This is a genomic window from Streptomyces sp. NPDC050161, from assembly GCF_044460025.1.
Lineage (GTDB): Bacteria > Actinomycetota > Actinomycetes > Streptomycetales > Streptomycetaceae > Streptomyces.
This window is the reverse complement of record NZ_JBITJM010000006.1, coordinates 1-227360: the sequence shown is the minus strand read 5'-3', so window position 1 is coordinate 227360 and position 227360 is coordinate 1. Positions and strand designations below refer to the sequence as shown.

Here is a 227360-nt window from a genome sequence, read left to right as displayed (position 1 = left end):
CCCGCACCCCGCGCCGGCCCCCGAACCCCACCCCGGAGGAACCCTCATGGACCTCGGTCTGGCCGACCGCACCGTACTCGTCACCGGCGGCAGCTCAGGCGTCGGCCTGGCCACGGTCCGCGCCCTGCTCGCCGAAGGCGCCCGCGTCGCCACCTGCGCCCGCACCCCCGAGACCCTCGCCGCCGTCGCCGCCGGCCTCGACGCGGGGCCCGACCGGCTGCTCACCGGCGTCTGCGACATCCGCGACGCCGAGGCGACCGCCGCCTTCGTCCGCCGCACGGGCGACCACTTCGGCGGCCTCGACGCCCTCGTCAACAACGCCGGAAGCTCCCGGATGAAGCGCCTCGCCGAGACCACGGCCGACGACTGGCGCGACGAGCTGGAGCTGAAGTTCGCCGGCGTGCTCAACCCGCTGCACGCCGCCCTCCCGCTGCTCCGCGCCTCCGACGCCGCCTGCCTCGTCAACATCAACGCGGTCCTCGCCAAGCAGCCCGAACCCCGTCTGATCACCACCAGCGCCGCCCGCGCCGGCATCCTCAACCTCTCCGCCTCCCTCGCCAGGGAACTCGCACCCGACGGCATCCGCGTCAACTCCGTCTGCCTCGGCCTGATCGACACCGGCCAGTGGACCCGCAGGCACGCCGCGTCCGGCAGCACCCTGAGCTACGCACAGTGGCAGGCCGAACTCGCCGCCGACCGCGGCATCGCCCTCGGCCGCATCGGCCGCGCCGACGAGGTCGCCTACGCCGTCCTGACCCTGCTCTCCCCCCGCGCCTCGTACATCACCGGCACCACCGTCGACGTCTGCGGCGGAGTCGGCCGCGGCATCGCCTGACCCGGCACCCTCCCCACCGCCCTCCCCAGGAGCCCGCACCATGCCCAACCCCAACGGCGGCGACCTGCTCGTCGCCCTCCTGCGCGACCTCGGCGTCGACACCGTCTTCGGCGTCGTCAGCGTGCACAACCTGCCGCTCGTCGAAGCCACAGGCCGCGACCTGCGGTTCGTCCCCGTACGCCACGAGGCGACCGCCGTCAACGCGGCCGACGGCCACGGCCGGGCCCGCGGCGGCCTCGGCTGCGCCCTCACCAGCACGGGCACCGGCGCGGGCAACGCCGCCGGATCGCTGATCGAATCCCTCAGCGCCGGCAGCCGCGTCCTGCACGTCACCGGCCAGATCGACAGCCACCACATCGGCGCGGGCCGCGGCTACATCCACGAGACCCGCGACCAGCTCGGCATGCTGCGCGCCGTCAGCTCCCACGCCGCCACCGTCCCCGACGCCGAAAGCGCGGGCCGCGTGCTGCGGGAGGCCGCCGCCCACGCGCTCGGCCCGGCCGGCGGACCCGCCAGCGTCGAATGGCCCATCGACCTCCAGTACGCGCCCCAGGACCCGGCCCACCTGCCCGCGGCGCCCGCCGCACCGGCACCCGCCGAGGCCGCCCCCGGCGCGCTGGACGCCGCCGCCGACGCGCTCGCCGCCGCCCGCCGCCCGCTGATCTGGGCCGGCGGCGGCGCCACCACCGCAGGACCCGAACTCGCCGCGCTGCTTCGGCAGATCAACGCCGGGCTGCTCACCAGCAACTCGGGGCGCGGCGCCGTCCCCGAGACCGACGACCGCGTCATCGGCAACTTCGCCACCACCCCCGCCGGCCGCGAACTCCTCGCCGAAGCCGACCTGCTGCTCACCGTCGGCACCCACTTCCGCTCCAACGAAACCGCCGACTGGAGCCTGCGTCTGCCCGCCGTCCACCTCCAGATCGACCACGACCCCACCGCGCTCGGCCGCAGCTACCCCGCGGGCCACACCCTGCACGGCGACGCCGTCACCACCCTCGCGGCCCTCCGCACCCGGCTCGCCGCCCGCCAGGCCACCCCCGCCGACGGCGCCTGGACCGCCCGCGTCCGTGACACCCGCGAGTCCGTACGCGCCGAACTCCGCGACCGCATCGGCCCGCAGGCCGCCCTCTGCGACGCGATCCGCGCGGCGCTGCCACCCGAAGCCGTCATCGCCCGCGACGTCACCGTCCCCGCCAGCAGCTGGGGCAACCGCCTCCTGGACATCCACCATCCGCACACCAACGTCTTCCCGCGCGGCGGCGGCATCGGCCAGGGCCTGGGCATGGGCATCGGCGCCGCCCTCGCCCGGCCCACCACCCCCACCCTCGTCATGGCGGGCGACGGCGGCCTCGCCGTCCACCTCGGCGAACTCCTCACCCTCGCCCAGGAACGCCCCCGCCTCACCCTCGTCGTCTTCAACGACGGCGGCTACGGTGTGCTCCGCAACATGCAGGATCGCTACTTCGACCGCCGCTCCGGCGTCGACCTCACCACCCCCGACTTCGCCGCACTCGCCCACGCCACCGGCCTGCCCTACGCCCGCATAGCCGCCGAGGCCGACGCCGCGCCCGTCCTCGCCGCCGCCACCGCGAGCGAAGGACCCACCCTCGTCGAGGTCGACCTGACCGCACTCGGCCCCATGAAGACCCCCTTCACCCCGCCCGTCGCACTGCCCGCCAGGTAAGGAGGACGTCCGTGCCCGAAACCCCCATCGACCTGCTCGTCCACCGGATGACCTGGGAGGCCGACGACGTCCTCGCCCTCGACCTCGTCCACCCCGAGGGCAAGCCGCTGCCCCCCTGGGAACCCGGCGCCCACATCGACGTGCACACCGGCGGCCACCTCCGCCAGTACTCCCTGTGCGGCGACCCCGACGACACCGGCCGCTACCGCATCGCCGTCCTGCACACCCCCGCATCGCGCGGCGGCTCCGCCCACATCCACACCACCCTGCGCCCCGGCCACACCCTCCGCATCCAGGGCCCCCGCAACCACTTCGCCCTCGAACCGGCCGCCCGCTACCTCTTCCTCGCCGGCGGCATCGGCATCACCCCCCTGCTGCCCATGGCCCGCCACGCGCACCGCACCGGCACCCCCTGGCACCTCGTCTACGGCGGCCGGCGCCGCACCAGCCTCGCCTTCACCGCCGAACTCACCGCCCTCACCGACGCGTCCGCCACCGACCGCTGTGACCTGCACCCCCAGAACGTGCACGGCCACCCCGACATCGACGCCGCACTCGACGGCGTCACCGACGACACCCTCGTCTACTGCTGCGGCCCCGAACCCCTGCTCGCCGCCGTCGAGGAACGCTGCGCCGCCCGCGGCCTCGCCGACCGGCTGCGCACCGAACGCTTCGCCGCCCCGCCGCCCGCCCAGGGCGCCCCGGCCGACGGCACCGGCCACGCCTTCGACGTCGAATGCCGCCGCACCGGCCGCACCGTCCGCGTCGACGACGGCACCTCCATCCTCGAAGCCGTCGAAGCCGCCGGCATCACCGTCGACAGCTCCTGCCGCGACGGCATCTGCGGCACCTGCGAGACCCGCGTCCTGGACGGCACCCCCGACCACCGCGACTTCCTGCTCACCGACGGCGAACGCGCCGCGCACACCTCCCTGATGATCTGCGTCTCGCGCTGCGCGGGCGACCGCCTCGTCCTCGACCTGTGACCACCCCGGCGGCCCGGCCACCGCGCCGCACCGCTCACCCGCACCCGCCAGGAGCCACCGTGACCCCGTACCGCGAAGTCCACCAGTCCCGCACCCACGAGCCCACCCCCTACGAGATCAAACTCGCCCGCACCCTCGAAGAGGTCTTCACCCACGTCGGACACGAACTCGCCGACGTCATCGCCGGGCTGAATGCCCGTCAGGTCACGGCACCGGACGGCGAACCCTGGACCGAGCAGTCCTTCCGCGACGAGATGCACCGACTGGGAGCGTGACCACCGTGACCACCCACACCACCGCGCCGGCCACCGCCGACCACCTCTACGCCACCGGCCTGCGCAACCAGTGGCACCCCGTCGTCCCCTCCCGCTTCGTCGCACCCGGAGGCATGCGCCGCGTCACCGCGCTCGGCGAGGACTGGCTGCTCTTCCGCCGCGCCGACGGCCGCCTGCACATGCTCGCCGACCGCTGCCCGCACCGGGGCGCCCGGCTCTCACTCGGCCGCCACCTGGGCGACCGCATCTCCTGCTGGTACCACGGCGTCGAGGTCGACGGCACCGGCACCGTCACCTCCGTACCCGGCCTGCCCGGCTGCACCCTCGAAGGCAAACAGCTCGTCACCAGCCCCCCGGTCCGCGAGATCGGCGGCGCGATCCTCGCCTACTTCGGCGACACCGCACACCCCGAACCCTGCGAACTGACCCTCCCCGAACCGCTCACCGAACCCGGCACCGACGCCTTCCTCTGCTACGCCGAATGGGACGCCCCCTGGCGCTACGGCATGGAGAACCTCCTCGACCCCATGCACGGCCAGTTCCTGCACCACGAGTCGCACACCATGGGGGAGGGCGACACCACCGCCAAGTTCCGCATCCGCGAGACCGCCCGCGGCTACTTCTTCGAGAAGACCGACCAGCGCGGCGTCAACTTCGACTGGGTGGAGCTGTGCCGCACCGGCGTCGACTGGGTGGACCTGTCCATCCCCTACCCGCCGTCCGCCGGCCCCGGCGGCCCCTTCGGCATCGTCGGCATGATCTGCCCCATCGACGAGCACCGCAGCGGCGTCTTCTTCTGGCGCTACCGCCGCGTCACCGGCTGGCAGCGCGACACCTGGCGCTTCCTCTACCGCACCCTCATCGAGGAACGCCACTGGCAGGTGCTCGAACAGGACCGCGTCATGCTCGAAGCCCTGCCGCACGACGCCGACCAGGCCGAAAACCTCTACCAGCACGACCTCGGAGTCGTCCGGCTGCGCCGCCTCTACCGCGCCGAAGCCGAGAAGCAGGCGGCGGCCACCACCCCCGCCTGACGGACGAGCCACCCCGCCCCACGGCCACCGGCCGCGGCACCGCGCCGCGACGGTGGCCGGGCCCCTGCCCCCTACCCGGCCTCTTCCGCCGCCTCCGCCTCGCATATCGACCGCTCCAGCTTCGACAGCAACCGCGCCAACTGACGGCACTCGGCGGGGGAGAGACCGGCCAGCATCCGCCGCTCGTTCTCCAGATGCTCGGCGAACAACGTGTCGATCTTTGCCAGACCCTCGTCCGTCAGCCGCGACCGCACCACCCGCCGGTCCTGCGCGTCGCGCTCCCGCACGATCAGCCCGTCCTTCTCCAGCCGGTCGATGCGCAGCGTCACCCCCGCCGACGAGATCAGCCCGGAGTCCGCCAACTGCCCCGCCGTACGCCGGAACGGCCGCCCCGCCCGCCGCAGCGCCGTCAGCACGTCGAACCCGGCCACCGACAGGCCGTGCGACTCCACCGACGCCGTCAGCCGCGCGCTGTAGCGCAGAAACGTCCGGTGCAGCCGCGCCAGTACCTCCAGCGGAGCGGTGTCCAGCTCCGGCCGCTCCCGCCGCCAGTCCTCGATGATCGACGCCACCGCGTCCGACTGCTCCGCCGACCTGCGCACCATCTCCGCCGCCCTCCCCGGGCTCCACCGTCGGGCCGCGGCTCGTACCCGATCACCAGGGAAATTTTAGTACTGAGAAGCCAGGCGCCTAACGACACCGGCCGGGCGGCGGACCACGCGGAAGAGCCTTCAGGGCCGCTACCCGGGCGGGGCGACCAAGGCGTCGGACTGCTGCGCCCGCCGGAGCGCGTCGGCGACGAACCCACCGGCCTTCAGCTCCTCGACCACGTCCCCGAGGAACCGGACGGTCTCCGGGCGCCGGCTCGTCGTCGTGCCCACCGCCTGTTGTATCTGCATGAACCTGTCCTCGATCAGCCGGACTTCGGGATGCGCCGCCACGAACTCCGTCATCGGCTGCCTGATGCCGGCCGCGGCCTCAAGACCCTGCGCGCGGAACACCTCGACGCCTTCCTGCCCGCGCACGACGCTCGCGTGGCGCAGGGTGCGGGACAGGAAGAGGTCATAGGCGGACCCGTGCTTCACGCCGATCCGCACACCATCCCGGTCGACGTCGGCAGCCGTGACGAGGGCCGAGTCGCGGGGCACGGCGAACACCCCCTCGATCACGACATACGGCGCGGTGAAGGCGACCTGGGCCGCGCGTGCGGGCTCGACGGCCAGAAAACATATGTCGGCCCGGCCTGCCGCCATCGCCTCGTACGACTTCCGCGCCGCGTCGAAGCAGACCAGTTCCACCGGCACTTCCAGCCGCGCGCCGACCTCCCGCGCGAGGTCGACCGTGACGCCGGCCGGCGCATCCGGCGTGCCCTGCGCCAGGACCGGGTTACCCAGGTTGATGGAGGCCCGCAGCACGCCGCTCGGCGCCAGATCCCCGGCGATGGCAGCAAGTGAGATCGTCATGGAGCGGAGTGTAGGCGCGCCGTGTGACAGGACACCGGGCCCCGGGCGCCCCCGTCCTCACGGCACGGACCGCCGCCCCCCGACAGCCACCCGCCGCCGACTTTTCCACAGCCCCCGTGGGCCGCCCCCGCCGGTTGTCCACAACCCCGTGCAGCCGCCCCCGCACGTGCGGCAGCATGGCTCCATGCCCGCACTGCAGCGCGACGAGGCGCAGACCCGAGCCCAGATCATCGACGTCCAGAGCTACGACATCGACCTCGACCTCACCCGGGGCGAGGACGTGTTCGGCTCCAGGACCGTCATCCACTTCCGTGTGCGCGACATCGCGGGCAGCTCCGACACCTTCGTCGAGATCAAGCCCGCCGCGCTGCACACCGTCACCCTCGACGGCAGCCCCCTCGACCCCGCGCTGCTCGACGGCAACCGCCTCCCCCTGACCGGCCTCGCCCCCGGCGGCCACGAACTCCGCTTCGACGCCACCATGCGCTACTCCCGCACCGGCGAAGGCATGCACCGCTTCACCGACCCCGCGGACGGCGAGACCTACGCCTACACCCAGCTGTTCATGGAAGACGTCCAGCGGGTCTTCGCCGCCTTCGACCAGCCCGACCTCAAGGCCGTCTTCCGGCTCACCGCCACCGCACCCGAGGGCTGGACCGTCCTCGCCAACGGCACCACCACTCAGGACGCCGACGGCCGCTGGACCGCCGCCCCCACCCCCCTCATCTCCACCTACCTCGTCGCCGTCGCCGCAGGCCCCTGGCACTCCGTCCGCACCGAACACGCCGGGCTGCCCTTCGGCCTGCACTGCCGCCGCTCGCTGGCCCCGGCCCTCGACGCCGACACCGACGAGATCCTCGACATCACCCGCCGCTGCTTCGACCGCTACCACCAACTCTTCGACGAGCCCTACCCGTTCGACTCCTACGACCAGGCATTCGTGCCCGAATTCAACGCCGGCGCCATGGAGAACCCCGGCCTGGTCACCTTCCGCGACGAATTCCTCTACCGCTCGGCCGTCACCGACACCGAACGCCAGATCCGCGGCATGGTCATCGCCCACGAAATGGCCCACATGTGGTTCGGCGACCTCGTCACCCTCCAGTGGTGGGACGACATCTGGCTGAACGAGTCCTTCGCCGAGTACATGGGCTACCAAGTCCTCTCCGAAGCCACCCACTTCACCGGCACCTGGACCGAATTCGCCGTCTTCCGCAAGGGCTGGGGCTACGACGCCGACCAGCGCCCCTCCACCCACCCCGTCGCCCCCCGCGCCGAAGACGTCCCCGACACCGCATCCGCGCTCCTCAACTTCGACGGCATCTCCTACTCCAAGGGCGCCTCCGCACTGCGCCAACTCGTCGCCTGGATGGGCGAGAAGGACTTCCTCGCCGGCATCAACGACCACTTCGCCCGGCACCGCTTCGGCAACGCCACCCTCGCCGACTTCATCGACTCCCTCGCCCGCGCCGGCGACCGCGACGTCCACACCTGGGCCGCCCGCTGGCTGCGCACCTCCGGCACCGACACCCTCACCGCCGCCGTCGACGACCGGCCCGACGGCTGGGAACTCGCCGTCGAGCACCACGGCAGCCGCCCCCACCGCATCGCCGTCGGCCTCTACGACCAGGACCTCGCGGACCCCGCCGGGCTCACCCCGCGCGACCGCTTCGAACTGGACATCCCCGAGAAGGAGGGGCACACCCGCCGCACCTTCCCGGGAGCCGCGCCCGCCCTGGTCCTCCTCAACGACAGCGACCTGAGCTACACCAAGGTCCGCTTCGACGCGGCCTCCTGGCAGACCGCGGCCCGCGCCCTCTCCGGCATCCCCGACCCCCTCAGCCGCGCCGTCGTCTGGAACACCGCCCGCGACATGGTCCGCGACGGCGAACTCCCGCCCACCGCCTACCTCGAAGCCGCCCGCGCCCACCTCCCGCGCGAACCCGACGTCGCCATCGTCCGCAGCGTCCTCACCTTCGCCCGCACCCCCCTCACCGACTGCTACCTCCCCGCCGCCGAACGCCCCGCCGCCCTCGCCGCCCTCACCGCCATCAGCCGCGACCTCCTGCGCCGCACCGAAGGCCCCGAACACGGCGCCGAGGCAGGTCTGCGGCTCACCGCCGTCCGCGCCCTCATCGCCGGCGCCCGCACCCCCGACACCTTCCAGGAGTGGCTCGACGACGGCAGCGTCCCCGGCGGCCCCGCCCTCGACCCCGAACTGCGCTGGCACATCCTCGGCCGCCTCGCCGTACTCGGCGCCCTCACCCCCGACCGCATCGACGCCGAACTCGCCCGCGACCCCAGCGCCGCCGGCCACGAAGGCGCCGCCCGCTGCCACGCCGCCCTCCCCGACCCGGCCGGCAAACAGGCCGCCTGGGACGCCCTCTTCACCACCGAAGCCACCGCCACCGGCGACAAGGCCGTCCTGTCCAACCACCTCTTCACCGCCACCGCCACCGGCTTCTGGGCCCCCGAACAGCACGACCTGCTCCGCCCCTACGTCAGCCGCTACTTCGCCGAGGTCCCCGCCCTCGCCACCGAGCGCGGCCCCGCCCTCGCCGAGGCCGCCGGCCGCCACGCCTTCCCCAGCACCTTCGTCGAGCCGGAAACCCTCCGCCTCGGCCGCAGCTGCCTCGCCACCGGCGACCCGACCCCCGCGCTGCGCCGCAAGCTCGTCGACCAGCTCGACGATCTGGAACGCGCCCTGCGGGTCCGCTCGGCCCACCCGGCGCAGCCCGCCGGCTGACCTGCCGGAGCAGCCCGTCACGGATACCGCCGGGGAGGCCGACGACCGGCGGTATCCGAACATATGAAGCAGTCACTTACACGAACGAGTGGAACCACCTGCACCACTGGATGCGCGCTGCACCGGGAAAGTAACTTAGGGCGGCCTAACGTCCCGAACTCCCCACACAGAAGGGCACGTTCATGTCTGTGCCCGCCACCGGTGCCGCACTCGCGGGCGGCACCGAAGGCCCCCGCGCGCTCCGCCCCCTCATCGCCACCGTCCTCGACGCCCTCACCGACGGCGCCGAGGACCGCGCGGGCCCCCTCCCGGCCGGCGGACCCGACGCCGTGGCCCACGCCGTACGCGCCGCCTGCGCCCCCCTCCTCACCGACGAAGGCACCGGGCCGCACGACGCCCTGCGCACCCTCGTCCGCACCCTCGCCGCCGGCGCCGCCGACCCCGCGGACCCGCACTGCGCGGCCCACCTCCACTGCCCGCCGCTGGCCATCGCCGCCGCCGCCGAAGTGGCCGCCTGCGCCCTCAACCCCTCCATGGACTCCTGGGACCAGGCCCCCGCCGCCTCCGCCATCGAAGCCCTCACCACCCGCGAACTCGCGGCCCTGGTCTACCCCCACGCACGCACGACCACCCCGGCGCGGGCCGCACCGCACACACAGTCCCGGTCCGTCCCCGCAACGGCCCACCCCGCCCCCGCAACGGCCCCCGCCACCATTCCGGCCCCCGCCACCGCTCCGGACAACGCCCCCGCCGCCCCCGCCACCATCGGTCCGGAGCCGCACACCCCACCCGGAACCCCCGCCGCCGCCCGCACCCTCCCCGCCCCCGGCCCCTCAGCGGCCCCCCTCGCCCCTGGCGTCCCCGGCACCCCCGTCCCCACAGGCGGCCCCGACGCACTGGTCACGACCGGCGGCACCGAGTCCAACCAACTGGCGGTCCTCCTCGCCCGGGAGGCCGCCCACACCGCGCCCCACCGAAAGACCGCCGCCACGGCGAACGCCGCCGGGGACACCCCCGCGGACGCGACCGGGGGAGCCGACGGCGAGACGGGGGACCACACCCGACCCGCCCAACTCCCCGTCCCCACCCACCCCTTCACCCCCACGGACCGCCCGGAGCCCGCGGCTCCCCTCCGCATCGTCTGCGGCGCCAACGCCCACCACAGCATCCACCGCGCCGCCTGGCTCCTCGGCCTCCCCGCCCCGATCACCCTCCCCACCCCCGACGGCGTCCTGAGCCCCGACACCGTCCACGCGACCCTCTCCCGCCTCGACGGCCCCGTCCTCCTCACCGCCACCGCGGGCACCACCGACTCCGGCGCCATCGACCCCCTGCCGGCCCTGGCCGACCTCGCCGAACACCACGGCGCCCGCTTCCACGTCGACGCCGCCTACGGCGGAGCACTCCTCTTCAGCGACACCCACCGCGCCCTGCTCGACGGCCTCGACCGCGCCCACACCGTCACCCTCGACCTGCACAAACTCGGCTGGCAACCCGTGGCCGCCGGCCTCCTCGCCGTCCCCGGCAGCGCCGACCTCGCCCCCCTCGACCACCGGGCCGACTACCTCAACGCCGACGACGACACCGAGGCGGGACTGCCCGACCTCCTCGGCCGCTCCCTGCGCACCACCCGCCGCCCCGACATCCTCAAGATCGCCGTCACCCTCAAGGCCCTGGGGCGGCGCGGCATCGGCGACCTCGTCGACCGCACCCTCGACGCCGCCCGCACCCTCGCGGACCTCGTCGAGGCACACCCCGACCTCGAACTCCACTCCCGCCCCACCCTCACCACCGTCCTCTTCCGTCCCGCCGGCGCCGCCGACGCCACCCTCGCCGCCATCCGCCGCAGCCTGCTCACCGACGGGCACGCCGTCCTCGGCCGCGCGACCACCGCCACCGGACTCTGGCTCAAGGCCACCCTCCTGAACCCCCACACCCAGCCCGGTGACCTCGAAAACCTCCTGAAACTCGTGGAAGGCCACATTCCCCGATGACCACCCCCGCCCTTCCCGGCACCCCTGGCACCACACCCCCCACCTCCACGACGACGGAGCCCGACACCACCCCTCCGGCCGACACCACCAGCCCCACCGCCCCCCTCGACCTCGCAGGCATCGGCATCGGCCCCTTCAACCTCTCCCTCGCCGCCCTCGCCCACCCCCTCACTCAACTCCGCACCGCCTTCTACGACCAACGCCCCGCCTTCCACTGGCACCCCGGCCTCCTCATCGACGGCGCCACCCTCCAAGTCCCCTTCCTCGCCGACCTCGTCACCCTCGCCGACCCCACCAGCCAGTGGAGCTTCCTCAGCTACCTGCGCAGCCGCGAACGCCTCTTCCCCTTCTACTTCGCCGAGCGCTTCCACATCCACCGCGCCGAATACGACGCCTACTGCCGCTGGGTCAGCGAAAACCTCCCCGCCCTCCACTTCGGCCACCAGATCGACGCCGTCCGCTGGAACCCCCGGCACGCCGTATTCGAAGTCGACTTCACCCACCTCGACGCCGACGGCGAAGCCGAAGCACTCGGCCGCACCTACGCCCGCAACCTCGTCCTCGGCATCGGCACCGCACCCCACATCCCCGAACCCCTGCGCCCCCTCGCCGACGCCCCCACCGTCCCCGTCATCCACTCCGCCGACTACCTCGACCACCGCGAACGCCTGCTCGCCGCCGACCACATCACCGTCGTCGGGGCAGGCCAGTCCGGCGCCGAAATCTTCCTCGACCTGCTACGCGCCCGCCCCGCAGGCCACGAAAAACTCCACTGGCTCGCCCGCACCCCCGCGTTCGCGCCCATGGAATACAGCAAGATCGGCCTCGAACACTTCACCCCCGACTACACCCGCTACTTCCACGCCCTCCCCGAATCCGTACGCGACGGCCTCGTCCCCGGCCAATGGCAGCTCTACAAAGGCATCGACCACGACACCCTCGCCGCCATCCACGACGAGCTCTACCGCCGCACCCTGCACGGCGGCTGGCCCGACGCCACCCTCACCCCCGGCGTCTCCGTACACTCCGCGGCCCGCCTCGGCCCCACCGGCATCGAACTCCACATCGACCACGCCGAACAGGCCACCCGCACCCGCCTGACCACCGACGCCGTCGTCCTCGCCACCGGCTACCGCGAACGCCGCCTCGACACCCTCCTCGCCGCCCTCGACCCCCACCTGCACCGCGACACCGCCGGCCGCCCCCATGTCGACGCGGACCACCGCCTCGTCCTGGACCCCGCCGTCACCGGCCACCTCTACGTCCAAAACGCCGAACGCCACAGCCACGGCGTCGGCACCCCCGACCTCGGCCTCGCCGCCTGGCGCAGCGCCACCATCCTCAACTCCCTCACCGACAACACCCCTTACCCCCTCCCCACCCGCACCGCCTTCACCACCTTCGGCCTCCAGCAGCCCCCCGGCACCCCCGCCCCCGTCCCTCACCCCACCTCCCACCTCGCCCGCCGCCCCTGACCCGACGCACACCCATGTGCGACCCTTCACCCCGGCAGCCGACCGCCCGAAGGAGTCGCACCATGACCGACCCCACCCCCGCACCGCACACCACCGACCCCCTGCCCTACGGCACCCCCGACACCCCCCGCCTCGCGGTACGCGGCGAAGCGCGCCTGGAAGTCGACCCCGAAATCGCCCGCATCGCGGTCACCGTCAGCGCCCGCGGCACCGACCGTCCGACCGCCCTCAACGACCTCACCCGCCGCAACGAGCAGGCCCTCGCTCTCATCAAGAGCTACGGCGACGCCATCGAAAAACTCGAAACCGGCTCCTTCAGCCTCACCCCGCACCTCTCCGAAAAGGGCCGCCACGAACGCATCCGCGCCTACCACGGACGCGTCACCCTCACCGCCACCCTCAACGACTTCACCACCCTCGGCGAACTCACCACCCGCCTCGCCGACCTCGACCTCACCCGCGTCGACGGCCCCTGGTGGAACCTGCGCCCCGACTCACCCGCCCACCGCGACGCCCGCACCCACGCCGTACGGGAAGCCGTCCAACGCGCCCGCGAATACGCCGAAGCGCTCGGCGCCCGCCTCGACGCCCTCGTCGAACTCGCCGACATCGGCGCCGAGAACACCCCGCCGATGCCCGCCGCCCGACGCTCCTTCGGCGGCTACGCAGGCGGCCCCCCGGCCCCGTCCGACACGCCCGCGCTCGACCTCGAACCCCAGCGCCAGACCGTCTACGCCCACGTCAACGCGCGCTTCACCATGACCCGTCCGGCGCTCTGACACGCCGCCCCACACACCGGGATTCCGCTCATCGGAGCACCACCGCGCGCATTCCAATACTTGTCAACAGCCTTTCATCGAGAGGACGTTGGGCAGTCACTTCCGCACAGTTCTCTACCCATGGGTAAGTCATAGGGTCGAACCATGCGCCGAGCAAAGATCGTCTGCACACTAGGACCCGCCACCGACTCGTACGAGCAGATCAAAGCCCTCGTCGACGCCGGAATGGACATCGCACGCTTCAACCTCAGTCACGGCACCTACGCCGACCACGAGGCGCGCTTCGACCGGGTCCGCACCGCATCCGAAGAAACCCACCGCAGCGTCGGCATCCTCGCCGACCTTCAAGGCCCGAAGATCCGACTGGGACGATTCCGCGAAGGGCCCGTACTTCTCGAACGCGGCGACGAGTTCACCATCACCGTCGAGCCCGACGTCGAAGGCGACCGCCAACTCTGCGGCACCACCTACCAGGGCCTCGCCGCCGACGTCACCACCGGCGAACGCATCCTCGTCGACGACGGCAAGGTCACCCTGGAAGTCACCGGCGTCGACGGACCCCGCGTCCGCACCCTGGTGATCGAAGGCGGCATGGTCTCCGACCACAAGGGACTCAACCTCCCCGGCGTCGCCGTCTCCGTCCCCGCACTCTCCGAGAAGGACCAGAACGACCTCCGCTGGGCCCTGCGCACCGGCGCCGACATCATCGCCCTCTCCTTCGTCCGCAGTGGTCGCGACATCGACGACGTCCACCGCATCATGCGCGAAGAGGGCCGCTTCCTCCCCGTCATCGCCAAGGTCGAAAAGCCGCAGGCCGTCGACAACATCGACGACATCGTCGCCTCCTTCGACGGCATCATGGTGGCCCGCGGCGACCTCGGCGTCGAAATGCCCCTGGAAACCGTGCCGATCGTCCAGAAGCGCGCCGTCAAACTCGCCAAGCGCAACGCCAAGCCGGTCATCGTCGCCACGCAGATGCTCGACTCGATGATCGATAACTCCCGGCCCACCCGCGCCGAGGCGTCCGACGTCGCCAACGCCGTCATCGACGGCACCGACGCGGTGATGCTCTCCGGCGAGACCAGCGTCGGCAAGTACCCCACCGAAACCGTCCGCACCATGAGCCGCATCGTCGAGGCGGCCGAGGAAGACATCCTCGCCAAGGGCCTCCCGCCGCTCACCGACCGCAGCAAGCCCCGTACCCAGGGCGGCGCCGTCGCCCGCGCGGCTGCCGAGATGGGCGACTTCCTCGGCGCCAAGTTCCTCGTCGCCTTCACCCAGTCCGGCGACACCGTCCGCCGCCTCTCCCGCTACCGCTCACCCATCCCGCTCCTCGCCTTCACCCCCGACACGGCCACCCGCTCCCAACTGAACCTCACCTGGGGCGTGGAGACCTTCCTCGGACCGACCGTCAATTCCACCGACGAGATGGTCGCCCAGGTCGACGAGCAACTCCTCAAGATCGGCCGCTGCGAGAAGGGCGACGTCGTGATCATCACGGCCGGCTCCCCGCCCGGCGTCGCCGGCTCCACCAACCTCGTCCGCGTCCACCACATCGGCGAGGACGACTCCCCGAAGTAGCCCCACCCCCGCACACGTTGATGCCGGGCCGAGGTCCTGACTGCCGTCCCTGTCAGTACTTCGGCCCTATGTGTGCGTCCATGAGCGCGACGGAGGCTTTGCGGGCCACGGAGACGGTGAACGGGTCGCTCCCGCGGGCGAGTACGGTCCATTCCACGCCGACCTTCGTGAGGGTGTCGGAGAAGAGCCGACGGATGTCGTCGGACTTGTTGGCGAAGAGATACCGCGGGTATTCATAGCGTTTGCGGGTGCCGCCCACGGACCGCGTCGTCCAGTTGATGATCCGGCAGCCGTCCGAGTGGATCAGTCCACGGACGAACTCCCAGGGATGCGCGTCCACGATCTGCTGTTGCCAGGGTTCGAGGACGATCGGACGTTCGTGCTTCTTTCCCTCGCCGTGCTGAGGGAACATGCACCACAGGTGCGCGGAGTAGATTTTCACGTTGTGGCAGCCGGTCTTGCGGACCCGGCACACGGAGTTGTCGGGGAAGACCGCGCGCATCGCTGCCTCGCAGGCGTCCATGAGGCCCGGCCAGTCGTCACCACACGTAATCATGAGGCTCGGTACGCGGTGCCCCGAATACCGGATGATGTGGCCGTCACCGAGGTAGAGGGCCAGGAGGTAGGCGTAGGCCGCATCGTCGAGCTCGCGGCCGTCGCACCGCGGGCACTTCGGGGTGTGGGCACCGGGGCACTCTCCGCGTCCGGCGCGGTCCAGGTGCCGCCAATAGCTGATGGTGCCGGTGGGGACGCCCAGCGCGCGGGCGACATCTGCGTTCCTCGCGCCGGTGCGGAGTTGGGTGACCGCCCGGTGGCGTAAGTCCGTGCTGTGAAGGTTCATGCCTTCACTCTGCGTGACGAAGCGCGCGATGGGAAGGGAAAATGTGTGCGGTTCATGCGATGGTGCAATTCCGCTTGCTGTAGAGGTGCCCGGTGTGGGATTCGAACCCACATGCCCGAAGGCACGGCTGTTTGAGAGCCGCGTGTCTGACCAGTTCCACCAACCGGGCCGGTTGCGAGAGACACCCTACCGTGTGCATCAGGATGGCTGCCGCTAGGTAGGCTGCAAGGGCACCACCTGCCTGAACAAGGAGTCCCGTGAGCGCCCCCGAGCCCGAGCAGCCCGCCGCCGATGACGATCAGTCGCATGTCCCGCCGCTGACCACGCGCGTCGTGATCGCCGAGGACGAGGCTCTCATCCGTCTCGACCTCAAAGAGATGCTGGAGGAGGAGGGCTACACCGTCGTCGGTGAGGCCGGGGACGGCCAGAAGGCCGTCGAGCTGGCCCGGGAGCACCGTCCCGACCTGGTCATCCTCGATGTGAAGATGCCGATCCTCGACGGCATCTCGGCCGCCGAGAAGATCGCCGAGGAGAGCATCGCGCCGGTCCTGATGCTGACCGCGTTCTCGCAGCGCGAGCTGGTCGAGCGGGCGCGGGACGCGGGGGCGATGGCGTACCTCGTGAAGCCGTTCTCGAAGAGCGACGTGGTTCCCGCGATCGAGATGGCCGTCAGCCGGTTCACCGAGCTGAAGACGCTGGAGAAGGAGGTCGCCGATCTCTCCCAGCGCCTGGAGACGCGCAAGCTGGTGGACCGCGCGAAGAGCATTCTGCAGACGCAGTACGGCCTGACCGAGCCGGCCGCCTTCCGGTGGATCCAGAAGACGTCGATGGACCGCAGGCTGTCGATGCAGCAGGTCGCCGAGGCGGTCATCGAGGACGCCGCGGAGAAGAAGCAGAAGGACCAGCAGAAGGATCAGTAGCAGGACCTGTGGCGGCGTGCGGAGCGTGCCGTCCCGAGTGGCCCCGTACCGGTGATCGGTGCGGGGCCACTCGCGTATGGGGCCCGAGGCGGCGCTAGTTGCGGTAGGCGTCGGGGTCCGCGTCGCGGAGCATGCAGGTCAGGCGGGCGGTGCAGACCCGCTTGTGCTGCTCGTCGCTGATGGCGATCTCGTAGGTGGCGGTGGAGCGGCCACGGTGGACGGGGGTGGCGATGCCGGTGACCAGGCCGGAGCGGGCGCCGCGGTGGTGGGTGCAGTTGAGGTCGACGCCGACGGCGAGTTTGCCGGGGCCGCCGTGCAGCATGGCGCCGACGGAGCCGAGGGTTTCGGCGAGTACCGCGGAGGCGCCGCCGTGCAGCAGTCCGTAGGGCTGGGTGTTTCCCTCGACGGGCATGGTGCCGACGACGCGGTCGGGGGCGGCTTCCAGGACCTGCACGCTCATCCGCCGGCCGAGGTGTCCGGCGGAGAAGAGTGCGGGCAGGTCGAGGCCGAGGCCGGCCCATTGGTCGAGGATTTCCTGCGGAAACGTGGTGCGGTACTGCTCGCCCATGGCGTTCGGCTCCGTTCGCTCGCCTGATCGTCGTCGATCCGTGCCTGTTCCTATCAGGCCGCTGAGCAAGCGCTCAGCACGGGGTCGTGGTTTCCCGGGCGGGGCGGTCGCAGGTCAGCTCTGCTGCGGCGGTTCCAGGCGGATCACCACGGACTTGGAGGCGGGGGTGTTACTGGTGTCCGCGGTGTGGTCGAGGGGGACGAGCACGTTCGTCTCGGGGTAGTAGGCGGCGGCGCAGCCGCGGGCGGTGGGGTAGTGCACGACGCGGAAGCCGGGTGCGCGGCGTTCGCTGCCGTCGGTCCATTCGCTGACGATGTCGGTGTAGTCGCCGTCGGCGAAGCCGAGTTGGCGGGCGTCGTCGGGGTGGACGAGGATCACGCGGCGGCCGTTCTTGATGCCGCGGTAGCGGTCGTCGAGGCCGTAGATGGTGGTGTTGTACTGGTCGTGCGAGCGGAGGGTCTGGAGGAGCAGGCGGCCTTCGGGGGTGGTCGGGTATTCCACGGGTGCCGCGGTGAAGTTGGCTTTGCCGGTGGTGGTGGGGAAGCGGCGGTCGTCCCGGGGGGCGTGCGGCAGGGTGAAGCCTCCGGGGCGGGCGACCTTGGTGTTGAAGTCTTCGAAGCCGGGGATGACGCGCGCGATGCGGTCGCGGATGGACGCGTAGTCCTTCTCGAAGGTGTCCCAGGGGGTGCGGCTGCGGTCGCCGAGGACGCGGCGGGCCATGCGGGCGATGATGGCGGTCTCGGACAGCAGGTGGGGGCCGGCGGGTTCGAGGCGTCCGCGGGATGCGTGGACCATGCCCATGGAGTCCTCGACGGTCACGAACTGTTCGCCGCTGTCCTGGAGGTCGCGTTCGGTGCGGCCGAGGGTCGGCAGGATGAGGGCGCGGGCGCCGGTGATGGTGTGTGAGCGGTTGAGCTTGGTGGAGACGTGGACGGTGAGGCGGGCGCGGCGTACGGCGGCTTCGGTGACGTCCGTGTCGGGGGTGGCGGAGACGAAGTTGCCGCCCATGGCGAAGAAGACCTTGGCCTGTCCGTCGCGCAGGGCGCGGATGGCGCGGACGACGTCGAAGCCGTGTTCCCGGGGCGGTGCGAAGCCGAATTCCTTTTCCAGGGCGTCGAGGAAGGCGTCGTTGGGGCGTTCGAAGATGCCCATGGTGCGGTCGCCCTGGACGTTGCTGTGGCCGCGTACGGGGCAGACGCCGGCGCCGGGGCGGCCGATGTTGCCGCGCAGCAGGAGGAAGTTGACGACTTCGCGGATGGTGGGGACGGAGTGTTTGTGCTGGGTCAGGCCCATCGCCCAGCACACGATGGTGCGCCGCGAGTCGAGGATCATGCCGAGGGCGTTCTCGATCTCTTCGCGGGTCAGGCCGGTGGCGCGGAGTGTCTCGTTCCAGTCGTCGTCGGCGCGCGCGGTTTCGGCGAACGCTTCGTAGCCGTGGGTGTGTTCGCGGATGAAGTCGTCGTCGACGGCGCCTTCGGTTTCCAGGATGCGGCGGTTGAGGGCGCGGAAGAGCGCTTGGTCGCCGCCGATGCGTACCTGGAGGAAGAGGTCGGTGAGGGCGGTTCCGCCGCCGGCCAGTCCGCGGGGGGTCTGGGGGTTCTTGAAGCGTTCCAGGCCGGCTTCGGGCAGTGGGTTGACGGAAATGATTTTGGTGCCGCCGGCCTTGGCCTTTTCCAGGGCGGTGAGCATCCGGGGGTGGTTGGTGCCGGGGTTCTGTCCGGCGATGATGATCAGGTCGGCTTTGTAGAGGTCCTCCAGCAGGACGCTGCCCTTGCCGACGCCGATGGTTTCGGTGAGTGCGGAACCCGACGACTCGTGGCACATGTTGGAGCAGTCGGGGAGGTTGTTGGTGCCGAATTCCCGGGCGAACAGCTGGAAGAGGAAGGCGGCTTCGTTGCTGGTCCTGCCGGAGGTGTAGAAGACCGCTTCGTCGGGGGAGCCGAGGCCGGTGAGTTCTTCGCCCAGGATGTCGAAGGCGCGTTCCCAGGGGATGGGGGTGTAGTGGTCGGCGCCTTCGGCGAGGTACATGGGCTGGGTGAGGCGGCCCTGCTGGCCGAGCCAGTAGCCGCTGCGTCCGGCGAGGTCGGCGACGGAGTGTGCGGCGAAGAATTCGGGTGTGACGCGGCGCAGGGTGGCTTCTTCGGCGACGGCTTTGGCGCCGTTCTCGCAGAATTCGGCGGTGTGCCGCTGGTCGCCTTCGGGCCAGGCGCAGCCGGGGCAGTCGAAGCCGTTCTTCTGGTTGACGCGGAGCAGGGTGAGGGCGGTGCGGCGGACGCCCATCTGCTGCTGGGAGATGCGCAGGGCGTGGGTGATGGCCGGCAGGCCGACGGCGGAGTGCTGGGGCTCGCCGACCTCAGGTGCGTCCTGGACGGGGTCGGTTGCGGGCGGCTTGCCTGCCATGGCGCTCTCCCTTGAGCCGGGTGCCGAGCCGTCTCGCGGTGGGTCGGGCGGGACGGATGGGTGGGGTGTGCAGGTGATCCTGCCACGGACCGGCCGGGCGGTGCAGGGGTGCGGGGGAGCCTGTGGACAACCGCGGTGGCGGGCTTGTCCGTGGTGGGTACGGACGGTGAGGGCGGTGTCGCGGGCGGCGGGCGGGGTGCGGGGTGCGGCCGTCGCGGCGGGGATTGTCAGTGGGGCGTGGCAGGATCGGGGGCGTGGCAGCAAAGGCAGCGAAGAAGAGCGAAGCGACCGGCACCGAAGCGGCGGGGGGCGGCCGTCCCCGCCTGCTCCTGATGGACGGGCATTCCATGGCCTACCGGGCGTTCTTCGCCCTGCCCGTGGAGAATTTCACGACCGCCACGGGGCAACCCACCAATGCGATCTACGGCTTCGCGTCGATGCTCGCGAACACCCTGCGTGATGAGGCGCCCACGCACTTCGCGGTGGCGTTCGACGTCTCGCGCAAGACCTGGCGCTCGGAGGAGTTCCCGGATTACAAGGCGAACCGTTCCAAGACGCCCGATGAGTTCAAGGGGCAGGTGGAGCTGATCGGTGAGCTGCTGGACGCGATGAAGGTGAAGCGGTTCGCCGTGGAAGGCTTCGAGGCCGACGACGTCATCGCCACTCTCACCGAGCAGGCGACTGCTGAGGGTTTCGCGGTTTCCATCGTCACCGGTGACCGCGACTCCTTCCAGTTGGTCTCCGATGACGTCACGGTGCTGTATCCCACGAAGGGCGTCTCGGAGCTGACCCGTTTCACTCCGGAGAAGGTTTTCGAGAAGTACGGTCTGACGCCTTCGCAGTACCCGGATTTCGCGGCGCTGCGCGGTGACCCGTCCGACAACCTTCCGGGTATCCCGGGTGTCGGTGAGAAGACGGCCACGAAGTGGATCAATCAGTTCGGTTCGTTCGCCGAGTTGGTGGAGCGGGCCGAGGAGGTCAAGGGCAAGGCGGGCCAGAATTTCCGTGATCACCTGGAGTCCGTGAAGCTCAACCGTCGGCTGACCGAGATGGTGCGTGACGTCGCGCTGCCCTGCGGTCCGGACGCGCTGGTCCGTGAGGCGTACGACCGTGAGGCGCTGACGGTGTTCCTCAACGGTCTGGAGATCCGCAATCAGGGGCTGCGGGACCGGCTGCACGCCGTCGATCCGGGCTCTGAGGAAGCCGCGGACGAGACCGCTGTGGCGGGTGGTGTGGAGGTGGACGGAACGGTGGCCGGCCCCGGCGAGCTGGCCCCGTGGCTGGCGGAGCACGGCGCGGAGCCGCTGGGTGTGTCCACCGTCGACGTGTGGTCGCTGGGCAGTGGCAGCGTCGCCGAGGTGGCGCTCGCCGCGGCCGGGGGGCCGGCCGTCTGGTTCGACCCGACGCAGCTGGACGAGGCCGACGAGCGGGCGTTCGCCGCTTGGAGCGCGGATGCTTCCCGCCCCAAGGTGATGCACAACGCCAAGGGCCTGATGCGGGTCTTCGGCGAGCACGGCTGGCACATCGAGGGTGTCACCATCGACACGGCGCTCGCCGCCTACCTGGTCAAGCCGGGCCGCCGCTCCTTCGCGTTGGACGCCCTGTCCGTCGAGTACCTCGGCCGGGATCTCGCGCCGGCCGCAGAGGGCAGCGGGCAGCTGGCTTTCGGTGCCGACGAGCAGGCCGAGGCGGACGCCCTGATGGGGAAGGCGCGGACGGTCCTGGATCTGGGTGCGGCCTTCGAGACCAAGCTGGCCGAGGTCGGCGCCGCCGAGCTGCTGCGTGACCTGGAGCTGCCGACGAGCCGGCTGCTGGCCCGGATGGAGCGGGCGGGCATCGCGGCGGATCGGGGCTGGCTGGAGCGGATGGAGCAGCAGTTCGCCGGGGCCGTGCAGCAGGCGGTGCAGGAGGCGCACGCCGCGGCGGGGCACGAGTTCAATCTGGGCTCGCCCAAGCAGCTCCAGGAGGTCCTCTTCGGCGAGCTGGGTCTGCCCAAGACGAAGAAGACCAAGACGGGTTACACCACCGACGCCGACGCGCTGGCCTGGCTGGCCGCGCAGACCGAGAACGAACTCCCGGTGATCATGCTGCGGCACCGTGAGCAGTCCAAGCTGCGCACCACCGTCGAGGGCCTGATCAAGACCATCGGTTCCGACGGCCGCATCCACACCACGTTCAACCAGACGGTGGCGGCGACGGGCCGGCTGTCCTCGACGGACCCCAACCTCCAGAACATCCCGGTGCGGACTGACGAGGGCCGGGCGATCCGCCGGGGCTTCGTCGTCGGTGAGGGTTTCGAGTCGCTGCTGACCGCCGACTACAGCCAGATCGAGCTGCGGGTGATGGCCCATCTCTCCGAGGACGAGGGCCTGATCGAGGCGTTCACCTCCGGCGAGGACCTGCACACCACCGTCGCCTCGCATGTCTTCTCGGTCGAGAAGCACCAGGTCGACCCGGAGATGCGCCGCAAGATCAAGGCGATGTCCTACGGCCTGGCGTACGGCCTGTCGGCCTTCGGTCTCTCGCAGCAGCTGGGCATCCAGCCGGACGAGGCCCGCAAGCTGATGGACAACTTCTTCGAGCGTTTCGGCGGGGTGCGCGACTACCTCCAGCGCGTCGTGGAGGAGGCGCGGGCCACCGGCTACACCGAGACGATCCTCGGCCGCCGTCGTTACCTCCCGGACCTCAACAGCGACAACCGCCAGCGCCGCGAGATGGCGGAGCGGATGGCGCTGAACGCCCCGATCCAGGGCACCGCGGCCGACATCGTCAAGATCGCGATGCTGAAGGTCGACGAGGCGCTGCGGGCCGCGGAGTTGGAGTCCCGGATGCTCCTCCAGGTGCACGACGAAATCGTCGTCGAGGTGGCCCCGGGCGAGCGCAAGAAGGTCGAGGAGCTGGTCCGCCGCGAAATGGCCGGAGCGGTCGAGCTGCGGGCGCCGCTGGACGTCTCGGTCGGTTCCGGCGGGGACTGGGAGTCGGCGGCTCACTGAGCCACTGCCGCCCGCGCTCGGGGCCCGTACTCGCCAGGGGAATCACCTTGGCGGGTACGGGCCCCGACGCGTTCACCATGTGGCCGGCGCCGCCCCGACGGGCCGCGCGCACCTCGGTCGCCCGTCGGCCGCCCTGCCGACGCCGGCTCGGTGCCGGGCGTGTGGTCACCCCCGGGCGGGCCGCCGCTCTGCGCCACGTCGGTACCGCAGCCGCACGGCCACCGCGTAGAGCGCGAGCCCCACGCCGAGACCGGCGCCGGCGCCGAAGAGCACCGAGGGGACGTAGTCGAACCAGGTCGCCGCGTCGCCGTAGACCGCGTGCGCCCGCAGGGTGCGCTGTACGGCGCCGGCCGCCACACAGAGCAGGACCGGAAAGGTCAGCAACAGCCGGGCCCGCGCGCTCAATACGGGGACGGCGGTCAGGGCGCCGACCGGTTCCGTTCCCCCCGGCTGCCCGCCGTCCCCGGGTGCCTCCCGGAGCGCGGTCCACAGGAACCAGCCGAGCGCTACTAGGGCGAGCGCGGAGGTGGCGTACTGCAGGGAGGCGGACAGCGGGATGCCGCCGATCACCCGGTTCAGCACGGGTACCAGCCGCGTCCCCCAGCGGCCCGCGTGGGTGAAGGCGTCCCAGACGATATGTGTCGCCGCCCCGATCACCGCGGAGACGAAGAACCAGCAGATCAGCGCGGTGAGTTCGCGCGGCCCTCGCGGCTGTCGGGGGCGGCCCCGGGCGACGGCGTACACCCGGCCCTGCCGGTGGCGGGGCAGCAGTGCCACCAGCGGTTCCCGCAGCAGCAGCCAGCCGCCGGTCAGCGCGGCGGTGATCAGGACGTCCACGGTCAGCACGCCGGGCAGGGAGTGGGTGACCTCCCCGAAGCGCATCCCGCCCGGTATGAAGCTGTCCGCGAAGTACGTCATGTCGGGGGCGAAGGAGCCCGCGACCAGGGCGGTTGCGATCAGCGGGCCGCGTGCCGTGCCCGTCCGGCGCAGTCCCGGAAGCACTGCCGCGGCATGGCTGAGAGTGAACGGCATGTGCCCCTCCTTGATCGATTCGGATCATTATGTCTGCCGGTGGGAGTGGTGGATGCGCGGCCCGAGGTGTCGTACTGTCACCTCAGCTGGAGCGCAGGGGAGCGCGACACCGCGGATTCCACGCGGTGTGTCCACGCGGAGGGGATGTCACGCATGGCAGCCATATTCGGGCGGCGGCTTCGCAGGGGAGCGGCCTCGGCGGCGGTGGTGGGCCTGGTGCTGGCCGCTCTGACCGCGTCACAGGCACCGGGCACGGCGGAGACCGCGGCGAAGGAGCCGGAGCCGAGCCCGCCGGCCGACGCCTCCATCGACGGCGGATCGCCCTACTACACCGACCTTCCGCCCCTCAACAGCCCCGTGCCGCCCGGAGATTCCGGCAAACCGCACGGCGACAACAACGGCGGCAAGAACGGCGGCAAGGTCGTCACAGGGCCTGCCGAGGCGGGCATTCCCGCGACCGTTCTCGCCGCCTACAAGAAGGCCGAAGCGGGTGTCGGCGCGTCCGACCCCGGATGCCGGCTGCCCTGGCAACTGCTCGCGGCGATCGGCAAGGTGGAATCCGGCCAGGCACGCGGCGGCGCGCTCGACGCCGACGGCACCACCCTCAAGCCGATACTCGGACCGCAGCTCAACGGCAACGGCTTCGCCCTCATCACCGACACCGACCACGGCCGCTACGACGGCGACCTCACCCATGATCACGCCGTGGGTCCGATGCAGTTCATCCCCTCCACCTGGTCCAACGGCGGCCCCACAGGCACGGGTTGGGGCGCGGACGGTAACGGCGATGGCAAGAAGGACCCGAACAACATCTTCGACGCCGCGCTCGCCGCCGGCCACTACCTCTGCAACGGCGGCCGTGACATGACGGCGCCCCGCGATCTGGATCGCGCGATCCTCGGCTACAACAACTCCGGGGACTACCTGCGGACCGTGCTGTCCTGGTACGCGTTCTACCGCAAGGGCACCCACGAAGTGCCGGACGGCAAGGGCCTGCTCCCCGTACGGCGCGGCGGGACCTCCACCGGAACCAGCGACTCCGGCCACGGAACGCGGGACGGCCGGACGACCGGCGCACACCATGGCGACACCGGCAAACCGGCCACCGGCAAACCGGCCACCGGCAAACCGGCAACGGGCAAGCCGCAAGGGCCGGATGCGACCAAGCCGGATGCGACCAAACCGGACACGGATCACGACGGCACGTCAGGCACCGGAGGCACCGAGGGCTCCACCGGCAACACCCCCACCCCGACCCCCACTCCCACCCCCACTCCCACCCCCACGCCGACCGACCCCGCCGACCCCGCCCCGCTCACCACCATCGAACGAACCGGCGGCAAGGACCTGACGGCGACCGCGGGCGACGAGTTCAGCGCCCGGCCCCAGGTGCGGGCCAAGGACGCCGCGGGCAAGCCGGTAGCGGGCGCCCCCGTACGCTTCACCCTCTCCGGCCCCACGGACACCCGTTTCCCGCACGACGCGACCGCCGTCACCGTCACCACAGGCAAGGACGGCCTGGCCACCGCGCCGGCCCTGCGCGCGGGCGAGCGGACGGGCGGCTTCACCGTCCACGCGACCGCCGTCGGCCGCGCCGTGGCCCCCGTCGACTTCGACGCCACCGTCAAGGCCGGGCCCGCCCCGAAGGCCGACACGCTGACCCGCACCTCCGACAAGGAGCTGACGGCGACGGCCGACGGTACGTACGCGGACACCATCGAGGTCAGGGCGGCCTACCGGGGCAAGATCGCGGCGGGCGCGGCGGTCACCGCGACCATGGTGACCGGTGACCCGAAGAAGCCCGTCGAGAACGAGACCGGGCCCTACTTCAAGGATCCGCAGGCCACCGGCGAGGCCAAGGACAAGCCGGTCCGTACCCTCACCACCCTGCGGACGGACGCCGACGGTCTGCTGAAGCTCCCGGCCGTCCACACCGACGCGCACACCGGGACGTTCCTGCTGCGGCTGACCACGACCGACGGCGCGACCCTGACCGTCGAACTGAAGGTCACCGCCCCCTCCGGCCGGTAGCCGCAGCCCACGGGCGCCCCCGTCCGGCCCGCCCCGTGCGTCACACCCGGCACATTCACCGCCGTCCCGCCCGCATCGGGGCAGGACGGCGGTGCAACGTGTTCTCATCTCGGCCCCCCGTTGCTACGGTGCCCCCGCCCTGACGCCGTATCAGTTCCACGGGAGGCCGACCATGCGCGCCCTGGCAGCAGCAGCCGTCGGACTGGCCGCGGCCCTCGCCCTCGTCTTCACCCTCACGGCGATCGGCGCGCCCAGCGGCGAGACCTCGCCCGAACCGCTGCTGACCACCGTCCCCGAGCACCCCTGAGGGAGGGACGCCGCCGCCATGCGCCGCAAAGCCAGCCTGGTCCTGCTCGCCTTCGCCGTCTTCTTCACCGCCCTGTCCCCGCTGATGCGGTGGTACGCGTTCCCCCGGCTCGCCAAGATCCCGCCCAGCCAGTACCAGACGATGGTCCTGGAGGCGCGGCCCGCCACTCTCATCGACTACGGCACGATGAAGGCCATGAAGGTGCCCAAGGTCAGCATCGTGGAGACCCTGAAGGGCAACGTCGCCGCATCCGACCGGGTCGAGAAGACCGCGGGGCGCGATGTCGTCGTCTGGGACATGCTGACCTATGTCGCGGACCCCCAGGGCAAGATGGTCTCCCAGATCCCCGAGCGCTACCTCTTCGACGCGCACTCCCAGGAGCCGGTGCACGCCACCGGCGAGATGGTCGACGGCGACACCGTCCGCCGCGACGGCATCGAGTTCAAGTGGCCGTTCCTCACCGAGAAGCGCGACTACGCCTACTTCGACGCGCAGACCCGCACCTCCGCCCCCATTCACTACCGGGGCACCCGCACCTTCCACGGCCTGGAGGTCTACTACTTCGAGCAGTCCATCCCCTGGACCAAGGTGCCGTTTCCCAAGAAGATGCCGGTCAAGGGCATCACGCCGGAGTCCGTCGAGAAGATGGGCACCACCCGCTGGTACACCACCAAGCGGATGTTCTGGGTCGACCCGGTCACCGGGGCACCCGTCAACGGCGAGGAGATCCACAAGGAAGAGCTGCGGGGCGGCCAACTGCTCCCGGGCGGAGGCAAGGTCACCGCGTTCGCCGGCGACGTCAAGATGCGCCCCGACTTCGTCACGTCCACCGTGGCCCTGGTCAAGTCCCAGCGGACGCTGGTCCTGCTGCTCACCAGCTACCTGCCGTGGGGATTCCTCGTGGTGGCCGCCGTGCTGCTCGCCCTCGGCCTGCGCCTCGAAGCCCGCAGCAGGTGGCCCCGGAACGGCGGCGATGACCAGGAAGCGGCATCCGTCCCCGAATCGGGGCCGGGCGCGCCGGGGATTGTCAGTGGCAGCCCGTAGCGTGAACGCATGACGCTAGCGAACTGCCCCGTCACCGGCGAAGTGGTGGATCAGCTACTGGAGTTGACCCGCCTGACCTGCGAGGACGACGAAACCTTCGACAATTTCCTGGCCGCCCACGGCTGGCGCTACTCCGAATTCGACGACTCCTACGAAACCGCCGCCGGGCAGGTCGTCTCGTCCGGCCACTACGACGCCGGCCCCGAACCGAACGGCCAGACCGCCTGGGCCACGTTCAGCGTCTACGACCCCGAGTACGACGGCGTGCCCGACGCCGACCATCTGGCCGCGGTCTGGGGCCGCGCCCGCGGCTGGACCCTCCATCCCGACCAGGGGCGCGGCCGGTTGGACGCCGACTGGCAGGACACCGCAGCCCTCCTCACCGCCCGCTTCGGACGGCCCTCCGCGGTCACCAGCAGCCCCTGCCCGGCGGACCCGCCCAGCGTCCCGCCCCGGCGCTACGCCCTCTGGCGCGGCGGCGACAGCGTCTTGTTCCTCGCCCAGGACGCCGACCCGATCTGCTACTGCTGCTTCATCCGCAACGTCCTCGTCGTCGCCCCCGCCGACCGCGAGGACCCACTGCCGGGCCCCGACACGCTGCCCGACTGGTACGCGTCGAAGCTCCTCGGCGAGGGGGTGGCCGCCTGACGACGATGACCCATCAGGACGCGAAGAGGACGGGCACGGTCGGTCCCGTGCTGTCCCGCGTGGACGGTGACAGGCCCGTCGGCCGCTGCTCCGCCGGAGACGCGCCTCTGGGACGCGCCGCTGGGCCGCGCCGAGTTGGGAGCGTACGGCCATACCGGCGTTCCGGCGCACGCGGCAACCCGCTGCGCGACGGTCCGGCGCCGCCACCCCGCTGCCGACCACCCGGCCGGCCTGACCGCGAGCCGTCCGCCCCCGTTGCCCGCCCGGCTCACCGTCCCGTCCCGGTACCGGAATTCCCCGGGATCAGGACCGCTTCATCCGTGCCGTCGTGTGCCGCGTCGGCGCGGCCGACGACGGATCCTCGGGCCAGGGATGCTTGGGATAGCGCCCCCGCAACTCCGCACGGACGGACCGGTATCCGTCCCGCCAGAAGGACGCCAGATCCGCCGTCACGGCCGCCGGGCGCCCGGCGGGGGAGAGCAGATGGACCAGGACGGGCACCCGCCCGCCGGCCACCCGCGGCGACTCCTGCTGCCCGAACAACTCCTGCAACTTGACCGCCAGCACCGGCTGCTCACCGGCGTAATCCACCCGCACCCGCGAACCGCTCGGCACCTCGATCCGCTCCGGCGCCAACTCGTCGAAGCGGACCGCTTCCCCGGTCGCCCACGGCAGCAGCCGCGTCAGCGCGGCCCCCGCATCGATCCGCTCCAGATCGGCCCGCCGACGCGCCCGCCCCAGCTCCACCCCGAGCCATTCCCCGGCCCGTTCCCACAGCGCCTCGTCCGACACGTCCGGCCACGGCGCCCCCAACTCCCGGTGCAGGAACGCCATCCGCTGCCGGGTCGTGACCGCACCCGCCGACCAGCGCAGCAGCCCGAGCCCCTCCTGCCGCAGGCCCGCGACCACCGCGTCCCGCAGCAGCTCGGGATCGGGCTTCGCCAAGGGGCGCTCCGCCAGCTCGATCGCCCCCAGCCGCGTCACCGACCTGGCCACGACGTTCCCGTCGGCCCAATGGACCTCCTCGCCGCGGGAATACAGCGCCCCCGCCGCCGCACATGCCGTCGCCTCGTCGATCACCGCGGCGAGCCGCACCCGCGCCGACGCGGCGGCGACCGGCCGGTCCGCGACCGCGATCGCCAGCCACCGCGCGTCCCGCAGCCGCGACCCCTCACCGCCCCGGCCCGCCGAACCATGCCCCGGCCCCGCCGCGCCCGTCTCGGCCCGCGTACCGGATGCCATCAGATAGCTGCCCGCGCCCCGCGCCCGCGCCACCCGCTCGGGAAACGCCAGCGCGGCCACCAGCCCCGCGACACCATCGTCATCCCGGGTCCTGCCCCTGCCGTCACCACCAGAGCCACCCGCCTGCCCCGCCCCACCCGCTCCGGAAGCCTCAGCGGACTTGGCCGTGTCCTCCGCCCCGGCCGCCCCCACCGCCGCGGCCAACCGCCTGGCCTCCTGCCGCCACCGTGCCGCATACGCATCGCCGCCCCGGCGCGCCGTACGCCACGCCGCCACCAGATCGTCCCCGTACGCCCGCGGCGGCTCCTCGCTCAGCAGCGCCACCACCTCGGCCGCCGGCCGCACGCCGACCTCCCGTGCGCCGTCCCACAACGCACGGGCCAGCCGCGGATGCACCCCCAGCCGGCTCAGGCGCAGCCCGCGCGCCGTCGCCCTGCCGTCGGCATCCACCGCGCCGATCGCGCGCAGCACGTCCCGCGCCGCGGCCAGCGCGCCGGCCGGCGGCGGATCCAGCAGCGCGAGACCGGCGGCCGACGGATCGCCCCAACAGGCCGTCTGGAGGGCGAACGCCGTCAGGTCCGCCACCTTGATCTCCGGATCCGGGAACCGCGGCAGCCGCCCGTCCTCCCCCTCCGACCAGCAGCGATACACGACTCCGGGTGCCTCACGCCCGGCTCGCCCGGCGCGCTGCCCGGCCGCGGCCCGCGAGGCACGCACCGTCGCCAGCGCGCTGAGCCCACGCGCGTGATCCGTCCGCGGCACCCGCGCCAGCCCGCTGTCGACCACCACCCGTACCCCGGGCACCGTCAGGCTCGACTCGGCGACGGACGTCGCCAGCACCACCCGCCGCACGCCGTCGCCGCCCGCCAGCACCGCGTCCTGCACCTCGGCAGGCGCCCGCCCGTGCACCTGGAGGACGTCCGCGTCCACCCCCGCCAGCTGCCCGGCCACCCGCGCGATCTCGCCGGCGCCGGGCAGGAAGCACAGCACATCGCCCATCTGGTCACGCAACGCCCGACGCACCACCCCCGCCACATGCGACAGCAACGCGGGATCCACCCGCATCCCGTGCGCGGGCCGCACCGGCCGCTCCGGGGGAGCCCACACCACGTCCACCGCGTGCGACACACCCGCCGCTTCCACCACCGGAGCCGGCCCGTCCGAACCGCCCAGCAGCGCCGCCCACCCCGCCGCGTCCGTCGTCGCCGAAGCCGCCACCAGACGCAGCTCCGGACGCAGCGTCTCGCGTACGTCCAGCAGGAACGCCGCGGAGGTGTCGGCGTCGAGGTGCCGCTCGTGGCATTCGTCGAGCATCACCACGTCGACGTCCGCCAGCTCGGGATCGCGTTGCAGCCGCTGCAACAGCACCCCGGTGGTCACCACTTCCACGACGGTCCGCGGCCCGGCCCGCCGCTCCCCGCGCACCGTGAAGCCGACCTGCTCGCCGACCCGCTCACCCAGCAGCCAGGCCATCCGCCGCGCGGCGGCCCGTGCGGCGATCCGCCGCGGCTCGGCGACCAGCACCCGGCGCCGCGGCCCGGCGCCCGTCAGCCCCGCCAGTTCCAGCGGCACCAGTGTCGTCTTACCGGTACCGGGCGGCGCGCACAGCACCGCGCTGCCCGGCCCGTCGAGGGCGTCGTGCAGCGCGGGCAGGGCGGTACGGGCGGGCAGCTGGGCGAGAACGTCGTGGCGGATCACGCTCCCAGTCTGCCGCTCCGCCGGAACCGCCGATCAAGGGCCGCCGGGCGGGGGCCGCACAGCGGACCACGGGGCGGCCACCGCAGCGGATCACCGGCCGCCCCGCACGAAGCCGGTCCGCTCGGTCCTCCGCCACGCAGACGAAGTCAGTCGTCCGCCACGCACACGAAGATCGCCGTGCCCGGAATCAGATGCCCGCGCAGCGGCGACCAGCCGCCCCACTCCTGAGTGTTCTCCGCAGGCCATTCCGGTTCGACCAGATCCACCAGCCGGAAGCCCGCTGCCGCCACGTCCCGCACCCGGTCGCCCAGCGTCCGGTGGTGCTCGACGTACACGGCGCGGCCGGTCTCGTCCTGTTCGACGTAGGGCGTGCGGTCGAAGTAGGAGGCGGCGACGGACAGGCCATCGGGGCCCGGCTCGTCTGGGAAGGCCCAGCGGATGGGGTGGGTGACCGAGAAGACGAACCGGCCGCCGGGCCGCAGCACCCTGCGCACCTCGCGCAGCACGTGCACCGGGTCGGCGACGAACGGAATCGCGCCATATGCGGAGCAGGCCATGTCGAACGCCCCGTCGCGGAACGGCAGCGCGCCGGCGTCCGCCTCCACGAGCCCGACCGGCGGCACGCCCTGGCTCCCGGACGCGGCGGTCTCCGTGGCCTGACCGGCGATCCGCAGCGCGTGCTGCAACTGCCGGTGCGAGAGGTCGAGGGCCACCGGGTGCGCGCCCTGGGCGGCCAGCCAGCGGGAACACTGCGCGGCGCCGGCGCCGATCTCCAGAACCCGCAGTCCCGTCAGCCCGTCGGCGGGCCCGAGCAGCGCGGCCCGCTCCTCGTCCAGCCCTTCAGGCCCCCAGATGAAACGGTCGTCCCCGAGGAACGCGCCGTGCTCGCTCTGGTAGTCATCGGCGTTGCGGTCCCACCAGCCGCGGCTGGCCTGGCTGCTTTCCGTTGCCGAGGCGTCACGTCGGGTCGCCTCCGGCTCGTACTCTTGGTTCATCGCGCCCGTCGTCGTAGTCTTCGCTGAGCTTGTAGCTGTCGGGACTGTGAGGCCGTAAAGGTCTCGCGGAACATCACGCGTGCCGGTTATAGGGCGTTCCGCCCCGGGTGTGCGCCTTCGCGCATTGACCGTGTCCGGCTGCCCCCGTATGCTACAAGTTGCGCTGCGGGCTTGTGCGCCTCAGACGGAGCAGGCCGCGCTCGCATCTGTATGTATGTCCCCTCGGTTTTCGAGGCGCTTCGGTTGCTCCGGCTTTTTGCGGGGCTTCGGAGGATGTGCCTCTGACGCTGTCCGGCTTGTGCAGAAGCGATAACGGCTCTCGGCGTAGCAGTACCTACGACTTCAATGTCCGCACCGGAGCCCTTTCCCACATGACGAGCAGCACCGAGACCACCGCCACCACCCCGCAGGTTGCGGTCAACGACATCGGTAACGAGGAAGCCTTCCTCGCCGCGATCGACGAGACGATCAAGTACTTCAACGACGGCGACATCGTCGACGGCGTCATCGTGAAGGTCGACCGGGACGAGGTCCTGCTCGACATCGGTTACAAGACCGAAGGCGTCATCCCCAGCCGCGAGCTTTCGATCAAGCACGACGTCGACCCCAACGAGGTCGTCGCCGTCGGTGACGAGATCGAGGCCCTGGTTCTCCAGAAGGAGGACAAGGAAGGCCGCCTCATCCTGTCCAAGAAGCGCGCTCAGTACGAGCGTGCCTGGGGCACGATCGAGAAGATCAAGGAAGAGGACGGGATCGTCACCGGTACCGTCATCGAGGTCGTCAAGGGTGGTCTCATCCTCGACATCGGCCTCCGTGGCTTCCTGCCGGCCTCCCTGGTCGAGATGCGTCGTGTCCGCGACCTTCAGCCTTACGTGGGCAAGGAGCTCGAGGCCAAGATCATCGAGCTGGACAAGAACCGCAACAACGTGGTCCTGTCCCGCCGTGCCTGGCTGGAGCAGACCCAGAGCGAGGTCCGCCAGACCTTCCTCACCACCCTCCAGAAGGGTCAGGTGCGCTCCGGCGTCGTCTCCTCCATCGTCAACTTCGGTGCCTTCGTGGACCTGGGTGGCGTGGACGGCCTCGTGCACGTCTCCGAGCTGTCCTGGAAGCACATCGACCACCCCTCCGAGGTCGTCGAGGTCGGCCAGGAGGTCACGGTCGAGGTCCTGGACGTCGACATGGACCGCGAGCGCGTTTCCCTGTCGCTCAAGGCGACGCAGGAAGACCCGTGGCAGCAGTTCGCCCGGACCCACCAGATCGGTCAGGTCGTCCCGGGTAAGGTCACCAAGCTCGTTCCCTTCGGTGCGTTCGTGCGCGTCGACGAGGGCATCGAGGGCCTGGTCCACATCTCCGAGCTGGCCGAGCGCCACGTCGAGATCCCGGAGCAGGTTGTCCAGGTCAACGACGAGATCTTCGTCAAGGTCATCGACATCGACCTCGAGCGCCGCCGCATCAGCCTCTCGCTGAAGCAGGCCAACGAGTCCTTCGGTGCCGACCCGTCGGTCGTCGAGTTCGACCCGACCCTGTACGGCATGGCCGCGTCGTACGACGATCAGGGCAACTACATCTACCCCGAGGGCTTCGACCCGGAGACCAACGACTGGCTCGAGGGCTACGAGGCCCAGCGCGAGGCGTGGGAGAACCAGTACGCCGAGGCGCAGCAGCGCTTCGAGCAGCACCAGGCTCAGGTCATCAAGTCCCGCGAGGCCGACGAGCAGGCCGCGGCCGAGGGCGCTGCGGCGCCGGCGGCCACCGGTGGCGGCAACACCGGCGGCGGCAACGTCTCCGGTGGGTCGTACTCCTCGGAGTCGGCGGACAACTCCGGCGCCCTGGCGTCGGACGAGGCCCTGGCCGCGCTCCGCGAGAAGCTGGCCGGCGGTCAGAGCTGAAAAGCTCCCCGCTAGGCACTAGCCGATAGGCGAAGGCCCGTTCCCCCCAAGGGGGAGCGGGCCTTCGTCGTGTCCGGAGCCGGACCGCCGCGGGTCAGCCCACGGGGACACCCGGATTGGCGACGCCGCGACCACCGGTGACCGTGTTGTCGCCCGCGATGGTGACCGGGCAGTCCTTGTCGTAGTTGGTGATGTTGAATCCGTACCTGCCCTCGCCCGAGGCGCCGCTCAGGTCGGACTTGTTGCCACGGAAGACCGTGCCGCAGCCCCAGCCGGACTCCTGGGAGTGGGTCTCGTAACCGTTGTTGGTGGTGTGCCGGCCGGTGTTGTTCTCGACGAGGACGTCATTGCCCTTCACATCGACCCATGAGTCGTCGTAGTTGGCGCCGGTGAGGCCACTGCCGTCGAAGGTGTTGCCGACGATCTTCGCGCCTGTGGTGCCTTCCTTCACGTCGATGTTCTCGCCGCCGACACCGGGTCCGATGGTGTTGTCGAGGACCTGGACGTGATCGCTCTTGTCGTCGGTGCCGCCGGCGCTGCCGACGTACACCCCTTCGCCCATCCCGCTGCCGCCCTTGCCGGTGTCACGGATCGTGGAGTTCTTGATGACGCCGTCCTTGCTGGACTTACGGAAGTGCACCCCTTCCATGTCCAGGTCGTGGACGGTCACCGAGTCGATGACCACGCCGTTCGCGGCGTCCATCATGATCCCCTTCTGGCCGCCGGACACGGTGATCCCCTTGACCGTCCAGTAGGAGGCGCCGTTCAGATGCAGGCCGTAGCCGCCCCCGGCGGTGAGCACCGCCTTGGCGGAACCGGTGAGGGTGATCCGGGAGTCCGCGCTGCCCGCGGCCGACGTCTTGAAGTTCCCGTTGTACGTACCGTCGGCGAGCTGGATGGTGTCGCCGGGCTTGGCGTCGCTCAACGCGTCCTTGAGTTGGGCGGAGTTGGAGACGTCGACCACGCGGGCGGGGACGGATGTGGGGGTGGCCACCGCGCCGGCGGTGCTGGTGAGGGCCGTGCCGAGGGCCAGCGCCAGAGCGGCCGATGTGGTGAGGAGGGGTCCGGTGCGCATTCAACTGCCTTCCCGTATGTGAACGTGGGGCGGAAACGTGAATCGCGAGGGTTCTGGAGAAGCTAGGGGCGCGGCCGTTGGACCGTCAAGAGTCATGCGGCTGGGGGCTCGGTGATGCCTTGATGTGGGGGCGAGAGTCAGGGAGTTGGGTGGGTGTGACTTTGGGTGGGTGTGCGGCGGCCGTTGTTTTCCTCGTGTTCATATGAGTGGACGGAGGCTGTCGGGACGCTCGTGGGGGGAGACGGGAGTGCCCGTGGGACGGCGGAGGCAGGACGGGGCGAGGCACACGGGGCGGCGTGGCCGAATCCGGTGGGGCCCGCGATCCGTCAGGTCCGCCGTGCTCGCCTCGTCCCGGGGTGCCTCCGGGAATGCGGCACCCGCTCCGTACGTTCTTCCAGACGGACACGAGGAGGAGCGGTCACTGTGTTGGATCCCCAGGGGTTGTACGAATGGGAGCCGAGCGGGCTCGCGGCGGTCGAGGCCATAGCGGCCAGGGACTCCGCCGGACTGGTGCTGCTGTACCACTTCGACGGCTACATCGACGCAGGTGAGACCGGCGACCAGATCGTCGAGCGCCTGCTGGACGGTTTGACGCACCGCGTCGTCGCCCGTTTCGACCACGACCGGCTGGTCGACTACCGGGCCCGTCGTCCGCTGCTCACCTTCCAGAACCACCGCTGGACGTCATACGAGACGCCCAGCATCGAGCTGCGGCTCGTCGAGGACACGACGGGTGCGCCGTTCCTGCTGCTGTCCGGCCCCGAACCGGACGTGGAATGGGAGCGATTCGCCACCGCCGTCCGGCAGATGGTGGAGCGGCTGGGCGCACGGCTTTCGGTCAACTTCCACGGCATCCCGATGGGCGTCCCGCACACCCGCCCCGTGGGCATCACCCCGCACGGCAACCGCACCGACCTGATGCCCGGTCACGCCAGCTTCTTCGACGAGGCGCAGGTGCCGGGCAGCGCGGAAGCCCTGATCGAGTTCCGGCTCGCCGAGGCGGGACACGATGTGCTGGGAGTGGCGGCTCACGTACCGCACTACATCGCACGGTCCCCGTACCCGGACGCGGCGCTCACGGCCCTGGAGGCGGTGACGGCCGCAACGGGCCTGGTCCTGCCCGGCGCCGCGCACTCGCTGCGGACGGAGGCGCTCCGTACCCAGGAGGAGATCGAGCGGCAGATATCGGAGGGCGACGAGGAACTGGTCGCGCTGGTCAGCGGTTTGGAGCATCAGTACGACGCGGTGGCGGGCGCCGAGACCCGTGGCAACCTCGTGGCCGAAGCGGTGGAACTCCCCTCCGCCGACGAGATCGGCAGGGAATTCGAGCGCTTCCTGGCCGAGCGGGAGGCGGACGGGGGGACCGCCTGAGCGGGGCCGGCCCGCGACCGCGCGATGGCCGTCGGCGCGTGGTCGGCCGTCGCCCCACGGGCCCGCCGCTGCGGCATGCGTATAGCGTGGGCCCATGGTGAAGGTGGGGCTCACAGGTGGAATCGGCGCGGGCAAGAGCGAGGTCTCGCGGCTCCTGGCGTCGTACGGTGCGGTGATCGTGGACGCCGACAAGATCGCGCGTGAGGTCGTCGAGCCGGGAACTCCCGGGCTCGCGGCGGTGGTTGCGGAGTTCGGCGACGGCGTGCTCGCAGCGGACGGCACTCTTGACCGGCCCAAGCTGGGGGGAATCGTTTTCGCCGATCCCGAGAAGCTGAAGGCGCTCAACGCGATCGTGCACCCGCTCGTCGGGGCCCGCTCGGCCGAACTCGAGGGGGCGGCCGGGCCGGACGCGGTGGTGGTGCACGATGTCCCGCTGCTGACCGAGAACGGCCTCGCGCCGCTCTACGATCTGGTGGTCGTCGTCGACGCGGCTCCGGAGACCCAACTCGACCGTCTGGTACGGCTGCGCGGGATGGCCGCGGACGAGGCGAAGTCCCGTATGGCGGCCCAGGCGTCCCGGGAACAGCGCCTGGCCGTCGCCGATCTGGTGATCGACAACGACGGCCGGATCGAAGATCTCGAACCTCAGGTGCGGGCGGTCTGGGAACGTCTGCGGGCCGCCTGACGCGAAGCCCCGCCGCCCGGTGCCGTGCCGGAAGCAGGGCTACGTGCGGCACGGGCGAGCGGAAGTACGCGGCGGAAGTACGAGGCATGGCGGGCTCGGCAGGATCGTGCCCGGCCCTTCGGTGGCGGGGAGCGGCTGCGGCCGATGCGGAAGCGGGGGATAGCCTCACCGCCATGAACGTTACTGATCCCGAAGCCCGGTTGGCCGGATCCGACGCGGCGCCCGCCTCGTTCGTCGTCAACATTTCCGGCATCCCGGATGCCGAACTGGAGCCGGAGCCGCTCGACCCCGCCCAGATCGTCTCCGGGGAACCCGTGGTGACCGGGAAGGTGCTGTGGGAGTCGCCGGACGGCCGACAGGTCCGGGGCATCTGGCAGATCACGCCCGGTGTGGTCACGGACACCGAGGCCAACGAACTGTTCGTGGTCGTCAGCGGACGCGCCACCATCGAGGTCGAGGGCGGAGCAGTGCTCCACGTGGGTCCGGGCGACGCCTGCGTGCTGCGCGAGGGCGACCGCACGCGGTGGACCGTGCACGAGACGCTGCGCAAGGCGTACCACATCAGCTCGTGAGGGCTCAGCCGTACCGGAGTTGGCGGCACGGCCCCGGGGCAGCAGGTTCGTCGGATCGTTCGAGGCGCAGTGGCAGGGAATTGTGCGGGCCCCAGGCGGACATGGTGTAGGCGACGGTGTCCTGTGCGCGGCTTGGGAGCTGTAGGACCGGGTCGCGGTAGCCATGAAGTGCCTTCATACACACAGCACCTGAGGAGAATGGTGCGTCATGCCGCCTCCGCCCTGCTGGTCCGGCGGTCGTTCACCCGATGCCGGAACAGCCGCATGTGTCATGGACGGTGCTAACCACCGTATGGACGGCCCTTCGGCGTTCGAGAACGTTCCCGACTACGCCATCGTCCACGCGCCCCGAGGCTCGGCCCTGGCCGTTGCGTGGCGCTGTCCGTACCGGCCGAGTGCCGATCGTGGAAGGGTCCTTGCCCGGACGGGAATGTCTCGGCCGACGCGTCTGTTGTGCGGCAGGTGTCGCCTATGGCCGGTGACTGAAGCCTGCCTGACGGCGCCGGAGAGGAGACGGCCGTGCCCGAGCGCAGCCCCGAGACCCATGTCATCGACTTCCGCGCCGCGGAACACCTGTTGGCCGCCCGCGACCCACGGGGAGCGGTGCGACTGCTCGACTCCGTCATCACCGCGCACCCGGAGAACACCGCGGCGCGGCTGCTGCGCGCTCGGGCTTTCTTCCTGGGGGCCCAACTGCGCCCGGCGGAACTGGAGTTCCAGATCGTGCTGGACCGTGAGCCGGATAATGCATTCGCCCACTTCGCTCTGGGCCGCACTCTTGAGCGGGCCGGCCGCCCCAAGGAAGCCCTGCGGCACTTCCGCCTCGCCGCTGCCCTGGACCCCCGCCCCGACTTCATCGAAGCGGCCCGCTTCGCACGGAGTGAGGAAGGCGGATGACCTGGGTGGTCTGGGCGATCTCCGGGCCTGACCTGCCTACGATCCGGGCCTGCGACCGCGACCGGAAGATCTCGGTCGGCTGAAGACGCCGTTCCGCCCGCGGTCCGGCTCGTACGGTGGTATCTCCTTGCCCGGTTGGTAGTGGGCTCCCTGGTGGATGTGCCGGATCACCAGGGTCAGGTCCGTGGCGGTGATCGCCGCCAGCACGGCACACGCCGCCGCCCATTCCGGTCTGCCGGCCACGACGAAGGCCACCGTCCCGGCGACGGCCCACAGCAGGCCCCACAGCGCCAGCCCACACCGGATCTTCAGGGGGCTGCGTGCGTGGAGGGGTTCATTTCCCGTACGCATTGGCACCCATCTCCCTTCTCCATGGTCCTCCTGATCGCTGCGTCCGTCACTCGTCGCCGCGTACCGCTCCATCGTGCACAGTCGGTGATGGCGGGGCTTGCGGGGGTCTCTTCGTGGTCGTCGGCTTCGGCTGTTCAACTGGGCGGAGCGGAACGGCCGACGGCGCTGGACCGGGGGTGGCAGGGCGAGGGTCGCCGGCCGGGTGCAGGTTGATCCAGGACAGCCCGCCGATGTCGAGGCGTGACCGGGCGCGTGTCACGGCCACGTACGCCAGGCGGGCTTCATCCACGTCGATCGGGCCGGGCAGCGGAGCCCCGTCGTCGCCGCGCTCTTCGAGATCATCAGGGCCCGTGAAGTCGTCCGCGATCCGCACGCTGTCCCACTCCCGCCCCTTGGCCCGGTGCACCGTGGACACCGTGACTTCGGCGACGTCTTCGGGGGAGAGGCGGTCCAGGGCGCACAGCACGGCATCGGCGCCGTGGTCATCGACGAGTTCGACCAGCGGCAGCAGGTCGCGTCCTGCCGGGTCGCACTCCGCGTATTCGCGCAGCTCCGCCCAGGACTCGAACAGCATCAGCTCGGGATGTGCCGTGCGTCGGCCGGACTCCAGGGCGTGTGCCGCGCGGGCCAAGGCGCGCAGAGCGTCTCCGCCGCCCGTCAGCGCTACCCGGCGGCCCGCTTCGAGCTGCCGTATCACCTCCACCATGGCTCCGGCGTTGGACCGGCACAGGATGGCTTGTGGGTCGGGGACCGCTGCCAGTTCCGTGGTGAGCCACGGCGCGCCCGTGAGCCGGATCGGGGCGTCGGCGATGGCCAGCCAGCGGTTGGCCTCGGTGGCCAGAGCGGGCCCGAAGCGAAAGGAAACAGGAGAGGCTGAGCTGCCGGCCGGGGAACCCGGCCAGGACATCGCGGGCGCCGCGCCAGCCGTAGATGGCCTGTGCGGAGTCGCCGACCAGTACCAGCTGCGCGTGTCCACGCTGTGCGGTGAATACCTGCTCGACCACAGGGTTGGTGTCCTGCGCCTCGTCGAGGAGGAGGACGTCGGCGGCGATGACGGGATCCTGCAGCGCCCACATCTTGAGGTAGTGGTCGTGCTCGAACCGGACGACGCCGTGGTCCGGATGCTGCAGATCCGCCCACGCTTTGCGTGCGTAGGGAAGCACGAGCTCCGCCAGCCGACGGTGCAGTGACTCGGACTCGGCGCCGCGCAGGGGCGGGACGTGGTGGAACCCGATGTCCCTGTCGGCGGATTGGCAGAACCGTGTGACGGTGCGCAGGACGGTGTAGGACAGCGCCTTGTGGGTGACTTTGCGTGACCCGAGGCGTAAGAACGTCCCGGCGTCGATGCCCAGGGCCGCTCCCACCTTCCAGCCTGCCTGCCGGGGCGCGTTCATCCGGGCCTGATAGCGCCTGCCGATGGCGGCGTAGGCGAGGGCATGCGCGGTGCCGCAGCTGACCTCGGCGGGGAAGGTCCGCGCGGCATCGCGGGCGATGGCTCTGTTGAAGGCGAGGTAACGGCCCTGTCGGCCTTGGCTCCGTGCTTCCTGCGCGAGCATCGCGAGCGTGGTGGTCTTTCCCGTTCCGGCACCGGCCTGGATCACGAGATCGGATCCGGTCCGGAACGCTTCTGCCGCAGCCATCTGCTCGGGTGTGGGGGCTTGGGTGGGGGCCGGTGCGGACACGGGAACTCCTCAGGGGGATCGACTGGTGACTGAGAGTTAATATGTCACTCACTGTAACCGTTTTGAGGTTGAGGGGTGAGAAATTTCGCGGCCTGTGGATAACTCCGCGGTGTCGCTTGCTGCGGATCGTGTGCGCGGGCGAGCGCGGGGCGGGGACGTCGTGCGGAGCGGATTGTCAGTGGCGTCTGCTTCTATCGATTCCGAAGCGGTGGCACAGGTCCACGGCGGTGAGGCAATCCCGATCCCTTCGTGCGCCGACGCAGCCGCGACCGCAGGGGCGGTGCCGGGCGAGCAGGAAATCGCCGTGCTGGAGGGGAGTGGTTGGCGTGAGGAGGGCGCGGTCGGAATCGTCGGATCGCAGGGTTCGGCCGCGCCGTCGTCGGTTGCGGACGGTGATCACCGGGCGCTCGGCGCCGGTGAGGAAGAGGCGGGCGGGCACGATGGAGGAGGGGCAGTGCGCGCGATCGTAGACTCGCAGGTCGGGGCCGCCCGGAAGGGTCGGCAGGCAGGGAAGGCACCGCGAGCGGTATGGAGAGACCGAGTTCCAGGGGACGGCATGGCACAGCAGCGGGATGAGGTCGCGGGGGCGTCCTGGCAGCTGCGCCGCGCTTTGTCGGCAGCGCCCGGCGGCACCGGGTCCGGTGGCACCGTTCCGAGCCACTGTGCCGTGACCTTCCTTCCCGCACAGCCTCCGCGCGCAGGCCGGGTCGCCTTCTGGCGGCCGGACGGCGGCCCGCTCCCGGATCTCGGAGCCGGGGACGCAGCAGTTGCCGGGGGAGTAGTGGCCGGTGACGACCGGTTTCCCGCCGCGGAGTCGCGGGTGACGGTGGCCCGTAGGCACGGCAACGGCGCACGCAGCCGCGCGGTGCCCGCCGTGCTGCTGCCGGTGGCCGAAGCGGTCCCGCTGCTGATCGGCGCGCGGTACGACCCGGCCGCCCATCCTGCGGCGGCCGGCTGGGGTGCCGCCGCGCTCCATGCCCTGCACCTCACGTCGCGCGGCCGGCTGCTGCCCGGACTGACCGACGCGGACACCGACGCCTGGCGGGCGGGCCCTCTCGACCCGGAGGACGCCGCACACCTACGGGCCATCGCCGCAGCGATGCCCGCCGACGCCTACGCCACACCGATCCCCGGCACTCGCCCACTACGGCTGCTGGATCCGACGGAGCTGGTCAGGCACTTCGTCGATGCTGTCGTCGACGCACTGCCGCGCACACCGGCCGCCGCCCTCGTCGCCGGCGCCCCGTACGCCGCGCAGCCATCACAGCAGATCCCCGGTACGCGCGAGTGGGCCGCAGAGGTGGCGGCCGGGGTGGACGCAGGCGTCCGGCTCTCTCTGCGCCTGGACCTCGCTCCGCACCGGCTCTTCGACATCAGCGCACCGGCCCCCGCCGGCACCGGAGACGAGACCGGTACCGGAGAAGACACCGGTACGGAGGGCGGCATGCCGGAGCGCGGCGCCGCGGCGGCCGTACTCCAGGTGCACAGCCTCACCGACCCCACCCTGGTCGCCGATGCGCGGGACCTGTGGGAGGACCTGGGGCCCGACCGGTTCGGCGCGCGGTCCCGGGTCGACACGCTCCTCGCGCTCCGCCGGGCAGCCCGGGTATGGCACCCGCTCGGCCGCCTCCTGGAGCGGCCGGTCCCCGACGTACTGCCGCTCGGCGAGGACGAGTTGTACGAACTGCTCGGCCCGGCGGCGCCACGGCTCAAGGCCGCAGGCGTGACCGTCCACTGGCCCAAGGAACTGGCCCGAGGGCTGACGGCAGCCGCGGTGCTGCGCCCCGCTCCCGGGTCCGCCGCGGACGGTTTCGGATTCTTCGACACCAAGGAACTGCTGCAGTTCCGCTGGCAGATGACCCTCGACGGGGTGCCCCTGACCGAGGCGGAGATGGACGAACTGGCCGAGGCGCACCGTCCGATGGTGCGGCTGCGCGACCAATGGGTGCTCGTGGATCCCGCGCTCGTCCGCAAGGCCCGCAAACGCGAATTGGGGTACGTGGAACCGGCCGACGCACTCGCCGCGACGCTCAACGGCACCACCGAAGTGGACGGCGAAGCGGTCGAGGTGGTCCCCGTGGGGGCGCTCGCCGCGATGCGCGACCGCCTCACCGCCAAGAACCGCCCACTGCCCCAGCCACCAGGACTGCACACCACACTCCGCGACTACCAACTCCGCAGCATGACCTGGCTCGACACCATGGCCTCCCTCGGCCTCGGCGGCTGCCTCGCCGACGACATGGGGCTGGGCAAGACCGTCACCGTCATCGCCCTGTACCTCCACCGGCGTCCACCCGCCCCCGTCCTCGTCGTGTGCCCCGCCTCCCTGCTGGGCAACTGGCAGCGCGAAATCGAACGCTTCGCCCCCGGCACGCCCGTACGCCGCTTCCACGGTGCCGGGCGCAGCCTCGACGATCTCGACAGCGGCTTCGTCCTGACGACCTACGGGACGATGCGCAGCAGCGCCGCCCAACTCGCCGCCCGCTCCTGGGGATGGGTCGTCGCCGACGAGGCCCAGCACGTCAAGAACCCACGGTCCTCGACGGCCAAGGCACTGCGCGACATCAAGGCCCCCGCCCGTATCGCCCTCACCGGCACACCGGTCGAGAACAACCTGTCCGAACTGTGGGCCCTCCTCGACTGGACCACCCCGGGGCTCCTCGGCCCGCTGAAGACGTTCCGTGCCCTGCACGCACGCGACGTCGAAGGCGGTGAGGACCCGGAGGCGGCGCGGCGGCTCGCCCGGATGGTGCGCCCGTTCATCCTGCGCCGCAAGAAGTCCGACCCCGGTATCGCGCCCGAACTCCCGCCCAAGACCGAGACGGACCACCCGGTGGCGCTCGGCCGCGAACAGGCGGCGTTGTACCGCGCCGTCGTCCGGGAAACCCTCGCCAAGATCGAAGCCGCCGACGGCATCGCCCGCCGCGGGCTGGTGATGAAGCTGCTCACGGCGCTCAAGCAGATCTGCAACCACCCCGCGCAGTACCTGAAGGAGGCCGCACCCGGCCTGGTCGCCCGCTCCGGGAAACTCGAACTGCTCGACGAGCTCCTCGACACCATCCTCGCCGAGGGCGGCGCCGCCCTCGTCTTCACCCAGTACGTGGAAATGGCCCGGCTCCTCGAACAGCACCTCCATACCCGGGGCATCCCCACCCAACTCCTGCACGGCGGCACCCCCGTCGCACAGCGGGAGGCGATGGTCGACCGCTTCCAGTCCGGTGAGGAACCGGTGTTCCTGCTGTCCCTCAAGGCCGCGGGCACCGGCCTCAACCTCACCCGCGCCGGGCACGTGATCCACTACGACCGCTGGTGGAACCCCGCGGTGGAGGAACAGGCCACCGACCGCGCCTACCGCATCGGGCAGACCCAGCCCGTCCAGGTGCACCGCCTGATCGCCGAGGGCACCGTCGAGGACAACATCGCCGACCTCCTCGCCGCCAAGAGAACCCTCGCCGACACGGTGCTCTCCGGAGGCGAGACGGCACTCACCGAACTGTCCGACGCTGAACTGGCCGACCTCGTCTCCCTGAGGAGGCCCGCATGAGCCCCCGCCCCGCCGACGGGCCGAGCCGTCGCGCAACAGGACGGTCAGGTGCGCCGGCCCCCGCATCGGGCGCGTCCCTCCGGAACCGGTACACCACCTCCGGGCGAGCCGCCGCCGCGGACCGGATGGCCCGCGCCGACCGCTCCCGTACCTTCCCGCCCCTGCCGTCCCGTAGCGGCGGGCCGTTCGCCGCCTCCTGGTGGGGAAGCGCCTGGCTGGACGCGCTGGAAACCACCGCCCTGGACGGCGCTCGCCTCGCCCGCGGCCGGACCTACGCCCGTGACGGACACGTGGACACCATCAACGTCACCCCGGGGCGCATCCTCGCCACCGTACGCGGCAGCAGACCACGCCCGTACAGTGCCGAAATCCGCCTGCGGACCCTCGCGGACGAGGACTGGTCCGCGCTCCTCGACGCCATCGCCGCCGAGCCCGACCACCTCACCGCCCTCCTGGCCAAGAAGCTGCCCGAAGCCCTCGCCGACAGCGACGTACGGCTCCTTCCGGGGCCGGGCGACCTCATTCCCCGCTGCTCCTGCCCGGACCACGGCAGGCCCTGCAAGCACGCCGCGGCGCTCTGCTTCCAGGCGGCCCGCCTGCTGGACGCGGACCCGTTCGTACTGCTGCTGATGCGCGGCCGTGGGGAACGCGAACTCCTCGACGACCTCACCCGCCGCAGCGCGGTCCACACCGTCCGCGAGACGCGTGAACCCCCGCGGACCGCGCCGCTGGACCAGGCCGGGAAGACCGCCCGCGGACTCCCCGCCGGCACCGCATCCGACGCCGTCCTGGAGGAGATGGTCCCTCCCAGCAGCGGGCGCACCACCCCGGACGCACCACCCGCCGCCCAACCGGAGGCCGCGCCCCACGGAGCCCCCACAGGCCATGAGCCCCCGCCGGCCACCGCAACACGCGGCATCCTGGCCCGTGACGCGCTGGCCGAGCACCCGAGACCGCCGCTCCCACCGCCCTTCCCGCCGCCCGCACAGCCCGGTGGCGCACCGGCCCTCCCCGACGGCGACGACCTCCCGTTCGACCCCGCCGCCCTCGAATTCCTCGCCGCCGACGCGGCAGCCCGCGCCCATGCCTGCCTGACCACCACAGCCGCCCCGCCACCCGGCACCGCCCGCATACCGGTGCCGAGTCCCTTCCCCACGCTCACCCCGTGGGAGGACGCCATCCGCCTGGCCGCCACCGCCCACCCCACCGCGGGCCTGACCTCCACCACCCGTGCGCTCTTCCGCGATCTCGCGACCGCCACCGACCGCACCCCTGCTGACGTGGCGCGGGCCGTCGCGGCCTGGCGACAGGGCGGCCTCGAAGGGCTCTCCCTCCTGGAGGAGCCGTGGAACCCTCCGGCCGGCGACTTCGACCGCGCCCGCAGCTCCCTGCTGGCCGCGGACCTGCCGGCCATGCGCCCGCAGGACAACCGCCTCACCGACCCCCACCGCCACGTCCAGCTCCGGTTCGGGCACGACGGCCGCTGGTACCCCTACGAATCCGAGCCCGGAGCCGAGGACTGGTGGCCTACCGGCCCCGCGAACCCCGACCCCCTGGCCGCCCTCACCGACCTCCTCGCACGATGACTAATCTCGACACCGTGGAAGGACTCGACACACTCACCCGCTCCCTCGCCCGGCGCACCCCCGAACAGCTCGCCGCGCTCCTCACCCGGCACGCCGAACCGCTCTCGCGCCGCCCCGCAGCAACCGAACTACGGGGCCTGGCAGCCGCGTTGTGGTCGTACGAGACCCTCCACCACCTGGTGCTGCACCTCGATCACCCGCGACTCCAGGTACTCGCGGCCACCGCCCGCATCAGCCAGGACCACACCGGCCGCGGCACCCCCGCCCCGGCGGCCCCCTCATCCGGTGCCGACTACCAGTCCCTGATGGCACACCGGCTGTCCTTCCCCCAACTGGCCAGCGAACCCGTGCCACCCGAGGAGACCTACGCCGCGCTCGACGCCCTGCACGGCCCCGCCCGCACGGCCGCCGAACGCGCCCTCGACTCCCTCTACACCGACGGACTCGCCGCCCCCACCGAGGACGGCCGGATCGTCGTCCCGCCACGCACCGCACAACTCCTGGCCGCCCACCCCCTCGGGCCGTTCACCCCCGCCGCGCCGCGCCCCGCGGCGTACGACACCGGAGCAACGGCCCGGCCGGGCAGCGCCGCCATCGGCCCGGCCTCCCTCCACGACGAATCCGCCGCCGCGGCATCCGCCCTCGCCGCCACCGTCGACCGCCTGCTGGCCGCCCTCGCGACGCAACCCGCGGCGCTCCGCAAATCCGGCGGCCTGGCCGTCCGCGAAATCAAACGCCTGGCCAAGGCCGCAGGCACCACCGAACCGCACACCCGCCTGCTCCTCGACCTCACCCTCGCCGCCGACCTGATCGCACTGACCCGCACCCCGTCCGGCATCACCGCCCTCCCCACCAGCGCATACGACGACTGGCTCGCCCGCACCCCCGGCGCGCGACTGGCCCCCGTACTCGCCGCATGGCGGGCCCTGTGGGACGTCCCCACCCACACACCCTTCGGGGAGACCCCGACGGCACTGGTACGCGGCCACAACCGGCACGCCCCCGCCTTGCGGCACGCCCTGCTGGCCGCACTCGCCACCGTTCCCCTCGGCGCCGGGGCCCCCTTGCCGCCCCTGGAACACCCCGAGGGCGACGCAACCGCCCGCACCCTCTTGCAGGAGTTGCTGCACGCCGCCGAGTGGCACCGCCCGCTCGCTGTCGCCGCACAACCGATGACCGAGGAGCGTGCCGCGCACACCCTCCACGAAGCGGCCCACCTGGGCCTCGTCGCGCACGGCACCCTCACCCCGCTGGGCCGCGCACTGCTCAACGACCCGCACGACCTCGACGGGACACTGGCGGACCTGCTCCCTCCGCTCCTCGAACACGCCCATTTCCAGGCGGACCTGACGGCCGTCGTGCCGGGCCGCCCCGCCCCCGACCTCGCCGCACTGCTCACCGCCGCCGCCGAACGCGAATCCGAAGGCCACGCCGTCACCTGGCGCTTCACCCCTGACTCCGTACGCCACGCGCTGGACACGGGGCACCGGCCCGACTCCCTCATCGACGCGCTCACCACGGCCTCGGCCGACGGCGGCCTCCCACAGCCCCTCGTCTACCTCGTCCGGGACACCGCCCGCACCCACGGCCGGATGCGGGTCCTCCCGGCGGCCTGCTGCATCCGGTCCGACGACGAAACCCTGATCGCTGAACTCGCCGCCCACCGCGCCCTGCGCGACCTGGGCCTGCGCGCCATCGCCGGCACGGTCCTGGTGAGCAGCCGCCCACCCGCCGACACCCTCAAGGCGCTCCGAGCAGCCGGCTACGCCCCCACCCTCGAATCCGACGAGGGCGTCACCACCATCGAACGCCTGCCCACACACCGCACCCGGGCCCCCGCCCCCGCCCAGCGTCCGAACACCGCGCTCACCCTCGCGCACCGCCTGCTGGGCACCGAGCCGACGCTGGAGCAGGGCGCGGGGGACGTTCGTAAAGCAGGTGGAGGCGACGGCGTCTGACCGCGGCCTCCCGTTCGATCCGCGGAAGCGGCCCAGCGCGCTGCGTTGCTCCCGCGGCGGTTACGGCGAGTTATCCACAGCCCTGCCGCGGTGTCACTGCCGTCAAGTAGCGTTTTGGAGTACGGAATCGGGGAGGGCCGATGGGGAGGGGCGAGGCAGCGATGGAGGGCCGAGGCGTGGGCGACGGGGGCGTACGGAACGATCTTTCGGGGGAGGTGCACGGGCCTGTGGTGCAGGCCGGTGTGATCGAGGGCGGCGTACGGATCGAGGTACCACGGCCAGAGGTGCCGGTGCCCCGCCAAGTGCCCGCAGATCTGGTGCAGTTCGTCGACCGGGAGCCGGTTCTCCAGGCCATCGACAGCTGGGTGGCGGACGCCGGCGGGGCGCCACGGGTCGCCGTGCTCAGCGGTCTCGCCGGGGTGGGTAAGACCGCCACGGCACGGAGATGGGCCCACAGCAAGGACGGCGGCTTTCCCGGTGGCGAGTTCTACGTCGACTTCTCCGAGCTACGGGTCCAGGTGGGCGGCGATGTCTCGGCAGGCGTGAGCCGGTGCCTGCGCGCGCTGGGGGTCGAGGACCAGTATCTGCCGAAATCGCTCGGTGAGTTGTCCGCGATGTTCCGCAGCCGCACGGCAGGGGAACGGGTGCTGATGGTGCTCGACGACGTGACCGAACCGGCGCAGGTACGGGCGCTGATCCCGGGCGGGCCCGGCAGCGTGGTCCTCGCGACGAGCCAGGGGCGGCTCGGTGAGCTGATACAGGACGGAGCACGGCTGATGCCGCTGGAACCCCTCGGTACGGAGCACGGACTGCAACTCCTCAAGGACCTCTGCGGGGAAGCCCGGATAGCGGCGGCGGAGGAGGCCGCCGAACGGATCGTGGAGTGCTGTGGAGGTCTGCCGGTCGCCCTGCATGTGGCCGCCGCCCGTCTGGTGACGCACCCGAGGCTGACTGTTGAGGCACTGGCCGGCGAACTCGCCGACGAGCACAGGCGGCTGGATGCACTGCGCATCGGGCGGGAACGGGCCGTGGCAGCCGTGTTCGGCATGGCCTACGACGGGCTGCCCGAGGAGGACGCGCGGCTGTACCGCCTGCTGGGGATCTACCCTGGGCGCCGCTGGGATGCGGAGACCGCAGCGGCTGCCGCGGGCACGACCGTCGGACAGGCACAGGAGCAGTTGGACAGCCTGGAGACGGCGAGCCTCGTCACGGTGGTGGCCGACGGACGCTACGACTTCCACGACCTGGTCCGCCTGCACGCCCGGGAACAGGCGCTCCGCACGGAGAGCGAGCCGGAGCGGGCCGCAGCGGTGCGGCGTGTGGTGGAGCATCTCCTCACTCGGGCAGGGCACGCCGATCATGCCGTGATGGCGGGGCGCATGCGGATCGGCCGGTACGTCGAACGGCTGGGCGAAGCCGACGAAGCCCTCTCATTCGGCAGCCGGGGCGAGGCTCTGGACTGGTTGGACGGCTGGCGGGGTGAGCTGCTGTCGGCCCAGCGCGCCGCCGCCGCACACGGCTGGCACCGGCAGGCATGGGAACTGGCGGAGGCGCTGACCGCCCTCTACCTCAACCGGCGCTATCTGAACGACTGGACCGAGTCCGGCGAGCTGGGCGCAGAGGAAGCCGCTGCGGACGGCAACCCGGCAGCCGAGGCCAGGCTGCGCGCGCTCCTTTCCCGCCCTCTGATGGACCGCGATGAGCTGGACCGGGCTCGCGCCGAGCTGGAGACCGCTCTGGCCAGGGCCGATGAGTCGGGCCATACGCTGCTCCGGGCCTCCGTCCGCGAGTTCTACGGCCGCTACTGGGACCGGTGCGAACCGTCGCGCGCCATCGCCACGTACGAGGAGGCGATGACGTTCTACCGCGAGGCGGGGGACGAACGCGGCATCGCCATCGGGCTGTACTTCATGGGCTGTGCGCAGGAGGCCGCAGAACGGGAAGAGGCGCTGGGTACTCTCCAGGACGCCTACGGCCGGTTCCTGGCGATCGATGACCGGCGGATGGGAGCACGCGCGCTGGCGGCGATAGGAGGCGCTCAACGCAGGCTCGGAAACACCGACGAGGCGTTCAGGGCTTTGGAGGAGGCCGTCGAGATGCTGCGGGAGCGTGGGGCCGTGCACTACGAGGCGCACGCTTGTGAGGCACTCGCGGAGATCGCCGCTGAGCGGGGTGACCGTGAGGCTTGGCGACGCTATCTGACCCGGGCGCTGGAAATATACGAGGCCGGCGGCGGTCCGCGTGCGGAGGAACTGCGGCGCCGTCTTACGGCTTCGCCGGAGCCCACCGACGAGGCGGGGCCGTGATGGTGTGGCCGCGAGCCTTGCGGTGGGCGGAGTAGGGGGAGTTCCCGCATGGCGTGACGTGGTGCCCGCCCTGGACACCGGTCCTCCTGAGCGCCAGTCCTTTCAAGCGGTCCGGTGGACCAGGCTCAGGTCGGCGTCCTCAGTGCGGGCGCCGGCCCTGATGCCGATGATGGTGTTCGTCAGCGGGCGTCCGGAACGCAGCAGGGCGTAGACCGCTGCGGCCAGTACGGCGGCATCACGCATGCTTCCGGTGGCGGAGACGTCGACGGCCCGGCCGTCGTGCAGTCGGATACGGCAGCCACCGCTTTCGATCTCTGCTGCTGCGATGCGGCAGCCCGGGTAGCGGGACAGGGTGGCCGTGGCCCAGCGGTCGGCCGCGGTGACGGTCGCTGCGGGCGTCTCGCGAATGAGAACCGAGGCGCTCTCCGGCAGCCTGCGGTCCCGTTCCCGGTCGCTGCAGGACAGGTGGCGGAACGTGCCCTCGGTGCCGGTGGGGTCACCGCCGTAGTCGATGTCCGTGGTGATGCCGTCCGTGGTGGCGTCGTCCGCGGCGGTGAAGTGGGCGACGGAGGCGGGGGTGCGCCGGACGGTCACCTGCGGGCCGGCGGGCGTATCGCCGACCCGGGTGGTGACGAACACCGCGGTGATGTCCGGCTGGTGGTCCGCCGGAACCGGGTCATCGGGGGCGGGGCGGGGGAGGGGGGAGGAGGGCTCGGAGAGAGCAAGGCGGAGGAGGTCGTAGACCACAGCGCGCAGGCGCTGCAGTGCGCGCCCCGGAGCCACGAGCGCTCGGTCACCGAGGGCCGCCAGCGGACGGGTGCCCTCGCTGCCCCGCGCGGCGTCGGCGAGTGCTTGCTCGATCTGCGGACGCAGCGGTACATCGGTGATGAGCCGGGGTGCGAGACGGCCCAGTTCTGCCATGGGGGTGTCGGACACGGCCTCGTCGCCACCGAAGGCTCCGAGCAGCAGCGGTTTGCCGAGCGCGGCGCCGTAAAAGGTCACGGAGCCGTGGTCACCGATCAGGAGATCGCTGGCGAGCAGGGTCGCCTGCCAGCCGTCCGTCGGCGGGATGCGCAGCAGACCTGCGCCCAGAGCGGAGCTCAGCACGGTGCGGAGTTGGTAAGTGCCGTGTGCCGCCACGATGTTGGGGTGGGTGACCAGCGCGACGGCGTACTCGTCCAGAGGGAGCTCCGCCAGCAGGCGCGCGGGGAGGGAGGGCTCACGGCCGAGGAGGGATTGGTCGCGCCAGGTCGAGCTGAGCATGATCAGACGGCGGTCGTCCCCGACCCCGAGGGCTTCGCGGTAGGTGTCGCGCAGCTCCTGCCCATTGACCAGCAGGTCGTGGCAGGGGTCGCCGATGAGGAGGGTGCGGCCCGCGGTCGCAGGGTGGGCGGCGGCCAACTGGGCGGCCTGATCGGGGTGTGAGACGGCGATCCGGGCACGGCCGCTGCGCAGCAGGGCGTCCGGTACGACTCCGGCGAGGCGGTCCTGGTCGCTCCGGGAGTCCGGGACGACCTTGTGGAACCCGACGCCGTGCGGAAGGACGAGTACGGGGGCGGTGTGTCCACCGACGACGAGGTCGGCGTTCTCGGAAGCCGTGATGATCAAGTCGGGGGCGAGGTGGGGGAACTGGTGCCAGGGCAGGATCCGTGCGCCGACGGAGCGGGCGAGGTCGTGGACTCCGTCGTTGAAGGCGGAGGTGGGGTCGAACGCGAAGACCAGGTCCACGCGCGGATCGTCGCGGAATATGGGACCGAGCACATCGAGGACCCGGACGGTCGAGGTGACGGTCCGGGCGACGATCACTACGGTCCGCTCGCCGGGGAACGTACGCCAGCGGTCGGGGTCCGGGCCGACGGGCACCCGCAGTGCGGGTATCAGGCCATGGCTGGTGTCCCGGTCGGCGGCACACGCCCAGCCGTCAGCGGCTTCCGGCTTCCGGCTTCCGGCTTCCGGCTTCCGGCTTCCGGCTTCCGGCCAGGCTGCGATTAGCGTGTCCCACCGGTGAGCGCAACCCCTGTCCGTGATCAGCCTTCTCTGTCGGCCCACCACCGTAATTCAGGTGCCGCAGACCCTGGCGGCCAGGTCCTCAGCAGGCCCGGCCGCAGGGAGCGACGGGAACGGAGCCGACGCGCGGCCCGGGGTCAGGGCGTGGGCCACGGGCGGCGGCCCTGGCACGGCCATCGGTCCGCCGGAGCAGCGGAGTCGGGGCCGGGCGGCGGTGTGGTGGCGGACCGGGAATCGGGCTGTGGATCCGGGCAGGTATCGGGGGCCGGAGCCGCCGATGGCGGGCCCGGGGGTGCTGCGTCCTCGGCGGAACCGTCGTACTCTCGCGGCGACTCGGGGAGAGGCGCTGCAGGGGAGGCCGGCCCAGTCGGATCGCCCTGTGCACCCGGGCTGCCCGGCAATGCCGTGGACGGCAGTGGTGTCGACAGCGGCGGTGTGATCAGTGGTCGGGGCGAGATGAGCGGCAGCAGGCGGTGGACCGGTGAGGGGCGCAGCGGGCGTGTCGGCGGTGCGGCCGGGTCGGCGGGTTCGGTGTGGTCGGGGAAGACGGTGGGGCGGCCGGCGTTGTGCAGCATGCGGTGCACGGAATCGTGGGTGAGCCGGCTGGCGGCCGAAGGGCGGGGGCCCGTGGCGCCCGGATAGCGGATGTCCTGCTCGGCGGCGAGCGTCCATGGAGCCTGGACGAGGCGGCCGATGCTGCGCTGCAGGCTGCGGGCCAGTGCCGGATCGTCCAGATCGTGCCGCCGCAGCACCTCGCGCAGCGCGACGGCTTGGCGGGCGGCGGTGGGCAGGCCCTGGCCGTATGCGGGGTTGAAGGCCGCCACGGCATCGCCCAGCGCCACGAAGCCGGTGGGCCAGGACTCCAGCTGTTCGTAGTGGCGTCGGCGGTTGACGGTTTCGTGGGAGAGCCGCACTTCGCTCAACGGCTCCGCGTAGGCGATGAGTTCGCCGATGGAGCCGTCACCCATGCCGCGGGCGAACGGCACGAACCGGTCGGCGTGCCGGCACGGGCGTCCCCCGAGGATGCCCGTCAGCGTCACCAGCCAGTGCCCGTCCTCGATGGGGACCAGCGTCGCGGACTGCCCCGGGGTGGGCCCTTCCGGATCCGAGCCGGTGGCGAGCACGGGGGTGCCGCTGCCGTCCGGGGCCCGGAAGATCCTGGTCGCCGTGGTGAGACCGGCGTCCACGACCTCCTCGCGGACATCCGGCAGTCCCAGGGCGGCCAGCCGCTCGGGTGTCTTGGAGCCCCTGCCGGTGGCGTCGACGACCAGATCGGCGTCCAGCCGCCGGGCCTCACCGGTGAGCGCGTCCCGGACCCGCACACCGGTGACGTCCTCCGGAGTGCCGGTCAGGCCCTCGGCCTCGGTCTCGTCGAGGACGGTGACGCCGGGGAGTGCCAGTACCTGCTCCCGGATGACCCGGTCGAGCAGGTCGCGGGAGCAGGAGAGGAGGTGCCCGGACGGGGCGCGGCGGCGGGCCCGGCCCGGTACGGGCGGGAGCGCGAACTCCGGGGGGAGCGGCAGCCTGAGGGCGCCCGCGGCCAGCCAGCGTTCGGTGATGCCAGGCAGCAGGCTCTCGACCACACCGGCTCCGGCCGTCGTCAGCAGATGCGCGCGCCGGGGGTGCGGGAGGACCCGGCGGGGCACCCGGGTGCGGGGCATCATCTCCCGTTCCACGATGACCACATCGGCGTCGTGGGACAGCGCGGCGGCGGCGAGCAGGCCGGTGAATCCACCGCCCAATACCACGGCGAGATGCGGATGGGTGAACTGGAGCCCGCTGCTGCTCGTACCGCTCGACGTGTTCATGGGCAGCCTCTTTCTCGGCGTGGGCGCGCGGTTCCCGGGCGTGCGCGGGCCGCCTCCAGAAAGGGTGGCACCGCGACCGGGCGGGTCCGTCGGCGCGCGGCGGCGATGACGGCATCGGTGGCGGCCGTGAAGGAGGCCGACCACGCCGGGAGGATCGCGGTGGCGGTCCGCAGTAAGCGCAGCTGCGCCGGTATCAGCGGCTCCGCCAGTTGAAGGTCTTGGCACGCCGGCGCGAAGGCCGGTACGCCCTCGCCGGATTTCCGCATCATGACTCCCCCTCAGCCTGTGCACGCCCCGCCGCCCGAGCGGCCACGCGCCCCGCCAGCCGCCCGTCACGCAGGCGGTGGGCCGGCGCCTCCGCCTCACGGAGTGCGCGCGGTCCCGGGGAGCACGGCCGTCACATCCAGTCGACGGTGGACACGACTCCGGATCGTAGAGCGCGGAGATCACATGCGGTACCCGGAAATGTCCTAGGGGCAGATGGGAGCCACCCCGCGGATACCCATGCGTAGACCTGATCCAAGACGATGCAATGGGTGGAAAACGCGTGCACGGTTTCTCGCGACGTGAGAAAGCTTGCCGGAGATGTTCGTCCGACGCGACACAACAGAGCTGGAAACCGACCGGGGTTGGCGCGAATTGGCCGGGAATCTCCGGGGGCACAGATCCCGTGCCTACCCTGTGCGGGCACCACACCGGAGACCCAGAGGGAGAGTCGTGCGCGCGATTGTGATGCGGGAGTTCGGCGGCCCGGACGTGCTGCGGCTCGCGGATGTTCCCGATCCCGGGCCCAGGACCGGCCACGCGAGGGTCGACGTCACCCTGGCCGGCATCAACTACGCGGACGTGCACGTACGGGGAAACACCTACCTGGCGCCCGTGGACCTGCCCTACATCCCCGGCAACGAGGTCGTGGGGACGGTGGACGGCGGCCGTCGGGTGGTCGGGCTGACCCGGGGCGGCGGCTATGCCGAGCGCACCCTGGTGCACCGCCGCGTCACCTGGGACATCCCCGACGGCATCAGCGACGCCCAGGCCGTCGCGCTGGTCCTCCAGGGGAACAGCGCCTGGCATCTCCTGTTCACCGTGCTGCGGATCACCGCAGGGGAGACCGTCGTCGTCCCGGCCGCCGCGGGCGGGCTGGGGTCGCTGGCGGTCCAGCTCGCCGCCCAGGCCGGTGCCAAGGTCATCGGGCTGGCAGGATCGGAGGAGAAGCGCGAGCTGGCCCGGGAGTTGGGCGCCCACGCGGTGGTCGACTCGACAGGCGACGATCTGACCGAGCGCATCCTGGAAGCGGCGGGCGGACCGGTCCAGACGGCGCTGGAGATGACCGGTGGCACCACCTTCGCGCAGACGCTCGCCGCCGTCGCGCCGCGCGGCAGGCTCGCGGTGTACGGCTACGCGAGCGGCGAGATGGCGAACGTGCCCACCCGCTACCTGATGGAGCGCTCCCTCACCGTCTCGGGATTCTGGCTGCCGCAGCTCTACACCGACCGCACGGCCCTGCCGACCTCCATGCGGGCGCTGTTCGACGCGGTCGCGGCCGGCTCGCTCACCCCGCTGACCGGCGCCGCGTACGCGCTCGACCAGGCGGCGCAGGCCCATCACGACCTGGCGGCCCGCACCCCGACCGGGAAACTCATGATCGACGTCGCCCGCTGATCCACCGGTCAGGGCCGGCGCAGCGGCTCCCGCGGACGGCCCGGGAGGCCACCGCGGAGAGTCGGCGCAGGGCCCGCGGGCGGGGGACGTGCCGACCGGCACCGGAATTGCCGTGCGCCTTCGGGCGTTGATCACTGCCAGGGGAGAGAGCACACGATGGGCAACAGCACGACAGCGTCGGAAGCCGCCGTGACGGCCACCACCTCCGCAGTCCCGCGCGTGACGGCGGGTACCCATGGGCGGGCGAAGGCCACGCGCCGGGCGCCCGGAGCCGCCGGCGCAAGGCCCCGTACGTCGGGATCCAGCCATGCCGAGCGGGTCTTCCTCGTCCAGACGGCCTTCGCCGAACTCGGCGGATCCGCCCACGGGCCCGGTGAGATCGCCGAGTTCACCGGTCTGGACGACTCCGTCGTCTACCGCATCCTGCAGTCCGGCATCTACCAGCGGAGCTTCGAGCGGGTGGACCGGGGGCTCTACCGGCTGCGCGCCTCCGCGGCCCGACTGGCCTTCACCGCACTCGACCACCGTCTCGACGGGGCGGTCTCGCAGACGGTACTCCGCGGACTGAGAGAGGCCACCGATGGCGGGCTGGCGTTCCTCTACATGGTGGCGCCGTTCTCCGGGGCCCAACGGCAGTGCGTCGACATGGAGGTCGGCGACTCCGACCTCGCCGAACTGAGCATGACGCCCCGCGACGTGCTGTCCGTGACGCGCTCGCTGCGCACCGGCGCCTCCGGACGGGCGATCCTCGCCTACCTGCCCGGCGTGCTCCAGCAGCGGGTACTGGCCGAACCCGTACCCGACCAGGCAGGGCCCGGGGTCTTCAGCGACAACGACGACCTGCTGGCCTCCCTGGCCGAGGTCCGCGACCTCGGCTGCGCGCTCGGCTACGAGGAGTGCATGACCGGCTGGAACTCCTGCGCGGCGCCGATCATGTGGGACGGCGCGATCATGGGAGCCGTGCTGCTGCTCAAGCGCAAGTCCGAGATGCCGGTGGTGCCGGAGCAGGTGATCGAGGCGACGAAGGAGGCGGCGGCCGAACTCAGCCGCCACGGAGCCGCGGGGCCGACGGCCGACCGGGCCTGAGACGCACGCGCACGCACCAGCCCGCCCCCGGGCCGCGACAGCGACGCGGTACCGGCCCGGGGGCGGGACACAGCACGGTTCGGCGGCGTACGGTCGACGGACCGCCGCACGGGCGGGGACACGGGGACAAGGGGCAGTGATGGACGCGGAGTTGACGGCGCTCGCGGCGGCGGGCGCGACGACGCTGGTGCAGCAGATGGCGACGGATGGCTGGGCACAGGCCCGGCGGCGGGTGGTCGCCTTCCTCGCCCGGCGGCGGGGCACGGCCGACGAAGAGGTCATCGAAGGCGAGCTGGAGGCGTCGCGGGCCGAGGTCACCGCCGCGCAAGAGGCCGGAGAGGCGGGCGAGGTGGAGGACGTGACCGCCGCCTGGCGGGTACGACTGCGCCGTCTGCTGCGCGACGACCCGGAGGCCGCCGCGGAACTGCGCTCCTTGCTGGACGAACTGGAGCCGGAGCGGGGCGGGGTGACCGTGCGGGAGGTGCACAACACCATCAGCGGTGGTGAGCTGCACGGGACGGTCATCCAGGCCGGGGTGATCTCCGGTTTCCGCGACGACGGATCCCGGTCCCGCTGACGCCCGGCGCCGCGCGCCCCGCAGCCGTGCACAATGGCGGGGTGCGGCTCCAAGCGATCACCTGGGAACGGCTGACCGATGCGCTCGCCGAACGCATCATCGCCACAACGGCGCAGGACGGCAGCCCCTGGCTCCGGGTCGCCGTCGACGGCGCTCCCGCCGCGGCCCCGCAGGACCTGGCGGGCCGGCTGACCGAGGCCCTGCGGCTGCGTGGCCGTGCCGTGCACCGGGCCGGCGCATACGGCTTCCTGCGCCCCGCCTCCCTGCGCCTGGAATACGGGCGGGAGGATCCGGACGCCTACCACGACGAGTGGTTCGACCGGCAGGCACTGTGGCGGGAGGTGTTCCAGCCGCTGGACCCGGGCGGCACCGGACGCGTCCTGCCGGACCTCTGGGATCCGCAGACCGACCGGGCCACCCGCAGCGGGTACGTGGAGCTGCCGCCGGGCGGAGTGCTGGTGCTGCACGGTCCTCTGCTGCTCGGTCACTGGTTTCCCTTCGATCTCGCAGTGCACCTGAAACTCTCCGGAGCCGCCCTCGCCCGCCGCACCCCGGAGCGCGAGCGCTGGACGCTGCCTGCCTTCGCGCGCTACGAGAGCGAAACCCGTCCCGATGAGGCCGCGGACGTCGTCGTACGGGCGGACGATCCACGCCGCCCCGCCTGGAACGGGACGGCCTGAGCGCGAACGCACCGGCGGACGGGAAGCAGGCGTTCCGTGGGGGACGGCGGACTCAGACGAGCTGCCGGATCTCGCCCCGGACGCGATAGAACCCACCGGAGGCCGCCGCGAGGTCATCGACCACGTAGCGCACCCCCGGGCGGCGTATGTGCCGCGGGAACTGGACGTTCCACGAGGGCTCGTACCCCTCGGAGACGACGTGCACCCGCAGTCGGCCGTTCGCCTGGACGCACTCCACGACGATGCCCGAGGCGGCCGACGGGGTCACCGTCTGCACGGCGGCCGACGGGGTGTAAGTGGGCAGCGCAGCCGCCGACTTGACGTCCCGGGCCACCGGAACCGTACCCGAACGGGCCGCGGCAATGGCCGCGTCGCTCGCGTCCACGCACACCAGCGACCCGTCGGTGGTCACCATGTAGAGCTTCTCGTCGAGGTACTGCATGGACAGGGCGGAGCCGCCTCCGGTGCCCAGCTTCCACAGCCGGGTGCCGTCGGCGTCGAAGCAGTACACCGAGGAGGCCGAGTCGCCGGCGAAGACGTAGCGCCCGCCGGGTGCGGTGGCGCAGGAGTAGACGACGGTGTCGCACTGGTAGGTGGCTTCCAGCGCGCCGTTGCCCTTGGCCAGCCGCTGCACCACCCGGCGGTCGGTACCGGCGTACACCGAGTGATCCTCCTGCCAGCCGAACAGCACCGCCCCCTGGGTCGGCGTGTGCCACAACTCCCGGCTGCCGTCGGAGGCGTATGCCGTCACCCCGCGTCCGTGACCGTGGTAGACCGCGTGCTCGTCACGCCGCACCATCCAGGCGTTGCTGCCCGCACTGCGCCGGGACCACTGATACTCGTCCTCGTGGTCGATGACCGTCAGCCCGCCGTCGCGGTCGGCGACGTTGAGGATGCCCTCGCGGATGTCCAGCCAGAAGATGTCGACATCCGGGGCGATGTCGTAGGCGGCGAACGGCAGCTTCGACGAGAGGTCGTACACCGAGCCGTCGTCGCATCCCGCGTAGATCCAGAAGTCGTCGGCGACCAGGCACTTGACGCCGGCCGGGAGTTGATAGCGCGCCAGCACCTCGCCGTCGTGTCCCAGGGTGTGGACGTCGCCGTTCTGGTTGCCGACCCAGCAGCGGTCCTCCGCGATGTGGATCCCGAAGGCCGCGGCGCCCGTGCGGAACCGCCACAGCACCGGCGCCACCGCGCGCGCCGTCGACGGGGCGGAGGTGACCTGACGACGGGTCACCGGGCGGGCCGCACGCCCGCCGGGGACGGCCGGCGCATAGCCCTTGCGGACCTTCTCGCCGATCTTCTTGGCAGCCGCAGCCTGCGCCTTCTCCACGGTCGGGAACGTCGAGTTCTGCTGCTGGCCGGCCGCGCCGATCCTGCCGTAGCGCACCGAAACGGCGGTGCCGCGCACCGACACCTCGTAGAACTTGTGCGCGCCGCCGCCCTCTTGGGACAGTTCCAGATACGTCGTGGTCTCGGACATGGTGATCCCCTCCCCGGGCGGTCCCTGCGACCTTCCCCCGCTGCTGAAAACCGTACGACCCACCACTGACAACGGCCGCTGACCTGCGGTCACAGGACCGCGGACGCAGGCGGACACGGCGATCCGCGCGGCTCGTGGCGCGGCTCGCTCCCCGCGTCGGCAGGACATCCGGTGCCCGTGGCGGCGGCCCGCGCACGGCCCGTTAGCGTGAGCCCATGACGACTTCTTTTTCCGCATCCGGCGAAGAGGCGCCGCTGTCGGGCAGCCGAGGGGCCGGTGCGACAACGGAGGCCCTGCCGGACACCGTTGGTGCCGTTCGGACGTCCTACGCGCCGGATCCGGACGGCGACCCGGATCCCGGCGAGATCGTGTGGACCTGGGTGCCCTACGAGGAGAACGACGGCCGGGGCAAGGACCGTCCGGTGCTGGTCGTCGCCCGGGAAGCGGCGGGAACGCTGCTGGCCGTGCAGCTGTCCAGCAAGCGGCACGACCAGGACAGGGAGTGGATCGCTCTCGGGACCGGGCCGTGGGACCGGGCGGGCCGGGACTCGTGGGTCGCTCTCGACCGGGTGCTGCGGGTGCGCCCCGAGGGCATGCGCCGGGAAGCCTGCGCGCTGGACCGGGACCGTTTCGGCCTGGTGGCGCAGGGGCTGCGGGAACGGTACGGCTGGCGCTGAGCCGCGCCCGGGGCGAGGGTTCCGGCCCCGTGAGCGCCGTACGTGGTCAGGCGTCGGCCAGGGCCAGGATCTTGTTGACCGTGTTCCAGTTGCGGGCGGTGGCCGTGACGCCGAGAGGGGCCCGGCTCACCGCGTCGGCGAGTCTGGAGCGGCCGATGCCGTCGGGGCACCAGAGGTACAGCTCGCGGCCGATCAGGCGGAACCGGTCGGGGGCGTAGGAGCCCAGGTCGAGGGCCTCCAGCCGGGACGCGTCGGCCGGCACGTCCGAGAGGAACGTGACATGCAGGCTCTTGGGTACCGCCACGGCCTGCGGAAAGGGATTGGCCGCCACGATGGCGGCCAGCTCGTCCCGGGTCCGGACGGTGACGGGTACCGAAAAGCCCAGATCGGCGGAGATCCGGTCCTGGATGATCCGTGCGGTCTCCCCGGGAGGAGTGCCGGGGTCGGCGAAGACGATGTTGCCCGTCTGCAGGAGAACGGACACCTCCCGGAAGCCCAGGGATTCCGCCAGCGCCTGCTGTGCGGCCTTGGAGAAGGGACGGTGGCCCCCGACGTTGATGCCGCGGAGCAGTGCGATCTGGCGGGACATGACGGGGCCTTTCGTGCGCCGCAGGCGGCCGGGAGGGGATCAGAACAGGGGAGCGGGAAGCACTCCCTCAAGCGCCAGCAGCAGGCGCTTGGTCTCCAGGCCGCCGCTGAAGCCGCCGATGCCTCCGTCGCTGGCCACCACCCGGTGGCACGGGACGACGACAGGCAGCGGATTGGATCCCATCGCCGCGCCCACCGCGCGGGCCGCCCCCGGTTCCCCGACGCGGTCGGCGAGGTCCTGATAGCCGACGACGCTGCCGTAGGGCACGCCGACGGCCAGCGCGTGCAGGACACGGGCGTGGAACCCAGAGGAGAGCGACCAGTCCAGCGGCACCGTGAAGGCCCGGAGTTCGCCGGCGAAGTAGGCGGTCAGCTCCGCCATGGCCGTGGCCAGGTGCGGCGTGTCCGGGAGCGGGGCCGAACCGAATATCCCCTCCAGGCGGGCCGTCGCGCGCCGGGAGGCCCGTTCGTCGGCATGGAAGAGGACCTCGGCCAGCCCCTCGTCCGTGGCGGCGAGCAGCAAAGGACCGACCGGTGTGTCCAGCCGCCCCCAGGCCCACTCGCGCCGCGGTACGTCCTGCACGTCCTGCTCTGCGTTCGTCACGGGTTCAGCCTAGGACGCGCCACTGACAACGCGGTGGCGAACGGACCGGACAGGACGGTCCCGGCCCGCCGGCCACCGCGCTCCACGTTCAGCTGCCCTTGTTCTCCAGAGCGCCGCGGACCAGGTCGGCCCTGTTGGAGATGATGCCGTCCGCGCCGGATCGGGCGAGCTCGACGGCGGTCGCCGCGTCGTCGACGGTCCAGGTGTAGACCTCCAGCGGACGGCCGTGCGGGCCCTTCAGGGCGTGCACGGCGTCGATGTACGCCGGGGTCGCCGCCTTGTACGTGGGGTTGATCTGGTCGCAGAACTCCGCGTAGTCGGGCAGCTGGGCGGTCGTGGGATTGCCGAGGAAGCCCGTCTTGACGTCCGGCCGCAGGGCGTGGACGTTCTTGATCGCGTCGCCGTTGAAGCTCTGGACGATCAGCCGGTGCTTGACGTGGTTCCGGTCGAGCCATCCTTCATGGCGCAGCTCCAGGAGGGTCTGCAGTTCGATCCCCGGGTACAGCTCGGGAGACTTCAGCTCCAGGAGGAGCTTCTGGCCGTTGTGCGTGACGGCGTCCAGGTACGTCTGGAGGGTGGGCACGCGCTCACCGGTGAACTCCGGCCCGAACCAACTGCCGGCGTCCAGCTTCTCGATCTCGTTGAGCGTGAAGTCCGCGACCTTCCACGGGGCGCGGTCGGGGAACACCTGCTCGGCATTGGTCGTCCGGTCGAGCGTCGTGTCGTGCATGACGATCAGCTCGCCGTCCTTGGTGCGCTGGACGTCGTTCTCGACCCAGTCGGATCCCAGTCGGTGTGCCCGGTCGATCGAGGCGATGGTGTTCTCGGGCGCGTAGGTGGGGGCGCCGCGGTGCGCGACCGTCACCGTCCTGTGGTGACCGGTCGTGGCCTGTGCGGTGGCTGGAGAGAGGACGAACGCTGACAGACCCATGAGCGCACCGGTGAGGACGGTGGCAACGGGGCGAAGACGCATACGGACTCCTCAGGACGTCGTGGACGAGAGCTGACGTGATGTGGCCTGAACCGGTCGGATGGGCAGAGGTTCGCAGTCAGGCGGTACCGGGAAGCAGGCGAGGGATGGACAGAATTTGAACGAGAAGTGGCCGGTGTTCCGTGTTTGAGCGCCGTGGTGACGGGATGCCCGGAATCGCCGCGCAATAGACGAACGTTCCGGCGCGGTCCAACTTGCCGGAGCCGCGGCGAACCCGCATCTCGGCCGACGGATCGTCACCCCTCGGGCTTCTGACCGGTTTTGGCCGTACGGGCATTCCGGAGCGAGCGATTCCGGCCAAGGCGCGGTGAGCCGGACGGTGACCGGAAGCGGGCGGACGCCGGGCCGGCCGGTCGCCGCGCACGGACGACGGCGGACGCAGTGAACGGACGGCGAACGGGAAGCGGCGCGGTCGGTGGCGGGAGGCCGGTCCTGTGACGAAGGGGAAGGCAGGGGTGGGCGGGCGCAGGGCAGGGCCTGGGACCGCGGCGAGGGGCGGGACGCGGCCCACTGTGATCCGGACCCCGCGCCGGCCCGGCCGGCTCCCTCGCAGAGTCCGGCCCGGCTCGGAGAATCCGCTGGTCGGAGGGTTTTCCCGGCCGGATGTCAGTGCCGGGTCGTACGGTGGTTTCCATGCGGCCCGTATCGAAGATCGAACGCACGGTGGCGCCTTTCGAGGTCGTCAGCCCCTACCAGCCCAACGGCGACCAGCCGGCGGCCATCGCCGAGCTGGAGCAGCGCGTCCGCGGTGGTGAGAAGGATGTCGTCCTGCTGGGCGCGACCGGCACCGGCAAGTCCGCGACCACCGCGTGGATGATCGAGAAGCTGCAGCGGCCGACGCTCGTCATGGCGCCCAACAAGACGCTCGCGGCCCAGCTCGCCAACGAATTCCGCGAGCTGCTGCCCAACAACGCTGTCGAGTACTTCGTCTCCTACTACGACTACTACCAGCCCGAGGCGTACGTCCCGCAGTCCGATACGTACATCGAGAAGGACTCCTCCATCAACGAGGAGGTCGAGCGGCTGCGGCACTCCGCGACGAATTCACTGCTCACCCGGCGGGACGTCGTGGTCGTCGCGTCGGTGTCGTGCATCTACGGCCTGGGCACGCCGCAGGAGTACGTCGACCGCATGGTGCAGCTCAAGGTCGGCGACGAGATCGACCGCGACCAGTTGCTGCGCCGGTTCGTCGACATCCAGTACACGCGTAACGACGTGGCCTTCACCCGTGGCACGTTCCGGGTGCGCGGCGACACCATCGAGATCTTCCCGGTCTACGAGGAGCTGGCCGTCCGGATCGAGATGTTCGGCGACGAGGTCGAGGCGCTCTCCACGCTCCACCCGCTGACCGGCGAGGTGATCAGCGAGGACCGGGAGCTGTACGTCTTCCCCGCCAGCCACTACATCGCGGGCCCCGAACGCATGGAGCGGGCCATCGCGGGCATCGAGGCAGAGCTGGCGGACAGCCTGGCCACGATGGAGAAGCAGGGCAAGCACCTGGAAGCCCAGCGGCTGCGCATGCGCACGACGTACGACATCGAGATGATGCGCCAGATCGGTTCCTGTTCGGGCATCGAGAACTACTCGATGCACATGGACGGCCGCGAGCCCGGTTCGGCGCCGAACACCCTCATCGACTACTTCCCGGACGACTTCCTCCTGGTCATCGACGAATCGCATGTCACCGTCCCGCAGATCGGTGCCATGTACGAGGGCGACGCCTCCCGGAAGCGGACCCTGGTCGAGCACGGCTTCCGGCTGCCGTCCGCCATGGACAACCGGCCGCTGAAGTGGGAGGAGTTCCTGGAACGCATCGGTCAGACGGTCTACCTCTCCGCGACACCCGGAAAGTACGAGCTGTCGCGGGGCGACGGCTTCGTGGAGCAGATCATCCGCCCGACCGGTCTGGTGGACCCGGAGGTGGTGGTCAAGCCCACCGACGGACAGATCGACGACCTGGTGCACGAGATCCGCACCCGGACGGACAAGAACGAACGTGTCCTGGTCACCACCCTCACCAAGAAGATGGCCGAGGACCTGACGGACTACTTCCTGGAGCTGGGGATCCAGGTCCGGTACCTGCACAGCGACGTCGACACCCTGCGACGGGTCGAGCTGCTGCGGGAGCTGCGGGCGGGCGAGTACGACGTCCTGGTGGGCATCAACCTGCTGCGTGAGGGCCTCGACCTCCCCGAGGTCTCCCTCGTCGCCATCCTGGACGCCGACAAGGAGGGCTTCCTGCGGTCCGGGTCGGCCCTCATCCAGACCATCGGCCGTGCGGCGCGCAACGTCTCCGGTCAGGTGCACATGTACGCCGACAAGATCACCCCGGCGATGGAACGGGCGATCGACGAGACCAACCGCCGCCGGGAGAAGCAGCTCGCGTACAACAAGGCGAACGGCATCGATCCGCAGCCGCTCCGGAAGAAGATCGGCGACATCGTGGCGACCATCGCGCGCGAGGAGATCGACACCCAGGAGCTGCTGGGGACCGGATATCGCAAGGGCGGCGAAGGCGCGGAGACCAAGGCACCCGTCCCGGCGCTCGGGGGCAAGGCGGCGAAGGGGCAGGCGGCCAAGGGCGGCAAGGCCGGCGCGCCGCTGACGGACCGGCCGGCGGCCGAACTCGCCGAGTTGATCGAGGAGATGACGGAGCGGATGCGGGCGGCGGCGGCCGAGTTGCAGTTCGAGGTGGCGGCACGGCTGCGCGACGAAGTCGGGGAACTGAAGAAGGAGCTGCGGCAGATGAGGGAGGCGGGGGTCAAGTGACTGCGGCGCGGGTGCTCACCGGGGCGGCGGGTCCGCCCCGGCGCTGAGCGCCCGCGCCACGGTCCCGTGGACGCCGCACCCGCGTCCGCGCGCATGTCGCAGAAACGCCACAGAACGCGGGGTGGGTGCGGCCCAGGACCGGGCTCCTGCGTAGGGTCGGCAGGGCCGCCGGAGAGGCGACGGGGACAGCGGGACAGTACAGAGAGGGGACGGCACGTGTCGGTCAATTTGTCCAAGGGACAGGGCATCAGTCTGGCGAAGGCGGACGGGGGCACCCTGACCGCGGTGCGGATGGGGCTGGGCTGGCGGTCGGCGCCGCGCCGTGGGCTCTTCGGGCGCCGCACCCGCGAGATCGATCTGGACGCGTCCGCGGTGTTGTTCGCCGACAAGAACCCCATCGACGTGGTCTTCTTCCGGCACCTCGTCAGCGACGACGGCTCGGTGCGCCACACCGGCGACAACCTCGTCGGCGGCGCGGGACAGGGCGGCGACGACGAGGCGATCCTGGTCGACCTGGCGCGGGTTCCGGTGCACATCGACCAGATCGTGTTCACCGTCAACTCCTTCACCGGGCAGACGTTCACCGAGGTGGAGGACGCCTTCTGCCGGCTGGTCGACGAGACCAACGGCCAGGAGCTGGCCCGCTACACCCTCACCGGCGGCGGCGACTACACGGCGCAGATCATGTCCAAGGTGCACCGTGTGGGATCCGGCTGGCAGATGACGGCCATCGGCGAGCCCTCCAACGGCCGTACCTTCCAGGACGTCGTGCCGGCGATCCTGCCGCACCTGTAAGCACCGTGCGGCCCGGCCTAGGTCCTGTCGTCGAACTCCCGTCGTCTGCCCGGAGGGCGGGCCCTGCGGCGTCTGGTGCGTGCGCTCGCAAGGCGGAGGGTCTTCTCGGTACTGGGTGTACCGGGGAGATCCCGACAACGCGGCGAGCGTGCGTGCCAGGCGTCGCGGGGCAGACGGGAGTTTGACGACAGGACCTAGCCCGGCGCCCGCGAGGGCCGGGCCGGGTGGCTCATGAGGCGGGACGAGACCCAGGGGGACGAACGATGACGGCCGAGCTGGTCCGTGGGCAGAACCACCCGCTGGGCCACACCCGCGTCGAGATCCGGATCACGGCCGACGGGCCCGTCGTGGCCGGGGTCACGCTCGGGGACGAGCGGGGCAGGCTGTCCGGCGCCGACGCGGTCGCCCATCCCGGGGCGCCGTCGCGCAGCGGTGTCGACGTGCCCCGCCGGGCGGCGGCCGAGCAGCGCGTGGTGGTGGACCTGGAGGCGCTGTCCGCCACCGTGCACCGGGTCAGCGTCCTGCTCTCGCTGCCCCCGGGGGCCGGTGGACCCGCCGGATTCGGGGCCGCCGCCGCTCCCTCCGTCGCCGTCACGGACCTCGACGGCACCGGCATCGCCGCGTACGCCCTCACCGGTCTCGGCGCCGAGACCGCCGTGGTCGCCGTCGAGCTGTACCGCAGGCAGGGCGCCTGGAAGGTGCGGGCGGTGGGGCAGGGGTACATCGACGGGCTCGCCGCCCTGCTCCACGATCAGGGGCTGGGGGCGCCGCTGGCCGCGGAACTGGCCGCGGCGGTCGAAGAGGCGGCCGGCACGGGGCGGGCGCCGGCCACGCCCGCGCCGCCCGCCACGTCGGCCACGCCTGCGCCGTCGGCCACGCCCGCGCCGCCCGCCAAGCCCGCGCCGTCGGCGCCGTACGGCGGTGCCGTCGGCGGGGAACGCCGGTCCGGCGTTCCGGGCGGCAGCCTCCCGGACGGCGACGCGTCTCCTGCCCGGGAGACCCCCTCGGACCACGTGGCCCCCTCGGCCCTGGGCGCGGTGTCCCCGGACGCTCCCGCGAAGGACCGGCCGGGCCCCGGTGAAGGCTCTGCCCCAGGCAGCACGGGCGGCCCGATCGACTACCGCCACCCGAAGCGCCGCCCCGCCCCCGCGCCGCTGCCCGCCCCGGGCGTCCGGCCGCAGCCCGCCGCGGCTCCCGGTGCGCCGCCCACCCCGGAGGAGCCGCCCACCCCGGTGGCCGGTGACGCGGCCGGCTGGAGCATGGACGAACGGCTCTACAACCAGGTCTGGGGCATGTTCGAGGACCTGGCGCGGACGGTCGCCGCCTACCGCAGCGCCGTCGACTTCGCCGAGTCCCGCAGGGACCAGGAGTTGGACACCGTCCTCGCCGACCCGCGCAACCGCCTCGGCGCCGCGGCCGATGCCGCCCGGACGGCGGCCCGTGACCGGCACGCCCAACTGGTCGGCCGGGCCCGCGCCGCCCTCGACCGGGATCTCGCGCAGCTCGCCGTCGAAGCGGACGTCGTCGAGCCCGCCCTGCCGCCTGCCTACGCCGCCTGGAGCAGCCCCGTCTGGCAGGGTTACCACGCGCCCCTGGAGCGCCCGATGGCGCTGCGACTGGGTGATCTGCACCTTCCGGAGGCCGCGGAGCTGCGGATCCCGATGCTGGTCCGGCTGCCCCTGGAGCGCGGTCTGTGGATCGACAGCGGCGGCGCGGTGGCGCTCCGCGGCGGTCACGACCCGGAGCGCGAGTTCGCCCGCCGCGAGCTGGGCAGCGCGCTCACGGACGGGCCGCTCGACGAGGCCGAGCGCCGCCGCTTGGCCATGGACACCGCGGTGGCGGTCGCGGCGCGGCTGCTCGCCGTACACCCCGCGGGCACGTTCTCGGTCCAGGTCATCGATCCGGGAGGGACCGCGGCGCCCGCGCTGGCGCCCCTGCGGGAGACGGGCTCACTGGGCGCGGCACCGGAGCCCGGGGCCGGCGGGGTGGCCGCGGTCCTGGAGGCCCTCACGCGACGGGTGGATCTCGTCCAGATGGCCGTGCGCAGCCGTGCCGCGGACGCCCTGCCCGCCGGTCTGGACACCGCGGAGCAGCTGCTGATCGTGCACGACTTCCCGCACGGCTTCGACGACCGTGCGGTCAACCGGCTCCGCTACCTGGCCGACGAAGGTCCTGCGGTCGGCGTGCACCTGATGATGGTCGCCGACCGTGCCCAGACCCGGGAGTTCGGCCCGGTGCTGGATCCCCTGTGGCGGGCGCTGCTGCGGATCACACCGGTTCCCGACGCCCACCTCGCCGATCCGTGGGTCGGGCATGCCTGGACGTACGAGCCGCCTCTCGCGCCGCGCGGGAGCCAGGTGGTGCGCCAGGTGCTCGGGCGGCTCGCCGAGGCCCGACGCGACGGCCGCGGCTGACCCGCAGGCCCTCGTCCGAGACCGCCCACCAGACTCTCCCCTGACCATCCCCACCTGCGGCTTTGTGATTTCCTTTACTATCTCTTGGTGTTCCTTTACTCTCTGATGTGCGGAGGGGAGTATTCCTGCGACGACGTACCCGTCATCACGGATTCCGAGTGTGTGACGAGATCCCGGGACGTCGGCCCGGCGCAGCGACCGTGAGCGCGGCCCCGGGTGGAAGAGACCTCCGGCAGCGACGACGCTGTAAGTGCCGTACGACTCTGCCGGAGGAGCAGTGGACGTTTCCCTGAACCTGTGGGTGTTGACCATCCTTGGTCTCTGCGCCCTGATCACCGCCGATTTCTTCATCGGCGGACGCAAACCGCACGAGGTCTCCCTCAAGGAGGCCGGTATCTGGACCGGCGTCTGGATCGCGCTGGCCGCGCTCTTCGGGCTCGGGCTGCTGCTGTTCGCCGGCGGTGGCCCCGCGGGTGAGTTCTTCGCCGGCTTCATCACCGAGAAGTCGCTGAGCGTCGACAACCTCTTCGTCTTCGTCCTGATCATGGCCAAGTTCGCGGTGCCGACGATCTATCAGCAGCGTGTGCTGATGGTCGGCGTGCTGATCGCACTCGTGCTGCGGGCCGGCTTCATCGGCGCGGGCGCCGCGATCATCGCCAACTTCTCCTGGGTGTTCTACATATTCGGCGCGTTCCTCATCTGGACCGCGTGGAAGCTGATCAAGGAAGCCCGTGCCGAGGAGAAGGACGAGGAGTTCGAGGAGAACCGCTTCCTCAAGGCCGTCGAGAAGCGCTTCCCTTCGACCGACAAGTACCACGGGACCAAGCTGTTCATCGTGGAGAACGGCAAGCGTCTGATGACGCCGATGCTGATCGTCATGCTGGCGATCGGCACCACCGACGTCCTCTTCGCGCTGGATTCCATCCCGGCGATCTTCGGCCTGACCCAGGACCCGTACATCGTCTTCACCGCCAACGCCTTTGCCCTGATGGGGCTGCGGCAGCTGTACTTCCTGATCGGCGGGCTGCTCAAGAAGCTGGTCCACCTCTCGTACGGCCTGTCGGTGATCCTCGGCTTCATCGGCGTGAAGCTGGTGCTGCACGCGCTGCACGAGTCCGGGGTGGCCGTACCGGAGATCAGCATTCCGGTCTCGCTGGGCGTCATCTGCGCCGTGCTGGTCGTCACCACGATCACCAGCCTGCGCGCGTCCAGGAAGCTGACGGCCGAGGCGGAGTCCAAGGACCGCGCGGGCGTCTGACGGCCGGGCCCGCGACAGGCGGGCCCGCCGCCCGAACGGACATCGGGTCGCGCTCCTCCTGGAGCGCGACCCGACGTGTGCCCGCTGGTGTTACCAGCCGCGCTCGCGCCACTCCGCGAGGTGCGGTCGCTCCGTGCCGAGCGTGGTGTCGTTGCCGTGCCCCGGGTAGACCCAGGTCTCGTCCGGCAGTTGATCGAAGAGCTTGGCCTGGACGCCGCCGATCAGACTGCTGAAGTTCTCGGCGCTGCCCCAGGTGTTGCCGACGCCGCCGGGGAACAGGCAGTCCCCGGTGAACAGATGCGGGGCGCCGTGCGGGTCGTCGTAGACCAGCGCGATGCTGCCCGGGGTGTGGCCGACGAGATGGCGGGCGGTCAGCTCGACGTGGCCGACGGTCACCGTGTCGCCGTCCTCGACGAGCACGTCGGTGGGGACCGGAATGCCCTCCGCGTCGTACCGCCCCGCGTACGTCCGCGCCCCCGTCGCGTCGACCACCTCGCGCAGCGCGCCCCAGTGGTCGGCGTGCCGGTGTGTGGTCACCACGGACCCGATGCCGCTGTCGCCGATCAGGGAGAGAAGGGTGTGCGGCTCGGCCGCCGCGTCGATCAGCAACTGCTCATCGGTCGCCCGGCACCGCAGTACGTAGGCGTTGTTGTTCGTCGGGCCGACCGCGACCTTCGAGATCATCAGGTCGGTCAATTCGTGCACGTCGGCCGGTCCGCCGACCTTCACTGCTCCGCTGTAGCCCATGAGATCAGCTTAGAACGGCGGGACGGCGGGCAGCGCGCTGCCGTGGCTGTCCAGCGCACGCCCGTCGCCGCGCCCGGTGAGCCAGCCGAGCAGCGCCAGTGCAGAACCCGACACCACCAGTGGTGTGCCGCCCTCCGCCCCGGTGCGCCACTGCCTGCCGTCGTCCGTCCGCAGTTCCAGCGCGGGCAGGTCCGCCCGCCCCGCGAACTTCACCGTGGCGAGGAAGTTCAGCTGGGCGCCGACGAACGCGGCGGGCAGCCGGTCGAGGGTGTAGCCGACGCCCAGGTCGACGTGGTGCAGCTCCACCTCGCCCAGCCGGCGCAGCAGCAGCCGGTCGGCCCGCTCGATCACGCCGTTGCGCATCTCGACCCGGGCGTCCCGGCGTCCGGGCGGCAGCGCCCGCGCCGCGGCGTCGAACCGGCCTGCGCTCTCCCGCAGGTCGTCCAGATGCGCCGCCAGCGGACGCCCGGCGTCCCGTTCGATGTCGGCGTCGCGGGCCGTCGCGCTGACGTACATGGGGGTGGGGACGCCGGTGCGGGCCGAGGTGAGGAGCTTGACGAGGGCGTCCGCGTTGCGCGCGATGTGGGCCAGGAGGTGGCCGCGGGTCCAGTCGGGGAGCAGGGAGGGTTCACCGATCGCTGCGTCGTCGAGTGTGCCGACGGAGTCCAGGAACCGGTCGGTGGCTCCCTGGACGGCTGCCAAATCGTGCGCGAAGTCAGGCGCGGTATCGGTCATGTTCCGAAGCTAGCGCCGCGGCGGCGACTTCGGGAGACCCACTGGGCGGAGCGGCACCCCCGTCGCCGCCCCGCCCAGGTCTCAGGCCGCGGCGTCGTCGGGCGCGCCGAACCAGCGGCGCAGCGCGTCGTCGAGACCGTCCAGGGTGTCAGGGGACGTGTCAACGGTGGTGGCGCCGCCCGCTTCCCGCGTTCCGTCGGTCCGGTCCGCGGCCCACGCCGTGCAGCCGTCGGGACGTACCAACAGCCCGGCGAGCTCCGGTCGTTCCTGGCAGGAGGCCGTCAGGACCCGCACCCGGTCCCGGTAGCCCGCGGCGCGCTTGCGCAGGTCGGCGTCGTCCGCGAGATCGAGCAGCAGGGCGCAGCCGGAGTGCAGCAGGTCGCCGAGCCTGCTGCCGTCGGCCAGCAGCAGGTCGGGGGCGCTGCGGCCGGTCAGCGGATGGCTGCCGGGCAGGTCGTAGCGCTGCTGGACGCCGGAGATCTTCTTGGCGAAGAAGGTGGTGGCGGTGACCGTGCCGGACAGCTCGGCGATGATGTTCCGCAGGGCGTGGGTGTGCGGTTCCGGGCGCATCAGGGCCACTTGGGCGCGCGTCCACTCCAGGGCCCAGGCGCCGATCGGGTGGCGTTCGGCGGTGTAGCTGTCCAACAGGCCGTCCGGCGCCCGTCCGTGGATCGTGGCGGCCAGCTTCCAGCCGAGGTTCACGGCGTCCCCGATGCCGAGGTTCAGCCCCTGCCCGCCGAACGGCGCGTGCACGTGCGCGGCGTCGCCGGCGAGCAGCACCCTGCCCTTCCGGTAGTCGGGCACCTGGCGGGCGTTGTCGGTGAAGCGGGTGGCCGAGTGCACCGTGGTGACGGTGACGTCCACACCGGACGTGTACCGCAAGGAATTCTGCAACTCCTCGGCGGTGACGGGTGCTTCACGGTCCGCCGGCGGCCCGTCGAACTCGACGGTGAGGATCCGGCCGGGGAACGGGCCGTGCGCGTACGTGCCGGTGTCCGTCCTGTTCCAGCCGGTTCCCAGCGCTTCGGATCCGGTCATCTCCACGATCGCCTGATGGCCGGTGATCTCGGGGGCGGTGCCGGGGAACGGGAAGCCGGCGAGCCTGCGGACCGTGCTGCGTCCGCCGTCGCAGCCCACCAGCCAGCCGGCGCGCAGCTCGCCTTCGGTGGTACGTACGGTCACGCCGTCCGCTCCGGCGTCGAAGCCGGTCAGTTCCACCCCGCGGCGCACGGTGACGCCGAGGGCGCGGGCGTGCTCGGCGAGCAGCTGTTCCAGGGCGGCCTGCGGCACCATGCCGATGGCGTCGACGGGGCCGGCGGACGTCAGCTCCGGGTCGTCCGTGTCCAGCAGGTCGCCGCGCAGCATGATGCCCGCGAAGTGCCCGGCGAACCGGGGCGGTGGGGAAGGCTGTGCCTCCGGGGCCGCCAGGTCCCGCTGCCGCAGGAACGCCTGGAACCCTTCCAGGGCCTCGCGCTGCACCTCGGCCAGGGCAGGCAGCAGACCGCGCCGGTAGAGCGCCGAGGCGCTCGGGGTGTTGATCGACCCCGCTTTGATCGTCGTATCCACTTCGGTCAGCCGTTCCAGGACGACGACCTTCACCTCTGCCAGTGCGAGTTCGCAGGCCAGCATCAGCCCCACGGGGCCGCCTCCTGCCACGATCACATCCGCGTCATCATGTGCCATGAGAGAAGAGTGTAGTGACTAAAAAAATATCGCGGCTAAAATTTTGGCCATGGGAGGCGCGAGTGGTGCGGAAGGTGCGACGGGCGTGAGCGGTGCGGGAGTTGGCGCGGTGGGCGAAGGTGCCGACGGCGCCAGTGAGGACGGTTTGACCCTGCGTGAGCGCAAGAAGCGTCGGACCCGGCAGCGGATCTCCGGCGAGGCGACCCGGCTCTTCATCGAGCGCGGCTTCGAGCAGGTCACCGTCGCGGAGATCGCCCGCGCCGCCGAGGTCTCCACGATGACGGTCTTCAACTACTTCCCCCGCAAAGAGGATCTCTTCCTCGACCGGATCCCGGAGGCCGGTGAGCTGGTCGTCCGCGCGATCCGCGGGCGCGGTCCGGAAGAGACGCCGCTCGACGCGCTGCGCCGGCTCGGGCGTGACCTGCTGGCGGAGCGGCATCCGCTGGCGGGGGTGGGGGAGGGCTTCGCGCACTTCTGGCGCACCGTGGCCGAATCCGCGGCGCTGCGGGCGCGCGGGCGCGAGGCCATCGAGGAGCTCGAAGGTCTGCTCGCCGCGGAGCTGGCGCGGGCGGCAGGTGACGACGGGCCGGAGCCCCGGCTGTCCGCCGCGCTGATCGTGGGCGGGTGGCGTGCCGTCTACGCGGAAGCGCTGGCCCGGCAGCTCGACGGTGACCCGGTGGACGCGGTGGCCGTTGACTACGCGGAGGCGCTGGAACGGACCTTCGACGCGCTGGAGCGGGCGCTGCCCGTCCTGCGGTGAGCCGGACCGGTGGCCGACGGCGCTGACCTGCGGGGGAGTGGCGAGGGGCGGCGTGGGCGCGCGGCGGGGAAGGATCCGGCGCCGCCACACGTTTGAGTGAAGCGGGCGGACGTCCGCCGTAAATCGAATGCGCGTGCTATAGGCTCGTGTGTGGCATCACAAAGACAGTGCCGTGGCGGTCCCCATACCCTGGGGCAGGGGCTCCGCTCCGCTCCGCCGCCTCTGCTCATCGACCGAGCGGCGGATGCGATCTCCGCGGCTCCCGCCCCCCTCCAGAAAGGTGCCGACCGGCGTGGCCGACCGTCTCATCGTTCGTGGCGCTCGCGAGCACAACCTCCGCAACGTCTCGCTCGACCTCCCCCGCGACTCCCTCATCGTCTTCACGGGGCTCTCCGGGTCGGGCAAGTCCTCGCTCGCCTTCGACACGATCTTCGCCGAGGGGCAGCGGCGCTATGTCGAGTCGCTCTCCTCCTACGCCCGGCAGTTCCTCGGGCAGATGGACAAACCCGATGTGGACTTCATCGAGGGCCTGTCCCCCGCGGTCTCGATCGACCAGAAGTCGACGTCCCGCAACCCGCGTTCCACGGTCGGCACGATCACGGAGGTCTACGACTACCTCCGGCTGCTCTTCGCGCGCATCGGCAAGCCGCACTGCCCCGAGTGCGGTCGTCCCATCGCCAGGCAGTCGCCGCAGGCCATCGTCGACAAGGTCCTCGAACTGCCCGAGGGCAGCCGCTTCCAGGTGCTCTCCCCGCTGGTGCGGGAGCGCAAGGGCGAGTTCGTCGACCTCTTCTCCGACCTCCAGACCAAGGGCTACAGCAGGGCGCGGGTCGACGGCGAGACGATCCAGCTCTCCGAGCCGCCGAAGCTGAAGAAGCAGGAGAAGCACACCATCGAGGTGGTCGTCGACCGCCTCACGGTCAAGGACAGTGCCAAGCGCCGGCTGACCGACTCCGTGGAGACCGCACTCGGGCTCTCCGGCGGCATGGTCATCCTCGACTTCGTCGACCTGGACGCGGACGACCCGCAGCGCGAGCGGATGTACTCCGAGCACCTGTACTGCGCCTACGACGACCTCTCGTTCGAGGAGCTGGAGCCCCGCTCCTTCTCCTTCAACTCGCCCTTCGGCGCCTGCCCGGACTGCACCGGCATCGGCACCCGCATGGAGGTCGACCCCGACCTGATCATCCCCGACGAGGACAGGTCGCTCGACGAGGGCGCGATCCACCCCTGGTCGCACGGCCACACCAAGGACTACTTCGGCCGCCTGGTCGGCGCCCTCGCCGACGCCCTGGGCTTCCGTACGGACATCCCGTGGGCCGGGCTGCCGCAGCGCGCCAAGAAGGCGCTGCTGCACGGCCACCGCACCCAGATCGAGGTCCGCTACCGCAACCGCTACGGCCGCGAGCGGGCCTACACCACCCCGTTCGAGGGCGCCGTGCCGTTCATCAAGCGGCGGCACAGCGAGGCGGAGAGCGACAGCAGCCGGGAGCGCTTCGAGGGCTACATGCGCGAGGTGCCCTGCCCGACGTGTGAGGGCACCCGCCTCAAGCCCGTCGTGCTCGCGGTCACGGTCCAGCAGAAGTCGATCGCCGAGGTCTCGGCCATGTCGATCAGCGACTGCGCCGACTTCCTGCGGGAGATGAAGCTCGACACCCGCGAGAAGAAGATCGCCGAACGCGTCCTCAAGGAGGTCAACGAACGGCTGAAGTTCCTGGTCGACGTCGGCCTCGACTACCTCTCGCTGAACCGCGCGGCGGGCACCCTCTCCGGCGGCGAGGCCCAGCGCATCCGGCTCGCCACCCAGATCGGCTCCGGTCTGGTGGGCGTCCTGTACGTCCTGGACGAGCCGTCGATCGGCCTGCACCAGCGCGACAACCACCGGCTGATCGAGACGCTGGTGCGGCTGCGCGACATGGGCAACACCCTGATCGTGGTGGAGCACGACGAGGACACCATCAAGGTCGCGGACTGGGTGGTGGACATCGGCCCCGGCGCCGGCGAGCACGGCGGCAAGGTCGTGCACAGCGGCCCGATGAAGGAGCTGCTGACCAACAAGGAGTCGGTCACCGGCCAGTACCTGTCCGGCAGGAAGGCCATCGCGACGCCGGAGATCCGCCGGCCCGCCGACCCCGCCAGGCAGCTGACGGTGCACGGCGCGAAGGAGAACAACCTCCAGGACATCGAGGCTTCCTTCCCGCTCGGGGTGCTGACCGCCGTCACCGGCGTCTCCGGCTCCGGCAAGTCGACGCTCGTCAACGACATCCTTTACACGCACCTGGCGCGCGAGCTGAACGGCGCCAAGTCCGTGCCGGGCCGGCACACCCGGGTGGACGGCGACGACCTGGTCGACAAGGTCGTGCACGTCGACCAGTCGCCGATCGGCCGGACGCCGCGGTCCAACCCGGCCACCTACACCGGCGTCTTCGACCACGTCCGCAAGCTGTTCGCGGAGACGATGGAGGCCAAGGTCCGCGGCTATCTGCCGGGGCGCTTCTCCTTCAACGTCAAGGGCGGTCGCTGCGAGAACTGCTCGGGCGACGGCACGATCAAGATCGAGATGAACTTCCTGCCGGACGTGTACGTCCCGTGCGAGGTCTGCCACGGCGCGCGCTACAACCGCGAGACGCTGGAGGTGCACTACAAGGGCAAGTCCATCGCCGAGGTGCTGGACATGCCCATCGAGGAGGCGCTCGACTTCTTCGAGGCGGTGCCGACCATCTCCCGCCACCTCAAGACGCTCCACGAGGTCGGCCTCGGCTACGTCCGTCTGGGGCAGTCCGCGCCGACCCTCTCCGGCGGCGAGGCGCAGCGCGTCAAGCTGGCCAGCGAGCTGCAGAAGCGCTCCACCGGGCGGACGGTCTACGTCCTGGACGAGCCGACCACCGGCCTGCACTTCGACGACATCAGCAAGCTGATCAAGGTGTTGTCGGGGCTGGTCGACAAGGGCAACTCGGTGATCGTCATCGAGCACAACCTCGACGTGATCAAGACCGCGGACTGGGTCGTGGACATGGGCCCCGAGGGGGGCAACGGCGGCGGACTGATCGTCGCCGAGGGAACCCCCGAGGAGATCGCCTCGGTCCCGGCCAGCCACACCGGCAAGTTCCTGCGGGACATCCTCGGCGACCGCGTCAGCGATGCCGCGTCCTCGGGCAAGCCGGCGAAGAAGCCGGCCGCCAAGAAGGCCGCGGCGGCGAAGAAGCCCGCCGCCAAGAAGGCCGTGGCGGCCAAGAAGACGGCGGCCAAGAAGACGGCGAGCAGGGCCCGCAGGGCCTCCTGATCCCACGGCCCCGGCGTCACCGGAACGGGCCGCCGCCCCCGCACCCCGGATCCGATGGATCAGGGCGCCAGGGGCGGCGGCCCGTTCGCCGTGCGGCGGTCGGGCGCCCGCCGTGAGCCGGGGCCCGTGCCCGACACGGCGCCCGGTGTCGCGGCGCCCCGTCGGACGTGGCCTAGCGCCCCGCCAACTCCGCCGCGTACGGCGGCTCCGCGCCCGCGCGGGAGCAGGTGACGGCGGCGGCGCGGGCGGCGAAGCCGAGGATGTCGCGCCAGTCGTCGGCCCCGAGGGACGTCACGGCGGTGTGCGAGAGGGCGTCGTGGGCGGCGAGCCGGTGCAGCAGCGCCGCGTTGACGGTGTCGCCCGCGCCGATCGTGTCGACGACCTCGACCCGCTCGCCGGGTACCGTCACCTCGCCGCCTCCCGGTGTCAGCACGCTCAGCCCGTCGCCGCCGCGGGTCAGGACGATCGCCGCGGGGCCCGCCGTCAGCCACCGGCCGATGGCCGCGTGGAGCACCCCGGCGGTGTCCGCGCCCCCGGCACCCGAACTCCCCGGGCCCGGATCCGGCGCTTCGCCGTCCGCGAGCCAGAGCGCGTCCTCCTCCGAGAGCTTCAGCAGCGTCACATGCGGCAGCCAGGACGCGAAGCGGGCGCGGTAGGCGGCCGGATCCGCGATCAGGCCGGCCCGGATGTTCGGGTCGAGCGCGGTGAACACCCCGCGCCCTGACTCCCGCCGCAGCAGTGCCTCGTACGCGCTCGCGCCCGGCTCCAGCACCAGCGAACAGGTGCCGAGCGAGAGCGCGCGGGCCTCGTCGGGCAGGGCGGGCGGCAGGGCGAACAGGCGGTCGGCGGTGCCCTCCACGTAGAAGCCGTAGCCGGCCGAGCCGTCCGGACTGATGTCCGCCATGGCCAGCGTGGTCGGCTCGGCGCCGCGCTGCACCAGCGAGGTGCGCACGCCTGCGGTGCGCAGTCCGTCCAGGAGTGCCTCGCCGAACGTGTCGGTCGAGACCCGCGAGCAGAAGGCGGCGTCCGAGCCCAGCCGTCCGAGCGCGACGGCGGTGTTGTAAGGACCGCCGCCACGCCGGGGGAGCAGCGCGGGCAGCCCGTCCCCCGGGGGCGGGTCCTGTGGGCCGGGTACGAGGTCGATCAGGGCTTCGCCGGCGACAACGATCACGGGGTGCGGTTCCTTTCCTGCGCGGCCGGGGGCGCGGCCGGTGACGGGGAGAGCGGGTGCCGGTCCGCGGGACCTGTGGCGGGGCAGCCGCAGGAGGTGCGGTGCACCAGCGTGCAGGGGAGGCGGAGGGTGCGCGGCGGCCGGGCCGGGTCCGCCAGCCGCTCCAGCAGCAGCCGGACCGCGGCGGCCCCGATGTCCTTGCTGGGCTGCGCGACGGCGGTCAGGCGCGGCGCGAACAGGTCGGCCCAGGAGAAGTCGTCGAAACAGGCCAGCGCGATGTCGCGGGGTACCTGGAGGCCGCGCGCGGCCAGTGCGCGCAGGGTGCCGATGGTCATCGCGTTGTTGGCGGTGATCACGGCGGTGGGCGGTTCGGGCGCGGCCAGCAGCTGATGGGTGGCCCGCTCGGCGCCCTCCGCCTCGGAGTTGCCGCCGGCCAGCAGTCCGGGCGCGAACGGCAGCCCGCGGGCGCGCAGGCCCTCGCGGTAGCCCCGGACGCGTTCGGTGGTCGTGCTCAGCCCCGGGAGGCCGGCCACCAGGCCGATCCGGGTGTGCCCCAAGTCGGCGAGATGCTCGACGAGTTGGCGTACCGGGCCGGTGTTCTCCGCGCACACCTGGTCGTGGTCGTCGCCCACCAGCCGGTCCAGGAAGACGGTGGGCACCGACCGCCTCGCCAGATAGCCGGTCATCTCCGACGGCTCGGCGGACGGCGCGACGATCATGCCGTCCACCCGCCGCTCGTGCAGCAGTTGGACGACCTTGCGCTCATGGACCGGATCGTCGTGCGGGTCGGCGATCAGCAGGCTGTAGCCCGCCTCCAGGGCGCTCGCCTCGACCCCCTGGAGGATCTCGGTGAAGTAGGGGTTGCTGATCGCGGAGACGGCCAGGCCGATCGAGCGGGTGCGGGCGGTGACCAGGGAGCGGGCGAGGGTGTTGGGCGTGTAGCCCAGCTCGTCGATGGCGCCGAGCACCGCCGCCCGGGTGTCGGGGCGCACCGGCCGGGTGTCGTTGAGTACGTGCGAGACGGTGGCGACGGACACCCCCGCGCGCCGTGCCACATCGGCCATCGTGGTCATCCGCTGCTCCCTCCCTGCCGCTGCGCGTCCCGCGCGGTGCGGCGCCGAAGAGGTCCATCACAGCGCAGACGCAAACGCTTGCGCAAGCGTTTACGCGCAAGCTACCTTCCCGGCATCGCACCCGCACGACGTCGTGAGGAGGCGCCGATGCGCGCTCTCGTGGTCACCGAACCGGGCAAGCCCGGCAGCACCGCCGTCACCGAACTGCCCGACCCACGGCCCGGCCCCCAAGAGGTCGTCGTGCGCGTCACGTCCTGCGGCCTGTGCGGCACGGACATGCACCTGCTCGGCGGCGAACTCCCCGCCGCCCGCTACCCGTTGGTCCCCGGGCACGAACTGACCGGCCGGGTCGTGGCGGTGGGCGAAGCGGCGGCGGGGCCGCCCGTCGGCACCCGGGTCGCCGTCGACCCCAACATGCCGTGCGGCGCCTGCCATTACTGCCGCATCGGGCGCGGCAACCTCTGCGAGGACTACAGCGCCGTCGGCGTCACCCGCGACGGCGGCTTCGCCGAACTGGTCGCCGTCCCCGCGCGCTGCTGCTACCCGCTGCCCGACGATCTTCCCGAGGCCGCCGCCGGACTCGTCGAGCCGCTGTCCTGCGCGGTGCACGGCCTCAACCGTCTGCCGCGCCGCCCCGGGGAGCACTACCTGATCTACGGCGCGGGCACCATGGGCCTGATGATGGCCGCCCTGGTGCGGACCGCGGGCGCCGCCTCGGTCTCCGTCGTGGACCTCAACGAGGACCGCCTGGCCTTCGCCGAGTCCTTCGGCGTGGACGCGGCCGTCACCGACGCCGCCGCGCTCGGCCGGACACCGGGCTTCGAGGTCGTCGTCGACGCGACCGGTGTCATCGCCGCCATCGAGGACGGCCTGGGCCGGGTGCGCCGCGGCGGAACGTTCCTCCAGTTCGGCGTGGCCGACCCGGCCCGCGCCGCCTCCTTCTCGCCGTACCGCGTCTACCACCACGAGATCGACATCATCGGCTCGATGGCGGTGCACAACAGCTTCCAGCCGGCCATCGACGTGCTCACCGCCGGGCTCGATCTCACCCCGCTGGTCAGCGACGTCCACGGTCTGGACGACTTCGACGAGGCGGTGGACCGCTTCCGCGCCGGCACCGGGCGCAAGATCCACATCGCCCCGCAGCAGCGCTGACCGCCACACCCGCGCCGAGCCGGCCCGCGGCCCCGGAGCCTGGGCGGCAGCGGAAGAACCCCTACCGGTATCGTCGGAGGCCGGTACCCCCCCCCGTGATCTCTGGAGCAGCCATGAGCCAGCCCCCCGCCCGCCGAACCGTGCTGCGCGGGGCCGCGCTGGTGGGGGCCGCGGGCTTCGGCGTGGCGGCCTGCTCCACCGGTGGTGCGAACGAGGCGTCGGCGGTGCCCACCGCACCGGTCGACCTGGGGACCGAGGCCGACGTCCCGGTCGGCGGCGCCAAGCTCTACCGCGAGGACCGGCTGGTCGTCTCGCAGCCCGCCAAGGGCGAGTTCAAATGCTTCAGCGCCAAGTGCACGCACGCCGGCTGCGTCCTGACCGAGGTGGAGAAGGAAGAGGGCCACTGCCCCTGCCACGGCAGCCGCTTCGACGTCACCACGGGCAAGGTCCTCCAGGGCCCGGCCACCGAGCCGCTGCCCGAGGTGCCGGTCAAGGCCAAGGGCGGCAAGCTGATCGCGGGCTGAGCCGCGCGGGCCGGCACCCGGCACCGCTGCCGCGTCACCCCCAATCCCACCCGATCCCCAGGATCCCGGGACGCACCCCCTGCTCCACCAGGTGGACGGCACGGTGCCGTCCGTTCAGCGTCAGCTCCTCCCTGCCGCTGCGCGGCGCGCCCGCCGAGACCTGGGTGAAGCGGCGGCACCGCACCGGGAGCGCGGTCTCGTCGAACCGCACCTGGAGGACGTACTGCCCGCCGGCGAAGCGGAAGCCGCGGAGGTACTCGCTGCTCGGGCCGCCGCTGCCGTCCTCGAAGGCGTAGCCGAAGACATGGGTGTCACCGGCCCGCAGCCGGGCGTCGAACAGCAGCTCGGCGACCACCACGCCGGTCGTCGCGTCCCCGCGCACCCGCCCCAGCCGGCAGTTCTCCGCGGCCCGCACCGTCACCCGTGACGGGTCGCAGCCCGCCTCGCCACGATGGATGGCGACGTACCGGTCGACGCCGTCCCGGTGCGCGCGCACCACCTGGAGCGATTCACGTTCGCTCAGCTCGCGGCCCGGACCGATGCGGACGCGTTCGTGATGCCCGACGGTGTGCAGCCCGTCGTCCGCCGGGGTCTCCAGCTCGGCGAACAGCTGCCGCAGCGCCTCGGCCGGCTCCACCAGCGTGCGGTACGAGCGGGCGACCGGCCGCTCCGCCTCCTGGCGCGCACCGCCCTCGGGCACCAGCAGCCGGTGCAGGGAGCGCGCCGGCAGGTCGAGGACCTCCTCCAGGGCACGCACCGCGCGCAGCGATTCGGGGCGCTGGGGCCGCCGCGCGCCCTGCTGCCAGTAACTGAGGCTGGTCACCCCGACCCTGATGCCGCGCTGTGCGAGCTTGTGCTGGACGCGGTGGAGCGCGAGGCCCCGGGCGGTCAGCGCGCTCCGCAGCGCCAGATGGAAGGGCCCGGTCCGCAACAGCTGCTCCAGCTCGGCCGACTCGGGAGTGTTCTGTGCCATGTCCTCAACCCTCCGGCGCGCGGGTGAACGTTCACAACCGGATCGCACGCCGCGCGCTCTCCCTGCCTGTTCACTGCAGTACGCCGGGCACCGGCCGTTCACACCCGGGCCCCTGCGTCCACACCCCCATGTCACCCCGCATTGAAGCGTGTTGACCTGCCTCCGACAACACCCGATGCTCCTCAGCAGCATCCGGATGCGCTCCTCCACCGCTCACCCCCCTCGTTCGGGAGGAACGCCATGCACCGTGCCCCCTTCACCCGCCGCGCGCGCCGCAGATGGCTGCCGGCCGTAGCGCTGGCCGCCGCGGCACTGACCGCACTCCCCGCCACCACCGCCACCGCGGCCCCCGCCGCACCCTCGGCGGCCCCCGCGCACACCGGCACGGCCGCCCCCGCGCCGCGCGCCGCCAACCGCCTCGACATCTCGATGCAGGCCCAGGAGAACTCCAACTGGTGCTGGGCCGGCTCCGGCAACACCATCGCCGCCTGGTACGGCAAGAACTACAGCCAGAACCAGTTCTGCAACGCCGCGTTCCAGCGCCAGCAGAACGGTGACTGCCCGAACGACCAGGCCACCCTCGGCAACGTCCAGAACGCGTTCGACTGGATGGGCATCAACCCCGGCAACTACGTCTCCGGGTACCTCAACTACAACACCGTGCAGGGCGAGATCAACGCCAAGCGGCCCGTCGAGACCCGCATCCAGTGGTCGTCCGGTGGCGGCCACATGCACGTCATCTACGGCTACGACACCGCGAACAACTGGGTCTACTGGGGCGACCCGTGGCCCTCCAACAGCCGCTACAACTGGGGCGATTACCAGTACTACATCAACGGCAGCGAGTTCTCCTGGACCCACTCCCTCTACCGGATAGGAGCCTGAGGCCATGACGCACCGCACCGTCGTACGCGCTGCCGCGGCCGGCACGCTCGCCACCCTGCTGACCGGCCTCGCCCCGCAGATGTCCTGGGCCGCCGAGACCCCCGCACCCCCGAAGGCACCGGCCGCCACGAGCGTCACCGCCGCCCACGAAGCCGCCGCCGCCCCCGAGACGCTCGCCACCCTCTCCCGGTTCTTCGCCAGGGACGGCGCCCTCACCACCTCCCGGGCCGCCCCGCACATCGAGGGCGCCACCGTCCCGGTCTACGCGCTCTCGCCCGACTTCGTCCGCGGCAAGGCCGGCGCACCCGTCGCCGAACTGGAATTCCTCGCCAGCAAGGCCGTCGCGTCCGACGGCCGCAAGGCATCGGTGTGGACCGTCAGGCAGGGCACCACCTGGAAGGTCGTCAACATCGCCACCGGCGACGACGAGACCCGCTACGCCGCGGCCGGAGCCAGGGCAGCCAAGGGCGGCACCGTCTTCCACGAACCGCAGATCGACGCCTGGTACGTCCAGCACGGCGACCGCGTCCAGCCGCTGGACGCCGAGGCGGAGAAGGCCGTCGGCGCGCACGGCACCACCGTCGCCGCCTACCAGGAGCGGGTCTCCAAGGCGTACGGCGACAAGCTCCCCGGCTCCGCCTACGACAAGCGCGGCGAGGCGGGCGGCTTCGGCGAGGCCGCCGGAGCCGCCCCCGGCAAGGAGAACCCCGGCACCCGGGCGGTGACCACCGCAGCGGAGGAGGACAACACCCCGGTGGCCGCGGCATCGGCCGTCGCCGGCCTGGCCGCCGTGCTCGCCCTGGGCCTCTCCGGCACCGCGGCGCTGCGCCGCCGGCGCCGCCGCTGAACAGGCGGCCCGCGAAGCGTGCGCCGGCCGTCCGCCTCCCCGCAGCCGGACGGCACACGCTCCGCGGGCCGCGCGCCGACACGCAGGGGCCCCGGTCCGCCGACGACGCCGGGCCCCGGTCCCTGCGGACCACCCGCCCGCGACCGCGCCCGCCCGCGCGGTCGCGGGCAGTGCCCGAACGGACCCGCTGATTGTCAGTGGCGGTCAGTAGGGTGGTGGTCATGGCAGACCCCAGTAGCTACCGACCCAAGCCGGGACAGATCCCCGACTCGCCGGGGGTCTATAAATTCCGCGACGAGCACGGCCGGGTCATCTACGTCGGCAAGGCCAAGAGCCTGCGCCAGCGCCTGGCCAACTACTTCCAGGACCTGGCCGGCCTCCATCCCCGTACCCGCACGATGGTCACCACCGCCGCCTCGGTGGAATGGACCGTCGTCTCCACCGAAGTCGAGGCGCTCCAGCTGGAGTACAGCTGGATCAAGGAGTTCGACCCGCGCTTCAACGTCAAGTACCGCGACGACAAGAGCTATCCGTACCTCGCGGTGACGCTCAACGAAGAGTTCCCCCGCGTCCAGGTCATGCGCGGCGCCAAGAAGAAGGGCGTGCGCTACTTCGGCCCCTACGGCCACGCCTGGGCCATCCGCGAGACCGTCGACCTGATGCTCCGCGTCTTCCCCGTACGCACCTGCTCGGCAGGCGTCTTCAAGCGTTCCGCGCAGATCGGCCGCCCCTGCCTGCTCGGCTACATCGGCAAGTGCTCCGCACCCTGCGTCGAGCGGATCTCCGCCCAGGAGCACCGCGAACTCGCCGAGGATTTCTGCGACTTCATGTCCGGACGCACCGGCGCCTACATCCGCCGCCTGGAACGCAAGATGCAGGAAGCCGCCGAGGAGATGGAGTACGAACGCGCCGCCCGGCTGCGCGACGACATAGTGGCGCTCAAGCGGGCGATGGAGAAGAGCGCCGTGGTGCTCGCCGACGCCACCGACGCCGACCTGATCGCGGTCGCCGAGGACGAACTGGAGGCCGCCGTCCAGATCTTCCACGTCCGCGGCGGCCGGGTCCGCGGCCAGCGCGGCTGGGTCACCGACAAGGTGGAGGCCGTCACCACCGCAGGGCTCGTCGAACACGCCATCCAGCAGCTCTACGGCGAGGAGCAGGGCGACGCGGTACCCAAGGAGGTGCTGGTCCCGGCGCTGCCCGAGCCCGCAGAGCCGGTCCAGCAGTGGCTCTCGCACCGCCGCGGCTCCCAGGTCTCGCTGCGCATCCCGCAGCGCGGCGACAAGAAGGACCTGATGGCCACCGTCGAGCGCAACGCCCAGCAGGCCCTGGGACTGCACAAGACCAAGCGCGCGTCCGACCTGACCACCCGCTCCCGGGCCCTGGAGGAGATCGCCGAAGCGCTCGGCCTGGAGTCCGTACCGCTGCGCATCGAGTGCTTCGACATCTCCCACCTCCAGGGCGAGGACGTCGTCGCCTCGATGGTGGTGTTCGAGGACGGCCTCGCCAGGAAGAGCGAGTACCGCCGCTTCCAGATCAAGACCTTCGAGGGCCAGGACGACGTCCGGTCCATGCACGAGGTCATCGGCCGCCGCTTCAAGCGCTACCTCCAGGAGAAGCAGAAGTCGGGGGAGTGGACGGAGGAACCCTCCGCGGACACCGGCGCACCGGTGGACGGCAACGGCGAGGCCGGCGCCGTCGACCGCGCGGCGGTCGCCGCCATGGAGCCCGACCCCATGGCCGGCCGCCCCACCGACGAGGACGGCCGCCCCAAGCGCTTCGCCTACCCGCCCCAGCTGGTGGTCGTCGACGGCGGCGCCCCGCAGGTGGCCGCCGCCCGGCGGGCCCTGGACGAGCTGGGCATCGACGACGTCGCCGTCTGCGGCCTCGCCAAGCGCCTCGAAGAGGTCTGGCTGCCCGATGACGACGACCCGGTCGTCCTGCCGCGCTCCAGCGAGGGCCTCTACCTCCTCCAGCGGGTACGCGACGAAGCCCACCGCTTCGCCATCCGCTACCAGCGCAACAAGCGCGGCAAGCGGCTCAAGTCCTCGCCCCTGGACGAGGTCGCCGGGCTCGGCGAGAGCCGCCGCCAGGCACTGCTGAAGCATTTCGGCTCGCTCAAGAAGCTGCGGGCCGCGACCGTCGACGAGATCTGCGAGGTCCCCGGCGTCGGCCGCAAGACCGCGGAGACGGTCCTCGCGGCGCTGGTCGGCGCCGCACCGGCCGGCCCCGCTGTGAACACCGCCACAGGAGAGATCATTGAAGATGACGGGGCCGCACCGGCCGCGTTGTCATCGGAACGGGGGCAGGACAGATGAGCACACCGCACGAAGCGCAGGAATCCGAAAGAGACGGTGCACAGGTGAGTACGGGCACGATGCGCGAGTCCGACCAGGGCGAGAGCGCCGCGATCCCCGAGCTGGTGATCATCTCGGGCATGTCCGGGGCGGGCCGGAGCACCGCGGCCAAGTGCCTGGAGGACCTCGGCTGGTTCGTCGTCGACAACATCCCGCCCGAGCTGATCCCCCCGATGGTGGAACTGGGGGCCCGCTCACAGGGCAACGTCGCGAAGATCGCCGTCGTCGTGGATGTCCGGGGCCGCCGCTTCTTCGACAACCTCAAGGAATCGCTGGCCACCCTCGACGCGCAGAACGTCAAGCGCCGGATCGTCTTCCTGGAGTCGTCCGACGAGGCACTGGTCCGCCGCTTCGAATCGGTCCGCCGTCCGCACCCCCTCCAGGGGGACGGCCGCATCGTCGACGGCATCGCCGCCGAACGCGACCTGCTGCGCGAACTCCGCGGCGACACCGACCTGGTGATCGACACCTCCAGCCTCAACGTCCACGAACTCCGCGCCAAGATGGACGCCCAGTTCGCCGGCGAAGAGGTCCCCGAACTGCGCGCCACGGTCATGTCGTTCGGCTTCAAGTACGGCCTGCCGGTCGACGCCGACATGGTCATCGACTGCCGCTTCATCCCCAACCCGCACTGGGTTCCCGAACTGCGCCCCTTCACCGGCCTGAACGAAGAGGTATCCGACTACGTCTTCAACCAGTCCGGTTCCAAGGAGTTCCTGGACGGCTACGCCGAGCTGCTGCGCATCGTCGCCGAGGGCTACCGCCGCGAGGGCAAGCGCTACGTGACCATCGCCGTCGGCTGCACGGGCGGCAAGCACCGCAGCGTCGCCATGTCCGAGAAGCTGGCCCGCAGGCTGGTCTCCGAAGGGGTGGAAACCGTCACCGTCCACCGCGACATGGGGCGCGAGTGACCGGCCGGGCACTGCGGCTGCGCCGGGTCCGCAAGCTGGTCCCCGGCAGCCGCTCGAACAAGGGCGCCACCCCAAAGGTGGTGGCGCTCGGCGGCGGCATGGGCCTGTCCGCCTCACTGGCCGCGCTGCGCCGGATCACCGGCGACCTCACCGCCGTCGTCACGGTCGCCGACGACGGCGGTTCCAGCGGCCGGCTCCGCGACGAACTGGGCGTCCTGCCACCCGGCGACCTGCGCAAGGCGCTGGCGGCCCTGTGCGGTGACGACGACTGGGGCCAGACCTGGTCGCGGGTGATCCAGCACCGCTTCCAGACCAGCGGCGAGCTGCACGGCCACGCCGTCGGCAACCTGCTGATCGTCGCCCTGTGGGAACAGCTCGGCGACCACGTCCAGGCCCTGGACCTGGTCGGCAAGCTGCTCGGCGCGCACGGCCGGGTGCTGCCCATGTCGGCCGTGCCGCTGGAACTCCAGGCCCAGGTCAAGGGCCACCACAAGGGCCGCCCCGACGAGGTCGCCACGGTCCGCGGCCAGGCCACGGTCGCGCTCACCCGCGGCGAGGTGCAGTCCGTGCACGTCGTTCCCGAGGATCCGCCGGCCGTCCCCGAGGTGGTCGCCGCGGTCCGCGACGCCGACTGGGTGGTGCTGGGCCCCGGCTCCTGGTTCTCCTCCGTCATCCCGCACCTTCTGGTGCCCGAACTGCGCGAGGCGCTGGAGGAGACCAAGGCCAGGAAGGTCCTCTCGCTCAACCTCGCGCCGCAACCCGGCGAAACCGATGGCTTCTCACCGCAGCGTCATTTGGAGGTTTTGGCCCGACACGCCCCTAAACTCGCCTTCGACGTGGTGCTGGCCGACCAGGCTGCCGTGCCCGACATCGAAGGGCTGACGACTGCCGCCAAGCAGCTCGTCGGCAGCGAGGTCGAGCTGGCGGCGGTCGCCGCACAGGGCGACGCCTCCCGGCCGACGGCCGGCGGCGCCTCCGCCAGGCACGACCCCGAGCTGCTGGCCGCCGCGTACGACCGTATTTTTCGGATGCATGGAAGGATCGGCCCATGGCGATGACGGCAGCGGTGAAGGATGAAATCTCCCGGCTCCCCGTCACCCGGACCTGCTGCCGGAAGTCGGAGGTCTCGTCGATCCTGCGGTTCGCGGGCGGTCTGCACCTGGTGAGCGGACGCATCGTGATCGAGGCGGAGCTGGACACCGGCATCGCGGCCCGTCGGCTCCGCAAGGACATCCTGGAGATCTTCGGGCACTCGTCCGACCTGGTGGTGATGGCCCCCGGCGGCCTGCGGCGCGGCAGCCGCTACGTCGTCCGTGTGGTGGCGGGCGGCGACCAGCTCGCCCGGCAGACCGGCCTGGTGGACGGCCGCGGCCGTCCCATCCGCGGGCTGCCCCCGCAGGTGGTGTCCGGCGCGACCTGCGATGCCGAGGCGGCCTGGCGCGGCGCGTTCCTGGCGCACGGCTCGCTGACCGAGCCGGGCCGCTCCTCCTCTCTTGAGGTCACCTGCCCCGGCCCCGAGGCGGCGCTCGCCCTGGTCGGCGCGGCCCGCCGGCTCGGCATCGGCGCGAAGGCCCGCGAGGTACGCGGCGTGGACCGCGTCGTCGTCCGGGACGGTGACGCGATCGGCGCTCTGTTGACCCGCCTCGGCGCCCATGAATCGGTGCTCGCCTGGGAGGAGCGGCGGATGCGCCGCGAGGTCCGCGCCACCGCCAACCGCCTCGCCAACTTCGACGACGCCAACCTCCGCCGCTCGGCCCGCGCCGCGGTCGCCGCCGGCGCCCGGGTCCAGCGGGCCCTGGAGATCCTCGGCGAAGAGGTCCCCGAGCACCTCGCGGCGGCCGGCCGGCTGCGGATGGAGCACAAGCAGGCTTCGCTGGAGGAGCTGGGCGCGCTCGCCGACCCGCCGCTGACCAAGGACGCGGTCGCGGGCCGGATCCGCCGGCTGCTGGCGATGGCCGACAAGCGGGCCCAGGACCTCGGGATCCCCGGCACCGAGTCGAATCTCACCGAGGAACTGGCCGACGGCATGGTCGGCTGACGTCCCGCACAACGACGGCTGACCGGCCGCCGTGCTCCCGCCGGTCCCCCTGGGGCCGCCGCCGGACGCCGGCCGCACCCTCTCAAGCCCCGCTCGCCCCCGGTTACTCCACGTGACTCCGGGGGCGTCGTGCATCCCGGCCGGAAGCCGTCGGGTGAGCGTGCTGAAGCGGCTCCTGTCAATGTCACGTACCTCTCGTATTGGAGGTAGGGTCGGAGGCGGTCGGGGACATCCCATACAGCTCGCCGGTATCGCGCCGGCGCACCAACGAGGAGATCGGTTTCGTGACGATCCGCGTAGGCATCAACGGATTCGGCCGCATTGGTCGCAACTACTTCCGCGCGCTCCTGGAGCAGGGTGCGGACATCGAGATCGTCGGTGTCAACGACCTGACCGACAACGCCACCCTGGTGCACCTGCTGAAGTACGACACCATCCTGGGTCGTCTCAAGCAGGACGTCAGCCACACCGACGACACCATCACGGTCGGCAACCAGACCTTCAAGACGATGGCCGAGCGTGACCCCGCGAACCTCCCCTGGGGCGAGCTGGGCGCCGACATCGTCATCGAGTCGACCGGCATCTTCACCAAGAAGGCCGACGCCTCCAAGCACCTCGCCGCCGGCGCCAAGAAGGTCCTGATCTCCGCGCCCGCCAAGGACGAGGACATCACCATCGTGATGGGCGTCAACCAGGACCAGTACGACCCGGCCCAGCACAACGTCATCTCCAACGCCTCCTGCACCACCAACTGTGTGGCGCCGATGGCCAAGGTTCTCCTGGAGAACTTCGGCATCGTCAAGGGCCTGATGACCACGGTGCACGCGTACACCAACGACCAGCGCATCCTGGACTTCCCGCACAGCGACCTGCGCCGTGCCCGCGCCGCCGCCGAGAACATCATCCCGACCACCACCGGTGCCGCCAAGGCCACCGCCCTGGTGATCCCGGAGCTGGCCGGCAAGCTGGACGGCATCGCCATGCGCGTCCCGGTCCCCACCGGTTCGGTCACCGACCTGGTCGTCGAGCTGGAGCGCGAGGTCACCAAGGACGAGGTCAACGCCGCCTTCCAGAAGGCGTCCGAGGGTCAGCTCAAGGGCATCGTGGAGTACACCGAGGACCCGATCGTCTCCTCGGACATCGTCAACTGGCCGGCGTCCTGCACCTTCGACTCCTCCCTGACCATGGCCCAGGGCAAGAGCGTCAAGGTCATCGGCTGGTACGACAACGAGTGGGGCTACTCCAACCGTCTGGTGGACCTGACCACCTTCGTCGGCGGACAGCTCTGATCTCCCCCAGCTGACACTGGGCGGTGCCCTCCTGCTGCACGGGCACCCAAGCACCGAGATGTAGCGGACGGGGCTCGTACGACGCGACGACGCGACGTACGGGCCCCGACCCATGACTGATCTGATGCAACGGAGTCACTAGTTCATGAAGACGATCGACGAACTCATCGCCGACGGGGTCGCGGGCAAGCGGGTATTCGTCCGCGCCGACCTGAACGTGCCGCTCGACGGCACGACCATTACCGACGACGGCCGGATCCGCGCCGTCCAGCCGACGATCGCCAAGCTCGCCCAGAACGGCGCCAAGGTCATCGTCGCCTCACACCTGGGCCGCCCCAAGGGCGCCCCGGACCCGGCCTTCTCGCTCGCCCCCGCCGCCGCCCGCCTGGGTGAGCTGCTCGGGCGCGAGGTCGCCTTCGCCACCGACACGGTCGGCGACGCCGCGAAGTCCGTCGTCGCCGGTCTGGGCGACGGCGAGGTGGCCGTCCTGGAGAACCTGCGCTTCAACGCCGGCGAGACCAGCAAGGACGACGCCGAGCGCGGCGCCTTCGCGGACCGGCTCGCCGAGCTGGCCGACCTGTACGTCGGCGACGGCTTCGGTGCCGTGCACCGCAAGCACGCCTCCGTCTACGACCTCCCGGCGCGGCTGCCGCACGCCGCGGGCGGTCTGATCGCCACCGAGGTCGGCGTCCTGAAGAAGCTCACCGAGGACGTCAAGCGCCCCTACGCCGTGGTGCTCGGCGGCGCGAAGGTCTCCGACAAGCTCGGCGTGATCGACCACCTGCTGGAGAAGGCCGACCGCATCCTCATCGGCGGCGGCATGGCGTACACCTTCCTCAAGGCCCAGGGCCACGAGGTCGGCATCTCGCTGCTCCAGGAGGACCAGATTCCGGCCGTTCTGGAGTACCTGGAGCGCGCCAAGGAGAAGGGCGTGGAGTTCGTCCTCCCCGTCGACGTGCTGGTCTCCGCGGACTTCCCCGACCTGAAGACCAAGGCTCCGGCGCACCCCACCACGGTCGCGGCGGACGCCATCCCGGCCGACCAGGAGGGCCTGGACATCGGCCCGGAGACCCGCAAGCTGTACGCGGCGAAGCTCGCCGACGCGGCCACCGTCTTCTGGAACGGTCCGATGGGTGTCTTCGAGCACCCCGACTACGCGAACGGCACCAAGGCCGTCGCGCAGGCGCTGCTGGACTCGTCGGCCTTCACCGTCGTCGGTGGCGGTGACAGCGCCGCCGCGGTCCGGCAGCTCGGCTTCGACGAGAACGCTTTTGGCCACATTTCGACCGGCGGTGGCGCCAGCCTCGAATACCTCGAAGGCAAGACGCTCCCCGGCCTCGCTGCACTGGAGGACTGAACAACGTGACTGCTCTTAACGAGGGCCGCACCCCGCTGATGGCGGGCAACTGGAAGATGAACCTCAACCACCTCGAGGCCATCGCGCACGTCCAGAAGCTCGCCTTCGCGCTCACCGACAAGGACTACGAGGCGGTGGAGGTCGCGGTGCTGCCGCCCTTCACCGACCTCCGCTCGGTGCAGACGCTGGTCGACGGCGACAAGCTGAAGATCAAGTACGGCGCCCAGGACCTCTCGGCGCAGGACTCCGGTGCCTACACCGGTGAGATCTCCGGCGCGATGCTGTCGAAGCTGAAGTGTGCCTACGTGGCCATCGGCCACAGCGAGCGCCGCCAGTACCACGGCGAGAACGAAGAGGTCTGCAACGCCAAGGTCAAGGCCGCCTACAAGCACGGCCTGACCCCGATCCTCTGCGTCGGCGAGGGCCTGGACGTCCGCAAGGCCGGCAACCAGGTCGCGCACACCCTCGCGCAGGTCGACGGTGCCCTCGACGGCGTCCCGGCCGAGCAGGCCGAGTCCATCGTGATCGCGTACGAGCCGGTGTGGGCCATCGGCACCGGCGAGGTCGCCACCCCCGAGGACGCGCAGGAGGTCTGCGGTGCGATCCGTGGCCGCCTCGCCGAGCTGTACAGCCAGGAGCTGGCCGACAAGGTCCGCATCCAGTACGGCGGCTCGGTCAAGTCCGGCAACGTCGCGGCGATCATGGCGCAGCCCGACGTCGACGGCGCGCTGATCGGCGGCGCGGCGCTGGACGCGGACGAGTTCGTGAAGATCGTCCGCTTCCGCGACCAGTAGCAGCTATGACGACGGGCCCGGCCCGTCGTACCCTGTCGGGGCCGGGTAGGGCGCTCACGCGCCGCCCGGCCCCGCACGATTTCACCGTCGTGCGGCGTCGCGACTGTCGCCGGCAGGCGTCAGCACCATCGATACCGTCCGTCAGTCCTAGAGAGTTGGTCCAGCCGTGGTCATCGGGTTCTCGATCGCCCTCATCGTCTTCAGCCTGCTGCTGATGATGCTGGTGCTCATGCACAAGGGGAAGGGTGGCGGCCTGTCCGACATGTTCGGTGGCGGAATGCAGTCATCCGTCGGTGGCTCCTCCGTCGCCGAGCGGAATCTCGACCGCATCACCATCGTGATCGGTCTGCTCTGGTTCGCCTGCATCGTCGCCCTCGGTGTCCTGATGAAGCTCGGTAACTGACATACCGTCGGAGGCGCGGCCTATCATGAAGGCGGCGTCCTCGGGCGGGGTGTAACTCCTGTCACTGGACGCGCGTTGGGCCTTACATAGACTGAAGCGCCCGCAGCGCAGCGGCAGTGAGATGCTTTGCAGCACCATGACGCAGGGAGTTACGACCGTGGCAAGTGGCAACGCGATCCGAGGAAGTCGGGTCGGGGCGGGGCCGATGGGGGAGGCCGAGCGCGGCGAGTCCGCGCCGCGTACCCGCATCTCCTTCTGGTGCTCCAACGGGCACGAGACACAGCCCAGCTTCGCCGGTGATGCGCAGGTTCCGGACACCTGGGACTGCCCGCGCTGTGGTTTCCCGGCAGGCAAGGACCGGGACAGCCCGCCCGACCCGCCGCGCACCGAGCCGTACAAGACGCACCTCGCGTACGTCCGGGAGCGCCGGAGCGACGCCGATGGTGAGGCGATTCTCGCGGAGGCGCTCGCCAAGCTCCGCGGTGAGATCTGACGGGCGGGCACAGACGACTCACGGCCCGGTCCGGAGGGAACTTCCCCTCCGGACCGGGCCGTTCGCGTGCCGCCCGCTCAAGTCTCCCTCGAACGGCCCCGGTCGACCGCCTGGCCGCAACCTGCCACACAGGGCCGGGAGTTGGCCCGAGGCCGTTGTCAGTGCTCCCGCTTATGGTGTGCGTAGTGGTGAGGGATCCGGGACGGGGGGACGTCATGGCGGGGGTGGAGGCGGGGGCGCCGGGAGGTGTCGCCCTTGTGTGGCGGGGCGGGTTCGGCAGGCTCTGGAGTGCGGCGGCCGTGTCCCGCTTCGGGGATGCGCTGCGCGGCACCGCGCTGCCGCTGCTGGCGTACGCCCTGACCGATTCACCGGTGCTCATCTCGCTCGTGACCGTCTGCGGCTTCCTGCCCTGGCTGTTCTTCGGCCTGCTGGGCGGCGCGGTCGCCGACCGTGTGGACCAGCGGCGGGCGATGTGGGCGGTGGATGTGGCGCGCGGGCTGCTGATGGCGGGCTTCGCCCTCGCCGTGGCGTCCGGTCTGGCCTCGATCGGACTGCTGCTCGCGCTCGCCTTCGCGCTCACGACGCTGGAGACGCTGTTCGACAACGCCGCCACCGCGCTGCTGCCGTCCGTGGTGCCCAAGGAAGCCCTCACGGCGGCCAACGCCCGGCTGATGACCGGTCAGGAGCTGGTGCGGCGGTTCGTGGGCGGGCCGGTGGCGCCGGCCCTGATCGCCCTGGGGGCGGCCGTTCCGTTCCTCGCGGACGCTGTCACGTATTTCGTCGCCGCCGCTCTCGTCGCCTCGCTGCGGACCACCGTGGTGACGCGGAAGCCGGCCGCCGCCGGGCCCACCCTGCTGCGCGAAACGGCGGACGGCATACGGGTGTTGTGGCGTGACAGGGTGCTGCGCGCGGTGTGCTTCTCGGTGGTGCTGGCCAATGTCGGCATCGGCGCGCTGATCGCCACTCTCGTCGTCCTGGTCAGGGGATGGCTGGGCGCGGGCGACGTCGGCTATGTGTGCGTGACGACCGGGTACGGCGCGGGAATGGTGCTGGGCGGGCTGTTCGCCGGCCGGGTGGTGGCGGCAGCGGGCGGCGCGGCCCGCACACTGCTCGTCGCCGGTCTCCTCCAGGCCGTGACGCTGGTTCTCTTCGGAACGGTGCGGTCCCTGTGGGCGGCGGCCGTCCTGCTGGGCCTGTTCGGCTTCGCCGGGATGGTGTGGAACGTCCTGGAGACCACGATCGTCCAGCAGCGCAGTCCCGACGGGATGCTCGGCAGGATCAGCGCCGCCTTCCGGACGGTCTCCATGGCCGGCACTCCGCTGGGTGCGGTACTCGGCGGGGTGCTGGCGGAGGTCTGGGGGCTCAACAGCCCGGCGCTGCTGGCCGCCGTGCTGCTGGGGGCCGGGGCGCTCGCGCTGATACCCGTTCTTCCGTCGGCCGACAGTGGACAGACACCTCATATCGCGCGCTGATCAATTAGGTTGGAGGGTGGCGGGGCCGGTACGAGATGAAGAAGGCTGATGTCCGAGATGAACGCAGAAGGCCGCAGCAGGCTCGACCAGATGCCTGAGTGGAATGCGCTGAGCAAGCACCGCGAGCAGCTGGGGGAGGTGCAGCTGCGCGAGCTGTTCGCCGAGGAGCCGGAGCGCGCCGCGCGCTACTCGCTCCAGGTGGGCGATCTGCACGTGGACTACTCCAAGCACCTGGTCACCGACGAGACGCTGCTGTTGTTGCGCGAGCTGGCCTCGGCGACCGGCGTGGCCGCCCTGCGGGACGCGATGTTCCGCGGCGAGAAGATCAACATCACCGAGGACCGCGCGGTGCTGCACACCGCGCTGCGCGCCCCCGGCTCGGCGGTCATCGCCACCGACGGCGAGAACGTCGTACCCGGTGTGCACGCCGTCCTCACGAAGATGGCGACCTTCGCCGACCGGGTGCGGTCCGGCGACTGGAAGGGCCACACCGGCCGGCGCATCAAGACCGTCGTCAACATCGGCATCGGCGGCTCGGACCTGGGCCCGGCGATGGCGTACGAGGCGCTGCGCGCCTACAGCCACCGGGACATGCAGTTCCGCTTCGTCTCCAACGTCGACGGCGCCGACCTGCACGAGGCCGTGCGTGACCTGGATCCGGCCGAGACGCTCTTCATCATCGCCTCGAAGACCTTCACCACCATCGAGACGATCACCAACGCGACCTCGGCCCGCGACTGGCTGCTGACCGGCCTGGGCGCCGGTGACGACGCGGTCGCCAAGCACTTCGTGGCGCTGTCGACCAACGCCGAGAAGGTGTCGGAGTTCGGCATCGACACCACCAACATGTTCGAGTTCTGGGACTGGGTCGGCGGGCGCTACTCGTACGACTCGGCGATCGGCCTGTCGCTGATGATCGCGATCGGTCCGGAGCACTTCCGCGAGATGCTGGCCGGCTTTCACCTCGTCGACGAGCACTTCCGCACGGCTCCCGCCGAGGAGAACGTGCCGCTGCTGATGGGCCTGCTCGGCATCTGGTACGGCAACTTCTTCGACGCGCAGTCGCACGCCGTGCTGCCGTACAGCCATTACCTCTCCAAGTTCACCGCCTATCTCCAGCAGCTGGACATGGAGTCCAACGGCAAGTCCGTGGACCGCGACGGCAATCCGGTGCACTGGCAGACCGGCCCCGTGGTGTGGGGCACGCCCGGCACCAACGGCCAGCACGCCTACTACCAGCTGCTCCACCAGGGCACGAAGATGATCCCGGCCGACTTCATCGGCTTCGCCCGGCCGGTCGGTGATCTGGCGCCAGGTCTGGTCGCCCAGCACGACCTGCTGATGGCCAATCTCTTCGCGCAGGGCCAGGCGCTGGCCTTCGGCAAGACGCCCGACGAGGTGCGTGCCGAGGGGGTGGCCGATGAGTTGGTGCCGCACAAGACGTTCCGTGGCAACCACCCCACGACCACGATCCTGGCCGATGAGCTGTCCCCGTCCGTCCTGGGCCAGTTGATCGCCCTCTACGAGCACAAGGTGTTCGTCCAGGGCGCTGTCTGGAACATCGACTCCTTCGACCAGTGGGGCGTCGAGCTGGGCAAGGTCCTCGCCAAGCGCGTCGAGCCGGCGCTGACGGACGGCACCGACGTGCCGGGCCTCGATGCCTCGACGGCCGCTCTGGTCGCCAAGTACCGGGAGCTGCGCGGGCGCTGAGCCGCAGCCGGCCGGCCCGGCCGTGCCACACGCCGAAGGGCCCCCGCACCGTTCCTGGTGCGGGGGCCCTTCGGCGTGGAACCGGCAGGTCAGGCGGAGGCCGGCGGGTACAGGTCGCGCGGCAGTTGCGAAGCGGCTGCCTCGTCCAGCAACCACAGCGTGCGGCTGCGGCCCCTGGCGCCCGCCGCCGGGGCCTGGATCTCCCCGGCGCCGGACAGCGCCATGGCCGCGGCCTGGGCCTTGTCCTCGCCCGCCGCCAGCAGCCAGACCTCCCGCGCCGCGCGGATCGCGGGCAGGGTCAGCGAGATGCGGGTGGGCGGCGGCTTGGGCGCGCCGTGCACGCCGACCACCGTCCGCTCGCTCTCGCGTACCCCCGGCAGTTCGGGGAAGAGCGAGGCGACATGGGTGTCGGGGCCGACACCCAGCAGCAGGACGTCGAACGTCGGCACCGGGCCGTGGTCCTCCGGGCCTGCGGCGGCGGCCAGTTCGGCGGCGTACGCCTCGGCCGCGGCGTCGGCGTCATTGCCGTACGGGCCGGCCGCCGGGGCCATGACGTGCACCCGCGCGGGGTCCAACGGGACGCTGTCCAGGAGGACTTCACGGGCCTGGGTGTGGTTGCGCTCCGGGTCGCCGTCCGGGAGGAACCGTTCGTCGCCCCACCACAGGTCGAGCCGCGACCAGTCCACCGCGTCCCGCGCGGGGGCCTCGGCGAGGGCCGCGAGCAGTCCGTTGCCGTTGCGCCCGCCGGTCAGCACGACGGAGGCGGAGCCGCGGGCGGCCTGGGCGTCCACGATCTTCGTGATCAGCCGGGCCGCCGCGGCACGGGCCATCAGCTCCTTGTCGCGGTGGACGACGACCTGCGGAGCGCTCACTTGGCGGCTGCCTTCTTGGCGGGCGCCTTCTTGGCCGCCGCGGGCTTCGGCTGAGCACTGCCGGCCTCGCCGTCCGGGGCGGAGCCGGTCTCGCTCTCCGCCTTCGGGTCACCGTCGCCGAGCCGGTCCACGCCGTACTTGAGCGCGGCGGCGAAGGTGTCGTCCGGGTCGAGCCGGCGCAGTTCCTCGGCGAGCAGTTCGGAGGTCTCCCGCCGCTTGAGGGCGACCGCACGGTCGGGCTGGCCGCGCATCGACAGGGTGGCGAGCGAGCCGTCCGGGCGGTCCAGCACGATCGGGCCGCAGCTGGTTTCCAGCCGTACCGCGGTCAGGCCGGGGCCCGCCGACACGGTGCGGGTGACCGGGACGTCCAGCCGGCTGGCGAGCCACATGCCGAGCAGCTCGCAGCTGGGGTTGAACTCCTCGCCCTCGACCTCGGCCGAAGTGACCTTGCACGGCATCTGGTCGAGCGCCGCCGCGACCATGGAGCGCCACGGCGTGATGCGGGTCCAGGACAGGTCCGTGTCGCCGGGCGTGTACGTCTCGGAGCGTGCGGTCAGTTCCCGGATGGGCTGTTCCGCGGCGTAGGCGTCGGTGACCCGGCGCTGGGCCAGCGAGCCGAGCGGGTCCTTGGCCGGGTCCAGCGGCGCGTTGACGGCCCACCAGACCACCACGGGGGCGTCCGGCAGCAGCAGCGGCAGCACCACGGACTGGGCGTGGTCGATCGCCTCGCCGTACAGCCGCAGCACGACCGTCTCGCCGGTGACCGCGTCGGCACCGACCCTGACCTCGGCGTCCAGCCTGGCCTTGGCACGGTCGCGCGGCGTCCGGCTGACCCGCTTGATGACCACGAGGGTCCGCGAGGGGTGCTCGCGGGACGCGTCGTTGGCCGCCTTGAGGGCGTCGTAGGCGTTCTCCTCGTCGGTGACGATGACGAGGGTGAGCACCATGCCGACGGCGGGGGTGCCGACGGCGCGACGGCCCTGGACCAGCGCCTTGTTGATCTTGCTGGCCGTGGTTTCCGTCAGATCGATCTTCATGGGCGACGCCAGCTCCGTCCGTCTCGTGCGAGCATTTCGTCCGCCTCGGTGGGGCCCCAGGTGCCGGCCGGGTACTGCGCCGGCTTGCCGTTGCGGTCCCAGTACTCCTCGATCGGGTCGAGGATCCGCCAGGACTGCTCGACCTCCTCCAGGCGCGGGAAGAGGTTGGCGTCGCCCAGCAGGACGTCCAGGATCAGCCGCTCGTACGCCTCGGGGCTGGACTCCGTGAAGGATTCGCCGTACGCGAAGTCCATCGAGACGTCCCGCACCTCCATGGAGGTGCCCGGCACCTTCGAGCCGAAGCGGACCGTCACACCCTCGTCCGGCTGCACCCGGATGACCAGGGCGTTCTGCCCCAGCTCTTCCGTGGCGGTGTGGTCGAAGGGGGAGTGCGGGGCGCGCTGGAAGACCAGCGCGATCTCGGTGACCCGGCGGCCGAGGCGCTTGCCCGTCCGCAGGTAGAAGGGGACACCGGCCCAACGGCGGTTGTCGACCTGGAGCTTGATCGCGGCGTAGGTGTCGGTCTTCGACTTGGGGTCGATGCCGTCTTCCTGGAGGTAGCCGACGGCCTTCTCGCCGCCCTGCCAGCCGGCCGCGTACTGCCCGCGCACCGTCTCCTTGCCGAGGTCGGCGGGGAGCTTGACGGCGCCCAGCACCTTGGTCTTCTCCGCGACCAGCGCGTCCGCGTCGAAGGATGCGGGCTCCTCCATGGCGGTCAGCGCGAGGAGTTGGAGGAGGTGGTTCTGGATGACGTCGCGCGCCGCGCCGATGCCGTCGTAGTAGCCGGCCCGGCCGCCGATGCCGATGTCCTCGGCCATCGTGATCTGCACGTGATCGACGTACGAGCGGTTCCAGAGCGGCTCGAACATCGTGTTGGCGAACCGCAGCGCCAGGATGTTCTGGACCGTCTCCTTGCCGAGGTAGTGGTCGATCCGGAAGACCTCGTGCGGCGGGAAGACCTCGTGGACGACCTTGTTGAGCTCCTGGGCGCTCTCCAGATCGTGGCCGAAGGGCTTCTCGATGACCGCGCGCCGCCAGGAGTCCTCCTTCTGGTCGGCAAGCCCGTGCTTCTTGAGCTGCTGGACGACCTTGGGGAAGAACTTGGGGGGCACGGACAGGTAGAAGGCGAAGTTGCCGCCGGTGCCCTGGGCCTTGTCCAGTTCCTCGATGGTGTCCTTGAGCGTCTCGAAGGCCTCGTCGTCGTCGAAGGTTCCCTGGACGAAGCGCATGCCCTGGATGAGCTGCTGCCAGACCTCCTCGCGGAAGGGGGTGCGCGCGTGCTGCTTGACCGCGTCGTGCACCACCTGGGCGAAGTCCTCGTCCTGCCACTCGCGGCGGGCGAACCCGATGAGCGAGAAGCCCGGCGGCAGCAGCCCCCGGTTGGCGAGGTCATAGACCGCGGGCATCAGCTTTTTACGTGACAAATCGCCCGTGACGCCGAAGATGACCAGGCCGGACGGCCCCGCGATACGCGGGAGCCGCCGGTCCTGGGCGTCACGCAGCGGATTGCTGCTGGACAAAGTGGGTCAGCCCTCCGACGGAGCGAGGCGCTTGAGCTCCGCCTCGGTGGACTTGAGCAGGTCGTTCCAGGACGCCTCGAACTTCTCGACGCCCTCGTCCTCCAGAAGCTGCACGACGTCGTCGTACGAGATCCCGAGCGCGCCGATCGCGTCGAGGTCGGCCTGCGCCTGCTCGTACGTGCCGCGCACGGTGTCACCGGTGATCACGCCGTGGTCGCCGGTGGCCACCAGGGTCGCCTCCGGCATGGTGTTGACGGTGCCCGGGGCGACCAGCTCGTCGACGTACAGGGTGTCCTTGTACGCCGGGTCCTTGACGCCGGTCGAGGCCCACAGCGGGCGCTGCTTGTTGGCCTGGGCCTTGTCCAGGGCCGCCCAGCGCTCGGAGGAGAAGACCTCCTCGTACGCCTGGTAGGCGAGACGGGCGTTGGCCAGCGCGGCCTTGCCCTTGAGCGCCTTGGCCTCGTCCGTGCCCAGCTTCTCCAGGCGCTTGTCGATCTCGGAGTCCACCCGGGACACGAAGAACGAGGCGACCGAGTGGATCTTGGAGAGGTCCAGCCCGGCGGCCTTGGCCTTCTCCAGGCCCGCGAGGTAGGCGTCCATGACCTCGCGGTAGCGCTCCAGCGAGAAGATCAGCGTGACGTTGACGCTGATGCCCTTGCCGATGACCTCGGTGATCGCCGGCAGGCCGGCCTTGGTCGCCGGGATCTTGATCAGGGTGTTGGGACGGTCGACCAGCCACGCCAGCTGCTTGGCCTCGGCGATCGTCGGCGTGGTGTGGTGCGCGAGCCGCGGGTCGACCTCGATGGAGACCCGGCCGTCCTGGCCGTCGGTGGCGTCGAAGACCGGCCGCAGGATGTCGGCGGCGTCACGGACGTCCGCCGTCGTGATCATCCGGATGGCTTCCTCGACGGTGACCTTGCGCGCCGCCAGGTCGGTGACCTGCTGGTCGTAGCCGTGGCCGTCCGAGATGGCCTTCTGGAAGATCGACGGGTTGGTGGTGACACCGACGACGTGCTGCTGGTCGATCAGCTCGGCGAGGTTGCCGGACGTGATGCGCTGGCGCGACAGGTCGTCCAGCCAGATCGCGACGCCTTCGTCGGAGAGGCGCTTGAGTGCGTCTGTCATGGGGATTGCATCTCCTACTAGTCGTATACGTGCGTCAGCGCGCGGTGGCTTCGAGCGATTCCCGGGCGGCGGCCGTGACCGCGTCGGCGGTGAAGCCGAACTCGCGGAAGAGGACCTTCGCGTCGGCCGACGCACCGAAGTGCTCCAGGGACACGATGCGCCCGGCGTCGCCGACGAAGCGGTGCCAGGTCAGGCCGATGCCGGCTTCGACGGCGACACGGGCCTTGACGGACGGGGGGAGCACGCTGTCGCGGTAGTCCTTGTCCTGCGCGTCGAACCACTCGACGCAGGGCATCGACACGACGCGGGTGGGGACACCGGCGGCCTGGAGCTGCTCACGCGCCTCGACGGCGAGCTGCACCTCGGAGCCGGTACCGATCAGCACGACCTCAGGCGTGCCGCCCTCGGCCTCGAACAGCACGTAGCCGCCCTTGGCCGCGTCCTCGTTCGCCTCGTACGTCGGAACGCCCTGACGGGTCAGCGCGAGGCCGTGCGGGGCGCCCACGCCGAACTCCTTCGTGTAGCGCTTGAGGATCTCGCGCCACGCGATGGCGGTCTCGTTGGCGTCGGCCGGGCGCACGACGTTGAGGCCCGGGATGGCGCGCAGCGAGGCCAGGTGCTCGACCGGCTGGTGGGTCGGGCCGTCCTCGCCCAGGCCGATGGAGTCGTGCGTCCACACGTAGGTCACCGGCAGGTGCATCAGCGCGGACAGCCGGACGGCGTTGCGCATGTAGTCGGAGAACACCAGGAAGGTGCCGCCGTAGATGCGGGTGTTGCCGTGCAGCGCGATGCCGTTCATCTCCGCGGCCATGGAGTGCTCGCGGATGCCGTAGTGGATCGTGCGGCCGTACGGGTCGGCGCCGGGCAGCGGGTTGCCCTCGGGGAGGAACGACGACGTCTTGTCGATCGTCGTGTTGTTCGAGCCCGCGAGGTCGGCGGAGCCGCCCCACAGCTCGGGGATGACCCCGCCCAGCGCGGCCAGCACCTTGCCGGAAGCGGCGCGGGTGGCGACGGCCTTGCCGGTCTCGAACGCCGGGAGGTGGTCCTCCCAGCCGTCCGGCAGCTCGCCCGCGGCGATGCGGTCGAACGAGGCGGCGCGCTCGGGGTTGGCGGTCCGCCAGGCGGCGAACGACTTCTCCCACTCGGCCTTGGCCTCCCGGCCGCGGTCGAGCGCCTCACGGGTGTGCGCGAGCACCTCGGGGGAGACCTCGAAGCTCTGCTCGGGGTCGAAGCCCAGCACGCGCTTGGTGGCGGCGACCTCGTCGGCACCCAGCGCCGAGCCGTGCGCGGCCTCGGTGTTCTGGGCGGTCGGGGCCGGCCAGGCGATGATCGAGCGGGCCGCGATGAACGACGGGCGCCCGGTCTCGGCCTTGGCGGCCTCCAGGGCCCTGGCGAGGCCCGCCGGGTCCAGGTCACCGTTGGGGAGCTGCTCGACGCGCTGGACGTGCCAGCCGTACGCCTCGTAGCGCTTGAGGGTGTCCTCGGAGACCGCGGTCTCGGTGTCGCCCTCGATCGAGATGTGGTTGTCGTCCCACAGCAGCACGAGGTTGCCGAGCTTCTGGTGGCCCGCGAGCGACGACGCCTCGGCGGAGATGCCCTCCTGGAGGCAGCCGTCACCGGCGATGACCCAGATGGTGTGGTCGAACGGGGAGGTGCCCGCCGCGGCCTCGGGGTCGAACAGGCCGCGCTCGTAGCGGGCGGCCATGGCCATGCCCACGGCGTTGGCGACACCCTGGCCGAGCGGCCCGGTGGTGGTCTCCACGCCGGTGGTGTGGCCGTACTCAGGGTGCCCGGGGGTCTTGGAGCCCCAGGTACGGAACGCCTTGAGGTCGTCCAGCTGGAGGCCGTAGCCGGCCAGGAAGAGCTGGATGTAGAGGGTCAGGCTGGAGTGGCCGGCGGAGAGCACGAACCGGTCGCGGCCGGTCCACTCCGCGTCGGCCGGGTCGTGGCGCATCAGCTTCTGGAAGAGAAGATAGGCGGCCGGAGCCAGGCTCATGGCCGTACCCGGATGGCCGTTACCGACCTTCTGCACGGAATCCATGGCCAGGACACGGACGGTATCCACGGCCCGCTGGTCCAGTTCGGTCCACTCGAAATCTGTGGTGGTCGGCTTGGTGCTCACCCTGAGTCAGGGCTCCTCTCCACATGTCGAATGCCGCGGACGGGTATGTCCGCCAGGCGATGTCGAGCCTACCCCCGCCGGTGCGTGCGTCTTTTCGACTCCGAGTCGATGGCGTAACCCCGCGGGGACTCGTCGCTCCGGGCAACAGAAAAGGCAACTCCGGCATTCCCGGCCCTGCCGGGCGCACCCACGTCACCAGACTGCCGGGCATGGTGTGCCTTCGCCTCTTGAACGGCGTGCGAACGGTGAGGGAAAGGCCGGCCCGGGTGCGCGGCGCGGGAAGGCCAACACGACCCGACCCCCACGAAGATCGCGGTATGGCCAACGTCTAAAGTGGCGTGGTACGCGCAAGCTTCACGGCCGTCGGCCGGATGTGCTTGCTGGCCTTATCTCCGCGGCAGAAGCCGCAGATGTTACTTCCAGGGGTGTGCGTGACGGCCGTCGAATCCCGTCCTGCGGGGGCGCTCTCTCAGAGCCCCGGGAGTCCGAATCCCGGTCACCGGCCGTTCGGGGCCCGAGTCAAGGCATTCGTGACGCTCACGAAGCCGCGGGTCATCGAATTGCTGCTGATGACCACGGTGCCGGTGATGTTCCTGGCGGCCGGGGGAGTTCCGGACCTCTGGCTGGTGCTGACGACCTGCATCGGCGGTTATCTCTCCGCCGGCGGTGCCGCGGCCTACAACATGTGGTTCGACCGCGACATCGACGCGCTGATGGACCGTACGGCGCAGCGCCCGGTGGTCACCGGCATGGTCTCGCCGCGGGAGTGCCTGGTCTTCGCGACCGCGCTCGCGGTGGGTTCCACCGCCTGGTTCTGGTTCCTCGTCAACCCGCTGTCGGCGATGCTCTCGCTCGGGGCCCTGCTTTTCTACGTCGTCGTCTACACGATGATCCTCAAGCGGCGCACCACGCAGAACATCGTCTGGGGCGGTATCGCGGGCTGCATGCCGGTCTTCATCGGCTGGTCATCGGTGACCAATTCCGTCTCCTGGGCCTCGTTCGTCCTCTTCCTCGTCATCTTCTTCTGGACGCCGCCGCATTACTGGCCGCTGTCGATGAAGGTCAAGGACGACTACGCGCGGGTCGGCGTGCCGATGCTGCCGGCCGTCGCGGGCAACAAGGTGGTCGCGCGCCAGATCGTCGCCTACAGCTGGGTGATGGTCGCCGTCTCGCTGCTGCTCCAGCCGCTGGGCTACACCGGCTGGTTCTACACCGTCGTCGCCGTCCTCTGCGGTGCCTTCTGGCTCAAGGAGGCGCACGGGCTGCAGGCCCGCGCCAAGGCCGGCATCACGGGAGCGAAGCTCAAGGAGATGCGGCTGTTCCACTGGTCCATCACCTATGTGTCGCTGCTGTTCGTCGCGGTCGCGGTGGACCCCTTCCTCCGCTGAGTCCTGTCGTCGCTCCCCTCCTGGCCGCACGCACCACCTGATCCCGCTCCCTGACCCGGACGAGAGGCCCTGGCCCTCCCCTCCGTCAGTGGGCGGGATCACCCGTACGTATGGCCGTACCGGCGGGTAGCATCCCTTGTATGGCAGACACCAAGCAGGCGGAGGAGCAGCCGGCGGCCGAGGCGCGGGCCGGCGTGACGGACAAGCGGGCCGCCCGGCACACGGCCAGGCTCGCCAAGGAGATCCGGGCCTTCGCGGCCACGCACGGCGGCAGCGCCGAAGGCCAGCTCGCGCACATCGGCCGCGGTCGCGTCCGCGTCGCCCTCGTGGGGGCCAACGGTGAGTGGGGCAACCTCGTCGCCGATTCCCTCGCCTCGGCCAAGGACGCCGCCGCACAGGCGGGTCTCGCGCTCCAGGACGACTTCGACGGCGACCTCGCGGCACGGGTGCGCACCGGCCGCTACGAGTGGTCCCGGATGGCGGGTATCCAGGTGGGTGGCCCGGCCAACGACTGAGCCCGGTGCGGGGCGCTCGTCCGCCTTCTCATCCATGGAGTCCATCGGGCGCGGCGCCGTGTCACGCCCGGTGCATCCGGGACGCAAGAAGCGGAGGGACGGTGTCCCTCCGCTTCTTCGGTTCCGGTACCGCCGGTTTCTACCGGCTGCCGGCCGGGGCGCCCTCGGGCTGTGCCGGCAGGGACTCGTGCTCCCCGGCGGGGGCGGGCCCGTCCGCCAGCGGTCCGCGGTCCCGCAGTGCGAGCACCACCCGCAGGACGGCGATCCAGACCAGGGCCGAGCCCAGCATGTGCAGGCCGATGACGATCTCGGGCAGCCCCAGGAAGTACTGGATGTAGCCGATGGCGCCCTGGAAGAGGAGGCAGCCGAACAGTTCCAGTACGGCGCGGCGGGCGGCGGCCGGCGCCTTGACGGCGCGCAGGGTGAACCAGAGGGCGACGGTCAGGCCGCAGACGATGTACACGAAGTCGACGTGCAGCTGGGTCACCTCCTGCCAGTTCAGCGGGATGCGGTGTACCTTCTTGGCGTCGCCCGCGTGCGGTCCGGTGCCGGTGACGACCGTCCCGATGAGGATCAGCACGCCGGTCGCGGCCAGCAGCAGCCAGGCCAGCTGGCGCACCGGCCGGACGACCACGTCGCGCGGCGCGTCGTCGCCTTCGCAGGCGCGTCGCCAGGTCACCACGGCGACCGTGAGCAGGCCGGCGGCCAGCAGGAAGTGCGCGCTGACGATGTAGGGGTTCAGGCCGGTCAGGACGGTGATGCCGCCGACGACGGCGTTGCCCATGACGCCCCAGAACTGGGCCCAGCCGAGCCGGGTCAGCGAGCGGCGCCGCGGCGTACGGGCGCGGGCCGCGATGATGAACAGGCCGATGAACGCGCACAGCACGTACGTGAGCAGGCGGTTGGCGAATTCGATCTTCCCGTTGATGCCCATCGCCGCGGTCGGCGTGAGGCTGTCGGGGGTGCACCGCGGCCAGGTGGAGCAGCCGAGCCCTGACTGGCTCAGCCGCACGGCGCCACCGGCGACGACGATGACGACGGCCATCACGACGGTGGCGAGCGCGGCCCGTCGCACGAAGCGCGCGGACGGCTGCCAGTGGCGGGCGATCAGCTCAAGGGGGTTCAGCGTGTTCGGCACGGGAGACATCGTAGGCGGCCCTTTGTGCAAACTTTCACGAGGGGGGCGTATCGCGACGGAACGCCCGGGGCCGCCCGGCGGTACGGCCCGTCGCCGGGCCGCCCGGACTACTCCCAGCGGAAGAACCGGGCCGCCGCGCCCAGGCCGAGCACCGCCCACACGGCCAGGATGCCGAGGTCGGGCCAGGGGACGCCGGCGCCGTGCTGGAGGACGTCGCGCAGCCCGTCGGAGAGCGCGGAGATCGGCAGCAGTCCCAGGGCCGACTGCGCCGCCTCCGGGAACTTCTCCAACGGGACGATCACGCCGCCGCCCACCAGGAGCAGCAGGAAGACCAGGTTGGCGGCGGCCAGGGTGGCCTCCGCCTTCAGCGTCCCGGCCATCAGCAGGCCCAGGCCGGAGAAGGCGGCGGTGCCCAGGACCAGCAGCAGCACCACGGCGGCCGGGTTGCCGTGCGGGGACCAGCCGAGCCCGAAGGCGACCGCGCACAGCAGCACGATCTGCAGCACCTCGGTGACCAGTACGGCGCAGGTCTTGGCCGTCATCAGACCCCAGCGCGGCAGCGGCGAGACGGCGAGCCGCTTCAGCACGCCGTAGCGCCGCTCGAAGCCGGTGGCGATGGCCTGGCCCGTGAAGGCGGTCGACATCACCGCGAGCGCGAGGATGCCGGGTGCCAGGAAGTCGACGGAGCTGCCGGCGCCGGTGTCGATGATGTCGACGGCGGAGAACAGCACCAGCAGCAGCGTCGGGATGATGACCGTCAGCAGCAGCTGTTCGCCGTTGCGCAGCAGCATCCGGGTTTCCAGCGCCGCCTGCGCCCGGATCATCCGGGGCAGCGGGGCGGCACCGGGCCGCGGGGTGAACGTGCCGGTTGCGGTCATGCCCGCAGCTCCTTGCCGGTGAGTTCCAGGAAGACGTCTTCCAGGGTGTGGCGTTCGACGGCTATGGCGTCGGGGAGCACGCCGTTCTGCGCGCACCAGGAGGCGACGGTCGCGAGCAGCTGGGGGTCGATGGTGCCGTCGACGCGGTAGGTGCCGGACGCGGGTTCGGATGCGGCGCTGTCCGCGGGCAGGGCCTTGAGCAGCGAGGCGAGGTCGAGGCCCGGCCGTCCGGTGAAGCGCAGGGTGTTCTCCGCGCCGCCGCGGCACAGCGCCTCCGGGCTGCCCTGGGCGATGACCCGGCCGCCGTCGATGATCGCGACGTCGTCGGCCAGCTGCTCGGCCTCGTCCATGAAGTGGGTGGTCAGCACGACACCGACGCCGTCCGTGCGCAGATCGCGTACGAGGTCCCAGGTCGCGTGGCGGGCCTGCGGGTCGAGGCCCGCGGTCGGCTCGTCGAGGAAGACCAGTTCGGGGCGGCCGACGACGGCCATCGCCAGGGCGAGCCGCTGCTGCTGTCCGCCGGACAGCCGCCGGTAGGTGGTGCGTCCGCAGCTGCCCAGGCCCAGCCGGTCGATGAGGTGGTCCACGTCGAGGGGGTGGGCGTGCAGGGTGGCGGTGTGCCGGAGCATCTCGTCGGCGCGGGCGCCGGCGTAGATCCCTCCGGACTGCAGCATCACGCCGATCCGCGGGCGCAGCCGGGCGGCGTCCGCGACCGGGTCGAGGCCCAGGACGCGTACCGTCCCCGCGTCCGGGCGGCGGTAGCCCTCGCAGATCTCGATGGTGGTGGTCTTGCCGGCGCCGTTGGGGCCGAGTACGGCGGTCACCGTGCCGCGCTCGACGGTCAGGTCGAGCCCGTCGACCGCGGTCTTGACCGGTTTGGTCCCGTACCGCTTGACCAGGCCGGTGACCTCGACGGCAGGCTCACGGCCGGGGGGCCGGGGGGTGTCCCCCGGGGAGGTGCTGGGCATGCCGGGCAGTCTACGGAGCGGGCGAGGGGCGGGGGAATCCGGGTTTGGGCCCGTACGTACGCCCGGGAGTGACCCGGATGGTGGTGTGTCCGCCGACGGGTTCCGGACGGGTGCGCCAGAGGTGGGGTGCCGGTGTGCGATGCCCTTCCTTGCGGGCTTCCGGTGGCCTGGAGGCGGGCCGGATTAGGTAACCCTAAGTGATCGAGACCACCAGTCCGCAGGCCGGGCAAGGGTTGTATCGGCTTGACGAATTACGCAACAATGGCGTTGTGAAATACGCGAGCGAGGACCGGAAGGGGCCCGCGGTCGACGAGACCGCCGGGCCGACTGCCGTCGCGCCCGAGCGGCCCGCCCAGGGTGCCGCCGGCGCGAGCTCCCCGCAGGACGAGCAGCAGGGCACCCGTAACAAGGTCGCCCGCTCCATCCTCGACCACGGCCCGTCCACCGCGGCCGAGCTGGCGCTCCGCCTGGAGCTGACGCAGGCGGCGGTGCGCAGGCACCTGGACGCGCTGGCCGCCGACGGCGTCGTCGAGCCCCGCGAGAAGCGGGTCTACGGAGCCCGTGGCCGCGGCCGTCCCGCCAGGGCGTTCGCGCTCACCGACTGCGGCAGGGACGCCTTCGACCAGTCCTACGACGAGCTGGCTTCCGACGCGCTGCGCTGGATTGCGCAGACCGCGGGCGGCGGCGAGCTGGGGGAGGCGGCGGTCGCCGCGTTCGCCCGTGCCCGTCTGGCCGCCCAGGCCGAGGGCTACCGCCGGGCGATGGAGTCCGCCGAGCCCGAGGCCCGCACCCGGGCCCTTGCCGAGGCATTGACCGCGGACGGGTACGCTGCTACGGCGCGCAGCGCGCCCAATTCCCAGCTCGGTGAACAGCTCTGCCAGCACCACTGCCCGGTCGCCCATGTCGCCGAGCAGTTCCCGCAGCTGTGCGAGGCGGAGACCGAGGTCTTCTCCCGTCTGCTGGGAACCCACGTACAGCGTCTCGCCACGATCGCCCACGGCGACGGGGTGTGCACGACCTTCATTCCGAAGGCCGGCAAGAACGCTCACAGCACCAAGACCACCACCGCATCTGCAAGCACGGCCGGGAGGAACCCCGCATGACGCTCCCCACGGAGACTGCTCACCCCGAGCTCGAGGGACTGGGTAAGTACGAATACGGCTGGGCCGACTCCGACGTGGCCGGCGCCTCCGCCAAGCGCGGGCTCTCCGAGGCCGTCGTCCGCGACATCTCGGCCAAGAAGAACGAGCCGGAGTGGATGCTCAAGCTCCGTCTCAAGGGCCTGAAGCTGTTCGACAAGAAGCCCATGCCGAACTGGGGCTCGGACCTGTCGGGCATCGACTTCGACAACATCAAGTACTTCGTCCGCTCCACCGAGCAGCAGGCCGCCTCCTGGGAGGACCTGCCCGAGGACATCAAGAACACCTACGACAAGCTGGGCATCCCGGAGGCGGAGAAGCAGCGCCTGGTCGCCGGTGTCGCCGCGCAGTACGAGTCCGAGGTCGTCTACCACCAGATCCGCGAGGACCTGGAGGAGCAGGGCGTCCTCTTCCTGGACACCGACACCGCGCTCAAGGAGCACCCGGAGCTGTTCCAGGAGTACTTCGGCACGGTCATCCCGGTCGGCGACAACAAGTTCGCGTCGCTGAACACCGCCGTGTGGTCGGGCGGCTCGTTCATCTACGTCCCCAAGGGCGTGCACGTCGACATCCCGCTCCAGGCCTACTTCCGGATCAACACCGAGAACATGGGCCAGTTCGAGCGGACGCTGATCATCGTCGACGAGGACGCCTACGTCCACTACGTCGAGGGCTGCACGGCGCCGATCTACAAGTCGGACTCGCTGCACTCCGCGGTCGTCGAGATCATCGTGAAGAAGGGCGGCCGGTGCCGCTACACGACGATCCAGAACTGGTCGAACAACGTCTACAACCTGGTCACCAAGCGCGCCGTCGCCTACGAGGGCGCGACGATGGAGTGGGTCGACGGCAACCTCGGCTCCAAGGTGACCATGAAGTACCCCGCGGTCTACCTCATGGGTGAGCACGCCAAGGGCGAGACCCTGTCCATCGCCTTCGCGGGCGAGGGCCAGCACCAGGACGCCGGATCCAAGATGGTCCACATGGCGCCGAACACCTCCTCCAACATCGTCTCCAAGTCGGTGGCGCGAGGCGGCGGCCGTACCTCCTACCGCGGTCTGGTCGAGATCGGCGAGGGCGCGGCGGGCTCCAAGTCCAACGTGCTGTGCGACGCCCTGCTGGTGGACACCATCTCCCGCTCGGACACCTACCCCTACGTCGACGTCCGCGAGGACGACGTCTCCATGGGGCACGAGGCGACCGTCTCCAAGGTCAGCGAGGACCAGCTCTTCTACCTGATGGCCCGTGGCCTGACGGAGTTCGAGGCCATGGCGATGATCGTGCGCGGCTTTGTCGAGCCGATCGCCCGTGAGCTGCCGATGGAGTACGCGCTGGAGCTCAACCGGCTGATCGAGCTGCAGATGGAAGGCGCGGTCGGCTGACGGCCACGGAAGAACCCTGACCGACGCGGCGGCCTTCCTGCGGGAAGGCCGAGTATCGCAACCAGAAAGCGAGCACGACGACAGCCATGGCTGAGGCTCAGAACATCCCGGCGGGTTCCACGACCACCGGTTCCATCGCGGTGGCCGCGGAGTCCACCGTTGCCACCCGGATGAGCGCGCCGCCGTCCTACGACGTGGCCGACTTCCCGGTGCCGCACGGCCGCGAGGAGGAGTGGCGCTTCACGCCCCTCGCGCGCCTGAAGGGCCTGCACGACGGCAGCGCCGTCGCGGGCGGCGCGGACCTGAGGATCAACATCACGGCGCCGGAGGGCGTCACCCACGAGCTGGTGGGCCGCGACGACCCGCGGGTCGGCAAGGCCGGCAAGCCCGTGGACCGCGTCGCCGCCCAGGCGTACAGCTCCTTCGAGAAGGCCTCGGTCCTCTCGGTGCCCAAGGACGCCCAGCTCGACGAGCCGATCCGGATCGCCGTCCAGGGCGACGGCGGCACCGCCTTCGGCCACCAGGTCATCGAGGTGGGCGCGTTCGCCGAGGCGGTCGTCGTCATCGACCACACCGGCGACGCCGTGCTCGCCGCCAACGTCGACTTCCTCATCGGCGACGGCGCCAAGCTGACCGTCGTCTCCGTCCAGGACTGGGACGACACCGCCGTGCACGTCGGCCAGCACAACGCGCTGGTCGGCCGGGACGCCACCTTCAAGTCCGTGGTGGTCACCTTCGGCGGCGACCTCGTCCGGCTGCACCCGCGCATCACCTACGCGGGCCCCGGCGGCGAGGCCGAGCTGTACGGCCTGTACTTCACGGAGCAGGGCCAGCACCAGGAACACCGCCTCATGGTCGACCACGAGGCGCCGAACTGCCGCTCGCATGTCACGTACAAGGGCGCGCTCCAGGGCCAGGACGCGCACGCCGTCTGGATCGGCGACGTGCTGATCCAGGCAGCCGCGACCGGCACGGACACCTACGAGCTGAACCGCAACCTCGTCCTCACCGACGGCGCGCGGGTCGACTCGGTCCCCAACCTGGAGATCGAGACCGGCGAGATCGTCGGCGCGGGACACGCGTCGGCGACCGGCCGCTTCGACGACGAGCAGCTGTTCTACCTGATGGCCCGCGGCATCCCGGCCGACGAGGCCCGCCGGCTGGTCGTCCGCGGCTTCTTCGCCGAGCTGGTCCAGCAGATCGGCCTGCCGGACGTCGAGGAGCGCCTCATGAGCAAGATCGAGGCCGAGCTGGAAGCGTCCGCGGCATGAGTTACGTACGCGTGGCGGCGCTGAGCGAGCTGGCGGAGGACACCCCCAAGAGGGTGGAGATCGACGGCACGCCGGTCTCCCTCGTCCGTACCGAGGGCGAGGTGTTCGCGATCAACGACATCTGCTCGCACGCGAACGTCTCGCTGTCGGAGGGCGAGGTCGAGGACTGCTCGATCGAGTGCTGGCTGCACGGTTCGAGCTTCGACCTGCGCACCGGCAAGCCGTCCGGCCTCCCCGCGACCCGCCCCGTCCCCGTTTACCCCGTCAAGATCGAAGGAGAGGGCCCGGACGCATCCGTGCTCGTCTCCGTCACCCAGGAGTCCTGAGTTCCCCATGGCAACGCTTGAGATCCACGACCTGCACGTCTCCGTCGAGGCCGAGAACGGCCCGCGCGAGATCCTGAAGGGCGTCGACCTGACCGTGAAGCAGGGCGAGACGCACGCCATCATGGGCCCCAACGGCTCCGGCAAGTCGACCCTCGCCTACTCGCTGGCGGGTCACCCCAAGTACACGATCACCGGCGGCACCGTCACCCTCGACGGCGAGGACGTCCTGGAGATGTCCGTCGACGAGCGCGCCCGCGCCGGCGTCTTCCTGGCCATGCAGTACCCGGTCGAGGTCCCCGGCGTCTCCGTCTCCAACTTCCTGCGGACGTCGGCCACCGCGATCCGCGGCGAGGCCCCCAAGCTGCGGCTGTGGGTCAAGGAGGTCAAGGAGGCCATGGAGCGCCTGTCCATGGACCCCGCCTTCGCCGAGCGCAACGTCAACGAGGGCTTCTCCGGCGGTGAGAAGAAGCGCCACGAGATCCTTCAGCTGGAGCTGCTCAAGCCGAAGATCGCGATCCTCGACGAGACCGACTCCGGCCTGGACGTCGACGCCCTGCGCACCGTCTCCGAAGGCGTCAACCGCGTCCGCGAGACCGGTGAGGTCGGCACCCTGCTGATCACGCACTACACGCGCATCCTGCGCTACATCAAGCCCGACCACGTGCACGTGTTCGCCAACGGCCGCATCGCCGAGTCCGGTGGCGCCGAGCTGGCCGACAAGCTGGAGGCCGAGGGCTACGAGGAGTACACGAAGGGTGGCGCACACGCGTGACACAGATGCCCGGCCTCCTCGACACCGAGGCGATCCGTAAGGACTTCCCGATCCTGGCCCGCGAGGTCCATGAGGGGAAGCAGCTCGTCTACCTGGACAGCGCGGCGACGTCCCAGACGCCGAGCCAGGTCATCGACGTGCTCAGTGAGTACTACGAGCGCTACAACGCCAACGTCCACCGCGGCGTCCATGTGCTCGCCGAGGAGGCCACGGCTCTGTATGAAGGCGCCCGCGACAAGGTCGCCGCCTTCATCAACGCCCCGAGCCGCGACGAGGTGATCTTCACCAAGAACGCCTCGGAGTCGCTCAACCTCGTGGCGAACATGCTCGGTTGGGCCGATGAGCCCTACCGGGTCGACCGCGACACCGAGATCGTCATCACGGAGATGGAGCACCACTCCAACATCGTGCCGTGGCAGCTGCTCTCGCAGCGCACCGGCGCGAAGCTGAAGTGGTTCGGCCTCACCGACGACGGCCGCCTCGACCTGTCCGGCATCAACGAGGTCATCACGGACCGGACGAAGATCGTCTCGTTCACCCTGGTCTCGAACCTGATGGGCACGATCAACCCGGTCGAGGCGATCGTGCGCCGGGCGCAGGAGGTCGGCGCGCTCGTCCTCATCGACGCCTCGCAGGCCGCCCCGCACATGGTGCTGGACGTCCAGGCGCTCCAGGCCGACTTCGTGGCCTTCACCGGCCACAAGATGTGCGGCCCGACCGGCATCGGTGTGCTGTGGGGCCGCCAGGAACTGCTGGAGGACCTCCCGCCGTTCCTCGGCGGCGGCGAGATGATCGAGACCGTGTCGATGCACTCGTCGACCTACGCGCCCGCGCCGCACAAGTTCGAGGCGGGTACGCCCCCGATCGCCCAGGCCGTCGGCCTCGGCGCGGCCGTGGACTACCTCTCGGGCATCGGCATGGAGCGGATCGCCGAGCACGAGCACGTGATCACCGAGTACGCCGTCAAGCGGCTGCTGGAGGTCCCGGACCTGCGCATCATCGGCCCGAGCACGGCCGAGGACCGCGGCGCGGCGATCTCCTTCACGCTCGGCGACATCCACCCGCACGACGTCGGCCAGGTGCTCGACGAGCAGGGCATCGCGGTCCGGGTCGGTCACCACTGCGCGCGGCCGGTCTGCCTGCGGTACGGAATTCCTGCGACCACGCGGGCGTCGTTCTATCTGTACTCCACCCCGGCCGAGGTCGACGCCCTGGTCGAGGGCCTGGAGTACGTCCGCAACTTCTTCGGTTAGACAACACAGCGGTTGATCACGCACAGCGGATGAGGACGAGGACTGACAGAGTCGTGAAGCTGGATTCGATGTACCAGGACGTCATCCTGGACCACTACAAGCACCCGCACGGGCGCGGTCTTCGGGACGGCGACGCCGAGGTGCACCACGTCAACCCCACCTGCGGGGACGAGATCACCCTGCGCGTGAAGTACGACGGCACGACCATTGACGATGTGTCCTACGAAGGGCAGGGCTGCTCCATCAGCCAGGCCAGCGCATCGGTGCTCAACGACCTTCTCGTCGGCAAGGAGCTCGGCGAGGCGCAGCGGATCCAGGAGACGTTCCTGGAGCTGATGCAGTCGAAGGGCAAGATCGAGCCGGACGACGCGATGGAAGAGGTGCTGGAGGACGCGGTGGCTTTCGCCGGCGTCTCGAAGTACCCGGCGCGCGTGAAGTGCGCGCTGCTCAGCTGGATGGCCTGGAAGGACGCCACGGCCAAGGCCCTCTCCGAGGAGGCGAAGACCGCATGACCGAAACGCCCGAGAACACCCTGACCAAGCCGGCCTCGGAGGAAGAGGTCCGCGAGGCGCTGTACGACGTCGTCGACCCCGAGCTGGGCATCGACGTCGTCAACCTCGGCCTGATCTACGGCATTCACGTCGACGATTCCAACATCGCCACCATCGACATGACGCTGACGTCCGCGGCCTGCCCGCTGACCGATGTCATCGAGGACCAGGCGAAGTCCGCCACGGACGGCATCGTCAACGAGCTGAAGATCAACTGGGTCTGGATGCCCCCGTGGGGCCCGGACAAGATCACCGACGACGGCCGCGAGCAGCTGCGCGCCCTGGGGTTCAACGTCTGATTCCCGCGCCCGTCGCGCTCTTACGGCCCTGCCCGCCAGACCTCTGGCGGGCAGGGCCGTTTCTGCGCTCGGGGGCGGGATTGCGGGCCCGTGCGGCTATGTACATCCGTACGCATCGTTGTGTACGCTCGTACGCATGGCCTATCTGACCCTGTCCGGCGCGATCCTCTGCGAGATACTCGCGACCACCGCGATGAAGTACAGCGAAGGCTTCAGCAAGCTGTGGCCCTCGCTCGGTACCGCGGCCGGGTACCTCGTGGCCTTCGCGCTGCTCGCCCAGACCCTCAAGTCGATGAGCATCGGCACCGCCTACGCGATCTGGTCCGGAGCCGGCACCGCGGTGGTCGCGGCGATCGGCATGGTGTTCCTGGGGGAGAGCGCGAGCGCCCTGAAGATCCTCGGGGTGCTGCTGGTCATCGCCGGTGTCGTGGTGCTGAATCTGGGCGGTGCGCACTGATGGCGCGGCGCTACGACCCGGACCGGCGCCAGCGCCTGATCGACGCGGCGATCGGCGTGGTCGGCGAGCGCGGCATCGCCGGACTCAGCCACCGCGCGGTGGCCGCCGCCGCGGACGTGCCGCTGGGCTCGACGACGTATCACTTCGCGACGCTCGACGAACTGCTGGTGGCCGCCCTGCAACAGGTCAACCGCGGCTGGCTGGCCGACTTCGCGCGCTGGGCGGACGGCATCGACCCCGCGGTGCCGCTCGCCGACGAGGTCACCCGGCTCATCGAGGAGAGCCTGGCGGGCGACCGCTCCCGGGTGGAGCTGGAGTACGAGCTGTACCTGGCGGCGCTGCGGCACGAAGCGGTCCGGCCGATCGCCGCCGAGTGCCTGGAGGGCATGGTGCGGCTGCTCGCCCGGCGCATCGGCGACGTACCGACCGCGCGCGCCGTGGTGGCCTTCACCGACGGCCTGCTGCTCCAGCACCTGCTCACCGGGCTGCCCTTCGAACGCGCCACCGTGCGGGCCGGGTTGGCCGGTGTGCTGGGCGAGGAATGACGGGCCGAGGCGGCCGGTCGCTGAGACCGGTTCGCCTCGGCGGGCGCCCTCCGGTTAGGTTTTCGGCATGACCGATGCTGCTACCCCCCGTACCACCGGCGCCGTCGCCGCCGGGCTCGCCACCGTCACTCCCGACGGCACCGTTCTCGACACCTGGTTCCCGGCGCCCGAGCTGGCCGCCTCGCCCGGCCCGGCCGGCACCGAGCGCCTGACCGGCGAGCGCGCCGCCGAGCTGCTCGGCGCCGCGGCGCCGAAGGCCATCGGGCCTGACCCGGTCCGCGGTGTCGAGGTCGTGGCCGTCCGTACGGTCATCTCCTCGCTGGACGACAAGCCGCTGGACGCGCACGACGTCTACCTGCGGCTGCACCTGCTCAGCCACCGGCTGGTCAAGCCGCACGGGCAGAGCCTGGAGGGCCAGTTCGGGCTGCTGGCGAACGTCGCCTGGACCACGCTCGGCCCGGTGGCCGTCGACCAGGTGGAGACGGTGCGGCTGAACGCCCGCGCCGCCGGGCTGCCGCTCCAGGTCACCAGCGTCGACAAGTTCCCGCGGATGACCGACTACGTCGTGCCCACCGGCGTACGGATCGGGGACGCCGACCGGGTCCGCCTCGGCGCGCACCTCGCGGCCGGCACCACCGTCATGCACGAGGGCTTCGTCAACTTCAACGCCGGCACGCTGGGCACCTCCATGATCGAGGGCCGGATCAGCGCCGGTGTCGTCATCGGCGACGGCTCCGACGTCGGCGGCGGCGCCTCCACCATGGGCACCCTGTCCGGCGGCGGCAAGCAGATCATCTCGATCGGCGAGCGCTGCCTGCTCGGCGCGGAGTCCGGCATCGGCATCGCCCTCGGCAACGAGTGCATCGTCGAGGCCGGCCTGTACCTGACCGCCGGCACCCGCGTCACCCTGCCCGACGGCCAGATCGTCAAGGCGCTGGAACTGTCCGGCGCCGACCACATCCTCTTCCGCCGCAACTCCACCACCGGCGCGGTCGAGGCCCGGCCGAACAAGGCGGTGTGGGACGGCCTCAACGAGGTGCTGCACAGCCACAACTGACCGCGCGGCGCGGGGCGGCACAGCGCCCCGCCCGCACGGGCGCCCCCGTACGGACCGGAGACGGACCGTACGGGGGCGCGCTGCGTCCGGCGGCCCCTAGGGCGCGATGGCCGGAACGCGCCGGTGCCCACGCGGTGCGGCGGGGCCACCATGGCGGGACGGTCTCCGACGGGCCGTACCGGGAGGCGCCATGCGGCTGGGCGGGGAGTTCACCGGCACATCGGCGCGGCCGTGTCCACCGGAGCCGGGGCCCGAAGGACCGGCGCGCGGCTACAAGCTCGCCCACCCCCTGCTGTCCTGCGACGGCACCCGCGCCGGATTCACCGGCGTCTCGGTCGGCGGCGCGCTCCCGTACGGCGTCCTGGCCGACGCCCGCTGCGCGTACGGCCGCCGGCACCCCAGCCCCGCGCCGCGCTGCGACTGCGGATTCCACGCGCTGCACCGCCGCGCCGACGCCCTGGCCCTGACCCGCGCGGCGGCCCACCGGCGTACCGCGCTGCTGGAGATCACGGCGCTCGGCGGTCGCATCCGGTACGAGCGGGGGATGCGGTACGCGCGCCAGCGGGTGCGGAGCGTGCACGTCGGGCCGTGCGGCTGCGGGCTGCCGCCCGAGGTGTTCGTCGACGCGGGCCCGGGGCGGGCCGGCTGCCGGGCGCTGGCCGGGGCCTGCGCCGGGTGCGCGGCGGGGCGGGACACGGTGCGCTTCGGCGTGTTCGCGCGGCTCGCGGGCGGCCGGCTGCGGGTGGTCGCGGGACACGGCCAGGCGTCCGCGGCGGCCGGGCAATACTGGCATGGGCGTGTCACGTGAACCCCGCGCCACCGTAGGGTGGTGCCATGCGTGATCTTGTAGCGGGGATGCGGTACTTGGGCAGGGGCCAGCGCTGGGTCGCGGGACACGGCCGCTGGTGGGGCTTCGGGCTGATCCCCGCGCTGATCACCCTCGTGCTGTACGCCGCCGTGCTCACCGTGCTCGTCCTGTGGTCGGGCGACATCGCCGCCTGGGCCACGCCGTTCGCCGACGGCTGGGGCTCCCCGTGGCAGGGCCTGCTGCGCGGCCTGTTCGTGGCGCTGCTCGTCGCCGCCGGGCTGCTGCTGTCCGTGCTGACCTTCACCGCGGTCACACTGCTGATCGGCGACCCGTTCTACGAGGCGCTGTCGGAGAAGGTCGAGGAGTCCGAGGGGCGCTGCCCCCGGAGCCCCGACCGGCCGTTGTGGCGGGAGATCGGGATCGCGCTGCGGGACAGCGTCCATGTGCTGCTGCGCGCCGCGCCGTTCGGGATCGTGCTGTTCGTCCTGGGCTTCGTGCCGTTCGTCGGGCAGACCGTGATCCCGGCGATCGGCTTCTGCGTCTCCGGCTTCTTCCTCGCCGTCGAGCTGACGTCGGTGGCGATGCAGCGCCGCGACATCCCGGTGCGCGAGCGGCTGCGGCTGCTGCGCGGACGCAAGGCGCTCGCCGTCGGCTTCGGCACCCCGATCGTGCTGCTGTTCCTCATCCCGTTCGTCGCGGTGGTCCTGATGCCGGGCGCGGTGGCCGGCGCGACGCTGCTGGTGCGGGATCTGGTGCCGGACGAGGAGGAGGTACCGGCCGACGGCACGGGCGCGGTCGGGCCCGGCCCCTACGGGCAGCCGCAGGCGGGCGGCCCGCCGCAGACACCGGCCGCCGCCCGGCACCCGCAGGCACCGGCCGCGCCCGGCGGCGGATTCGGGCCGCCGCCCCCGCGGTTCACGACGGAGGAAGGACCGCGGCAGGCGCCGGGCCGACCGCAGCCGCCGCACGGGCCTGGCCGGTCCGCAGGGCCGGGACCTGACGGCTGGTGAGCCGCGCCGGGAGCCCCTGACCGGCACCGGCCGCCTGCCGCGCCGCTGCGTCCTTCACGTCCTTCCGCGGCTGCTCACGGCCGGATCCGCAGCACCTGCGGGTCGTGGTCGCTGGCCTGGTCCGCGTACTCGGCGTTGATGTGCACGATGTCGTAGTCGGTCCTGGCCAGGTGGCTGCTGGTGAGCATGTGGTCGAGCACCTGCGAATTGCCCTGGTAGACGTAGCCGTAGCGCTCGGCGCGCGGCAGCCCGTTCACGAGGTCGGTGAGCGCCCCGCCGTCGGTGAGGGCCTTCAGGGCGGGCGAGAACTGGTAGTCGTTGAGGTCGCCCGCCACCACCACGTCGGCCTTCGGGTCCTTGGCCAGCAGGTCCTTGACGAAGCCGTTCACCAGGCGGGCCTGTGCGGTGCGCTGGGTCTCGGAGCTGCGCGCCGGTGGCTGGAAACGGCTGTCCAGGCCCTGGTCGCCGCCCTTGGAGTTGAAGTGGTCGGCGACCACGAACACCCGGCTGCCGGGGCGGTTCTTGACGGAGAACTGGCCGACCAGCGGCTTGCGGCTGTCCTTCCACGCCGGGTCCTCGGGCGCGATCCGGCCCGGCGAGGCGGAGAGCGCGGCCCTGCCGTGGTCGTCGACCGCCCGCACCGGGGTGGTGGCGTCACCGCCCGGGATGTCGGTGAAGGACACCCGGCCGGGGTTGAAGAGGAAGGCCACCCGGATGTTGCCACCCGGCTGCCCGCCGTCCTGGTCGTCGGCCGGATCGATCTGCCGCGCCTCGTACGCCGGGCCGCCGGCCGCCTTGATCGCGTCGGTGAGCTTCTTGAGGGTGGCGCCGGCGGACACCACGCCGTCGTCGGTGGGACCGTTGTCGTCCTGGACCTCCTCCAGGGCCACCACGTCCGGCGCGGACAGGTGGTGCACCAGTGCCTGGGCGAGCCGGTCGAACTTGGCCTGCGGGGTGGCGGGGGAGAGGTTCTCGACGTTGTAGGTGGCCACCGCCAGCTCGTCGGCCTGCTGTTTGCGGGTGGTCTCGGGGGCCGGCCCGTGGTCGGTGACCTTGCCCATCGCGGTGGCCTGGAGCGTGTAGCCGCCGAAGCTGTCGTAGTCCAGCGGCCCCTCGGTGGTGCCGGTCAGCTCGTCGCCGACATCGGCCGCCGGGAACGGGTGCTGGTCGAGGGGGAGCAGCGAAGCCACCTTGACGCGGCCGGAGTTGGGGTCCGCGTACGAGCTGTAGAGCGCGCCGCCGCGGGCGGTGCGGGCGTGCCGCGGCTCGGTGGTGACCCACAGTTCGTGGTGGCTGCCGGTCGGGCCGACGACGGGCGCGTCGGCCACCGCGACCCGCATGCCCTCCAGGGACTCGTAGCGGTCCAGGGCGTACGAACCGGGGCGCAGCGGCAGCGGCTCGATGCTCTTGCCGCCGGCGTCGGGGGCGTAACGCTGCGGTATCGCGGCGGCGTCGAGGCGGAAGGCGGCCGGCAGCGGGGTGCCGGACGCGGTGACCTTCCAGGTCGCCGCGGTGATCTCGGTGACGGACTGGAGCCCGGCGTCCTTGCCGCCCGGGTAGTACTCGCTGACCGTGCCGGTGAAGGTGACCGCGTCCCCGACGGCGACCTTCGGCGTCTCCTTTCCGGTGAAGACGAAGACCGCTTCGCTGGTCGCCGGGTCGTCGTCGGGACGCGGGTCCTGCACCCAGAAGCCGCGGGCCGAACCGAACGACCTGACGGCGGTGACCGTGCCGGGGACACCGCTGACCTGCCGGCCCGCCAGCGGCGAGATGCGGGTGCTGCCCTGGATGTCGTGGATCCGGGTGCCCGCGGCTGCGGCGGTCTGCGGGAGTGCGAGCAGCCCGGTGGCGAGCGCGGTGCAGGCCACCGCGGCGACGGTGGCCGGCCTGCGGAAGGGGCGACGGGACGGCATGGAGAGCCTCCGATGGAGAGGGAACGGGGCGGACGGCGATGCGTACGGAGCGGGACCGGCGCTCTCTACGCGCGTCAATCTCTTGTGTGCGCAAGGGAGTTGTCAAGACGTCCGAGGTGACCGGCGGGGGGCGGGCGGGTGAACCGTCCGGGATACGGAGAATTCCGTCTACGCTTGGGCGTCGCACGAGCCGTAGTCCGTTCGAGGAGCTGAGCACCAGATGTCCGCAGACCGCCCGACCCTGCCGCCGGTGCGGCTGCACTCCGAAGCGGAACTGGCCCGGGACGCGCTGAGCGCACCCCTGATGGCCCGCGCCGCCGCACTGGCCCGTTGGGCCGAGCCCGGCGTACCCGTCGGCGTCGGCGGCGAGATCCTGGAGGAGTCCCTGGCGGCGGCCACCGCGCACCTCGGCCTGGCCGCCGACGAGGACGGCCCCGGCTTCACCGCCGAGGCGTGGCAGCTCGCCGTGGACACCGGCCTGGTGGAGATCGAGGAGACCGACGACACCGACGGCGGTACGGCCGACGGCTCGCCGGACGCCGGGCGCACCGACAGCGTCGCCGTCGGCATCGCGACCCCCGGCGAAGAGCTGGCCGACCTCACCTCCGGCAGCCCCCAGGACGTCCTCGACATCTGGCTCAGCGGCATGGAGACGGTGCTCGCCGACGCGGTCGCCCCCGACCTCTCCGACATCGCCGACCAGCTCGCCGAGGGCGGCGAACTCGACCTCGACGCGATCGACTGGAACCCCGAGGAGGAGGCCGAGCTGCTCGACGGCATCCTCGGCAACCTCTACCTGCTCACCGCCCTGAGCGAAGGCCCCGACCAGGACGTCCCGCTGCCCGCCCTGGCCGCCTCGATGATCGTCCCTGACGACATGGAGGAGCCCACCGACGACGTGCTCGAAGAGGTCTCCGAGGCGATGATGCGCCTGGACGACCAGTTCCGGGTGCTGGAGCCGATCGGCCTGGTGGCGTACACCCCGGTCGACGAGGCGCTCATCGAGGAGATGGACGAGGACGGCGAGACGGTCAAGGCCGCCGAGCCGCTCGACGAGGAGGACGTCTCCCGCTACGGCCTGGTCCGCCTCACCCCGCTCGGCATCTACGCCGTCCGCGCCAGGATGCTGGACGCCGGCGTGGACGCCCCGGCGCTCGGCGACCTCACCGACAAGGGCGCCGACGTCCTGCTGGACGCGCTGCCCGACTACCCCGAGGCCATCGCCCAGGCCGAGTCCGAGCAGTGGCTCGCCGCCCGCACCCCGGCGGACGCCGCGCAGGACCTGCTCGCCGCCGCCCGCGGTGACGACGAGCGCGCCCCGCTGCGCAGGCTGGCCGCACAGCAGACGCTGTCCCTGGTCTCACCGGACGCCGAACCCGCGCTGCGGGACGTCCTGGACGACCGGCAGCTGGGCGGCCTCGCCCGGGTCTGGCTCGCCGAGCGCGGGCTGCCCGGCATCCCCGAGCCCTCCCAGGACATGATCTTCTGGCTGACCGTCGACACCATCGCGGCGCAGCTGGGCACCGCCGACGAGGACGCGGCCGAGCTGCGCGAACTGGTCCAGGGGCTGACCGGCCAGCACAGCGGGTTCTTCGACGCCGCCTGGCGGGTGGACCACCCGGCCACCGCCGACGTCCTGGAGGCGATGGGCCGGCTGCACCCGGACAAGAAGGCCGCCAAGGAGGCCCGCAAGGCCGCCTTCAAGGCGCGGTCCCGCGCCGGGAGCTGACTCCGGCGGGAGCCGGAACGGGCGGGACGGGCGGTGCGGGCACGGACGGTGCCGGCGCCGCCCGTCGGCGTGTCCGGGGGTTTCCGGCGCGGGGGCGGAGGCACCAGGGGCACCACCCGGCGAAGGGCAACCGCTTCCCGGCCGACGCGCCCCGTTCAACCGGCGTTCGCCGCCGCGCGGGACGGTGTGCGCAGGCACAGGGGAGCAGAAACCGGCCGTCCAGGAGATGACAATGCCGCTCACCCGGAGAGACTTCACTCAGCATTCCGGCACCTTCGCGGGCCCGCGCGGCACCACCCTGCTGGTCACCCACCACGAGCTGAAGGGCCCGCGCGCCGACTGGCCGCACCCGGTGCCGCTCGCCGAAGGGCTGGTCTACGACCCGGCGGCGGCCGGCGGCTGCACCGTCGTCGAGGTCGCCGAGGACGGCACCCCGGTCGGCGAGCATGTCGGCATCGCCGGGACGTCCACCAACCGCGCGGGCGGACGCACCCCTTGGGACACCTGGCTGACCTGCGAGGAGACCGAGGACAAGGCCGGTCAACACGGCATGACCAAGGACCACGGCTACGTCTTCGAGGTCGATCCGCTCGACCTCGCCGCCGGCCGGGATCCCCGCCCCCTCAAGGCACTGGGCCGCTACGCCCACGAAGCGGTGGCCGTCGACCCCCGCCGCGGCCATCTCTACCTGACCGAGAACGCCGGCACCCCCAACGGCCTGTTCTACCGCTGGACCCCGCCGCGCAGCTTCGCGCACGGCCGCGGGCGGCTGCGCACCCTCGCCGACGACGCCGGTGTGCTGGCCGCCCCCCGGTGCATCGACTCCGGCGGCCGGTTCGTCGACGACCTCTCGCGGGCGACCCGGCCCGGCACGGTCTACGGCGTCGACTGGATCGAGGTCCCCGACCGCGACGCCCGCACGGTGCCGGTACGCGAACAGTTCGACGACGGGGACGTCACCAGGGCACGGAAGCCGGAAGGGCTCCGGTGGGCCGACGGCGGCGCGTACGTCGTGTCGTCCTTCGCCCGCGAGGAGAGTCCCGTGCAGCACGACGGGCAGGTCTGGTTCTACGACCCGCGGTGCCGGACCCTGACGCTGAAGGCGCTGTCCTGCGTGGCTCCCGGCCCCCGGCATCAGGCCGGCGGTCACCGGCCCGTGGCGGCGGCCGTGAGGAGGTAGTAGTCCAGCAGGCCGTCCCGGTACGCGGTCAGATAGCGGCGCGGCCACTTGTCGCGGAGTTCGGGACGCTCGGCCATGTAGCGGTCGTAGCACTCCCAGACGCCGTGCCCGACGGACCGGATCCGCACGTGTGCGAGACCGGCGCCGGCGAGCGCCTGGGTCACCTCGTCGACGACGTGCGGCACGTCCAGGCCGTCGGCGAACGCGGGCAGCAGGCCGGGCAGTTCCCGTGCGGCCTCAGGGGTGCGGGCGAAGAAGGTGGTCAGCGCCAGCCGGCCGTGCGGGCGCAGCACCCGCGCCGTCTCCTGCGCGAAGCCGGGCAGATTGCGGAAGTGCTGCACCGCCTCCACGGAGAAGACGCAGTCGACGGAGGCGTCCGGCAGCGGGATGCGCTGGGCGGCGCCGCGGACGAACTCCAGCCGGCCGGTGCCGGGACGCTCCGACAGGTCGGGGTGGGTGCGGCGGGCGCGGGCGATCTGGTCGGGGTGGGCGTCCAGGCCGGTGACCGAGGCGAAGCCGTACTCCTGGAGGGCCAGCGCGCTGCCCAGGCCACGGCCGCAGCCGACCTCCAGGGCGTCGCAGCCTTCGGTGCGCGCGAAGGTGTCGAGGACCAGCCGGTAGAGGTCCTGCTCACTGCGGATCCGGTCGGCCTCGGTCAGCGGGCCGTGGTGTTTGGCGTGCGGCATCCGGGCCCAGTAGCCGAAGTTGATGAAGCCGCCGGCGAAGGCGGCGACGGTGCTGAGGTCGAAGTCGCCGTAGACCTTGGTGACCCGGTCGGGGAGGTCGGGGCCTTCCGGGTGACCGGCGTCGTCCGGGGGCGGCTGCTGCGTCATCACACGCTCCTCGTGCAGGCCGTGACGTACGGGGCGGGGGCGGGGTGCCGGCCGTGCGGCACGGTGGGCGGAATCCTGGGCGCGCGCGGGTGTTGAAGGGGAGGTGAGCTCGACGATACGGACGACACGATTCTCAGTCCTGGACCGGTCCCGCACCAGGCAGGGGCATCCGCAGGCGGACGCGCTGCGCGACACCGTGGCGCTGGCGCGGCACGCCGAACGGCTCGGCTACCACCGCTTCTGGGTGTCCGAGCACCACAGCGTGCCGGGGGTGGCCGGCTCCGCGCCCACCGTGCTCGCCGCCGCGGTCGCCGCGGCGACGTCCGTGATCCGGGTGGGCACCGGCGGCGTGATGCTGCCCAACCACCGGCCGCTGGTCGTCGCCGAGCAGTTCGGGGTGCTGGAATCGCTCTTCCCCCGCCGGATCGACATGGGCCTGGGCAGGTCCGTCGGGTTCACCGGCGGCATCCGCCGCGCCCTGGGCGCTGGCAAGGACGCCGCCGAGGACTTCGGGGACCGGCTGGCCGAGCTGACCGGCTACTTCACCGGCACCCAGCGCAGCCACCCGCAGGTGCACGCCTGGCCCGCCGAAGGGCTGCGGGTGCCCGCGTTCGTGCTGGCCACCGGCGCGGGCGCGCAGTCGGCCGCCGAGGCGGGGCTCGCGCTGGTGATCGGGGACGTCCGGGGCAGGCAGCGCATGCGGGAGGCGATCGACGGCTACCGCGCGGCCTTCCGCCCCTCGGTGCTGTGGGACCGGCCGTACGTCGTCGTCTCGGGGACCGTCGCGGTGGCCGGCAGCGCCGCCGAGGCCCGTCGGCTGCTGCTCCCGGAGGCGTACGCGCTGGCCCACTCGCGTACCCACGGGGTCTTCCCTCCGCTGCGGCCCGCGGCGGAGGCCGAGGCGGCGGCAGCGGCCATGCCGGAGCGGGAGCGCGGCTTCTACGACGCGGCGCTGCGCGGGCAGCTGTACGGCACGGACGAGGAGGTCGCCGACGCGCTGGGCACCCTGATCGAGGAGACCGCGGCGGACGAGGTGCTGGTCACGACCAGCACCTACGAGCGGGCGCCGTTGCTGGAGTCCTACGAGCGTCTCGCCGGGGTGGCGGGCCTGGCGGGCGCGGGCGGTGGCCGGCGGGAGGCGGCGGACCGGCGCTGAGCGGCGCGGGCGCAGCGGGCGGTACGGGCCGAGCGGCGTACGGGCGCGGGCCCCGGAAGGACCCGTGGGCCCGGAGGACCCGCGGGCCGGCGGGTCCTCCGGGGCGCCGCGGTGGGCTCAGAGCGCGGCGGCGCCGGGCTTGACCATGCCGCGGACCGTGCGTGCGTCGACGAACTCGCCCATGGCCGTCATCTCCCACTCGCCGGAGAACTGCCGGATGAGCTTGGCCATCATCACGCCGGTGCGCGGCTCGGCGCCGGTCAGGTCGAAGCGCACCAGTTCCTCGCCGGTCGTGGCGTCGGTGAGCCGGCAGTACGCCTTGGCGACGTCGGTGAACTTCTGTCCGGAGAAGGAGTTCACGGTGAAGACCAGGCCGGTGACCTCGGCGGGGATGCCGCCGAGGTGGACGGTGATCACTTCGTCGTCGCCCGAGCCGTCGCCGGTGAGGTTGTCGCCGGAGTGCTGGATCGCGCCGTTGAGCACCTGGAGCCGGCCGAAGAAGCAGTTGGCGACCTTCTTGCGGTCCGGTCCGTAGGCGATGACCGAGGCGTCCAGGTCGATGTCCTTGCCGCGGAAGGCGGGCTCCCAGCCCAGGCCCATCGCGACCGAACTGAGCAGCGGGGCGCCGCCCTTGACCAGGGAGACGGTCTGGTTCTTCTGGAGGCTGACCCGGCCCTTGTCGAGGTTGATCTTGCCGGCGCCGGGGGCCGGTGCGGGCGGCGCCGGAGGCGCGGCGGGCGGGGCCACGGGTGCGGCGGGCGGCGGGGCGAGCGGCGCCGGGGCACCGGTGGGCGGCCCCCACTGGCCGGCGGGCGGCGCCGCGGGGGCCTGCGGCGGACCGGCCGGCGGCTGCGGGGCGGGCGCGGCCTGCGGCTCGGGCTCCTCGACGCTGACGCCGAAGTCGGTGGCGATCCCGGCGAGCCCGTCGGCGTAGCCCTGGCCGACGGCGCGCACCTTCCACGCGCCGTTGCGGCGGTAGATCTCGACGACCACCAGCGCGGTCTCCGCCCCGAGCTGCGGCGGGGTGAAGGAGGCGAGCACGCTGCCGTCATCGGCGTTGCGGACGGTGCCGGTCGGTTCCGTACCGGCGAAGGTGGCGCCGGGCGCGTCCAGGCTCGCCGTGACGACGATCTTCTCGATGGTGTCGGGCACCGCCGCGGTGTCGACGGTGATGGTGTCGCCACCGCCCGCCGCCCCGGAGCTGTGGGTCACACCGGGGCCGCTGGGCTGGTTGTAGAAAACGAAGTCGTCGTCGGAGCGCACCTTGCCGTCGGCGGTGAGCAACAGGCCCGACACATCCAGCCGCGCGGGGGCGGTGACGTCCACCGCCACCCGCGCGGAGGTGAGCGGGAGGTTCGAGCCAGGAGTCATAGCGGTCATGCCAGCAGTAACGAACGACCGGCTTTTACGGTTCCATTACCCACAGTCGATCGGCGGCCTCCCGCGCCGCCCGCCCGGCCGGGCCGTTCAGCGCCGGTCGCGGGAGTTGCCGAACAGCAGCCGGTAGGCGATCAGCAGGACGAGGGCGCCGGCGATGGCCGCGATCCAGGTCGAGAGGTCGAAGATGTCCTTCGGTATCGGGCGGTCCAGGATCTTGACGGACAGCCAGCCGCCGATGAAGGAGCCGACGATGCCGATCAGGGTGGTGCCGACGAGCCCGCCCGGGTCGCGTCCCGGGAGCAGGACCTTGGCGATCACGCCGGCGACCAGTCCCAGTACGAGCCAGCTGACGATACCCATGGTGCGTTTCCTCGTTCCTGCGCGGTGCCGCGCTGATCTGCCGCCGCGCCGTGCGCTGTTGCGATGCGCCGCCCGTATGGCGGCGCTGCCGGTGTGACGTGGTGTTTCGGATGTGGTGTTGTGCCCTGAAGGACGCGTGCCGAGGGCGGTGCGTTGCGTGCGGCGGCGGATCGGCCGCAGCGGATGGCGGGCCGGGGGCGCGGGCGGCCCCGCCGCGCGCCCCGGTCAGTGCGGCCAGATGGGCGGGTCGGTGCAGAACGCCCCGCCGATATGGGTGTGTTCGGGGTTGTCCGGGTCGAGTGCGCCCTGGGCGGCGAGCAGGGCGGGCGCGTACGGTTCGGAGTCGTCCTGCGGCGCGTACCCGAGGGCGCGGGCGCTCGACAGGTCCCACCACAGCCGGGTGTTGGCCGACGAGGCGTAGGCGACGGTGTGGCCGACGTGCGGCGCGGTCAGGGCCGCGTGCAGCAGCCGCGCGCAGTCCGCGGGGCTCAGCCAGATCGACAGCATCCGTACGGTCGTCGGCTCGGGGAAGCAGGAGCCGATGCGCAGCGAGACGGTCTCGATGCCGTGCAGATCCCAGTAGAGGGAGGCGAGGTCCTCGCCGAAGCCCTTGGACAGGCCGTAGAAGGTGTCGGGGCGGCGCGGGGTGTCCACGGGGATCGCGGCGGATCCGTCGGCGGGCCGCGGCGTGAACCCCACGGCGTGGTTCGACGAGGCGAAGACGACCCGGCGGACGCCTTCCTCGCGGGCCGCTTCGTAGAGGTGGTGGGTGCCCTCGATGTTGGACCGCAGGATCTTCTCGAAGGGCGCTTCCAGGGAGATGCCCGCGAGATGGACGATCGCGTCGACGCCGCGTACCGCCTCGCGCAGCGCGTCCGTGTCCGCGAGGTCGGCGGTGATCGCGTCCGGGGCGTCCGCGATCGGCCGCTGGTCGAACAGCCGCAGCCGGTAGCCGTACGGCGGCAGCAACGCGCGCATCAGGGTGCCGAGTCCGCCGGCGGCGCCGGTGAGCAGGACGGTGCGGGGTGCGGTCATGGGCGGGCTCCTCGGGCTGAGCTGCAAGGCTGTATGCGCGGACAGCATTCAGATGTGTGGACACGGTAGGGACGCGGATCAGGGCAGGTCAAGACACCGGCCAGGGCGGCCAGTTCGGCTCGCGACGCGGTGGTTTCGGGCCCTTGACCGGCGCGGGAAAGCTGCTCTAGCGTGACGGCGTTCAGAGATATGTACGTAGATCAGAGACGTGCACGACGGTGCACGAGGAGAGACGCGTACGCGCCGCCACACGTACGAGCACGCCAGGGAGAGCCCGTGACCTCAGACCCGCCCCCGGCCACCGCTGGGCGGCCCCGGCTCGCCGCCCGGCTCGACGGGCTGCTGTTCTTCCCCGTGACCGCCTACGCACCCGACGGCACGGTGGACCTGGACGCCTTCCGCGCCCATGTGCGACGCGGCATCGACGCGGGCGCCGCCGCCGTCTTCGCCTGCTGCGGCACCGGCGAGTTCCACGCGCTCACCCCCGAGGAGTACGCGCGCTGCGTCGCCGCCGCCGCCGAAGAGGCCGCCGGGCAGGTGCCGGTGGTGGCGGGGACCGGCTACGGCACCGCGCTGGCCGTGCAGTTCGCCCGGCTCGCCCGCGACGCGGGCGCCGACGGGCTGCTCGCGATGCCGCCCTACCTCGTCGTCGCCGGGGCGGACGGCCTGCTGCGGCACTACCGCGAGGTGGCGGCGGCCACCGAGCTGCCGGTCATCGTCTACCAGCGCGACAACGCCGTCTTCGACCCGGCCACCGTTGTCGGACTGGCCAGGACGCCGGGCATCATCGGCCTCAAGGACGGCCTGGGCGACCTCGATCTGCTCCAGCGCATCATCAGCACGGTCCGCACCGACGCCCCCGACGAGGACTTCCTCTACTTCAACGGCCTGCCCACCGCGGAGCTGACCGGGCCCGCCTACCGCGGCCTGGGCGTCCGCCTCTACTCATCGGCCGTCTTCGCCTTCGCACCCGAGATCGCCCTCGCCTTCCACCGGGCGCTGGCCACCGGCGACGAGGCCACCGTCGCCCGGCTGACGGACGGCTTCTACCGGCCGCTCGTCGAACTGCGCAACCGCGGGCGCGGCTACGCCGTATCGCTGGTCAAGGCGGGGGTGCGGCTGCGCGGCCTGGACGTCGGCCACGTCAGGCCGCCGCTGGCCGAACCGGAACCCGCGCATCTCGACACGCTCCGCACCCTGATCGGGCACGGCCTCGGCCTGGTGGCGGGCGACGCCCCGCAGGCCCCTGCCGGACGGACCGGCCCCTGATGCGCACCGCCGCCTTCCTCTACCCCTGGGACGTGGTGGGCGACCCGGAGGCAGCGCAGCGCCTCGCCGGTCTCGGCATCCGGCAGGTCACCCTGGCATCGGCTTACCACTCCACCCGCGCGCTCACCCCCCGCCACCCGCGCCACCGCATCGTCACCGCCCGGCACTCCGCGGTCCTCTACCCGCCGGACCCGGCGCACTGGGCGGGCCGGGAGCTGCGCCCCCGCGTCCAGGACTGGATGCCGGGCCCCGACCCGTTCGGCGAGGCCGCGCGGGCGCTGGCCGGGGCCGGTCTGGAGGTGCACAGCTGGGTGGTCCTGGCCCACAACTCCCGCCTGGGCGCCGACCATCCGTCATCCGTCGTGCGCAACGCCTACGGCGACCCCTACCCCTGGGCGCCGTGCATCGCCCGCCCCGAGGTGCACGACCATCTCGTCGCGCTCGCGGCGGAGGCGGCGGCACGGCCCGGTGCCCGCGGCACCGAGCTGGAGTCCTGCGGCTGGTACGGCATGGCGCATCTGCACGCCCACGACAAGATCGGCGGGGTGCCGCTCTCCGGCGCCGCGCAGTACCTGATGTCGCTGTGCTTCTGCCCGGTCTGCCGCCGCGGCTATGCCGAACTCGGCCTGGAAGCCGAGGAGTTGCGCACCGCCGTCGTCCGCGCGCTGGAACCGCTGTGGGCCGGGGCCGCCGACCCCGTGGGCGCGGACGGCAGGGCGGGGGAGTGGCCCGCGGTCGAGGCGCTGCTCGGCGCCGACCGCGCGGCGGTGGCACGCACCTGGCGCGACGGGGCGGCCGACGGCCTACGGCGCGCGGCGGTGGCGGCGGTCCGCGCGGCGGCCACCGGGGAGTTCCGGGTCCTGCTGCACGCCGACCCGGCCGCGCACCGCTGCGGGCCCAACCCGGGTGTGGACCCGGCCGGGGTGTTCGGGTACGCGGACGGCGTGGTGGTGCCCTGCGGCGGCGGCGCGGCGGCGCGGGCGGACGCGCTCACCCCGTTCGCCGCGGCGCCCGGCGCGGCGGGCGCCGCCGTGGCCGCCAACCTCACCGTGGTCTCCGGGATGGGCGGCAGCCCCGGCACGCTCGCCGCCGACGCCGCGCACGCCGCCTCGCTCGGCGCCACCGAACTGCGGCTCTACCACGCGGGTCTGGCGAGCGAAGCGGACCTGGCCGCCGTACGCACGGCGCTGGCCGGGCCCGCGCGGGCCCGGCGCTGAACACCGGACCGGGGCGGCTCCCGCGGGCCGCCCCGGCGTATGTGGCCCCCCTGCGCCGCGGTTACCCGCTGCCGGTCAGGTGCGCGAAGACGACGACGTTGCCGCGGTACGCGTGCCGCTGTCCGTCGAAGCCGCCGCCGCAGGTGATCAGGCGCAACTCGGCCCGCCGGGACGGACCGTAGACCTTGGCGTCGGGGAAGTCGTCGCCCCGGTAGACCTCGACCGCGTCCACGCTGAACACCGCGGTCCTGCCGTCCGCACGCCGGACCTCGACGGTGCTGCGCTTCTTCAGCGACCCCAGGTCGTGGAAGGCGGCCGGGCCCTCATCGGTGTCGACGTGACCGGCGATCAGGGCGGTGCCGCGGGCGCCGGGTGCGGTGCCGCCCCGGTACCAGCCGGCCAGGTTCCCCGGCCGCACGGGCGGCGCCTGGAGGGTGCCGTGCGCGTCCAGGCGCAGCGCGGTCAGGGGCGCGTCGATGCCGGCGGCCGGCACCGTGACGCGGAGCGGCCGTGCCGCGGGAAGCGGCGCCGCGGCGTCCCCCGCCCCGGCCCCCGCGCCGTGCGGGGCGACCGCTCGGGCGCCGAACGCCTGGGCGGTGGACGGCTGGGGCGGTGCGGTGGTTTGCGCGCCGGTGGCGATGAGCCAGATCCCGGCGCCCAGGGACGCCACCGTCAGTACGGATATGCCGGTCGTCCCGCCGCTCACACGGCTCCTGATCCCCATCGCGATTCCCTGCCTCCAAGAGGGCGTATCCGAACGGTGTTCCGGCCGGTGTCAGGCCCGCTCGCCGGTACGTCGGCGGCGCAGCATCCAGATGCCGCCCGCCCCCGCGACCAGCAACGCGCCCACCCCCGCGGTGATCTCGGCGGAGCCGGATCCGTCGCCGGTGCTGCCGGTCCCGGCGTGCACCATGCCCCGGGGCGGTCCCGTGGGGGCGTGCGGGGCCGATGCGGCGGGCCCGTACCGCTCACCGCCTCGCCCGTCACCGATCACCGCGCCGTCCGCCGCGCCGGACCGGGTGCCCGCCCCGGTCTTCGTCACCGGGGCGGCGACCTTCACCGCCCCGGTGAGCTGGGTGCCGTCGGGGCAACTGCCGCTGATGCCGTAATTGCCGGACGCCAGGCCCCGCTTGACGGGGAGGGTGGCGACCAGCCGGCCGCCGTCCGCGCCGGGGATCAGGGTGAGGGTGCCTGCGCCCAGCGAACCGGCGTCCACCCGCGCCGGGCCGCCGCCCTGGCAGTCCGCCGTGGACAGCGTCGCGGTGTGCCCGGGAACGGCGGGACGGGGCGCGGCGTCGACCACACCGAAGTCGTCGGCGTGCGCCGGTACGGGGGCGAGCCCCAGAACGGCGACGGCCAGCGCGGACCCGAGGTGCAGTCGAGTGGAGCGCATGCGAGGAACCTCCGCGAAGCGCGGTCGCGGCACGTCGGTGCGCCGCCGGAACGTCGGGGGTTCCGCGCCTTCTGCCTCCGAGATAAGCGGTCCGGCGCGCCCGGAGCCTGCTGACGCCGGGTCAGAACTCGCCCGCCCGGGGGGCGTGTCGCCCGAGCCGTCTCGCAAAGTGCCAGGTCAGCGCGGGGATGTGGAAGGTGTCGGGCGACACGGTGACGTAGGGGTGATCGGGTGATCGCTCTGCGCGCTCGTGTGTGGTATCGGCGGCGCCCCGGCCGTCGCGGGCCGTGGGCGGACCGTCCGCCCGCTCACAGCCGCCGGGTCGCCAGGGTCAGCCGGTCCCGGGCGTCGAACAGGGTGTCCTTGATCATCTGCTCGTGGGCCGGGGTCAGCCGCGCCACCGGCACCGAGCAGCTGATGGCGTCCCGGGCCGGCGTGCGGTACGGAATGGCCACGCCGAAGCAGCGCAGCCCCAGCGTGTTCTCCTCGCGGTCCACCGCGTAGCCCTGCTCGCGCACCGTGTGCAGCTCCTCGATCAGCTGCTCGCGGTCGGTGAGGGTGTGCTCGGTCAGCGCCGCGAGCGTCGGCGGCAGCATCGACCTGACCTGGTCGTCGGTGTACGTGGCGAGCAGCGCCTTGCCCAGCGAGGTGGAGTGCGCGGGCAGCCGGCGGCCGATCCGGGTGAACGGCCGCAGGTAGTGCTGGGACTGACGGGTCGCCAGATACACGACGTTCACGCCGTCCAGGCGCGCGAGGTGGATGGTCTCGGTGGTGTCGTCCGAGAGCCGGTCCAGGGTCGGCCGGGCCGCGGCCACCACTTCGTCGCCGTCGATGTACGACGTGCCGACCAGCAGGGCGCGGACGCCGATGCCGTACCGGGTGCCGGTGCCGTCCGTCTCGACCCAGCCCAGCTCGACGAGGGTGCGCAGCAGCATGTACAGGCTGGACTTGGGGTAGCCGACGGCTTCCTGGACGGAGGCCAGGCTGTGCATGCCGGGGCGGCCGGCGAAGTACTCCAGCAGCTCCACCGTCCGCACCGCGGACTTGACCTGCGATCCACCGGTATCGGCAGCTGACATCGCCTTGACCCCTCTGTTCGGACCGCCATAGAGTCCCAAGTATTCAGTATCCGGGACGCTGTTCAGCATATAGAACGGGATCCTGGGTGCGGCAAGCGTTCGCCCGGGAGGAATGCACGGTGGCAGCAGCGGCAGCAGCACCAGTCTGGAGTGTCGACCCCCGTACCGGGAAGCGTCGCGAGCAGGTTGCGGTGGAGGCCACAGCGGCCGAGGTGGACACCGCGGTACGGGCCGCGCACGCCGCCCGCCCGGCCCTCGCCGACCGCGCCGTCCGCGCCGCGCTGCTGCGCCGCGCCGCCGACCTGCTGGACGCGGCGGGGGAGCGGGTCATCGAAGCCGCCGACGCCGAGACCGCGCTCGGCCCCGGCCGGCTCACCGGCGAACTGGCCCGCACCACCTACCAGTTGCGGTCCTTCGCGGACAGCGTCGACGAGGGCGCCTTCCTCGACGTCCGCATCGACCACGCCGACCCCGCCCTCGCCCCGCCCCGCCCCGACCTGCGCCGCTACAAGATCCCGCTGGGCACCGTCGCGGTCTACGCCGCCAGCAACTTCCCGCTCGCCTTCTCCGTGCCGGGCGGCGACACCGCCAGCGCCCTGGCGGCCGGCTGCCCCGTCGTCATCAAGGCACACCCCGACCACCCGGCCACCTCCGAACTCTGCGCCGCGCTGCTGCGCAGGGCAGCCGCCGACGTGGGGCTCCCGGACGGCGTGATCGGCCTGGTCCACGGCTTCCAGGCGGGCCTCGACCTGGTCCGCCACCCGCAGGTGCGCGCCGCCGGATTCACCGGCTCGGTACGCGGCGGCCGTGCCCTCCACGACGCCGCAGCCGCCCGCCCGCACCCCATCCCCTTCCACGGCGAACTGGGCAGCCTCAACCCCGTCGTCGTCACGGAGTCAGCCGCGGCGGAACGCGCCGAGGCGATCGGCGCCGGGCTCGCCGGGGCGATGACCCTCGGCACCGGCCAGTTCTGCGTCAAGCCCGGCCTGGTGCTGGCCCCCGAAGGCGAGGCGGGCGACCGGCTCCTGACGGCACTGACCGCCGCGGTCAGCGACACCGAGGCCGGGGTGCTGCTCGACCACCGGATGCGCGACGCCTTCCTCGACGGCGTCCGCACCCGCGCCGCGCTCCCCGGAGTCCAGGCACCGGTGACCCCAGGAGCGGGCGGCGAACACACCGTCAGCGCCGGATTCCTCACACTCGCCGCCGCCGCGCTCGCCGAAGACGGAACCCACGACCTCCTCCTGGAGGAGTGCTTCGGACCCGTCACCGTCCTCGCCCGCTACACCGACGAGGCCGAGGTCGCCGCCGTACTCGCCAGGCTCCCCGGCAACCTCACGGCGACCCTCCAGCTCGGCGCCGACGAGAGCGCGGGCCGGGACGGCGCGGGCCGCGGCGCCCGGCTGCTGGCCGACGCCACCGCGCTGGCCGGACGGGTGGTCGTCAACGGCTGGCCCACCGGCGTCGCCGTCGCCCCCGCCCAGCACCACGGCGGCCCCTACCCGGCCACCACCTCCACCGCCACATCCGTCGGCACCACCGCCGCCGAACGCTGGCTGCGCCCGGTCGCCTACCAGGACACCCCGCCCGCACTGCTCCCGCCGGAACTGCGCGAGGACAACCCGCTCGGCCTGCCCCGCCGGGTCGACGGCCGCGCCGAGCACGCGTAACCGGTGTGCCGCGAAGGGCACCCGCTCCGGGTCCGCACGGTCACCCCGTCCGACCTGGAGCGGATAGCCGCCCTGCATGCCAGGGCCCGCGCCGCCCACGACCGGCTGCGGTTCCCCGGCGTGCCCTTCGACGAACCGGCCGAGCGGGCCAGGACCCGCGCCTGCTGGGAACGCGCCCTCGCGGACGGCGACGCGCGGGCGCTGTGCGCCGAGCGGCACGGCCGGATACTCGGCGCCGCCTGGTACGCCACGGGCACCGCCCCCGGCACCGTCACCCTCCACCAGCTCCAGGTCGACCCCGCCCACTGGGGCACCGGCACAGGCGGCGCCCTGCACACCGCCTGCCACCGCGCCTGGCACACCGCGGGCTGCGCCGTCGCCTTCCTGGACGTGGTCTGGCACAACCACCGCGCCCGCACCTTCTACGCGGCACTCGGCTGGCGCCCCGACCCGGCCCGCAGACCCGCCCCCGACGCCACCCACCTCACCCTGACCCTGCCGGTGACCCCGCCCGCCGATGAGACGCCGCACCCGCCGGACACCCCGGGGAATACCCCGCCGCCCGCCCGGGTTGTCCCGTGACCATCCCCCGTACGAGGAAAGTCACCCCATGCGCGTCGAAATCTGGTCCGACATCGCCTGCCCCTGGTGCTACATCGGCAAGGCCCGCTTCGAGTCCGGTCTGGCCGGCTTCGCGCACCGCGACGACGTGGAGGTCGTGCACCGCTCCTTCGAGCTGGACCCGAACGCCCCGGCGTCCTCCGGCGTCCCCGTCCTCGACATGCTCGCCACCAAGTACGGCGTGAGCCGCGAGCAGGCCGAGGCGATGGAGGCCAGGGTGGCCGAAACGGCGGCGGGCGAGGGCCTCGGCTACCGCTCGGACCGGCTGCACGGCAACACCTTCGACCTGCACCGCCTGCTGCACCTCGCCAAGGAGCACGGCGTCCAGGACGCGCTGATCGGCGCGCTCTACCACGCCAATTTCGCCGAGGCCCGCCCCCTCGACGACCCCGAAACCCTCACCGCACTCGCCACCGCGGCCGGAGTGCCCGCCGAGGAGAGCGCCCGGGTGCTGGCCGACCCGACGGCCTACGCGGACGCGGTGCGCGCCGACGAGCGCGAGGCGTCCGAACTGGGCGCGTCCGGCGTCCCGTTCTTCGTCATCGACCGCCGCTACGGCATCTCGGGCGGCCAGCCCGCCGAGGTCTTCCGGCAGGCTCTGGAGCGGGCCCACGCGGAGCGCCCCGTGCAGATCCTGCCGGACGCGTCGGCGGATGTCTGCGGCGACGACGGGTGCGCCGTCCCCGGGAAGTGATCCGATACCGGCCCGCCGAACCCCTTGTGACCTGCGGGAACAAGGAGTCGCGCGGGCCGGTGGCGGCCACCCGCCGTGGACGTGCGGCGGCCGGTGGCGCAGAGTGGGTCCATGCAGCGACACGCGTCACTCGGCGGGGCCGAATTCGCGCCCGAGACCCGCTACCTCAACTCCGCGTCCAGCGGCCTGCTTCCGCTGCGCGCCGCCACCGCCGTGCGTGCGGCACTCGACGAATCCCTCTCGTACGGCAGCATGGGCCGGGACTACTTCGGCTCATCCGCCGACGCCAGGACGGCCTACGCCCGGCTGCTGGGGGTACCGGCCGACCGGGTGGCGATCGGCAGCTCGGTGGCGGTGCGGTCCGCCTTCCTCGCCACGACCCTCCCGCCGGGCTCCGAAGTCCTGGCACCCGAAGGGGACTTCAGCTCCCTGGTCAACCCGTTCGCCGCCCACCCCGGCCTCACGCTCCGCACCGTGCCCCTGGACGAGCTGGCCGACGCGGTCCGCCCCGGCACCGCGCTGGTCGCCTTCAGCGCCGTGCAGTCGCTCGACGGCAGGATCGCCGACATGGACGCCGTACGCGACGCCGCGCGGGCGGCCGGCGCGCGCACCTACCTCGACATCACCCAGGCCGCGGGGTGGCTGCCGCTGCGCGCCGCCGACTTCGACTACGTCGTCGGCGGCGGGTACAAGTGGCTGCTGTGCCCGCGCGGCACCGCCTTCATGGTGTTCGGCGGGGAGCGCGCCGAGTGGCCCGACCCGCTGCACGCGGGCTGGGCCGCGGGCGAGGACCCGGGCGCGTCCTGCTACGGACCGATCGCCGAACTCCCCGCCACCGCACGGCGTTTCGACGAGGCGCACGCCAACTACTGCTACGCGGGCGCCGCGCAGTCCCTCGCCCTGCTCGGCGAGATCGGGGTGCCCGCGGTGCACGCGCACAACACCGCCCTGGCCGCCCGCTACCGCGAAGGGCTGCGCGCCCGCGGCATCACCCCCTGCCCCGCCCCCGGCTCGGCGATCGTCTCCGCCCCCGGCATCGCCGACGCAGCGGACCGCCTGGCCGACGCCGGCGTACGCGTCTCCGTGCGCGACGGACTGCTGCGCGCCGCCTTCCACCTCTACAACTCCGACGACGACGTGGACCTGCTGCTCGACCTGCTCGGCAAGGACTGACCCGCAGCCCGGGGCTCACACCTCCCCGCGCACCGTCCTGATCAGCCGGTCGAGCACCGCGCCCTCGCTCACCCGCAGGCCGTCGTGCTCCCACTCGTTGGTCACCCACACCCGCAGGCCGCGGATCCGTTCGGCGGTCCGCAGCGACTGCGCGGTGTCGACGTACATGTCGTCGAAGTAGACCGCGGCGGCGGCCGGCACCTCATTGGCGGCCAGCCGCCCCGCGTCGTACAGGTCCGGCCAGTCCGTCCGCTCCGCGAGCGCCTGCGCGGTCTCCTTCAGCGGACGCAGCGCCGGGTCGGTGTCGAACATCCACGGATACATCATCTCGCCGGTGAAATACAGCGGCCCGGTGCCGTCGAGCGCCGTGCGCACGGCGAACTCCGGGTGCGCGGTGAGCCCGTCCCGCACCCGCTGCGCCGCCCACCCGGTCGGCCCCGGATCCACCGAACGCTGCCCGTAGATCGCTTCGTGCAGCACGGCGAACAACGGCGTCGCGGCGTACGACAGATGACCCTGCACGGCCTCCAGGAACGCGTCGCCCAGCTCCCGCCCGGCGGTGCCCTGTACCCACGCGTCGGCGACGAGATGGTGCAGGACGTGCGACCCGTTGCCGCTGCCCAGCATCAGGCCGAGCGCCTGGAACGCCTCGACGGTCAGCGTCCCGCCGCCCGGCAGCCGCACCTCGCGCGTGCACAGGTGCTCCGCGATGTCGCGCACCGCGGCCACGTCCTGCGGATAGCGCGCGTAGTGCGCGGCGTTCTTGCGGGCGACCCGCGGATAGGCCGCGCGGTAGACGTCGTCGGCGCTCGCGTCGATCCCCGGCAGCCCGCCGGTCACCAACGCCTCGCGCAGCCCCTCGGGCGCCCGCGAGAGATACGCGACGGTGCAGAAGCCGCCGAAGCTCTGCCCCAGCACGCTCCAGGGGGTGCCGTCACCGGCCAGTCGCCCGCGGAAGTGCTCGGCGTCCCGCACGATCGCATCGGCACGGAAGTGCGCCAGGTAGGCGGCCTGGGCGTCGGGACCGCCGCGCAGCGCGAGCGTCTGCCGGTTGGCGGGCGCCGAGCGGCCGGTACCGCGCTGGTCGAGCAGCAGCACGCGGTAGTCGTCCAGCGCCCTGGCCAGCCAGGACTCCCGGCCCAGCGGGCGCGGCGCGGGGCAGCCGGGACCGCCCTGGAGATACACGAGCCAGGGCAGTTCCTCCCGCTCCCGCCCGGCGGCCACCACCTCGCGCCCGTAGACCGCGATCCGCTCACCGTCCGGAGCGTCGTGGTCGAGCGGCACCTCCTGGACGTGGTCCCTCAGGACGATCCCCGGCAACCGGTCGGCACCCATCAGCACTTCCTCCACTCTCGTCGTCGCACACGGCGAGGCCGCCGCACGGATTCCTCCGCGCGGCGGCCTCGCCACCCGCATGTGCCGGCCGGGCCGGCGCCGGGAAACTATCTCACCGGTGTGAATTCACGGGCACCGATGAACTCGGGACGCCTCACCGGCGCCGCGAACGGCTCCACCGCGGTGTTCTCCACGCTGTTGAAGACGATGAAGACGTTGCTGCGGGGATACGGCGTGATGTTGTCGCCGCTGCCGTGCATCGCGTTGCAGTCGAACCAGGTCGCCGAGCCGGCCGCTCCGGTGAACAGCCGGATGCCGTGCTTGTCGGCCATCTTCGTCAGGACCTCGTCCGACGGGATGCCCGCGTCCTGCATCTGGAGCGACCGCTTGTAGTTGTCCTTCGGCGTCTCGCCCTCGCACCCCACGAAGTGCCGGTGCGAGCCAGGCATGATCATCAAGCCGCCGTTGGTGTCGTAGTTCTCGGTGAGTGCGATCGAGACCGAGACCGTGCGCATGTTCGCCAGACCGTCCTCGGCGTGCCAGGTCTCGAAATCGGAGTGCCAGTAGAAGCCGGAGGCACCGAAGCCGGGCTTCACGTTGATCCGCGACTGGTGGACGTAGACGTCCGAGCCGAGGAGCTGACGTGCCCTGCCGACCACGCGCGGATCGGAGACCAGGCGGGCGAACACCTCGCTGATCTTGTGCACCTCGAACACCGACCGGACGCTCTGCGACTTCGACTCGATGATGGAGCGCGGATCCGCGCGCATCGTCGGGTCGTGGACGAGCCGGTCCAGTTCGGTGCGGTACACCGCGACTTCCTCCGCGGTGAGCAGTTCCCCGATGGCGAAGAAGCCATCGCGTTCGAAGTCGCTCAGCTCGGACGGCTGGAAGGGCCCTGCCGTGCCGGGCTGCGACCACACCACCGGATCCTTCCGCGGAGTGATCACTTCGGTGGATCCACGGGTCGGGTACAGGTCGGCGGTGCGCTCGGGTGCGGTGGTCATGGTGTTGCCTTCCTCTCCTCTCGTACGTGCTCTTGTCCTACGCGCGTATGCGTGCCTTCCTCCACTGCCGGACGGGGCAGACGGGCGGCGTCCCGGGCCTGTCGGCTACCGGACCGCTTCCGGTTCGGGCTCGGTGAGCAGCGGGTAGACGCCGTTCTCGTCGTGGTCCTCACGGCCGGTGACCGGCGGGTTGAAGACGCAGACGCAGCGGAAGTCCTTCTTGATCCGCATGGTGTGCTTCTCGTGGCCGTCGAGCAGGTACATCGTGCCGGGCGTGATGGTGTGCTTCTCGCCGGTCTCGTCGTTGGTCAGCTCGGCCTCGCCCTCCACGCAGAGCACGGCTTCGATGTGATTCGCGTACCACATCGAGGTCTCGGTCCCCGCGTACAGGGTGGTCTCGTGGAGCGAGAAGCCCACGCGCTCCTTGGCGAGCACGATGCGCTTGCTCTCCCAGGTGCCGGATGCGGCCTTGACGTGGCGGTCGGTGCCCTCGATGTCCTTGAAGGATCGGACGATCACGGTGAGTCGGTGCCTTTCTGTGAAACGGATGCGGAGCGGTGGTGCCTCGGGACTGCTCAGGCGCAGTCGCGGACGGCGCGGGCGAGGATCCGCAGACCCTCGTCCAGCTCCTCGGGGGTGGTCGTCAGTGCCGGCAGCAGCTTGATGACCTCGCTCTCCGGACCTGAGGTCTCGATCAGCAGACCCAGGTCGAAGGCGCGCTTGGCGATCTTGTTGGCGAGCGGCTTGTCGGTGCACTCCAGGCCCCACACCAGACCGCGCCCGCGGTACTCGGCGATGGCTTCGGGGTGCTCATCGACGATGGCCTTCAGGTGTGCTTCGACGATCTCACCGCGGGCGAGAGTCTGCTTCTCCATCTGGCCGTCGGCCCAGTAGGTGTCCAGCGTCGCGGCGGCGGTGACGAACGCCGGGTTGTTGCCGCGGAAGGTGCCGTTGTGCTCGCCCGGCTCCCAGACGTCCAGCTCGGGCTTGAACAGGGTCAGCGCGAGCGGCAGGCCGTAGCCGCTGATGGACTTCGAGACGGTGACGATGTCCGGCGTGATGCCCGCCTCCTCGAAGGAGAAGAAGGCACCGGTACGGCCGCAGCCCATCTGGATGTCGTCGACGATCAGCAGCATGTCGCGGCGCTCGCAGAGATCGGCGAGCGCACGCAGCCATTCGGGTCGTGCGACGTTGATGCCGCCCTCGCCCTGGACCGTCTCGACGATCACGGCGGCGGGGGTGTTCAGGCCGGAGCCCTGGTCCTCCAGGAGACGCTCGAACCAGAGGAAGTCCGGGTACTTGCCGTCGAGGTAGTTGTCGAACGGCATCGGGGTGCCGTGCACCAGCGGGATGCCGGCGCCGGCGCGCTTGAAGGCGTTGCCGGTCACGGCGAGCGAGCCGAGCGACATGCCGTGGAAGGCGTTGGTGAAGGACACGATCGACTCGCGGCCCTTGACCTTGCGGGCCAGTTTCAGCGCGGCCTCGACGGCGTTGGTGCCCGTCGGGCCCGGGAACATGACCTTGTAGGGGAGGTCACGCGGGCGCAGCACGATGTTCTGGAAGGACTCCAGGAACGCCCGCTTGGCCGTGGTGGACATGTCCAGACCGTGGGTGACGCCGTCCCGCTCGATGTAGTCGATCAGGGCGCGCTTGAGCACCGGGTTGTTGTGGCCGTAGTTGAGCGAGCCGGCGCCGGCGAAGAAGTCGAGGTAGGTGTGGCCGTCCTCGTCGATCATGCGGCTGCCCTGCGCGCGGTCGAACACGGTCGGCCAGCTGCGGCAGTAGCTCCGCACCTCCGACTCCACGGTCTCGAAGACGCTCAGGTCGGGCTGGGTGATGGTCACAGCATGCTCCAGGGAGATGAGTGGCGTGAGGGAGTACGAAGACTGAGGGGGTGAGGGTGTCCGGCGGTGGCACGGGACGTGCCGGACGACTGCGGGTACGGGGTTGCCGCGGGCGCCGGATCCGTCAGCGCAGGGGGCCGGCCGGTGGTGCGAACGGGCCGATGAGGTGCAGCACCTCGGGCTCGTGGCCGGTCTCGGGGAAGCGGCCGGCGTCGAAGAGCACCTCGCGGTGGTGCGGCGCTCCGTGGCGCTCGGCGAACGAGGCGAAGAGCCGGTTGGACGCGGCGTTGTCCTGCGTGATGGTCGTTTCCATGCGGCGGACGCCCAGTTCGTGCGCGGTGCGGGTGGTCAGCCCGTCCAGCAGTGCAGCTGCCAGGCCCCGGCCGCGGTGCGCGTCGTCGACGGCGATCTGCCAGACGAGGAGCGTGTCCGGGCGCTCGGGGCGGACGTAGCCGGTGACGAAGGCGGCCGGCTCACCCTCGGCGTCGCGGGCGACGGCAGAGGTGGCGGCGAAGTCGCGGCACCACAGGAGGTAGCTGTAGGAGGAGTTGAGGTCCAGTGCCTTCGAGTCGCGGGCGATACGCCAGATCGCGGCTCCGTCCTCCACGCGTGGGGTGTCGTGCTTGAAACCCTCCGGCAATTCCTTGATATCGCTACGGGCACGTGCATGGTCTGCTTGTGCGGCGGTCATGGGAATTAAATTTACCCAGGGAAAAAGGAAATTGCATCGCGAGGAGGGGTTACGCGGACACATGCCTTCATGTTATCGCGCGGGGGCGCCCGAGCGCGCGGGCTGGCGGCCGAATGTGTCGGTTTGCCCTGGAAATCTGGGGCGAAACGGGCGTCCTGTGGGGTCGGTCACAGGTCCGTAACGTCCTTGAGATCCGTCCGAATTTTGGCACTTGCCACTAGCGGAATCTTGGCGTTTGAGGTCCGGAAAACCGGGAAGAAGAATACGGGAAGCTGTGCATTTCAAGAATTGGGAATTCGTCATCGGAAGGCGTTCTTCAGGTCTTGTGGCGGCCGTCGGAAGAGCCCCGAAGGAAAGCGCGGCAGGCATCCCGGTTTCCGGGAAATGGCCGGAGTGTGGCGAGCCGCGAGAGGGCCCGGCGGACCGTCGGGACCGTACGCATAAAGTGCCGTCATGACGTCGAAGAGTGAAGGTGCGACGCTGCACCTCAAGGGGCGGGTCCTCGCCGGGCCGGACGACGTACGCGACGAGATGTGGGTCGTCGGCGGGCGGGTCAGCTACGAACGCCCGCGGGGCGTACGGGACTTCACGACCGTCGACGGCTGGGTGCTGCCCGGCCTCGTCGACGCGCACTGCCACGTCGGCCTGGACGCGCACGGCCCGGTGGACGCCGCGACCAGCGAGAAACAGGCACTGACCGACCGCGACAACGGCACCCTGCTGATCCGCGACGCCGGATCCCCGTCCGACACCCGCTGGATCGACGACCGCGAGGACCTGCCGCGGATCATCCGCGCCGGACGGCACATCGCCCGCACCCGCCGCTACATCCGCAACTACGCCCACGAGATCGAGCCGGACGACCTGGTCGCCTACGTGGCGCAGGAGGCCCGCAGGGGCGACGGCTGGGTCAAGCTCGTCGGCGACTGGATCGACCGCTCGACGGGCGACCTGGAGTCCTGCTGGCCGCCGGGCGCGGTCGCGGCTGCCATCGCCGAGGCACACCGCCTGGGCGCCCGGGTGACCGCCCACTGCTTCGCGGAGGACTCCCTCGCGCCGCTGGTCGAGGCAGGTATCGACTGCATCGAGCACGCCACGGGCCTGACCGATGACACCATCCCGCTGTTCGCCGAACGCGGTGTGGCGATCGTCCCCACCCTCGTCAACATCGCCACCTTCCCCGACCTCGCCGCGGGCGGCGACGCGAAGTTCCCCCGGTGGGCCGATCACATGCGGCGCCTGCACGCGCGCCGCTACGACACGGTCCGTGCCGCCTACGACGCCGGGGTGCCGATCTACGCGGGCACGGACGCGGGCGGCTCGCTCGCGCACGGCCTGGTGGCCCAGGAGGTCGCCGAGCTGATGAAGGCCGGCATCCCCGCGGTGGACGCGCTCTCCGCCACGACCTGGGGCGCCCGCGACTGGCTGGGCCGCCCGGGACTCACCGAGGGCGCACCGGCCGACCTGGTGGTCTATGCCACCGACCCGCGCGCCGACGTCCGGGTACTGGCCGCGCCGCGCCGGGTGGTGCTGCGGGGCCGGGTGATCGGCTGACGGACGGCGGGCCGAAGCCCGCGAGGCCCCGCCCGGAGCGCCGGACGGGGCCTCGTTGCCGTACGCGCCCTACCGTGTGCGCCGCGCGGAGCGGGCCATCCAGGCGGCGACCACCGCGCCCGAGACGTTGTGCCACACCGAGAACACCGCGGCGGGCAGCGCCGCGGCCGGGCTGAAGTGCGCGGTCGCCAGGGAGGCGGCCAGGCCGGAGTTCTGCATGCCGACCTCGAAGGCCATCGCCCGGCTCGCGGGCCGGCCGAGCCCGGCCAGCTTGCCCGCGCCGTAGCCGAGCGCAAGACCGAGACCGTTGTGCAGCACCACCGCGACCACCACCAGGGCCGCCGCGTCCTTGATCGCCGCGGCGCTGCCTGAGACCACGGCGAGCACGATGGCGGCGATGGCGACGACGGAGATCCAGGGCAGCGCGCGCAGCACCTTGTCGACATAGCGGCCCGCCGCGAGCCGCACCAGGAGCCCGGCCAGGACGGGCAGCAGCACCGTCTTGAGGATGTCGGTGACCATCACCCCGGCGTCCACGTCGAGGAACTGCCCGGCGAGCAGCAGCGTCAGCGGGGGTGTGACGAGCGGGGCCAGCACGGTGGAGACGGTGGCGACCGAGACCGACAGGGCGACGTCGCCGCGGGCCAGGAACGTCACGACGTTGGACGCGGTGCCGCTGGGCGCACAGCCGACCAGGATCACGCCTGCCGCCAGCTGCGGCGGCAGGTCGAGCACGGTCGCGATCAGCCAGCCGAGCCCCGGCATGATCACGTAGTGCGCGACCAGGCCGAGCCCCACCGCCCAGGGGCGCTTGGCGACGGCGGTGAAGTCCGGCAGGGTCAGCGTCAGCCCCATCGAGAACATCACCACGCCGAGCATCCACGGCACCGCGGGCGCCCAGCCGGTGAAGTGCGAGGGCCACAGCAGCCCGACCGCGCCGGCGGCGATCACCAGCAGCGGGAAGACCGTGACGGCGCGGCGGGCGGCGCGGTCGGACGAGGGGAGGTCGCCCGCCGGGGGCCCGGCGGCGCCGTCCGTCGGCTGCGGCGGCCCGGACGCGCCGGGTTCGTTCGAGGTGTTCGTCTGCTCGGTGGACACGGCCGCACCCTAACCGCCGTCTCCGTGTACGGGACAACGGATTTCGGATGGTGGACGTCAGCCGGCCGCGGCGTGGTCCGCCGCAGCCGCCCGCAGCAGCGCGTCGAGCAGGCCGGGGAAGCGGGCTTCGAGGTCGGCCGCGCGCAGTGAGATGTAGCGCTCACGGCCGATCTTGCGGGTGTGCGTCCAGCCGGCCTGCCGCAGGATCCGGAAGTGGTACGAGCCGGTGGCGCGGGTCACCGGCAGCTCGATGTCGCCGCAGCCCGCCTCGCCGTCGGTGGCCAGCCGGCACACGATCCGCTGCCGCAGCGGGTCGCTGTACGCCTGGAGCAGCTCGCCGAGCCGGATGGCGCCGGTCGCGGGCTGGTCGGCGTCGGCCGGCGGGGAGGCGCTGGGGGGATCCGTCAGGGGCATATTTCGAAAGCTCTCTAACTGAGTGATAGCGTCCTGAGTCGTCGAACCTTTCGACGACTCTCTAATTATCCACCCGGGGTGGCACCTTCGCGTGCCGTCTTCCGCGTGCCGCAACGGCGCGCCCGTGCGACCGCCGTGGCCACCCCGCCCGCAACCGACGAGGTGACCGATGCCCGGTACGACCCATGATCCCGCCCCCGCGGACCAGGAAGGCGCGGGGCCTGCCTCCGGCGCCCCGCTGCGCACGCTGTTCTGCATCGGCGTGACCCAGGACTTCTTCGCCGCGGACGACGACGAGCGCGCCGCGGTCGCCGCCGCCCTCCCGCCCGCCTTCGGCCGCCTCGCCGAACGCTTCGGCGTGCGGGTGCTCGGCACCCTCGACGACGACCAGCTGATGGTCGGCGCGGCCACCGGCTGGCCGTGGACGTCGTACATCCTCGCCGACGTGCCCGACCTGGACACCGTCTCCGCCGTCTGCGGCATCGTCCGCGACACCGAGGCGGGCGCCGGGCGGCTGTGGCGCTACCTGCGCATCGAGGCCAGGGTCGGCCGCCCGCTGTTCTTCGGCACCGACTGACACCCCGCGCCCCACTCCGTTCCACCGCCACGAAAGGCCCGCACCGTGCTCGACACCGGCCTCGCCGACCACACCGTACTGATCACCGGCAGCGCCCAGGGGCTGGGCGCCGCCCTCGTCCGGGCGTTCCACGCCGAAGGCGCGTACGTCGCCGCCCTGGACGTCGACGAGGAGGCCAACCGTGCGCTCGCCGCCGGACTCGACCCCGGCGGCGACCGCATCCTCCCGGTCCGCGCCGACCTGGGGGATCCCGCGGCCATCGAGGCCGCGCACCAACGCGTCGACGCCTGGCGGCCGGTGGACGTGCTGGTCAACAACGCCGCCCGGCCGCTGACGACTTCGCTGTGGGAGATCACGCCGGAACAGTGGGACGAGGTGTTCGCGGTCAACCTCCGCGGCGCCTTCCTGCTGACCCGCCACGTCGCCACCGGAATGCGCGACCGCGGCTTCGGACGGATCGTCAACATGGCGTCCGTCGCGGGCCAGACACCCCGCCCGACCGGCGCCGCCTACGGCTCGTCCAAGGCCGGGCTGATCGCGCTCACCCGCGTCTTCGCCGCCGAACTCGCCCCGTACGGCGTCACGGTGAACGCCGTGTCGCCCGCGATGATCGATACGCCGATGGTCCGCTCCGTCGGCCCCGAGGCGCTCGCGGAACTCGTCGCGCAGGTACCGCTCGGCCGGATCGCCACCCCCGAAGAGGTCGCCGGGGTCGCGGTCTTCCTCGCCTCCCGCACCTCGTTCGTCACCGGCGCGACGTACGACGTCAACGGCGGCGCCTTGATGCGGTGAAACGGTTGGGGCGCGGGCGGTCGGAAGTGTCAACGGATTCGAATGCAAGCGCTGAATCCACTCATAATGATGAACTCACCTCTCGTGGCTGACTGTTCACCCTCTGTACCTACAGTATGAGTGGGTCGAGGTCGTCGGCACGCGTGATGTCCCCCATTGGCGCGGCCGGCGGCTCCACTTCTCTTGTGGGGGTTCCACACACGTGTCCACCAGCTCCACCGGCCCGTCCGGCATGCCCGTACACCCGCGGCCGACCGGTCCCGAGGCCCCGGCGGCCCGCCGTTCCGCGCGCCGCTTCGCCGTCACCTGCGTCGCCACGGCGCTGACGGCGGGCCCCGTTCTCCTCCTCGGCGCCGCGCCCGCGCAGGCCGCCGATGGTCACGGCACGTCCGGTGCCGCCGTCCTGCGCACCAACCTGGACGTCGGCCTGCTCAACAAGGCCGTCAACGTCCCGCTGCACGTCGCGCTGAACGACGTGCACGCGCCCGCCGACGCCGACAAGACGGCGCTCAGCGTCGACCTGGACGGCGTCGACCAGGGCAAGCCGTTCAGCGTGCTCAGCGCCGACGTCGCCACCGCGCGCGCCACCGCCGACGCGAAGAAGGCCGAGGGGTACAGCAACCTCGCGCACGCCAAGGTCCACGTCCCCGGCCTTCCGCTGCTGTCCCTGATCGAGGTGGAGAAGGTCACCTCGCGTGCCGTGTGCGAGGCGGGCAAGCGCCCGGTCGCCACGTCCAACGTGCTGGGCACCGTGAAGGTGCTGGGCAAGACCGTCACGCTCACCGCGGGCGGCACGACGGAGGTCAAGGTTCCCGGGGTGGGGGACGTCCGTCTGGATCTGTCGAAGAAGAGCGTCACGTCCACGACCGCGGCGGCCACCGCGCTTGACCTCAAGGTCTCCGTCAACCCGCTGAAGCTGAACGTCGCCGAGGTGAACGGCCACGTCCAGCTCGCCGACGCCACCTGCACCACGCCGGGCGGCGAGGGTGAGACCGGCGGGACGACCGGCGGCTCCGCGTCCGGCGGCCAGGACGGCGGCCAGACGGGCGGTCAGACGGGCGGTCAGGACGGGGGCCAGACGGGCGGCCAGAACGGCGGCGGCCAGAACGGTGGCCAGTCCGGCGGGCAGTCGGACGGCGGTGCGTCGAGCGGCGGCGGCAAGGGCTCCGACGTGAGCACCCAGACCGGGTCCGACGGCAAGAACCTCGCCGAGACCGGCAGCAGTTCGACCACGCCGTACCTCGCGGGCGGCGCCGCACTGCTGGTCGTCGCGGGCGCCGGATCGCTCGGCTACGCCCGTAAGCGCAAGGCCGCGGCCCAGCAGGGCGACCGCGGCTGACCGACCCCGTATCCAGGACCGGTGCCGTGGGGGCGCCGGTCCTGGATGCGGACCGGGGCGCGCCGGCCGGACCGGCGCGCCCCACCCTCGCCGGGGGCCGCCCGGGCGGGGGGCGCCCCGCCCCCGCGGGGCCCCCACAAACCCCAGGGGGTCAACAACCCCTTGCGCGCGCGGAGTTCAGTGCGCCGCCCGGCTCACTCCCGCCCGTCCAGGACGTCGGCAAGTGCGGCCGTGAAGCGGTCCGTCGTGGCCCGGTCGCGCACCGCGAGCCGCAGCCAGTCGGGGCCGAGACCGGGGAACGTGTCACCGCGCCGCACCGCGAACCCACGGGCCCGCAGCCCGGCCCGCACCGCCGCCGCGTCCGGCAGACCGATCAGTACGAACGGTCCTTCGGCAGGCCCGCACACGGTGATCCGGCCGAACTCGCCCAGCCGGGCCAGCAGATACTCCCGGTCCGCCGCGATCCGCACGGCGGCTGCCTCCGCCTCCGCCAGCGCGGCCGGTTCACAGCACGCCTCGGCCGCCACCAGCGCGGGCGACGACACCGGCCACAGCGGCTGCGCCCGCGCCAGCTCCGCGAGGATCTCCGGCGCCGCCAGCACGTAGCCGACCCGCAGCCCGGCCAGCCCCCAGGTCTTCGTGAGGCTGCGCAGCACCACAAGACCCGGCAGGTCCGTCCGCCCGGCCAGCGACTCCCGCTCGCCCGGCACCGCGTCCATGAACGCCTCGTCGACCACCAGCGTGCGCCCCGGCCGCGCCAACGCGCCCAGCACACCCGCCGGATGGAGCACCGACGTCGGATTGGTCGGATTGCCGACGACGACCAGATCCGCGTCGTCCGGCACCGCGGCCGGGTCGAGCCGGAAGCCGTCCCGCTCGTCGAGCAGCACCCGGCCCACGGTGTGCCCGGCGTCCCGCAGCGCCGCCTCCGGCTCGGTGAACTGCGGATGCACCACCACCGGCCTACGGGCCCGCACGGCCCGCGCCAGCAGCACGAACGCCTCCGCCGCGCCCGACGTCAGCAGCACCCGCTCCACGGGCAGACCGTGCCGGCCGGCCACCGCGCGGCGCGCCGCCGTCCCGTCGGGATACGCCGCCAGTCCGTCCAGCGACGCGGCGATCCTGGACTTCAGCCACGCCGGGGGAGTGCCGGCGCGCACATTGACCGCCAGATCGGCCAACCCGTCCTCGCCGCCCCGCACTTCGGCGTCGCCGTGATGCCGCAGATCGGGCTCGTGGGCCGCCCGCGCACGCGGCGGCGCGGGCTCAGCGGGCGCCGACACGATGCCCCCGCGCCGCGGCGGGTATCCCCGCGGCGAGCACCTCGCGGTACCGCTGCACCAGCGCGTCGGCCAGCTCAGGACCGGGACCGGCCGGCTCCGCGCAGGTCACCTCGGTCTCCGGATGCGCGGCCTGCCACCCGTCGACCTGGAGCCGCAGCCGCTCCGCCGCGCCGCAGGACAACGGGAAGGCGGGCAGCACCACGATCCGGCCCGGCGCCCCAGGACCCGGCACCGCACCGCCCAGCACCCGGCAGCGGTCCAGACCCGCGGGCACGTCGGGCGCGGTGTGCCTGAGGAAGGCGGTCTCCACCCCCGCGAGGCCGCGGCCCTCCCACAACAGCCGCGCCATCCGCGCCACGTCGGCGTTCGCGTACGGGTCGCCGGAACCGCCGCCGACCAGCAGCACCGTCGTCCGCGCCCGGTCGCCCGGCCGCCGCGCGCCGCCGCCCAGCGCCTCGTCGAGCTGCCGCTCCAGCGCGTCCAGGAGCAGCGGATGGCCGCCCGGGTCCTGCCCGCAGACGTACGCGAGATCCGGGTGGCGCCCGGCGGCCCGCGCCAGCTCCGCGGGCACCCCGCCGTACACATCGGGCAGCAGCGGCACCGCGGCGATCCGCGTCACGCCCTGCCCGGCGAGCGCGTCGACGGCGGCACCGAGCGGCAGCCCGGACGGCGCGGAACCGGTGAACCCGCCGGCGACGGGCACCTCCGGATGGCGCGCGCCGATGACGTCGAGCAGCGTGCGCAGGGCCTGCGCACCGCCGTCGTCACGGGTGCCGGGACCGGCGATGAGCAGAGCGGGAGGGGTGGGCACACTGTCTCCTTGGTACGGGTTCCGCGTCCGCAGGGCCGGTCCGCAGCCGGGCCGGGTGGGGGAGGCCATGACGATAGCCGAGGGGGCGGCCGGCGTCCGACCGCGGTCGCCGTCGGCCGGTGCCGCGACGGCGCAGGTGGCACGGGCCGGGCCGCCGGACGGCGCCGACTTCCGCTTGCCGACGAGCAGTTCGGCGCCGGGACCTGCGGCCAGCAGCGCCGCCGCCTCGGCCACGCTCGGCGTCCCGGTGGCGGCCAGCGCGGTCGCCGACGGCGGCGCCGGCACCCGCACGGCGGCCAGCGCACCGGCGGGAAATCCCCGCAGCGGTACGCCCAGCAGCCGCGCCGCGCCGACCAGCCCCGGCTCCGCCGTTTTGGTCTCCACCGTCGCCAGCGCGGCGAGCGCCCCCACGGGACACCCGGCCCGCGCCAGCGTCTCCCGGACCAGCGCCACCACCTCGGACACCGGCACGCCGCGGCCCGCGCCCACCCCGGCGCAGAGCCCGCGGGCCGCTCTCTCCGCGGTCACCGGCGGGCCCCATCGAGGCGGCGGCACACGGGCCGCCGGACGTGCCGGGGCGGCGGTGGGTAGGTAAGCAGGTGACAGTGGGGGGCGGGCGCGGGGAAAGGAGCGGGACAGTGCCGGTGGTCATCGCGCTGGGCGCGTTCGTGATGACGCTGTTCGGCGGCTGGGTCGCCCAGCACGTCACCGACCGCAGGCACCTCGTCCTGGGCCTCGCGGGCGGCCTGATGCTGGGTGTCGTCGGCCTCGACCTGCTGCCCGAGGCGCTGGAAGCCGCGGGCGGCGAGGTCTTCGGCGTTCCCCTCGCGCTGCTCTGCTTCGTCCTCGGCTACCTCGCCGCACACGCCCTGGAGAGGCTGCTCGCGGTCCGTGGCGCCGCGCACGGCGCAGGACCGCCGCACGCCACCTCGCACCGGCCGGCCGACGGGCAGCGGGTGCCGCAGGTCGGGCTCACCGCCGCCGCCGCGATGGTGGTGCACAGCGCCATGGACGGCTTCGCGATCGGCCTGGCCTACCAGGCGGGCCACGAGATGGCGGTGTCCGTGGCGCTCGCCGTCATCGCCCACGACTTCGCCGACGGCTTCAACACGTACACGCTCACCAGCCTCTACGGGAACGCCAGGAAACGGGCGCTGCTGATGCTGGGCGCGGACGCGGTGGCGCCGCTGGCCGGCGCGGGCGCCACCTTGCTGTTCACCCTTCCGGAGCAATGGCTCGGCATCTACCTCGGGTTCTTCGGCGGACTGCTGCTCTACCTCGCGACCGCCGACATCCTGCCCGAGGCCCACCACGACCACCCCGCGCTGACCACGCTGGCCTGCACCGTCGCCGGAGCCGGCTTCATCTGGCTGGTCGTCGGCTTCGCTACCTGAGAGCCCGTGTCCGGCCCCCGGCCGGGCGTCCCTCATACCGCCGCGATCCCCCGGCCCAGGCGCACCGCGCCGTACCGGCCGGTCACCACCGCGGTGAGCCCGGCGGCCCCGCTCATCCGGCGCCCACCGTGGTACCCCGGGCGGCGCCCGCCACCAGCCGGGTGGCGAGCGAGGGCGCAGCCGCCCAGTGCACATGCAGATACGAGGCGTGCACCCCGCCCTGTACGAAGCCCTCCACCCGGCGCTCGGGGTGCGTGAACCCCCACGCGGGGGACGCGCCGGCGCCCGGCTCGACGGCCGTACGGTGGAACTCGTGGCCGCGCACCCGGGTACCGGCCGCGGCCAGCGCGTTGTCCTCCAGCGCCACCGCCTCCCGGTACCCCAGCGTCAGCCGCTCCGACATCCGCGCCTCGGCGGGCAGCACCCCGCACATCGGCTTCCCGTCGATCGACCCGGCGAGGTACAGCAGCCCCGCGCACTCGGCTGAGACCGGCGCCCCGGAAGCGGCGAGCGCCGCCACCGCCGCGCGCAGCGGCGCGTTCGCCGACAGATCAGGCGCGTACACCTCGGGGAAGCCACCGCCGATGACCAGCCCGCCGGTGCCCTCCGGGAGCCGCTCGTCGCGCAGCGGATCGAACGGCACCACATCGGCGCCGGCGGCGGCCAGCAGCTCGGCGTGCTCCGCGTACGAGAAGGTGAAGGCGGCGCCGCCCGCGACGGCGATCAGCGGACGCCGGCCGGCCGGCGCCGAACCTCCGGCAGCGGCGGCCTCGGCGGCCGGATCCCACGCCGCGTCCGGCAGTTCGGGCACCCCGCGCGCCAGCGCAAGGAGTGCCTCCATGTCGCAGCCCGCGCGCACCCGCGCGGCCAGCTCGCGCACCGAATCCAGCGCGTCGGCGCGCCGCTCGGCGACCGGCACCAGGCCCAGGTGCCGGGACGGCGTACGCACCTCACCGGTGCGGCGCAGCGCCCCCAGGACCGGCACCCCCGACGACTCCATCGCCTCGCGCAGCAGCGCCTCGTGACGGTCCGAGCCGACCTTGTTCAAGATCACGCCGGCCAGCCTGACCTGCGGATCCCAGGACGCGAAGCCGTGCACCAGGGCGGCAACCGACCGGGACTGCGACGACGCGTCGACCACCAGCACCACCGGCGCCCGCAGCACCTTGGCGACCTGCGCCGTCGAGGAGAGTTCCCCCTTCCCCGACGCGCCGTCGAACAGCCCCATCACGCCCTCGACGACGGCCAGATCGGCGCCCCGCGCACCGTGCAGGAACAGCGGCGCGAGCCGGTCCGTACCGCACAGATAGGCGTCCAGATTGCGGCCGGGGCGGCCGGTCGCCAGTGAGTGGTAGCCCGGGTCGATGTAGTCGGGCCCCACCTTGTGCGGCGACACCGCGAGTCCGGCCTCGGCGAACGCCGCCATCAGGCCGGTGGCCACCGTCGTCTTGCCGGCGCCGGACGCCGGGGCGGCGATCACCAGCCGGGGGATCGTGCCTGTGCTCATGCCACGGTCACCATTCGATGCCCCGCTGGCCCTTCTGGCCGGTGTCCATCGGGTGCTTCACCTTCGACATGTCGGTCACCAGATCGGCGAAGTCCACCAGCGGCTGCGGGGCGTTGCGCCCGGTGATCACCACGTGCTGGGTGCCGGGGCGGTCGCGCAGCACCGACACCACCTCGTCGGTGTCGATCCAGCCCCAGTGCATCGGGTACGCGAACTCGTCCAGCACCAGCAGCTTGTACGTCTCGGCCGCCAGGTCACGCTTGACCTGCTCCCAGCCCTCGCGCGCCGCGTCCTCGCTGGACGCGATGTCGCGCTGCACCCAGGACCAGCCCTCGCCCATCTTGTGCCAGGCGACGCTGCCGCCCTCGCCGGTCTCGCCGAGCACCTTCAGCGCCCGCTCCTCGCCGACCTTCCACTTCGCCGACTTCACGAACTGGAACACCCCGACCGGCCAGCCCTGGTTCCAGGCCCGCAGCGCGAGACCGAAAGCGGCGGTCGACTTGCCCTTGCCGACGCCCGTGTGGACGAAGACCAGCGGGCGGTTGCGGCGCTGGCGGGTGGTGAGTCCGTCGTTCGGTACGACGGACGGCTGTCCCTGCGGCATTACGCGACCCTCCTGGATCCTTGAGTGTGTGCCTGACCGCGGGCGTACCTGCCGCCCGCGACGTCCGCGCGTTCCCCGCCGCGGCCCCCCTGCGCCTCGCGTACGAGCGCCGAGACGCTGTCCGCGCGCAGCTCGTCGAGGGTGACGGCGGTGCCCTGCAACTCCCGCGCCAGCGTGCCCGCGAGGCCCAGCCGTACGGGCCCCGCCTCGCAGTCCACGACCACCGATGCGACGCCGTCGGCGCCGAGCAGCCGGCCCGCCCGCGCGGCCCGCTCCAGCGGCCCGCCCGCGGCCCCGCCGCCCTTGCCGGTCGCCCGCCCGTCGGTCACCACCACCAGCAGGGGCCGCCGCGAGGCGTCCCGCATCCGCTCCACGCGCAGCACCTCGTGGGCCTTGAGCAGCCCCTCGGCCAGCGGCGTACGGCCACCGGTCGGCAGTGTCTCCAGGCGCGCGGCGCCCGCCTCGACCGACGACGTCGGCGGCAGCGCCAGCTCGGCTTCCGTGCCGCGGAAGGTGATCATGCCGATCTTGTCGCGCCGCTGGTACGCGTCGAGCAGCAGCGACAGCACCGCGCCCTTGACCGCGCCCATCCGCTTGCGTGCCGCCATCGAACCTGAGGCGTCCACCACGAACAGGACGAGATTGCCCTCCCGCCCCTCGCGCACCGCCTCGCGCAGATCGTCCCGGCGCAGCACCAGGCCACGGCCGCTGCGCCCGCGCGCCCGCTGGTGCGGCGCCGCCGCGTGCACGGTCGCCGCCAAGTGCAGCTTGCCCAGGGCGCCTTGGGGACGCCGGGAGCCGGTCGTCCGGCCGCGCGCGGTACGCGCCCGCGACCTGCGGCCGTCCGCGCCCTCACCCAGACCCGGCACGTCGAGACGCCGGGTCTTGAACGGCTCCGCCGCGCCGACCGCGGCCTGCTGCGCCCGGGGCGCACCGGCGGGCTGCTCGGCGGGCGGCGCGTCCGGAGCACCGTCGGTGCCGTCCGCGGCGCCGCCGTCCTGCTCGGGCAGGGACGGCGGGCCCTGCTCGCGCGGCCCCGGCACGGTGTCGTCCTGCGGCGCGGGTCCGCCGCCGTCGGGTCCGCCGTCAGGGCCGCCCCCGTCGGGACCGTCGCCGCCCCCGTCGGGACCGTCGTCCGGACCCTCGGGCTCCGGGTCGTCGTCGCTGTCCTGTCCGCCGAACTCGTCCAGGGTCTCGTCGAGTTTGTCCTCGTCGAGGCCGGGGGCGTCGAACGGATTACGGCGCCGGCGGTGCGGCAGCGCCAGCAGCGCCGCCTGCCGGACGTCCTCCGCGAGCACGTCATCGCGCCCCGCCCACGCGGCCAGCGCCGTCGCGGTCCTGGCCATGACGATGTCCGCGCGCATCCCGTCCACCTCGAACGCGGCGCAGGTCGCGGCGATCTGCCGGAGCGCGGTGTCGCCGAGCGTCACCCGCGGCAGCAACTCCCTTGCCGCGACGATCCGTTCGCGCAGCGCGTCCTCATCGTCGGCCCAGCGCGCGGCGAACCCCGCGGGGTCGGCGTCGTAGGCGAGGCGCCGCCTGACGACGTCCACCCGCAGATCCGGCTCGCGGGACGCGGCGACCTCCACCGTGAGACCGAAACGGTCGAGCAACTGGGGCCGCAGCTCACCCTCTTCGGGGTTCATGGTGCCCACCAGCAGGAACCGCGCCGCGTGCCGCACCGACACGCCCTCGCGCTCCACGTACGAGGCGCCCATGGCAGCCGCGTCCAGGAGGAGGTCCACGAGGTGGTCGTGGAGGAGGTTGACCTCGTCGACGTAGAGGACCCCGCGGTGCGCGTCGGCCAGCAGTCCTGGCTCGAACGCCTTGACCCCTTCCGACAGCGCCCGCTCGATGTCCAGCGCCCCCACCAGCCGGTCCTCCGAGGCGCCGACGGGCAGTTCGACCATCCGCGCCGGACGGTCCTGGCCCGCGCCCGCTTCGTGCGGGCCGTCCGGGCAGCCGGGGTCGGGGGCGAGCGGCGCGCAGGAGAAGCGGCAGCCGGGCACCACGTCGACAGCCGGCATCAGCGCCGTCAGTCCGCGCACCATCGTCGACTTCGCGGTGCCCTTCTCGCCGCGCACCAGCACCCCGCCGATGGCCGGCGAGATCGCGTTGAGCACGAGGCCGAGACGCATGTCGTCCTGGCCGACGACCGCGGTGAACGGGTAAGGAACCGAGGCCATGTGACGGGTACCCCTTTCGAGGGTGGGTTCGGGGGATGGAGCGTGGTCGGGCGGTACGGATCGGGACGTCACGGCGCCCCCGGAGGAACGAACGGCAGCCCCTCCGGCACCCCCTTCTCGATCAGCCGCAGCAGCGCGTCCGTGTCCGCGTGTTCCTCGATCAGATCGCCGAGCCGGTCCAGTTGTTCCTCCCGCAGCGCGCCGAAGCTGGTGTCGGGCGCCGGTACGAACGCCCGGCCCGCGTCGGCCGCCACCCGCCGCAGGAACTCCCGGCGGAAGGCGTCGCTCTCCAGCGAGCCGTGCCAGTGGGTGCCCCACACCGCACCCACGCGGCAGCCGTCCAGAGCCTGCCCCCGCGCGTCGGTGAAGAACGTCTCCCCGCCGTCGACCTCGGCCACACCGTGGTGGATCTCGTACCCCTCCACGGGCTCGCCGAGCGCCGTACCGGCCGGCCTGGCCAGCGTCTTGTCGGCGGCGAACCGCACCCGTACGGGCAGCAGCCCCAGACCCGGCACGGTGCCGGCCCTGGACTCGACCTCGTCGTCGATCAGCGTGCCGAGCATCTGGAAACCGCCGCAGATGCCCAGCACCGGGCGGCCGTCGGCGGCCCGCCGGGCGATGGCGTCCGCCAGACCGCGCTCGCGCAGCCACTCCAGCGCCCGCACCGTGCCACGGGTGCCGGGCAGCACCACCAGGTCCGCGTCGGCCAGTTCCTCGGCGCGGTCCACGAACCGCACCACCACACCCGGTTCGGCGGCCAGCGCGTCCACGTCCGTGAAGTTCGACATCAGCGGCACCGCCGCCACCGCGATCCGCAGCACATCGGCGCCGTGCGGCGGCGCCACCACGCTCTCGCGCACCGCGCCGCGCAGCGAGACGCGCAGCCCGTCCTCCTCGTCGATGCCGAGACCGTGCGCGAACGGCAGCACACCCAGCGTCGGCCGCCCCGTCAGGGTGCGCAGCATCTCCAACCCCGGCTCCAGCAGCGACACATCGCCCCGGAACTTGTTGACGAGATACCCGGCGACCAGCGACTGGTCCTCGCGCGACAGCAGCGCCGTGGTGCCGAAGAACGAGGCGAACACCCCGCCGCGGTCGATGTCGCCGACCACCACGACCGGCAGCCGCCCGGCCCGCGCGATGCCCATGTTGACGATGTCGGTACGCCGCAGATTGATCTCGGCGGGGCTGCCCGCCCCCTCGCAGATCACCGCGTCATGGGTGCGCCGCAGCTCCTGGAGGCAGTCGGTGACGGTGCCGAGCAGCTGCTCGCGCCGGCCCGCGTACGGCGTGCCCGCGCCGCCGCCGTCCCCGCTGCGGCCGAAGTACCCCTTGGCGCTCATCTCACCCACCGGCCTGCCCAGCAGCACCACTTGGCTGCTGCGGTCGCTGCCCGGCTTGAGCAGCACCGGGTTCATCAACGCGGTCGGCTCGGTCCTGGCAGCCGCGGCCTGCATCGCCTGCGCCCTGCCGATCTCCGCGCCCTGGCGGGTCACGAAGGAATTCAGCGACATGTTCTGCGCCTTGAACGGCGCGACGCGTACGCCCTGCCGCACCAGCCAGCGGCAGATCCCCGCCGTGACCACGCTCTTGCCCGCGTCCGACGTCGTGCCCGCGACCAGCAGGCCGCCGCCGAGCGCCCCGCCCCGCGCGGTGTCCCGCCCGTTCACCCGGTTCTCCTTCCGCGCCGGGAGACCGCGGCGCGCAGCGCGCCCGCGGCCAGCCTCCCGGCGACCGTCGTCGTCAGCGCCAGCACACCCACCCGGCGGGAGAGCCGTACCGCACGCGCGATGTCGGCGGCATCGGCCGGCCGGCCCGCGCCGTTGAGCTGCGGCCGGTGCTCCACCCGCCCGCCGTACGCCAGCGTGCCGCCGAGGCGCACCCCCAGCGCGCCCGCGAATGAGGCTTCCACCGGGCCCGCGTTGGGGCTGGGATGCGCACCGCCGTCCGCCCGCCAGGCGCGTACGGCGGCCCGCCTGTCGGGTGCGGCGAGCACCGTGAGCGCGGCGGTGAGCCGGGAGCCGGGCCAGCCGGCCACGTCGTCGAGCCGGGCCGAAGCCCAGCCGAACTTCAGGTAACGGGGCGACTTGTGGCCCACCATCGCGTCCAGCGTGTTCACGGCACGGAACGCCACCAGACCCGGTACGCCGCCCAGCGCGCCCCAGACGAGCGCGCCCACCACGGCGTCCGAGGTGTTCTCCGCGACCGACTCGACGACCGCGCGCGCCATCTGCGGCCCGTCCAGCGCCTGCGGGTCGCGTCCGCACAGGTGCGGCAGCCGCCGCCGTGCCAGGTCGGTGTCACCGGCCAGCAGCGCGTCGCCGATGGCGCGCGCCTCCCGGCCGAGTGAGGTGCCGCCCAGGACGGCCCAGACGGCCGCCGCGGTCAGCGCCGTGCCGGCCACGGCGCGGGCGGGGCCAGGTGTGCGCGGGCCGCCGCGTACGGCGCGCTCCAGCAGGGCGGCGCCTGCGGCGGCACCGCCCGCGCACAGCACGGCGTGCGCCGCGCCGTATCCACGGTGGTCGCGCCAGAGGCGGGATTCGACGGCGGCGGCGGCCCGGCCGAACGCGGCCACCGGGTGGCCGCGTTCGGGATCGGCGACGATCAGGTCGCCGAGGAAGCCGATGGCCGCGCCGCACGCGTAGCCGGCGTGTTCGGCACGCATCGGATCAGACCGCCGTCACGCCTCGGAGGAACGGGCCGACGGCGGCGGGTGCCGGTGCGTCGTCGCACGAAGATCTCGAACTGCGGCCGGGCATGGCGGTATGTCCTCACTCAGGGTCCGCGCCCTGGCTCGACGTGACGGCGACAAGAGTCTCCTGGCTCCCGGATCGGCGCTTCCCCCGGCCTTCCCGTCCCTGCGGACCCACCCTGCGGGCGGACACGTGCGGACCGTGGCCTTCGTTGGAGGAGCGCTCCCCGGTGACAGTGGCGGGACCGCGCCGGATTCTCACCGGACTTCCTCTTCTGTCGCCGATTGGCTCCGGCAGTCCACCACGCCCCGCGAACGCCGTCAACTCACCCTTGACCTGCGGTGCTCCGCCCCGTCATGAGCTGTGGCACACACCACAGGACGGCCGCAGGGCACACGGACGAGGCGCCCGGCAGCCGCGGGAGTGCGGACCACCGGGCGCCTCGGACGCGCCGTCGTACCGGGCCGCTTCAGGCGGCCACGATCAGGTAGATGCCGTAGGCCACGGCCGCCGCGCACACCGCGAAGGCGGCGTACGCGCCGAACCGCGCCCCGGAACCGGGAGCACCCGCGGCTGCGGCACCCTCCTGCTGCGTCGTGCGCGCCGTACCGACGATGCCGACCGTGAACAGGCCCACGATCCCGACCGTCACCACGAGGGTGACGCCGAAGACCTGGCCGAGAGCTGCCCAGTCGATGCTCATGTTGCGGGTTCCTTAGGTGAGGGCTAGCTGAGAGAAGCGGCCTTGGCGCGCGGGGCGCCGGAGCCGTTCGCGGTGGTGGTGGGACCGGCCGCCTCCTGGGCGGGCACGGTCTGTCCCGCCGGGGGCGGGGTGACGGCCTGGAGGGCCGTGGTGACCACTCCGGCCGGCTCCGGCGCTTCGTTGACGTTGGTGTGGTCGATCGGCTTGCGCCGGGACGCGGCCCAGATGGCGCCGCAGATACCGAGCGCCAGGACGGCGACCGCCGCGACACCCCAGTCGCCCTGGTCGGCGAGGAGCGCGGCACCGGCCGAGACCAGTCCGGCGGCCGGCAGCGTCAGGCACCAGGCCACGACCATCCGGGCGGCCGTCGACCAGCGCACCACGCCGCCCTTGCGGCCCAGACCCGAGCCCATCACCGAGCCCGAGCAGACCTGGGTGGTGGAGAGCGCGAAGCCGAGGTGCGAGGACGCCAGGATGGTGGCGGCGGCGCCGGTCTGGGCGGCGAAGCCCTGCGGCGGCTGGATGTCGGTGATGCCCTTGCCCATCGTGCGGATGATCCGCCAGCCGCCCAGGTACGTGCCGAGGGCGATGGCCAGACCGGCCGATGCGATGACCCACAGCGGCGGGTCGGCGTGCGGGGCGACCACCCCGCCGGTGATCAGCGCGAGCGTGATCACACCCATCGTCTTCTGTGCGTCGTTGGTGCCGTGGGCCAGCGAGACCAGGGCCGCCGAGGCGATCTGTCCCGCGCGGTAGCCCTTGGCGGTCTCCTGCTCGTCGCGGTTGCGGGCCAGCCGGTACGTGAGCCGGGTCGCGGCCATCGCGGCGATACCGGCGACGACCGGGGCGGCCACTGCCGGGATGAGGACCTTCATCACGACGGCCCCGCCGTGCACGCCGTCCGCGCCGACCGACACCAGCGTGGCGCCGATCAGACCGCCGAACAGGGCGTGCGAGGAGCTGGAGGGGAGTCCGGCGAGCCAGGTGAGGAGGTTCCAGACGATCGCGCCGACCAGGCCGGCGAAGATCACTTCAGGTCTGATGCCGGCGCTCTCGTCGATGATCCCGCCGGAGATGGTCTTGGCGACCTCCACCGACAGGAAGGCGCCGACGAGATTCAGCGAAGCCGACATCGCCACCGCGATCTTGGGCTGAAGTGCCCCGGTGGAAATGGTGGTGGCCATCGCGTTGGCCGTGTCGTGGAAGCCGTTCGTAAAGTCGAACACCAAGGCCGTGACGATCACGATCCCGATGAGAAGCGTGATGTGTTCCATTCACCCAGGCAATCAGTTCGATGGTCAGAGACGCTGAGACCGTAGGAAGAACGGATGAACGGAAGGTGAACGTGACCGGGCGCATCGGTGACACCCCCGCACTGTTCACGAGGAGGTGTCCCAGGGGCCACGAGGGCACCATCGGTCGGCCGCTTCCCCGGGCTGTGGCAGCCCCCGTACGGTAGCGCGCAGCGCGCCCTCATCCACGCACCCGGAGGCTCTCGTGACGGATCGCCGTGACTCCTCGCCGCTGCCGGGAGCGGATCCCGTGCCGCCGGGCCGTGTGCCGTCCGGCGCGCCGGACCGGGACGCACTCGCGGACGCCTGGGACGCGCTCGTCGCCACGGCGCGCCGCACCGTCACCGACGGCCTCGTCGTCGGCACGTCGGGAAACGTCTCGGTACGCGTCGGTGACCTGGTCCTGGTCACCCCCAGCGGTGTCCCCTACGACCGGCTCGGCCCCGGCGACCTCACCGCGGTCGGCACCGACGGCCGCCCGGCACTCGGCACCCTGCGGCCCACCAGCGAACTCCCCATGCACCTCGCGCTCTACCGCGCCACCACGGCGGCGGCGATCGTGCACACCCACGCCCCGCACGCCACGGCCGTCTCCACCCTGGTCCCCGAACTCCCGCCGGTCCACTACATGACGGCCGCGCTCGGCGGCCCCGTCCGCGTCGCCCCGTACGCGCTCTACGGCAGCGAGGAACTCGCCGCGAACATGCTCGACGCGCTGCGCGACCGCACCGCCTGCCTGCTGCAGAACCACGGCACCATGGCGTACGGCGCGAGCCTCGGCGAGGCCCTGGACCGCACCGCCCAACTGGAGTGGATGTGCCGCGTCTGGCTCGCCGCGTCCTCCGTGCCGGGGCTGACCCCGGCCCTGCTGCCGGACGACCGGCTCGACGAGGCCGGGCGGAAGCTGCGCGGCTACGGTCAGCGGACCGACGGCTGACCGACGGCTGACCGACGGCTGGAGCTGAGCGGCCAGGACCGAGCGGCGGGCGCCTCGGATGCGCCGCTCGGCCCGTCACCCGCCCGCGTCCGCCCGCTGGCCGTGCCCGCCGTCCCTTCGCACACTGAGCAGATGCGCCTGGGTACTGCGGCGGCCGTGGCCGCCACCACCGTGATCGGTGCCGGGGCCGCCGCGGTGGCGGTCGGCCGGTACGCCGGCGACGCCGTCCTGAAGCCGTCATCCGACCAGCCCTTCCCCGGCGACTCCCGCCTCACGGTGCACTCCGTCACCGACGGCCGGGTCACCCTCACCCGCAGCCTGGCGTCCCTGCGGCCCGGCACCTACGGCCTCACCGGCGGCGGCTGCCACGCCGTCGTCGGCCCCGTCGTGCACCACACCCCGCACCCCGCCGACACCGTCGTACGGCGCCTGGAGCGGGTCACCCACGGCACGCTCGCCCCGGGCCTCCGGATGCGGCTGACCCCGCAGGTGCACATCGGCAACCCCCGCGACGCGCTCGGCCTGCACTGCGCCGACGTCGACATTCCCGGCGAACTGGGTGCCCTGCCCGCGTGGTTCGTCCCCGGCGTCCGCGAGACCTGGGTCATCACCGTGCACGGCCTGGGGACCACCCGCGAGCACCCGATGGTCGTCCTGCCGTTCCTGCGCCGCAGGCAGCTCCCGGTGCTCGACCTCGCCTACCGCAACGACGTCGGCGCCCCGCCGACCGCCGACCGCGTGCAGCACCTCGGCGACACCGAATGGCGCGACCTGGACGCGGCGATCCGCTACGCGATCCGGTACGGCGCCCGCGACGTGGTCCTGCACGGCTGGTCGACCGGCGCCACGATGGCGCTGCGGGCCGCCGCCAACTCCGCGCTGCGCGGCCGTATCCGCGGCCTCGTCCTCGATTCGCCGGTACTCGACCGCCACGCGACCGTCCGCGCGCTGGCCGCCGCCCGCAGGGTGCCGCGCGCCCTGCTGCCACTGGCCGTCCGGGCCGCCGAGGGCCACACGGGACTGCCCGTCGACCGCCCTGCCGATGCCTTCGACCCCGCGGCGCTGACCGTCCCCACCCTGCTCTTCCACGGCCCGGACGACACGCTCGCGCCGTGGGCCGCCTCCCGCGCCTTCGCCGCCCGCCGCCCGGAACTGATCACCTTTCACCCGGTGCCGCACGCCCCGCACGCCGCGATGTGGAACGCCGACCCGGCGCGCTACGAAGAGGCGATGCGCCGCTTCCTCACCCCGCTGATGTGACCCGCACCGGCCGGCCGGGCGCCGCCGCCGGCCGGTGACGCGGGGGCGTACGGGGGGACAACTCCCCACAACCGTGATGGGTCGCCGAGGTGCCACAAGGCGCGCAGGCCATAACCCGTCACCCGATTGGGTTTTCGGGCCGTCAGCGGCAAGACTGCTCCTGTGACGTCCCGTACTCCGCGCGACTCCCGACTCCGACTCGTCCCCCGACAACCGATTGCCGCCGCCCGCCGGGCGGTGAGCACCCGGGCCGCCCGCCCGGCCCCGCGCCCGCCCGAGGGCACCCCGCCACCCGCGGAACTGGCGCGGCAGGCGCGCGCCGTACTGTCCGGCGCGGCCCGCCTGGCCCACTGGGCCGACGGGGCGGACGCCGGGCTGCGGGCCGGACGGGACGGCGCACTGCCGGCCGCCGCGGTGGAGCGCGCGGCCGGGGCGCTGGGGCTGCCCGCCGCGCAGGTGCGCGCCGACTGGGACCGGGCACGGCTCGCCGGCCTCATCGAACTGCACGGCGGCCTCGCCCGCGCCGGCTGGCGGCTGCGCGCCTGGGACCGCGACGACACCGCGGCGCTGCGCGGCTGGGTCGCCCTCTTCGACGCCTGGTCGCTGGCCCGCCCCGCACCCCGGGGCGCGGGTCCTGCGATCGTCGCCGAAGTGGTCGAGGCGGTGCCGCAGTTGCTGTCCCTGCTGCACCTGTCGGCGGGCCCGGTACGGCTGCCGATGCTGCTGGACATGCTCGACCAGCGCGTCGCCGAACTGCGCACCGAGCGCTGCGAGGTGCCCTACGGGCCGCGGCAGGACGACCCCGGTGCCGAAGGAACGGTGGACGACGCCGCGGGGGCGTCGCTCGCCGATCTGCTGGACTGGGCGCTGGCCTCCCTCACCACCGTCGGGGCGCTGGTCCCGCCGCAGGGTGTGGAGGCGGTCGACGGCGGTCGCGAGGCGCAGTTGACGCCGCTGGGCAACTGGTCGGTGTGGGTCAAGCTGGAGCAGATCTGCGTCGCGGCCCAGAGCCCGGCGGGGAACATCGAGCAGACCGCGGCGGCCATGCTGCGCGGCTGCGCCCGGCTCACCCCGGGACCGGCCCGCGCCGAGTACCGCGCCTGGCTCGCCGCCCGCTCGGTCGGCGCCGCGGTCGAGGAACTCCTCGCCGTGGCCCGCGGCGAGGACGCGCTGCTGCGGGGCCTGGCCTTCGAGGCGCTGCGCGCGGTCGGCGCCCCCGCCGAGCCCGCCGTACGCGCGGCGGCCGACGAGCCGGCCCTGCGGCCGTACGCCCTGCTGTGGCTGGTCGAGCACGAGGGCGGCGACCCGGAGACCGCGCCCGACGTGCTCACCCGCGAGGAGTCGACCTGGCTGTGGGTGGACACCGCCGCCGCCGTCGCCGACCACGGCGAGAGCCAACTGCTCATCCGGCACCTCGACTCGGCGGTCCAGGGCTCCGTCCCGCGCCTCCTGGAGGAGGTGAGGGCGGTCGGCCACCCGCGCACCGTGCAGGTCTTGGTGGCGCTGGCCGCGGCACACCCCGATCCGGCGCTGGCCAAGGCCGTGCGCCGGGCGGCCTTCCAGGTCCACACCGGCGGGGTGTGAGCCCCGGGCCGGTGCGACGGGGCGGGTCCGGCCGGGCCCGCCCTCGTCAGGTCGCGGCGCCCGGCAGGTACGTTCCGAAGCTCCAGACGTTGCCCTCGGCGTCCCGGGCGAGGTAGTCCCGCGAGCCGTAATCCTGGTCCGTGGGCGGTATCAGGATCTCCGCCCCGGCCGCCGCGGCCCGTGCGCAGTGCGCGTCGGTGTCCTCGACGACGACGTAGACGGCGGCGGGCCCGGCGTCGGCCATCGCCGCGTCGAAGGCGCCGCCGCGGCCCTTCGAGCCGAGCATCACCCGGCCGTTGCCGTGGGACAGTTCGGCGTGCAGCACCGTGCCGTCCTCGCTTTCGTACAGCGCTTCCTTCTTGAAGCCGAAGGCGGTGGTGAGCTGCCGGATCGCCGCGTGGGCGTCGCGGTAGAGCAGGGCGGGGTACAGGCTGGGCGCGCTCGCCGGGTCGAGGGTCATGGCATCCGCCTTTCCGGGAACGTGGTGTTCCCTCGCGTCCGCGGGGCCCGCGTGCCGTGCGCACGGGGCTCCGTGAGATCTGCATCACAGTCTCGCAGCCGGCACTGACAACGCATCCGCGGCGCCCGTGCACGCCATGCCGCCTGTGGGCCGCGCGACGGGGGCCGCCGGGCCGCCGATGCGGGCTCCCGGGCCGGGGAAAGTGGTTGCGCGGCACCGTTAGACTGCCTGTATGGCAGTTCTCCTTTGGGTTCATTAGACGGCGTAGACCGCTCTCGGACCGTCCGTCCAATCCGCCGTCTTCCTGCCCTGGAGTTTTTCCGTGATCACCGCCTCCGGCCTTGAGCTGCGCGCCGGCGCCCGCATCCTCATCGAATCCGCGTCCTTCCGCATCGCCAAGGGCGACCGCGTCGGCCTGGTCGGCCGTAACGGCGCCGGCAAGACCACGCTCACCAAGGTGCTGGCGGGCGAGGGGATGCCCGCCGCCGGCTCGGTCACCCGCTCCGGCGACGTGGGTTACCTCCCGCAGGACCCGCGCACCGGCGACATGGACGTACTCGCCCGCGACCGCATCCTGTCCGCCCGCGATCTGGACTCCGTGCTCCGCAAGATGCGCGAGAACGAGGACCGGATGGCGAACGGCAAGGGCGCCACCCGCGACAAGGCGATGAAGAAGTACGAGCGCCTGGAGACCGAGTTCCTGACCAAGGGCGGGTACGCCGCCGAGGCGGAGGCCGCGACCATCGCCGCCAGCCTCGGCCTGCCCGACCGGATCCTCGCCCAGCCGCTGCACACCCTCTCCGGTGGCCAGCGGCGCCGCGTGGAGCTGGCCAGGATCCTCTTCTCGGACTCCGACACCCTGCTGCTCGACGAGCCGACCAACCACCTCGACGCCGACTCGATCGTCTGGCTGCGCGACTACCTCAAGACCTACCGCGGCGGCTTCATCGTGATCTCCCACGATGTCGAGCTGGTCGAGACCGTCGTCAACAAGGTCTTCTACCTCGACGCCAACCGCTCGCAGATCGACATCTACAACATGGGCTGGAAGCTCTACCAGCAGCAGCGCGAGGCCGACGAGAAGCGCCGCAAGCGCGAGCGGCAGAACGCCGAGAAGAAGGCCGCGGCCCTCAACTCGCAGGCCGACAAGATGCGCGCCAAGGCCACCAAGACCGTCGCGGCCCAGAACATGGCCAAGCGCGCCGAGCGGCTGCTGGCCGGACTCGACGAGGTCCGCGCGTCGGACAAGGTCGCCAAGCTGCGCTTCCCCGACCCCGCGCCGTGCGGCAAGACGCCGCTCACCGCCGAGGGCCTGTCGAAGTCCTACGGCTCGCTGGAGATCTTCACCGACGTCGACCTGGCCATCGACAAGGGCTCCCGGGTCGTCATCCTGGGCCTGAACGGCGCGGGCAAGACCACCCTGCTGCGGCTGCTGGCCGGCGTGGAGACCCCGGACACCGGCGAGGTGCGCGCCGGGCACGGCCTCAAGCTCGGCTACTACGCGCAGGAGCACGAGACGCTGGACCCGGACCGCACGGTCCTGGAGAACATGCGCTCCGCCGCCCCCGACATGGACCTCGTCGCCATCCGCAAGACGCTGGGTTCCTTCCTCTTCTCGGGCGACGACGTCGACAAGCCCGCCGGGGTGCTCTCCGGCGGCGAGAAGACCCGGCTCGCCCTGGCGACGCTGGTCGTCTCCTCCGCCAACGTCCTGCTGCTCGACGAGCCGACCAACAACCTCGACCCGGCCAGCCGCGAGGAGATCCTCGGCGCGCTGCACACCTTCACCGGCGCCGTCGTCCTGGTCTCCCACGACGAGGGAGCGGTGGACGCGCTGGAGCCGGAGCGCATCATTCTGCTGCCCGACGGCGTCGAGGACCTGTGGGGTCAGGACTACGCGGACCTGGTCGCGCTCGCCTGATCAACCCCGTATGGATCATTCGGCCGATGCGTGATCCATCATCTGAGTGAGAACGGCTCGTACACCGGCGAGCCTGCGATACGAGGCCGGGCCCGCTGGGGCCCGGCTTTCGCATGTCCGGCCGCAACCCCTCTGACCTGGCCTTTTTTGCATTTCGTGGTGCGGAGGGCGGACGGGAGCGGCGCCGGAAGTGCCGTCCGTCCAGTTCGTCCGGGTACGGACGGTTGGCAAGGTGTCTCATCGACCTTGCTGAATGGGTGGCCAGGAAGCCGGGGAGGGGTGATCATGAGAGTCCAGAGCGCACTTCCCACGAGGAGGCACGGGTGGCCGAGACTCTGAAGAAGGGCAGCCGGGTAACCGGCGCCGCGCGCGAGAAGCTCGCGGCAGACCTGAAGAAGAAGTACGACTCCGGAGCGAGCATCCGGGCGCTGGCCGAAGAGACCGGTCGTTCCTATGGATTCGTGCACCGGATGCTCAGCGAATCCGGTGTGTCCCTGCGAGGTCGGGGCGGAGCAACGAGGGGCAAGAAAGCCGCCTCGGCCTGACGGTCGCGTCTCCGGGTATTCCGCGGTGTCCCCCCGGTCGGTCGAACAGTCGGCCGGGAGGTTACCGTTCAGTCACTTACGCACGCTGGTGCGACTGGCTGACTCGGAGGCGTCTGATGACTCTGCTCGACAAAGACGGTGTGCAGCTCACCGTGGACGGCGAGATCGCCACGGTGACTCTCGCTCATGCAGCGAAGCGCAACGCCCAGTCGCCGGCCATGTGGCGGGCACTGGCCGAAGCGGGCTCGCTGCTGCCGGGCACCGTACGGATCGCGGTGCTGCGCGGTGAGGGCAAGTCCTTCTCCGCGGGCCTCGACCGGCAGGCTTTCACGCCGGAAGGCTTCGACGGCGAGCCGTCGTTCCTCGACATGGCGCGCGGCTCGGACAGTGAGCTGGACGCCACGATCGCCGCGTACCAGGAAGCGTTCACCTGGTGGCGGCGCACCGACCTGGTGTCCATCGCCGCTGTACAGGGCCATGCCATCGGTGCGGGGTTCCAGCTCGCTCTCGCCTGCGACCTGCGGGTGTGTGCGCAGGACGCGCAGTTCGCGATGCGCGAGACCAGCCTGGGCCTGGTGCCCGACCTGACGGGTACGCACCCGCTGGTCGGTCTCGTGGGCTATGCGCGGGCGCTGGAGATCTGCGCCACCGGGCGGTTCGTGCATGCCGAAGAGGCCGGGCGGATCGGGCTGGCCAATCTGGTGGTGCCCGGTGACGAGCTGGACGCCGCCGTGTCCGACCTGGCCGCTGCCCTGATCGCGGCGCCGCGCGACGCGGTCATCGAGACCAAGGCGCTGCTGGCCGGCGCCGTGGGCCGCGGCTTCGAAGAACAGCGCACCGCCGAGCGGGCCGCACAGGGCCGCCGGCTGCGCGACCTCGCAGGCGTCGGAGAGTAACGACCCGGGGAGCAACGACCTGCGGTTCGCGGACCGGCCCCGGCCCACCACGGTGGGCCGGGGCCGGTCGCCGTTCACACCCGGGGCGGGGCACCCGGCTGCCGCATCCCCGAGGCGGGCCCGGGGGAGCGCACCTACTGTGGGCGCCGGAGCGGCAGGCCGTTCCTCCCCTCGGAAAGGGATGCTCGGAGATGACCGACAGCGAGCAGTGGAACCGGTCCGGAGCCTCCGGTGGAGCCTCGGACGGAGCGAAGCCCGGTGGTGCGCGCGGCGGCGGTGACCCCGCGTCCCGCGGGCGTACGACCATCGCCGACGGTGTCGTGGAGAAGATCGCCGGTCTCGCGGCCCGCGACGTGTCCGGTGTGCACGCCATGGGCAGCGGATTCGCGCGCACGCTCGGTGCGGTACGGGACCGGGTGCCGGGCGGCGGCAGGTCGGGCACCGTGACCCGCGGGGTGAAGGCCGAGGTCGGTGAGGTGCAGACGGCGCTCGACCTGGAGATCGTGGTGGAGTACGGCGTCTCCATCGCGGACGTGGCCCGCGCGGTCCGGGAGGAAGTGATCTCCGCCGTCGAGCGGATGACCGGCCTTGAGGTCGTCGAGGTCAACATCGCGGTGAGCGACGTGAAGCTGCCCGACGAGGAGGACGAGGACGAGGAAGCGGAATCCAGGCTCCAGTAGTCGGCCCCTGCGGCAGCAGGTCCCGGCGGTCGTCGGATTCGGCCGGAGCGGGTAGCGAAGGAGCGCACGATGAGTATGGCCGTGGTCGGTCTTCTGGCCGGTATGGCGCTGGGTTTCGCCGGATACTTCGGTGGGTTCGGGGCCTTTGTCCTGGTGGCGGCCCTGGGCGCCATCGGCTTCGTGGCCGGCCGGTTCCTGGACGGGGGCCTGGAGGCCGGCGATTTCTTCCGTACGCGGTCCGATGGCCGCGACGAGCGGCGGCGGTGAGCCCGGGTGGCGACGCTGTCCATGGCGGCGGCCGTCGCCGAGGTGCCGGCCGGGGAACGGGGCGCGACGCGGGTCGCCGACCGGGTGGTGGCGAAGATCGCCGCGCAGGCGGCACGCGAGGCGCTGCGCACCGCGGCGCCGCACGCGCGCACCGCTGCCCACGCGTCGGTGACCGTCCGCGGGCGGGACGACCGGCAGACCCTCGGTGAGGCCCATGTGCGGGTGGCCGTGGAGCTGGGCTACCCGTCCGACATCGGCGCGCAGTGCGGCGCGGTACGGCGTCAAGTGGCCGAGCGGGTAAGGGTGTTGGCGGGCATGGAGGTGCCCGATGTGGCGGTGGAGGTGGAGCGCCTGCACTCACCGCTGCAGGAGTCGGCGGGCCGGGAAAGAGTGCGATGAGCGAGGACGAGCCCACCCGGAGACTGCCGGCCCTCGACAAGGAGGCGGCCCCCGCCGACCCGCCGCGGCCGGGCGCCGCACGGCGGGCACCGGCGCACGGCAGGGCGGGCCGCTTCTGGTCGTCCCGCAGGATTCCGGCGGCGATCGTGGCGCTGGTGCTGCTGGCCGCCGCCGGGCTGCTGCTCTACGACGTGGCGGCGGTGCGCACCGGCCGCCCGGCGATGGCCTGGCGCAAACGGCTCGCCGCCGAACTGGCCACCCGGCACCTGGACGACCCCTGGGTGCTCGGCGCCGCGGCGGCGGCCGTGCTGATCGGCCTCTGGCTGATCCTGCTGGCGCTCACACCGGGGCTGCGCGGCCTCCTGCCGATGCGCCGCACGGCCCCGGACGTACGGGCCGGACTCGACCGGAAGGCCGCCGCCCTGGTGCTGCGCGACCGTGCCATGGAGGTGCCGGGCGTCCGGTCCGTGCAACTGTCGGTGCGCCGCCGCAAGGCGAAGGCCAGGACGGTCTCGCACTTCAGGGAGCTGGACGAGGTGCGCACGGATCTGCGTGCGGCGCTCGGTGAGGGGCTGCAACAGCTGGGACTGGCGCGGCGGATGGGCCTGTCCGTCCGTGTCCGGCGTCCGAAGAAGAGGTGAGCGTGCGATGCGCAAGGTCCGCAGAACCGTCAACCGGGTGCTGCTGGGGCTGACCGGCGCGGTGCTGCTCGGCACCGGCGGCGCGGTGCTGCCGGCTGGTCTCGGCCTCGCGTCGGCCTGGCACTTCTCGCTGCCCGACGGCTGGCCGTGGACCCGACCGGACGGTGTGCTGCTGTCCGGCGGGAACCGCACCCGGTGGGTGGACAGCGGATGGTGGTGGCCCACCGTCATCGCCGTCCTCGCGGTCGTCGTCCTGCTGCTCCTGTGGTGGCTCCTGGGACAGCTGCGCCGCCGTCGGCCGGTCCAGATCCTGGTCGACAGCGGGGACGGCGAAGGCGCGACGCTGCGCGGCCGGGCGCTGGAGGGGGTGCTGGCCGCCGAGACGGAGGCGCTGGACGGGGTGGAGCGGGCCGGGGTGCGGCTGGCGGGACGCCGCACACAGCCGCGGGTGCGTGCCGTCCTGGCGCTGGCCCCGCACGCCGACCCCGGCACCGTCCTGCTGCGGCTCTCGGACGAGACGGTGGCCCGCGCGCGCGGCGCGGCCGGTCTTGAGCGGCTGCCGGCCGAGGTGCGGCTGCGCGCGGTGCGGCACCGCGCGGAGCGGGTCAGCTGAGGCGGCGGCGCACGCCGGTACGCCGTGCGCCGCCGGACCGTCAGAAGCCGTGCCGTGCCCCGCCGTCCACCGGCACCATCACGCCGGTGAGGTAGGAAGCGGCGGGCGAGAGCAGGAACGCCGCGGTCCTGCCGAATTCGGCGGGCTCGCCGTAGCGGCCCAGCGGGATCGACGCGGAGTTGCGGGCACGGGAGCCCTCGGGGTCTCCGGAGTGCGCGTCGAGCTGGGTCATCCGGTCGGTGGCGATCCGTCCCGGCAGGACGCCGACGACCCGGATGCCGCGCGGGCCCAGCTCGTTGGCCAGCGACTTGGCGAAGCCGGCCAGGCCGGGGCGCAGTCCGTTGGACACGGTCAGGCCGCCGATCGGCTCGTGCACCGAGCTCGACAGCACGAAGCCGATGACGCCGCCTTCGCCCAGCTCCGCCGCCACGGCGCGGGCCAGTCGTACGGCGCCGAGGAAGACCGTGTCGAAGGCGGTCTGCCACTGTGCGTCGGTGGTGTCGGCCGCCGATCCGGGCGGCGGGCCGCCGACGCTGATGAGGACGCCGTCGAGGCGCCCGAACCGCTCGCGGGCGGCGGCGACCAGGCGGGCGGGTGCCTGCGGGTCGGCGTTGTCGGCGGCGACGCCCAGGGCGCGTTCGCCGAGTTCCGCGGCGGCTGCCGCCGCGCTCTCCTCGGTGCGTCCGGTGAGGACGACGTGGGCGCCGTCGGCGACCAGTTCGCGGGCGGTGGCGAAGCCGAGGCCGCGGGTGGCTCCGGTGACGAGGTACGTCCGGTCGGTGAGTCCAAGATCCATGGCTCTAGGGTCTCGCGTCGGACCCCGCGCCGTCGAGCAGGGTGAGGGCGGCACAGACCAGGCCGACGTGGCTGAACGCCTGCGGGAAGTTGCCCAGTTGCCGGCCGGCCGCCGGGTCGTACTCCTCGGCGAGCAGCCCGACGTCGTTGCGCAGCGTGAGCAGCCGCTCGAACAGGGCGCGGGCCTCGGCGGGCCTGCCGGTCAGCTGGAGGGCTTCGGCGAGCCAGAACGAGCAGACCAGGAAGGTGCCTTCGCCGCCCGGCAGGCCGTCGACGGAGCTGCCGTCGGTGGCGTAGCGGCGTACCAGCCCGTCGTGCGTCAGCTCGTCGCGGATGGTGTCGACGGTGCCGATGACGCGCGGGTCGCTGCCCGGCAGGAAGCCGAGGCGGGGGATGAGCAGGGTCGCCGCGTCCAGCTCGGTGGAGCCGTAGGACTGGGTGAAGGTGCCGCGTGCGGCGTCGTAGCCCTTCTCGCAGACCTCGCGGTGGATGGCGTCGCGCATCGCACGCCAGCGCGTCGCGTCGCCCCGGGCGGCGGGGTGTGCCTCGACGGTGCGTACCGCGCGGTCGGCGGCGACCCAGGCCATGACCTTGGAGTGGACGAAGTGCCGGCGCGGGCCGCGGATCTCCCAGAGGCCCTCGTCGGGGTCGCGCCAGGTGGATTCGAGGTAGTCGACCAGGGACCGCTGGATGTTCCAGGCGTGCGGCTCCGACGGCAGGCCCGCGGTGCGGGCGCTGTGGAAGGAGTCCAGCACCTCGCCGTAGACGTCGAGCTGGCGCTGGTCGACGGCGGCGTTGCCGATCCGTACCGGGGTGGATCCGGCGAATCCGGACAGCCAGGGGAGCTGGGATTCCGGCAGCCGCCGTTCGCCGGACAGCCCGTACATGATCTGGAGGTCGTCGGGGGCGCCGGCCACCGCGCGCAGCAGCCAGTCGCGCCAGGCCGCCGCCTCCTCCAGGTAGCCGGCGGCGAGCAGGGAGTTGAGGGTGAGGGAGGCGTCCCGCAGCCAGCAGTAGCGGTAGTCCCAGTTGCGGACGCCGCCCAGCTCCTCGGGCAGGGAGGTGGTGGGCGCGGCGACGATGCCGCCGGTGGGGGCGTAGGTCAGTGCCTTGAGGGTGATCAGCGAGCGGATCACGGCGTCGCGGTGCGGCCCGGTGTAGCAGCAGCGCGCCGACCAGTCGCGCCAGTCGTCGAGGGTGCAGTCCAGTGCGTCGTACGGGTCGATGATCCGTGGCCTGGGCTCGTGCGAGGGGTGCCAGGTCAGGATGAAGGCGACCCGGTCGCCCTGGCCGACGGTGAAATCCGAGCGGGTGCTGAAGTCCTTTCCGTAGGTGGTGACTTGGGGGTCGTTGCGCAGCCAGACCGAGTCGGGGCCCGCGATCGCCACCCGGCAGCCTTCGGCGTGCCGGACCCAGGGCACCACCCGGCCGTAGTCGAACCGCAGCCGCAGGACGCCGCGCATCTCCACGCGGCCGTGCAGGCCCTCGACGATGCGGATGACGTCGGGGGCGCGGTCGCGCTGCGGCATGAAGTCGGTGACCTTGACGCTGCCGGTGGGGGTGTCCCAGACGGTGTCCAGGACGAGTGAGTCGCCGCGGTAGGCGCGGGTGGCGCGGGCATCGGACGCGGCGGGCGCCAGTCGCCAGTGGCCGTTGTCCTTGCCGCCGATGAGGGCGGCGAAACAGGCGCCGGAGTCGAAGCGCGGCAGGCACAGCCAGTCGATGGAGCCGTCGCGGCCGACGAGGGCGGCGGTCTGGAGATCGCCGATGAGCGCGTAGTCCTCGATACGTGGGGGCACCCAGCGCCCCTTCCCGCGGGGCGGGTGCGCTACTCGGGGGTGGGGGCCGTCCGGGCTACCGCGTCGGCCGGTGCCGCGGGTACGGCGTCCGGCTCCGCTTCTCCGGTTCCTTCCGGCGCTCCGGCCTCGTCCGGTGGCCCGGCCGCCGCCGCACCGGCCTTCTTGCCGGCCTCCGCGGCCAGGTCCCGCACTTCGCGGCGTACCAGGATGATCCAGCCGACCGGCACCGCGGCGGCGAACAGCCACCACTGCACCGCGTACGCCATGTGCGGGCCGATGCTGTCGTGGTCGGGCTCGGGGACCAGCTGCGGTGTGCCGTTCGCCGGGTCCGGTGCGGTCTGCTCGATGTAGCCGCCGAGCACCGGGTGGTGCAGCCGCTTCGCCTGCTGCTCGCTGTTGATGAGCATCACCTGGCGGGCGGGCAGGCCCTGGGTGTTCTTGATCCCGCTGCCCGCGGTGGTCTCGTCGGCCATCATCCGGCCGGTCACGCGGATGGTGCCCTTGGGGGTGGCCGGGACGTCGGGGAACTTGGTGAGGTCGTTGCCCGCCGGGATCCAGCCGCGGTTGACCAGCACGGTGTGCCCGTGGGCGAGGTTCAGCGGGGTGAGGACGTAGTAGCCGATGCTCGACTCGTCGGCGCCGGTGCGCTGGCGGACCACGACCTCGTGCGCGGCGTCGTACGTGCCGGTGGCGGTGACCCGCCGCCACATGTCGTCGCGCGGCAGCGTGCGGCCGGGTGCGGTCAGGTCGGTGACCGGGACCGGCTTCGCGTGCAGGTTGTCCGCGATGAGCTGGTTCTGCGCGACCTTGTGCTCATGTCGGTGGAGCTGCCAGAAGCCCAGTTTGATCATTACCGGGATCAGGACGAGGCCCACGAGGGTGAGGATCACCCACTGCCGGGACAACAGGAAGCGGTACACGGCTTTGACGTTACCTGGAGCGTGACGGCCCCCGAGCAGGGGGTCCTGCCGGGGGCCGTACGGTCCGTGGTGCGCACGGATCAGACTCTGTCGACGATGCCCACCTTCCCCTCGGAGCGGGCGCAGTGGGCGCCGCAGTACCAGTGGCCATCGACCTCGACGCCCTGGCCGATGACCTGGCACCGGCAGTGTTCACAGATGGGCGCCATGCGGTGGATGGCGCAGGAGAAGCAGTCGAAGACGTGCACCGCGCCCTGTGCGTGCACCTCGAACGTCATCCCGTATTCGTTTCCGCAGACCTCGCAACGTGCCATGCGCCACAGGGTGGGCGCGGGGCAGTCGCGGGGCGAGGCGTCGGCGGGTGTGTTGTCCCGGCTTCACCCGGACGCAGGCGCCACGTCCTGGAGCAGCTGCATGAAGGCGGCCTCGTCGATCACGACGGTGCCGAACGAGCGGGCCTTGGCGGTCTTGGACGTCTGCGCGTCGGGGTCGTTGGTCACCAGCAGGCTGGTGAGCCGGGACAGGCTCGTCGCGACGTGCAGTCCGGCCTCGACGGCGCGGTCCTCCAGGAGTTCGCGGTCGACGGAGGTGTCACCGGAGAAGGCGACCCGCATGCCCTGCACCAGCCGGCCGCCCGCTTCGTAGCGCCCCGGGTTGGGGTACGGGCAGGCGGGGCGCTTGCGGGACGGCCGCCAGGTGCCGGGGCGGTACGACGCCGAGCCGGTGTGCTGCCGGGGCGCCGGGGTGTCGGTCCATTCGGTGAGCGGCTGGCAGGTCAGCAGCGGCAGGCGCAGGTTCTCCCGCGCGGCCCGGCGCAGGCTGGGCCGGAACGCCTCGGCCAGCACCCTGGCGTCGTCCAGGGCGTGGTGGGCCTGCTCCTGCACCACGCCGTAATGGGCGGCGAGCGACTCCAGCTTGTGGTTGGGCAGCGGGAGGCGCAGCTCCTTGGAGAGCGCGATCGTGCACAGGCGGCGCTCCACCGGGGCCTCGGCGCGGGCGCGCGCGTACTCCCGCGCGATCATCGACCAGTCGAACATGGCGTTGTGCGCGACCAGGACGCGGCCGGCGAGGCGCCGGGACAGCTCGGGGACGATCTCCGGGAAGAGCGGGGCGTCGGACAGCACCTCGCTGGTGAGGCCGTGGATCCACACCGGGCCCGGATCGCGCTGCGGGTTGACCAGGGTGTACCAGCGGTCCTGGAACTCGCCCTGCGCGTCGAGTTGGTAGACGGCGGCGGAGATGATCCGGTCGTCGCGGGCCAGCCCCGTGGTCTCGACGTCGACCACCGCGTATCCCTGCGGATAGGCGTCCGGCCAGGGGGCCGGCGGGGTCGGCGGTCCCGGCTGCTGCCCGATCCTCGGCGTGATCGGGTTGGCTGCTGCCATGTGGTCTTCGAGCATGGTCACTGAGGATACGGGCCGGGACCGACAGTCACCGAACCGCAGTCGTCCCGCCCCCGCGCGGGCGGTGTCCGCTCACGGTCGGTCAGGCGGGCCCGGCGGACCGGGCGGTGGCGAGGAGCAAGGCGGATGAAAGCGAACAAAAAGGGCAAGTCGCCAGGTCTGGTTACCGACGGTATCTGCCCGTCCGCAGCTGACGGCACGTCTTACATACTTATCGGTAACCACCTCTAGCGGCACCCCGTCCGCCGCCCTTATGGTGCGGGGCATGCCGCACCTTCCCGATGTCGTGCTGTGGTCCGTTCCCGCCTTCGTCCTGCTCACCGTCATCGAGATGGTGAGCTACCGCCTGCACCCCGACGAGGACGCGACGGGCTACGAGGCCAAGGACGCGGCCACCAGCGTCGGCATGGGAATCGGCAGCCTGGTCTTCGACGCGCTGTGGAAGATCCCGATCGTCGCGATCTACGCCGCGGTCCACGAACTCACCCCGCTGCGCGTCCCGGTGCTGTGGTGGACGCTGCTGCTGATGCTGCTCGCGCAGGACTTCTTCTACTACTGGTCGCACCGCGGCCACCACGTCATCCGCATCCTGTGGGCCTGCCACGTCGTGCACCACTCCAGCAAGAGGTTCAACTTCACCACCGCGCTGCGGCAGCCCTGGACGACCTGGACCGTCTGGCCGTTCTACGTCCCGATGGTCGCGCTCGGCGTGCATCCCGCGGCCATCGCCTTCTGCTCGGGGGCGAACCTCGTCTACCAGTTCTGGGTGCACACCGAGCGGGTCGGCACGCTGCCGCGGCCCTTCGAGTTCGTCCTCAACACCCCCTCCCACCACCGCGTCCACCACGCCTCGCAGGGCGGCTATCTGGACCGCAACTTCGGCGGGATCCTGATCGTCTGGGACCGGATGTTCGGCTCGTTCGTCCCCGAGACCGAGCGGCCGGTCTACGGGCTCACCAAGAACATCGACACCTTCAACCCGCTGCGCGTCGCCACCCACGAGTACGCCGCCATCGCCCGCGACGTACGGGCGGCGGGCAGCTGGAGCGAGCGCGCCGGGCGGGTGTTCCGCGGCCCCGGCTGGCAACCGGCCGCCAACTCCCGTGCGGACGTGGCGACTTCACCGTCCGGGCAGGCCGCTGCGTCCGCGGCGGCCACCGCGGGCGAGCGCGCCGCGTGAGCCCGCTGCGTCCGCGGCCCCGCGCCGCCCGGCTGCTGCTCGCCGCCTTCGCGGTGCTGGCCGCCGTCCACCTCGCCGCGCTGCTCCTGCGCGCCGCTGGACCTGGCCACGGCGCCGCCGACCTCGTCGTCCACCTCACCAAACCCGCGCTGATGCCGGCCCTGGCCTGCTACGCGCTCAGCAGTGGCGGCCCGCCGCTGCTCGCCGTCGCGCTGGTGTGCGGCTGCGCGGGCGACACCCTCCTCCAGGCGGGCGGCGACACCCTCTTCCTGCTGGGCATGGGCGCGTTCGCCGCCGGGCACCTCTGCTACCTCGCGCTGTGCGCCCGGCACGGCACGGCGCTGCGGCGGAGCCGTACGGGTGCGGCGGCCGGCGCGTACCTCGTCGCCTGGGCCGTCACCGTGACGCTGCTGTGGCCCGACCTGCCCGCCGGGATGCGCGTCCCGGTGGCCGGATACAGCCTGCTGCTCACCGCGATGGCCTTCGGCGCCCTGCGGGCCGGACCGCTCGCCGCGGCCGGCGGACTGCTCTTCCTGCTCTCCGACACCCTGATCGCCACCGGCATCGCCGACTGGCCGCAGCTGCCCGAACCGCAGTTCTGGATCATGCTCAGCTACGCCGCGGCCCAGTGCGCGCTGGCCGGCGGCGTGCTGCGGGCCGGCGCGGCGGGCACCGCACCACCCCGGTACGCCGCCGTACCGGCCCGTACCGAAGCCCGCTGACCGCCGCCCCGCCGCCCGCGGCCCTGCCCCCGCGTGCTTGAGTCTCCCCCCGTGGGAGACCCGAAAGTGGAGGGCATGTACGAGGACGGCACGGGCCTGGTCACGATCGGCACGCTGGCACGCCGGACCGGAATCCCGGTCAAAACCATCAGGAACTGGTCGGACCTGGACCTGCTGCCGCCCGCCGCCCGCACCCCCGCGGGCTACCGGCTGTACGGCCCCGACGCCGCCGCCCGCCTGGAAATCGTGCGCACGCTGCGCGAACTGGGCGTGGGGACGGCGGCGATCCGGTCCGTCCTGCACCGCGAGAGCACCGTCGCCGAGACGGCGGCGCGCTGGGCGGACGCCCTGGACGCGCAGATCCGCACCCTGCGGCTGCAATGCGCCGTACTGCGCTCGGTGGCCGCGCGGGGCAGCGCAGCAGAGGAGCTGCCCGACATGACCGCAGTCGCCCGCCTGTCGGCCGGGGAACGCCGCCGCATCATCGCGGACTTCATCGACGACGCCCTGGACGGAGTGGACGCCCCCGCCTACCGCAGCGGCCTGCTGGCCGCCACCCCCGACCTGCCCGAAGACCCGACGCCGCACCAGATCGGCGCCTGGATCGAACTGGCCGCGCTGGTCCGCGAGCCGGAACTGCGCTCCGCGCTGCGCCGGCTGGCCGCGTACAGCGCACGCCACACACCACGGACCGGGGACGCCGGGAAGGAGGCGGGGGAGGCCGCATCGCTGCGGGTCGCGGAGCTGATGCGCGAGCGCGGCGAGGCGGCGCTGGCCGCGGGCGTCGCCCCCGACTCGCCCGCAGCGGCCCCCGTCGTCGCCGAACTCGTCGCCGCCTGGCTGCCCACCCAGGCGGCCACCGCCGACCCGCCCGACCGGGACGGCGCAGCCGCCCGCGACCGGCTGCGGGAACAGCTGGAGGCCGCGGCCGAACCCTCCGTCGCGCGCTACTGGGAACTGCTTTGCGCAGTTACCGGCCGCCCCGCGCCGCCCCGTTGGGACCGCGCGGGCACCTGGACCGCCGCCGCGCTGCGCGCCCACCGCACCCCGGTGGAGATCGACCGCGCCGCCTTCGCGCAGTGCGACCCGGACCGGGTGCTGTACGCCTACCGGACGGTCACCCGCGAGGTCGCCGCCCTGGCCGCCGCCGTGACGACCGCGGACCTGGAGCTGCCGACCCCGTGCGGCACCTGGCGGGTACGCGAACTGCTCGGCCACCTCGTGTGGGAGAACCTCATGGTGGCCTCGGTGGCCGACGGCGACCCGCGCACCGACCACACCGCCGGCCATCTCGGCGCCGACCACGCCGCCGCCTTCGACGACAGCACCAGGACCGCGCTCGCCGCGTTCACCCGCAGCGGCATGCTGCACCGCACCTACGGGCCGTACGCGGCACCGGGCGCGATGCTCGTCCAGCAGGTCGTCGTCGAACTCCTCGCGCACGGCTGGGATCTGGCGCGGGCCATCGGCGCGCCGACCGCGCTGGCGCCGGAGGTCGCCGAGGAGACGCTGGCCGCGGCGCGGCGGATCTACGGTGCCGCGCCGCGCACCGAAGGGGGCTCGTTCGCCCCGGAGCGCGCCGCCCCGCCCGGTGCGAGCGCCGCCGACCGCCTCGCCGCGTACCTCGGCCGCGACCCGGGCTGACCGGCGGGCGGCGTCCCGTACCGCCCGCGGGCCCGGCGGCCTTCCCGGCCGACGGGCCCGCGGTGTGCGCTACTCCAGGACCGCGTCCAGCGCGTCGACGATGCCGTAGCCGAAGTGGCTGTTGACGTGCTTCGTGCCGGTGCAGCCGGCGTCACCCGCGGGGCATCCCGGGTTGTCCGCCTGCTGCTTGAGCAGCCACTGGATCTCCTGCGGGCCGGAATCGGGGTGCGTGCTCCGCAGCAGCGCCACGACACCCGCGACGTGCGGGGAGGCCATCGACGTCCCCGCCAGATAGGCCCAGTCGCCGCCCGGCACGGTGGAGAGGATGTTGCCGTTCTTGGCGGGCAGTTCGGGCACCTGCGCCGAGTCGCCGCCAGGGGCCGCCACGTCGATCCGGCCGAGGCCGTAGTTCGAGTAACCCGACTTGAGGCGCTGCACGCCGGTCGCCGCGACGGTCACCGTGCCCGGCAGCTGGGTGGGCACGTCCCAGCAGGTCTTCGGGTCGACGGTGCGGGTGGTGGGTGCCGAGTCGTTCGGGCTGCCGGTGTCGGTGAGCTTCGACGCCGCCAGGTCGAGGCCGGCGTTGCCGGCCGCCGCGACGTTGACCGCGCCCCTGCGCTCGGCGTACTTCGCCGCCCTGCCCACCGCGTCGACGATGGCCGCCTGGTCGGCGTCGTCCTTGCACGCGAACATCCACGGATCCACGTAATAGCTGTTGTTGGTGACCTGGACGCCGTGGTCGGCCGCGAAGACGAAGGCGCAGACGACGCTCTCCGCGTAGAACAGGCTGGTCCCCGGCTCGCTGACCTTGATGGCCGAGACCTTCACGCCGGGGGCGACACCCGCCACACCGACACCGTTGCGGGCCGCCGCGATGGTGCCCGCGACATGCGTGCCGTGGTAGTCGCTCGCCGGGTCGTACGGGCGCCAGGACCCCGGGGAGGTGTCGGCGACGCCGCCCACGCAGTTGGCGGACTGCCGTGCCGAGAAGTTCGCCTGCAGATCCGGATGGGTGTCGTCCACCCCGGTGTCGATGACGGCGACGGTCACCTTCCTGCTGCCGGGATCCACCGCCGCGGCCCGGTCCGCCCCGATGGCGGGCAGGTCCCACTGGAGGGGCTCCAGCGGCTCGTCGCCGCGCGCCCTCGCCGCCGCGCCCGCCGCCGCGACCCGGTCATCGGTCAGCTCCACCTTCTGCGGCCTGCCGGTGTCGGTGGTGCCGGACGGCTTGAGCGGCGCGGTACGGGTCGCGCCCGCCGACTGCACGCCCCTGACGCCCCGCATGGTGGCGGCGAACCGCGGATCGGCCGAGTGGACGACGATCACGCCGATGCGCTCATGGGCGGTGACCACCTTTCCGCCGGCCCTGGCTATCTCCTGCGTCACCCTGCCGACCGTGGCGCGGCCGGGCGTGGTGTTCACGACGTACGACAGCAGCGGGCCGCCGGCCGGTGCCGCGGCGGCCGGGGCGGCGCCCTGCGAGGCGGCGGTGGCCGCGTGCGGGAGGAAGCCGAGCGACGCGGTGAGCGCCAGGCCGAGCGGCAGGGCCAGCGCCCGCAACCGTCTGGATCGGGGATGTGCCATGGGGACTCCACCTCATCCGTGAGACCGCCCGCGCGCGGTCGCGTGCGGGCGGAGATCTGACGGTGAAGTTATCGGCGATCACCGGAGTGCGCCATGGAAAGGTCAAAAACCCGGCGGCGGGGTTGACTTGCCGCCGGGTCAGCAACCCCGGCGCAGCGCGCCGATGCTCAGCGGGGGCAGCGGGACGCGCGGGCCGTACCAGCGGCCAGGACCCGCGCCCTGCCGCCGGGGCGCCGGTGGATCGACGGCCAGTGGGGCCGGCAGCCGCACGCTGCCGAACGGGCGGCGCCCGGGAGGGGACGGCTGCGGGCGGGGCGGATACGGCGGCGGATTCACATCCGGCACAACGAACCGCGCGCCGGGCGGTGGCGGCCGACCGGCCCATCGGTCACGGAATTCAACCAACGGCCCCTGTTGAAATCCGTGGCCGCACCTCTACGATGCGTGATCCACGTCACTTGCCTGTCCTCCGTCGTCGTTCCGCCGGCGGTCACCCCGTGTCAGGAGAACCCGTGAGCAGCGCACCGCCCCCCGGCCCCGGGCCGCACCAGCCGCCGCCCGGCCCGGCATCTGCAGACAGCGTCCAGCCGTCCCGCACCGAAGCGGGCCCCGACGGCGTCCCGTACCCCTTCGCCGAGGTGCAGGCCAGTGGCGAGTTCGCCGAACTGCGCCACGCCCACCGCTCGTTCGCCTTCCCGCTCACGGTCGCCTTCATCGCCTGGTACCTCGGCTACGTCCTGCTGTCGAGCTACGCGGGCGGCTTCATGGCGCTCAAGGTGCTCGGCCACATCAACGTCGCCCTCGTCCTCGGCCTCGCCCAGTTCCTCACCACCTTCCTCATCGCCTGGTGGTACTCACGCCACGCGGCGGCCAGGATCGACCCCAGGGCCCAGGTCATCAAGAAGCGCCTGGAGGGCGACGCATGAACCTCACGCAGCAGCCGCTCGCCCTCCACCTCGCGGCCGGCGGCGCGGGCGAGCACCGCACCCTGATCGTCAGCCTCTTCGCCGTCTTCGTCGCCGCCACCCTCGGGATCACCGTCTGGGCCGGCCGCCAGACCAGGAACGCCGAGGACTTCTACGCGGGCGGCCGTCAGTTCAGCGGCTTCCAGAACGGCCTGGCCATCTCGGGCGACTACATGTCGGCCGCGTCCTTCCTGGGCATCGCGGGCGCCATCGCGCTCTCCGGATACGACGGCTTCCTCTACTCCATCGGCTTCCTCGTCGCCTGGCTCGTCGCCCTCCTCCTGGTCGCCGAACCGCTGCGCAACTCCGGCCGCTTCACCATGGGTGACGTCCTCGCCTTCCGGATGCGCCAGCGCCCGGTGCGCACCGCGGCCGGTGTCTCCACCATCGTCGTCTCGATCTTCTACCTGCTCGCGCAGATGGCCGGCGCCGGCGCCCTGGTCACCCTGCTGCTCGGCATCACCAGCGAGACCGGCAAGATCCTCGTCGTCGTCCTCGTCGGCATCGTGATGATCCTGTACGTCTCCATCGGCGGCATGAAGGGCACCACCTGGGTCCAGATGGTCAAGGCGGTGCTGCTGATCGCCGGCACCCTGCTGATCACGTTCCTGGTGCTGCTGAAGTTCCACTTCAACATCTCCTCGCTGCTCGGCGCCGCCGCCGAGAACAGCGGCAAGGGCGCCGCCTTCCTGGAGCCAGGACTCAAGTACGGCGTGACCGCCACCTCGAAGATCGACTTCATCTCCCTGGGCATCGCCCTGGTGCTCGGCACCGCGGGACTGCCGCACATCCTGATCCGCTTCTACACCGTCCCCACGGCCAAGGCCGCCCGGAAGTCCGTGAACTGGGCGATCGGCATCATCGGCGTCTTCTACCTGATGACCATCGCGCTGGGCTTCGGCGCCGCCGCCCTCATCAAGCCCGCCACCATCACCGCGTCCAACAAGGCGGGCAACACCGCGGCGCCGCTGCTCGCCCAGCAGATCGGCGGCGGCCCCGGCTCCACCGGCGGCGCGATCCTGCTCGCCGTCATCTCCGCGGTCGCCTTCGCCACCATCCTCGCGGTGGTCGCCGGACTCACCCTCGCCTCGTCCTCGTCCTTCGCACACGACCTGTACGTGAACGTCATCCGCAAGGGCAGGGCCACCGAGAAGGAAGAGGTCCGCGCGGCCCGCTGGGCGACCGTCGGCATCGGCGCCGCCGCCATCGTCCTCGGCGTCTTCGCCCGCGGCCTGAACGTCGCGGGGCTGGTCGCGCTCGCCTTCGCCGTCGCCGCGTCGGCCAACCTCCCGACGCTGCTCTACAGCCTGTTCTGGAAGCGGTTCACCACCCGGGGCGCCCTGTGGTCCATCTACGGCGGCCTGCTCTCGTCCGTCGTCCTCGTGCTGTTCTCGCCGGTCGTCTCCGGCGCCGAGACCTCGATGTTCCCCGGCGTGGACTTCCACTTCTTCCCGCTGGAGAACCCGGGCCTGTTCTCCATCCCGCTGGGCTTCCTCCTCGGCTGGCTGGGATCCCGCCTCTCCAAGGAGGAGCCCGACGCGAAGAAGTACGCCGAACTGGAGGTGCGTTCACTGACCGGCACCGGAGCGCACTGAACCACCGGCGACCCCGGAGCGCACCGCGCATCCGCACGGCAACCGGGCGGGGCGGCATCGTAGAGATCTACGACGGCGCCCCGCTCACCTCGTGCTTCTCACGCCCCCTCGCTGTCACCCCCATCGCGTACGCTCGGAGAGTAATGATCCGAACCGGGGAGGGGGTCTCGTGCTCATCGACACCTACGGTCGGGTGGCCACCGACCTACGCGTATCGCTCACCGACCGCTGCAACCTGCGGTGCACGTACTGCATGCCGGAGGAGGGCCTGCAATGGCTGGCCAAGCCCGACCTGCTCACCGATGACGAGATCGTCCGGCTCATCCGCATCGCGGTGACCGAGCTGGGCATCGACGAGGTCCGCTTCACCGGCGGCGAACCCCTGCTCCGCCCCGGCCTGACCGGCATCGTCGAACGCGTCGCCGCCCTCACCCCCCGCCCCCGGATGTCGCTGACCACCAACGGCATCGGACTGGAACGCACCGCCGCCGCGCTCCGCGCCGCCGGCCTGGACCGCGTCAACGTCTCCCTCGACACCCTCCGCCCGGACGTCTTCCGGACCATGACCCGCCGCAAGCGCCACGACGACGTACTGCGCGGCCTGGCCGCCGCCCGCGCCGCCGGACTGACCCCGGTCAAGGTCAACACCGTCCTGATGCCCGGACTCAACGACGACGAGGCCCCCGACCTGCTCGCCTGGGCCATGGAGAACTCCTACGAACTCCGCTTCATCGAGCAGATGCCGCTCGACGCCCAGCACGGCTGGAAGCGCGACGGCATGATCACCGCAGGCGACATCCTCGCCTCGCTGCGCACCCGCTTCGCGCTGACCCCCGAGGGCGCGGAGAAGCGCGGCGCCGCGCCCGCCGAACGCTGGATCGTGGACGAAGGGCCGCACCGCGTCGGCGTCATCGCCTCGGTCACCCGCCCGTTCTGCCGGGCCTGCGACCGCACCCGCCTGACCGCCGACGGACAGGTGCGGACCTGCCTGTTCGCCACCGAGGAGACCGACCTGCGCGCGGCGCTGCGCTCGGACGCGCCGGACGCCGAGATCGCCCGCATATGGAAGCTCGCGATGTGGGGCAAGAAGGCCGGCTCCGGGCTCGACGACCCGTCCTTCCTCCAGCCCGAGCGGCCCATGTCGGCGATCGGCGGCTGAGCCGGCCCGCACCGCAGGCAGACGGTCACGCGCCGGGCGGGCCGCCGCGCCGCCGGTTCAGCTCCCGGAGGCCGACGACTCCCAATCCTCCAGCGTCACCACGTCCTTGAGGAAGCCGCGCACGTCCAGGAACTGCGACAGATGCTCCCGGTGCTCCTCGCAGGCCAGCCAGGTCTTGCGGCGGTCGGGAGTGTGCAGCTTCGGGTTGTTCCAGGCCAGCACCCACACCGCGGCGGCGCGGCAGCCCTTGGCCGAGCAGATGACGGCGCTCTCGGTGGAGTCAGGAAGATCAGGGGAGTTCACAGCCTCAACCCTACGTCCCGTACCGCGCGGCACCGGCAGGCCCGCCAACTCCCGTACGGCACAAGCCGAACAGGGCGACGCCGGGCAGCCACGGGGGGAGCCGCCCGGCGTCGGTCCATCGCTCCGACGGGGGATGCGGAGCGCACACGCAGTATGTCACGCGAGGGTGGGGCAGGTGCACTGGATCCGCAGGATTGCTCCGAGTTGATCTGAGCTTCCCTTGAGCTTCCGCAGCGCCCGGCGCTCAACCACGGCCGGTGCGCGGGTCCTTCGCGTCCGCCTGCCCGGGTTCCGCTACCGGCTCCGCGGCGCGGTCACCGCCGCCGGGCGCCAGCGCCGGACGGGCCGGTGCCATGACGAACGTCGAAGGAAGCGAAGGCACGTTCTCCCGGCCCGCGTTGGCGATGACGACCGCCACGTACGGCAGTCCGAAGCCCAGTACCAGCGTCGCGATCGCGATGGGCCGCTCGATGTTCCAGAGCACGACGGTGAGCACCACGGCCACCGTCCGTACCACCATCGAGATCACATAGCGCCGCTGCCGTCCCCGCACATCGTCGGACAGTCCCTGCCGGGCCCCCGTGATCCGGAAGGTCTCGACGCTGCTCTGCTTCCGCATCACGTTCCACCACCTGGTCGGTCATGCCGGATTCTCCCCGGTTCCGGTCGCTCCCACGGTACGCCGCGGGTGCGCCCGGTACGAGACCGGGGCGTGCCATCGGGTGCGCGGCGGGCACCCGGCGCACGGCGTACACCGGGCTCCGGCGTGCGGCGTACGGGAAGCGGCGCGACACTGGCCGGGGCACGGTCCGTGCTCCGTCCGTGCCGGAGGAGGCGACATGAATTGGTTGTGGGCCATCATCCTGGGCCTGATTCTGGGCCTGATCGCCAAGGCCATCATCCCGGGCAAGCAGCAGATCCCGCTCTGGCTGACCGTGATCTTCGGAATGCTCGGCAGTGTCCTGGGCAACTGGCTGGCCACCGGCATCGGCGTGGCGGACACCAAGGGCATCGACTGGATCCGCCACCTGCTCCAGCTGGCCGGCGCGGTCGTCATCGTCGCGGTGGGGGACCGCCTCTGGGCCGCCCTGCGCGGCAAACGGAAGAAGACCGTGTAGGGCGCGTCCACCGCGGTCCCGGTTGCCCGCACCGGACCGGTACGCCGGCACGGTACGCACACTCCGTCGGCGTACGGAAACGGCCGGTGCGCGAAGAACGCGCACCGGCCGTCCGGCTGCCCGCCGTGCCGCTCCCCGAGGGTCAGCGGCCGTCGAGCCTGGCGAGCTTGCGCCCGGCCTTGAGGTAGACGGTGCCATCGCCCGCCACCTGCTCGGTGAGCACATCGGCCAGCGGACGCGCCGAGTCGGCCTCGGCGAGCACCACCGTCTGCTGCCCTTCGGCGCCCTCGACGACCAGCCGCAGCGCGTTCTGCTTCGCCAGCCGCCGGGCCGCCGATGCGCTCGGCGTGAACTCCAGGACCTTCGTGAGCACGACGGCCACCGTCTCCGTGCCGTGCGCGGCGACGTCGACGACCGGCAGCGACTCGACGTCCGTGAACGACTTCTTGGAGAACTGGGCGACGAACCCGGCCCGCGCGGCCATCGCCGCCTCCAGGCCGTACAGCGCCGTCACGACCTCGCCCGCCAGGATCTTCTTGAGGTCCATCGGGTGCAGCGAACGCGCGGCGACCCGGCCGAGTACCAGCGTGATCTCCTCGTCCGTCCACTCCGTCCACGCCTTGAGGTACGGCTCCATCAGCCGGTCGGGGACCGACATGATCTTGCCGAAGACGTCGTCGGCCGACGCGCTGAGACCGACGTAATTGCCCTTGGACTTGGACATCTTGGCGCCGGTGCCGTCCGTACCCTCGATCAGCGGCATCGTGACGACCAGCTGCGGCTGCTGCCCGCGCAGCTCCATCAGCTTGCGGCCCATCTGGAGGTTGAGCAGCTGGTCGGAGCCGCCCAGCTCCACGTCGCACGCCAGCGCCACCGAGTCCAGGCCCTGCGCGATCGGGTACAGCAGCTCGGTCATGGTCAGCCCGGAGCCGGCCGCGAGACGGTTGCGGAAGTCCTCGCGCTGCAGCAGCTGGGACGCCGGCACCTGCGAGAGCAGCGACAGCAGCTCGGGGAAGGTGTACGGCGCCAGCCACTCGCTGTTCTGCCGGAAGCTGACGTTCTCGAAGTCGAAGAACGGGCGCACCTGCTCGCGGTAGGTGGCGAGGTTGTTCGCGATGTCGTCGTCGGTCAGCGGCGGACGCTCGGCGGTACGGCCCGACGGGTCGCCGATCTTGGCGGTGAAGTCACCGATGATCAGCGTGACGTCGTGGCCGAGGCGCTGGAACCGGCTGAGGATGATCAGCGGCACGGCGTGCCCGAGGTGCACGTCGGTCGCGGTCGGGTCGATGCCCAGCTTGATGTGCAGGCCACCGCCCGCCGCGCGGCGCTCCTCGATCCGCTCGGCCAGCTTGTCCACACCGGGCAGGACCTCGACCGTACGGGCCGCGATCAGCGCGGCCTGTTCCTTGGCGGGCAGGTCCGTCAGGTCGAGATAGCGCCGGGCGCCCGTCTCCTGGAGCAGCTCCTGGACGGTCGCGTCCGAGGAGAGATCGGCGGAGAGCAGGGTCGTGGCGCGGGCGACGGATTCGCCGAGGCGTGTCATGGCGTTCCTGATCGGTTGTGGTTCCCGAAGGGGAGGACAAGGGGACAGTCTATTCGCTGTCCGTACACCGCCCTCGCCTCCCCGGCGGGGAGGTCCGTTCACACGCCGTGGCTGACCGAACTCATGTGGAAGTCCGGGATGCGCAGCGCCGGCATCGCGGCCCGCGTGAAGTCGTCGCTCCACTCGCGCGGCAGGGTGCGCTCGGTCCGGCCCGCCTCTGTCGCGCGCCCCAGCAGATCCACCGGCGACTCGTTGAAGCGGAAGTTGTTGACCTCGCCGACGACCTCGCCCCTGTCCACCAGGTAGACGCCGTCCCGGGTCAGCCCGGTCAGCAGCAGTGTCGCCGGATCCACCTCGCGGATGTACCACAGGCAGGTCAGCAGCAGCGCGGGCCCGTCGTGGCCGCTCGCCGCCACCATCTCGTCCAGCGAACGCGAACCGCCGCCCTCCAGAAGGAGGTTGTCGATGCCGGGCGCCACCGGGAGCCCGGTCAGCGCGGCGCTGTGCCGGGTGGTCGGCAGTTGGTGGAGCACGCCCTCCCGCACCCAGTCGGTGGCCGCCAGCGGCAGCCCGTTGTCGAAGACGGAGGCGTCGTCGCCGGAAGTGTGCGCCAGCACGAACGGGGCGCATTCAAGGCCCGCGGCCCGCGGATCGCTGCGCAGGGTCAGCGGCAGCGCGGACAGCCGCTCGCCCACCCGGGTACCCGCCCCGGGACGCGACCCCACCGCGGCGGCGTCCTCGGGCCGGGAGAAGACCGTACGGCCCTCGGCCGCGTCCCGGGCCCCCGACGACCACAGCTGGTAGATCAGCAGATCGGCGACGGCGGTCGGCGGCAGCAGCGTCTCGTACCGCCCGGCGGGCAGCTCGATCCGCCGCCCGGACCGGGCCGACCGCCCGGCAAGCTCCGCGTCCAGCGCCACCGGGTCGACGTCGGTGAAGTCGCGGGTGGCCCGGCCCACCCACGCCGAACGGGCCGTGCCCGCCCCGGAACCCGCCGTTTTCGCGTTCATCTCCAGCGTCCCGGTCGGCTGGTCGTGCCGCAGCCGCAGCCCGGCCGATGTGCCCAGGTACGAGGAGACGACGCCGTGCTGCGCGAAGCCGTACAGCGCCCGTCCACCGGCCCCGGCCTGCCGGAACGCCTCGCCGAGCGCCGGCGCGAAGGCGGCGAACACCTCGGGCGATGTCGTGGCGGGCGCCGCGGTGAAGGCGGCGTCCTGGGCCCCGCCGCCGACCAGCGGCTGCGCGTCCTCGGCCGGCCCCGACGCGCGCGCCGCCGCCTCCGCCGCCCGTACCAGCGGCTCCAGGTCGTCCGTGGTCACCGCCGACCGGGTCACGACACCGGAGGCCGTGCCCCGCGCGCCGTCCACCGTCGCGACGACCGTGACCGTACGGCCGCGGGTGACGCCGTTGGTGGTGAGCGCGTTGCCCGCCCAGCGCAGGTTGACGCCGGAGTGCTCGTCGGCGATGACCACGCAGCCGTCGGCCCGTGACAGCTCCAGGGCCCGCTCGACGATCTCGTGCGGTGCGCCGCTGCGCGAACTCATCGGACGGGGGCTCATCGGCGGTCCTCCTGCGAGGTGTTGAGGACGTGGTGTCGGCCTGGGAGCAGAGCCTACCGAGCGGGTGCGGTGCCGGTGGCGGCGTGCCATGACGGAGGACCCCACCCGTCGGGGTGAGGCCCGAGAGGCCGGGCTCTCATGAGGTCACAGGCGCACCGGAAGGGCCTTCAGGTGCCAGTTGACGGGGTTGTTGCCGCGTTGCAGGTGCTCAGGGTCGATGGCGAGGCGCAGGCCGGGGAAGCGGCCGAGCAGGGCGGTCAGGGCGGCGGCGGTCTCCTCCTGGGCGAGGTGGGCGCCGAGGCAGCGGTGGGCACCGTGCCCGAAGCCGACGTGGGGTTCGCGGCCACGGCGGGTGCGGGCGAGATCGAGGCGGCCGGGGTCGGTGAAGGCGGCCGGGTCGCGGTTGGCCGCCGACACGATCGGGAGGACGGCTTCGCCGGCGCGCACCGGAGTGTTGCCGAGGGTGGTGTCACAGGTGGCGTAGCGGGGCAGCGCGCGCACGACGGGGCCGCAGTAGCGCATCAGCTCGTCGACGGCGTACGGCATGAGAGCGGGGTCCTCGCGCAGCAGGGCGAGTTGGCCGGGGTGGGCGAGGAGCGCCTCGGTGCCGTTGGCGATGAGATTGACGGTGGTGATGTGCCCGGCGACGACGAGGTTGGTGATGAGGGCGACGAGTTCGTCGGTGCTCAGCCGGTCGTGGCGGTGGGGGGCGAGCAGGTCGGAGATGAGGTCGTCGCCGGGGTGGGCGGTGTGGGCGGCGATGAGGGTGTGGGCGTCGTCGACCATGCCGGCGAGCGCGTCGCCGAGTTCGTCACCGCAGGTGCCCGCGGTCAGCGTGGCGCTGCGGGCGCGCCAGCGGTCGCGGTCGGCTTCGGGGACGGCGATGAGTTCGCAGATGACGGTGATGGGCAGCGGCCTGGCGAAGTGCTCGACGAGGTCGACGACGCCGTCTTCGGCGTGTTCCGGTAAACGGTCCAGGAGTCGGTCGGCGATGGCGTCGATCCTGGGGCGCAGTGCGGCCACGCGGCCGGGGGAGAACGCGGCGGTCACCAGGCCGCGCAGACGGCGGTGGTCGGGACCGTCCGCGTCGAAGATCCCCGCGCGCAGGTACTTCTCGTGGTCCGCGTGCATGCCGCGGGCCTGCCAGGTCTGCTCGGTGCGGTGTGCCACCGGCGCGCCGGGAACGGCCGTGGCGTCGATGGTGAAGCGGGGGTCGCTCATGACGGTACGGATGTCGTCGTGCCGGGTGGCCACCCACATCGGGTCGACACCCGGCACGCGCCCGCGCACCATCGGCCCGTCGGGCTCACCGGTGCGCGCGTACGAGGTGAAGGGATCCCGCACCAACTCCTGATCGGCCAGGTCCATCAGTGTGGGGTCGGTGTCGCCGATGTCTGGTTCCTGCATGCCCATACCAGAATTCTCCCGAAAGTTCGGTATTCGGTCGCGGCATCTTCGTCCCCAAGCCGAACTCACCGCACTCCTCACGGATGTGAATACACCCGGACGAGCGCGTACCGGCGTGTCGGCCCCGTGGTGACCCGGGGGGCCACGGGGTGCCGGATCACGAACGCCCGGACTCCGCCGCCGTGTTGAGGATGTTCACGTTCCGGAACACCGCCGACGGGCACCCGTGGGAGACCGCCGCGAGCTGCCCCGGCTGGCCCTTTCCGCAGTTGACGGCGCCTCCCAGGACGTAGGTCCGAGGCCCGCCCAGACCCTCCAGTGACCCCCAGAAGCCGGTGGTGCTTCCCTGGTAGGCGACGTCCCGGAGCTGTCCGCGAAGGCGCCCGTTCCGGATGGCGTAGGCCCTCTGCTGGGTGAACTGGAAGTTCACCGGGGGAGTGGAGGGCACACCCATCCGACGGGCATCTATGCAGGTCAGGTGGCTATTCATGGTCTGACCTAAACCCCTGTTCATACTGGTTTAAACCGGACTGTTCGGGGTCTGGTGTTGGCTTGGTGTTGGCCTGGAGCAGGGGCTACCGGCCCGGTTCGGTGCCGGCGGCGAGACGCGACCTGGCCGACGCCTTGGGTATCGACTTGCCGGAGTGACAGCAGAGTCGACAGGCCCCGTCCAGGCTGGCGGGGCATCTCTGCAAGTCGTGGCCATCAGAGCCGTCTTCTGTCACCGCTGAGCATGATGAAGCCCCGTTGCCCTGATGGGGGCGACGGGGCTTCTTTGCGTCTTCGCACACACCGGACAAGCCGCGACGGGGGGGCTTGGTGGGACGGTGGCGAATCAGACGGTGCCGAACTCGCTGAGAAGGGCCGCCACTTCCGGCATCTTCGCGAACGGTGTGAGCCTTTCAAGAACGACCCGCCCCCGAGCGGCCGTTCTCTCGGAAGCGCCACCCGTGCCTAGCTTCAACATACGTCGTGCTGTTGCGGCGGCTTCCTCCGGCTCGTTGGCATCTGCGTATGCCACTGCCAGCCACGAGAGGTAAAGAGCCAACTCCCGTGCGTGGGTCGCTTCGTATCGGTCCAGGACATGAGTTAGCAAGGGAACCGCACGGAGAGGCTTGTGAAGCTCGGTGTAAACACGAGCGTCCATCACCTCCAGTTCCTCCACGCACACCCAATACGTCCAGTCCGGTTCATCTGCCCCGTGTCCGTCCGTAAGTGCTTCGTGGGCCGTGCCCAGAGCCTTGATTGCCTCTTGGGGGTGGCCAGCCTTGGTGTGCGCCCACGCTGCGCGGTCCCGGAACAGGGCACGTGCCCTCGCCGGGGCGTCCGGTCCGGCTATCTCCACAGCGGCCGTCGCCATTTCCACGGCTTCGCTAGGGGCACCCTGATTCGCCACTTGATAGGACAGCGTGCTCAACAACTGTCCCGCCAAAGTGCCGTCTTGGGCCTTTTGTGCAGCAGAGAGTCCCAAGCGGTATACCCGATCCGCCTCCGCGTATTCACCCGCATCACTGAAAACCCAACCAACGATCTGGGCCAGCTCGGCAATCACTCGGAGAAGATCACGGCCAATTACCTCGGTATGTGTCGTTTCGCGATAGAGGGTAACCGTGGACTTCAAGTCCCGGCGTGCACGACCGATCAGGTCCCGCCCGTACACGACGTCATCTGCTAGCCGGAGTCCATGAACCCGGCCTGCCAAATCAATCACCGTGGATCGGCCGATGCGCGGACCTAAGCCACCAGCCAGCGGAGCGAACGGGTCACCAGGCGGCAGGAAGTCGTCCACCGTACGCGGATCGGGTGAGGGGGGAACGTCCCCCACTGCCGTTGCTTCCTCAAGCTGCTCTCTGGACACACCTAGGACGGTAGCCAGAACCGGCAGCCATTCGCGCGGTTTTCGCAGCCCTGATTCCCATCGGTACACATCGTGGCGGCTGAGGTTCGCGTTCAGCCCCAACTCAGGTAGATCACGGGCAGCCTCGTTCAGCTTCTCTGCTAAGCGTGCCTGAGACCAGCCGTGGACCCTACGGAGGCGTTTGATCATCGCCCGAACGGTTTCCCCACTCATGTCCCCAGTCTGGCCTACATCGAGGCATACACATAGGCAGCTCCCATCACATGGCCGGGCCGGAAGGCTAACCGTCATGGCATCGAACTGGGCAACACGATGACGCACCACGAAGGCGTACGGGTGATCGACGGGTGCACCGGCCAACTGGGCCAGGTAGCGGCTGAATCCGGTCTTCCCGCCCCTCATCCGTGGGTCGGGAAGACCGTGCACGACGACCACGGCCGGCAGGGCATCTTGCGGGCCGTCGAGACCGGGTGGATCGACCCTGCGGCGAACCCGTACGGGCCCCGTCAGCCCTGCACCACGGCCTTCGTGCGGCTGGAGCATGGGAGCAGGGAGTGGACGGCGCCGGTACGCGACATCCACCTTGGCCCCGTCCCGCCGGAGACTCCGCCGGATGAGCCTGAAGACCCCCTCACCGACCCGGAGTTACTTCGGCCCTACGTGCCTCCCGGCCCCGGATCCGCTGCGTACGAGCGGGATATCAGGTTTCTGATGCGCCGCGCGATGCCGTACGGGCTTCGCGGGATGCGGGACTTCGACGCAACTCAGGGCTGGACATGACGGCCGAGACAGGGCCTCGCTTCTACCTCGGTCCGATCGGTGGCCCGCGTAGTAGGTGGCGCGAGGTGGGTTCGGCTGAGTATGACGCCGCCTGGAGTGCCGCCACGACCGAGCTGTACGGCGGGCGCTTCCGGGCCCGCCCGTCGCGGACTATCGCTGCCCTGCTGGTTGGCACGTACTTCGACGACGGCGACAGCAGTGCCGGTCTCAGGGTGCCGCCTGGTGGCGGGAGCCCGTGGACGCGCGGTTTCGAGGGGCACCCATGACGCGGCGTAGGTGCACTGCACGGCACCGCGCCCCGGCGTACCGCAGCAGGTTCCGCCCGCGATGGATTCCGGAGTGGGTTCGGTGCGGTTCCCCGCCCCGCCACAAGGATGATCACTGTGCCGTGGTCCCCGGTGAGTTCGAGACCTGGTGGCCCAATACGGAGGCATCGTGAGCCGCCTCCTGCTGGCTGCCCTGGCTCTGATCACCGTGACGTTCGTACTCGGTGTCGGTGTCTGGCGTAGCCATCACTAACCCACATAGACCCCCGATGCTCAGTGGCTCGTCCTGAGTATCGGGTGCACCGGGACTCTCCGCGTGGCGCCAGGCATGACACAACGCGGAGGACTTCCCGGGGCGACGGGGCCACGCGGGTATTTACAGCTCCTCATACCTGCGTGGCCCCCGAGCCAGCCGCGAACCCCCGTTCCGTCCGTCCCCGCCCCCCTGCGACGCGGACGGAATGGGCTCCCGCCCCTGCTGGCCAGACAGTACGGCGGGGTGGGGAGGGCTGTCCGGTGCTGCCGGCGCTGACAGTCCGGACGGCCCACCACACACACTGACGACCTGATGACGCATTGGCTGATGGCGCAGAATCCAGAAGATCACGGAATTCCCGAAAGCCCTCTCACCACGCCTCGCGGTGGTCTCTGCGGAGAATCATGCATGCATTGGGGGCTGATCAGCAGAGCACTAGAAGAAGCCGTGGCGAGTAAGAATGCTACGGCGGCAGAACAAGTTATCCAACTCGCCCTGCTGCATAAGACCTATGGCCATCCGGAAGACCCCCGACCGTCAATGGATATTGAGGACCTGTACGACATGCGTGCCGTTCGGGCGGCTTTCCTGGATTAGGAGACCGGCGCGGATTGGATATCTGAGGAAGGGAGTCCACATGGTTAAGGCCAATGTCCCGTACCCTCCTGGGTCGGTCGTGGTGGACATGAAGAGGTGCAAGGTTGGTGCTGTGAAGGCAGTGAACGGCGTGTGTCTTGTGCTGGTCCGGCCGGGTGGTTCCCGGTGGGATGCCCTGGCGACTTCCTGTAGGCCGGCAACTGATTTGGAGGCTAAAAGCCTCACGGCCACGCAGGACGGAAATAGCAATTCGAATTAGTAGGAGGAAAAATGTGTCCATTGTTTGGTGAGCACCGCTGGGTGATGTCCGGTGCAACGATGTCATGCCTCTGCGGCATCACTATCCATTTGCCTGACTAAGGCTTCGCCCCTCAATTGGGGGGCGAGTAAGACCCCCGGCAGCACATCTGCCGGGCGTGCTCCTCACGGAGGGCCCTAACACGTTCTCGGCCCCCGTCACGTCTGAACACCGTGACGCAGAGGGGAGTGCGAAGGCCAGTGCTCCGCGCGTATTGATCATGGGTGCGCGGGGTGCTGGCCACCGACCCCATGTCTTCCTTCCCCGATAGTGCGCTATAGGGGAAGGGCGGCGCGGGTCGCCCAAATGGGTGACGTACTCCGTGCCACTGCACCAACGGGGCGCAGAGGTACAACGCTAGCCAGCCTGCGCACTTCCTACGGAAGGTTATCGTCGTGCCTCTGCCTCCCCAATGCCCCGACCCTCGTTGCAGCGAGCGGTTGTGGAAGGACACGACCACCACCGTCGGCGGTGAAGATCGCTGGTTCTGGTGGTGCCGGTCCTGCAAGCGCACATGGAAACCGTCAACCGAACAGGTGGAGGAGTTCCGTTATGGGCCATCAGCAGGACATGCAAATTCCGTGCGGTAAGGGAGGATGCCCCGGCACGAAGACCGTGGTGTACGTCTACGACGACGACGGCAACTGCATCAGCCAGCAATCGTGGCCGTGCGGCCTGTGCGGTAACCAGTAGCACTTCGGTAAGAGAAGCTCCACCGGGGAGTCTTCTCCCTACTCGGCTCCGTCCGCCCGTGCGTCAACCGTCGGACGGGCGGGGCCGTTCGTCGTCCTGGTGCTCGTCCTCGCGCTCGGCAGGATCGACCACGAAGGTTCCGCGTCCCCACTCCGTTCGCACCACGCCCTGCTCGCGCAGGACGCGAACCGCTCGGCGGGCCGTCTCCCGAGCCACTTTGAACCGCGCGCACAACTCCGCTTCGGATGGGACTCGTTCGCCTGGTCCGATCGTCCCTGCCTTGATTTCGGCGGTGAGTGCTTCCAGCACCCGCATGTACGGGGCGTACGGAGTGTGCGGGTCGAGCGGGCTCTCAGGCATGGGGTGAGCGTAGACAACGGGCCAATCCTGAGCGACTTAGACAGGCAGACCAGTTAGACAGGTAGACGAGTTAGACGAGCTGGCTTAGCTTGTTTCCCGGACATGAAAACGCCCCGGCGAACCGGTCCTACGCGGTCCGCCGGGGCTCCGCCGAACAGCTATCGGGAGCTGACACGACATGCGCGATCTTATCGCCTGCGCCCTCGCCTGGGCGCTCTCCGCCCTCGCCCCCCGCCGGCCTGGACGTCACAGCGCGGAATACCTCACCGCGCTCCCCACCCCCGGGCCCGCGTCCGTGTCGCCCTGGTCCCGCCCCTGGACCGGGCCGACGAAAGAAGAAGCCGCCGAATTCTTCCGGCGGCAGGCCGAAGACACGATGGAACTCGGGGTCATCCGGGAGCGCCGCCGGGCGCTGGTGCTCGCCACGATGGGCGTTGACTACGACTTCCCCACCATCAACATCACGGGCATACGAGCTGCCGGTGATGGGGTGGCAGTGTGACTGCCGACGGTATAGCGCGCACCACCCCGCCCGCCGCGACGGCCGAACTGTGCGTCGAGTGCCGGATGCCGACCCACGCTCCCGTGCCTGTCCGGCACATCGAGAGCAGCAGCGGTCCCGGGGTGAGGCTGTACGCCTGTCCCGAGCATGCGGTGCAGCTCGGCGCCGGGCCTACCTGGGACGACATAGTCCGCTGACCCGCAGATGAGTCGATCAACCCCGCTCGGCCCGCGCCGGGCGGGGTTTTTCTGGGAGCGAACTTGTCAGCATGAGAGGTTGCCTCTTGAGCGGGTGTGATCCATGCTGGTCACTTGTCAGGACGAGTGTCTAACCGGCCTTCGGTGGCGCTCGTTGTCGAGTGAAGAGGAGGTTCACATGAAGGTGATCAAGCGCAAGCGCGGTCTGCGGACGCTGGCGGTCGTGGCTGGCGCCGTGCTGGCGGCGGGGCTCGGGATCGGGTCGGCCAACGCGGCGGACGGCGGTCATTTCACGAATAAGCCGCATTCGGAGACTTCCATGGCGAATGGCCTGAATTTCCGGGCGGGGCCCAATACGGGGTATTCGGCGCTGGGTCTGCTGTACGTCGGTGACGAAATGGAGATCATCACGTTCAGGGATGCGGGGCCGAATCAGTGGGACAAGGTTCGGCTGCTGAGAAGGTCTGCGGGCGGCCTGCCTGCGGGCTCGGTGGGCTGGGTCAAACAGAGCTATCTGACTGCTCCGACGTGTTCGCCTGGCCCTGAAGATCAATGCCTGCTCTTCGGCGGAGGCTGATCGGCGTTGAAGTCAAGGCCCCTTCCCGTGAGGCGGGAAGGGGCCTTGCAATTAAAGATTCTCCCTGGCCGGTTTTCCCGCCTCGCGGGATTGGGGGATCTTTTTGCTTGTGGGGTGCGGGGTGCCCTGATTGGCTGGAGTAACGTCGAATGCATATGCCAAACGGAGATCAGGTGGGGTGCGGGGGTGAACGTCGGTGAACGCCGGTCCTTGGGTAGACGATGACGGCGAGGGGCTTTGGGTCCGGGGAAATGACTACCTCACGGGGTGGCGTGAAGCGGACGAAGCGGCTCGCGCGCTCAACGCTGCTTTACGGCGGGCGGGGCATGATGCTGATGCCCTGCGGGCGTCACCGCACAGTGGCCCGACCGGTGAAGGCAAGGTCTGGATGAACCCGGCTGCGGCCCGGTTGATGACCCGCCTTCTCGATGAGTCTGGCGGCACGACCCGCAAGCGGTGCGCTTAGGGCGCGCCTGGCCGGTTCCTCGACGGAGAGGAGTGGTGTTCCTGGTCGTGGGGGGTGGGGTCCGGAGGAACCCCCCACGATGTTGCGCGCGGCGCATCGCGCCCAACGGTGGCGTAACTGCGCGGGAACGATGCCGAGCTGGGCGACGGCGCCGCAGGCCGCGTTCCACTGCCGGGCGCGCCACTGCCGGATCGTCCCGGAGGGACGATGCAGACCAACGCGCCGGACTTGGGCCGGCATGGCGAGAATCTGAGAGGGAGATCAGATATGGGGCGGACGCTGAAGACGGCACAGGGCAGTGCGGTGCACATCGAGGAAGACGCGCGTGGCATTCGCTGGGTGGTCTGCGCGGGCTGCCGAAAACGGAGCATCGTCACGGGCTTCGGATCACCCCGGTCGAAGGCCGAGCGTCACGCGCGCACCTGCCGCCGCTGAACGAGAGAAGCGCCCCGGGCGCCCGGCGTATCGCTCCGGGCACGCCTGAGCGCATGATGAAGCCCCCGCTGGCTGATGCTGGCGGGGGCCTTCGTGCGTTTCAAGGGTGTGCTGGGAGTCAGGTCGGTGGGCGTCCGGCCGGGACCGGCCGAAGGCCGCAGCCCGGACGGCCGCCCGGCCGACCGGCGCGCCCTGGCGCGCCCTTGAGGAAGTGAAGAAGGTTTACACCGATCAGTTCTTTGCCCGGGGGCGCTTGGCCGGTGCGCGCTCCGGCGTGATCCGGTAGACGAGATTCGCCATGGCCGCCGCGGTGCGCAACTCCTCGCAGATCAGGGGGCGGTCGTCGGTGCCGTAGGTGACGCGGTAGGTAATGAGAATCGGGCTGGCATCCGTGAGCCCGAGGGTTACGCGCTCGTCGGGGAGCGGGGTCCGCGCTGTGACGACCTCGCGCCATGTGAGCTTGTGTCCGGCCTCGACCAGCATCGCGTACAGGTCGGTGACGTCGGCGTCCGGCGTCTCGGCCAGTGCGGGTACGTCGGATGCCACGTCCATGGGGATGATCACGCGGAGCGCGATGCGGGTGCCGGTATCGGGATCGGTCATGAGATGGTCGGTGCTGAAGGCGTCGGCCGCGTCCTGCTCGGGCTGCTCCAGCAGGTGTGCATGAACGTCCAGGAGATGGATTCGGGTAACGCCGGGTGTCTCCGTCTCTCGCAGTTCGGGGACGCTATAGCGCTGTCCGGACCGGTCGATGGTCCTCGGAATGAGGGTCTTCGCGGCGGCCTGGCTGCGGACGAAGCTGCCGCGTCCGTGGTGCGACTCGACCAGTCCCATCGTCCGCAGCTCGTTGACTGCGCTCCGTGCGGTGGGGCGGCTGATCTTGTACGTCGCCATCAGCTCGGTTTCGCTCGGCAGCTTGCTGCCCGCTTCGTACTCCCCGGCCTTGATCGCCTGCGCCAGTTGGTCGGCGACCTGCATGTAGATGGGGTTGGGACGGATGATCTCGCCTGGCATGTCGCTAGCTCCGTCATCAGTTGATTGTCAGTGGGCCGTGTTATGGGGAACAGTCTGCCACTCGTCAGGATAAGTGGTTGCCTCTTTGGGTCAACAGGGCGCATGCTGGCCACTTATTAGGACGAGAGGCGCACTGATAAGGGGTCGCCTCCGTTCCAACAGAGAGTGGTGGATGACTCATGCAGCAAATGCCCATCGACGTGGCGCGCCTCGGGAACTGCCTGTGCGTCGTGCCGCCGGAGAAGCGCGTCAACCCCGAGACGGGGGAGGTGCGCAAGGACCGGGACGGCAACGTCATGTACGTGGTGGGGATCGCGGTGCGGCAGAGAGACCGGCGGCGGGCCGATGTGATCGAAGTGTCCGTCCCGGCCGAGCCGCGCGGCGTCTCGGAGGGGATGCCGGTGCACGTGGCTGACCTGGTCGCCACACAGTGGGCGATCGGAGACCGGTCCGGCGTCTCCTTCCGGGCCTCCGGGGTCACAGCGGCTGGTCCTCCCGGCGGCGTTCCTGCGGCCGGCGGGGCTTCGCAGAACCGCGCCAAGGCTGGTGGTGACGCGTGACCATGCGCGATGTGAACGTGCTCGACGCTAAGCGTCTGGCCACCCATCTGAAGGTTCTGACCGGCGTTGCTGACCTCCTGGAGGTCGTGACCGACATGGCAACCGTTGACTGGCTGCTCCAACTGGCATGCCGCAACGGGGAGTTGGCGGCCTATCACGCGCGTCGGGTGCTCAACGACCTCGCCACCGAGGAACGCAAGCGCACCACTGAGGAAGGGAAGGAGAAGCAATGATCTGGACGCTCGTGATCTGGTTCGCCTCGGCTGCGCTGATCCTCGGGGTCCTCACTCAACGGTGGTGGGAGCCCCGGCTCGCCAAGTCTCAATTCGCGTGGGTGCGGGCGTATCCCTGGCGGTGGTACCTCATCGGTTACCCGGCCACTGTTGTACGGATGCGGTGGCGGTGGAAGCAGGTCTGTTTGATCAACGATCTGTCGGTCAGCCGTCGGCCGAACCGTGCGGTGGTCGGGGACCTGGCGGTCAAGGGCGTCGCGCTGCGGCCGATCGCTCCGCATCTAGGCATGCCGCGTGTCACGAAGCGGGGCCTGGTCGTGCGTGTCCGCCTCAACCCCGGCCAGACTCCCGGCCCGTTCCTGGCGGCCTCTGAGGCGCTGGAGCACGCATGGCGGGTCCACCGGGTTCGCGTCCGCTCGCCCCGGCGGGGAGAGCTGATCGTGACGGTTACGGCCGGCGACTCCCTGAAGGACGGCACGGCCGAGAGGGACGAGAGGCCGGAGACGCTGATGGCTGCTCGGGTCGGTCGGATCGAGGACGGTGGCTCGTGGGTGCTGGACCTGCGGCAGGTGCCGCACTGGCTGGTGGTCGGTGCAACGCAGTCCGGTAAGTCCACCCTCCTGGCTGCCTGGGTGAGTCGGCTCGCTCCGCAGCCGGTGGCGCTGGTCGGAATCGACTGCAAGGGCGGCCTGGAGTTGGGTCTGTTCGGGCCGCGGCTGTCGGCGCTCGCCTCCAACCGGAAAGAGGCCATCACCCTCCTGGGTGCGCTCATGGCTGATCTGGAAGATCGCATGACTCTCTGCCGGGAGGCGCAGGCGCGTTCGGTGTGGGAGCTGCCGCCGTGGGTCACGCGGCCGGTGCCGGTCGTGGTCCTGGTGGACGAGTTGGCGGAGCTGTATCTGTCTGACGGCTCGCGGCAGTCCCGCGATGAAGTGGCGCAGTGTTCCACGCTGTTGCTGAGGCTGGCACAGCTCGGGGCGGCGCTGGGGGTCCATCTGGTCATCTCCGGTCAGCGGGTCGGCTCTGACCTCGGTCCGGGTGTGACGGCGCTCCGTGCCCAGCTCGGCGGCCGGATCGCGCACCGCGTCAACGACTCCGCGACTGCGGAAATGGCGCTCGGGGACCTGTCGCCCGATGCCGTGGCCGTCGCCCAGCAGGTGACTGATGCCGAGAAGGGCGTGGCGGTGACGACGGTCGGCGGGCGGTGGATGCGTGCCCGGTCCGAACTGCTCACGACAGAGCAGGCACGTCAGGTGGCCGAGCAATTCGCTGACCGCAAGCCGGACATGCCCGCGCTCGCGGCTGCCATGGAAGGAGGGGAGTAGGTATGTCGCAAGGGCAGATCTATGCGCTGGTGACGCTGATGGCGGTCATCACGGTGATGCTCGTCCGGTCGGGCGAAGTGAAGTGGTGGCAAGCCACCTGCATCGGGCTCATGAGCTTCTACCTGGCCATGACCCCCATCGGCTACGCCGTCATCTGGATCGTCAACGGGATCGCCGGACACGTCTGATAGCGCCGCGTCCCACCCCGTGCGCAGTCTGACGGCTCGCGTTTCGGGATTCGCGGGCGGTGGCTGAGGCTCACTGCTTGGCCTCGGTCACCGCCCCACTCCGGCCGGCTAGAAGTCCGCGTTCGAGATCAAGGACTCCCTTGCCCATTCCCCTGGCAACTCTGCCTGTTCCCGCAGCCGTGCTTGTTGCTGCCCGATGCGAGAGATCACCGCCATGCACCGCCCGAACTCACCCGCTTCCAACCCCTTCACCGACGCCGACGCGCGGCGCTCGACCCTCGCGCTAGCTGACCGCCTGCGGCGCCTGTCCGACACGGAGCGCGACATGGTGCGCCTGGTGGCCGACCCCGGATTCGGCCGCTGGATGGAGCAGATCCGCAACGTCGGCGGCTGCGCCCACCCCATCTACCTTGCCGGGCACACGACCGTGACAGACGCGGTAACGGGTCAAGTGCTGCGGCACTTCGACACCGCGACCGAACCCGGTGGACGACTGGCCGTGCGGTGCCGCAACAGGCGAGAGACGCGCTGCCTCCCCTGCTCCTACCTTCATGCCGGCGACACCTTCCAACTCGTCCGCTCCGGCCTCTCCGGCGGCAAGGGCACTCCCCAACACGTCCGGGAGCACCCTCGGCTCTTCGTCACGCTGACGGCGCCTTCGTTCGGTTCCGTGCATCACCTCACCGAAGGCGGGCGGCAGTGTCGGCCACGCCGGGAGGAAAGGACCTGCGAACACGGGCGCCCGATCGGCTGCCGACTCGTGCACACCGAGGGTGACCCGCTACTCGGCCAACCCCTGTGCCCTGCCTGCTACGACTACACCGGCCACGTCCTGTGGCACGCCCATGCCGGGCTCCTGTGGAATCGTTTCTGCAACCGCGTGCGGCGCGCCCTGGCCACCTCGGTAGGCATCACGCAATCCAAGCTGCATGCTCATGCCCGGCTCAGCTTCGCCAAGGTAGCCGAGTACCAGCAGCGGGCCGCTGTCCACGTTCACGCCGTCATCCGGCTGGACGGAGCGACTGGGCCTGACGACCCCCCGCCCGGCTGGGCCAGCCCCGTAGTGCTCGAAACGGCCGTCCGCGATGCTGCGGCCACGGTCGCTGTGCCCGTTCCGTACTCGGCCGCATTCGGTGAGGAAGTCGTGCGGTGGGGAACAGAGCTGGACGTGCATTCCATCCGGTCGTTCGAGGGCGATTCCCCGGTGACCGACGACCGTGTTGCGGCGTACATAGCGAAGTACGTCGGCAAATCCGTCTCTGAGGCCGGCGGCTCCGACCGCCCGATCACCTCGGCCGCCGAGATCCCGTACGCGGCCGTTAATGACCACCTGCGGTCCCTCATGGCGGCGTGCTGGAATTTGGGCGGTCTCCCAGAGATGGAGCACCTACGCCTCCGTCAATGGACTCACGCCTTGGGCTACCGGGGGCACGTCCTTACCAAGTCGCGGCTCTACTCCACCACTTACGGAATTCTCCGGGCTGCGCGTGTCGATCATGTGCGGCAAGCGGATCCTCTGAACGCTGTTGATGACGATCAGACAGCGGTCACTGCGTCTGAATGGCGCTACGTGGGGTCTGGCCACAGTCCAGCCGAGGCGGAAGTTGCGGCAGGCGTCGCATGCGATCTCGCGGACGCTCGACGCCTCTACAAGGAGGCCAAGGAAGATGAGAGATGGGCGGGCACAGCTGACCGAGAGGGGGAGCTGTGAGGGGCGGAAGCAATCTACTGATGACACCAGAGGAGGTGGCGGCCGAACTTGGTGTCACCAAGCGGGTCTTGATGGATTCGTACCGACGCTGGGGCATTCCGTACCTGAAGGTCGGAAAGCACGTCCGGTTCCGAACTCGCGATCTGTGCAACTGGGTTGACGCTCGCATGCAGGGTGGCTAGCTTCAAAGAGTCCAACCAATCAACATGTAGGAGGTTAACAAGCGTGGCTTCGATCAAGAAAGAGGACTGTGGCTGCCCGCGTCGGCAGAAGTCCAAGTGTGCGCACAAGCCCTACCGGGTCTTTTACCGTGAGCCGGGAGGCAGGGCGGGCTCGCTGCGTCAGGCCAGCTTCAAGCTCCTGGAAGACGCGCAAGCATTCGCGGTCAAGGTCGAGCGGGACAAGGATCTGGGCACCTACGTCGACCCTAAGCAGGGGCAACGCTCGTTCGCTAACGTGTGGGAGGAGTGGGTGAACGCTGGCGTTCTTGAGGCATCCAGCAAGGCCAACTACGACAGTGTTTACCGGAATCACTACAAAGAGCCTTTTGGTTCTCGGCCTATCGGTTCCATCACCCCGAGCGACATCGCCAAGTGGGAAGAGAAGCAGCGTGTCAACTACAAAGCGTATGGGGTTCAGGGGCGCTTTAGTGTCCTCTCGTCTGTGTTCAACTATGCTGTCGATGCAGAGATCATCGGGCGCAATCCATGCCGGAAGGCCAACGCCAGAAAAAACGCCCGCAAGACCGCGTACGTGCCCGTGAGTGATGATGAAATCCCTACGACAGAGGAAGTGCTAGGGATCATCGCAGAGGCGCCTAAGCGGATACGCGCAGGATTCTGGGCTATGGCGGGGTGTGGCTGCCGACCGGGCGAGGCGTTGGGGGTATCGGACGAGTCGATGGATTGGGAAGGGGCGATACTCCACAAAACTCATCAGGTTTCTGCTCACGGCTGCAATGAAATCAGTGGGCAGAATCGAGGTGTAAAGCGAGGGACGAAGCATCGAGACCCTGAGCGGCCTGACTTGTTGGTAAAGGCGCCTGTGCCGGCATCGGTCCTGGAGATATTCGCAGATCACATCGATAGCTTTGGGGTCTGGGGTGATCGGGGATGGTTTTTTGAATCTCCCCGAAAAAGCGAGCATCACCCTTCTTATGACTGGTTTCTTAACCAGTTCAAAGAGGCGGCGGGGAGAGCGGGCACTCCTGATTACACACCGAAGAGCTTCCGGCACTTCTTCGTATCTCAGGCAATCCACGAAGGGATTCCCCTCTTCGAGGTCGCCGCATGGGTAGGGCATCGCACTACCAGGGTGACTGAAGTGGTGTACGGCCACCTGGTGCGGCGGGCGATGGATCGAGGCGCCAACGCGATCGAGAACCGCCTAGGGCTCGGCCTGGCTCCCTTCAAGGGGGTCATCGTCCCGCCCCAGTGGCTCGGAGAGGGCGCGGATGACGACACCTAGAGGGGGCGGCCTAGTGTTCCTTGTGCTGGCGTGTTGGCCTCGTGACGGTTTTGAGGTCCTACAGGGTGTCGGGTCAAGAACGCCCGGACTCCGCCGTCGTGTTGAGGATGTTCACGTTCCGGAACACCGCCGACGGGCACCCGTGGGAGACGGCAGCGATCTGCCCCGGCTGGCCCTTTCCGCAGTTGACGGCGCCTCCCAGGATGTAGGTCTGGGGCCCGCCAAGGCCCTCCAGTGACCCCCAGAAGCCGGTAGTACTTCCCTGATAGGCAACATCCCGGAGCTGTCCGCAAAGACGGCCGTTCCGGATGGCGTATGCCCTCTGCTGTGTGAACTGGAAGTTGTAGCGCTGCATGTCGATCGACCACGAGCGGTCGCCGACGACGTAGATGCCGCGCTCGACACCGGCGATCAGCTGCTCGGTCGACGGCCCGTCCGGCGCGGGCTCCAAGGAGACGTTGGCCATCCGCTGGACCGGGACGTGGCCGGGTGAGTCCGCGTACGCGCAGCCGTTGGAACGCCCCAGGCCCGTCAACCCGGCGGTTCTGCGGTCGAGTTGGTAGCCGACCAGGGTGCCGTCCCGGATCAGGTCCCAGGACTGCGCGGCCACTCCCTCGTCGTCGTAGCCGACGGTCGCGAGCCCGTGCTCGGCGGTGCGGTCGCCGGTCACGTTCATCAGCTCGGAGCCGTACGCCAGCTTCCCCAGCTGGTCGAAGGTGGCGAACGAGGTGCCCGCGTACGCCGCTTCGTACCCCAGCGCCCGGTCGAGTTCGGTGGCGTGTCCGACCGATTCGTGGATCGTCAGCCACAGATTGGAGGGGTCGGCCACCAGGTCGTAGGCACCGGCCTCGACCGTCGGCGCGCGCATCTTCTCGGCGAGCTGCTCCGGAAGGGCGGCCAGTTCGCCGTCCCAGTCGTAGCGGCCGTCCGTCAGGTACTCCCAGCCGCGGCCGACCGGCGGTGCGAGGGTGCGCATCGCGTCGAAGTCGCCGGTCGCCGGATCCACCGCGACCGCGGTCAGCTGGGGGTGCAGCCGCACCCGCTGCTGGGTGGTGCAGGTCCCTGCCGAGTCGGCGTAGAACTTGTTCTCCTGGACGGTCAGCACCGAGGCGTCCGCGTGCGCGACACCGGGCGCGGCCAGCAGCCGTCCGCTCCACTCCGCCAGCAGCCCGGTCTTCTCCGCGTCAGGTACCGCGAACGGGTCGATCTCGTACGAGGAGATCCAGGTGCGGTCCGGGTACGCGGGCTCATCGGCCAGCTCCACGCGCTCCCGGGAACCGGCCGCCGCGGTCACCTTGGCGGACAGCTTCGCCATCGCCACCGCCTGGGACGCCACCCGGGCCGCCGCGTTCATCGTCAGGTCCACCCCGGAGGCGAACCCCCAGGCGCCGCCGTGCACCACCCGGACCGCGTACCCGAGGTCGGTGCTGTCGGACGATCCGGACAGCCGGGCGTCGCGCAGCCGCCAGGTGGCGCTGCGCACCCGCTCCAGGCGGAAGTCGGCGTGTTCGGCGCCCAGCGCGCGGGCCCGTGCCAGCGCGGCGTCGGCCAGTGCGCGCAACGGCAGCGCCGTAAACGTCTCGTCAAGGGCATGGGGTGCAGCAGGCACGGCGTCCTCCCGTAGTCGGCGCCTGCATCATGCCCTGCGCGGCCCGGCGGGCCCAGGGAGCGGGCGGCCGGCGGCCGGGAGCCGCGCGGCGGGGGAGCGGGCCGCGTTTTCTGTAGGGACCTGACAGTGACGGCGCGGCGCCCCTGTCCGCCTCGATTCCCCTTCCGGGCCCGGCGACCGATAGTTTCGTACCGAACGCAGGACGGACAGGAAACGGAAAGGGTGATCTCGTGAGCCGCTCGGTTCTGGTCACCGGAGGCAACCGTGGCATTGGTCTCGCCATTGCCCGCGCCTTCGCCGAGGCCGGCGACAAGGTCGCCATCACCTACCGATCGGGCGAGCCCCCCGAGGGGTTTTTGGCCGTGAAGTGCGACATCACGGACAGTGAGCAGGTAGAGCAGGCGTACAAGGAGATCGAGGAGAAGCACGGCACGGTCGAGGTGCTGGTGGCCAACGCCGGCGTCACCCGCGACCAGCTGCTGATGCGGATGTCCGAAGAGGACTTCACCTCGGTCGTCGAAACCAACCTCACCGGCACGTTCCGGGTGGTCAAGCGCGCCAACCGCGGCATGCTGCGGGCCCGCAAGGGCCGGGTCGTGCTGATCTCGTCCGTGGTCGGCCTGCTGGGCTCCGCGGGCCAGGCGAACTACGCCGCGTCCAAGGCGGGCCTGGTGGGCTTCGCGCGTTCGCTCGCCCGGGAGCTGGGCAGCCGTAACATCACCGTCAACGTCGTCGCACCCGGCTTCGTCGACACCGACATGACCCGCGCGCTCACCGATGAGCAGCGGGCAGGCATCGTGAAGCAGGTGCCGCTTGCGCGCTACGCGCAGCCCGAGGAGATCGCCGCCTCGGTCCGCTTCCTGGCCTCCGACGAGGCCGCGTACATCACCGGAGCCGTCATTCCTGTCGACGGCGGATTGGGCATGGGGCACTGATCAGCATGAGTGGAATCCTTGCAGGCAAGCGCATCCTGGTCACGGGCGTGCTGACCGAGTCGTCGATCGCGTTCCAGGCGGCCAAGGTCGCCCAGAACGAAGGCGCCGAGGTCATCCTCACCGGCTTCGGCCGGCTCTCGCTCGTGGAGCGGATCGCCAAGCGGCTGCCCAAGCCCGCGCCGGTGATCGAGCTGGACGTCACCAACCAGGAGCACCTCGACGGGCTCGCCGACAAGATCCGCGAGCACCAGGGTGAGGACGCCCGCCTCGACGGCATCGTGCACTCCATCGCCTTCGGCCCGCAGGGCGCCTTCAACTTCCTGGAGGCGGAGTGGTCGGACGTCGGCACCGCGGTGCAGGTGTCGGCGTACTCCTACAAGTCGCTGACCATGGCCTGCCTGCCGCTCATGGAGCACGGCGGCTCGGTCGTCGGCATGACCTTCGACGCGCAGATCGCCTGGCCCAAGTACGACTGGATGGGTGTGGCCAAGGCGGCGCTGGAGAGCACCAACCGCTACCTGGCGCGTGACCTGGGCGCCAAGGGCATCCGCTGCAACCTGATCTCGGCGGGCCCGATCAAGTCGATGGCCGCCAAGTCGATCCCCGGCTTCGAGGAGCTGGCGGACGTGTGGAACCACCGCGCCCCGATCGGCTGGGACCTCGCCGACCCGGAGCCGGCCGGCCGCGGCGTCGTCGGGCTGCTGTCCGACTTCTTCCCGCGCACCACGGGCGAGATCGTGCACGTCGACGGCGGCGTGCACATGATGGGCGCCTGACCTCAGGAGCCTCGCGCCCGTAGCGCATCCGTACTGCCCGTCCCGGTCCGCCGGGGCGGGCAGTACGCGTTACCGGGCCGGAACGGGCGGGAGGTGTGCGCAGGCGCCCGCCCCTCCGGTGCCGCGTCAGGCGCCGCGGCCCGGCATCGTGAGCCGGCAGCCGAAGGGATGGGCGCTCGCCTCGGCGGCGGCCCGCTCGCCGTCCCCGCTGCGGATCGCCTCCACCAGGCGCGCGTGATCCATCCGCGCCTCCGGACGCAGCTCCTCGCCGACGTCCGCGCGCAGGAAGTCGCGCAGCACGCCCCCGAGATCGGCGTACAGCTCCGCCAGGACCTCGTTGTGGGACGCCGCGATCACCGCCGTGTGCAGCCTCGCGTCCGCCTCGACGAACGCCGCGGCGGCCCCGGACTCCCAGGCGCTCTCGCGGCGTTCCAGCAGGGTGTCGATCTGCCGCAGGTCCTGCGGGGTACGGCGGTGGGCGGCGAGCCTGGCCGCCTCCGCCTCCAGCGCGCTGCGCAGCTCGGCCACGTGTCCGGGGTCGGCGTCGGCGAACCTGCGGTGCATCACCCCGGCCAGCTCGCTGGTCGCCACGACGTAGGTGCCCGAGCCCTGCCGGATGTCCAGCAGTCCGTTGTGCGCCAGCGCCCGTACGGCCTCACGGACGGTGTTGCGGGCCACGCCCAGCTGCCCGACCAGCTCGGGTTCGGTCGGGATGCGGGAGCCCACCGGCCACTCGCCGGAGGTGATCTGGGCGCGCAGCTGCGCGATCACCTGGTCCGCCAGCGCGGAACGGTGGGGTGAGGTCAGTGGCATGGCTGCGCTCCCGGGGGCTCGGACGGGACGGGGAGGGGGACGGCGGGCCCGGCCGGTCCGGGGCGGGGCCGGTCCTCCTGGAGGCGTCGTCCCGGGGCCGCCGGGACGCCCGGCCGTGCGACGGGGATCCGGCCGCCGGGGCCACCGGAATCGGCTGGACAGGCAATCATCCTATGATTCTATGATGACGCCATGGCAGACGAAGACCTGGCGACCGTCGGCGCCGCCGAGCCCGCACCACGAGGCACGACCCCACCGGAGGCCGCCCGCCCCGAGGCCGCGGACGCCGCCCGTCCCGGGCCTGACGGCGTGGTGCCGACGGCCGGTTCGCCCTGGCCCGCCCGGATCCTGATCGTCGGTCTGGTCCTCGCCGCGCTCAACCTCCGCCCCGCCATCACCAGCCTCGGCGCCCTCATGGAAGAGGTCCGCGACGGCCTCGGCATGAGCGGCACCGTCGCCGGACTGCTGACCTCCGTCCCCGCGCTGTGCTTCGCCGCCTTCGGCATTGCGGCGCCCCGCCTGGCCAGGCGCTGGGGCCCCGGCGCCATCGTCTGCGCGGGAATGGCGGCGATCGCCGCCGGCGTCGCGATCCGGCCGTTCGCCGGCGGCACCGCGGGCTTCCTGGCGGCCAGCGCGCTCGCCCTGGCCGGCATCGCGGTCAGCAACGTCCTGCTCCCGGTGGTCATCAAGAGCCGCTTCCCCGACCGGGTCGGCGCGATGACCGGCCTCTACTCCATGGCCCTGGCCCTCGGCACGTCCCTGGCCGCCGCCGTCACGGTCCCCATGACCTCGGCGCTGGGCGGCAGTTGGCAGCTCGGCCTGGCCGTCTGGGCGGTGCTCGCCGCCGTCGCCGTCCTCCCCTGGATCGCGGCCCTGCGCTCCGGCCCCGCCGTGCCCCGGCCGGCCGCGGGCGCCGCCGCGCACCCCGGTGAGCGGCCGATACGGATCACCTCGTCGCCGACCGCCTGGGCGCTGGCGGTCTTCTTCGGCCTCCAGGCCACCGCCGCGTACATCACCATGGGGTGGATGCCGCAGATCTTCCGCGACGCCGGGGTCTCCGCCGGTACCGCGGGGGTGCTGCTCGCCACCACGATGGCGATGGGCGTGCCGCTCTCCTTCGTCCTGCCGCGGCTGGCCGCACGGATGCGGCACCAGGGCCCGCTCGCCGCCGGGCTCGGCCTCTGCGGCCTGGCCGGATACGCGGGCCTGTGGCTCGCCCCGGCCTCGGGCGCCTGGGCCTGGGCGCTGCTCATGGGCGTCTCCAACTGCGCCTTCCCGCTGGCCCTGACGATGATCGGGATGCGGGCCACCAGCTCGGCAGGCGTCGTCAAGCTCTCCGCCTTCGCCCAGAGCGTCGGCTATCTGATCTCGATCCCCGGGCCGCTGCTGGTGGGCACCCTCTACCAGCACAGCGGGGGGTGGGGCGCGCCGATAGCCCTGATGGCGGGGCTGATGGTGCCGCAGATCGCGGTGGGGGTGCTGGCGGGCCGGGACCGCCGGATAGAGGACGAGAGGTGAGTGCGACACTGGGCCCATGCCAGTGCTCGAACCGAATCCGCAGGGCAGCCAGAAGAAGCTGCTCATCGTGCTGGGCGCGATGCTCGGCGTGACCGTCCTCATCGCCGTCATCGCGAGTATCGCGGCGCCTTAGGCGTGCGTGGGGCGGCTCCGGTGCCGGGCCGCTCGTCCACGGCGTTCCCGGCCGACCAGCCGCCCGCCCGTGGCGTTCCCGGCCGACCGTCGGCCCGAGTGACCCTGGCCGGCGGCCCGGGTGGGGCTGTCCCCACCGTCCCCTAGGGGGCCGGCGTCAGGGGTGAGTGGGTGGCTTCCCGGATGGGAACGGCCGCCGCGGCTTTGTAGGTTCGAAGAACACCGCGCCGCGGTGGTGCGCGCCGCCCGCCACGGCGCGTCCTTCGATCCGTCACGGAGGCGATCCCATGCCCGCCGCGTCCCGCCGCTCGTCCGCTGCCGCGCCCGAGGCCGGTGGACTGCGGATACGGCTGCCGTGGTGGGCGCTGGGGCTGCCCGTCGTCTCCTTCGTCGTGCTGCTGTCGCTCATGGGGAGCGCGGACCCGGCGGGTGCGGCGCCCGCCGCGCCGGGCCTCACGCGGCTGCTGGAGGTCCTCGCCCGGCTCGTCGGCGCCACCCCCTGAGGCCGGTGCGTGCACGCCGTCACCCTGCGGAGGGAGCGCCTCAACACCCCGCGCCCCGCGCCGCCTTTCGTGCGAAGCTGGGACGCATGAGCGCCGATACACCTCGCCGGATTGTCCTTCTTCGACATGCCAAGGCCGAATGGTCGCAGGACAGCGACCACGAGCGTCCGCTCGCCGAGCGCGGCCGTAAGGATGCCCCCGCAGCCGGACGACGGCTGGCCGGAGCCGGGATCACCCCCGACCTGACCTTGTGCTCGACCGCGTCCCGCACCCGCGAGACGTGGAAGCTCTTCGTCGGTGAGCTGCCGCAGCGCCCCAAGACGGTCTACGACGAGCGGCTGTACGAAGCCTCGCTCGGCGAGCTGATCGCCGTGCTCAACGAGACCGCTGACGAGGTGCGCGACCTGCTCGTGGTCGGACACAACCCGGGGATGCACGCCCTCGCCGACGCCCTGGCGGGCGAGGCCGAGGGTGACCTGCTGCCCCGCCTCAACCGCGGAGGGTTCCCCACCGCGGCGATGGCCGTCATCGAGTTCAACGGCTCGTGGAAGTCGGTGGAGCACGGCGTCGGCCGTCTCGTCGCGTACCTGCCGCCGCACGAGTGAGGCACCGGGCCCCCGGCATCCGTCCCGCCGCCCCTGGGTGAGCGGGCGGTCGGCGGGGGCCTGGGCCCACGCCGTCAGCCGGCGTGGGTGTCCGCCGCCTCGACCTCTTCGCGGGTGATGCCGAGCAGATAGAGCACGGTGTCAAGGAACGGCACGTTCACCGCGGTGTGCGCCGCCTCGCGCACCACCGGCTTGGCGTTGAACGCCACCCCGAGACCCGCCGTATTGAGCATGTCCAGGTCATTGGCGCCGTCCCCGATGGCGACGGTCTGCGCCAGCGGCACCCCTGCCTGCTCCGCGAAACGGCGCAGCAGCCGCGCCTTGCCCGCCCGGTCCACGATGTCGCCCGTGACCCGGCCGGTGAACTTCCCGTCCTTGATCTCCAGGGTGTTGGCGGAGGCGAAATCCAGCCCGAGTTCATCCTGGAGCGCATCCGTGACCTGCGTGAACCCCCCGGAGACCACGCCGACTTGGTAGCCGAGCCGCTTGAGGGTGCGCACCAGGGTGCGGGCACCGGGCGTGAGCCGCACCTCCTTGCGCACGGTCTCCACGACGGAGGCGTCGAGCCCGCCCAGCAGCGCGACCCGCGCGTGCAGCGACTGCTCGAAGTCCAGCTCGCCGCGCATCGCCTGGGCGGTCACCTCGGCGACCTCCGCCTCGCAGCCCGCGTGCGCCGCGAACAGCTCGATGACCTCGTCCTGGATCAGCGTCGAATCGACGTCCATGACCACCAGCCGCTGCGCACGCCGCTGAAGACCGGCGGAGACCACCGCGACGTCCACGCCGAGTATCGCGGCCTCCGGCGCCAGCACGGTGCGCAGCGCCTCCGTCGCCGGTCCCGAGACCGCGAACTCCACGGCGGTGACCGGGTACTTGGCGAGCCGGAAGATGCGGTCGATGTTGCCGCCGCAGGACGTTATGGCGGCGGTGATCGCGGCGGTGGACTCCGCGGTCAGCGGATGCCCGAGCACCGTGACGTGCGAACGGCCGGTGCCGCGCGGCCGGTTGTCGCCCCGGCCGGAGATGATCTCGGCCTGGAGGTCCAGCGAATCGGCCCAGCTGTGGACGGTGGCCCTCAGGTCACCCTCGGTCGCGCCGCTGCTCCCCTCGGTGTGCGAAGGGGCGGTGACCAGCGCGCACAGCACGATGCGGCCACGGGTCACGACCTGTTCGATGTCCACGACATCGACGGAGTAGGCGGCGAGGGTGTCGAAGAGACCTGCGGTGATGCCGGGCCGGTCCTTCCCGAAGATCTTCACGAGAAGGGTCGGTACGTCATCGCCGATGACGGCGGTGGCAGGCGGTGTCTGCGATGCGCTCATGGTGCCTTTACGGTAACCGCCCGGCGCGGACGACCGTACAGGTGTCCGTCGTTCGGACCGGCGAGACGGCTCCCCGGTCCCGGCCCGCGCCGTACGGGTGGCCGCGGGGCCTGCGGAGGCCGCGCGGGGCGGGCCGGCGGCCCCCGCACTGATCGTTACCGACTCGTGTCCGCCCCCTGCGGGGAGCCGCGCCGGGTGCACGGTTTCGCCTCTGGGGCGACGTTTGACGGTTGCCCCAGGGGCACCCCGCGGTCACCTCGCGGCTCGCCGGACGGCCCCGGCGGCCGGGACGTGTGCCCCGCTCGCGTCCCGGTTTCCGGTCGGAGGGCCGAGCCTGAAATAGTTCCCCACGATGTTCGCCATCCCTGGATTCCCATACAGGGCGTCACTCGGGGGACTATGTAATGGGGCATGGAGTGCCTGAACTCGTACTCGAATTGAACGGAAGGACCTGGACTCTCGACCCGTCCAGGTCCTACACCGTGGGCCGTGATCCGCAGGGCGATGTGGCCCTCGACGACGCCAGGGTTTCCTGGCGCCACGCCACGGTGCGATGGGCCGGTCACAGCTGGATCATCGAAGACCAGGGCAGTACCAACGGCACGTACTCCCAGGGGCAGCGGATCCAGCAGCTGGAGATCGGCCCCGGCTCGGTGGTGCACCTGGGCAACGCCACCGACGGTCCCCGGATGACGCTGTCGGGCGGCGCGGCGCCGGCCGCCGGTGCCTATCAGGCGCAGCCCGCGATGGCCCCGCCGCACCACGGCCACCAGGCGCCGCCCGCTCACCAGCCGCCCGCCCCGCACGGCCACCAGCCGCCGCCCCAGGGGCAGCAGCCGTACGTCCCGCCCCAGCAGGCCCAGCAGCCCCCGGCCCCGAACGCGGGCGGCGCCGTCCCGCCGCAGGGCGGCGACCGCAGCCCGACCACGTTCCACCGCCTGGACCTCGGCCGCGTGATGCGCATCGGCCGTGCCCTGGAGAACGAGCTGGTCGTCTCCGACCTCCAGGTCTCCCGCCACCACGCGGAGTTCCGGGCCACCCCGGACGGCCGGTTCGAGATCCGCGACCTGGGAAGCCACAACGGCACCTACGTCAACGGCCAGCCGGTCCCCAAGTCCGGCACCGCCGTCATCGGCGCCCACGACATCATCGGCGTCGGCCACTCCACGTTCCGGCTGGTCGGCGACCGTCTTGAGGAGTTCGTCGACACCGGCGACGTCTCCTTCTCCGCCCGTCATCTGACGGTCACCGTCGAGGGCGGCAAGCAGATCCTCAAGGACGTCTCCTTCGGCGTCCCCGAGAAGTCGCTGATCGCCGTCATCGGCCCGTCGGGATCCGGCAAGTCGACCCTGCTCAAGGCGCTGACCGGCTACCGGCCCGCCAACCAGGGCGATGTCCTCTACGACAACCGGAACCTCTACAAGCAGTTCGCCGAGCTGCGTCAGCGCATCGGCCTGGTCCCGCAGGACGACATCCTCCACAAGGAGCTGTCCGTCCAGAAGGCACTCCGCTACGCCGCCAAGCTCCGCTTCCCCGGAGACACCGCGGAATCCGAGCGCGAGGCCCGCATCGACGAGGTGCTGCGCGAGCTGAAGCTGGACGTCCACAAGGACAAGAAGGTCACCTCGCTCTCCGGCGGCCAGCGCAAGCGCGTCTCGGTCGCCCTGGAGCTGCTGACCAAGCCGTCGCTGATCTTCCTGGACGAGCCGACATCCGGCCTCGACCCGGGCATGGACCGCGACGTCATGCAGCTGCTGCGCGGCCTCGCCGACGACGGCCGCACGGTCCTGGTCGTCACGCACTCGGTGGCCGAACTCGGCATCTGCGACAAGCTGCTGGTCATGGCGCCCGGCGGCGGGGTGGCGTACTTCGGCCCGCCCGAGGAGGCGCTGAACTTCTTCCAGTACGACACCTGGGCCGACGTCTTCTCGGCGTTCGAGAACTACCGCGACTACGACTGGATGGGCCGCTGGCGCGGCTCCCCGCACTACCAGATGTACGCGGCGGACATCGACGCCGTCGCCGCGCAGTCGGTGCAGATCCAGTCGCCGCCTGCCCGGATGCAGAAGTCCCAGAGCTGGGGCTCGCAGCTGTGGACCCTGATGCGCCGCTACGTCTCGGTGCTCGCGTCCGACCGCGGCTTCCTGGCACTGATGGTGATCCTGCCCGCGGTGCTCGGCGTCGTCTCGATCCTGATCCCCAGCGACTACGGCTTCGCGTACGGTCCCGACAACCGGCACGGCGCGAACCGCGACGCCAGCACGATCATGCTGATCCTCGCGGTCGGCATGTGCTTCTCCGGCGCGGCCAACTCGGTCCGGGAACTGATCAAGGAACGGGTCATCTACGAACGCGAACGGGCCACCGGCCTGTCGCGGTCGGCGTATCTGATGTCCAAGGTGATCGTGCTGGGCGTCGTCACCGCCTTCCAGGGCGTGATCATCTCGGTGATCGGCTTCTGCACACGGAACATGCCGAGCGAGGGCCTGATCCTGGAGCACCTGCCCGCCGTCGAGATGGCGCTGGCGATCATCGCCCTCGGCTTCACCTCGATGATGTTCGGGCTGGTCATCTCCGCGCTGGTCAAGACCGCTGAGAAGACCATGCCGCTGCTGGTCATGTTCGCCATCGTCCAGGTCGTCTTCACCGGCGTGCTCTTCCAGCTGTTCGACACGATCGGCGTCGCGCAGCTCTCCTGGCTGATGCCGTCGCGCTGGGCCGTCGCCGCGATGGGCGCGACCGCCGACATGAACAGGCTGCTGCCGTGGGAGCCGGCCAACCCGCTCAAGGGCACCCCCGCCAACCCCGACGCGCTGTGGCAGCACCAGCCCGGTGTCTACGTGATGGACATGATCATCCTGATCGCGCTGGGAGTGGCGCTCGCCTTCGTCGTGGCACGGCTGCTGCGCCGCCACGAACCGGAGGTCATGCGCAAGTGACCAGGTCCGCCCCGTGCGGACACACCACCGCCGAGGGGCGGCACCCGATCGCGGGTGCCGCCCCTCGGCGGTAGGTGCGCTGCCGGCTCAGTAGGCCGAGTTCACGTTGTCCATCGAGCCGTACTTGTCGGCCGCGTAGTTGCAGGCGGCGGTGATGTTGGCGACCGGGTCGTAGGCGTCCCAGGAGGTGCCTTCGACGTGGTACGCCTGGAAGGTCGGGGCGATGACCTGGAGCAGGCCCTTGGACGGCACGCCGTTGATGGCGTTGATGTCCCAGTTGTTGATGGCCTGCGGGTTGCCGGCCGACTCCCGGATGATGTTCCGGTGGATGCCCTCGTACGAGCCGGGGATGCCCTTCTTGGCCATGATGTCGAGCGACTCACGGATCCAGCCGTCGAGGTTGTTCGCGTAGGTCTTGGCCGCCGGAGCGGTGGCGGCGACGGGCACCATGGTGCGCGCGGCGGACCGGCTCGCGGTCTTCGTCGCGGCGCGCTCGTCGGCGGCCTTCTCGGCCTTGGCCTTGGCCACGTCGGCCTTCTTCTTCGCCACGGCGGCCTCGGCCCGGCCGGCCTTCGTGGAGGCGTCCGCCTGCTGGGCGATGGTGGCCTGCTGGGTCTGTGCCGCGGTGGTGACCGCACGGAAGGTGACCGGCTGCGCCTGCTGGGCGGCTGCCTGGTCGGTGCTCTGGCCGGCGTCGGCGCCGGGGACGAGGCCGAAGACCAGCGCGGCGGCACCGGCGGTGGCGACTCCGGCGGCGGAGAGCTTGTGGGTCAGCGTCAGGCGGTCAAGGCCGGGTATGGCGTGCTTGGGCATGGCGAAGAAGACCTTCCGATGGGGGACCGTCGCAGGGTGCCGGGGTTGGCGGAGAACGCCGGGTGGAGACCGCGGCGCCGAGCGACGGGAGCCATTCTTAGCGGCCGTAAATTCGCCGGGCAAAGGTGTGACGTACGAGGCGGGGTAGTGGGAGCGGGGGGTCGAATCGCACATCCCCGACGGGAGCATCCCAGCTCATACCGTCTTTATGTGGCGACTACCCCCGGTCGTAAGTGACCTGCGCCCTATGTGCGGCGTCACACCCGGACCGGGTTTAACTCGCCGGGTGTGATCGCAACTGCACAGCCTGTGTGCCGTTCTGCGGACTCAGATCTCGACCATCACCTGGTCCAGGGACTTCCGGACCAAATCGGGCACTTCGCAATCCGGGGCGGGGTAGCCGACCGGGATCACGGCGAACGCCTTCTCGTTGGCGGGCCGCTCCAGGACCTCCTGCAGGAACCGCATCGGACTCGGCGTGTGCACCAGCGCCGCGAGACCCGACAGATGCAGCGCGGACAGCAGCATCCCGACGGCGATACCCACCGACTCGTCCACGTAGTAGTGCTTGCGCTTGCTGCCGTCGTCGCCCAGCCAGTGCCGCTGCTGGAAGACGACGATCAGCGCCGGTGCGTCGGTCAGGTGGGGCTTCACCTCGTCGGTGCCCAGCGGTCGCAGCGCCGCGAGCCACTCCTCGCCCAGCCGCCCGTCGTACGAGACGCGTTCCTCCTCCTCGGCCGCCGCCCGAATCCTGCGCCGCACCTCGGGGTCCTTGACCAGGACGAACGTCCACGGCTGCTGATGGGCCCCGGACGGCGCGGTCGCGGCGCACGCGATGGCGTCCCGCACCACCTGTGCGGGCACCGGATCCGTGGAGAACTGCCGGACGGTGCGGCGGCCGTCCATCCGCTCCCGCAGCTCGGCGGCGCGGGCGAGCGACTCGTCCGCGGGCATCCGCGCGGGGCGGTACGGCACGGGGCGGTAGGGGTCGCCGTGGGTCGGTATCCAGTTCCTCGTGGGTGCATTCATGCCCCGAGTCTGGAACCCGGGGCGACGGCGCGCGGGAGGATCCCCGAATTCGTGCCACGCACCCCGCCGTCCCAGCCATCGCCGCGCCCCCGGGACCGCACCGCGATGCGTACCCTCCGCGCCTTATCTCCCCATGCACACCATCTGCCCTATATAAGGGGGCAAATCCCAAGAGTGATGCTCGTTCCCGCACGCCCCGTATAAGGAGGACACCCGGAGCCCGGCACGAACCCCGGCCGAGCCGCCGCACAGGCACCCGTCGGGCGCCCCCTCAGGGCGTTCGACCTAGGACGGCAGGCCGAGGACCGGGGCGCCGGTGGACCGATACGCGCCGGGCGAACCGCCGGTACCGTGAACCCATGACCAACGGACCGGGGGCCGGGATCCCCGCGGTGAGCAGCGCGATCCTCGCGATGAGCCGGCATCTCGAAGTGCGCGACGTCCTCAAGACGATCGTCGCCTCCGCCCGCGAGCTGCTGGACGCCGAGTACGCGGCGCTGGGCGTGCCCGACGATCACGGCGGCTTCGCCCAGTTCGTGGTGGACGGCGTCAGCGAGGAGCAGTGGAAGGCCATCGGCCCGCTGCCCCGCCAGCACGGCATCCTCGCCGCGATGCTGCACAACGCCACCCCGGAACGCCTCGCCGACGTCCGTGTGGACCCCCGCTTCCGCGGCTGGCCATCGGCCCACCCCGACATGTCCGACTTCATCGGCCTGCCGGTCGCCGACGGGAACGAAATCCTCGGCGCCCTCTTCCTGGCCAACAAGCGCTGCCCCAAGCCGGAGGGCACCTGCGGCTTCACCGCCGAGGACGAACGGCTGCTCGGCATACTGGCGCAGCACGCCGCCATCGCGCTCACCAACGCCCGGCTCTACGAACGCAGCCGCGAGCTGACCATCGCGGGGGAGCGCGCCCGGCTCGCCCACGAACTGCACGACGCGGTCGCCCAGAAGCTCTTCTCGCTCCGGCTGACCGCACAGGCCGCCGCCGCCCTGGTCGACCGTGACCCGGCCCGCGCCAAGGGCGAACTCCACCAGGTCGCCGCGCTGGCCGCGGAAGCCGCCGACGAACTGCGCGCCGCCGTCGTGGAGCTGCGCCCCGCGGCCCTGGACGAAGACGGCCTGATCGCCACGCTGCGCTCGCAGGCGCAGGTCCTGGACCGGGCGCACACCGCCCGCGTCACCTTCGAGACCCAGGGGGTCAGGGCGCTGCCGGCCTCCCAGGAGGAGGCCCTGCTCAGGGTCGCCCAGGAGGCCCTGCACAACGCCCTGCGGCACTCCGGGGCCGCACAGGTCGACGTCACCCTCGTCCGGCACGGCCAGGGCGCCCTGCTCCGGGTCGCCGACGACGGGCGCGGATTCGACACCGGCACCGTCCGCCGGGCCGGCCGCCACCTGGGCCTGGTCTCGATGCGGGACCGGGCCGCCGGCGTCGGTGGAAAGCTCACCGTGGAGTCGGAGCCCGGCAAGGGCACCGCTGTCGAGATGGAGGTGCCTGGTGGCTGACAACGAAACCCCCCGTGCGGGCCGCGCGGAACAGGGCGCGGGAGGCGCCATCCGCGTCCTGCTCGTCGACGACCATCAGGTCGTACGCCGCGGCCTGCGGACCTTCCTTGAGGTGCAGGACGACATCGAGGTGGTGGCGGAGGCGTCCGACGGCGCGGAAGGCGTCGCCGCCGCCGGACAGTTGCGCCCGGACGTCATCCTGATGGACGTCAAGATGCCCGGCATGGACGGCATCGAAGCACTCCGCAAACTACGCGAACTGGACAACGCTGCCCGGGTGTTGGTCGTCACCAGCTTCACCGAACAGCGCACCGTCATCCCGGCGCTGCGCGCGGGCGCCGCGGGATACGTCTACAAGGACATCGACCCGGAGGCGCTGGCCGGCGCCATCAGGTCCGTGCACGCGGGGCACGTCCTGCTCCAGCCCGAGGTGGCCGGCGCGCTGCTCTCCCAGGACGAGGGCAACGGCGGCCAGGGGCGCGGCACTTCGCTGACCGAGCGGGAGCGCGAGGTGCTCGGCCTGATCGCGGACGGGCGCTCCAACCGCGAGATCGCCCGCGCTCTCGTGCTCTCCGAGAAGACGGTCAAGACGCATGTCTCCAACATCCTCATGAAGCTCGACCTCGCCGACCGGACGCAGGCCGCACTGTGGGCCGTTCGGCACGGAATCGGGGCCTGAGCCCTTCCCCGGGCGCCCCGACCGCCGTGCCCCGCCCGCCCGTTGGGCCACGGCGGCGGGCGTGGCCGTCGTCTTGCCGATGCGAGATTCATACTGTCGTGTAGGTGTCCCCCACTTGGCGTAACCCTCTTCGTGCCCCGCCGTTGTCCAGTGCAGTCGTGGCGGCCGGCCACGGCACCGGCACATCAGTAAGTGGCAACGAGGAGAGCAGAGCAGTGAACAAGAGCATCAAGCGGGCAGCGGCCGTCACCATGCTGGCGGGCGGTCTCGCCGCGGCGGGCGCCGGAGTCGCCTCCGCCCAGTCCGGGGCGCAGGGTGCCGCGGTGAACTCGCCCGGCGTCGCCTCCGGCAACGTCGTGCAGGCCCCGGTGCACATCCCGGCCAACGTCTGCGGCAACACCGTCAGCATCATCGGCGTCCTCAACCCGGCCTTCGGGGCGCCCTGCCTGAACGTCTGACCAGGCAACCGCCCGTGAGGGCGAGATGAGTTCACCCGGCCCCGCAGGCAACCGCCCGCGGGGCCGGGGCCGTTGTGCGGCACGGCACGGCACGGCACGGCACGACGTCGACCCGGCCCCGGCCCGCCGCCCGCTCACCCGGCAAGACCACTGGCCCGGGAGTCATCCCCTCCCGCCGCCGTGCCCGTGCTGCGCCCCCCCATCACCTACCTCCCCCTCATCACCCCCTGCGCTCCCGCTCCTCCACCGCCGAGTTGTACGCCGCGACCTGCGCCCGCCGGGCCGTACGCTCCACCGGACGCAGTGCATCGGCGCGCGCCGCCATCTCCGACGCGCTCACCGCCGCGCCGTGCTCCCCGTTACCGCCGGCCTGCCGGGCGATACCGATCAGCGCGCCCACCCGCTGCGCCAGCTCCAGCACCCGGACCGCCCGCGGCGGATAGCCGGGGGCCAGCACCTGCCGGCCGGCCTCCGCCCGCGCCCGGTACGCCGCCAGCGCGGCCTGCGCCACCGGTCCGGATCCGGCCACATCCAGCAACGACAGTGCCTCGGTCGCCTCCCGCAGTGCCTCGGCGAGCTCCCGCTCGGCCTCGCCGAGCGACGGCACGTCGGCAGGCGGCGCCTCACGCACCGGCAGGCAGTGCCAGACCACCTCCACGTGCACGTCGGGGCCCGCGCCGCCCTCAGGGCCGGCCGTGAGTATCTCCGGGACCAGGCCCAGACCGGCTCCGGCCGCGAGCACCGCCTCGCCGGCCTCCAGCGCCCGCGCATTGAACTCCGGGGGCCCGCTCAGGCCCAGCGGATGCCCCGGCGCCGGCAGCGCCGTCCGCAGGCCCACGGCGCCCAGGGCCCGCAGCCGCCCCAGCGCGAGCGTCAGACCGACCGGTCCCGTCTCACCGGGCAGGCCCTGTACGCGGTGCACCGCATCGTCGTCCGCGATCCGGTCCGCGGCTTCATCAGGAGAGACAAGTCCGGCCAATAGGGCATTTCCCCACGACGCCAGCCGTCCCGAACGAGGTTCATCGAGCATGGTCCCCAGCCTAGGGAACAGCACTGACAACGAGTGGCGTAGGTTTGCAGGGGGGATGCGCCTACAGGCGCACGCGACGACCGAGAAGCAATGGGAGACAACGCGCTCATGAGCGATGTGCTGGAGCTGGTGGACGTATCCGTGGTCCGCGAAGGACGGGCTCTGGTGGACCAGGTCTCCTGGTCGGTGAAGGAAGGGGAGCGCTGGGTGATCCTCGGCCCCAACGGCGCCGGCAAGACCACCCTCCTGAATGTCGCGTCCAGCTACGTCTTCCCGACCACAGGAAGCGCCAGGATCCTCGGCGAGCAGCTCGGCAAGGTCGACGTCTTCGACCTCCGCCCGCGCATCGGCATCGCCGGTATCGCGCTCGCCGACAAGCTGCCGCGCAGCCAGACCGTCCTGCAGACCGTGCTCACCGCCGCCTACGGCATGACCGCGCACTGGCAGGAGAACTACGAGGACATCGACGAACAGCGCGCCCGCGCCTTCCTCGACCGCCTCGGCATGACCGAGTACCTCGACCGGAAGTTCGGCACCCTCTCCGAGGGCGAGCGCAAGCGCACCCTGATCGCCCGCGCCATGATGACCGACCCCGAACTCCTCCTCCTGGACGAGCCGGCCGCCGGCCTCGACCTCGGCGGTCGCGAGGACCTCGTACGCCGCCTGGGCCGCCTCGCCCGCGACCCGTACGCGCCCTCGATGGTCATGGTCACCCACCACGTGGAGGAGATCGCCCCCGGCTTCACCCACGTCCTGATGATCCGTCAGGGCAAGGTGCTCGCCGCCGGGCCGCTCGACCTCGAACTGACCTCGGCCAACCTCTCCCGCTGCTTCGGCCTCCCGCTGGTCGTCGAGCGGAACGGCAGCGACCGCTGGACCGCCCAGGGACTGCCCCTTTCCTGACGCTTTACGCCCTGTCCCGCGCCGCGTCACCCGGCCTACCATGAAGCCGTGGACGCATGGGTGTGGTGGCTGATCGCCGCCGTAGGACTGGGTATTCCGCTCGTCGTGACCGCGATGCCCGAGTTCGGGATGTTCGCGGTCGGCGCCGTGGCAAGTGCCGTCACCGCAGCGCTCGGTGGCGGCACGGTCGTGCAGTTCCTCGTGTTCGCCGTCGTCTCGGTCGCCCTGGTCGCGGTGGTGCGCCCCCTGGCCAACCGCCACAGAACCCAAAGTCCCGGACTGGCATCGGGAGTTGACGCCCTGAAGGGCAGGACCGCGACCGTCCTGGAGCGGGTCGACGAGGGCGGCGGACGCATCAAACTCGGCGGCGAGGTGTGGTCCGCGCGCGCCTTCGACGGCGAACAGGTCTACGAGCCGGGGCAGAAGGTCGACGTCGTCGAGATCGAAGGCGCCACCGCCGTGGTGATCTGACCGGAAAACGTTGTGGTCATCTGACCGGAACGCTCTCGCGACGAGCCAGGATTCTGAAAGACTCGATCAACAGGCAATCCGGCCCCGGCCGGAGGATCAGTAACGAAGGGCACGGGAGCTGCTGTGGCACCGATCATCATCGTCCTGATCATCTTGGTGGTGCTCGTGTTCATCGCACTCATCAAGACGATCCAGGTCATCCCACAGGCCAGCGCCGCGATCGTGGAGCGCTTCGGCCGCTACACCCGCACGCTCAACGCGGGCCTGAACATCGTCGTCCCGTTCATCGACTCCATCCGCAACCGCATCGACCTCCGCGAGCAGGTCGTGCCGTTCCCGCCGCAGCCGGTGATCACCCAGGACAACCTCGTCGTCAACATCGACACGGTCATCTATTACCAGGTCACCGACGCCCGCGCCGCGACGTACGAAGTCGCCAGCTACATCCAGGCGATCGAGCAGCTGACCGTCACGACGCTCCGCAACATCATCGGTGGCATGGACCTGGAGCGCACCCTCACCTCCCGCGAGGAGATCAACGCGGCGCTGCGCGGCGTCCTCGACGAAGCCACCGGCAAGTGGGGCATCCGCGTCAACCGCGTCGAGCTGAAGGCCATCGAGCCGCCGACCTCCATCCAGGACTCGATGGAGAAGCAGATGCGCGCCGACCGTGACAAGCGCGCCGCGATCCTCCAGGCCGAAGGTGTCCGGCAGTCCCAGATCCTCACCGCGGAGGGTGAGAAGCAGTCCTCCATCCTGCGTGCCGAAGGTGAGGCCAAGGCCGCCGCGCTGCGCGCCGAGGGTGAGGCACAGGCGATCCGTACGGTCTTCGAGTCCATCCACGCCGGTGACCCGGACCAGAAGCTGCTGTCGTACCAGTACCTCCAGATGCTCCCGAAGATCGCCGAGGGCGACGCCAACAAGCTCTGGATCGTGCCCAGCGAGATCGGCGACGCCCTCAAGGGCCTCGGCGGCGCACTCGGCAACTTCAACCCCACAGGCGGCGGCACCCCGCTCACCAAGTCCGCCACCCCGCCCCGCCAGGCGCCCCCCATCGACTGACCACCGCGGCCCCTGTGGTGCATGATCGGCCGGACCAGTACCCGCCGATCATGCACGGGGGAAGCGCATGTCTCTCTGGGAAGCACTCGCCGTCCTCGCGGCGGGCCTCGGAGCCGGCACGATCAACACCATCGTCGGCTCCGGAACCCTCATCACCTTCCCGGTGCTGCTGGCCGTCGGCCTCCCGCCGGTCACGGCCAACGTCTCCAACTCCCTCGGCCTGGTACCCGGTTCACTCAGCGGAGCCATCGGCTACCGCCGCGAACTGGCCGGCCAGCGCCCGCGCATCATCCGCTTCGGCGTCTTCGCCCTCATCGGCGGCCTCGCGGGCGCAGTCCTGCTGCTGGCACTGCCGTCCGACGCCTTCGACACGATCGTCCCCGCACTGATCGCCGTCGCCCTCGTGCTCGTCATCGTCCAGCCCCGGCTCGCCGCGGCCCTGCGCACCCGCCGCACCCGCAAAGGCACCACACCGCACCCCGACGGCAGCATCGCCCTGCTCATCGGCCTGATGCTGGCCAGCGTGTACGGCGGCTACTTCGGCGCCGCCCAAGGAGTCATCTACCTCTCCCTGATGGGCCTGCTGCTCAACGAGGGCCTGCAACGCATCAACGCACTCAAGAACGTCCTCGTCCTGCTCGTCAACGGCGTGGCCGTGCTCTTCTTCCTGTTCGTCGCCACCTTCGACTGGACCGCCGTGGTCCTCATCGCCGTCGGCTCGGCGGTCGGCGGACAGATCGGCGCCAGGATCGGCCGCCGGCTGCCGCCCGTCGTCCTGCGCGCGACGATCGTCGCCGTCGGCGTGGTCGCCATCATCCAACTCCTCCGCTGAAGGAGGGACGGAGGCAACCCTCCGCGTCACCGACGCACCAGGACGGACGCCGCTACGCCGGCAACGCCAGCCACTCCGGCAGCTCGTCGCGCACGGACACCCCCAGCGCCGACAGCATCGCGTCCGCAGGCGTCGGCTCGAACGGCCGCCGCAGCAACCGCATCCCGGCCTGCTCCGGTGTCCGGTCCGCCTTCCGGTGATTGTCCTCGGCGCAGGAAGCGACGGTATTCAGCCAGGTGTCCCCGCCGCCGTGCGACCGCGGCACGATGTGGTCCACGGTCGTACCCCGCCGCCCGCAGTACGCGCACACATGCTGGTCACGGACCAGCACACCCCGCCGCGACCACGCCGCACGTCTTCGGAACGGCACCCGCACATACCGGCTGAGCCGGATCACCTGCGGCACCGGAACGTCCACCGAAGCGGCCCGGATACGCAGCCCGGGATGCGCGTGCTCGACGACGGCCTTGTCCTGCATCACCAGCACCACCGCGCGCCGCAGCGACACCGTCGACAGCGGCTCGAAGCTCGCATTGAGCACCAGCGTCTCGCGCATCCCGCCCACCTCCCGGAACCCCGCTCGCCCCCGCGGCGACCTGGCTCCACTGTGCAGGGAAGCAATTCCCCCGACAACGCAATTTCCGTACGCCACAAGGGAGATGACAGGTAATCACGGGGTGAACACCGAACGAGGAGAGAGGCCGCCCCGGGGGGCACAGCAGACAGGACACCTGAAGCCGGGCGGACCGGCCCAGGCACCAGCCCCCGCCCCCGCCCGAAGAAGAGTGCGCTCCGGATCCCACCCCCGTAACCACCGGGATCCGGAGCGTACGGCGACCGGCGCGGACGCCCGGCACGCGGCCGGCCTCCGGCGAACGGGGGGCGACACACCTGCGCCCCGCCGCTCCCGCCACAGCGGTACCGGCCGCCCGGCGGCTCCTGAGAACCGCCGACCGCCACCACTGTGCGTACGGGGAGCGCCGGGGCGCAACGGAATTACGGGCCGCGGCCCTCTTACGGGACTCAGCCCGCGGGCAGCTCGAACTCGGCCACCAACTGGGCCCGGCCCAGCGTGTGGAACCTCAGGTTGAAGCCGACCACCGCGGGCGATGCGTCCCCGTCCGGGCCGAGCTTCTCCTGGTCCACCGCGTACACGGTGAAGACGTACCGGTGCGGGCCGTCCCCGGGCGGCGGCGCCGCGCCCCCGAAGTCCCGCGTCCCGTAGTCGTTCCGGACATGGACCGCGCCCTCGGGCAGGCCCTTCATGTCACCCGAACCGGCACCGGCCGGCAGCTCCGTCACCGACGCCGGAATGTCGAACAGCGACCAGTGCCAGAAGCCGCTGCCCGTCGGCGCGTCGGGATCGAAGCAGGTGACGGCGTAGCTCTTCGTCCCCGCGGGCGCGCCGTCCCACCGCAGCTGCGGCGAACGGTTGCCCTCGGAGTACACCTGCTCCGGACGCAGCGTCCCGCCCGGCTCCACCTCGTCGCTCAGCACCGTGAACTCCGGCACCTGCGGGTGGAAATCGTGCGGCAGCGGCCGTCGCTTCAGCTCGGACACCCTCGACACCTCCTGGTCGCTTGCTGACACCTGTCCGGCCAGGTTAGAGCCAGTTCCGCTGACCGCCGACCTCGGCCAGCCACTGGTTGAGGTATCCCGCCCAGTCGGTCTGCTCGAAGTCGTGCAGACCGACGGTGAACTGCCGGTAGGTGTCCGAGCCACCGGTGAACAGACCCGGCTTCTTGTCCATCTCCAGGACGACGTCCATCTCCCGGTCGTCGGCGACGAACGACAGCTCCACCTCGTTCAGCCCGCGGTACTGCTGCGGCGCGTGGAACTCGATCTCCTGGTAGAAGGGCAGACGCTGGCGCGTCCCCCGGATGTGCCCCTGCTCCAGGTCCGCCGCCTTGAAACGGAACCCGAGCTGCCCGAACGCGTCGAGGATCGCCTGCTGCGCCGGCACCGGGTGCACGTTCACCGGGTCCAGATCACCGGAGTCCACCGCACGGGCGATGGCCAGCTCCGTGGTCACCCCCACGCTCATCCCGCGCAGATGCTGTCCCAGGAACGTCGTGATCGGCGTCTCCCACGGGATCTCCAGACCGAACGGCACGGTGTGCACGGCCCCGGCCTGCACCTCGAACGCGCCACCGAGCTGCACCTTGGTGAACTCGATGTTCCGCTTGTACTCCTCGTCGCCGCTCTCGACCTCGACGCGCGCCTGCAACCCGACGGACAGCCCCTGGATCTCCTGCGCCACGGACCCGCCCTGGATCCGCACCTCACCCTGCGCGACCCCGCCCGGGACGACGTTCTCCTCGAAGAGCACCGTCTCCACCGACGCGCCCCCGGCTCCCATGCTCGCCAGCAGCTTCTTGAACCCCATGCTCGTCCTCCCCAGGCGCACGCCTGTGTTCTGTGTAGCCCGCCGAAGACCTCGGCTCGATCCCTACGAACGTGAAACGGCGCGGGCCGGTTCCACGGCCACACCTTCCCAACGCCGGGGCCCCCATGGCCAGTCACCCGCACTACCCTCGGAGCGCATGACCGACGTACCGGAACGTATGCCGCTCGGCCGCGCGTTCTTCAACCGCCCCGTGCTGGAAGTGGCCCCCGACCTCCTGGGACGCACCCTTGTACGTGCCACCCCGGACGGCCCGATCGAACTCCGCCTCACCGAGGTCGAGGCATACGACGGCCATCGAGACCCCGGCTCGCACGCCTACCGTGGACGCACCGCCCGCAACGCCTCCATGTTCGGCCCGCCCGGACACGCCTACGTCTACTTCATCTACGGCATGTGGTTCAGCATGAACCTCGTCTGCGGCCCCGAGGACCACGCGAGCGCGGTCCTGCTGCGCGGCGGCGAAATCCTCACCGGCAGCGCCCTCGCCGCCGAACGCCGCCCCAAGGCCCGCACCGCCCACGAACTCGCCCAGGGCCCCGCCCGCCTCGCCACCGCCCTCGGCATCGACCGCTCCCTGGACGGCGCCGACCTCTGCTCCACCCCCGCAGGCCCGCTGTCCCTCCTGCACGGCAGCCCGCCCCCGCCGGACCGGGTGAGCTGCGGCCCGCGCACCGGCGTCGGCGGCGACGGCGCCACCCACCCCTGGCGCTACTGGATCGACGGCGACCCCACGGTCAGCCGCTACCGCCCGCACGTCCCGCGCCGACGCCGGCCCGCCAAGGCCACGTGACGGAGCCCATACTTGACTCGTACGGACCGAACGTCTAACGTGGCCCGAGCCGCTGGAGACGGGCAGCGCTATCTGCGCAGACCGGTCGGCGGCACAACCACTACCTACGAACGATTCCCTCAGCGGGGTCTTATTTCGCGTTGCCGAAATTCGATTCCATCGGCTCGATTATGAGCCTCCGGGGAAAACCGCTAAAGTAGTGACCACGCCGAAAGGCCGACAGCAAAAGCAGTCGGGCCAAGGCGAACCTCCGACAGATAATCGGAACCCGATTCGGACCGGAAACGGAACGGAAAAGGATCTGATACAGTCGGAAACGCGAAAAGGCCGAAAGGCCGGATCGCACCGGCGAAAATCAGGACCGCGAGGATCTGATAGAGTCGGAAACGCAAGACCGAAGGGAAGCGCCCGGAGAGCCTGGTGAAACAGGCACAAAGGAAGCGTCCGTTCCTTGAGAACTCAACAGCGTGCCAAAAGTCAACGCCAGATATGTTGATACCCCGTCCACTTCGGTGGATGAGGTTCCTTTGAAAGTCCATCCGGCCCACGGGTTCGGGTGGCACACACAGCGAGGACGCTGTGAACGAGCAGCCTATTCCGTTGCTCGTTCCGCTCTCGTGTGTGTTGACCCGATTACGGGTAAACATTCACGGAGAGTTTGATCCTGGCTCAGGACGAACGCTGGCGGCGTGCTTAACACATGCAAGTCGAACGATGAAGCCCTTCGGGGTGGATTAGT

General features: G+C 71.7%; 202 protein-coding genes, 1 tRNA gene, 1 rRNA gene, 3 pseudogenes and 1 riboswitch. Of the genes and pseudogenes, 125 read left to right on the top strand and 82 right to left on the bottom strand.

Annotated features, from left to right (window positions below; translation table 11 throughout):
- Positions 1–46: 46 nt before the first annotated feature.
- The 5 genes from ACIBK8_RS13375 to ACIBK8_RS13355 are packed head-to-tail and all read left to right on the top strand — an operon-like array spanning position 47 to position 4817.
- Entirely contained in the window at positions 47–835 is a 789-nt protein-coding gene (locus ACIBK8_RS13375; RefSeq protein WP_399041878.1) for an SDR family oxidoreductase, read from the top strand.
- 40 nt (positions 836–875) lie between these two features.
- Positions 876–2522, top strand: coding sequence for a thiamine pyrophosphate-binding protein (locus ACIBK8_RS13370; RefSeq protein ID WP_399041877.1), 1647 nt, complete (start codon positions 876–878; stop codon positions 2520–2522).
- 47 nt (positions 2523–2569) lie between these two features.
- Positions 2570–3508, top strand: a complete 939-nt coding sequence (locus ACIBK8_RS13365) for a PDR/VanB family oxidoreductase (RefSeq protein ID WP_399042074.1) — start codon at positions 2570–2572, stop codon at positions 3506–3508.
- Positions 3509–3567: 59 nt separating this feature from the next.
- Entirely contained in the window at positions 3568–3783 is a 216-nt protein-coding gene (locus ACIBK8_RS13360) for a recombinase-like helix-turn-helix domain-containing protein (protein WP_399041876.1), read from the top strand.
- Between the two features lie 5 nt (positions 3784–3788).
- Positions 3789–4817 carry a Rieske 2Fe-2S domain-containing protein gene (locus ACIBK8_RS13355; RefSeq protein WP_399042073.1) on the top strand — a complete coding sequence of 343 codons (1029 nt, stop codon included), beginning with the start codon at positions 3789–3791 and terminating at the stop codon, positions 4815–4817.
- A 71-nt stretch (positions 4818–4888) separates the two neighbouring features.
- On the opposite strand, the gene ACIBK8_RS13350 is transcribed toward ACIBK8_RS13355, so the two are convergent.
- Both ACIBK8_RS13350 and ACIBK8_RS13345 read right to left on the bottom strand, forming a co-directional pair.
- A complete protein-coding gene (locus tag ACIBK8_RS13350) occupies positions 4889–5422 on the bottom strand; it encodes a MarR family winged helix-turn-helix transcriptional regulator (RefSeq protein WP_399041874.1) in 534 nt (177 codons plus the stop codon).
- 135 nt (positions 5423–5557) lie between these two features.
- Entirely contained in the window at positions 5558–6280 is a 723-nt protein-coding gene (locus ACIBK8_RS13345; protein ID WP_399041872.1) for a transporter substrate-binding domain-containing protein, read from the bottom strand.
- A gap of 184 nt (positions 6281–6464) precedes the next feature.
- On the opposite strand from ACIBK8_RS13345, the gene pepN reads away from it, so the two are divergent.
- The 5 genes from pepN to pyk all read left to right on the top strand — a co-directional run bounded on the left by pepN (position 6465) and on the right by pyk (position 14855).
- The gene (gene pepN, locus ACIBK8_RS13340) at positions 6465–9026 is read left to right on the top strand and encodes an aminopeptidase N (protein WP_399041871.1); all 2562 of its coding nucleotides are present in this window, start codon (positions 6465–6467) and stop codon (positions 9024–9026) included.
- A gap of 182 nt (positions 9027–9208) precedes the next feature.
- Positions 9209–11020 (top strand): pyridoxal phosphate-dependent decarboxylase family protein, encoded by a 1812-nt coding sequence (locus ACIBK8_RS13335; RefSeq protein WP_399041870.1) that lies wholly within the window; start codon positions 9209–9211, stop codon positions 11018–11020.
- Positions 11017–12495, top strand: coding sequence for a lysine N(6)-hydroxylase/L-ornithine N(5)-oxygenase family protein (locus tag ACIBK8_RS13330; protein WP_399041869.1), 1479 nt, complete (start codon positions 11017–11019; stop codon positions 12493–12495). Before ACIBK8_RS13335 ends, ACIBK8_RS13330 begins: the two co-directional genes overlap by 4 nt.
- Positions 12496–12557: 62 nt before the next feature.
- Positions 12558–13274, top strand: coding sequence for an SIMPL domain-containing protein (locus tag ACIBK8_RS13325; protein WP_399041868.1), 717 nt, complete (start codon positions 12558–12560; stop codon positions 13272–13274).
- Between the two features lie 144 nt (positions 13275–13418).
- Entirely contained in the window at positions 13419–14855 is a 1437-nt protein-coding gene (gene pyk, locus ACIBK8_RS13320; protein ID WP_399041867.1) for a pyruvate kinase, read from the top strand.
- Between the two features lie 52 nt (positions 14856–14907).
- Here the strand turns inward: pyk and ACIBK8_RS13315 are convergent, their stop codons facing one another.
- Both ACIBK8_RS13315 and ACIBK8_RS13310 read right to left on the bottom strand, forming a co-directional pair.
- On the bottom strand, positions 14908–15696 hold the full coding sequence (locus ACIBK8_RS13315) for a helix-turn-helix domain-containing protein (RefSeq protein ID WP_399041866.1): 789 nt from the start codon (positions 15694–15696) through the stop codon (positions 14908–14910).
- A gap of 86 nt (positions 15697–15782) precedes the next feature.
- Positions 15783–15865, bottom strand: a tRNA-Leu gene (locus tag ACIBK8_RS13310).
- Between the two features lie 88 nt (positions 15866–15953).
- Here ACIBK8_RS13310 and ACIBK8_RS13305 point away from each other — a divergent pair.
- Positions 15954–16616 (top strand): ANTAR domain-containing response regulator, encoded by a 663-nt coding sequence (locus ACIBK8_RS13305; protein WP_399041865.1) that lies wholly within the window; start codon positions 15954–15956, stop codon positions 16614–16616.
- A gap of 94 nt (positions 16617–16710) precedes the next feature.
- Here ACIBK8_RS13305 and ACIBK8_RS13300 read toward each other — a convergent pair whose 3' ends face one another.
- Both ACIBK8_RS13300 and ACIBK8_RS13295 read right to left on the bottom strand, forming a co-directional pair.
- Complete coding sequence (locus tag ACIBK8_RS13300) at positions 16711–17184, bottom strand: PaaI family thioesterase (RefSeq protein WP_399041864.1); 474 nt, start codon at positions 17182–17184, stop codon at positions 16711–16713.
- 114 nt (positions 17185–17298) lie between these two features.
- Complete coding sequence (locus tag ACIBK8_RS13295) at positions 17299–19584, bottom strand: FdhF/YdeP family oxidoreductase (RefSeq protein WP_399041863.1); 2286 nt, start codon at positions 19582–19584, stop codon at positions 17299–17301.
- Between the two features lie 254 nt (positions 19585–19838).
- Between ACIBK8_RS13295 and polA the strand changes: the two genes are divergently transcribed.
- Complete coding sequence (gene polA / locus ACIBK8_RS13290) at positions 19839–22577, top strand: DNA polymerase I (RefSeq protein ID WP_399041862.1); 2739 nt, start codon at positions 19839–19841, stop codon at positions 22575–22577.
- A 165-nt stretch (positions 22578–22742) separates the two neighbouring features.
- On the opposite strand, the gene ACIBK8_RS13285 is transcribed toward polA, so the two are convergent.
- Positions 22743–23609 (bottom strand): DUF4184 family protein, encoded by an 867-nt coding sequence (locus ACIBK8_RS13285; protein WP_399041861.1) that lies wholly within the window; start codon positions 23607–23609, stop codon positions 22743–22745.
- 153 nt (positions 23610–23762) lie between these two features.
- Between ACIBK8_RS13285 and ACIBK8_RS13280 the strand changes: the two genes are divergently transcribed.
- From ACIBK8_RS13280 to ACIBK8_RS13265, 4 genes are all read left to right on the top strand, one after another.
- Positions 23763–25640: a lytic transglycosylase gene (locus ACIBK8_RS13280; RefSeq protein ID WP_399041860.1), complete on the top strand. Its 1878-nt coding sequence runs from the start codon at positions 23763–23765 to the stop codon at positions 25638–25640.
- Positions 25641–25812: 172 nt separating this feature from the next.
- Positions 25813–25947, top strand: a complete 135-nt coding sequence (locus tag ACIBK8_RS13275) for an SPW_0924 family protein (protein WP_393679329.1) — start codon at positions 25813–25815, stop codon at positions 25945–25947.
- A gap of 18 nt (positions 25948–25965) precedes the next feature.
- A complete protein-coding gene (locus tag ACIBK8_RS13270; RefSeq protein WP_399041859.1) occupies positions 25966–26991 on the top strand; it encodes a DUF3068 domain-containing protein in 1026 nt (341 codons plus the stop codon).
- A 9-nt stretch (positions 26992–27000) separates the two neighbouring features.
- Complete coding sequence (locus ACIBK8_RS13265; protein WP_399041858.1) at positions 27001–27639, top strand: hypothetical protein; 639 nt, start codon at positions 27001–27003, stop codon at positions 27637–27639.
- A gap of 303 nt (positions 27640–27942) precedes the next feature.
- On the opposite strand, the gene hrpB is transcribed toward ACIBK8_RS13265, so the two are convergent.
- Together hrpB and ACIBK8_RS13255 are read right to left on the bottom strand one after the other, a co-directional pair.
- Positions 27943–30579, bottom strand: coding sequence for an ATP-dependent helicase HrpB (hrpB, locus tag ACIBK8_RS13260; protein WP_399041856.1), 2637 nt, complete (start codon positions 30577–30579; stop codon positions 27943–27945).
- Positions 30580–30725: 146 nt separating this feature from the next.
- Positions 30726–31574, bottom strand: coding sequence for a class I SAM-dependent methyltransferase (locus tag ACIBK8_RS13255; protein ID WP_399041855.1), 849 nt, complete (start codon positions 31572–31574; stop codon positions 30726–30728).
- Between the two features lie 371 nt (positions 31575–31945).
- Here ACIBK8_RS13255 and rpsA point away from each other — a divergent pair, with 371 nt between their 5' ends.
- A complete protein-coding gene (rpsA, locus tag ACIBK8_RS13250; RefSeq protein ID WP_393679320.1) occupies positions 31946–33463 on the top strand; it encodes a 30S ribosomal protein S1 in 1518 nt (505 codons plus the stop codon).
- Positions 33464–33557: 94 nt separating this feature from the next.
- Here the strand turns inward: rpsA and ACIBK8_RS13245 are convergent, their stop codons facing one another.
- Positions 33558–34538 (bottom strand): right-handed parallel beta-helix repeat-containing protein, encoded by a 981-nt coding sequence (locus tag ACIBK8_RS13245; protein WP_399041853.1) that lies wholly within the window; start codon positions 34536–34538, stop codon positions 33558–33560.
- 423 nt (positions 34539–34961) lie between these two features.
- Here ACIBK8_RS13245 and ACIBK8_RS13240 point away from each other — a divergent pair, with 423 nt between their 5' ends.
- The 3 genes from ACIBK8_RS13240 (at position 34962) to ACIBK8_RS13230 (ending at position 37166) form a co-directional block, all read left to right on the top strand.
- On the top strand, positions 34962–35909 hold the full coding sequence (locus ACIBK8_RS13240) for a proteasome assembly chaperone family protein (protein WP_399041852.1): 948 nt from the start codon (positions 34962–34964) through the stop codon (positions 35907–35909).
- Positions 35910–36003: 94 nt separating this feature from the next.
- Complete coding sequence (gene coaE / locus ACIBK8_RS13235) at positions 36004–36594, top strand: dephospho-CoA kinase (protein ID WP_393679316.1); 591 nt, start codon at positions 36004–36006, stop codon at positions 36592–36594.
- Positions 36595–36767: 173 nt separating this feature from the next.
- Positions 36768–37166 (top strand): cupin domain-containing protein, encoded by a 399-nt coding sequence (locus tag ACIBK8_RS13230; RefSeq protein ID WP_399041851.1) that lies wholly within the window; start codon positions 36768–36770, stop codon positions 37164–37166.
- 4 nt (positions 37167–37170) lie between these two features.
- Here the strand turns inward: ACIBK8_RS13230 and ACIBK8_RS13225 are convergent, their stop codons facing one another.
- Positions 37171–37344: a hypothetical protein gene (locus ACIBK8_RS13225; RefSeq protein WP_399041850.1), complete on the bottom strand. Its 174-nt coding sequence runs from the start codon at positions 37342–37344 to the stop codon at positions 37171–37173.
- A gap of 341 nt (positions 37345–37685) precedes the next feature.
- Between ACIBK8_RS13225 and ACIBK8_RS13220 the strand changes: the two genes are divergently transcribed.
- Positions 37686–38063 (top strand): tetratricopeptide repeat protein, encoded by a 378-nt coding sequence (locus ACIBK8_RS13220; protein WP_399041849.1) that lies wholly within the window; start codon positions 37686–37688, stop codon positions 38061–38063.
- 36 nt (positions 38064–38099) lie between these two features.
- Here the strand turns inward: ACIBK8_RS13220 and ACIBK8_RS13215 are convergent, their stop codons facing one another.
- Both ACIBK8_RS13215 and ACIBK8_RS13210 read right to left on the bottom strand, forming a co-directional pair.
- The gene (locus tag ACIBK8_RS13215; RefSeq protein WP_399041848.1) at positions 38100–38414 is read right to left on the bottom strand and encodes a DUF6343 family protein; all 315 of its coding nucleotides are present in this window, start codon (positions 38412–38414) and stop codon (positions 38100–38102) included.
- Positions 38415–38460: 46 nt separating this feature from the next.
- A pseudogene (locus tag ACIBK8_RS13210) lies at positions 38461–40054 on the bottom strand (UvrD-helicase domain-containing protein).
- A 598-nt stretch (positions 40055–40652) separates the two neighbouring features.
- Here ACIBK8_RS13210 and ACIBK8_RS13205 point away from each other — a divergent pair.
- The 4 genes from ACIBK8_RS13205 to ACIBK8_RS13190 all read left to right on the top strand — a co-directional run bounded on the left by ACIBK8_RS13205 (position 40653) and on the right by ACIBK8_RS13190 (position 49490).
- Positions 40653–43640 (top strand): SNF2-related protein, encoded by a 2988-nt coding sequence (locus ACIBK8_RS13205; RefSeq protein ID WP_399041847.1) that lies wholly within the window; start codon positions 40653–40655, stop codon positions 43638–43640.
- A complete protein-coding gene (locus ACIBK8_RS13200; RefSeq protein ID WP_399041846.1) occupies positions 43637–45226 on the top strand; it encodes an SWIM zinc finger family protein in 1590 nt (529 codons plus the stop codon). Before ACIBK8_RS13205 ends, ACIBK8_RS13200 begins: the two co-directional genes overlap by 4 nt.
- Positions 45223–47184: a helicase-associated domain-containing protein gene (locus tag ACIBK8_RS13195; protein WP_399041845.1), complete on the top strand. Its 1962-nt coding sequence runs from the start codon at positions 45223–45225 to the stop codon at positions 47182–47184. Before ACIBK8_RS13200 ends, ACIBK8_RS13195 begins: the two co-directional genes overlap by 4 nt.
- Positions 47185–47360: 176 nt before the next feature.
- A complete protein-coding gene (locus ACIBK8_RS13190; protein ID WP_399041844.1) occupies positions 47361–49490 on the top strand; it encodes an NB-ARC domain-containing protein in 2130 nt (709 codons plus the stop codon).
- 102 nt (positions 49491–49592) lie between these two features.
- Here ACIBK8_RS13190 and ACIBK8_RS13185 read toward each other — a convergent pair whose 3' ends face one another.
- Both ACIBK8_RS13185 and ACIBK8_RS13180 read right to left on the bottom strand, forming a co-directional pair.
- The gene (locus ACIBK8_RS13185) at positions 49593–51353 is read right to left on the bottom strand and encodes a CDP-glycerol glycerophosphotransferase family protein (protein WP_399041843.1); all 1761 of its coding nucleotides are present in this window, start codon (positions 51351–51353) and stop codon (positions 49593–49595) included.
- Positions 51354–51634: 281 nt separating this feature from the next.
- Positions 51635–53305 (bottom strand): FAD-dependent monooxygenase, encoded by a 1671-nt coding sequence (locus ACIBK8_RS13180; RefSeq protein WP_399041842.1) that lies wholly within the window; start codon positions 53303–53305, stop codon positions 51635–51637.
- A gap of 717 nt (positions 53306–54022) precedes the next feature.
- On the opposite strand from ACIBK8_RS13180, the gene ACIBK8_RS13175 reads away from it, so the two are divergent.
- The 4 genes from ACIBK8_RS13175 (at position 54023) to ACIBK8_RS13160 (ending at position 57310) form a co-directional block, all read left to right on the top strand.
- Positions 54023–54967, top strand: a complete 945-nt coding sequence (locus ACIBK8_RS13175) for a zinc-binding alcohol dehydrogenase family protein (RefSeq protein WP_399041841.1) — start codon at positions 54023–54025, stop codon at positions 54965–54967.
- 156 nt (positions 54968–55123) lie between these two features.
- Positions 55124–56053: an IclR family transcriptional regulator C-terminal domain-containing protein gene (locus ACIBK8_RS13170; protein WP_399041840.1), complete on the top strand. Its 930-nt coding sequence runs from the start codon at positions 55124–55126 to the stop codon at positions 56051–56053.
- Positions 56054–56192: 139 nt separating this feature from the next.
- The gene (locus ACIBK8_RS13165) at positions 56193–56630 is read left to right on the top strand and encodes a hypothetical protein (protein WP_399041839.1); all 438 of its coding nucleotides are present in this window, start codon (positions 56193–56195) and stop codon (positions 56628–56630) included.
- Positions 56631–56671: 41 nt separating this feature from the next.
- Positions 56672–57310, top strand: coding sequence for a uridine kinase (locus ACIBK8_RS13160; protein ID WP_399041838.1), 639 nt, complete (start codon positions 56672–56674; stop codon positions 57308–57310).
- A gap of 52 nt (positions 57311–57362) precedes the next feature.
- Here ACIBK8_RS13160 and ACIBK8_RS13155 read toward each other — a convergent pair whose 3' ends face one another.
- Complete coding sequence (locus ACIBK8_RS13155) at positions 57363–58793, bottom strand: WGR domain-containing protein (protein WP_399041837.1); 1431 nt, start codon at positions 58791–58793, stop codon at positions 57363–57365.
- A 215-nt stretch (positions 58794–59008) separates the two neighbouring features.
- Between ACIBK8_RS13155 and ACIBK8_RS13150 the strand changes: the two genes are divergently transcribed.
- A complete protein-coding gene (locus ACIBK8_RS13150) occupies positions 59009–59470 on the top strand; it encodes a type II toxin-antitoxin system PemK/MazF family toxin (protein ID WP_399041836.1) in 462 nt (153 codons plus the stop codon).
- A 46-nt stretch (positions 59471–59516) separates the two neighbouring features.
- Here the strand turns inward: ACIBK8_RS13150 and ACIBK8_RS13145 are convergent, their stop codons facing one another.
- The 3 genes from ACIBK8_RS13145 to ACIBK8_RS13135 all read right to left on the bottom strand — a co-directional run bounded on the left by ACIBK8_RS13145 (position 59517) and on the right by ACIBK8_RS13135 (position 61635).
- Positions 59517–60059, bottom strand: a complete 543-nt coding sequence (locus ACIBK8_RS13145) for a DUF1697 domain-containing protein (RefSeq protein ID WP_399041835.1) — start codon at positions 60057–60059, stop codon at positions 59517–59519.
- 39 nt (positions 60060–60098) lie between these two features.
- Positions 60099–60662, bottom strand: a complete 564-nt coding sequence (locus tag ACIBK8_RS13140; protein WP_399041834.1) for a methylated-DNA--[protein]-cysteine S-methyltransferase — start codon at positions 60660–60662, stop codon at positions 60099–60101.
- Between the two features lie 88 nt (positions 60663–60750).
- A complete protein-coding gene (locus ACIBK8_RS13135) occupies positions 60751–61635 on the bottom strand; it encodes a glycerophosphodiester phosphodiesterase (protein WP_399041833.1) in 885 nt (294 codons plus the stop codon).
- A gap of 651 nt (positions 61636–62286) precedes the next feature.
- Between ACIBK8_RS13135 and uvrB the strand changes: the two genes are divergently transcribed.
- From uvrB to ACIBK8_RS13115, 4 genes are all read left to right on the top strand, one after another.
- Positions 62287–64422, top strand: a complete 2136-nt coding sequence (uvrB, locus tag ACIBK8_RS13130) for an excinuclease ABC subunit UvrB (protein ID WP_399041831.1) — start codon at positions 62287–62289, stop codon at positions 64420–64422.
- Between the two features lie 216 nt (positions 64423–64638).
- On the top strand, positions 64639–65217 hold the full coding sequence (locus ACIBK8_RS13125; protein WP_399041830.1) for a TerD family protein: 579 nt from the start codon (positions 64639–64641) through the stop codon (positions 65215–65217).
- Between the two features lie 263 nt (positions 65218–65480).
- Complete coding sequence (locus ACIBK8_RS13120; RefSeq protein WP_399041829.1) at positions 65481–67631, top strand: TerD family protein; 2151 nt, start codon at positions 65481–65483, stop codon at positions 67629–67631.
- A gap of 277 nt (positions 67632–67908) precedes the next feature.
- Positions 67909–68889 (top strand): TerC family protein, encoded by a 981-nt coding sequence (locus tag ACIBK8_RS13115; RefSeq protein WP_399041828.1) that lies wholly within the window; start codon positions 67909–67911, stop codon positions 68887–68889.
- Between the two features lie 90 nt (positions 68890–68979).
- Here ACIBK8_RS13115 and ACIBK8_RS13110 read toward each other — a convergent pair whose 3' ends face one another.
- The 3 genes from ACIBK8_RS13110 to ACIBK8_RS13100 form a co-directional block, all read right to left on the bottom strand.
- Positions 68980–69636 (bottom strand): MBL fold metallo-hydrolase, encoded by a 657-nt coding sequence (locus tag ACIBK8_RS13110; RefSeq protein WP_399041826.1) that lies wholly within the window; start codon positions 69634–69636, stop codon positions 68980–68982.
- 9 nt (positions 69637–69645) lie between these two features.
- Positions 69646–70371 carry a maleylpyruvate isomerase family mycothiol-dependent enzyme gene (locus ACIBK8_RS13105; RefSeq protein WP_399041825.1) on the bottom strand — a complete coding sequence of 242 codons (726 nt, stop codon included), beginning with the start codon at positions 70369–70371 and terminating at the stop codon, positions 69646–69648.
- 81 nt (positions 70372–70452) lie between these two features.
- Positions 70453–72054 (bottom strand): FAD-dependent monooxygenase, encoded by a 1602-nt coding sequence (locus ACIBK8_RS13100; protein WP_399041824.1) that lies wholly within the window; start codon positions 72052–72054, stop codon positions 70453–70455.
- A gap of 85 nt (positions 72055–72139) precedes the next feature.
- Between ACIBK8_RS13100 and ACIBK8_RS13095 the strand changes: the two genes are divergently transcribed.
- Together ACIBK8_RS13095 and uvrA are read left to right on the top strand one after the other, a co-directional pair.
- Positions 72140–72814 (top strand): TetR/AcrR family transcriptional regulator, encoded by a 675-nt coding sequence (locus ACIBK8_RS13095; RefSeq protein ID WP_399041823.1) that lies wholly within the window; start codon positions 72140–72142, stop codon positions 72812–72814.
- Positions 72815–73106: 292 nt separating this feature from the next.
- Positions 73107–76097 (top strand): excinuclease ABC subunit UvrA, encoded by a 2991-nt coding sequence (gene uvrA / locus ACIBK8_RS13090; protein ID WP_399041822.1) that lies wholly within the window; start codon positions 73107–73109, stop codon positions 76095–76097.
- Positions 76098–76269: 172 nt separating this feature from the next.
- On the opposite strand, the gene ACIBK8_RS13085 is transcribed toward uvrA, so the two are convergent.
- Both ACIBK8_RS13085 and ACIBK8_RS13080 read right to left on the bottom strand, forming a co-directional pair.
- The gene (locus ACIBK8_RS13085) at positions 76270–77268 is read right to left on the bottom strand and encodes a carbohydrate kinase (protein ID WP_399041820.1); all 999 of its coding nucleotides are present in this window, start codon (positions 77266–77268) and stop codon (positions 76270–76272) included.
- Entirely contained in the window at positions 77265–78341 is a 1077-nt protein-coding gene (locus tag ACIBK8_RS13080) for a LacI family DNA-binding transcriptional regulator (protein WP_399041819.1), read from the bottom strand. Before ACIBK8_RS13080 ends, ACIBK8_RS13085 begins: the two co-directional genes overlap by 4 nt.
- 147 nt (positions 78342–78488) lie before the next feature.
- Between ACIBK8_RS13080 and ACIBK8_RS13075 the strand changes: the two genes are divergently transcribed.
- Together ACIBK8_RS13075 and ACIBK8_RS13070 are read left to right on the top strand one after the other, a co-directional pair.
- On the top strand, positions 78489–79496 hold the full coding sequence (locus ACIBK8_RS13075; protein ID WP_399041818.1) for a zinc-dependent alcohol dehydrogenase family protein: 1008 nt from the start codon (positions 78489–78491) through the stop codon (positions 79494–79496).
- A gap of 113 nt (positions 79497–79609) precedes the next feature.
- Complete coding sequence (locus ACIBK8_RS13070; RefSeq protein ID WP_399041817.1) at positions 79610–80020, top strand: Rieske 2Fe-2S domain-containing protein; 411 nt, start codon at positions 79610–79612, stop codon at positions 80018–80020.
- A gap of 34 nt (positions 80021–80054) precedes the next feature.
- On the opposite strand, the gene ACIBK8_RS13065 is transcribed toward ACIBK8_RS13070, so the two are convergent.
- Positions 80055–80993, bottom strand: a complete 939-nt coding sequence (locus tag ACIBK8_RS13065; RefSeq protein ID WP_399041814.1) for a hypothetical protein — start codon at positions 80991–80993, stop codon at positions 80055–80057.
- A 240-nt stretch (positions 80994–81233) separates the two neighbouring features.
- Here ACIBK8_RS13065 and ACIBK8_RS13060 point away from each other — a divergent pair, with 240 nt between their 5' ends.
- From ACIBK8_RS13060 to pgi, 13 genes are all read left to right on the top strand, one after another.
- On the top strand, positions 81234–81878 hold the full coding sequence (locus ACIBK8_RS13060; protein WP_399041812.1) for a papain-like cysteine protease family protein: 645 nt from the start codon (positions 81234–81236) through the stop codon (positions 81876–81878).
- Positions 81879–81882: 4 nt separating this feature from the next.
- The gene (locus ACIBK8_RS13055) at positions 81883–82725 is read left to right on the top strand and encodes a hypothetical protein (RefSeq protein WP_399041811.1); all 843 of its coding nucleotides are present in this window, start codon (positions 81883–81885) and stop codon (positions 82723–82725) included.
- Positions 82726–82946: 221 nt separating this feature from the next.
- Entirely contained in the window at positions 82947–85043 is a 2097-nt protein-coding gene (uvrC, locus tag ACIBK8_RS13050) for an excinuclease ABC subunit UvrC (RefSeq protein ID WP_399041810.1), read from the top strand.
- Complete coding sequence (gene rapZ / locus ACIBK8_RS13045) at positions 85040–85993, top strand: RNase adapter RapZ (RefSeq protein WP_399041809.1); 954 nt, start codon at positions 85040–85042, stop codon at positions 85991–85993. Before uvrC ends, rapZ begins: the two co-directional genes overlap by 4 nt.
- Positions 85990–87051, top strand: a complete 1062-nt coding sequence (gene yvcK, locus ACIBK8_RS13040; protein WP_399041808.1) for a uridine diphosphate-N-acetylglucosamine-binding protein YvcK — start codon at positions 85990–85992, stop codon at positions 87049–87051. Before rapZ ends, yvcK begins: the two co-directional genes overlap by 4 nt.
- Positions 87042–88031, top strand: a complete 990-nt coding sequence (gene whiA / locus ACIBK8_RS13035) for a DNA-binding protein WhiA (protein WP_030282946.1) — start codon at positions 87042–87044, stop codon at positions 88029–88031. The genes yvcK and whiA overlap by 10 nt, the downstream gene beginning before the upstream one ends.
- Positions 88032–88315: 284 nt before the next feature.
- Positions 88316–89320 carry a type I glyceraldehyde-3-phosphate dehydrogenase gene (gene gap / locus ACIBK8_RS13030; RefSeq protein WP_399041807.1) on the top strand — a complete coding sequence of 335 codons (1005 nt, stop codon included), beginning with the start codon at positions 88316–88318 and terminating at the stop codon, positions 89318–89320.
- A 145-nt stretch (positions 89321–89465) separates the two neighbouring features.
- Positions 89466–90677 carry a phosphoglycerate kinase gene (locus tag ACIBK8_RS13025; protein ID WP_399041806.1) on the top strand — a complete coding sequence of 404 codons (1212 nt, stop codon included), beginning with the start codon at positions 89466–89468 and terminating at the stop codon, positions 90675–90677.
- 38 nt (positions 90678–90715) lie between these two features.
- The gene (tpiA, locus tag ACIBK8_RS13020; protein WP_393680294.1) at positions 90716–91471 is read left to right on the top strand and encodes a triose-phosphate isomerase; all 756 of its coding nucleotides are present in this window, start codon (positions 90716–90718) and stop codon (positions 91469–91471) included.
- Positions 91472–91637: 166 nt separating this feature from the next.
- A complete protein-coding gene (gene secG / locus ACIBK8_RS13015) occupies positions 91638–91874 on the top strand; it encodes a preprotein translocase subunit SecG (RefSeq protein ID WP_393679245.1) in 237 nt (78 codons plus the stop codon).
- A gap of 157 nt (positions 91875–92031) precedes the next feature.
- The gene (locus tag ACIBK8_RS13010) at positions 92032–92367 is read left to right on the top strand and encodes an RNA polymerase-binding protein RbpA (RefSeq protein ID WP_006606296.1); all 336 of its coding nucleotides are present in this window, start codon (positions 92032–92034) and stop codon (positions 92365–92367) included.
- 215 nt (positions 92368–92582) lie between these two features.
- Positions 92583–93839, top strand: a complete 1257-nt coding sequence (locus ACIBK8_RS13005; RefSeq protein WP_399041804.1) for an MFS transporter — start codon at positions 92583–92585, stop codon at positions 93837–93839.
- Positions 93840–93896: 57 nt separating this feature from the next.
- Positions 93897–95549, top strand: coding sequence for a glucose-6-phosphate isomerase (pgi, locus tag ACIBK8_RS13000; RefSeq protein WP_399042072.1), 1653 nt, complete (start codon positions 93897–93899; stop codon positions 95547–95549).
- An 89-nt stretch (positions 95550–95638) separates the two neighbouring features.
- On the opposite strand, the gene pgl is transcribed toward pgi, so the two are convergent.
- Genes pgl through tkt form a run of 5 tightly spaced genes read right to left on the bottom strand, consistent with a single transcriptional unit; the run spans position 95639 to position 102225 of the window.
- On the bottom strand, positions 95639–96421 hold the full coding sequence (pgl, locus tag ACIBK8_RS12995) for a 6-phosphogluconolactonase (protein ID WP_393679242.1): 783 nt from the start codon (positions 96419–96421) through the stop codon (positions 95639–95641).
- Complete coding sequence (gene opcA, locus ACIBK8_RS12990) at positions 96418–97458, bottom strand: glucose-6-phosphate dehydrogenase assembly protein OpcA (protein ID WP_399041801.1); 1041 nt, start codon at positions 97456–97458, stop codon at positions 96418–96420. The genes pgl and opcA overlap by 4 nt, the downstream gene beginning before the upstream one ends.
- On the bottom strand, positions 97455–98978 hold the full coding sequence (gene zwf / locus ACIBK8_RS12985; RefSeq protein ID WP_399041800.1) for a glucose-6-phosphate dehydrogenase: 1524 nt from the start codon (positions 98976–98978) through the stop codon (positions 97455–97457). The genes opcA and zwf overlap by 4 nt, the downstream gene beginning before the upstream one ends.
- 6 nt (positions 98979–98984) lie before the next feature.
- Positions 98985–100103, bottom strand: a complete 1119-nt coding sequence (gene tal, locus ACIBK8_RS12980; protein ID WP_393679237.1) for a transaldolase — start codon at positions 100101–100103, stop codon at positions 98985–98987.
- 34 nt (positions 100104–100137) lie between these two features.
- Positions 100138–102225 (bottom strand): transketolase, encoded by a 2088-nt coding sequence (gene tkt, locus ACIBK8_RS12975; protein WP_399041798.1) that lies wholly within the window; start codon positions 102223–102225, stop codon positions 100138–100140.
- Positions 102226–102635: 410 nt separating this feature from the next.
- Here tkt and ACIBK8_RS12970 point away from each other — a divergent pair, with 410 nt between their 5' ends.
- Both ACIBK8_RS12970 and ACIBK8_RS12965 read left to right on the top strand, forming a co-directional pair.
- A complete protein-coding gene (locus ACIBK8_RS12970) occupies positions 102636–103613 on the top strand; it encodes a heme o synthase (protein ID WP_393679234.1) in 978 nt (325 codons plus the stop codon).
- A gap of 140 nt (positions 103614–103753) precedes the next feature.
- Positions 103754–104128 (top strand): hypothetical protein, encoded by a 375-nt coding sequence (locus tag ACIBK8_RS12965; protein ID WP_399041797.1) that lies wholly within the window; start codon positions 103754–103756, stop codon positions 104126–104128.
- A gap of 139 nt (positions 104129–104267) precedes the next feature.
- Here ACIBK8_RS12965 and ACIBK8_RS12960 read toward each other — a convergent pair whose 3' ends face one another.
- The 3 genes from ACIBK8_RS12960 to ACIBK8_RS12950 all read right to left on the bottom strand — a co-directional run bounded on the left by ACIBK8_RS12960 (position 104268) and on the right by ACIBK8_RS12950 (position 107112).
- Entirely contained in the window at positions 104268–105266 is a 999-nt protein-coding gene (locus ACIBK8_RS12960; RefSeq protein WP_399041796.1) for a heme A synthase, read from the bottom strand.
- Between the two features lie 107 nt (positions 105267–105373).
- Positions 105374–106144, bottom strand: coding sequence for an ABC transporter permease (locus ACIBK8_RS12955; protein WP_399041794.1), 771 nt, complete (start codon positions 106142–106144; stop codon positions 105374–105376).
- Positions 106141–107112 (bottom strand): ABC transporter ATP-binding protein, encoded by a 972-nt coding sequence (locus ACIBK8_RS12950; protein ID WP_399041793.1) that lies wholly within the window; start codon positions 107110–107112, stop codon positions 106141–106143. The genes ACIBK8_RS12955 and ACIBK8_RS12950 overlap by 4 nt, the downstream gene beginning before the upstream one ends.
- A 269-nt stretch (positions 107113–107381) precedes the next feature.
- On the opposite strand from ACIBK8_RS12950, the gene ACIBK8_RS12945 reads away from it, so the two are divergent.
- The 13 genes from ACIBK8_RS12945 (at position 107382) to ACIBK8_RS12885 (ending at position 117982) form a co-directional block, all read left to right on the top strand.
- The gene (locus ACIBK8_RS12945; protein WP_399041792.1) at positions 107382–108215 is read left to right on the top strand and encodes a helix-turn-helix transcriptional regulator; all 834 of its coding nucleotides are present in this window, start codon (positions 107382–107384) and stop codon (positions 108213–108215) included.
- On the top strand, positions 108212–109633 hold the full coding sequence (sufB, locus tag ACIBK8_RS12940; protein ID WP_129296988.1) for a Fe-S cluster assembly protein SufB: 1422 nt from the start codon (positions 108212–108214) through the stop codon (positions 109631–109633). Before ACIBK8_RS12945 ends, sufB begins: the two co-directional genes overlap by 4 nt.
- An 86-nt stretch (positions 109634–109719) precedes the next feature.
- Positions 109720–110904: a Fe-S cluster assembly protein SufD gene (gene sufD, locus ACIBK8_RS12935; RefSeq protein WP_399041791.1), complete on the top strand. Its 1185-nt coding sequence runs from the start codon at positions 109720–109722 to the stop codon at positions 110902–110904.
- Positions 110901–111230, top strand: a complete 330-nt coding sequence (locus ACIBK8_RS12930; RefSeq protein WP_393679223.1) for a non-heme iron oxygenase ferredoxin subunit — start codon at positions 110901–110903, stop codon at positions 111228–111230. Before sufD ends, ACIBK8_RS12930 begins: the two co-directional genes overlap by 4 nt.
- A 7-nt stretch (positions 111231–111237) precedes the next feature.
- Positions 111238–112002, top strand: coding sequence for a Fe-S cluster assembly ATPase SufC (sufC, locus tag ACIBK8_RS12925; protein WP_393679221.1), 765 nt, complete (start codon positions 111238–111240; stop codon positions 112000–112002).
- Positions 111999–113255 (top strand): cysteine desulfurase, encoded by a 1257-nt coding sequence (locus tag ACIBK8_RS12920; RefSeq protein ID WP_399041790.1) that lies wholly within the window; start codon positions 111999–112001, stop codon positions 113253–113255. The genes sufC and ACIBK8_RS12920 overlap by 4 nt, the downstream gene beginning before the upstream one ends.
- A 53-nt stretch (positions 113256–113308) precedes the next feature.
- Positions 113309–113767 (top strand): Fe-S cluster assembly sulfur transfer protein SufU, encoded by a 459-nt coding sequence (sufU, locus tag ACIBK8_RS12915; protein WP_227045783.1) that lies wholly within the window; start codon positions 113309–113311, stop codon positions 113765–113767.
- Positions 113764–114105, top strand: a complete 342-nt coding sequence (locus ACIBK8_RS12910; protein ID WP_393679219.1) for a metal-sulfur cluster assembly factor — start codon at positions 113764–113766, stop codon at positions 114103–114105. The genes sufU and ACIBK8_RS12910 overlap by 4 nt, the downstream gene beginning before the upstream one ends.
- Positions 114106–114241: 136 nt before the next feature.
- Complete coding sequence (locus ACIBK8_RS12905) at positions 114242–114562, top strand: DMT family transporter (RefSeq protein ID WP_399041788.1); 321 nt, start codon at positions 114242–114244, stop codon at positions 114560–114562.
- Complete coding sequence (locus tag ACIBK8_RS12900) at positions 114562–115107, top strand: TetR/AcrR family transcriptional regulator (protein WP_393679216.1); 546 nt, start codon at positions 114562–114564, stop codon at positions 115105–115107. Before ACIBK8_RS12905 ends, ACIBK8_RS12900 begins: the two co-directional genes overlap by 1 nt.
- A gap of 67 nt (positions 115108–115174) precedes the next feature.
- On the top strand, positions 115175–116164 hold the full coding sequence (gene dapD, locus ACIBK8_RS12895; RefSeq protein ID WP_399041785.1) for a 2,3,4,5-tetrahydropyridine-2,6-dicarboxylate N-succinyltransferase: 990 nt from the start codon (positions 115175–115177) through the stop codon (positions 116162–116164).
- Positions 116165–116354: 190 nt separating this feature from the next.
- Entirely contained in the window at positions 116355–116972 is a 618-nt protein-coding gene (locus ACIBK8_RS12890) for a hypothetical protein (RefSeq protein ID WP_399041784.1), read from the top strand.
- Between the two features lie 26 nt (positions 116973–116998).
- Positions 116999–117982, top strand: a complete 984-nt coding sequence (locus tag ACIBK8_RS12885; RefSeq protein WP_399041783.1) for an EI24 domain-containing protein — start codon at positions 116999–117001, stop codon at positions 117980–117982.
- Between the two features lie 74 nt (positions 117983–118056).
- On the opposite strand, the gene ACIBK8_RS12880 is transcribed toward ACIBK8_RS12885, so the two are convergent.
- Positions 118057–119895 (bottom strand): endonuclease/exonuclease/phosphatase family protein, encoded by a 1839-nt coding sequence (locus tag ACIBK8_RS12880; protein ID WP_399041781.1) that lies wholly within the window; start codon positions 119893–119895, stop codon positions 118057–118059.
- Between the two features lie 220 nt (positions 119896–120115).
- Between ACIBK8_RS12880 and ACIBK8_RS12875 the strand changes: the two genes are divergently transcribed.
- Positions 120116–121624, top strand: coding sequence for a hypothetical protein (locus tag ACIBK8_RS12875; protein ID WP_399041780.1), 1509 nt, complete (start codon positions 120116–120118; stop codon positions 121622–121624).
- Positions 121625–121892: 268 nt separating this feature from the next.
- A pseudogene (locus tag ACIBK8_RS12870) lies at positions 121893–122753 on the top strand (alkaline phosphatase PhoX); the annotation flags it as partial.
- Between the two features lie 17 nt (positions 122754–122770).
- Here the strand turns inward: ACIBK8_RS12870 and ACIBK8_RS12865 are convergent.
- Positions 122771–123637, bottom strand: coding sequence for a class I SAM-dependent methyltransferase (locus ACIBK8_RS12865; protein ID WP_399041779.1), 867 nt, complete (start codon positions 123635–123637; stop codon positions 122771–122773).
- Positions 123638–123740: 103 nt separating this feature from the next.
- Here ACIBK8_RS12865 and ACIBK8_RS12860 point away from each other — a divergent pair, with 103 nt between their 5' ends.
- Complete coding sequence (locus ACIBK8_RS12860) at positions 123741–124793, top strand: MsnO8 family LLM class oxidoreductase (protein ID WP_399041778.1); 1053 nt, start codon at positions 123741–123743, stop codon at positions 124791–124793.
- Between the two features lie 117 nt (positions 124794–124910).
- Here ACIBK8_RS12860 and ACIBK8_RS12855 read toward each other — a convergent pair whose 3' ends face one another.
- The 3 genes from ACIBK8_RS12855 to ACIBK8_RS12845 all read right to left on the bottom strand — a co-directional run bounded on the left by ACIBK8_RS12855 (position 124911) and on the right by ACIBK8_RS12845 (position 127568).
- Positions 124911–126164, bottom strand: a complete 1254-nt coding sequence (locus ACIBK8_RS12855; protein WP_399042071.1) for a TerD family protein — start codon at positions 126162–126164, stop codon at positions 124911–124913.
- Between the two features lie 96 nt (positions 126165–126260).
- On the bottom strand, positions 126261–126533 hold the full coding sequence (locus ACIBK8_RS12850) for a GlsB/YeaQ/YmgE family stress response membrane protein (RefSeq protein WP_393679203.1): 273 nt from the start codon (positions 126531–126533) through the stop codon (positions 126261–126263).
- A 225-nt stretch (positions 126534–126758) separates the two neighbouring features.
- Positions 126759–127568: an NAD-dependent epimerase/dehydratase family protein gene (locus tag ACIBK8_RS12845; protein ID WP_399041777.1), complete on the bottom strand. Its 810-nt coding sequence runs from the start codon at positions 127566–127568 to the stop codon at positions 126759–126761.
- A gap of 276 nt (positions 127569–127844) precedes the next feature.
- On the opposite strand from ACIBK8_RS12845, the gene ACIBK8_RS12840 reads away from it, so the two are divergent.
- Together ACIBK8_RS12840 and ACIBK8_RS12835 are read left to right on the top strand one after the other, a co-directional pair.
- Positions 127845–128837, top strand: a complete 993-nt coding sequence (locus ACIBK8_RS12840) for a 5-dehydro-4-deoxyglucarate dehydratase (protein WP_399041776.1) — start codon at positions 127845–127847, stop codon at positions 128835–128837.
- Entirely contained in the window at positions 128837–130054 is a 1218-nt protein-coding gene (locus tag ACIBK8_RS12835) for a hypothetical protein (protein ID WP_399041774.1), read from the top strand. Before ACIBK8_RS12840 ends, ACIBK8_RS12835 begins: the two co-directional genes overlap by 1 nt.
- Before the next feature lie 61 nt (positions 130055–130115).
- Here the strand turns inward: ACIBK8_RS12835 and ACIBK8_RS12830 are convergent, their stop codons facing one another.
- The 3 genes from ACIBK8_RS12830 to ACIBK8_RS12820 form a co-directional block, all read right to left on the bottom strand.
- Entirely contained in the window at positions 130116–130778 is a 663-nt protein-coding gene (locus ACIBK8_RS12830) for a class F sortase (protein WP_399041773.1), read from the bottom strand.
- A gap of 51 nt (positions 130779–130829) precedes the next feature.
- Positions 130830–131447, bottom strand: coding sequence for a hypothetical protein (locus ACIBK8_RS12825; RefSeq protein ID WP_399041772.1), 618 nt, complete (start codon positions 131445–131447; stop codon positions 130830–130832).
- Positions 131448–131755: 308 nt separating this feature from the next.
- Positions 131756–132526 (bottom strand): IclR family transcriptional regulator, encoded by a 771-nt coding sequence (locus tag ACIBK8_RS12820; protein WP_399041771.1) that lies wholly within the window; start codon positions 132524–132526, stop codon positions 131756–131758.
- 119 nt (positions 132527–132645) lie between these two features.
- Between ACIBK8_RS12820 and ACIBK8_RS12815 the strand changes: the two genes are divergently transcribed.
- The 4 genes from ACIBK8_RS12815 to ACIBK8_RS12800 all read left to right on the top strand — a co-directional run bounded on the left by ACIBK8_RS12815 (position 132646) and on the right by ACIBK8_RS12800 (position 136684).
- Positions 132646–134196, top strand: coding sequence for an aldehyde dehydrogenase (NADP(+)) (locus ACIBK8_RS12815; protein ID WP_399041770.1), 1551 nt, complete (start codon positions 132646–132648; stop codon positions 134194–134196).
- 3 nt (positions 134197–134199) lie between these two features.
- Positions 134200–134778, top strand: coding sequence for a GNAT family N-acetyltransferase (locus tag ACIBK8_RS12810; RefSeq protein ID WP_399041769.1), 579 nt, complete (start codon positions 134200–134202; stop codon positions 134776–134778).
- A gap of 28 nt (positions 134779–134806) precedes the next feature.
- Positions 134807–135511 (top strand): DsbA family oxidoreductase, encoded by a 705-nt coding sequence (locus ACIBK8_RS12805; RefSeq protein ID WP_399041768.1) that lies wholly within the window; start codon positions 134807–134809, stop codon positions 135509–135511.
- A 111-nt stretch (positions 135512–135622) separates the two neighbouring features.
- Positions 135623–136684 (top strand): aminotransferase class V-fold PLP-dependent enzyme, encoded by a 1062-nt coding sequence (locus ACIBK8_RS12800; RefSeq protein ID WP_399041767.1) that lies wholly within the window; start codon positions 135623–135625, stop codon positions 136682–136684.
- Between the two features lie 15 nt (positions 136685–136699).
- Here the strand turns inward: ACIBK8_RS12800 and ACIBK8_RS12795 are convergent, their stop codons facing one another.
- The 5 genes from ACIBK8_RS12795 to ectA all read right to left on the bottom strand — a co-directional run bounded on the left by ACIBK8_RS12795 (position 136700) and on the right by ectA (position 141561).
- Positions 136700–138019: an alpha/beta fold hydrolase gene (locus ACIBK8_RS12795; RefSeq protein ID WP_399041766.1), complete on the bottom strand. Its 1320-nt coding sequence runs from the start codon at positions 138017–138019 to the stop codon at positions 136700–136702.
- Positions 138020–138126: 107 nt separating this feature from the next.
- On the bottom strand, positions 138127–139026 hold the full coding sequence (gene thpD, locus ACIBK8_RS12790) for an ectoine hydroxylase (protein ID WP_399041765.1): 900 nt from the start codon (positions 139024–139026) through the stop codon (positions 138127–138129).
- A 105-nt stretch (positions 139027–139131) separates the two neighbouring features.
- Positions 139132–139545, bottom strand: coding sequence for an ectoine synthase (locus tag ACIBK8_RS12785; protein WP_399041764.1), 414 nt, complete (start codon positions 139543–139545; stop codon positions 139132–139134).
- A 56-nt stretch (positions 139546–139601) separates the two neighbouring features.
- Complete coding sequence (gene ectB, locus ACIBK8_RS12780; RefSeq protein ID WP_399041762.1) at positions 139602–140870, bottom strand: diaminobutyrate--2-oxoglutarate transaminase; 1269 nt, start codon at positions 140868–140870, stop codon at positions 139602–139604.
- 124 nt (positions 140871–140994) lie between these two features.
- Entirely contained in the window at positions 140995–141561 is a 567-nt protein-coding gene (gene ectA, locus ACIBK8_RS12775) for a diaminobutyrate acetyltransferase (protein WP_399041761.1), read from the bottom strand.
- Positions 141562–142014: 453 nt separating this feature from the next.
- On the opposite strand from ectA, the gene ACIBK8_RS12770 reads away from it, so the two are divergent.
- Positions 142015–143115: an amidohydrolase family protein gene (locus ACIBK8_RS12770; RefSeq protein WP_399041760.1), complete on the top strand. Its 1101-nt coding sequence runs from the start codon at positions 142015–142017 to the stop codon at positions 143113–143115.
- Between the two features lie 69 nt (positions 143116–143184).
- Here the strand turns inward: ACIBK8_RS12770 and ACIBK8_RS12765 are convergent, their stop codons facing one another.
- Together ACIBK8_RS12765 and ACIBK8_RS12760 are read right to left on the bottom strand one after the other, a co-directional pair.
- Positions 143185–144213, bottom strand: coding sequence for a bile acid:sodium symporter family protein (locus ACIBK8_RS12765; RefSeq protein ID WP_399041759.1), 1029 nt, complete (start codon positions 144211–144213; stop codon positions 143185–143187).
- 57 nt (positions 144214–144270) lie between these two features.
- The gene (locus ACIBK8_RS12760; protein ID WP_393679172.1) at positions 144271–144627 is read right to left on the bottom strand and encodes an ArsR/SmtB family transcription factor; all 357 of its coding nucleotides are present in this window, start codon (positions 144625–144627) and stop codon (positions 144271–144273) included.
- A 169-nt stretch (positions 144628–144796) separates the two neighbouring features.
- On the opposite strand from ACIBK8_RS12760, the gene ACIBK8_RS12755 reads away from it, so the two are divergent.
- The 3 genes from ACIBK8_RS12755 (at position 144797) to ACIBK8_RS12745 (ending at position 147335) form a co-directional block, all read left to right on the top strand.
- Positions 144797–145204 carry a hypothetical protein gene (locus ACIBK8_RS12755; RefSeq protein ID WP_399041758.1) on the top strand — a complete coding sequence of 136 codons (408 nt, stop codon included), beginning with the start codon at positions 144797–144799 and terminating at the stop codon, positions 145202–145204.
- 45 nt (positions 145205–145249) lie between these two features.
- Entirely contained in the window at positions 145250–145996 is a 747-nt protein-coding gene (locus ACIBK8_RS12750; RefSeq protein WP_399041757.1) for an SDR family NAD(P)-dependent oxidoreductase, read from the top strand.
- A gap of 202 nt (positions 145997–146198) precedes the next feature.
- Complete coding sequence (locus ACIBK8_RS12745) at positions 146199–147335, top strand: SCO1860 family LAETG-anchored protein (protein ID WP_399041755.1); 1137 nt, start codon at positions 146199–146201, stop codon at positions 147333–147335.
- A gap of 194 nt (positions 147336–147529) precedes the next feature.
- Here the strand turns inward: ACIBK8_RS12745 and cobC are convergent, their stop codons facing one another.
- Both cobC and ACIBK8_RS12735 read right to left on the bottom strand, forming a co-directional pair.
- Positions 147530–148618, bottom strand: a complete 1089-nt coding sequence (gene cobC / locus ACIBK8_RS12740; RefSeq protein ID WP_399041753.1) for an Rv2231c family pyridoxal phosphate-dependent protein CobC — start codon at positions 148616–148618, stop codon at positions 147530–147532.
- Complete coding sequence (locus ACIBK8_RS12735) at positions 148602–149957, bottom strand: cobalamin biosynthesis protein (RefSeq protein WP_399041752.1); 1356 nt, start codon at positions 149955–149957, stop codon at positions 148602–148604. The genes cobC and ACIBK8_RS12735 overlap by 17 nt, the downstream gene beginning before the upstream one ends.
- A 110-nt stretch (positions 149958–150067) precedes the next feature.
- Here ACIBK8_RS12735 and ACIBK8_RS12730 point away from each other — a divergent pair, with 110 nt between their 5' ends.
- Positions 150068–150823, top strand: a complete 756-nt coding sequence (locus ACIBK8_RS12730; protein ID WP_399041751.1) for a ZIP family metal transporter — start codon at positions 150068–150070, stop codon at positions 150821–150823.
- Positions 150824–150935: 112 nt separating this feature from the next.
- Here ACIBK8_RS12730 and ACIBK8_RS12725 read toward each other — a convergent pair whose 3' ends face one another.
- The 7 genes from ACIBK8_RS12725 to ACIBK8_RS12695 all read right to left on the bottom strand — a co-directional run bounded on the left by ACIBK8_RS12725 (position 150936) and on the right by ACIBK8_RS12695 (position 159790).
- Entirely contained in the window at positions 150936–152330 is a 1395-nt protein-coding gene (locus ACIBK8_RS12725) for a cobyrinate a,c-diamide synthase (RefSeq protein WP_399041750.1), read from the bottom strand.
- 7 nt (positions 152331–152337) lie between these two features.
- Positions 152338–152934 carry a cob(I)yrinic acid a,c-diamide adenosyltransferase gene (cobO, locus tag ACIBK8_RS12720; RefSeq protein ID WP_393679154.1) on the bottom strand — a complete coding sequence of 199 codons (597 nt, stop codon included), beginning with the start codon at positions 152932–152934 and terminating at the stop codon, positions 152338–152340.
- Positions 152934–155120, bottom strand: coding sequence for a putative cobaltochelatase (locus ACIBK8_RS12715; RefSeq protein WP_399041749.1), 2187 nt, complete (start codon positions 155118–155120; stop codon positions 152934–152936). The genes cobO and ACIBK8_RS12715 overlap by 1 nt, the downstream gene beginning before the upstream one ends.
- Positions 155121–155188: 68 nt before the next feature.
- A complete protein-coding gene (locus ACIBK8_RS12710; RefSeq protein ID WP_399041748.1) occupies positions 155189–156790 on the bottom strand; it encodes a cobyric acid synthase in 1602 nt (533 codons plus the stop codon).
- Positions 156787–157785 (bottom strand): cobalamin biosynthesis protein, encoded by a 999-nt coding sequence (locus ACIBK8_RS12705; protein WP_399041747.1) that lies wholly within the window; start codon positions 157783–157785, stop codon positions 156787–156789. The genes ACIBK8_RS12710 and ACIBK8_RS12705 overlap by 4 nt, the downstream gene beginning before the upstream one ends.
- A 147-nt stretch (positions 157786–157932) precedes the next feature.
- Positions 157933–158087: riboswitch (cobalamin riboswitch) on the bottom strand.
- 195 nt (positions 158088–158282) lie between these two features.
- Positions 158283–158516: a hypothetical protein gene (locus ACIBK8_RS12700; protein WP_399041746.1), complete on the bottom strand. Its 234-nt coding sequence runs from the start codon at positions 158514–158516 to the stop codon at positions 158283–158285.
- Between the two features lie 23 nt (positions 158517–158539).
- Positions 158540–159790, bottom strand: a complete 1251-nt coding sequence (locus tag ACIBK8_RS12695; protein ID WP_399041745.1) for an anion permease — start codon at positions 159788–159790, stop codon at positions 158540–158542.
- A 268-nt stretch (positions 159791–160058) separates the two neighbouring features.
- Here ACIBK8_RS12695 and ACIBK8_RS12690 point away from each other — a divergent pair, with 268 nt between their 5' ends.
- The 3 genes from ACIBK8_RS12690 to ACIBK8_RS12680 all read left to right on the top strand — a co-directional run bounded on the left by ACIBK8_RS12690 (position 160059) and on the right by ACIBK8_RS12680 (position 163589).
- Entirely contained in the window at positions 160059–160745 is a 687-nt protein-coding gene (locus ACIBK8_RS12690) for a class II aldolase/adducin family protein (RefSeq protein ID WP_399042070.1), read from the top strand.
- Positions 160746–160877: 132 nt separating this feature from the next.
- Positions 160878–162005, top strand: coding sequence for an alpha/beta hydrolase (locus ACIBK8_RS12685; protein ID WP_399041744.1), 1128 nt, complete (start codon positions 160878–160880; stop codon positions 162003–162005).
- 162 nt (positions 162006–162167) lie between these two features.
- Positions 162168–163589 (top strand): hypothetical protein, encoded by a 1422-nt coding sequence (locus ACIBK8_RS12680; RefSeq protein ID WP_399041743.1) that lies wholly within the window; start codon positions 162168–162170, stop codon positions 163587–163589.
- A 46-nt stretch (positions 163590–163635) separates the two neighbouring features.
- Here ACIBK8_RS12680 and ACIBK8_RS12675 read toward each other — a convergent pair whose 3' ends face one another.
- The gene (locus tag ACIBK8_RS12675; RefSeq protein ID WP_399041742.1) at positions 163636–164049 is read right to left on the bottom strand and encodes a VOC family protein; all 414 of its coding nucleotides are present in this window, start codon (positions 164047–164049) and stop codon (positions 163636–163638) included.
- Positions 164050–164371: 322 nt separating this feature from the next.
- On the opposite strand from ACIBK8_RS12675, the gene ACIBK8_RS12670 reads away from it, so the two are divergent.
- From ACIBK8_RS12670 to amaP, 8 genes are all read left to right on the top strand, one after another.
- Positions 164372–165970: an ABC-F family ATP-binding cassette domain-containing protein gene (locus tag ACIBK8_RS12670; RefSeq protein WP_399041740.1), complete on the top strand. Its 1599-nt coding sequence runs from the start codon at positions 164372–164374 to the stop codon at positions 165968–165970.
- A gap of 323 nt (positions 165971–166293) precedes the next feature.
- Positions 166294–166515, top strand: coding sequence for a helix-turn-helix domain-containing protein (locus ACIBK8_RS12665; RefSeq protein WP_009718933.1), 222 nt, complete (start codon positions 166294–166296; stop codon positions 166513–166515).
- A gap of 116 nt (positions 166516–166631) precedes the next feature.
- Positions 166632–167411 carry an enoyl-CoA hydratase/isomerase family protein gene (locus tag ACIBK8_RS12660; RefSeq protein ID WP_399041739.1) on the top strand — a complete coding sequence of 260 codons (780 nt, stop codon included), beginning with the start codon at positions 166632–166634 and terminating at the stop codon, positions 167409–167411.
- A gap of 191 nt (positions 167412–167602) precedes the next feature.
- Positions 167603–168091 (top strand): Asp23/Gls24 family envelope stress response protein, encoded by a 489-nt coding sequence (locus tag ACIBK8_RS12655; RefSeq protein ID WP_399041738.1) that lies wholly within the window; start codon positions 167603–167605, stop codon positions 168089–168091.
- Positions 168092–168160: 69 nt separating this feature from the next.
- Positions 168161–168358 (top strand): hypothetical protein, encoded by a 198-nt coding sequence (locus ACIBK8_RS12650; RefSeq protein WP_399041736.1) that lies wholly within the window; start codon positions 168161–168163, stop codon positions 168356–168358.
- A gap of 21 nt (positions 168359–168379) precedes the next feature.
- Positions 168380–168757, top strand: coding sequence for a hypothetical protein (locus ACIBK8_RS12645; protein ID WP_399042069.1), 378 nt, complete (start codon positions 168380–168382; stop codon positions 168755–168757).
- Positions 168754–169398: a DUF6286 domain-containing protein gene (locus ACIBK8_RS12640; RefSeq protein WP_399041735.1), complete on the top strand. Its 645-nt coding sequence runs from the start codon at positions 168754–168756 to the stop codon at positions 169396–169398. Before ACIBK8_RS12645 ends, ACIBK8_RS12640 begins: the two co-directional genes overlap by 4 nt.
- 7 nt (positions 169399–169405) lie before the next feature.
- Positions 169406–170011, top strand: a complete 606-nt coding sequence (amaP, locus tag ACIBK8_RS12635) for an alkaline shock response membrane anchor protein AmaP (protein WP_399041734.1) — start codon at positions 169406–169408, stop codon at positions 170009–170011.
- Positions 170012–170051: 40 nt separating this feature from the next.
- Here amaP and ACIBK8_RS12630 read toward each other — a convergent pair whose 3' ends face one another.
- The 5 genes from ACIBK8_RS12630 to ACIBK8_RS12610 form a co-directional block, all read right to left on the bottom strand.
- Positions 170052–170807: an SDR family oxidoreductase gene (locus ACIBK8_RS12630; protein WP_393679132.1), complete on the bottom strand. Its 756-nt coding sequence runs from the start codon at positions 170805–170807 to the stop codon at positions 170052–170054.
- A gap of 4 nt (positions 170808–170811) precedes the next feature.
- The gene (locus tag ACIBK8_RS12625; protein WP_399041733.1) at positions 170812–172605 is read right to left on the bottom strand and encodes a glycoside hydrolase family 15 protein; all 1794 of its coding nucleotides are present in this window, start codon (positions 172603–172605) and stop codon (positions 170812–170814) included.
- Between the two features lie 29 nt (positions 172606–172634).
- Positions 172635–173525: an SURF1 family protein gene (locus tag ACIBK8_RS12620; RefSeq protein ID WP_399041732.1), complete on the bottom strand. Its 891-nt coding sequence runs from the start codon at positions 173523–173525 to the stop codon at positions 172635–172637.
- Positions 173526–173605: 80 nt separating this feature from the next.
- A complete protein-coding gene (locus tag ACIBK8_RS12615) occupies positions 173606–173839 on the bottom strand; it encodes a hypothetical protein (protein WP_393679128.1) in 234 nt (77 codons plus the stop codon).
- Positions 173840–173902: 63 nt separating this feature from the next.
- Positions 173903–174925: a DEDDh family exonuclease gene (locus ACIBK8_RS12610; RefSeq protein ID WP_399041731.1), complete on the bottom strand. Its 1023-nt coding sequence runs from the start codon at positions 174923–174925 to the stop codon at positions 173903–173905.
- 268 nt (positions 174926–175193) lie between these two features.
- Between ACIBK8_RS12610 and ACIBK8_RS12605 the strand changes: the two genes are divergently transcribed.
- The 3 genes from ACIBK8_RS12605 to ACIBK8_RS12595 are packed head-to-tail and all read left to right on the top strand — an operon-like array spanning position 175194 to position 178474.
- Complete coding sequence (locus tag ACIBK8_RS12605) at positions 175194–176108, top strand: sterol desaturase family protein (protein ID WP_399041730.1); 915 nt, start codon at positions 175194–175196, stop codon at positions 176106–176108.
- A 5-nt stretch (positions 176109–176113) separates the two neighbouring features.
- A complete protein-coding gene (locus ACIBK8_RS12600; protein ID WP_399042068.1) occupies positions 176114–176830 on the top strand; it encodes a lysoplasmalogenase in 717 nt (238 codons plus the stop codon).
- Positions 176831–176881: 51 nt separating this feature from the next.
- Positions 176882–178474 (top strand): TIGR03086 family metal-binding protein, encoded by a 1593-nt coding sequence (locus tag ACIBK8_RS12595; protein WP_399041729.1) that lies wholly within the window; start codon positions 176882–176884, stop codon positions 178472–178474.
- Between the two features lie 69 nt (positions 178475–178543).
- Here the strand turns inward: ACIBK8_RS12595 and ACIBK8_RS12590 are convergent, their stop codons facing one another.
- Positions 178544–180058, bottom strand: coding sequence for a S8 family serine peptidase (locus tag ACIBK8_RS12590; RefSeq protein WP_399041727.1), 1515 nt, complete (start codon positions 180056–180058; stop codon positions 178544–178546).
- Between the two features lie 512 nt (positions 180059–180570).
- Between ACIBK8_RS12590 and ACIBK8_RS12585 the strand changes: the two genes are divergently transcribed.
- The 3 genes from ACIBK8_RS12585 (at position 180571) to moaA (ending at position 183777) form a co-directional block, all read left to right on the top strand.
- Positions 180571–180984 (top strand): DUF485 domain-containing protein, encoded by a 414-nt coding sequence (locus ACIBK8_RS12585; protein ID WP_399041726.1) that lies wholly within the window; start codon positions 180571–180573, stop codon positions 180982–180984.
- On the top strand, positions 180981–182618 hold the full coding sequence (locus ACIBK8_RS12580) for a cation acetate symporter (RefSeq protein ID WP_399041725.1): 1638 nt from the start codon (positions 180981–180983) through the stop codon (positions 182616–182618). The genes ACIBK8_RS12585 and ACIBK8_RS12580 overlap by 4 nt, the downstream gene beginning before the upstream one ends.
- 169 nt (positions 182619–182787) lie before the next feature.
- A complete protein-coding gene (gene moaA / locus ACIBK8_RS12575) occupies positions 182788–183777 on the top strand; it encodes a GTP 3',8-cyclase MoaA (RefSeq protein ID WP_399041724.1) in 990 nt (329 codons plus the stop codon).
- A gap of 57 nt (positions 183778–183834) precedes the next feature.
- Here the strand turns inward: moaA and ACIBK8_RS12570 are convergent, their stop codons facing one another.
- Both ACIBK8_RS12570 and ACIBK8_RS12565 read right to left on the bottom strand, forming a co-directional pair.
- On the bottom strand, positions 183835–184080 hold the full coding sequence (locus ACIBK8_RS12570) for a hypothetical protein (RefSeq protein WP_393679112.1): 246 nt from the start codon (positions 184078–184080) through the stop codon (positions 183835–183837).
- Between the two features lie 244 nt (positions 184081–184324).
- Positions 184325–184699 (bottom strand): DUF3099 domain-containing protein, encoded by a 375-nt coding sequence (locus tag ACIBK8_RS12565; RefSeq protein WP_399041723.1) that lies wholly within the window; start codon positions 184697–184699, stop codon positions 184325–184327.
- 220 nt (positions 184700–184919) lie between these two features.
- Here ACIBK8_RS12565 and ACIBK8_RS12560 point away from each other — a divergent pair, with 220 nt between their 5' ends.
- Entirely contained in the window at positions 184920–185198 is a 279-nt protein-coding gene (locus ACIBK8_RS12560; protein ID WP_399041722.1) for a GlsB/YeaQ/YmgE family stress response membrane protein, read from the top strand.
- Between the two features lie 142 nt (positions 185199–185340).
- On the opposite strand, the gene tyrS is transcribed toward ACIBK8_RS12560, so the two are convergent.
- The 5 genes and pseudogenes from tyrS to ACIBK8_RS12535 form a co-directional block, all read right to left on the bottom strand.
- A complete protein-coding gene (gene tyrS, locus ACIBK8_RS12555) occupies positions 185341–186741 on the bottom strand; it encodes a tyrosine--tRNA ligase (RefSeq protein WP_399041721.1) in 1401 nt (466 codons plus the stop codon).
- 98 nt (positions 186742–186839) lie between these two features.
- Positions 186840–188285 carry a metallopeptidase TldD-related protein gene (locus ACIBK8_RS12550; RefSeq protein ID WP_399042067.1) on the bottom strand — a complete coding sequence of 482 codons (1446 nt, stop codon included), beginning with the start codon at positions 188283–188285 and terminating at the stop codon, positions 186840–186842.
- A gap of 159 nt (positions 188286–188444) precedes the next feature.
- Complete coding sequence (locus tag ACIBK8_RS12545; RefSeq protein WP_399041719.1) at positions 188445–189707, bottom strand: cytochrome P450; 1263 nt, start codon at positions 189705–189707, stop codon at positions 188445–188447.
- 157 nt (positions 189708–189864) lie between these two features.
- Positions 189865–190134 (bottom strand): annotated as a pseudogene (locus tag ACIBK8_RS12540) (TldD/PmbA family protein); the annotation flags it as partial.
- A 408-nt stretch (positions 190135–190542) separates the two neighbouring features.
- Positions 190543–191778, bottom strand: a complete 1236-nt coding sequence (locus ACIBK8_RS12535; protein WP_399041716.1) for a helix-turn-helix domain-containing protein — start codon at positions 191776–191778, stop codon at positions 190543–190545.
- A 1401-nt stretch (positions 191779–193179) separates the two neighbouring features.
- On the opposite strand from ACIBK8_RS12535, the gene ACIBK8_RS12530 reads away from it, so the two are divergent.
- Complete coding sequence (locus ACIBK8_RS12530) at positions 193180–193464, top strand: hypothetical protein (protein WP_399041715.1); 285 nt, start codon at positions 193180–193182, stop codon at positions 193462–193464.
- Positions 193465–194518: 1054 nt separating this feature from the next.
- Here ACIBK8_RS12530 and ACIBK8_RS12525 read toward each other — a convergent pair.
- On the bottom strand, positions 194519–194815 hold the full coding sequence (locus ACIBK8_RS12525; protein ID WP_399041714.1) for a GntR family transcriptional regulator: 297 nt from the start codon (positions 194813–194815) through the stop codon (positions 194519–194521).
- A gap of 178 nt (positions 194816–194993) precedes the next feature.
- Between ACIBK8_RS12525 and ACIBK8_RS12520 the strand changes: the two genes are divergently transcribed.
- From ACIBK8_RS12520 to ACIBK8_RS12510, 3 genes are all read left to right on the top strand, one after another.
- A complete protein-coding gene (locus ACIBK8_RS12520; RefSeq protein ID WP_399041713.1) occupies positions 194994–195317 on the top strand; it encodes a hypothetical protein in 324 nt (107 codons plus the stop codon).
- 375 nt (positions 195318–195692) lie between these two features.
- Positions 195693–196091 (top strand): SH3 domain-containing protein, encoded by a 399-nt coding sequence (locus ACIBK8_RS12515; protein WP_399041712.1) that lies wholly within the window; start codon positions 195693–195695, stop codon positions 196089–196091.
- Between the two features lie 673 nt (positions 196092–196764).
- Positions 196765–196992 carry a hypothetical protein gene (locus ACIBK8_RS12510; RefSeq protein WP_399041711.1) on the top strand — a complete coding sequence of 76 codons (228 nt, stop codon included), beginning with the start codon at positions 196765–196767 and terminating at the stop codon, positions 196990–196992.
- Between the two features lie 231 nt (positions 196993–197223).
- On the opposite strand, the gene ACIBK8_RS12505 is transcribed toward ACIBK8_RS12510, so the two are convergent.
- Positions 197224–198006: a GntR family transcriptional regulator gene (locus ACIBK8_RS12505; protein WP_399041710.1), complete on the bottom strand. Its 783-nt coding sequence runs from the start codon at positions 198004–198006 to the stop codon at positions 197224–197226.
- Between the two features lie 179 nt (positions 198007–198185).
- Between ACIBK8_RS12505 and ACIBK8_RS12500 the strand changes: the two genes are divergently transcribed.
- From ACIBK8_RS12500 to ACIBK8_RS12470, 7 genes are all read left to right on the top strand, one after another.
- Entirely contained in the window at positions 198186–198566 is a 381-nt protein-coding gene (locus tag ACIBK8_RS12500; protein WP_399041708.1) for a hypothetical protein, read from the top strand.
- A complete protein-coding gene (locus ACIBK8_RS12495; protein WP_399041707.1) occupies positions 198563–198799 on the top strand; it encodes a hypothetical protein in 237 nt (78 codons plus the stop codon). Before ACIBK8_RS12500 ends, ACIBK8_RS12495 begins: the two co-directional genes overlap by 4 nt.
- Positions 198796–200124 (top strand): FtsK/SpoIIIE domain-containing protein, encoded by a 1329-nt coding sequence (locus ACIBK8_RS12490; protein WP_399041706.1) that lies wholly within the window; start codon positions 198796–198798, stop codon positions 200122–200124. Before ACIBK8_RS12495 ends, ACIBK8_RS12490 begins: the two co-directional genes overlap by 4 nt.
- A 2-nt stretch (positions 200125–200126) precedes the next feature.
- Entirely contained in the window at positions 200127–200312 is a 186-nt protein-coding gene (locus ACIBK8_RS12485; protein WP_399041705.1) for a hypothetical protein, read from the top strand.
- A gap of 196 nt (positions 200313–200508) precedes the next feature.
- Positions 200509–202023: a replication initiator gene (locus tag ACIBK8_RS12480; protein ID WP_399041704.1), complete on the top strand. Its 1515-nt coding sequence runs from the start codon at positions 200509–200511 to the stop codon at positions 202021–202023.
- 20 nt (positions 202024–202043) lie between these two features.
- The gene (locus ACIBK8_RS12475; RefSeq protein WP_399041703.1) at positions 202044–202205 is read left to right on the top strand and encodes a helix-turn-helix domain-containing protein; all 162 of its coding nucleotides are present in this window, start codon (positions 202044–202046) and stop codon (positions 202203–202205) included.
- Between the two features lie 43 nt (positions 202206–202248).
- The gene (locus tag ACIBK8_RS12470) at positions 202249–203490 is read left to right on the top strand and encodes a tyrosine-type recombinase/integrase (protein ID WP_399041702.1); all 1242 of its coding nucleotides are present in this window, start codon (positions 202249–202251) and stop codon (positions 203488–203490) included.
- Positions 203491–203563: 73 nt separating this feature from the next.
- Here ACIBK8_RS12470 and ACIBK8_RS12465 read toward each other — a convergent pair whose 3' ends face one another.
- Entirely contained in the window at positions 203564–205099 is a 1536-nt protein-coding gene (locus tag ACIBK8_RS12465) for a TldD/PmbA family protein (RefSeq protein WP_399041701.1), read from the bottom strand.
- Between the two features lie 230 nt (positions 205100–205329).
- On the opposite strand from ACIBK8_RS12465, the gene fabG reads away from it, so the two are divergent.
- Entirely contained in the window at positions 205330–206034 is a 705-nt protein-coding gene (gene fabG, locus ACIBK8_RS12460) for a 3-oxoacyl-[acyl-carrier-protein] reductase (protein ID WP_227045850.1), read from the top strand.
- A 5-nt stretch (positions 206035–206039) separates the two neighbouring features.
- On the top strand, positions 206040–206810 hold the full coding sequence (fabI, locus tag ACIBK8_RS12455; RefSeq protein ID WP_393679102.1) for an enoyl-ACP reductase FabI: 771 nt from the start codon (positions 206040–206042) through the stop codon (positions 206808–206810).
- A gap of 126 nt (positions 206811–206936) precedes the next feature.
- On the opposite strand, the gene ACIBK8_RS12450 is transcribed toward fabI, so the two are convergent.
- Positions 206937–207623, bottom strand: a complete 687-nt coding sequence (locus ACIBK8_RS12450) for a FadR/GntR family transcriptional regulator (RefSeq protein ID WP_399041700.1) — start codon at positions 207621–207623, stop codon at positions 206937–206939.
- A gap of 192 nt (positions 207624–207815) precedes the next feature.
- Between ACIBK8_RS12450 and ACIBK8_RS12445 the strand changes: the two genes are divergently transcribed.
- The 4 genes from ACIBK8_RS12445 (at position 207816) to ACIBK8_RS12430 (ending at position 210381) form a co-directional block, all read left to right on the top strand.
- Positions 207816–209141 (top strand): CynX/NimT family MFS transporter, encoded by a 1326-nt coding sequence (locus ACIBK8_RS12445; protein ID WP_399041699.1) that lies wholly within the window; start codon positions 207816–207818, stop codon positions 209139–209141.
- A 16-nt stretch (positions 209142–209157) separates the two neighbouring features.
- The gene (locus ACIBK8_RS12440; protein WP_399041697.1) at positions 209158–209274 is read left to right on the top strand and encodes an SGM_5486 family transporter-associated protein; all 117 of its coding nucleotides are present in this window, start codon (positions 209158–209160) and stop codon (positions 209272–209274) included.
- Positions 209275–209560: 286 nt separating this feature from the next.
- A complete protein-coding gene (locus ACIBK8_RS12435) occupies positions 209561–209776 on the top strand; it encodes a hypothetical protein (protein WP_399041696.1) in 216 nt (71 codons plus the stop codon).
- An 86-nt stretch (positions 209777–209862) separates the two neighbouring features.
- Positions 209863–210381, top strand: coding sequence for a SixA phosphatase family protein (locus ACIBK8_RS12430; protein WP_399041695.1), 519 nt, complete (start codon positions 209863–209865; stop codon positions 210379–210381).
- Positions 210382–210455: 74 nt separating this feature from the next.
- On the opposite strand, the gene serB is transcribed toward ACIBK8_RS12430, so the two are convergent.
- Positions 210456–211703 carry a phosphoserine phosphatase SerB gene (gene serB / locus ACIBK8_RS12425; RefSeq protein WP_393679094.1) on the bottom strand — a complete coding sequence of 416 codons (1248 nt, stop codon included), beginning with the start codon at positions 211701–211703 and terminating at the stop codon, positions 210456–210458.
- A gap of 404 nt (positions 211704–212107) precedes the next feature.
- On the opposite strand from serB, the gene ACIBK8_RS12420 reads away from it, so the two are divergent.
- Entirely contained in the window at positions 212108–214642 is a 2535-nt protein-coding gene (locus ACIBK8_RS12420; protein WP_399041694.1) for an FHA domain-containing protein, read from the top strand.
- An 87-nt stretch (positions 214643–214729) separates the two neighbouring features.
- Here ACIBK8_RS12420 and ACIBK8_RS12415 read toward each other — a convergent pair whose 3' ends face one another.
- Both ACIBK8_RS12415 and ACIBK8_RS12410 read right to left on the bottom strand, forming a co-directional pair.
- On the bottom strand, positions 214730–215455 hold the full coding sequence (locus ACIBK8_RS12415) for a transglycosylase SLT domain-containing protein (protein WP_399041693.1): 726 nt from the start codon (positions 215453–215455) through the stop codon (positions 214730–214732).
- A gap of 327 nt (positions 215456–215782) precedes the next feature.
- Positions 215783–216484, bottom strand: coding sequence for a nitroreductase family protein (locus ACIBK8_RS12410; protein WP_399041691.1), 702 nt, complete (start codon positions 216482–216484; stop codon positions 215783–215785).
- Between the two features lie 359 nt (positions 216485–216843).
- On the opposite strand from ACIBK8_RS12410, the gene ACIBK8_RS12405 reads away from it, so the two are divergent.
- From ACIBK8_RS12405 to ACIBK8_RS12395, 3 genes are all read left to right on the top strand, one after another.
- A complete protein-coding gene (locus ACIBK8_RS12405) occupies positions 216844–217989 on the top strand; it encodes a GAF domain-containing sensor histidine kinase (protein WP_399041690.1) in 1146 nt (381 codons plus the stop codon).
- Entirely contained in the window at positions 217982–218668 is a 687-nt protein-coding gene (locus ACIBK8_RS12400; RefSeq protein WP_393679087.1) for a response regulator, read from the top strand. The genes ACIBK8_RS12405 and ACIBK8_RS12400 overlap by 8 nt, the downstream gene beginning before the upstream one ends.
- A gap of 251 nt (positions 218669–218919) precedes the next feature.
- Complete coding sequence (locus ACIBK8_RS12395) at positions 218920–219126, top strand: chaplin (protein WP_399042066.1); 207 nt, start codon at positions 218920–218922, stop codon at positions 219124–219126.
- 220 nt (positions 219127–219346) lie between these two features.
- Here ACIBK8_RS12395 and ACIBK8_RS12390 read toward each other — a convergent pair whose 3' ends face one another.
- Entirely contained in the window at positions 219347–220156 is an 810-nt protein-coding gene (locus ACIBK8_RS12390) for a hypothetical protein (protein WP_399041688.1), read from the bottom strand.
- A 90-nt stretch (positions 220157–220246) separates the two neighbouring features.
- Between ACIBK8_RS12390 and ACIBK8_RS12385 the strand changes: the two genes are divergently transcribed.
- The 4 genes from ACIBK8_RS12385 to ACIBK8_RS12370 all read left to right on the top strand — a co-directional run bounded on the left by ACIBK8_RS12385 (position 220247) and on the right by ACIBK8_RS12370 (position 223424).
- On the top strand, positions 220247–221059 hold the full coding sequence (locus ACIBK8_RS12385; RefSeq protein ID WP_399041686.1) for an ABC transporter ATP-binding protein: 813 nt from the start codon (positions 220247–220249) through the stop codon (positions 221057–221059).
- A gap of 60 nt (positions 221060–221119) precedes the next feature.
- A complete protein-coding gene (locus ACIBK8_RS12380) occupies positions 221120–221530 on the top strand; it encodes an NfeD family protein (RefSeq protein WP_399042065.1) in 411 nt (136 codons plus the stop codon).
- Positions 221531–221653: 123 nt separating this feature from the next.
- Positions 221654–222592 carry an SPFH domain-containing protein gene (locus ACIBK8_RS12375; RefSeq protein WP_393679082.1) on the top strand — a complete coding sequence of 313 codons (939 nt, stop codon included), beginning with the start codon at positions 221654–221656 and terminating at the stop codon, positions 222590–222592.
- Positions 222593–222659: 67 nt separating this feature from the next.
- Positions 222660–223424 carry a sulfite exporter TauE/SafE family protein gene (locus ACIBK8_RS12370; RefSeq protein ID WP_399041685.1) on the top strand — a complete coding sequence of 255 codons (765 nt, stop codon included), beginning with the start codon at positions 222660–222662 and terminating at the stop codon, positions 223422–223424.
- A gap of 52 nt (positions 223425–223476) precedes the next feature.
- Here ACIBK8_RS12370 and ACIBK8_RS12365 read toward each other — a convergent pair whose 3' ends face one another.
- The 3 genes from ACIBK8_RS12365 to ACIBK8_RS12355 form a co-directional block, all read right to left on the bottom strand.
- A complete protein-coding gene (locus tag ACIBK8_RS12365; protein WP_393679079.1) occupies positions 223477–223980 on the bottom strand; it encodes an HNH endonuclease in 504 nt (167 codons plus the stop codon).
- A 467-nt stretch (positions 223981–224447) separates the two neighbouring features.
- Positions 224448–224984: a YbhB/YbcL family Raf kinase inhibitor-like protein gene (locus ACIBK8_RS12360; protein ID WP_393679077.1), complete on the bottom strand. Its 537-nt coding sequence runs from the start codon at positions 224982–224984 to the stop codon at positions 224448–224450.
- A gap of 43 nt (positions 224985–225027) precedes the next feature.
- Positions 225028–225810, bottom strand: a complete 783-nt coding sequence (locus ACIBK8_RS12355; RefSeq protein WP_399041684.1) for a sporulation protein — start codon at positions 225808–225810, stop codon at positions 225028–225030.
- A gap of 157 nt (positions 225811–225967) precedes the next feature.
- Here ACIBK8_RS12355 and ACIBK8_RS12350 point away from each other — a divergent pair, with 157 nt between their 5' ends.
- Positions 225968–226621 carry a DNA-3-methyladenine glycosylase gene (locus tag ACIBK8_RS12350; protein WP_399041682.1) on the top strand — a complete coding sequence of 218 codons (654 nt, stop codon included), beginning with the start codon at positions 225968–225970 and terminating at the stop codon, positions 226619–226621.
- 646 nt (positions 226622–227267) lie between these two features.
- Positions 227268–227360: ribosomal RNA gene (locus ACIBK8_RS12345) — 16S ribosomal RNA — on the top strand; the annotation flags it as partial.

Excerpts from the sequence above, each read along its gene's own strand:
- ACIBK8_RS13375 (WP_399041878.1), top strand. The coding sequence starts at position 47 with ATGGACCTCGGTCTGGCCGACCGCACCGTACTCGTCACCGGCGGCAGC.
- ACIBK8_RS13370 (WP_399041877.1), top strand. The coding sequence starts at position 876 with ATGCCCAACCCCAACGGCGGCGACCTGCTCGTCGCCCTCCTGCGCGAC.
- ACIBK8_RS13365 (WP_399042074.1), top strand. The coding sequence starts at position 2,570 with ATGACCTGGGAGGCCGACGACGTCCTCGCCCTCGACCTCGTCCACCCC.
- ACIBK8_RS13350 (WP_399041874.1), bottom strand. The coding sequence starts at position 5,422 with ATGGTGCGCAGGTCGGCGGAGCAGTCGGACGCGGTGGCGTCGATCATC.
- ACIBK8_RS13345 (WP_399041872.1), bottom strand. The coding sequence starts at position 6,280 with ATGACGATCTCACTTGCTGCCATCGCCGGGGATCTGGCGCCGAGCGGC.
- pepN (WP_399041871.1), top strand. The coding sequence starts at position 6,465 with ATGCCCGCACTGCAGCGCGACGAGGCGCAGACCCGAGCCCAGATCATC.
- ACIBK8_RS13335 (WP_399041870.1), top strand. The coding sequence starts at position 9,209 with ATGTCTGTGCCCGCCACCGGTGCCGCACTCGCGGGCGGCACCGAAGGC.
- ACIBK8_RS13330 (WP_399041869.1), top strand. The coding sequence starts at position 11,017 with ATGACCACCCCCGCCCTTCCCGGCACCCCTGGCACCACACCCCCCACC.
- ACIBK8_RS13325 (WP_399041868.1), top strand. The coding sequence starts at position 12,558 with ATGACCGACCCCACCCCCGCACCGCACACCACCGACCCCCTGCCCTAC.
- pyk (WP_399041867.1), top strand. The coding sequence starts at position 13,419 with ATGCGCCGAGCAAAGATCGTCTGCACACTAGGACCCGCCACCGACTCG.
- ACIBK8_RS13315 (WP_399041866.1), bottom strand. The coding sequence starts at position 15,696 with ATGAACCTTCACAGCACGGACTTACGCCACCGGGCGGTCACCCAACTC.
- ACIBK8_RS13300 (WP_399041864.1), bottom strand. The coding sequence starts at position 17,184 with ATGGGCGAGCAGTACCGCACCACGTTTCCGCAGGAAATCCTCGACCAA.
- ACIBK8_RS13295 (WP_399041863.1), bottom strand. The coding sequence starts at position 19,584 with ATGGCAGGCAAGCCGCCCGCAACCGACCCCGTCCAGGACGCACCTGAG.
- ACIBK8_RS13285 (WP_399041861.1), bottom strand. The coding sequence starts at position 23,609 with ATGCCGTTCACTCTCAGCCATGCCGCGGCAGTGCTTCCGGGACTGCGC.
- ACIBK8_RS13280 (WP_399041860.1), top strand. The coding sequence starts at position 23,763 with ATGGCAGCCATATTCGGGCGGCGGCTTCGCAGGGGAGCGGCCTCGGCG.
- ACIBK8_RS13275 (WP_393679329.1), top strand. The coding sequence starts at position 25,813 with ATGCGCGCCCTGGCAGCAGCAGCCGTCGGACTGGCCGCGGCCCTCGCC.
- ACIBK8_RS13270 (WP_399041859.1), top strand. The coding sequence starts at position 25,966 with ATGCGCCGCAAAGCCAGCCTGGTCCTGCTCGCCTTCGCCGTCTTCTTC.
- ACIBK8_RS13265 (WP_399041858.1), top strand. The coding sequence starts at position 27,001 with ATGACGCTAGCGAACTGCCCCGTCACCGGCGAAGTGGTGGATCAGCTA.
- ACIBK8_RS13255 (WP_399041855.1), bottom strand. The coding sequence starts at position 31,574 with ATGAACCAAGAGTACGAGCCGGAGGCGACCCGACGTGACGCCTCGGCA.
- rpsA (WP_393679320.1), top strand. The coding sequence starts at position 31,946 with ATGACGAGCAGCACCGAGACCACCGCCACCACCCCGCAGGTTGCGGTC.
- ACIBK8_RS13245 (WP_399041853.1), bottom strand. The coding sequence starts at position 34,538 with ATGCGCACCGGACCCCTCCTCACCACATCGGCCGCTCTGGCGCTGGCC.
- coaE (WP_393679316.1), top strand. The coding sequence starts at position 36,004 with ATGGTGAAGGTGGGGCTCACAGGTGGAATCGGCGCGGGCAAGAGCGAG.
- ACIBK8_RS13230 (WP_399041851.1), top strand. The coding sequence starts at position 36,768 with ATGAACGTTACTGATCCCGAAGCCCGGTTGGCCGGATCCGACGCGGCG.
- ACIBK8_RS13225 (WP_399041850.1), bottom strand. The coding sequence starts at position 37,344 with ATGAAGGCACTTCATGGCTACCGCGACCCGGTCCTACAGCTCCCAAGC.
- ACIBK8_RS13215 (WP_399041848.1), bottom strand. The coding sequence starts at position 38,414 with ATGCGTACGGGAAATGAACCCCTCCACGCACGCAGCCCCCTGAAGATC.
- ACIBK8_RS13205 (WP_399041847.1), top strand. The coding sequence starts at position 40,653 with ATGGCACAGCAGCGGGATGAGGTCGCGGGGGCGTCCTGGCAGCTGCGC.
- ACIBK8_RS13200 (WP_399041846.1), top strand. The coding sequence starts at position 43,637 with ATGAGCCCCCGCCCCGCCGACGGGCCGAGCCGTCGCGCAACAGGACGG.
- ACIBK8_RS13195 (WP_399041845.1), top strand. The coding sequence starts at position 45,223 with ATGACTAATCTCGACACCGTGGAAGGACTCGACACACTCACCCGCTCC.
- ACIBK8_RS13180 (WP_399041842.1), bottom strand. The coding sequence starts at position 53,305 with ATGAACACGTCGAGCGGTACGAGCAGCAGCGGGCTCCAGTTCACCCAT.
- ACIBK8_RS13170 (WP_399041840.1), top strand. The coding sequence starts at position 55,124 with ATGGGCAACAGCACGACAGCGTCGGAAGCCGCCGTGACGGCCACCACC.
- ACIBK8_RS13165 (WP_399041839.1), top strand. The coding sequence starts at position 56,193 with ATGGACGCGGAGTTGACGGCGCTCGCGGCGGCGGGCGCGACGACGCTG.
- ACIBK8_RS13155 (WP_399041837.1), bottom strand. The coding sequence starts at position 58,793 with ATGTCCGAGACCACGACGTATCTGGAACTGTCCCAAGAGGGCGGCGGC.
- ACIBK8_RS13150 (WP_399041836.1), top strand. The coding sequence starts at position 59,009 with ATGACGACTTCTTTTTCCGCATCCGGCGAAGAGGCGCCGCTGTCGGGC.
- ACIBK8_RS13145 (WP_399041835.1), bottom strand. The coding sequence starts at position 60,059 with ATGTCCCGCCAGATCGCACTGCTCCGCGGCATCAACGTCGGGGGCCAC.
- ACIBK8_RS13135 (WP_399041833.1), bottom strand. The coding sequence starts at position 61,635 with ATGCGTCTTCGCCCCGTTGCCACCGTCCTCACCGGTGCGCTCATGGGT.
- uvrB (WP_399041831.1), top strand. The coding sequence starts at position 62,287 with ATGCGGCCCGTATCGAAGATCGAACGCACGGTGGCGCCTTTCGAGGTC.
- ACIBK8_RS13120 (WP_399041829.1), top strand. The coding sequence starts at position 65,481 with ATGACGGCCGAGCTGGTCCGTGGGCAGAACCACCCGCTGGGCCACACC.
- ACIBK8_RS13110 (WP_399041826.1), bottom strand. The coding sequence starts at position 69,636 with ATGGGCTACAGCGGAGCAGTGAAGGTCGGCGGACCGGCCGACGTGCAC.
- ACIBK8_RS13105 (WP_399041825.1), bottom strand. The coding sequence starts at position 70,371 with ATGACCGATACCGCGCCTGACTTCGCGCACGATTTGGCAGCCGTCCAG.
- ACIBK8_RS13100 (WP_399041824.1), bottom strand. The coding sequence starts at position 72,054 with ATGGCACATGATGACGCGGATGTGATCGTGGCAGGAGGCGGCCCCGTG.
- ACIBK8_RS13080 (WP_399041819.1), bottom strand. The coding sequence starts at position 78,341 with ATGACCACGATGGCCGATGTGGCACGGCGCGCGGGGGTGTCCGTCGCC.
- ACIBK8_RS13075 (WP_399041818.1), top strand. The coding sequence starts at position 78,489 with ATGCGCGCTCTCGTGGTCACCGAACCGGGCAAGCCCGGCAGCACCGCC.
- ACIBK8_RS13070 (WP_399041817.1), top strand. The coding sequence starts at position 79,610 with ATGAGCCAGCCCCCCGCCCGCCGAACCGTGCTGCGCGGGGCCGCGCTG.
- ACIBK8_RS13065 (WP_399041814.1), bottom strand. The coding sequence starts at position 80,993 with ATGGCACAGAACACTCCCGAGTCGGCCGAGCTGGAGCAGCTGTTGCGG.
- ACIBK8_RS13060 (WP_399041812.1), top strand. The coding sequence starts at position 81,234 with ATGCACCGTGCCCCCTTCACCCGCCGCGCGCGCCGCAGATGGCTGCCG.
- ACIBK8_RS13055 (WP_399041811.1), top strand. The coding sequence starts at position 81,883 with ATGACGCACCGCACCGTCGTACGCGCTGCCGCGGCCGGCACGCTCGCC.
- uvrC (WP_399041810.1), top strand. The coding sequence starts at position 82,947 with ATGGCAGACCCCAGTAGCTACCGACCCAAGCCGGGACAGATCCCCGAC.
- rapZ (WP_399041809.1), top strand. The coding sequence starts at position 85,040 with ATGAGCACACCGCACGAAGCGCAGGAATCCGAAAGAGACGGTGCACAG.
- whiA (WP_030282946.1), top strand. The coding sequence starts at position 87,042 with ATGGCGATGACGGCAGCGGTGAAGGATGAAATCTCCCGGCTCCCCGTC.
- ACIBK8_RS13025 (WP_399041806.1), top strand. The coding sequence starts at position 89,466 with ATGAAGACGATCGACGAACTCATCGCCGACGGGGTCGCGGGCAAGCGG.
- tpiA (WP_393680294.1), top strand. The coding sequence starts at position 90,716 with ATGGCGGGCAACTGGAAGATGAACCTCAACCACCTCGAGGCCATCGCG.
- ACIBK8_RS13005 (WP_399041804.1), top strand. The coding sequence starts at position 92,583 with ATGGCGGGGGTGGAGGCGGGGGCGCCGGGAGGTGTCGCCCTTGTGTGG.
- pgi (WP_399042072.1), top strand. The coding sequence starts at position 93,897 with ATGAACGCAGAAGGCCGCAGCAGGCTCGACCAGATGCCTGAGTGGAAT.
- opcA (WP_399041801.1), bottom strand. The coding sequence starts at position 97,458 with ATGAAGATCGATCTGACGGAAACCACGGCCAGCAAGATCAACAAGGCG.
- tal (WP_393679237.1), bottom strand. The coding sequence starts at position 100,103 with ATGACAGACGCACTCAAGCGCCTCTCCGACGAAGGCGTCGCGATCTGG.
- ACIBK8_RS12970 (WP_393679234.1), top strand. The coding sequence starts at position 102,636 with ATGTTACTTCCAGGGGTGTGCGTGACGGCCGTCGAATCCCGTCCTGCG.
- ACIBK8_RS12965 (WP_399041797.1), top strand. The coding sequence starts at position 103,754 with ATGGCAGACACCAAGCAGGCGGAGGAGCAGCCGGCGGCCGAGGCGCGG.
- ACIBK8_RS12955 (WP_399041794.1), bottom strand. The coding sequence starts at position 106,144 with ATGACCGCAACCGGCACGTTCACCCCGCGGCCCGGTGCCGCCCCGCTG.
- ACIBK8_RS12950 (WP_399041793.1), bottom strand. The coding sequence starts at position 107,112 with ATGCCCAGCACCTCCCCGGGGGACACCCCCCGGCCCCCCGGCCGTGAG.
- sufB (WP_129296988.1), top strand. The coding sequence starts at position 108,212 with ATGACGCTCCCCACGGAGACTGCTCACCCCGAGCTCGAGGGACTGGGT.
- sufD (WP_399041791.1), top strand. The coding sequence starts at position 109,720 with ATGGCTGAGGCTCAGAACATCCCGGCGGGTTCCACGACCACCGGTTCC.
- ACIBK8_RS12930 (WP_393679223.1), top strand. The coding sequence starts at position 110,901 with ATGAGTTACGTACGCGTGGCGGCGCTGAGCGAGCTGGCGGAGGACACC.
- sufC (WP_393679221.1), top strand. The coding sequence starts at position 111,238 with ATGGCAACGCTTGAGATCCACGACCTGCACGTCTCCGTCGAGGCCGAG.
- ACIBK8_RS12910 (WP_393679219.1), top strand. The coding sequence starts at position 113,764 with ATGACCGAAACGCCCGAGAACACCCTGACCAAGCCGGCCTCGGAGGAA.
- ACIBK8_RS12905 (WP_399041788.1), top strand. The coding sequence starts at position 114,242 with ATGGCCTATCTGACCCTGTCCGGCGCGATCCTCTGCGAGATACTCGCG.
- ACIBK8_RS12900 (WP_393679216.1), top strand. The coding sequence starts at position 114,562 with ATGGCGCGGCGCTACGACCCGGACCGGCGCCAGCGCCTGATCGACGCG.
- dapD (WP_399041785.1), top strand. The coding sequence starts at position 115,175 with ATGACCGATGCTGCTACCCCCCGTACCACCGGCGCCGTCGCCGCCGGG.
- ACIBK8_RS12890 (WP_399041784.1), top strand. The coding sequence starts at position 116,355 with ATGCGGCTGGGCGGGGAGTTCACCGGCACATCGGCGCGGCCGTGTCCA.
- ACIBK8_RS12885 (WP_399041783.1), top strand. The coding sequence starts at position 116,999 with ATGCGTGATCTTGTAGCGGGGATGCGGTACTTGGGCAGGGGCCAGCGC.
- ACIBK8_RS12880 (WP_399041781.1), bottom strand. The coding sequence starts at position 119,895 with ATGCCGTCCCGTCGCCCCTTCCGCAGGCCGGCCACCGTCGCCGCGGTG.
- ACIBK8_RS12875 (WP_399041780.1), top strand. The coding sequence starts at position 120,116 with ATGTCCGCAGACCGCCCGACCCTGCCGCCGGTGCGGCTGCACTCCGAA.
- ACIBK8_RS12865 (WP_399041779.1), bottom strand. The coding sequence starts at position 123,637 with ATGACGCAGCAGCCGCCCCCGGACGACGCCGGTCACCCGGAAGGCCCC.
- ACIBK8_RS12855 (WP_399042071.1), bottom strand. The coding sequence starts at position 126,164 with ATGACTCCTGGCTCGAACCTCCCGCTCACCTCCGCGCGGGTGGCGGTG.
- ACIBK8_RS12850 (WP_393679203.1), bottom strand. The coding sequence starts at position 126,533 with ATGGGTATCGTCAGCTGGCTCGTACTGGGACTGGTCGCCGGCGTGATC.
- ACIBK8_RS12845 (WP_399041777.1), bottom strand. The coding sequence starts at position 127,568 with ATGACCGCACCCCGCACCGTCCTGCTCACCGGCGCCGCCGGCGGACTC.
- ACIBK8_RS12835 (WP_399041774.1), top strand. The coding sequence starts at position 128,837 with ATGCGCACCGCCGCCTTCCTCTACCCCTGGGACGTGGTGGGCGACCCG.
- ACIBK8_RS12830 (WP_399041773.1), bottom strand. The coding sequence starts at position 130,778 with ATGGGGATCAGGAGCCGTGTGAGCGGCGGGACGACCGGCATATCCGTA.
- ACIBK8_RS12825 (WP_399041772.1), bottom strand. The coding sequence starts at position 131,447 with ATGCGCTCCACTCGACTGCACCTCGGGTCCGCGCTGGCCGTCGCCGTT.
- ACIBK8_RS12820 (WP_399041771.1), bottom strand. The coding sequence starts at position 132,526 with ATGTCAGCTGCCGATACCGGTGGATCGCAGGTCAAGTCCGCGGTGCGG.
- ACIBK8_RS12805 (WP_399041768.1), top strand. The coding sequence starts at position 134,807 with ATGCGCGTCGAAATCTGGTCCGACATCGCCTGCCCCTGGTGCTACATC.
- ACIBK8_RS12800 (WP_399041767.1), top strand. The coding sequence starts at position 135,623 with ATGCAGCGACACGCGTCACTCGGCGGGGCCGAATTCGCGCCCGAGACC.
- ACIBK8_RS12795 (WP_399041766.1), bottom strand. The coding sequence starts at position 138,019 with ATGGGTGCCGACCGGTTGCCGGGGATCGTCCTGAGGGACCACGTCCAG.
- thpD (WP_399041765.1), bottom strand. The coding sequence starts at position 139,026 with ATGACCACCGCACCCGAGCGCACCGCCGACCTGTACCCGACCCGTGGA.
- ectA (WP_399041761.1), bottom strand. The coding sequence starts at position 141,561 with ATGACCGCCGCACAAGCAGACCATGCACGTGCCCGTAGCGATATCAAG.
- ACIBK8_RS12770 (WP_399041760.1), top strand. The coding sequence starts at position 142,015 with ATGACGTCGAAGAGTGAAGGTGCGACGCTGCACCTCAAGGGGCGGGTC.
- ACIBK8_RS12760 (WP_393679172.1), bottom strand. The coding sequence starts at position 144,627 with ATGCCCCTGACGGATCCCCCCAGCGCCTCCCCGCCGGCCGACGCCGAC.
- ACIBK8_RS12755 (WP_399041758.1), top strand. The coding sequence starts at position 144,797 with ATGCCCGGTACGACCCATGATCCCGCCCCCGCGGACCAGGAAGGCGCG.
- ACIBK8_RS12725 (WP_399041750.1), bottom strand. The coding sequence starts at position 152,330 with ATGAGCACAGGCACGATCCCCCGGCTGGTGATCGCCGCCCCGGCGTCC.
- cobO (WP_393679154.1), bottom strand. The coding sequence starts at position 152,934 with ATGCCGCAGGGACAGCCGTCCGTCGTACCGAACGACGGACTCACCACC.
- ACIBK8_RS12715 (WP_399041749.1), bottom strand. The coding sequence starts at position 155,120 with ATGGCCTCGGTTCCTTACCCGTTCACCGCGGTCGTCGGCCAGGACGAC.
- ACIBK8_RS12705 (WP_399041747.1), bottom strand. The coding sequence starts at position 157,785 with ATGCGTGCCGAACACGCCGGCTACGCGTGCGGCGCGGCCATCGGCTTC.
- ACIBK8_RS12700 (WP_399041746.1), bottom strand. The coding sequence starts at position 158,516 with ATGAGCATCGACTGGGCAGCTCTCGGCCAGGTCTTCGGCGTCACCCTC.
- ACIBK8_RS12695 (WP_399041745.1), bottom strand. The coding sequence starts at position 159,790 with ATGGAACACATCACGCTTCTCATCGGGATCGTGATCGTCACGGCCTTG.
- ACIBK8_RS12685 (WP_399041744.1), top strand. The coding sequence starts at position 160,878 with ATGCGCCTGGGTACTGCGGCGGCCGTGGCCGCCACCACCGTGATCGGT.
- ACIBK8_RS12675 (WP_399041742.1), bottom strand. The coding sequence starts at position 164,049 with ATGACCCTCGACCCGGCGAGCGCGCCCAGCCTGTACCCCGCCCTGCTC.
- ACIBK8_RS12660 (WP_399041739.1), top strand. The coding sequence starts at position 166,632 with ATGACTCTGCTCGACAAAGACGGTGTGCAGCTCACCGTGGACGGCGAG.
- ACIBK8_RS12655 (WP_399041738.1), top strand. The coding sequence starts at position 167,603 with ATGACCGACAGCGAGCAGTGGAACCGGTCCGGAGCCTCCGGTGGAGCC.
- ACIBK8_RS12650 (WP_399041736.1), top strand. The coding sequence starts at position 168,161 with ATGAGTATGGCCGTGGTCGGTCTTCTGGCCGGTATGGCGCTGGGTTTC.
- ACIBK8_RS12645 (WP_399042069.1), top strand. The coding sequence starts at position 168,380 with ATGGCGGCGGCCGTCGCCGAGGTGCCGGCCGGGGAACGGGGCGCGACG.
- ACIBK8_RS12640 (WP_399041735.1), top strand. The coding sequence starts at position 168,754 with ATGAGCGAGGACGAGCCCACCCGGAGACTGCCGGCCCTCGACAAGGAG.
- amaP (WP_399041734.1), top strand. The coding sequence starts at position 169,406 with ATGCGCAAGGTCCGCAGAACCGTCAACCGGGTGCTGCTGGGGCTGACC.
- ACIBK8_RS12630 (WP_393679132.1), bottom strand. The coding sequence starts at position 170,807 with ATGGATCTTGGACTCACCGACCGGACGTACCTCGTCACCGGAGCCACC.
- ACIBK8_RS12615 (WP_393679128.1), bottom strand. The coding sequence starts at position 173,839 with ATGGCACGTTGCGAGGTCTGCGGAAACGAATACGGGATGACGTTCGAG.
- ACIBK8_RS12610 (WP_399041731.1), bottom strand. The coding sequence starts at position 174,925 with ATGCTCGAAGACCACATGGCAGCAGCCAACCCGATCACGCCGAGGATC.
- ACIBK8_RS12605 (WP_399041730.1), top strand. The coding sequence starts at position 175,194 with ATGCCGCACCTTCCCGATGTCGTGCTGTGGTCCGTTCCCGCCTTCGTC.
- ACIBK8_RS12590 (WP_399041727.1), bottom strand. The coding sequence starts at position 180,058 with ATGGCACATCCCCGATCCAGACGGTTGCGGGCGCTGGCCCTGCCGCTC.
- ACIBK8_RS12580 (WP_399041725.1), top strand. The coding sequence starts at position 180,981 with ATGAACCTCACGCAGCAGCCGCTCGCCCTCCACCTCGCGGCCGGCGGC.
- ACIBK8_RS12565 (WP_399041723.1), bottom strand. The coding sequence starts at position 184,699 with ATGCGGAAGCAGAGCAGCGTCGAGACCTTCCGGATCACGGGGGCCCGG.
- ACIBK8_RS12560 (WP_399041722.1), top strand. The coding sequence starts at position 184,920 with ATGAATTGGTTGTGGGCCATCATCCTGGGCCTGATTCTGGGCCTGATC.
- tyrS (WP_399041721.1), bottom strand. The coding sequence starts at position 186,741 with ATGACACGCCTCGGCGAATCCGTCGCCCGCGCCACGACCCTGCTCTCC.
- ACIBK8_RS12550 (WP_399042067.1), bottom strand. The coding sequence starts at position 188,285 with ATGAGTTCGCGCAGCGGCGCACCGCACGAGATCGTCGAGCGGGCCCTG.
- ACIBK8_RS12545 (WP_399041719.1), bottom strand. The coding sequence starts at position 189,707 with ATGCAGGAACCAGACATCGGCGACACCGACCCCACACTGATGGACCTG.
- ACIBK8_RS12535 (WP_399041716.1), bottom strand. The coding sequence starts at position 191,778 with ATGAGTGGGGAAACCGTTCGGGCGATGATCAAACGCCTCCGTAGGGTC.
- ACIBK8_RS12530 (WP_399041715.1), top strand. The coding sequence starts at position 193,180 with ATGACGCATTGGCTGATGGCGCAGAATCCAGAAGATCACGGAATTCCC.
- ACIBK8_RS12525 (WP_399041714.1), bottom strand. The coding sequence starts at position 194,815 with ATGCCTGAGAGCCCGCTCGACCCGCACACTCCGTACGCCCCGTACATG.
- ACIBK8_RS12520 (WP_399041713.1), top strand. The coding sequence starts at position 194,994 with ATGCGCGATCTTATCGCCTGCGCCCTCGCCTGGGCGCTCTCCGCCCTC.
- ACIBK8_RS12515 (WP_399041712.1), top strand. The coding sequence starts at position 195,693 with ATGAAGGTGATCAAGCGCAAGCGCGGTCTGCGGACGCTGGCGGTCGTG.
- ACIBK8_RS12510 (WP_399041711.1), top strand. The coding sequence starts at position 196,765 with ATGCAGACCAACGCGCCGGACTTGGGCCGGCATGGCGAGAATCTGAGA.
- ACIBK8_RS12505 (WP_399041710.1), bottom strand. The coding sequence starts at position 198,006 with ATGCCAGGCGAGATCATCCGTCCCAACCCCATCTACATGCAGGTCGCC.
- ACIBK8_RS12500 (WP_399041708.1), top strand. The coding sequence starts at position 198,186 with ATGCAGCAAATGCCCATCGACGTGGCGCGCCTCGGGAACTGCCTGTGC.
- ACIBK8_RS12490 (WP_399041706.1), top strand. The coding sequence starts at position 198,796 with ATGATCTGGACGCTCGTGATCTGGTTCGCCTCGGCTGCGCTGATCCTC.
- ACIBK8_RS12485 (WP_399041705.1), top strand. The coding sequence starts at position 200,127 with ATGTCGCAAGGGCAGATCTATGCGCTGGTGACGCTGATGGCGGTCATC.
- ACIBK8_RS12480 (WP_399041704.1), top strand. The coding sequence starts at position 200,509 with ATGCGAGAGATCACCGCCATGCACCGCCCGAACTCACCCGCTTCCAAC.
- ACIBK8_RS12475 (WP_399041703.1), top strand. The coding sequence starts at position 202,044 with ATGACACCAGAGGAGGTGGCGGCCGAACTTGGTGTCACCAAGCGGGTC.
- fabI (WP_393679102.1), top strand. The coding sequence starts at position 206,040 with ATGAGTGGAATCCTTGCAGGCAAGCGCATCCTGGTCACGGGCGTGCTG.
- ACIBK8_RS12450 (WP_399041700.1), bottom strand. The coding sequence starts at position 207,623 with ATGCCACTGACCTCACCCCACCGTTCCGCGCTGGCGGACCAGGTGATC.
- ACIBK8_RS12445 (WP_399041699.1), top strand. The coding sequence starts at position 207,816 with ATGGCAGACGAAGACCTGGCGACCGTCGGCGCCGCCGAGCCCGCACCA.
- ACIBK8_RS12440 (WP_399041697.1), top strand. The coding sequence starts at position 209,158 with ATGCCAGTGCTCGAACCGAATCCGCAGGGCAGCCAGAAGAAGCTGCTC.
- ACIBK8_RS12435 (WP_399041696.1), top strand. The coding sequence starts at position 209,561 with ATGCCCGCCGCGTCCCGCCGCTCGTCCGCTGCCGCGCCCGAGGCCGGT.
- ACIBK8_RS12430 (WP_399041695.1), top strand. The coding sequence starts at position 209,863 with ATGAGCGCCGATACACCTCGCCGGATTGTCCTTCTTCGACATGCCAAG.
- serB (WP_393679094.1), bottom strand. The coding sequence starts at position 211,703 with ATGAGCGCATCGCAGACACCGCCTGCCACCGCCGTCATCGGCGATGAC.
- ACIBK8_RS12420 (WP_399041694.1), top strand. The coding sequence starts at position 212,108 with ATGGGGCATGGAGTGCCTGAACTCGTACTCGAATTGAACGGAAGGACC.
- ACIBK8_RS12415 (WP_399041693.1), bottom strand. The coding sequence starts at position 215,455 with ATGCCCAAGCACGCCATACCCGGCCTTGACCGCCTGACGCTGACCCAC.
- ACIBK8_RS12410 (WP_399041691.1), bottom strand. The coding sequence starts at position 216,484 with ATGAATGCACCCACGAGGAACTGGATACCGACCCACGGCGACCCCTAC.
- ACIBK8_RS12405 (WP_399041690.1), top strand. The coding sequence starts at position 216,844 with ATGACCAACGGACCGGGGGCCGGGATCCCCGCGGTGAGCAGCGCGATC.
- ACIBK8_RS12395 (WP_399042066.1), top strand. The coding sequence starts at position 218,920 with ATGCTGGCGGGCGGTCTCGCCGCGGCGGGCGCCGGAGTCGCCTCCGCC.
- ACIBK8_RS12390 (WP_399041688.1), bottom strand. The coding sequence starts at position 220,156 with ATGCTCGATGAACCTCGTTCGGGACGGCTGGCGTCGTGGGGAAATGCC.
- ACIBK8_RS12385 (WP_399041686.1), top strand. The coding sequence starts at position 220,247 with ATGGGAGACAACGCGCTCATGAGCGATGTGCTGGAGCTGGTGGACGTA.
- ACIBK8_RS12370 (WP_399041685.1), top strand. The coding sequence starts at position 222,660 with ATGTCTCTCTGGGAAGCACTCGCCGTCCTCGCGGCGGGCCTCGGAGCC.
- ACIBK8_RS12365 (WP_393679079.1), bottom strand. The coding sequence starts at position 223,980 with ATGCGCGAGACGCTGGTGCTCAATGCGAGCTTCGAGCCGCTGTCGACG.
- ACIBK8_RS12355 (WP_399041684.1), bottom strand. The coding sequence starts at position 225,810 with ATGGGGTTCAAGAAGCTGCTGGCGAGCATGGGAGCCGGGGGCGCGTCG.
- ACIBK8_RS12350 (WP_399041682.1), top strand. The coding sequence starts at position 225,968 with ATGACCGACGTACCGGAACGTATGCCGCTCGGCCGCGCGTTCTTCAAC.